This is a genomic window from Klebsiella sp. HMSC16C06 (assembly GCF_001808325.1).
Classification (GTDB): Bacteria; Pseudomonadota; Gammaproteobacteria; order Enterobacterales; family Enterobacteriaceae; genus Klebsiella; species Klebsiella variicola.
Map to the genome: position 1 here is coordinate 6806 of NZ_KV793021.1, position 228669 is coordinate 235474.

215 protein-coding genes, 3 tRNA genes and 1 riboswitch (1 of these 219 running past the window's edge) are annotated in these 228669 nt (G+C 58.6%); of the genes, 106 read left to right on the forward strand and 112 right to left on the reverse strand.

Features of this window, described 5'->3' with window-relative positions:
• Window positions 1–86 precede the first annotated feature (86 nt).
• The 8 genes from HMPREF3142_RS22740 to syd all read right to left on the reverse strand — a co-directional run bounded on the left by HMPREF3142_RS22740 (window position 87) and on the right by syd (window position 8572).
• Window positions 87–1226, reverse strand: coding sequence for a glycerate kinase (locus HMPREF3142_RS22740; RefSeq protein WP_008806249.1), 1140 nt, complete (start codon window positions 1224–1226; stop codon window positions 87–89).
• A gap of 72 nt (window positions 1227–1298) precedes the next feature.
• Window positions 1299–2639 carry a glucarate dehydratase gene (gene gudD, locus HMPREF3142_RS22745; RefSeq protein ID WP_008806250.1) on the reverse strand — a complete coding sequence of 447 codons (1341 nt, stop codon included), beginning with the start codon at window positions 2637–2639 and terminating at the stop codon, window positions 1299–1301.
• 17 nt (window positions 2640–2656) lie between these two features.
• Window positions 2657–3997, reverse strand: coding sequence for an enolase C-terminal domain-like protein (locus tag HMPREF3142_RS22750; protein WP_070612692.1), 1341 nt, complete (start codon window positions 3995–3997; stop codon window positions 2657–2659).
• Window positions 3994–5352: an MFS transporter gene (locus HMPREF3142_RS22755; protein ID WP_008806252.1), complete on the reverse strand. Its 1359-nt coding sequence runs from the start codon at window positions 5350–5352 to the stop codon at window positions 3994–3996. The genes HMPREF3142_RS22750 and HMPREF3142_RS22755 overlap by 4 nt, the downstream gene beginning before the upstream one ends.
• 471 nt (window positions 5353–5823) lie before the next feature.
• Window positions 5824–6267 carry a flavodoxin gene (locus HMPREF3142_RS22760; protein WP_008806253.1) on the reverse strand — a complete coding sequence of 148 codons (444 nt, stop codon included), beginning with the start codon at window positions 6265–6267 and terminating at the stop codon, window positions 5824–5826.
• Between the two features lie 4 nt (window positions 6268–6271).
• Window positions 6272–7066, reverse strand: coding sequence for a tRNA pseudouridine(65) synthase TruC (truC, locus tag HMPREF3142_RS22765; protein WP_070612694.1), 795 nt, complete (start codon window positions 7064–7066; stop codon window positions 6272–6274).
• Window positions 7066–7395, reverse strand: coding sequence for a YqcC family protein (locus HMPREF3142_RS22770; protein WP_002915249.1), 330 nt, complete (start codon window positions 7393–7395; stop codon window positions 7066–7068). Before HMPREF3142_RS22770 ends, truC begins: the two co-directional genes overlap by 1 nt.
• Before the next feature lie 631 nt (window positions 7396–8026).
• Entirely contained in the window at window positions 8027–8572 is a 546-nt protein-coding gene (gene syd, locus HMPREF3142_RS22775) for a SecY-interacting protein (protein ID WP_008806256.1), read from the reverse strand.
• A 68-nt stretch (window positions 8573–8640) separates the two neighbouring features.
• Between syd and queF the strand changes: the two genes are divergently transcribed.
• The 5 genes from queF (at window position 8641) to HMPREF3142_RS22800 (ending at window position 15277) form a co-directional block, all read left to right on the forward strand.
• The gene (gene queF, locus HMPREF3142_RS22780; RefSeq protein ID WP_044649723.1) at window positions 8641–9486 is read left to right on the forward strand and encodes an NADPH-dependent 7-cyano-7-deazaguanine reductase QueF; all 846 of its coding nucleotides are present in this window, start codon (window positions 8641–8643) and stop codon (window positions 9484–9486) included.
• A gap of 111 nt (window positions 9487–9597) precedes the next feature.
• A complete protein-coding gene (gene ppnN / locus HMPREF3142_RS22785; protein WP_070612696.1) occupies window positions 9598–10965 on the forward strand; it encodes a nucleotide 5'-monophosphate nucleosidase PpnN in 1368 nt (455 codons plus the stop codon).
• A gap of 509 nt (window positions 10966–11474) precedes the next feature.
• Window positions 11475–12764, forward strand: a complete 1290-nt coding sequence (locus HMPREF3142_RS22790) for an HAAAP family serine/threonine permease (RefSeq protein ID WP_032731171.1) — start codon at window positions 11475–11477, stop codon at window positions 12762–12764.
• A gap of 65 nt (window positions 12765–12829) precedes the next feature.
• The gene (locus tag HMPREF3142_RS22795; RefSeq protein WP_012540721.1) at window positions 12830–14197 is read left to right on the forward strand and encodes an L-serine ammonia-lyase; all 1368 of its coding nucleotides are present in this window, start codon (window positions 12830–12832) and stop codon (window positions 14195–14197) included.
• 138 nt (window positions 14198–14335) lie between these two features.
• Complete coding sequence (locus tag HMPREF3142_RS22800) at window positions 14336–15277, forward strand: aliphatic sulfonate ABC transporter substrate-binding protein (RefSeq protein ID WP_002915261.1); 942 nt, start codon at window positions 14336–14338, stop codon at window positions 15275–15277.
• Between the two features lie 45 nt (window positions 15278–15322).
• Here HMPREF3142_RS22800 and HMPREF3142_RS22805 read toward each other — a convergent pair whose 3' ends face one another.
• The 9 genes from HMPREF3142_RS22805 to HMPREF3142_RS29595 form a co-directional block, all read right to left on the reverse strand.
• Window positions 15323–16546 carry an acyl-CoA dehydrogenase family protein gene (locus HMPREF3142_RS22805; protein ID WP_070612698.1) on the reverse strand — a complete coding sequence of 408 codons (1224 nt, stop codon included), beginning with the start codon at window positions 16544–16546 and terminating at the stop codon, window positions 15323–15325.
• A gap of 10 nt (window positions 16547–16556) precedes the next feature.
• Window positions 16557–17978, reverse strand: a complete 1422-nt coding sequence (locus HMPREF3142_RS22810) for an MFS transporter (RefSeq protein ID WP_070612700.1) — start codon at window positions 17976–17978, stop codon at window positions 16557–16559.
• Between the two features lie 193 nt (window positions 17979–18171).
• Window positions 18172–19050 (reverse strand): MetQ/NlpA family ABC transporter substrate-binding protein, encoded by an 879-nt coding sequence (locus HMPREF3142_RS22815; protein ID WP_008806262.1) that lies wholly within the window; start codon window positions 19048–19050, stop codon window positions 18172–18174.
• The gene (locus HMPREF3142_RS22820; RefSeq protein ID WP_070612702.1) at window positions 19047–19736 is read right to left on the reverse strand and encodes a methionine ABC transporter permease; all 690 of its coding nucleotides are present in this window, start codon (window positions 19734–19736) and stop codon (window positions 19047–19049) included. Before HMPREF3142_RS22820 ends, HMPREF3142_RS22815 begins: the two co-directional genes overlap by 4 nt.
• The gene (locus HMPREF3142_RS22825) at window positions 19733–20755 is read right to left on the reverse strand and encodes a methionine ABC transporter ATP-binding protein (protein ID WP_008806264.1); all 1023 of its coding nucleotides are present in this window, start codon (window positions 20753–20755) and stop codon (window positions 19733–19735) included. Before HMPREF3142_RS22825 ends, HMPREF3142_RS22820 begins: the two co-directional genes overlap by 4 nt.
• Entirely contained in the window at window positions 20752–22158 is a 1407-nt protein-coding gene (locus tag HMPREF3142_RS22830; RefSeq protein ID WP_070612707.1) for an LLM class flavin-dependent oxidoreductase, read from the reverse strand. Before HMPREF3142_RS22830 ends, HMPREF3142_RS22825 begins: the two co-directional genes overlap by 4 nt.
• A 73-nt stretch (window positions 22159–22231) precedes the next feature.
• Entirely contained in the window at window positions 22232–23629 is a 1398-nt protein-coding gene (locus tag HMPREF3142_RS22835) for an FAD/NAD(P)-binding protein (protein ID WP_070612709.1), read from the reverse strand.
• A 46-nt stretch (window positions 23630–23675) separates the two neighbouring features.
• On the reverse strand, window positions 23676–24848 hold the full coding sequence (ssuD, locus tag HMPREF3142_RS22840) for an FMNH2-dependent alkanesulfonate monooxygenase (protein ID WP_008806267.1): 1173 nt from the start codon (window positions 24846–24848) through the stop codon (window positions 23676–23678).
• Between the two features lie 77 nt (window positions 24849–24925).
• The gene (locus HMPREF3142_RS29595; protein WP_040153195.1) at window positions 24926–25042 is read right to left on the reverse strand and encodes a hypothetical protein; all 117 of its coding nucleotides are present in this window, start codon (window positions 25040–25042) and stop codon (window positions 24926–24928) included.
• 77 nt (window positions 25043–25119) lie between these two features.
• Between HMPREF3142_RS29595 and HMPREF3142_RS22845 the strand changes: the two genes are divergently transcribed.
• Complete coding sequence (locus HMPREF3142_RS22845; protein ID WP_008806268.1) at window positions 25120–27063, forward strand: sigma-54-dependent Fis family transcriptional regulator; 1944 nt, start codon at window positions 25120–25122, stop codon at window positions 27061–27063.
• 96 nt (window positions 27064–27159) lie between these two features.
• The gene (xni, locus tag HMPREF3142_RS22850) at window positions 27160–27915 is read left to right on the forward strand and encodes a flap endonuclease Xni (RefSeq protein WP_070612711.1); all 756 of its coding nucleotides are present in this window, start codon (window positions 27160–27162) and stop codon (window positions 27913–27915) included.
• A 70-nt stretch (window positions 27916–27985) separates the two neighbouring features.
• On the opposite strand, the gene fucO is transcribed toward xni, so the two are convergent.
• Together fucO and fucA are read right to left on the reverse strand one after the other, a co-directional pair.
• A complete protein-coding gene (gene fucO, locus HMPREF3142_RS22855; RefSeq protein ID WP_023298150.1) occupies window positions 27986–29134 on the reverse strand; it encodes a lactaldehyde reductase in 1149 nt (382 codons plus the stop codon).
• Between the two features lie 27 nt (window positions 29135–29161).
• Window positions 29162–29809, reverse strand: coding sequence for an L-fuculose-phosphate aldolase (fucA, locus tag HMPREF3142_RS22860; protein ID WP_008806270.1), 648 nt, complete (start codon window positions 29807–29809; stop codon window positions 29162–29164).
• 566 nt (window positions 29810–30375) lie between these two features.
• On the opposite strand from fucA, the gene fucP reads away from it, so the two are divergent.
• From fucP to fucR, 5 genes are all read left to right on the forward strand, one after another.
• Window positions 30376–31686 (forward strand): L-fucose:H+ symporter permease, encoded by a 1311-nt coding sequence (fucP, locus tag HMPREF3142_RS22865; protein ID WP_008806271.1) that lies wholly within the window; start codon window positions 30376–30378, stop codon window positions 31684–31686.
• Between the two features lie 32 nt (window positions 31687–31718).
• Entirely contained in the window at window positions 31719–33494 is a 1776-nt protein-coding gene (gene fucI, locus HMPREF3142_RS22870) for an L-fucose isomerase (RefSeq protein ID WP_012540713.1), read from the forward strand.
• A 107-nt stretch (window positions 33495–33601) separates the two neighbouring features.
• The gene (gene fucK / locus HMPREF3142_RS22875) at window positions 33602–35020 is read left to right on the forward strand and encodes an L-fuculokinase (protein ID WP_016161733.1); all 1419 of its coding nucleotides are present in this window, start codon (window positions 33602–33604) and stop codon (window positions 35018–35020) included.
• Window position 35021: 1 nt separating this feature from the next.
• The gene (fucU, locus tag HMPREF3142_RS22880) at window positions 35022–35444 is read left to right on the forward strand and encodes an L-fucose mutarotase (RefSeq protein ID WP_070612713.1); all 423 of its coding nucleotides are present in this window, start codon (window positions 35022–35024) and stop codon (window positions 35442–35444) included.
• Between the two features lie 58 nt (window positions 35445–35502).
• Window positions 35503–36213: an L-fucose operon activator gene (fucR, locus tag HMPREF3142_RS22885; RefSeq protein ID WP_070612715.1), complete on the forward strand. Its 711-nt coding sequence runs from the start codon at window positions 35503–35505 to the stop codon at window positions 36211–36213.
• A gap of 48 nt (window positions 36214–36261) precedes the next feature.
• Here the strand turns inward: fucR and rlmM are convergent, their stop codons facing one another.
• The 4 genes from rlmM to HMPREF3142_RS22905 all read right to left on the reverse strand — a co-directional run bounded on the left by rlmM (window position 36262) and on the right by HMPREF3142_RS22905 (window position 39263).
• The gene (gene rlmM, locus HMPREF3142_RS22890; RefSeq protein ID WP_008806275.1) at window positions 36262–37362 is read right to left on the reverse strand and encodes a 23S rRNA (cytidine(2498)-2'-O)-methyltransferase RlmM; all 1101 of its coding nucleotides are present in this window, start codon (window positions 37360–37362) and stop codon (window positions 36262–36264) included.
• Window positions 37355–37750, reverse strand: a complete 396-nt coding sequence (locus HMPREF3142_RS22895) for a DUF423 domain-containing protein (RefSeq protein WP_002915543.1) — start codon at window positions 37748–37750, stop codon at window positions 37355–37357. Before HMPREF3142_RS22895 ends, rlmM begins: the two co-directional genes overlap by 8 nt.
• Window positions 37751–37769: 19 nt before the next feature.
• Window positions 37770–38687: a glycine cleavage system transcriptional regulator GcvA gene (gene gcvA, locus HMPREF3142_RS22900; RefSeq protein ID WP_002915545.1), complete on the reverse strand. Its 918-nt coding sequence runs from the start codon at window positions 38685–38687 to the stop codon at window positions 37770–37772.
• 351 nt (window positions 38688–39038) lie between these two features.
• Complete coding sequence (locus tag HMPREF3142_RS22905; protein ID WP_002915549.1) at window positions 39039–39263, reverse strand: YgdI/YgdR family lipoprotein; 225 nt, start codon at window positions 39261–39263, stop codon at window positions 39039–39041.
• A gap of 197 nt (window positions 39264–39460) precedes the next feature.
• On the opposite strand from HMPREF3142_RS22905, the gene csdA reads away from it, so the two are divergent.
• Window positions 39461–40666, forward strand: coding sequence for a cysteine desulfurase CsdA (gene csdA, locus HMPREF3142_RS22910; RefSeq protein WP_008806276.1), 1206 nt, complete (start codon window positions 39461–39463; stop codon window positions 40664–40666).
• The gene (csdE, locus tag HMPREF3142_RS22915; RefSeq protein WP_012967316.1) at window positions 40666–41103 is read left to right on the forward strand and encodes a cysteine desulfurase sulfur acceptor subunit CsdE; all 438 of its coding nucleotides are present in this window, start codon (window positions 40666–40668) and stop codon (window positions 41101–41103) included. The genes csdA and csdE overlap by 1 nt, the downstream gene beginning before the upstream one ends.
• Window positions 41104–41243: 140 nt before the next feature.
• Here csdE and tcdA read toward each other — a convergent pair whose 3' ends face one another.
• Window positions 41244–42053 (reverse strand): tRNA cyclic N6-threonylcarbamoyladenosine(37) synthase TcdA, encoded by an 810-nt coding sequence (tcdA, locus tag HMPREF3142_RS22920; RefSeq protein ID WP_008806278.1) that lies wholly within the window; start codon window positions 42051–42053, stop codon window positions 41244–41246.
• Between the two features lie 87 nt (window positions 42054–42140).
• Window positions 42141–43238, reverse strand: coding sequence for a murein transglycosylase A (gene mltA / locus HMPREF3142_RS22925; RefSeq protein ID WP_008806279.1), 1098 nt, complete (start codon window positions 43236–43238; stop codon window positions 42141–42143).
• A 210-nt stretch (window positions 43239–43448) separates the two neighbouring features.
• On the opposite strand from mltA, the gene HMPREF3142_RS22930 reads away from it, so the two are divergent.
• From HMPREF3142_RS22930 to tssE, 15 genes are all read left to right on the forward strand, one after another.
• A tRNA-Met gene (locus HMPREF3142_RS22930) sits at window positions 43449–43525 on the forward strand.
• Between the two features lie 35 nt (window positions 43526–43560).
• Window positions 43561–43637: transfer RNA gene (locus HMPREF3142_RS22935), tRNA-Met, on the forward strand.
• A 1498-nt stretch (window positions 43638–45135) separates the two neighbouring features.
• Window positions 45136–46476: a type VI secretion system baseplate subunit TssK gene (gene tssK / locus HMPREF3142_RS22945; protein ID WP_048268125.1), complete on the forward strand. Its 1341-nt coding sequence runs from the start codon at window positions 45136–45138 to the stop codon at window positions 46474–46476.
• The gene (gene tssL, locus HMPREF3142_RS22950) at window positions 46473–47138 is read left to right on the forward strand and encodes a type VI secretion system protein TssL, short form (RefSeq protein ID WP_048268126.1); all 666 of its coding nucleotides are present in this window, start codon (window positions 46473–46475) and stop codon (window positions 47136–47138) included. Before tssK ends, tssL begins: the two co-directional genes overlap by 4 nt.
• Window positions 47139–47140: 2 nt before the next feature.
• A complete protein-coding gene (locus HMPREF3142_RS22955) occupies window positions 47141–48844 on the forward strand; it encodes an OmpA family protein (protein ID WP_070612717.1) in 1704 nt (567 codons plus the stop codon).
• Window positions 48845–49059: 215 nt separating this feature from the next.
• Window positions 49060–51540, forward strand: coding sequence for a DUF2345 domain-containing protein (locus tag HMPREF3142_RS22960; protein WP_070612719.1), 2481 nt, complete (start codon window positions 49060–49062; stop codon window positions 51538–51540).
• Between the two features lie 19 nt (window positions 51541–51559).
• Window positions 51560–53356, forward strand: coding sequence for an esterase/lipase family protein (locus tag HMPREF3142_RS22965; RefSeq protein ID WP_064171202.1), 1797 nt, complete (start codon window positions 51560–51562; stop codon window positions 53354–53356).
• Window positions 53334–54443 (forward strand): T6SS immunity protein Tli4 family protein, encoded by a 1110-nt coding sequence (locus HMPREF3142_RS22970; RefSeq protein WP_070612721.1) that lies wholly within the window; start codon window positions 53334–53336, stop codon window positions 54441–54443. Before HMPREF3142_RS22965 ends, HMPREF3142_RS22970 begins: the two co-directional genes overlap by 23 nt.
• A gap of 176 nt (window positions 54444–54619) precedes the next feature.
• The gene (locus tag HMPREF3142_RS28605; RefSeq protein ID WP_048268134.1) at window positions 54620–54880 is read left to right on the forward strand and encodes a PAAR domain-containing protein; all 261 of its coding nucleotides are present in this window, start codon (window positions 54620–54622) and stop codon (window positions 54878–54880) included.
• Between the two features lies 1 nt (window position 54881).
• Complete coding sequence (locus HMPREF3142_RS22975; RefSeq protein ID WP_064171467.1) at window positions 54882–56030, forward strand: hypothetical protein; 1149 nt, start codon at window positions 54882–54884, stop codon at window positions 56028–56030.
• A complete protein-coding gene (locus tag HMPREF3142_RS22980; RefSeq protein WP_070612723.1) occupies window positions 56030–59365 on the forward strand; it encodes an ImcF-related family protein in 3336 nt (1111 codons plus the stop codon). The genes HMPREF3142_RS22975 and HMPREF3142_RS22980 overlap by 1 nt, the downstream gene beginning before the upstream one ends.
• A gap of 124 nt (window positions 59366–59489) precedes the next feature.
• Window positions 59490–61250, forward strand: coding sequence for a type VI secretion system baseplate subunit TssF (gene tssF, locus HMPREF3142_RS22985; RefSeq protein ID WP_048268387.1), 1761 nt, complete (start codon window positions 59490–59492; stop codon window positions 61248–61250).
• Window positions 61214–62296: a type VI secretion system baseplate subunit TssG gene (tssG, locus tag HMPREF3142_RS22990; protein ID WP_070612725.1), complete on the forward strand. Its 1083-nt coding sequence runs from the start codon at window positions 61214–61216 to the stop codon at window positions 62294–62296. The genes tssF and tssG overlap by 37 nt, the downstream gene beginning before the upstream one ends.
• Window positions 62277–62810, forward strand: a complete 534-nt coding sequence (tssJ, locus tag HMPREF3142_RS22995) for a type VI secretion system lipoprotein TssJ (RefSeq protein WP_012540696.1) — start codon at window positions 62277–62279, stop codon at window positions 62808–62810. The genes tssG and tssJ overlap by 20 nt, the downstream gene beginning before the upstream one ends.
• A 3-nt stretch (window positions 62811–62813) precedes the next feature.
• On the forward strand, window positions 62814–63239 hold the full coding sequence (gene tssE, locus HMPREF3142_RS23000) for a type VI secretion system baseplate subunit TssE (protein ID WP_070612727.1): 426 nt from the start codon (window positions 62814–62816) through the stop codon (window positions 63237–63239).
• Window positions 63240–63463: 224 nt separating this feature from the next.
• Here the strand turns inward: tssE and cobT are convergent, their stop codons facing one another.
• The 21 genes from cobT to pduF form a co-directional block, all read right to left on the reverse strand.
• On the reverse strand, window positions 63464–64519 hold the full coding sequence (gene cobT / locus HMPREF3142_RS23005) for a nicotinate-nucleotide--dimethylbenzimidazole phosphoribosyltransferase (RefSeq protein WP_070612729.1): 1056 nt from the start codon (window positions 64517–64519) through the stop codon (window positions 63464–63466).
• A 43-nt stretch (window positions 64520–64562) separates the two neighbouring features.
• Window positions 64563–65108 (reverse strand): bifunctional adenosylcobinamide kinase/adenosylcobinamide-phosphate guanylyltransferase, encoded by a 546-nt coding sequence (gene cobU / locus HMPREF3142_RS23010; RefSeq protein WP_008806281.1) that lies wholly within the window; start codon window positions 65106–65108, stop codon window positions 64563–64565.
• Entirely contained in the window at window positions 65102–66625 is a 1524-nt protein-coding gene (locus tag HMPREF3142_RS23015) for a cobyric acid synthase (RefSeq protein WP_070612731.1), read from the reverse strand. Before HMPREF3142_RS23015 ends, cobU begins: the two co-directional genes overlap by 7 nt.
• Window positions 66622–67446 (reverse strand): energy-coupling factor ABC transporter ATP-binding protein, encoded by an 825-nt coding sequence (locus tag HMPREF3142_RS23020; protein ID WP_070612733.1) that lies wholly within the window; start codon window positions 67444–67446, stop codon window positions 66622–66624. The genes HMPREF3142_RS23015 and HMPREF3142_RS23020 overlap by 4 nt, the downstream gene beginning before the upstream one ends.
• 8 nt (window positions 67447–67454) lie before the next feature.
• Window positions 67455–68132: an energy-coupling factor ABC transporter transmembrane protein gene (locus tag HMPREF3142_RS23025; protein ID WP_023287951.1), complete on the reverse strand. Its 678-nt coding sequence runs from the start codon at window positions 68130–68132 to the stop codon at window positions 67455–67457.
• Window positions 68119–68400, reverse strand: a complete 282-nt coding sequence (locus HMPREF3142_RS23030; protein WP_008806285.1) for an energy-coupling factor ABC transporter substrate-binding protein — start codon at window positions 68398–68400, stop codon at window positions 68119–68121. The genes HMPREF3142_RS23025 and HMPREF3142_RS23030 overlap by 14 nt, the downstream gene beginning before the upstream one ends.
• A 1-nt stretch (window position 68401) precedes the next feature.
• Complete coding sequence (gene cbiM / locus HMPREF3142_RS23035) at window positions 68402–69139, reverse strand: cobalt ECF transporter S component CbiM (protein ID WP_008806286.1); 738 nt, start codon at window positions 69137–69139, stop codon at window positions 68402–68404.
• Entirely contained in the window at window positions 69139–69849 is a 711-nt protein-coding gene (locus HMPREF3142_RS23040) for a cobalt-factor II C(20)-methyltransferase (RefSeq protein WP_070612735.1), read from the reverse strand. The genes cbiM and HMPREF3142_RS23040 overlap by 1 nt, the downstream gene beginning before the upstream one ends.
• Window positions 69846–70640, reverse strand: a complete 795-nt coding sequence (gene cbiK / locus HMPREF3142_RS23045) for a sirohydrochlorin cobaltochelatase (protein WP_008806288.1) — start codon at window positions 70638–70640, stop codon at window positions 69846–69848. Before cbiK ends, HMPREF3142_RS23040 begins: the two co-directional genes overlap by 4 nt.
• Window positions 70641–70650: 10 nt before the next feature.
• Entirely contained in the window at window positions 70651–71436 is a 786-nt protein-coding gene (locus HMPREF3142_RS23050) for a cobalt-precorrin-6A reductase (RefSeq protein ID WP_070612736.1), read from the reverse strand.
• On the reverse strand, window positions 71433–72158 hold the full coding sequence (locus tag HMPREF3142_RS23055) for a precorrin-3B C(17)-methyltransferase (RefSeq protein WP_008806290.1): 726 nt from the start codon (window positions 72156–72158) through the stop codon (window positions 71433–71435). The genes HMPREF3142_RS23050 and HMPREF3142_RS23055 overlap by 4 nt, the downstream gene beginning before the upstream one ends.
• Entirely contained in the window at window positions 72158–73213 is a 1056-nt protein-coding gene (cbiG, locus tag HMPREF3142_RS23060; protein WP_048964004.1) for a cobalt-precorrin 5A hydrolase, read from the reverse strand. The genes HMPREF3142_RS23055 and cbiG overlap by 1 nt, the downstream gene beginning before the upstream one ends.
• Window positions 73194–73967: a cobalt-precorrin-4 methyltransferase gene (locus HMPREF3142_RS23065; RefSeq protein ID WP_004149602.1), complete on the reverse strand. Its 774-nt coding sequence runs from the start codon at window positions 73965–73967 to the stop codon at window positions 73194–73196. Before HMPREF3142_RS23065 ends, cbiG begins: the two co-directional genes overlap by 20 nt.
• Window positions 73960–74529, reverse strand: coding sequence for a decarboxylating cobalt-precorrin-6B (C(15))-methyltransferase (locus tag HMPREF3142_RS23070; RefSeq protein ID WP_016161750.1), 570 nt, complete (start codon window positions 74527–74529; stop codon window positions 73960–73962). The genes HMPREF3142_RS23065 and HMPREF3142_RS23070 overlap by 8 nt, the downstream gene beginning before the upstream one ends.
• A complete protein-coding gene (locus HMPREF3142_RS23075; RefSeq protein WP_070612738.1) occupies window positions 74519–75124 on the reverse strand; it encodes a cobalt-precorrin-7 (C(5))-methyltransferase in 606 nt (201 codons plus the stop codon). Before HMPREF3142_RS23075 ends, HMPREF3142_RS23070 begins: the two co-directional genes overlap by 11 nt.
• Window positions 75118–76257: a cobalt-precorrin-5B (C(1))-methyltransferase CbiD gene (cbiD, locus tag HMPREF3142_RS23080; protein WP_016161752.1), complete on the reverse strand. Its 1140-nt coding sequence runs from the start codon at window positions 76255–76257 to the stop codon at window positions 75118–75120. The genes HMPREF3142_RS23075 and cbiD overlap by 7 nt, the downstream gene beginning before the upstream one ends.
• Window positions 76254–76889, reverse strand: coding sequence for a cobalt-precorrin-8 methylmutase (locus HMPREF3142_RS23085; protein ID WP_002915711.1), 636 nt, complete (start codon window positions 76887–76889; stop codon window positions 76254–76256). Before HMPREF3142_RS23085 ends, cbiD begins: the two co-directional genes overlap by 4 nt.
• Window positions 76890–76899: 10 nt before the next feature.
• Window positions 76900–77859 (reverse strand): adenosylcobinamide-phosphate synthase CbiB, encoded by a 960-nt coding sequence (gene cbiB / locus HMPREF3142_RS23090; protein WP_070612740.1) that lies wholly within the window; start codon window positions 77857–77859, stop codon window positions 76900–76902.
• Window positions 77856–79232, reverse strand: a complete 1377-nt coding sequence (locus HMPREF3142_RS23095) for a cobyrinate a,c-diamide synthase (RefSeq protein ID WP_070612741.1) — start codon at window positions 79230–79232, stop codon at window positions 77856–77858. The genes cbiB and HMPREF3142_RS23095 overlap by 4 nt, the downstream gene beginning before the upstream one ends.
• A 92-nt stretch (window positions 79233–79324) precedes the next feature.
• Window positions 79325–79503: riboswitch (cobalamin riboswitch) on the reverse strand.
• Window positions 79504–79783: 280 nt separating this feature from the next.
• Window positions 79784–80695 (reverse strand): transcriptional regulator PocR, encoded by a 912-nt coding sequence (pocR, locus tag HMPREF3142_RS23100; protein ID WP_012967304.1) that lies wholly within the window; start codon window positions 80693–80695, stop codon window positions 79784–79786.
• 202 nt (window positions 80696–80897) lie between these two features.
• Window positions 80898–81707, reverse strand: a complete 810-nt coding sequence (pduF, locus tag HMPREF3142_RS23105) for a propanediol diffusion facilitator PduF (RefSeq protein ID WP_012967303.1) — start codon at window positions 81705–81707, stop codon at window positions 80898–80900.
• Window positions 81708–82231: 524 nt separating this feature from the next.
• Here pduF and pduA point away from each other — a divergent pair.
• The 21 genes from pduA to HMPREF3142_RS23210 all read left to right on the forward strand — a co-directional run bounded on the left by pduA (window position 82232) and on the right by HMPREF3142_RS23210 (window position 99008).
• Window positions 82232–82516: a propanediol utilization microcompartment protein PduA gene (gene pduA / locus HMPREF3142_RS23110; RefSeq protein ID WP_002915737.1), complete on the forward strand. Its 285-nt coding sequence runs from the start codon at window positions 82232–82234 to the stop codon at window positions 82514–82516.
• Window positions 82513–83325, forward strand: coding sequence for a propanediol utilization microcompartment protein PduB (pduB, locus tag HMPREF3142_RS23115; protein WP_012540676.1), 813 nt, complete (start codon window positions 82513–82515; stop codon window positions 83323–83325). Before pduA ends, pduB begins: the two co-directional genes overlap by 4 nt.
• Window positions 83326–83343: 18 nt before the next feature.
• Entirely contained in the window at window positions 83344–85008 is a 1665-nt protein-coding gene (gene pduC, locus HMPREF3142_RS23120; protein WP_032731191.1) for a propanediol dehydratase large subunit PduC, read from the forward strand.
• Between the two features lie 10 nt (window positions 85009–85018).
• On the forward strand, window positions 85019–85699 hold the full coding sequence (gene pduD / locus HMPREF3142_RS23125; RefSeq protein WP_016161755.1) for a propanediol dehydratase medium subunit PduD: 681 nt from the start codon (window positions 85019–85021) through the stop codon (window positions 85697–85699).
• 14 nt (window positions 85700–85713) lie between these two features.
• Window positions 85714–86238, forward strand: a complete 525-nt coding sequence (pduE, locus tag HMPREF3142_RS23130; protein ID WP_012540674.1) for a propanediol dehydratase small subunit PduE — start codon at window positions 85714–85716, stop codon at window positions 86236–86238.
• Window positions 86239–86250: 12 nt separating this feature from the next.
• Entirely contained in the window at window positions 86251–88083 is a 1833-nt protein-coding gene (locus tag HMPREF3142_RS23135; RefSeq protein WP_032740958.1) for a diol dehydratase reactivase subunit alpha, read from the forward strand.
• Window positions 88073–88423 (forward strand): glycerol dehydratase reactivase beta/small subunit family protein, encoded by a 351-nt coding sequence (locus HMPREF3142_RS23140; protein WP_070612743.1) that lies wholly within the window; start codon window positions 88073–88075, stop codon window positions 88421–88423. The genes HMPREF3142_RS23135 and HMPREF3142_RS23140 overlap by 11 nt, the downstream gene beginning before the upstream one ends.
• Window positions 88424–88441: 18 nt before the next feature.
• Entirely contained in the window at window positions 88442–88717 is a 276-nt protein-coding gene (pduJ, locus tag HMPREF3142_RS23145) for a propanediol utilization microcompartment protein PduJ (RefSeq protein ID WP_002915806.1), read from the forward strand.
• 21 nt (window positions 88718–88738) lie between these two features.
• Window positions 88739–89206, forward strand: a complete 468-nt coding sequence (locus HMPREF3142_RS23150; protein WP_070612745.1) for a BMC domain-containing protein — start codon at window positions 88739–88741, stop codon at window positions 89204–89206.
• Window positions 89206–89838 carry a phosphate propanoyltransferase gene (locus tag HMPREF3142_RS23155; protein WP_008806307.1) on the forward strand — a complete coding sequence of 211 codons (633 nt, stop codon included), beginning with the start codon at window positions 89206–89208 and terminating at the stop codon, window positions 89836–89838. Before HMPREF3142_RS23150 ends, HMPREF3142_RS23155 begins: the two co-directional genes overlap by 1 nt.
• Window positions 89835–90326: a microcompartment protein PduM gene (gene pduM, locus HMPREF3142_RS23160; RefSeq protein ID WP_012540669.1), complete on the forward strand. Its 492-nt coding sequence runs from the start codon at window positions 89835–89837 to the stop codon at window positions 90324–90326. Before HMPREF3142_RS23155 ends, pduM begins: the two co-directional genes overlap by 4 nt.
• Before the next feature lie 3 nt (window positions 90327–90329).
• Window positions 90330–90605 carry a EutN/CcmL family microcompartment protein gene (locus HMPREF3142_RS23165; RefSeq protein ID WP_012540668.1) on the forward strand — a complete coding sequence of 92 codons (276 nt, stop codon included), beginning with the start codon at window positions 90330–90332 and terminating at the stop codon, window positions 90603–90605.
• A 10-nt stretch (window positions 90606–90615) separates the two neighbouring features.
• Entirely contained in the window at window positions 90616–91632 is a 1017-nt protein-coding gene (gene pduO / locus HMPREF3142_RS23170; RefSeq protein ID WP_032740962.1) for a two-domain cob(I)yrinic acid a,c-diamide adenosyltransferase PduO, read from the forward strand.
• Window positions 91629–93014, forward strand: coding sequence for a CoA-acylating propionaldehyde dehydrogenase PduP (gene pduP, locus HMPREF3142_RS23175; RefSeq protein ID WP_070612747.1), 1386 nt, complete (start codon window positions 91629–91631; stop codon window positions 93012–93014). Before pduO ends, pduP begins: the two co-directional genes overlap by 4 nt.
• Before the next feature lie 11 nt (window positions 93015–93025).
• Window positions 93026–94138, forward strand: coding sequence for a 1-propanol dehydrogenase PduQ (gene pduQ, locus HMPREF3142_RS23180; RefSeq protein ID WP_023323224.1), 1113 nt, complete (start codon window positions 93026–93028; stop codon window positions 94136–94138).
• Entirely contained in the window at window positions 94135–95487 is a 1353-nt protein-coding gene (locus HMPREF3142_RS23185) for a 4Fe-4S dicluster domain-containing protein (RefSeq protein ID WP_048268151.1), read from the forward strand. Before pduQ ends, HMPREF3142_RS23185 begins: the two co-directional genes overlap by 4 nt.
• 2 nt (window positions 95488–95489) lie before the next feature.
• Complete coding sequence (gene pduT, locus HMPREF3142_RS23190) at window positions 95490–96044, forward strand: propanediol utilization microcompartment protein PduT (protein ID WP_012967293.1); 555 nt, start codon at window positions 95490–95492, stop codon at window positions 96042–96044.
• Window positions 96044–96394 carry a propanediol utilization microcompartment protein PduU gene (gene pduU / locus HMPREF3142_RS23195; RefSeq protein WP_002915850.1) on the forward strand — a complete coding sequence of 117 codons (351 nt, stop codon included), beginning with the start codon at window positions 96044–96046 and terminating at the stop codon, window positions 96392–96394. The genes pduT and pduU overlap by 1 nt, the downstream gene beginning before the upstream one ends.
• A 4-nt stretch (window positions 96395–96398) precedes the next feature.
• Window positions 96399–96839 (forward strand): propanediol utilization protein PduV, encoded by a 441-nt coding sequence (gene pduV, locus HMPREF3142_RS23200; protein ID WP_070612749.1) that lies wholly within the window; start codon window positions 96399–96401, stop codon window positions 96837–96839.
• Window positions 96836–98050: an acetate/propionate family kinase gene (locus HMPREF3142_RS23205; protein ID WP_070612750.1), complete on the forward strand. Its 1215-nt coding sequence runs from the start codon at window positions 96836–96838 to the stop codon at window positions 98048–98050. Before pduV ends, HMPREF3142_RS23205 begins: the two co-directional genes overlap by 4 nt.
• Before the next feature lie 91 nt (window positions 98051–98141).
• The gene (locus HMPREF3142_RS23210) at window positions 98142–99008 is read left to right on the forward strand and encodes an L-threonine kinase (RefSeq protein ID WP_141751820.1); all 867 of its coding nucleotides are present in this window, start codon (window positions 98142–98144) and stop codon (window positions 99006–99008) included.
• A 3-nt stretch (window positions 99009–99011) separates the two neighbouring features.
• Here the strand turns inward: HMPREF3142_RS23210 and cobD are convergent, their stop codons facing one another.
• Both cobD and amiC read right to left on the reverse strand, forming a co-directional pair.
• Window positions 99012–100088, reverse strand: coding sequence for a threonine-phosphate decarboxylase CobD (cobD, locus tag HMPREF3142_RS23215; RefSeq protein WP_044613329.1), 1077 nt, complete (start codon window positions 100086–100088; stop codon window positions 99012–99014).
• A gap of 17 nt (window positions 100089–100105) precedes the next feature.
• Window positions 100106–101359 carry an N-acetylmuramoyl-L-alanine amidase AmiC gene (gene amiC / locus HMPREF3142_RS23220; RefSeq protein WP_008806319.1) on the reverse strand — a complete coding sequence of 418 codons (1254 nt, stop codon included), beginning with the start codon at window positions 101357–101359 and terminating at the stop codon, window positions 100106–100108.
• Between the two features lie 227 nt (window positions 101360–101586).
• Between amiC and argA the strand changes: the two genes are divergently transcribed.
• Both argA and HMPREF3142_RS23230 read left to right on the forward strand, forming a co-directional pair.
• A complete protein-coding gene (argA, locus tag HMPREF3142_RS23225) occupies window positions 101587–102918 on the forward strand; it encodes an amino-acid N-acetyltransferase (protein ID WP_004149616.1) in 1332 nt (443 codons plus the stop codon).
• A 231-nt stretch (window positions 102919–103149) separates the two neighbouring features.
• The gene (locus HMPREF3142_RS23230; RefSeq protein WP_070612752.1) at window positions 103150–103470 is read left to right on the forward strand and encodes a hypothetical protein; all 321 of its coding nucleotides are present in this window, start codon (window positions 103150–103152) and stop codon (window positions 103468–103470) included.
• Window positions 103471–103529: 59 nt separating this feature from the next.
• Here HMPREF3142_RS23230 and recD read toward each other — a convergent pair whose 3' ends face one another.
• The 12 genes from recD to rppH form a co-directional block, all read right to left on the reverse strand.
• A complete protein-coding gene (gene recD, locus HMPREF3142_RS23235; RefSeq protein WP_070612754.1) occupies window positions 103530–105374 on the reverse strand; it encodes an exodeoxyribonuclease V subunit alpha in 1845 nt (614 codons plus the stop codon).
• Complete coding sequence (gene recB, locus HMPREF3142_RS23240) at window positions 105371–108907, reverse strand: exodeoxyribonuclease V subunit beta (protein ID WP_070612756.1); 3537 nt, start codon at window positions 108905–108907, stop codon at window positions 105371–105373. The genes recD and recB overlap by 4 nt, the downstream gene beginning before the upstream one ends.
• Window positions 108904–111789: a pitrilysin gene (gene ptrA / locus HMPREF3142_RS23245; protein ID WP_070612758.1), complete on the reverse strand. Its 2886-nt coding sequence runs from the start codon at window positions 111787–111789 to the stop codon at window positions 108904–108906. Before ptrA ends, recB begins: the two co-directional genes overlap by 4 nt.
• Window positions 111790–111909: 120 nt before the next feature.
• Window positions 111910–115287: an exodeoxyribonuclease V subunit gamma gene (gene recC / locus HMPREF3142_RS23250; protein ID WP_070612760.1), complete on the reverse strand. Its 3378-nt coding sequence runs from the start codon at window positions 115285–115287 to the stop codon at window positions 111910–111912.
• A 12-nt stretch (window positions 115288–115299) separates the two neighbouring features.
• On the reverse strand, window positions 115300–115623 hold the full coding sequence (locus HMPREF3142_RS23255; protein WP_070612762.1) for a prepilin-type N-terminal cleavage/methylation domain-containing protein: 324 nt from the start codon (window positions 115621–115623) through the stop codon (window positions 115300–115302).
• The gene (locus tag HMPREF3142_RS23260; protein WP_061153420.1) at window positions 115608–116015 is read right to left on the reverse strand and encodes a DUF2509 family protein; all 408 of its coding nucleotides are present in this window, start codon (window positions 116013–116015) and stop codon (window positions 115608–115610) included. The genes HMPREF3142_RS23255 and HMPREF3142_RS23260 overlap by 16 nt, the downstream gene beginning before the upstream one ends.
• The gene (locus HMPREF3142_RS23265) at window positions 116012–116569 is read right to left on the reverse strand and encodes a prepilin peptidase-dependent protein (protein ID WP_077270073.1); all 558 of its coding nucleotides are present in this window, start codon (window positions 116567–116569) and stop codon (window positions 116012–116014) included. The genes HMPREF3142_RS23260 and HMPREF3142_RS23265 overlap by 4 nt, the downstream gene beginning before the upstream one ends.
• Entirely contained in the window at window positions 116566–117117 is a 552-nt protein-coding gene (locus HMPREF3142_RS23270; protein ID WP_064839537.1) for a prepilin peptidase-dependent protein, read from the reverse strand. The genes HMPREF3142_RS23265 and HMPREF3142_RS23270 overlap by 4 nt, the downstream gene beginning before the upstream one ends.
• Window positions 117118–117303: 186 nt before the next feature.
• Window positions 117304–118098 carry a thymidylate synthase gene (thyA, locus tag HMPREF3142_RS29160; protein ID WP_002915933.1) on the reverse strand — a complete coding sequence of 265 codons (795 nt, stop codon included), beginning with the start codon at window positions 118096–118098 and terminating at the stop codon, window positions 117304–117306.
• 6 nt (window positions 118099–118104) lie between these two features.
• Complete coding sequence (gene lgt / locus HMPREF3142_RS29165; RefSeq protein WP_002915934.1) at window positions 118105–118980, reverse strand: prolipoprotein diacylglyceryl transferase; 876 nt, start codon at window positions 118978–118980, stop codon at window positions 118105–118107.
• 245 nt (window positions 118981–119225) lie between these two features.
• On the reverse strand, window positions 119226–121472 hold the full coding sequence (gene ptsP, locus HMPREF3142_RS23285) for a phosphoenolpyruvate--protein phosphotransferase (protein WP_008806330.1): 2247 nt from the start codon (window positions 121470–121472) through the stop codon (window positions 119226–119228).
• A 12-nt stretch (window positions 121473–121484) separates the two neighbouring features.
• Window positions 121485–122015, reverse strand: a complete 531-nt coding sequence (rppH, locus tag HMPREF3142_RS23290; protein ID WP_004205443.1) for an RNA pyrophosphohydrolase — start codon at window positions 122013–122015, stop codon at window positions 121485–121487.
• Between the two features lie 453 nt (window positions 122016–122468).
• Here rppH and HMPREF3142_RS30140 point away from each other — a divergent pair, with 453 nt between their 5' ends.
• The 5 genes from HMPREF3142_RS30140 to HMPREF3142_RS23310 all read left to right on the forward strand — a co-directional run bounded on the left by HMPREF3142_RS30140 (window position 122469) and on the right by HMPREF3142_RS23310 (window position 125773).
• Window positions 122469–122612 carry a hypothetical protein gene (locus HMPREF3142_RS30140; protein ID WP_012540652.1) on the forward strand — a complete coding sequence of 48 codons (144 nt, stop codon included), beginning with the start codon at window positions 122469–122471 and terminating at the stop codon, window positions 122610–122612.
• A gap of 85 nt (window positions 122613–122697) precedes the next feature.
• Window positions 122698–123393 (forward strand): DNA mismatch repair endonuclease MutH, encoded by a 696-nt coding sequence (mutH, locus tag HMPREF3142_RS23295; protein WP_008806331.1) that lies wholly within the window; start codon window positions 122698–122700, stop codon window positions 123391–123393.
• Between the two features lie 63 nt (window positions 123394–123456).
• Window positions 123457–124170: a TerC family protein gene (locus HMPREF3142_RS23300; protein ID WP_004205441.1), complete on the forward strand. Its 714-nt coding sequence runs from the start codon at window positions 123457–123459 to the stop codon at window positions 124168–124170.
• 123 nt (window positions 124171–124293) lie between these two features.
• Window positions 124294–124512: a YgdI/YgdR family lipoprotein gene (locus tag HMPREF3142_RS23305; RefSeq protein ID WP_002915974.1), complete on the forward strand. Its 219-nt coding sequence runs from the start codon at window positions 124294–124296 to the stop codon at window positions 124510–124512.
• A gap of 220 nt (window positions 124513–124732) precedes the next feature.
• Window positions 124733–125773 (forward strand): NADP(H)-dependent aldo-keto reductase, encoded by a 1041-nt coding sequence (locus HMPREF3142_RS23310; RefSeq protein WP_070612766.1) that lies wholly within the window; start codon window positions 124733–124735, stop codon window positions 125771–125773.
• Between the two features lie 104 nt (window positions 125774–125877).
• Here the strand turns inward: HMPREF3142_RS23310 and lplT are convergent, their stop codons facing one another.
• Both lplT and aas read right to left on the reverse strand, forming a co-directional pair.
• Complete coding sequence (gene lplT / locus HMPREF3142_RS23315) at window positions 125878–127071, reverse strand: lysophospholipid transporter LplT (protein WP_023323235.1); 1194 nt, start codon at window positions 127069–127071, stop codon at window positions 125878–125880.
• Window positions 127064–129223: a bifunctional acyl-ACP--phospholipid O-acyltransferase/long-chain-fatty-acid--ACP ligase gene (aas, locus tag HMPREF3142_RS23320; RefSeq protein WP_032733767.1), complete on the reverse strand. Its 2160-nt coding sequence runs from the start codon at window positions 129221–129223 to the stop codon at window positions 127064–127066. Before aas ends, lplT begins: the two co-directional genes overlap by 8 nt.
• 620 nt (window positions 129224–129843) lie before the next feature.
• Between aas and galR the strand changes: the two genes are divergently transcribed.
• The gene (gene galR / locus HMPREF3142_RS23330) at window positions 129844–130860 is read left to right on the forward strand and encodes an HTH-type transcriptional regulator GalR (RefSeq protein WP_008806335.1); all 1017 of its coding nucleotides are present in this window, start codon (window positions 129844–129846) and stop codon (window positions 130858–130860) included.
• Here galR and HMPREF3142_RS23335 read toward each other — a convergent pair.
• The 4 genes from HMPREF3142_RS23335 to HMPREF3142_RS23350 form a co-directional block, all read right to left on the reverse strand.
• The gene (locus tag HMPREF3142_RS23335) at window positions 130821–131300 is read right to left on the reverse strand and encodes a GNAT family N-acetyltransferase (protein ID WP_012540650.1); all 480 of its coding nucleotides are present in this window, start codon (window positions 131298–131300) and stop codon (window positions 130821–130823) included. The two genes, galR and HMPREF3142_RS23335, sit on opposite strands and share 40 nt — an antisense overlap.
• Complete coding sequence (locus HMPREF3142_RS23340) at window positions 131297–132070, reverse strand: GntR family transcriptional regulator (RefSeq protein ID WP_008806337.1); 774 nt, start codon at window positions 132068–132070, stop codon at window positions 131297–131299. Before HMPREF3142_RS23340 ends, HMPREF3142_RS23335 begins: the two co-directional genes overlap by 4 nt.
• Before the next feature lie 67 nt (window positions 132071–132137).
• Window positions 132138–133565, reverse strand: coding sequence for a glycoside hydrolase family 1 protein (locus HMPREF3142_RS23345; protein WP_038421762.1), 1428 nt, complete (start codon window positions 133563–133565; stop codon window positions 132138–132140).
• 7 nt (window positions 133566–133572) lie between these two features.
• On the reverse strand, window positions 133573–134910 hold the full coding sequence (locus HMPREF3142_RS23350) for a PTS sugar transporter subunit IIC (protein ID WP_008806339.1): 1338 nt from the start codon (window positions 134908–134910) through the stop codon (window positions 133573–133575).
• A 299-nt stretch (window positions 134911–135209) separates the two neighbouring features.
• Between HMPREF3142_RS23350 and HMPREF3142_RS23355 the strand changes: the two genes are divergently transcribed.
• Window positions 135210–136211, forward strand: a complete 1002-nt coding sequence (locus tag HMPREF3142_RS23355; protein WP_162493303.1) for a LacI family DNA-binding transcriptional regulator — start codon at window positions 135210–135212, stop codon at window positions 136209–136211.
• Here the strand turns inward: HMPREF3142_RS23355 and lysA are convergent.
• Complete coding sequence (gene lysA, locus HMPREF3142_RS23360; protein ID WP_008806341.1) at window positions 136204–137466, reverse strand: diaminopimelate decarboxylase; 1263 nt, start codon at window positions 137464–137466, stop codon at window positions 136204–136206. The genes HMPREF3142_RS23355 and lysA overlap by 8 nt on opposite strands.
• A gap of 137 nt (window positions 137467–137603) precedes the next feature.
• On the opposite strand from lysA, the gene HMPREF3142_RS23365 reads away from it, so the two are divergent.
• On the forward strand, window positions 137604–138530 hold the full coding sequence (locus HMPREF3142_RS23365) for a LysR family transcriptional regulator (protein ID WP_012967277.1): 927 nt from the start codon (window positions 137604–137606) through the stop codon (window positions 138528–138530).
• On the opposite strand, the gene HMPREF3142_RS23370 is transcribed toward HMPREF3142_RS23365, so the two are convergent.
• The gene (locus HMPREF3142_RS23370; protein ID WP_008806343.1) at window positions 138496–139209 is read right to left on the reverse strand and encodes an aspartate/glutamate racemase; all 714 of its coding nucleotides are present in this window, start codon (window positions 139207–139209) and stop codon (window positions 138496–138498) included. The genes HMPREF3142_RS23365 and HMPREF3142_RS23370 overlap by 35 nt on opposite strands.
• Window positions 139210–139348: 139 nt before the next feature.
• On the opposite strand from HMPREF3142_RS23370, the gene HMPREF3142_RS23375 reads away from it, so the two are divergent.
• The 5 genes from HMPREF3142_RS23375 to HMPREF3142_RS23395 all read left to right on the forward strand — a co-directional run bounded on the left by HMPREF3142_RS23375 (window position 139349) and on the right by HMPREF3142_RS23395 (window position 144357).
• Complete coding sequence (locus HMPREF3142_RS23375) at window positions 139349–139675, forward strand: cupin domain-containing protein (RefSeq protein WP_012540645.1); 327 nt, start codon at window positions 139349–139351, stop codon at window positions 139673–139675.
• Between the two features lie 453 nt (window positions 139676–140128).
• Entirely contained in the window at window positions 140129–141019 is an 891-nt protein-coding gene (locus HMPREF3142_RS23380; protein WP_004205419.1) for a carbohydrate ABC transporter permease, read from the forward strand.
• Window positions 141012–141914: a carbohydrate ABC transporter permease gene (locus HMPREF3142_RS23385; protein ID WP_070612770.1), complete on the forward strand. Its 903-nt coding sequence runs from the start codon at window positions 141012–141014 to the stop codon at window positions 141912–141914. The genes HMPREF3142_RS23380 and HMPREF3142_RS23385 overlap by 8 nt, the downstream gene beginning before the upstream one ends.
• Window positions 141915–141926: 12 nt before the next feature.
• The gene (locus HMPREF3142_RS23390; protein ID WP_012967276.1) at window positions 141927–143054 is read left to right on the forward strand and encodes an ABC transporter ATP-binding protein; all 1128 of its coding nucleotides are present in this window, start codon (window positions 141927–141929) and stop codon (window positions 143052–143054) included.
• A 16-nt stretch (window positions 143055–143070) separates the two neighbouring features.
• Window positions 143071–144357, forward strand: coding sequence for an ABC transporter substrate-binding protein (locus HMPREF3142_RS23395; protein ID WP_008806348.1), 1287 nt, complete (start codon window positions 143071–143073; stop codon window positions 144355–144357).
• A 59-nt stretch (window positions 144358–144416) separates the two neighbouring features.
• Here HMPREF3142_RS23395 and HMPREF3142_RS23400 read toward each other — a convergent pair whose 3' ends face one another.
• The 4 genes from HMPREF3142_RS23400 to HMPREF3142_RS29600 form a co-directional block, all read right to left on the reverse strand.
• Window positions 144417–145760, reverse strand: coding sequence for a carbohydrate porin (locus tag HMPREF3142_RS23400; RefSeq protein WP_012967275.1), 1344 nt, complete (start codon window positions 145758–145760; stop codon window positions 144417–144419).
• A 121-nt stretch (window positions 145761–145881) separates the two neighbouring features.
• Window positions 145882–147315 (reverse strand): glycoside hydrolase family 32 protein, encoded by a 1434-nt coding sequence (locus tag HMPREF3142_RS23405; RefSeq protein WP_032747069.1) that lies wholly within the window; start codon window positions 147313–147315, stop codon window positions 145882–145884.
• Between the two features lie 19 nt (window positions 147316–147334).
• A complete protein-coding gene (locus HMPREF3142_RS23410) occupies window positions 147335–148576 on the reverse strand; it encodes an MFS transporter (RefSeq protein ID WP_012967273.1) in 1242 nt (413 codons plus the stop codon).
• 12 nt (window positions 148577–148588) lie between these two features.
• A complete protein-coding gene (locus tag HMPREF3142_RS29600; protein WP_168443375.1) occupies window positions 148589–148723 on the reverse strand; it encodes a hypothetical protein in 135 nt (44 codons plus the stop codon).
• A gap of 94 nt (window positions 148724–148817) precedes the next feature.
• Between HMPREF3142_RS29600 and HMPREF3142_RS23415 the strand changes: the two genes are divergently transcribed.
• On the forward strand, window positions 148818–149813 hold the full coding sequence (locus tag HMPREF3142_RS23415) for a LacI family DNA-binding transcriptional regulator (protein ID WP_008806352.1): 996 nt from the start codon (window positions 148818–148820) through the stop codon (window positions 149811–149813).
• Here HMPREF3142_RS23415 and HMPREF3142_RS23420 read toward each other — a convergent pair.
• The gene (locus HMPREF3142_RS23420) at window positions 149810–151231 is read right to left on the reverse strand and encodes an arabinose-proton symporter AraE (protein WP_008806353.1); all 1422 of its coding nucleotides are present in this window, start codon (window positions 151229–151231) and stop codon (window positions 149810–149812) included. The genes HMPREF3142_RS23415 and HMPREF3142_RS23420 overlap by 4 nt on opposite strands.
• Window positions 151232–151529: 298 nt before the next feature.
• Window positions 151530–152291 carry a 2-dehydro-3-deoxy-D-gluconate 5-dehydrogenase KduD gene (gene kduD, locus HMPREF3142_RS23425; RefSeq protein ID WP_012540639.1) on the reverse strand — a complete coding sequence of 254 codons (762 nt, stop codon included), beginning with the start codon at window positions 152289–152291 and terminating at the stop codon, window positions 151530–151532.
• A gap of 487 nt (window positions 152292–152778) precedes the next feature.
• Here kduD and HMPREF3142_RS23430 point away from each other — a divergent pair, with 487 nt between their 5' ends.
• Entirely contained in the window at window positions 152779–153954 is a 1176-nt protein-coding gene (locus HMPREF3142_RS23430) for an oligogalacturonate lyase family protein (protein WP_008806355.1), read from the forward strand.
• Window positions 153955–154088: 134 nt separating this feature from the next.
• Here the strand turns inward: HMPREF3142_RS23430 and ompK26 are convergent, their stop codons facing one another.
• The 3 genes from ompK26 to HMPREF3142_RS23445 form a co-directional block, all read right to left on the reverse strand.
• The gene (gene ompK26, locus HMPREF3142_RS23435) at window positions 154089–154784 is read right to left on the reverse strand and encodes a KdgM family porin OmpK26 (RefSeq protein WP_012967271.1); all 696 of its coding nucleotides are present in this window, start codon (window positions 154782–154784) and stop codon (window positions 154089–154091) included.
• Window positions 154785–155033: 249 nt separating this feature from the next.
• Window positions 155034–156212, reverse strand: coding sequence for an acetyl-CoA C-acetyltransferase (locus HMPREF3142_RS23440; protein WP_008806357.1), 1179 nt, complete (start codon window positions 156210–156212; stop codon window positions 155034–155036).
• Between the two features lie 118 nt (window positions 156213–156330).
• Complete coding sequence (locus tag HMPREF3142_RS23445; protein ID WP_008806358.1) at window positions 156331–157200, reverse strand: LysR family transcriptional regulator; 870 nt, start codon at window positions 157198–157200, stop codon at window positions 156331–156333.
• 102 nt (window positions 157201–157302) lie between these two features.
• Between HMPREF3142_RS23445 and HMPREF3142_RS23450 the strand changes: the two genes are divergently transcribed.
• From HMPREF3142_RS23450 to HMPREF3142_RS23475, 6 genes are all read left to right on the forward strand, one after another.
• The gene (locus HMPREF3142_RS23450) at window positions 157303–157764 is read left to right on the forward strand and encodes a multidrug/biocide efflux PACE transporter (protein WP_008806359.1); all 462 of its coding nucleotides are present in this window, start codon (window positions 157303–157305) and stop codon (window positions 157762–157764) included.
• 124 nt (window positions 157765–157888) lie between these two features.
• Window positions 157889–159118 carry an amino acid permease gene (locus tag HMPREF3142_RS23455; RefSeq protein ID WP_008806360.1) on the forward strand — a complete coding sequence of 410 codons (1230 nt, stop codon included), beginning with the start codon at window positions 157889–157891 and terminating at the stop codon, window positions 159116–159118.
• 119 nt (window positions 159119–159237) lie between these two features.
• Window positions 159238–160116, forward strand: coding sequence for an aldo/keto reductase family oxidoreductase (locus HMPREF3142_RS23460; protein ID WP_012540635.1), 879 nt, complete (start codon window positions 159238–159240; stop codon window positions 160114–160116).
• 382 nt (window positions 160117–160498) lie between these two features.
• Entirely contained in the window at window positions 160499–161203 is a 705-nt protein-coding gene (gene mrkH / locus HMPREF3142_RS23465; RefSeq protein WP_008806362.1) for a transcriptional activator MrkH, read from the forward strand.
• A 17-nt stretch (window positions 161204–161220) separates the two neighbouring features.
• Entirely contained in the window at window positions 161221–161793 is a 573-nt protein-coding gene (locus HMPREF3142_RS23470; RefSeq protein WP_022064922.1) for a transcriptional regulator MrkI, read from the forward strand.
• A gap of 143 nt (window positions 161794–161936) precedes the next feature.
• Window positions 161937–162653: a cyclic-di-GMP phosphodiesterase MrkJ gene (locus HMPREF3142_RS23475; RefSeq protein ID WP_022064923.1), complete on the forward strand. Its 717-nt coding sequence runs from the start codon at window positions 161937–161939 to the stop codon at window positions 162651–162653.
• A gap of 35 nt (window positions 162654–162688) precedes the next feature.
• Here HMPREF3142_RS23475 and mrkF read toward each other — a convergent pair whose 3' ends face one another.
• The 5 genes from mrkF to mrkA all read right to left on the reverse strand — a co-directional run bounded on the left by mrkF (window position 162689) and on the right by mrkA (window position 168227).
• Window positions 162689–163324, reverse strand: a complete 636-nt coding sequence (mrkF, locus tag HMPREF3142_RS23480) for a type 3 fimbria minor subunit MrkF (RefSeq protein WP_012540633.1) — start codon at window positions 163322–163324, stop codon at window positions 162689–162691.
• Between the two features lie 13 nt (window positions 163325–163337).
• The gene (gene mrkD, locus HMPREF3142_RS23485) at window positions 163338–164333 is read right to left on the reverse strand and encodes a type 3 fimbria adhesin subunit MrkD (protein WP_070612772.1); all 996 of its coding nucleotides are present in this window, start codon (window positions 164331–164333) and stop codon (window positions 163338–163340) included.
• Window positions 164324–166810 carry a type 3 fimbria usher protein MrkC gene (gene mrkC / locus HMPREF3142_RS23490; protein WP_070612773.1) on the reverse strand — a complete coding sequence of 829 codons (2487 nt, stop codon included), beginning with the start codon at window positions 166808–166810 and terminating at the stop codon, window positions 164324–164326. Before mrkC ends, mrkD begins: the two co-directional genes overlap by 10 nt.
• Before the next feature lie 11 nt (window positions 166811–166821).
• Window positions 166822–167523: a type 3 fimbria chaperone MrkB gene (gene mrkB, locus HMPREF3142_RS23495; protein WP_012967265.1), complete on the reverse strand. Its 702-nt coding sequence runs from the start codon at window positions 167521–167523 to the stop codon at window positions 166822–166824.
• A gap of 95 nt (window positions 167524–167618) precedes the next feature.
• A complete protein-coding gene (gene mrkA, locus HMPREF3142_RS23500; protein WP_008806369.1) occupies window positions 167619–168227 on the reverse strand; it encodes a type 3 fimbria major subunit MrkA in 609 nt (202 codons plus the stop codon).
• A gap of 705 nt (window positions 168228–168932) precedes the next feature.
• Between mrkA and HMPREF3142_RS23505 the strand changes: the two genes are divergently transcribed.
• Window positions 168933–169142 carry a YdgH/BhsA/McbA family protein gene (locus tag HMPREF3142_RS23505; RefSeq protein WP_002916131.1) on the forward strand — a complete coding sequence of 70 codons (210 nt, stop codon included), beginning with the start codon at window positions 168933–168935 and terminating at the stop codon, window positions 169140–169142.
• Between the two features lie 96 nt (window positions 169143–169238).
• Here the strand turns inward: HMPREF3142_RS23505 and HMPREF3142_RS23510 are convergent, their stop codons facing one another.
• On the reverse strand, window positions 169239–170135 hold the full coding sequence (locus tag HMPREF3142_RS23510; protein WP_012540631.1) for an EamA family transporter: 897 nt from the start codon (window positions 170133–170135) through the stop codon (window positions 169239–169241).
• Window positions 170136–170216: 81 nt separating this feature from the next.
• On the opposite strand from HMPREF3142_RS23510, the gene HMPREF3142_RS23515 reads away from it, so the two are divergent.
• Window positions 170217–170723: a MarR family winged helix-turn-helix transcriptional regulator gene (locus tag HMPREF3142_RS23515; protein WP_012540630.1), complete on the forward strand. Its 507-nt coding sequence runs from the start codon at window positions 170217–170219 to the stop codon at window positions 170721–170723.
• Here HMPREF3142_RS23515 and HMPREF3142_RS23520 read toward each other — a convergent pair.
• From HMPREF3142_RS23520 to yehD, 5 genes are all read right to left on the reverse strand, one after another.
• Window positions 170720–171676: a nickel/cobalt transporter gene (locus tag HMPREF3142_RS23520; RefSeq protein ID WP_070612775.1), complete on the reverse strand. Its 957-nt coding sequence runs from the start codon at window positions 171674–171676 to the stop codon at window positions 170720–170722. The genes HMPREF3142_RS23515 and HMPREF3142_RS23520 overlap by 4 nt on opposite strands.
• Before the next feature lie 137 nt (window positions 171677–171813).
• A complete protein-coding gene (locus HMPREF3142_RS23525; protein WP_012967263.1) occupies window positions 171814–172803 on the reverse strand; it encodes a fimbrial protein in 990 nt (329 codons plus the stop codon).
• Window positions 172804–172815: 12 nt separating this feature from the next.
• The gene (locus HMPREF3142_RS23530) at window positions 172816–175296 is read right to left on the reverse strand and encodes a fimbrial biogenesis outer membrane usher protein (protein WP_070612777.1); all 2481 of its coding nucleotides are present in this window, start codon (window positions 175294–175296) and stop codon (window positions 172816–172818) included.
• A 12-nt stretch (window positions 175297–175308) separates the two neighbouring features.
• Complete coding sequence (locus HMPREF3142_RS23535; RefSeq protein ID WP_012540626.1) at window positions 175309–175992, reverse strand: fimbria/pilus periplasmic chaperone; 684 nt, start codon at window positions 175990–175992, stop codon at window positions 175309–175311.
• Window positions 175993–176053: 61 nt separating this feature from the next.
• On the reverse strand, window positions 176054–176596 hold the full coding sequence (gene yehD, locus HMPREF3142_RS23540; RefSeq protein ID WP_008806376.1) for a fimbrial protein YehD: 543 nt from the start codon (window positions 176594–176596) through the stop codon (window positions 176054–176056).
• 349 nt (window positions 176597–176945) lie between these two features.
• On the opposite strand from yehD, the gene HMPREF3142_RS23545 reads away from it, so the two are divergent.
• Window positions 176946–177191, forward strand: a complete 246-nt coding sequence (locus HMPREF3142_RS23545; protein WP_008806377.1) for a hypothetical protein — start codon at window positions 176946–176948, stop codon at window positions 177189–177191.
• 410 nt (window positions 177192–177601) lie between these two features.
• Here the strand turns inward: HMPREF3142_RS23545 and HMPREF3142_RS29605 are convergent, their stop codons facing one another.
• Window positions 177602–177799 (reverse strand): hypothetical protein, encoded by a 198-nt coding sequence (locus HMPREF3142_RS29605; protein ID WP_153242724.1) that lies wholly within the window; start codon window positions 177797–177799, stop codon window positions 177602–177604.
• Between the two features lie 244 nt (window positions 177800–178043).
• Between HMPREF3142_RS29605 and fimB the strand changes: the two genes are divergently transcribed.
• The 10 genes from fimB (at window position 178044) to HMPREF3142_RS23605 (ending at window position 188189) form a co-directional block, all read left to right on the forward strand.
• Window positions 178044–178649, forward strand: coding sequence for a type 1 fimbria switch DNA invertase FimB (gene fimB, locus HMPREF3142_RS23560; protein ID WP_012967261.1), 606 nt, complete (start codon window positions 178044–178046; stop codon window positions 178647–178649).
• A gap of 462 nt (window positions 178650–179111) precedes the next feature.
• A complete protein-coding gene (fimE, locus tag HMPREF3142_RS23565) occupies window positions 179112–179720 on the forward strand; it encodes a type 1 fimbria switch DNA invertase FimE (protein WP_012540621.1) in 609 nt (202 codons plus the stop codon).
• A gap of 480 nt (window positions 179721–180200) precedes the next feature.
• Entirely contained in the window at window positions 180201–180749 is a 549-nt protein-coding gene (fimA, locus tag HMPREF3142_RS23570; protein WP_008806380.1) for a type 1 fimbrial major subunit FimA, read from the forward strand.
• A gap of 70 nt (window positions 180750–180819) precedes the next feature.
• Window positions 180820–181356 (forward strand): type 1 fimbrial minor subunit FimI, encoded by a 537-nt coding sequence (locus tag HMPREF3142_RS23575; RefSeq protein ID WP_012967260.1) that lies wholly within the window; start codon window positions 180820–180822, stop codon window positions 181354–181356.
• Window positions 181357–181405: 49 nt separating this feature from the next.
• Window positions 181406–182110: a fimbria/pilus periplasmic chaperone gene (locus HMPREF3142_RS23580; RefSeq protein WP_012540619.1), complete on the forward strand. Its 705-nt coding sequence runs from the start codon at window positions 181406–181408 to the stop codon at window positions 182108–182110.
• Window positions 182111–182190: 80 nt separating this feature from the next.
• Window positions 182191–184806, forward strand: a complete 2616-nt coding sequence (locus HMPREF3142_RS23585; protein WP_008806383.1) for a fimbrial biogenesis usher protein — start codon at window positions 182191–182193, stop codon at window positions 184804–184806.
• A 10-nt stretch (window positions 184807–184816) separates the two neighbouring features.
• Window positions 184817–185344: a type 1 fimbrial adaptor subunit FimF gene (locus HMPREF3142_RS23590; RefSeq protein ID WP_064160595.1), complete on the forward strand. Its 528-nt coding sequence runs from the start codon at window positions 184817–184819 to the stop codon at window positions 185342–185344.
• 27 nt (window positions 185345–185371) lie between these two features.
• Window positions 185372–185857: a type 1 fimbrial minor subunit FimG gene (locus HMPREF3142_RS23595; protein WP_074194464.1), complete on the forward strand. Its 486-nt coding sequence runs from the start codon at window positions 185372–185374 to the stop codon at window positions 185855–185857.
• Window positions 185858–185874: 17 nt separating this feature from the next.
• Window positions 185875–186780, forward strand: a complete 906-nt coding sequence (locus HMPREF3142_RS23600; protein WP_012540615.1) for a fimbrial protein — start codon at window positions 185875–185877, stop codon at window positions 186778–186780.
• Window positions 186777–188189, forward strand: a complete 1413-nt coding sequence (locus HMPREF3142_RS23605) for a cyclic diguanylate phosphodiesterase (protein WP_023323248.1) — start codon at window positions 186777–186779, stop codon at window positions 188187–188189. The genes HMPREF3142_RS23600 and HMPREF3142_RS23605 overlap by 4 nt, the downstream gene beginning before the upstream one ends.
• 42 nt (window positions 188190–188231) lie before the next feature.
• Here the strand turns inward: HMPREF3142_RS23605 and HMPREF3142_RS23610 are convergent, their stop codons facing one another.
• Entirely contained in the window at window positions 188232–188504 is a 273-nt protein-coding gene (locus HMPREF3142_RS23610) for a GNAT family N-acetyltransferase (protein WP_002916201.1), read from the reverse strand.
• 11 nt (window positions 188505–188515) lie between these two features.
• Complete coding sequence (gene yjdI, locus HMPREF3142_RS23615) at window positions 188516–188746, reverse strand: 4Fe-4S mono-cluster protein YjdI (protein WP_012540613.1); 231 nt, start codon at window positions 188744–188746, stop codon at window positions 188516–188518.
• A gap of 206 nt (window positions 188747–188952) precedes the next feature.
• Here yjdI and HMPREF3142_RS23620 point away from each other — a divergent pair, with 206 nt between their 5' ends.
• The 4 genes from HMPREF3142_RS23620 to HMPREF3142_RS23635 are packed head-to-tail and all read left to right on the forward strand — an operon-like array spanning window position 188953 to window position 193652.
• Entirely contained in the window at window positions 188953–189225 is a 273-nt protein-coding gene (locus HMPREF3142_RS23620) for a YtcA family lipoprotein (RefSeq protein ID WP_008806389.1), read from the forward strand.
• 6 nt (window positions 189226–189231) lie between these two features.
• Window positions 189232–190257 (forward strand): multidrug transporter subunit MdtN, encoded by a 1026-nt coding sequence (mdtN, locus tag HMPREF3142_RS23625; RefSeq protein WP_008806390.1) that lies wholly within the window; start codon window positions 189232–189234, stop codon window positions 190255–190257.
• A gap of 12 nt (window positions 190258–190269) precedes the next feature.
• On the forward strand, window positions 190270–192207 hold the full coding sequence (gene mdtO / locus HMPREF3142_RS23630) for a multidrug efflux transporter permease subunit MdtO (protein WP_022064930.1): 1938 nt from the start codon (window positions 190270–190272) through the stop codon (window positions 192205–192207).
• Window positions 192204–193652 (forward strand): MdtP family multidrug efflux transporter outer membrane subunit, encoded by a 1449-nt coding sequence (locus HMPREF3142_RS23635; RefSeq protein ID WP_070612779.1) that lies wholly within the window; start codon window positions 192204–192206, stop codon window positions 193650–193652. Before mdtO ends, HMPREF3142_RS23635 begins: the two co-directional genes overlap by 4 nt.
• A gap of 263 nt (window positions 193653–193915) precedes the next feature.
• On the opposite strand, the gene HMPREF3142_RS23640 is transcribed toward HMPREF3142_RS23635, so the two are convergent.
• The 5 genes from HMPREF3142_RS23640 to HMPREF3142_RS23660 form a co-directional block, all read right to left on the reverse strand.
• Window positions 193916–194215: a DUF1889 family protein gene (locus HMPREF3142_RS23640; RefSeq protein WP_008806393.1), complete on the reverse strand. Its 300-nt coding sequence runs from the start codon at window positions 194213–194215 to the stop codon at window positions 193916–193918.
• 183 nt (window positions 194216–194398) lie between these two features.
• Entirely contained in the window at window positions 194399–195952 is a 1554-nt protein-coding gene (locus tag HMPREF3142_RS23645; RefSeq protein ID WP_008806394.1) for a peptide MFS transporter, read from the reverse strand.
• A 476-nt stretch (window positions 195953–196428) separates the two neighbouring features.
• Window positions 196429–196851, reverse strand: a complete 423-nt coding sequence (gene arsC, locus HMPREF3142_RS23650) for a glutaredoxin-dependent arsenate reductase (protein ID WP_008806395.1) — start codon at window positions 196849–196851, stop codon at window positions 196429–196431.
• Window positions 196852–196860: 9 nt separating this feature from the next.
• Window positions 196861–198153 (reverse strand): arsenic transporter, encoded by a 1293-nt coding sequence (locus HMPREF3142_RS23655; RefSeq protein ID WP_070612781.1) that lies wholly within the window; start codon window positions 198151–198153, stop codon window positions 196861–196863.
• Between the two features lie 52 nt (window positions 198154–198205).
• Complete coding sequence (locus tag HMPREF3142_RS23660; protein WP_008806397.1) at window positions 198206–198535, reverse strand: metalloregulator ArsR/SmtB family transcription factor; 330 nt, start codon at window positions 198533–198535, stop codon at window positions 198206–198208.
• A 219-nt stretch (window positions 198536–198754) separates the two neighbouring features.
• Here HMPREF3142_RS23660 and HMPREF3142_RS23665 point away from each other — a divergent pair, with 219 nt between their 5' ends.
• Both HMPREF3142_RS23665 and HMPREF3142_RS23670 read left to right on the forward strand, forming a co-directional pair.
• Window positions 198755–199048 (forward strand): YciI family protein, encoded by a 294-nt coding sequence (locus HMPREF3142_RS23665; RefSeq protein ID WP_042947389.1) that lies wholly within the window; start codon window positions 198755–198757, stop codon window positions 199046–199048.
• An 18-nt stretch (window positions 199049–199066) separates the two neighbouring features.
• A complete protein-coding gene (locus HMPREF3142_RS23670; protein ID WP_012540607.1) occupies window positions 199067–199639 on the forward strand; it encodes a DUF1349 domain-containing protein in 573 nt (190 codons plus the stop codon).
• 3 nt (window positions 199640–199642) lie between these two features.
• Here HMPREF3142_RS23670 and HMPREF3142_RS23675 read toward each other — a convergent pair whose 3' ends face one another.
• Both HMPREF3142_RS23675 and HMPREF3142_RS23680 read right to left on the reverse strand, forming a co-directional pair.
• Window positions 199643–199918, reverse strand: coding sequence for a hypothetical protein (locus HMPREF3142_RS23675; RefSeq protein WP_008806400.1), 276 nt, complete (start codon window positions 199916–199918; stop codon window positions 199643–199645).
• Between the two features lie 170 nt (window positions 199919–200088).
• Complete coding sequence (locus tag HMPREF3142_RS23680) at window positions 200089–200988, reverse strand: LysR family transcriptional regulator (RefSeq protein WP_012540606.1); 900 nt, start codon at window positions 200986–200988, stop codon at window positions 200089–200091.
• Between the two features lie 138 nt (window positions 200989–201126).
• On the opposite strand from HMPREF3142_RS23680, the gene HMPREF3142_RS23685 reads away from it, so the two are divergent.
• The 4 genes from HMPREF3142_RS23685 to HMPREF3142_RS23700 are packed head-to-tail and all read left to right on the forward strand — an operon-like array spanning window position 201127 to window position 203877.
• Window positions 201127–201435, forward strand: coding sequence for a superoxide dismutase (locus tag HMPREF3142_RS23685; RefSeq protein ID WP_070612783.1), 309 nt, complete (start codon window positions 201127–201129; stop codon window positions 201433–201435).
• A gap of 2 nt (window positions 201436–201437) precedes the next feature.
• The gene (locus HMPREF3142_RS23690; protein ID WP_032731227.1) at window positions 201438–202001 is read left to right on the forward strand and encodes an NAD(P)H-dependent oxidoreductase; all 564 of its coding nucleotides are present in this window, start codon (window positions 201438–201440) and stop codon (window positions 201999–202001) included.
• Window positions 202002–202021: 20 nt separating this feature from the next.
• Window positions 202022–203041, forward strand: coding sequence for an aldo/keto reductase (locus HMPREF3142_RS23695; protein WP_023340708.1), 1020 nt, complete (start codon window positions 202022–202024; stop codon window positions 203039–203041).
• A 32-nt stretch (window positions 203042–203073) separates the two neighbouring features.
• On the forward strand, window positions 203074–203877 hold the full coding sequence (locus HMPREF3142_RS23700) for a carboxymuconolactone decarboxylase family protein (protein ID WP_070612784.1): 804 nt from the start codon (window positions 203074–203076) through the stop codon (window positions 203875–203877).
• Window positions 203878–204237: 360 nt separating this feature from the next.
• Here HMPREF3142_RS23700 and HMPREF3142_RS23705 read toward each other — a convergent pair whose 3' ends face one another.
• Window positions 204238–205167: a LysR family transcriptional regulator gene (locus HMPREF3142_RS23705; protein ID WP_008806405.1), complete on the reverse strand. Its 930-nt coding sequence runs from the start codon at window positions 205165–205167 to the stop codon at window positions 204238–204240.
• Between the two features lie 129 nt (window positions 205168–205296).
• Here HMPREF3142_RS23705 and HMPREF3142_RS23710 point away from each other — a divergent pair, with 129 nt between their 5' ends.
• Window positions 205297–206685, forward strand: a complete 1389-nt coding sequence (locus HMPREF3142_RS23710) for an MFS transporter (protein WP_060619870.1) — start codon at window positions 205297–205299, stop codon at window positions 206683–206685.
• A gap of 167 nt (window positions 206686–206852) precedes the next feature.
• On the opposite strand, the gene HMPREF3142_RS23715 is transcribed toward HMPREF3142_RS23710, so the two are convergent.
• Together HMPREF3142_RS23715 and actS are read right to left on the reverse strand one after the other, a co-directional pair.
• Window positions 206853–206926: transfer RNA gene (locus HMPREF3142_RS23715), tRNA-Gly, on the reverse strand.
• 80 nt (window positions 206927–207006) lie between these two features.
• Window positions 207007–207720: an amidase activator ActS gene (actS, locus tag HMPREF3142_RS23720; protein WP_016161813.1), complete on the reverse strand. Its 714-nt coding sequence runs from the start codon at window positions 207718–207720 to the stop codon at window positions 207007–207009.
• A 313-nt stretch (window positions 207721–208033) separates the two neighbouring features.
• Between actS and idi the strand changes: the two genes are divergently transcribed.
• Entirely contained in the window at window positions 208034–208588 is a 555-nt protein-coding gene (idi, locus tag HMPREF3142_RS23725; RefSeq protein ID WP_012540596.1) for an isopentenyl-diphosphate Delta-isomerase, read from the forward strand.
• 230 nt (window positions 208589–208818) lie between these two features.
• Here idi and lysS read toward each other — a convergent pair whose 3' ends face one another.
• From lysS to xerD, 5 genes are all read right to left on the reverse strand, one after another.
• The gene (gene lysS / locus HMPREF3142_RS23730; protein ID WP_008806422.1) at window positions 208819–210336 is read right to left on the reverse strand and encodes a lysine--tRNA ligase; all 1518 of its coding nucleotides are present in this window, start codon (window positions 210334–210336) and stop codon (window positions 208819–208821) included.
• Between the two features lie 9 nt (window positions 210337–210345).
• Window positions 210346–211444 (reverse strand): peptide chain release factor 2 gene (gene prfB, locus HMPREF3142_RS23735; protein ID WP_095858446.1). Its coding sequence is split into 2 segments (ribosomal slippage): window positions 210346–211368 and window positions 211370–211444, totalling 1098 coding nucleotides; the frame shifts between segments, so codons are not numbered across the junction.
• An 85-nt stretch (window positions 211445–211529) separates the two neighbouring features.
• Window positions 211530–213263 carry a single-stranded-DNA-specific exonuclease RecJ gene (gene recJ / locus HMPREF3142_RS23740; protein WP_008806424.1) on the reverse strand — a complete coding sequence of 578 codons (1734 nt, stop codon included), beginning with the start codon at window positions 213261–213263 and terminating at the stop codon, window positions 211530–211532.
• 5 nt (window positions 213264–213268) lie between these two features.
• Window positions 213269–213982: a bifunctional protein-disulfide isomerase/oxidoreductase DsbC gene (dsbC, locus tag HMPREF3142_RS23745; protein WP_008806425.1), complete on the reverse strand. Its 714-nt coding sequence runs from the start codon at window positions 213980–213982 to the stop codon at window positions 213269–213271.
• Between the two features lie 22 nt (window positions 213983–214004).
• Window positions 214005–214901 (reverse strand): site-specific tyrosine recombinase XerD, encoded by an 897-nt coding sequence (gene xerD / locus HMPREF3142_RS23750; RefSeq protein ID WP_008806426.1) that lies wholly within the window; start codon window positions 214899–214901, stop codon window positions 214005–214007.
• A 100-nt stretch (window positions 214902–215001) separates the two neighbouring features.
• Between xerD and fldB the strand changes: the two genes are divergently transcribed.
• On the forward strand, window positions 215002–215523 hold the full coding sequence (gene fldB, locus HMPREF3142_RS23755; RefSeq protein ID WP_008806427.1) for a flavodoxin FldB: 522 nt from the start codon (window positions 215002–215004) through the stop codon (window positions 215521–215523).
• Window positions 215524–215529: 6 nt separating this feature from the next.
• Here the strand turns inward: fldB and HMPREF3142_RS23760 are convergent, their stop codons facing one another.
• Complete coding sequence (locus tag HMPREF3142_RS23760; protein WP_002916310.1) at window positions 215530–215940, reverse strand: protein YgfX; 411 nt, start codon at window positions 215938–215940, stop codon at window positions 215530–215532.
• Window positions 215921–216187: an FAD assembly factor SdhE gene (gene sdhE, locus HMPREF3142_RS23765; protein WP_002916312.1), complete on the reverse strand. Its 267-nt coding sequence runs from the start codon at window positions 216185–216187 to the stop codon at window positions 215921–215923. The genes HMPREF3142_RS23760 and sdhE overlap by 20 nt, the downstream gene beginning before the upstream one ends.
• A 245-nt stretch (window positions 216188–216432) precedes the next feature.
• Between sdhE and ygfZ the strand changes: the two genes are divergently transcribed.
• The gene (ygfZ, locus tag HMPREF3142_RS23770) at window positions 216433–217416 is read left to right on the forward strand and encodes a tRNA-modifying protein YgfZ (RefSeq protein ID WP_012967246.1); all 984 of its coding nucleotides are present in this window, start codon (window positions 216433–216435) and stop codon (window positions 217414–217416) included.
• Between the two features lie 311 nt (window positions 217417–217727).
• Here the strand turns inward: ygfZ and trhA are convergent, their stop codons facing one another.
• Window positions 217728–218387, reverse strand: a complete 660-nt coding sequence (trhA, locus tag HMPREF3142_RS23775; RefSeq protein WP_008806429.1) for a PAQR family membrane homeostasis protein TrhA — start codon at window positions 218385–218387, stop codon at window positions 217728–217730.
• Between the two features lie 162 nt (window positions 218388–218549).
• The gene (gene yqfB / locus HMPREF3142_RS23780) at window positions 218550–218861 is read right to left on the reverse strand and encodes a N(4)-acetylcytidine aminohydrolase (protein ID WP_008806430.1); all 312 of its coding nucleotides are present in this window, start codon (window positions 218859–218861) and stop codon (window positions 218550–218552) included.
• A gap of 50 nt (window positions 218862–218911) precedes the next feature.
• Between yqfB and HMPREF3142_RS23785 the strand changes: the two genes are divergently transcribed.
• The 6 genes from HMPREF3142_RS23785 (at window position 218912) to HMPREF3142_RS23810 (ending at window position 224842) form a co-directional block, all read left to right on the forward strand.
• Complete coding sequence (locus HMPREF3142_RS23785) at window positions 218912–219640, forward strand: MurR/RpiR family transcriptional regulator (protein WP_012967245.1); 729 nt, start codon at window positions 218912–218914, stop codon at window positions 219638–219640.
• 119 nt (window positions 219641–219759) lie between these two features.
• On the forward strand, window positions 219760–221193 hold the full coding sequence (bglA, locus tag HMPREF3142_RS23790; protein ID WP_038421785.1) for a 6-phospho-beta-glucosidase BglA: 1434 nt from the start codon (window positions 219760–219762) through the stop codon (window positions 221191–221193).
• Window positions 221194–221317: 124 nt separating this feature from the next.
• Entirely contained in the window at window positions 221318–221677 is a 360-nt protein-coding gene (locus HMPREF3142_RS23795; RefSeq protein ID WP_012967243.1) for a hypothetical protein, read from the forward strand.
• Between the two features lie 49 nt (window positions 221678–221726).
• On the forward strand, window positions 221727–223736 hold the full coding sequence (locus HMPREF3142_RS23800; protein ID WP_070612786.1) for a protein-disulfide reductase DsbD family protein: 2010 nt from the start codon (window positions 221727–221729) through the stop codon (window positions 223734–223736).
• Window position 223737: 1 nt separating this feature from the next.
• Complete coding sequence (locus tag HMPREF3142_RS23805) at window positions 223738–224349, forward strand: DsbA family protein (protein WP_060619867.1); 612 nt, start codon at window positions 223738–223740, stop codon at window positions 224347–224349.
• A complete protein-coding gene (locus HMPREF3142_RS23810; protein ID WP_070612788.1) occupies window positions 224339–224842 on the forward strand; it encodes a protein disulfide oxidoreductase in 504 nt (167 codons plus the stop codon). The genes HMPREF3142_RS23805 and HMPREF3142_RS23810 overlap by 11 nt, the downstream gene beginning before the upstream one ends.
• A 231-nt stretch (window positions 224843–225073) precedes the next feature.
• Here HMPREF3142_RS23810 and HMPREF3142_RS23815 read toward each other — a convergent pair whose 3' ends face one another.
• Window positions 225074–225817: an SDR family oxidoreductase gene (locus HMPREF3142_RS23815; protein WP_008806437.1), complete on the reverse strand. Its 744-nt coding sequence runs from the start codon at window positions 225815–225817 to the stop codon at window positions 225074–225076.
• Window positions 225818–225877: 60 nt separating this feature from the next.
• Window positions 225878–228669 carry the 3' portion of an aminomethyl-transferring glycine dehydrogenase gene (gene gcvP, locus HMPREF3142_RS23820; protein WP_012540583.1) on the reverse strand. It continues 82 nt past the right edge of the window, so only the last 2792 of its 2874 coding nucleotides appear in the window; its start codon lies beyond the right edge, outside the window — the gene reads right to left on this strand; it ends in the stop codon at window positions 225878–225880.

A 228669-nucleotide genomic window follows, 5' to 3' on the forward strand; every position in this document is an offset into this window, starting at 1 on the left:
GTAAGCGTAAGCGCCACCGGGGATGGTTCCCGGATCGCGGTGCTACGCACCTTATCCGGGTTACAAATACCACTGCGCCAGCCGGGTTACCGCTTATCGCCCATCTGCAAAACCGCGGCGACGTTACGCGCCGTCATCCGCAGGTTGGCGGCGGCATTGGCCAGCGCTTCATCCAGGGTACAGATGGTATATAACACGCTGAATACCGCATCCAGTCCGTGCTGATGCACCACCCCGACATCGGCGGTAAGGCTGCCGGCAATCCCAATCACCGGAACGTTAAAACGCTTCGCCACCTTCGCTACCCCCACCGGCACCTTGCCGTGGATCGTCTGGCTATCGATACGCCCTTCGCCGGTGATCACTAAATCGGCATCCGCCACCCGCGTCGCCAGCTGCAGCGCATCGGTGACGATCTCAATGCCCGGGCGCAGCGTTGCGCCACAAAACGCATACAGCGCCGCCCCCATGCCGCCCGCCGCGCCACCGCCTTCCAGGCTCAGCACATCGATATCTAAATCACGGGCGATTATCCGGGCATAGTGCAGCAGGCCGCTGTCGAGGCGGTCGATCATCTGCGTCGTCGCCCCTTTTTGCGGGCCAAACACCGCGCTGGCCCCCTGCGGGCCGGTTAGCGGGTTGGTGACGTCGCAGGCAACCTCAATCCGGCAATCTGCCAGCCGCGGATCGAGTTCGCTAAGGTCGATACGCGCCAGCGTCTCCAGCGCGCCGCCCCCGGAGGCGATTTGCTGGCCGTCGGCGGTCAACAGTTTCGCCCCCAGCGCCTGCGCCATCCCGGCGCCGCCGTCATTGGTCGCACTGCCGCCAATGCCAATAATGATCTGTCGCACGCCGGCGTCCAGCGCGTGTCGGATCAGCTCCCCGGTTCCCCAGGAAGTGGTCAGCAGCGGATTACGCTGCGCCGGCGGGACGCTCTCCAGCCCGCTGGCTGCCGCCATTTCGATAAAGGCGCACTGGCGATCGCCGGACAGCCCATAAAATGCCTCAACCGGTTCACCCAGCGGCCCGGTGACCGTCAGCGGAACCTGATGCCCGCCGGTCGCCGCCACCATGGCTTCCACCGTCCCTTCACCACCGTCGGCAACCGGCAGCTTGACGTACTCCGCGTCAGGATAAATCTCGCGAAAGCCTTGCTCTATCGCCGTGGCCACTTCCAGCGCGCTCAGACTCTCCTTCCAGGAATCCGGTGCGATCACTATTTTCATGTGCTGTCCTTACTCTGAGCCAACCCCTGGCGCTGTCGCGCAATGCCGGCCCCCGCAGAGGCCGGCGGCCTTTTAGCGCACCATGCATGGACGCTTGTTGTCAAAGGTCCAGCCCGGGATCAGATACTGCATCGCCATCGCATCGTCGCGGGCGCCAAGACCATGTTTCTTATATAGCTCATTTGCCTGCATCACGCGGTCCATATCCAGCTCAACCCCCAGGCCCGGGGTACTCGGTACCTGCACCATACCGCCTTTGATTTCAAAAGGTTGTTTGGTCAGACGCTGGTTGCCCTCCTGCCAAATCCAGTGGGTATCAATCGCGGTGATTTTACCCGGCGCCGCTGCCGCGACATGGGTGAACATCGCCAGCGACACGTCGAAGTGGTTATTGGAGTGCGATCCCCAGGTCAGGCCGAACTCATGGCACATCTGCGCCACACGCACCGACCCCTGCATGGTCCAGAAGTGCGGGTCCGCCAGCGGGATATCCACCGACTGCAGGGACAAGGTATGGCCCATCTGTCGCCAGTCGGTGGCGATCATATTGGTCGCGGTCGGCAGGCCCGTCGCGCGGCGGAACTCGGCCATCACTTCGCGGCCAGAGAAACCTTGTTCGGCGCCGCATGGGTCTTCCGCATAGGCCAGCACGCCCTTCAGCTGTTTACCAATCTGGATGGCTTCCTCCAGCAGCCAGGCGCCGTTCGGGTCGAGAGTGACGCGGGCATTCGGGAAGCGTTTCGCCAGGGCGCTGATCGCCTCAGCTTCTTCAAAACCGGCCAGCACGCCGCCCTTCAGCTTAAAGTCGTTGAAGCCATATTTTTCATACGCCGCTTCCGCCAGGCGGACCACCGCATCCGGCGTCATCGCCTCTTCATGGCGCAGGCGATACCATTCGCACTGCTCATCCGGCTGGCTCTGATAGGCCAGCGGCGTGGCGTGGCGGTTGCCGACAAAAAACAGATAGCCCAGCATTTCGACTTCGCTGCGCTGCTGGCCATCGCCAAGCAGAGAAGCGACATTGACGCCAAGGTGCTGGCCCAGCAGGTCCAGCAGCGCCGCTTCAATCCCGGTTACCACGTGAATGGTAGTACGCAGGTCGAAGGTCTGCAGGCCGCGGCCCCCGGCGTCGCGGTCGGCAAACTGATTGCGCACCGCGCCCAGCACATTCTTGTACTCGCCCAGCGTTTTGCCCACCACCAGCGGCGCGGCATCTTCCAGGGTCTGGCGGATTTTTTCGCCGCCGGGGATTTCGCCGACGCCGGTATGCCCGGCGTTATCTTTGATAATCACAATATTGCGGGTGAAGTACGGGGCGTGCGCGCCGCTCAGGTTCATCAGCATGCTGTCATGGCCGGCAACCGGGATCACCTGCATGGTCGTAACAACGGGCGTTGAAGTGAAAGTCGTCATAGCATCATCCTTTTTAATTAGTGGCGGCCGAAAACGGGACGTTTGCGGTCGAATGTCCAGCCGGGGATCAGGTACTGCATCGGGCCTGCGTCGTTGCGCGCGCCGCCCGGCAGCGCTTTATAGGCCTCATGGGCTTTGCGCACCTGCTCCCAGTCAAGTTCCACGCCGAGTCCCGGCGCGTCTGGCACGGCAATCTTGCCGTGAATAATCTGCAGCGGATTTTTGGTCAGGCGCGCGTCGCCCTCCTGCCAGATCCAGTGGGTGTCAATGGCGGTGGGGTTGCCCGGCGCGGCGGCGCCGACGTGGGTAAACATCGCCAGGGAAATATCAAAGTGGTTGTTGGAATGGCAGCCCCAGGTGAGCCCCCAGTCGTCACACAGTTGCGCCACCCGTACCGCGCCGGAGAGCGTCCAGAAATGCGGGTCCGCCAGCGGGATGTCGACGGCATTGAGCATCACCGCATGGCCCATTTCACGCCAGTTGGTGGCGATCATATTGGTGGCGACCGGCAGCCCGGTGGCACGACGGAACTCGGCCATCACCTCCCGGCCGGAGAAACCTTGCTCGGCACCGCACGGATCTTCGGCATAAGTCAGGACATCCTGCAGCCCTTTGCACAGCGCGATGGCCTCATCCAGCAGCCAGGCGCCGTTCGGGTCGACGGTGATGCGCGCCTCCGGAAAACGCTTTTTCAGCGCCCGCGCGGTGTCGATCTCCTGCTCGCCGGACAGCACGCCGCCCTTCAGCTTAAAGTCTTTGAAACCGTAGCGATCCTGGGCGGCTTCCGCCAGACGCACTACCGCCTCGCTGCTCAACGCCTGCTGATGGCGCAGGCGGTACCATTCATGATCGCCCGGCGTATGGTCCAGATAGCCAAGGTCGGTTTTCTGCCGATCGCCAATATAGAACAGGTAGCCCAGCACGGTGACGGCATCACGCTGCTTACCCGGCCCCAGCAGCTCGCAGACCGGCACCTTCAGCACCTGGCCGAGCAGGTCGAGCAGCGCCGCTTCCAGCGCCGCCACCGCGTTAACCTTCAGTTCGAAGGTCCACGCCCCTTTGCCGAAGGTATCGAAATCCGCCGCCTGATTGCCTTTGTGCACCTGCTGCACTACGCGATTGAGTCGGGCGACCTCCTGGCCCACCACCTGCGGGATCGCCGCCAGCAGCGTCTGGTAGATGACCTCCCCGCCGGGCGCTTCGCCAACGCCGGTGTGGCCGGCGTTATCGGTCAATACCACGATATTGCGGGTAAACCAGGCGTTGTGCGCCCCGCCGATGTTCAGCAGCATGCTGTCGTGCCCGGCCACCGGAATGACCTTCATCTCAGTGATAATCGGGCTGGATTGGGTAGTCATGATGAGCGCCCCACCACAGGTTTCAGTTCGATGCGTTTGATATCGCCCACCAACACCAGGTAACTCAGCACCGCCACCAGGGCATGGATGCCGACGTAGATCAGCGCGCCGTTGAACGAGCCGGTGGTGCCAACGATATAGCCGATGGCGATGGGAGTGACGATACCGGAGATATTGCCGAACATGTTGAACAGGCCGCCGGAGAGACCGCTAATTTCTTTCGGCGCGGTATCCGCCATCACCGCCCAGCCGAGCGCCCCGATCCCTTTGCCGAAGAAGGCCATTGCCATAAAACCGATCACCATCCACTCCACGTTGACATAGTTACACATCAGCATGGTCATGGAGAGCAGCATCCCCAGCACGATCGGCGTTTTGCGCGCGATGTTCAGCGAGCCGGTGCGGCGCATTAACCAGTCGGAAATCACCCCGCCCAGCACCCCGCCGACAAAGCCGCACACCGCCGGAACGGAGGCGACAAAGCCGGCTTTGAGGATCGACATGCCGCGCGCCTGCACCAGATAAACCGGGAACCAGGTGATAAAGAAGTAGGTTAAGGCGTTGATGCAATACTGACCGATATAGATGCCGATCATCATCCGCGATCCGATCAGCTGTCTGATCTGTCCCATTTTGACGCTAAACGGCACTTTCTGCGCGCTACTCTTCTGATCCATGTTGATCAGCGCCCCGCCTTCGGCGATATAGTCCAGCTCTTTCTGGTTCACGCCCGGATGGTTGTTCGGATCGTGGATCACTTTCAACCACACAAAGCTGATCACAATCCCCAGGCCGCCCATAAAGAAGAACACGTGCGACCAACCCACCTCATGCGTCAGCCAGCCCATGATCGGCGCGAAGATAACGGTGGCAAAGTACTGGGCGGAGTTAAAAATCGATACCGCCGTCCCCCTCTCCTGCGCCGGGAACCAGGCGGCGACGATACGGCTGTTGCCGGGGAATGACGGCGACTCGGCAAGGCCGACGAGGAAACGCAGAGTGAACAGCGCGATGATAATGCCAAAGCCGCTGAAGATATCGACGAAGCCCTGCAGCAGGGTAAACATCGACCAGATGAAGATCGACCAGAAATAGACGCGCTTCGAACCGAAGCGGTCAAGCAGCCAGCCGCCCGGGATCTGGCCGATGACATACGCCCATGAGAACGCGGAGAACACATACCCCATGCCAACAGGATCGAGGCCGATATCTTTGGCCATTTCTGAACCGGCGATCGACAGCGTCGCCCGGTCACCATAGTTAAAAGAAGTGACGATAAACAGCATCACCACTATCCAGTAGCGGGCGTTGGTGCGCTTTTCAGCCGCCGTCGCCGCCTGACTTAATGAACTCATTGTTGTACTCCTGAATCATAGCGTTTAGCTACGTTCATTCTGAACAGCACAACCTGTAGGGTAATCAGAATGACGTGGTCGTGTTTTGATAGTTGTCGTTATATCTGGCACTGCATTTATCACTGGCTGGAGCAGTATATGAAGAGGCACACCGCGGCTCACCGTGCATCTACACAGCTTTTACGCCGCTATTGCAGGTGGTTTGTGGCGAATGCCTGAAAGAATGGGGGGAAGTTCACGGAAATGAAAAACCAGCGCCGCTGGAGCCGCAAAGCACAGCAAAAAGGGCCGGAGTGTGAAATACCTCACTTGACCCGGTGAAACTGGCTGGCTTAAGCCATGATATTGCTAAGGATATTGTGGCGTTTGCCTAAAGGCGTGGCGCCAGGAACGCGCTACCATTTTGACGTCCGCGTATCTGGCTGCGACGTATTGAAAGAGCGCCCTCTGCGTAGGGAGAGGGCAGCGCTTTTATTCGAGCAGGGTGGCCCACTGCTCAACCCACGGATTGGAGACGCTCTCCGGCTCCGGGTCTTCGCTGGCGTCAATCTTCAGCATCTCGCCGATGCGCTTCGCGCCCTGCTCCTGCAGTAGCTGGTCGAACTTCAGCCCGCCGCCGCAAAAGTTAGCATAGGTGCTGTCGCCGAGCGCGATAATGCCGTAGCGCAGATGGGGCTGATACATATCTTTCATCCCCTCATACAGCGGAACAATGCTGTCCGGCAGATCGCCCTGCCCGGTGGTGGAGGTGACCACCAGCACATATTTACCCGTATAGGATTCCCAGTCGTTGACCTGCGGATCCTCGTACACGGTTGCCTTGTGTCCCAGTCCGCTGAGGATCGCTTCCGCTTCTTCCGCGACCAGCAGCGAGTTGCCGTACATGGTGCCGACAAAAATTCCGACTTCCGCCATGCTATTATCTCCCTGGATTGACCTTATTCCCTTCATCCTGACCGCAGTCATCGGCAAACTCAACCCTTTCATTTAGCGGGAGAAGCCCTCGCCAGCCAAACTGCGACAGGGCGCGCATCCAGACCTCGTCAAAACCAGCGCGCAGGGTCAGCGGCTCGCCGGTAAAAGGATGGGTCAACGACAGCTCGCTGGCGTGCAGCATCAGGCGGTGACAGCCGAAATGTTCTGCGGCGCTGCGGTTTTGCCGCAGATCGCCGTGCTTGCTGTCGCCAAGGATCGGATGACGCAGATGAGCAAGATGGCGGCGCAGCTGGTGCTTGCGGCCGGTTTTCGGCTCCAGTTCCACCAGCCCGTAGCGCGTGGTGGGATAACGCCCGGTTGCCACCGGCATCTCCACTGTCGCCAGACCGCGGTAGTGGGTTACCGCTGGCTGCGGCCCTTTATCTTCGCGGGCGAACTTATCGGCGATTCTATCCAGCTCCTCCACCAGCGGGTAATCCAGCAGCGCCTCTTCCATCAGCCAGCCGCGGACGATCGCATGGTAGCGCTTCCGGATCTGGTGCTGCTCGAACTGTTGCGCCAGCAGCCGGCCCGCCTCGCTCGACAATCCCATCAGCAGCACGCCGGAGGTGGGCCGGTCGAGACGATGAGCGGTAAAAACGTGCTGACCGATCTGGTCGCGCACGGTCTGCATCACCACCACTTTCTCGTCGCGATCGAGCCAGCTGCGATGCACCAGCCAGCCCGAGGGTTTGTTGACCGCCACCAGCCAGTCGTCCTGGTAGATAATCTCCAGCATCAGGCCTGCTCACCGGCAAACAGCGCGTCTAACAGCAGAAGTTCCGCCAGCATGGATTCGCGGACCGGGTGGGCCTGATCCAGAGCCATTTCGTAATAAGGCGCAACGGCAAAATTTTGCGGCAGCGGCTGGCCGCTCTCCAGCAGCTGGTGCATACGCGGGATCAGGACCCACTGCAGCCACTCCAGCGGCTCCAGGGTATCCAGGCAAAACGGCTTATCGCTGGCGAAGGCGCTGCTGTCAGGCGCCGTCTCCTGCCAGTGCTCCGTTTCGCGCAGCAGGGCTTCAATGGCGCGCAGGCGATCGCGCACGCTATCGTGAAGAGTCATGGGGAAACCTCGATGAGTTAAAAACCGGGCGCAGGATAGCAAATCCGCAGGAGAAATAAAAAAAGGGAGCACTGTATAAACAGTGCTCCCGGTTCGTTTTGCAGCAGTCCCGCTACATTGGTGCTCCCTGCTCGTCCTTGAAAACTTTTCCTGAGGTCTCCTGACCATGTTCATCCATAAACACGTGCATCCTGCTTTCACACCACCCCGATGCGAAATGACTTATCCATAAGTTTGTCCCGATCTTCCTGATCCACCGTTCATCCTGAGCGGCTCTCGTTCTCCATCCTGGAGGTGTCCATTACGCGTTCCTGCGTTATCCTTGCTTCATCCTGAAGCCTGTCCTTGCAACGCCATCCTGGCGGGTCCTGCAGAAGCGCCATCATCCTGATGTTCGCTTCATTTCGCGACTTCCTGTCGACAGACATAGGATCACTGATTCTGCCTCGTCTTACAACCCTTCTTGAGACAATCTCTTAAGATTAGTCCCCACTCAAAAGGACGAAAAAATTAAGATCTGATTTTATACCAATGACTTATAAAAAAAAGAAGGGATTAAATTTGCCTTAAATGATGACGATCTCTTACAGGTTTTGTAAGAGATCTCTCACAAACGACCAGGTAGACTGGATTACAGAACCGGCTCAAGGTGGCTGAGGAAACTCGCAAGCGAGGGGGAAAGCGTGATGCGTTTGGCGGTGCCGAGGGTCTCTTTGATCACCTCGCCGCTGAGATTACAGACGGAAATCACATCCCGTTCACTCTCGAGGGTGGCGATAAACAGCGTCGGCGCCAGCTTCAAGCGCTTCTGTACCACCAGGTGCCCGATTAAGTTTTCCTGCACCCGCTGGAAATCCTCTTCACTCCAGGTCTGCAGCAGCGTCAGCGTTTCGTCGGCAAACCGGCCGGTCATGTCGCCGGCAAACTGAGTGGTATAATAAGAATGAAGCGGCTGTTGTACCACAATATCCAGGGCGCGTTCAACCGCGCTGATATTTTGCGCCAGCGAAAACGGCTGCGGCTGCCAGAATACGGCCTCGCCCTGGGTATCAACGACGCAAGGCGACGGAACGCCGTAAAGCTCTTCACTGCGCGGCAGGCTGTTGCGCTGTTGCTGCCAGGCGGCGCAGTATCGTTGGGTAAAAGCGCGCAGCGCTTCTGCGGTCTGATGGTCCACCGGTTTCTCTCTTCACGTTAGACAGGATACACTGGAGAGATAGTGTACCCGCTTTACTATGGTGAAACATGTCTTCTTACGATAATCATCAGGCGCTGGCCGGCCTGACGCTCGGTAAATCAACCGATTACCGCGATACTTATGACGCCTCGCTGCTGCAGGGCGTCCCGCGCAGCCTTAACCGCGATCCGCTGGGCCTGCATGCCGATAACCTGCCGTTCCACGGCGCCGATATCTGGACGCTGTACGAACTCTCCTGGCTGAACGGCAAAGGCCTGCCGCAGGTCGCTGTCGGCCACGTCGAGCTCCCCGACACCAGCGTCAATCTGGTGGAGTCAAAAAGCTTTAAGCTCTATCTCAACAGCTTTAACCAGACGCGTTTCGCCAGCTGGCAGGACGTTGCAGAGACGCTGACCCGCGATCTGAGCGCCTGCGCGCAGGGCGAGGTCAAGGTGGCGCTGTATCGGCTGGATGAACTGGAAGGCCAGCCGATTGCCCACCTGCACGGCGCCTGCATCGACGATCAGGATATCGAGATCGATAACTATCAGTTCAGCGCCGACTATCTGCAGGGCGCCGCCAGCGGCAAAATAGTGGAAGAGACGCTGGTCAGCCATCTGCTGAAATCCAACTGCCTGATCACCCACCAGCCGGACTGGGGCTCGGTACAGATCCAGTATCGGGGGGCGAAAATCGACCGCGAGCAGCTCCTGCGCTATCTGGTCTCATTCCGCCATCATAACGAATTCCATGAGCAGTGCGTCGAGCGCATCTTTAACGATATTCTCCGTTTCTGCCAGCCGGAATCGCTTTCCGTTTACGCCCGCTATACGCGACGCGGCGGTCTGGATATCAACCCCTGGCGCAGCAACGGCGACTTTTCCCCCGCCACTGGCCGCCTCGCCCGACAATAATAAATAATTTCACAATATGCGTGCGTTTAGGCGCGCGCAAGGTTGTGGAAACGCCGCTCGCAGGGCTATTGTAATCACAGGAAGACCATAAGCGTCCTGTAAGGAGTTCACTTGATTACACATGTTAGCCCGCTTGGTTCAATGGATATGCTGTCGCAGCTGGAAGTGGATATGCTTAAGCGCACCGCCAGCAGTGACCTGTATCAACTCTTTCGCAACTGCTCGCTTGCTGTGCTTAACTCGGGGAGCCTGACCGATAACAGCAAGGAGCTGCTCTCCCGTTTTGAAAACTTCGAGATTAACGTGCTGCGTCGCGAACGTGGCGTGAAGCTGGAACTGATCAACCCGCCGGAAGAAGCTTTCGTTGACGGGCGTATTATCCGTTCCCTGCAGGCCAACCTGTTCGCCGTGCTGCGCGATATCCTGTTCGTTTACGGCCAGATCCACAATACCGTTCGCTTCCCGAATCTCGATCTGGAAAGTTCGGTCCATATCACCAACCTGGTGTTTTCGATCCTGCGCAACGCCCGCGCGCTGCACGTCGGCGAAGCACCGAACATGATCGTCTGCTGGGGCGGTCACTCCATTAATGAAAACGAATATCTCTACGCCCGCCGCGTCGGTACGCAGTTGGGACTGCGCGAACTGAACATCTGCACCGGCTGCGGGCCTGGCGCGATGGAGGCCCCGATGAAAGGCGCCGCCGTCGGCCACGCGCAGCAGCGCTACAAAGACAGCCGCTTTATCGGCATGACCGAACCGTCCATCATTGCCGCAGAACCGCCGAACCCGCTGGTCAACGAACTGATCATCATGCCGGATATCGAAAAGCGTCTGGAAGCCTTCGTGCGCATCGCCCACGGGATTATTATCTTCCCGGGCGGCGTCGGCACTGCCGAAGAGCTGCTCTATCTGCTGGGTATTCTGATGCATCCGGAGAACAAAGCGCAGGTGCTGCCGCTGATCCTCACCGGACCGAAAGAGAGCGCCGACTACTTCCGCGTGCTGGACGAGTTTATCACCCATACTCTGGGCGAGTCCGCCCGTCGTCACTATCGGATCATCATCGACGATCCGGCGGAAGTGGCGCGGCAGATGAAAAAAGCGATGCCGCTGGTGAAAGAGAGCCGTCGCGAGACCGATGACGCCTACAGCTTCAACTGGTCGATTCGCATCTCGCCGGACCTGCAGATGCCGTTTGATCCGACCCATGAAAATATGGCCAATCTCAAGCTCTCCCCGGACCAACCGGTGGAAGTGCTGGCCGCCGACCTGCGTCGCGCCTTCTCCGGGATTGTCGCGGGTAACGTCAAAGAGGTGGGCATCCAGGCCATTGAGCAGTACGGTCCTTACAAGCTGCATGGCGATCCGGAGATGATGCGCCGCATGGACGATCTGCTGCAGGGCTTCGTCGCCCAGCATCGTATGAAACTGCCGGGCGGCACCGCCTATATTCCTTGCTACGAAATCATCGCCTGATTTCTCACTCTCCCGCCGGGGTATCTTCTACAGCCTGCCCCCGGCGGGCTCTCTTCCTCTGACTTCCAGAACACGCTAAAAACCTTTCTGTTATTATTCAGTCACCTGAATCATTTCTACATAGCCAATCGTTTGCGTTGGTAAAAACTGCGACAATTATCACTGCAAAAAATGGTTTTAAGCGCAAAAACGTCGACTACATCTCTTTTTTACAGTAAATCCCTCGTTATTACGCCGCTCCGCTTTTATCTCATATGCTGCAAATGGTAGCCTGCGCGCCACAAATCGCTGGCTGATCACCAGAAACAGGCTGTTGGACTAAAAATACGCACATTGAAAGTGGATTATTGCATTTGAGATCGCGATCACTGATGCATAAACCATATAAATGTATCTTTCCGGCCCAATTATTACGGAGAAAATTTCTAAAAAAACCGTAATTAAACGAATTTCATGTTACGCAATTGTATTTGTTCATTAGATTTTGTTGATTCCTCCAGGAGATACAGATGGAAACCACTCAAACCAGCACCATCGTTTCGGGCGAAACCCGCAGCGGATGGCGTAAAACCGACACCATGTGGATGCTGGGCCTGTACGGTACAGCGATCGGCGCGGGCGTCTTGTTCCTGCCGATCAACGCCGGCGTCGGCGGCATGATCCCCCTGATTATCATGGCGATTCTGGCCTTCCCGATGACCTTCTTCGCTCACCGCGGTATGACTCGCTTCGTCCTCTCCGGGAAAAACCCGGGCGAAGACATCACCGAAGTGGTGGAAGAACACTTCGGCGTAGGCGCAGGGAAGCTGATTACCCTGCTCTACTTCTTCGCTATCTACCCGATCCTGCTGGTGTACAGCGTGGCGATCACTAACACCGTCGAAACCTTCATGTCGCACCAGCTGCACATGACGCCGCCGCCGCGCGCCATTCTGTCGCTGATCCTGATCGTCGGCATGATGACCATCGTGCGTTTCGGTGAGCAGATGATTGTGAAAGCGATGAGCATCCTGGTGTTCCCGTTCGTTATCGCCCTGATGATTCTGGCGCTGTACCTGATCCCGCAGTGGAACGGCGCGGCGCTGGAGACGCTCTCCCTGAGCAGCGCCTCCGCAACCGGCAATGGCCTGCTGATGACCCTGTGGCTGGCGATCCCGGTGATGGTCTTCTCCTTCAACCACTCGCCGATCATCTCCTCCTTCGCGGTGGCCAAGCGTGAAGAGTACGGCGCAGGCGCCGAGAAGAAATGCTCCAGCATCCTGGCCCGCGCTCACATTATGATGGTGCTGACCGTGATGTTCTTCGTATTCAGCTGCGTCCTGAGCCTCTCTCCGGCGGACCTGGCGGCGGCGAAAGAGCAGAACATCTCGATTCTGTCTTACCTGGCAAACCACTTTAACGCGCCGGTTATCGCCTGGATGGCACCGATCATCGCGATGATCGCCATCACCAAATCCTTCCTCGGCCACTATCTGGGCGCCCGCGAAGGCTTTAACGGCATGGTGATTAAATCCCTGCGCAGTAAAGGCAAATCTATCGAAGTCAACAAACTGAACAAGCTGACAGCGCTGTTCATGCTGGTGACTACCTGGATTGTGGCGACGCTGAACCCGAGCATCCTCGGGATGATCGAGACCCTTGGCGGCCCGATTATCGCGATGATCCTGTTCCTGATGCCGATGTACGCGATTCAGAAAGTGCCGGCGATGCGTAAATACAGCGGCCATATCAGCAACGTCTTCGTGGTGATTATGGGTCTGATTGCCATCTCCGCGATCTTCTACTCGCTGTTCAGCTAATTCAGTCAATACCTCCCCCCGCGCCGCTTAACGGCGGCGCGCTTTCCGACAGCACGGGAATACATATGATCAGCGTATTCGATATCTTTAAAATCGGCATTGGCCCTTCCAGCTCCCATACCGTTGGACCGATGAAAGCGGGCAAACAATTCACTGACGATCTGATCGCACGCGGCCTGCTGGCCGACGTCAGCAAAGTCGTCGTCGACGTCTATGGCTCCCTCTCCCTGACCGGTAAAGGCCACCATACCGACATCGCGATTATCATGGGACTCGCCGGCAACCTGCCGGACACCGTCGACATCGACGCCATTCCGGGCTTTATTCAGGACGTTAACACCCATGGCCGCCTGATGCTGGCCAACGGTCAGCACGAAGTGGACTTCCCGGTCGATCAGTGCATGAATTTCCATGCCGACAACCTGTCGCTGCATGAGAACGGCATGCGCATTACCGCCCTGGCCGGTGACAAGGTGATCTACAGCCAGACGTATTACTCTATCGGCGGCGGCTTTATCGTCGACGAAGCGCACTTCGGCCAGATCGCCGATGCGCCGGTTGCGGTTCCTTACCCTTATAAAAACGCCGCCGACCTGCAGCGTCACTGCCGTGAAACCGGGCTGTCGCTCTCTGGGCTGATGATGCAGAACGAACTGGCGCTGCACAGCAAAGAAGCGCTGGAGCAACACTTTGCCGCGGTATGGGAAGTGATGAGCGCCGGTATCGAACGCGGCATCACCACCGAAGGCGTTCTGCCGGGCAAACTGCGCGTGCCGCGCCGGGCCGCCGCGCTGCGCCGCATGCTGGTGAGTCAGGACACCACCAACAGCGATCCGATGGCGGTGGTCGACTGGATCAATATGTTCGCCCTGGCGGTGAACGAAGAGAACGCCGCCGGTGGCCGGGTCGTTACCGCGCCAACCAACGGCGCCTGCGGTATCGTGCCGGCGGTGCTGGCCTACTACGACAAGTTTATCCGCAAGGTGAACAGCAACTCTCTGGCCCGCTATATGCTGGTCGCCAGCGCGATTGGTTCGCTGTATAAGATGAACGCGTCAATCTCCGGCGCCGAAGTCGGCTGTCAGGGTGAAGTGGGCGTCGCCTGCTCGATGGCGGCGGCCGGTCTGGCGGAACTGCTGGGCGGTAGCCCGGGTCAGGTGTGCATCGCGGCAGAGATCGCCATGGAGCATAACCTCGGCCTGACCTGCGACCCGGTTGCCGGCCAGGTGCAGGTACCGTGCATCGAACGCAACGCTATCGCCGCCGTGAAAGCGGTCAACGCCGCGCGAATGGCGCTGCGCCGGACCAGCGAGCCGCGCGTCTGCCTCGATAAAGTGATCGAGACCATGTACGAAACCGGTAAAGACATGAACGCCAAGTACCGGGAAACCTCTCGCGGTGGCCTGGCGATGAAGATCGTCGCCTGCGATTAATCCTCAGACCCGGCACGCGTCGGCGTGTCGGGTCATCGTCCTGAATAACTCTTTTTGTTATATCAATAAAATTTTAGTTATTTAATGGTTATAAGCGCTGTTTGTTACCTTACGCAAAACCGCTAAGGAGAACAGACAATGTCCAACCGATTCCGCCCCGCCTGGCTGCTGGTCCTCGCCGCCCTCTCTACCTCCGCGCTGGCCAAAGCGCCGGAAACCGTCAACATCGGCTATCAAAAGGCGAATATCTTCGCGCTGCTGAAGTACCGCGGCACGCTGGATGAGAGCCTGAAAAAACAGGGTATTGCCGTACGCTGGGTCGAATTCCCCGCCGGACCGCAAATGCTGGAGGGGCTGAATGTCGGTAGTATCGATCTGGCCGCGACCGGCGATGCGCCTCCGGCCTTTGCCCAGGCGGCGCAAGCCGATCTGGTCTACCTTGCCCATTCCCCCGCTAACCCGAAAACGGAAGCGATTGTGGTGCCTGAACAGTCGGCAATCCACAGCGTGGCCGACCTGAAGGGCAAGCGCGTGGGGTTGAACAAGGGGTCTGACGTCAACTACCTGCTGGTTGCCGCACTGGAAAAAGCGGGCCTCAGCTATAAAGACATCACCCCGGTCTATCTGCCGCCGGCGGATGCCCGCGCCGCTTTCCAGCGCGGGGCGATTGATGCGTGGGTGATCTGGGATCCGTTCCTCGCAGAAGTGGAAACCAACGCGAAAGCCCGACAGATCCGCAATGCCGAGGGGCTGGTGCCGCACTACACCTTCTATCTCGCCAGCCGCAAGTTTGCAGATACCTACCCGGAGACAGCAAAGCAGGTGGTGGATGAGCTGGGTAAACTCAGCGCGTGGGCGAACAGCCATCAGGACGAGGCCGCCGGGCTGCTGTCGACCTCAACCGGACTGGATAAAGCCATCTGGCTGAAGACCCTGGCCCGCCTGCCCTACGGTGCCGAACGCATGACCCCGGCGGTGTATAACGAACAGCAGGCGCTGGCGGATACCTTTACGCGCATCGGCCTGCTGCCGGTGAAAGTCGACGTGCGCAGCGCCACCTGGTCGCTGGATAAACCTTGATTTTCCTGACGACGGGAAGCACTGCGCCTCCCGTCGCCGACAGGCTTACCCCGCCGTTTTCTCACCATTGCCAATCTGCCAGATAAAGGTGGGCGCTTCACCGTTCACCAGCCAGTTACCGATATTGCGTGCCTTATAAATCACCGGATTATGCGAGGCGACCGTCCGCGCATTGCGCCAGTGGCGATCCAGCGCCAGACGGGTCCGCGTGTCCGACGCCCCGAGGGCATTAAACAGCTCCGTCGCCGCCCGCGGGATCCAGTCGCTGGCGATCACCTGCGCCTGCGCCGCTTCCACTTCCGCCAGCTGGTTACGCCGGGCAATCAATGCTTCGTCGTCGCTGACGTGCGCCACATAGGCCTGCTGCAGCGATTCCGCGGCCTGCAGGACCGCGGCCCGGGTCGCCCATGCCCAGCTGCTGATCTGCCCAACGACCTGCAGAACCTGGGCGTCATCGCGCGGCACGGCGGCGTTGCCGTGGCTGTACATCCGGGAGCGATGTTTGACGCCCTGCGCGGCATCCCGCTCAACCGCCAGGCCAATGCCCGCGAGGGTCGCCAGCAGCACATGCTGGTAGAAGGCGGTCTGATAGCGAAAGCGCTGGGCAAAATCATAGACATGTTCGGTTTCCACCCGAGCGCCGGTAAAGCGGGTGGTTCCGCTGCCGGTCAACCGCTGGCCAAAGCCATCCCAGTCATCTTCCCGCTCCACGCCGGTCTGCTGGGTACTGACCAGGGCTATCACATCGCCGGCGGTATCACTGCGCCGGGCAAACACATCGATCCAGTCGGCGTACAGCGCGCCGGTGCTGTAAAACTTCTCGCCGTCGAGTCGCCAGCCGCCCTCTGTCGGCGTCACTCTGGTGTTCACCTCTCCCAGCTTAACCGCGCCGATCTCCGTCCAGCCGCTGCCCACCAGCTCACCGTCGAGGAAGCGACGAAACCAGCGGTCGCGCCCGGCGGAATCCGGCTGATTCAGCTGATCTTCCACAAAGGCAAAGTGCGCGCGCAGGGCCTGCGGCAGGTTAGAGTCCGCTTGCGCCAGCTCGATCAGCAGCGCGCTGAGCTGCGGCAGCGAAGCGCCCCAGCCGCCCTTCTCGCGCGGGATACGCAGCGTGCCGAAGCCCGCTTCTTTCAGCCAGCGGATCGGCTCATCGGGCAGAATGCGCTGCTGTTCGCGCTCCGCAGCGCCCTGGGCGATACGGGTGAATATCGGGCGGAAGGCGGCCGCCAGCGCGTCATAATCGGTGCCAGTGGAGAGCAGGGTCATTGTCAGTTCCTTATTCATGGAGTGCGTCGATATCTTCTCGCGTCGGTTCATGACGGACCGCCAGCAGGAAGAAAATGGGAATAATGGCGGCAAGCGAGACCACCCAGAACATCTGCGTGCCGAGGGAGGCCTGCAGCAGCGGCAGAATAAACAACGCCAGCGCGCTGCCGATCCCGGAGAGTGCCCGGCTGAAACCGACCCCGGTGGCGCGAATGGCAGTAGGATAGGAGAGCGCCGGGTAGATCATCAGCTGCGCCCCCGGGCCAAACCCTTCGGCGAACAGCCACAGCCCCAGCATCGCGATAGCCAGCACGATACCTGCCGTCGCGTGCGGTTGCCCCACCAGCGCCAGCACAATCAGCGCCACAAACTGCAGGGCGAAGCCGGCTATCGCCACATGACGCGAAGGATATTTCCACGCCAGATGCATACCGAGCAGCCCGCCGGTAAAAGCAAACAGGGCGTTCAGCCCCAGCGATGCCGAAATAGTTTCGAAGACGCCAGCCCCGAGGAACTGGGCAAGAATTGACGGCAGGAAAAAGGCAATCGCCGTGTACTCGAAGGAGATACAGATATTCATCACCCCGGCGACGATAGTCCGCTCACGGTAGGGTTTTTCGAACAGCACGCGGAAGCTCACTTTCGGCGCGGGCGCGGGCTTCGCCGCCGGGACCTCATGGGCATGGATCCCCCAGGAGTCGCGTAAAATACGCACTGCAGAGGTCAGATCGCCCTGGTTCGCCGCCCACAGAGGGGATTCATTCATAAATCGACTGCGGACGGCAATAATCAGCAGTGCCGGCGCGGCGCCGAACAGCAGGGAGGCGCGCCACAGCCAGTCAAGATGCTCCTGCGGCAGCAGGAAATAGAGGCCGAAGATAATGAGAAAGCAGACGGTTGAGGCGGCGTACCACATCGGGCACCACGCCGCGAGGCGAGCCGCTTTGTTGCCTTTGCCGGCAAAGCGGGAAAACTCGGCCAGATAGGACATCGCTACCGGCAGGTCGATGCCAACGCCGATGCCCATCAGGAAGCGGGCGCCAATCAACACCCAGACGTTCGGCGCCAGCCCGGCGGCGATAGCCGAAATCACGAAAAAGAACATATCGGCCATAAAAACCGAATAGCGACCATATTTATCGGTCAGCCAGCCGCCGATAATATTGCCGACGATAGTCCCGACCATAATGGACGAAGTCACCAGGCCGGTCAGCAGCGGTGAGAGCTGAAATTCACGTACAACGTCATCAATACCGTAGGAGAGCGTGGTTAAGTCATATGCGTCGAGAAAAACGCCCCCCAGCGCGAGGAAGACAATCATCCGCGCATATTTCGCTTGTTCCTTGCCGGAATTAATTAGCCGCGCCACATCCCCGACGCTACTGACCGGTACCGAAGCGATACCGGGATTATCCACTGGTAATGTACTCATTTTTTCACCTTATTATTTTGTGCAGGTCATCAGCGGTTATAGACCGCGCGCGACGAGAATCAAAACAACAAATCATTCTATAAAAATCAATATAATCAATAAGTTAATAAATATTACCAGCACAAAAAGGACGCGCTTTCGCGCATCCTCAAGGGAAATAAATAACAACGAAAATAGACGTCGTGCAGGACGCTTATTCCGCGGACACTGGAACTAATACGTCTTTTACCAGCGGGTCATCGGTGGTTTGTAACCACGTCTGGATCCGCGGGTCAGAAAAAGCCTGTTTTAATTTGACGATATTTTCCTGCGATAAATACGGTGTACCAATCACTAATTGCGAAGCAAAGGTGCGCGGCGCCGGCGGGAATAATATGCCTTTCTCACGCGGCACTTTCCCGGCGTCAAATTGCGAGACATAGCCGATGGCGGCATCCACCGAATTTAACGCCCGCGGCATGGTCAGCAGATCCAGCTCTTTAAAGACAAACTGATGCGGGTTACCGACAATATTTTTCAGCTTCGCCGTACGCGGCTCCACCGCCGGGTCGAGCGAGATCAACCCAATGCGCTGGAGCAGCCACAAGGCCTGCCCCTGATTGGCGCCATCGTCAGGCACGACAATGGTCGCGCCGTTGGGCAACGCCTGTACCGACGAGTAGCGGTCGGAATAGATGCCAAACGCCCACTGGAACACCGGCACCGTGGTCGACAGCGCAAAGCCGTTAGCGTCCACCACCTGTTTAAGCCACCACTGATGCTGATAGATCGTCCCGGCATACTGTCCTTCCGCTACCGCGCGGTCAGCCTGGACCGGATCCTGCACCCCCACCGCCTCCAGTTTCAGACCGTAATCGGGCGCAATATGCTGATTAATATACTCAATGATCCGCTGCTCGCCGGCCATCGCCGGCTCGTAGTGAATTTTTAACGTGCTGCCGAAGACCACCTGCTGGCTTTGGGTATGTCCCCGCCACCACCAGAAGGCGATGGCGAGCAGGATAATCACCGCCAGCGCCGCCAGCCAGGGCCAGCGCCGCGCTTTACGTAACTCAAATTGCTCTGTTGTCATACAAGGTTCCCCTGCGTGTGGCGTAAACGGTTGACCAGACGGTCACCCAAAAATTGAATCAACTGGATCAGGGCGACGATCGTCGCGATCATGATGTGGTTGTCGAAGCGCTGATAGCCGTACACCACGGCCAGGTAGCCGATGCCGCCGGCGCCGATGGTCCCGGCGATAGCCGAATACTCAATCATCGAGACCAGGTTCAGCGTCACCGCCGCCACCAGCGCGGGCAAGGCTTCACTGAGCTGCGCGCTGGCAATGATTTGCCAGCGCGACCCGCCGCAGACGACCCCCACTGCGGTGACCTCCGCCGGCAACTCGCGCAGCGCGTTCTCCACCAGACGGCCAAAGAACGGGACGCCGGCGGCGATCATCGGCACTACCGCGGCGGGGATGCCAATCGTGGTGCCGGTCAGCCAGTAAGTGAACGGGATAATAGCGGCCATCAGCACCAGAAACGGCAGCGAACGTCCCATATTGACCACCCAGTTCAGCAGCCGGTACAGCAGCGCGTGCGGAAATAAGCCCCGCGGCGAGGCGTTAAACAACACCACCCCCACCAGCCCCCCCAGCGTGACGACAAACAGCATCACAATGGCCACCATAAGCCAGGTTTCGCCATAGGCGGGGAGCAGCAGCGAAGGGATTTCGCCCCAGGGGGTATCCTGGCTGATGACTGTCGGTTTCATACCACCTCCCTGAGCAACGGCGCGCTGTCGAGGATCTCCGCCGTTATGCCGAGCTGCGCCAGCAGGCCCTGCAGTCGCGCGGGCGACAGGCGTTCGCCCTGAAAGCGCACTCCGGCCTGCAGGCGACCGGCCAGCCGACCATTAATCACCTCGACGTGACCGCCAAGGAGATCGATCTGCAGCGCCCACTGCTGGCTCAGGCGGCTGATCCAGTCGGTGGCCACCGGCACATCCCAGCGGTAGCTCAGACGCAGCAGCAGATCGCTGTGGGCCGCTGCCGCCGGCGTCAGCGGCAACAGCTGCTGGCCGAGCAGAGAATCGGGACGCGCCAGCAGATCTTCGATCCGCCCGTACTGGACGATCGTCCCGTCGCGGATCTCCGCCACCGCATCCGCCGCCGTGCGCACCGCGTCCATTTCATGGGTGATCAGGACGATCGCCAACTGGTACTCGTCACGCAGCCGCTTGAGCAGAGCCAGCACCGAGGCCGTGGCCTGAGGATCGAGGCCGGAGGTGGCTTCATCCGCCAGCAGAACGGACGGGCGCAGCGCCAGCGCGCGGGCAATGCCGATCCGCTGGCGCTGGCCGCCTGAGAGCTGGGCCGGCCAGGCATCGGCTTTGTGGCTCAGGCCGACGCTCTCCAGCAGCTCGCCAACCCGCGCCTTGATATCGCGCTCCACCACACCCAGCCACGCCAGCGGCAGGGCGACATTCTCCCAGGCGGTCCTGCGGCTCAACAGCGCCGAAGACTGGAAAACGGTGCCAATCGCCCGCCGTTCCCGGCGCAGCGCCTCGCCGGACAGCGCCGACAGATCCTGGCCATTGATACGAATGCTGCCGCTGTCCGGTTGCTCCAGCAGGCTGATGCAGCGCGCCAGGGTTGATTTACCGGCGCCGCTCGGCCCCACCACCGCGGTGATGGAGCGCTCAGGCACCTGCAGCGACAGCCCTTTCAGCACCGCGCTGAGCCGGCCATCCGCCGTGCGGTAACTTTTATGCAGGTCATCGATAGCGATCATGTCACCTTCTCCTCTACCGATGCCGCCGTGCGCGCATCGCGGCGGTAGCTGGCGCCCGGGTGAGGCGCAGCCAGACGCGGGCCGGCGCCGAACAGTTTTTCGCGCAGGGTCCCCTCGCGGTACTCCTGCTTAAAGACGCCGCGCTTTTGCAGCTCAGGCACCAGCAGCTCGACGACGTCGCGGAAGGTTTCGTGAGTGACGGCATAGGCGAGGTTAAAGCCATCGACGTCCGTCTCTTCGACCCAGGACTGCAGTTCGTCCGCCACGGTTTGCGCGCTGCCAACCACTAGCGGACCGAAGCCGCCGATCCCCGCCCAATCGGCCAGGGCCTGCACCGTCCACTGGCGGTTCGGATCAGCGGTCGAAAAGGCCTCCACCGCCGACTGAATGGCGTTGGTGTGCAGATACTTCAGCACCTGATCCGGCTGATACTGGCCGAAATCGATCCCCGTCCAGCCGGAGAGCAGCGCCAGCGCGCCTTCATAGCTGACGTACTGCTTATATTCCTGCCACTTCGCCTGCGCCTCACGGTCGGTGTCGCCGACAATCACCGTCTGCAGGTTGAAGATCAGGATGCTGTGCGGATCTCGCCCCGCTTCAGCTGCCCGGCGGCGAATATCCGCCACCGTCTTCTTCAGCAGCACCTTCGACGGCGCTGCGACGAAGACGCATTCGGCATGGCCGGCGGCGAACTGTTTGCCGCGGCTGGACGCCCCCGCCTGATACAGCACCGGCGTGCGCTGCGGGGATGGCTCGCAGAGGTGGATCCCCGGCACGGAAAAGAACTGTCCCTGATGGTTAATGGGATGGATTTTCCGCGGATCGCTGAAGATCTTCCGCTCTCTGTCGCGCAGCACCGCCCCGTCCTCCCAGCTTCCCTCCAGCAGTTTGTAGATCACCTGCAAATACTCATCGGCATAGTCATAGCGGGTGTCATGGTCGGTCTGGGTCTGCTGGCCGATATTGCGCGCCCCGCTCTCCAGATAGGAGGTGACGATATTCCAGCCCACCCGCCCTTTGGTCAGATGATCGAGCGTCGACAGACGACGAGCGAAGGGGTAAGGATGCTCAAACGACAGCGAGGCGGTCAGGCCGAAGCCCAGATGCTCCGTCACCAGCGCCATCGGGGTGATCAGAGCCAGCGGATCGTTGACCGGAACCTGCGTCGCCTGGCGGATCGCCGCGTCGCCGCTGCCGTCCAGTACGTCATAGATCCCCAGCACGTCGGCGATAAACAGCCCGTCGAACTTGCCGCGCTCCAGCAGCCGCGCCAGATCCACCCAGTACTCCAGATCTTTATACTGCCAGGAGCGATCCCGGGGATGCGCCCACAGGCCCGGCGACTGATGGCCGACGCAGTTCATATCGAAAGCGTTAAGACGAATTTCACGTTGTGATGACATAGCAATCTCCATAGCGCGGCCCGTCGCCGGGGCGCACGCGGCAAAATGAATCAGGGAAAATAAAGGGAGGTATTCAGTACGCAGGACATCGGGAGTCCTGCGGGATCCCGAGCGTGAGTAACGCTTGCGCCGCCACGTCAGCGGCATGGTCGGCTACCTGCGGCAGGCCCATCAGTTCGCCAAAACGCCCGCGGGCGGCCGGACCGGCCACCAGCACCGGCAGCGCCTCAACGTGCGGCTCAGCCACTGCCCGGGAACGGCTGTCCACCTCCAGGCCCATGCCGAGGGCATCGGCGCGAATCAGGCCGCGGCGGGCGAGGTCCTGTAAAAATGGCTGGCTGTCGGTCAGGGCGCGGTGTGCGGGTCCGGTCGTCAGGATCAGATGATTGACGCTCAGGGTTTGCACACCGCCGCCGCGCCGCGCCAGCGTCAGACGCAGCGTTTCGCCTTCACCGCTTATCGACAGTAGCCTGGCCGCCTGCACCTGTAGACTGCCCGTGCGCTGGCGCGCCTCCAGCACCTCGGCGACCTGCGGCGCCACGCGGTAGCGGTGGACATCCCAGTAATGGCGCAGATGGCGCAGAAAACGCTGGCGATCGGCGACGCTGAGCGCCTGCCAGATCCGCTGCCCCTGCTGACGAACCGCATCCAGCACCACCTGCCAGCTCAGGCCCTGCTGCGCCGCATAGGCGACGTCGAGGCGGATCTGGCGCAGGCGCTGACGCAGGTTGCCCTGCTGATAGTCGCCGGGCCAGGTTGTCCCCGCGCCGCTAAGGTTGCCGCGCGACAGCAGGCCATGGCGCGAAAAGGCGACGATACTGCCGCGGTGGCCCAGCCGGTCCAGCGTCGCGACCGTATCGGCCATGGTTAATCCGGTGCCCATCACCGCCACCCGGGCGTGCGGGGCGATGGCATCGAGCGCGCCGGGCTGCCACGGGTTGGCAATCAGCGCCGGATGATGACGCCAGGCTTCGGCCTGCGGCGGCAGCGAAGGCGGTGGATGACTGATCGCCAGCACCAGCAGATCGGCCTTAAGCTGCAGGCCGCCGTCGGTGGTCACCGTCCCCTGATGAAAAGCGAGCGCCCGATCGCGCAGGTGGCGAAGCCGTCCGCCGCTGGACGCCACGGCGTCGGCAAAACGCTGCGCCACATAGCGACCAAACTGGCCGCGCTGAGGGTAGACGGAACCGTCCGGGCGCAGCGCCTGCACATCGACGGCAAAGGCAGGCTGATGGCGGTACCAATGATCGAAGGCGCCCTCTTCGTCGCCGGCCAGCTGCATGCGAGCGGCCGGAACGTTAATCCGGTGCGTCGGCTCCGCAGTGGGGTAGGCCACCCCGGCCCCGGGGGACTGGCGCGGCTCCAGCAGCGTCACGCGCACCCCGTTCGGCGCCAGGCGCAGCAGCTCAATCGCCACCGCCGCGCCGCTAAAGCCGCCGCCGATAATCACGATATGCGGTTCTGCACTCATCGCAGCCCTCCTCCGGTATGCTGTCTCATGGTCGCGCTCCGGGCCATCAGCTGGCGCTAACCTGGCGCACCGGGCGCTTATCGCCGCCGATGGTTTCGCCAAACGGACCGGTGTTCACGCTGCGCGCCTTCGACGAGGCCGCGTTTTCCAGCGGCAACAGAGGCATCACCAGCTCAGCAAAGCGGTGCGCTTCTTCCAGATGTGGGTAGCCGGAGAAGATAAAGTTGCTGATGCCGAGCGCCTGATATTCGCGGATGCGTTCCGCTACCTGCTGCGGATTACCTACCAGCGCGGTACCCGCGCCGCCGCGCACCAGTCCGACGCCGGCCCACAGATTGGGCGCAATGCGCAGATTATCGCGCGACCCCTGATGCAGGGCGCTCATCCGCGCCTGGCCGGCCGAGTCCATGCGGGCGAAGATCTTTTGCGCCTGGGCAATGGTATCGTCGTCAAGATGGGCGATCAGCCGGTCGGCGGCGGCCCATGCCTCTTCTTCCGTTTCGCGCACAATCACATGCAGACGAATGCCGTACTGCAGGGTGCGTCCGCGGGCCGCGGCGCGCTCGCGCACCACCGCCAGCTTCTCCGCCACCAGTTCCGGGGGTTCGCCCCAGGTCAGATAGCTGTCGATCTGCTCGGCCGCCACATCAATGGCCGCCTCAGAAGAGCCGCCGAAATAGAGCGGCGGGCCATTCTCCTGTACCGGCGGGAACAGCACTTCAGCACCTTCCACATGAATATGCTCACCGTGATAGTCCACTTTTTCCCCGCGCAGCAGGCGGGTGTAAACATCGAGAAATTCGCGGGTCACCTGATAGCGCTCGCTGTGGCTGAGGAAGATACCGTCGCCTTTGTTTTCCACCGGGTCGCCGCCGGTAACGACGTTGATCAGCAGCCGACCTTCCGATAAACGGTCGAGGGTGGCCGCCATCCGCGCCGCCAGGGTTGGCGGCTGCAGGCCCGGCCTGACCGCCACCAGATAGCGCAGACGGCGGGTCAACGGCGCCAGCGCCGAGGCCACCAGCCACGAATCTTCACAGCTTTTACCGGTGGGGATCAGCACGCCGTAGTAGCCCAGACTGTCGGCCGCCAACGCCACCTGCTGCAGATAAGGTAAATCGACCGGGCGTCCACCCTCGGTGGTACCCAGATAACGGCCATCGCCATGGGTAGGTAAGAACCAGAAGACATTGATCTTGTCGGGAGCTTGCTGCGTCATTATCTATTTCCTATATAACCATATCCGATATTTATCGAAGAGATGTTTTAATTTGGTTATATGGGTGTTAGCGATAATCATGCCAATGGTGAATAAAAAATTAATCTTTTAAAATCAAGGCACTGAAAACAGCTTCGCCGCGCCGCGCTGTTGCAAATCGCGCAGCCGCCGCGCATCCGCTGGCGCATTTGCAACAGCCGCGGGCCTTCCCCCTCTGGTTTCTGCGGCCGCCGCAGGATAAGTTCAGAGCGTCAACGATCGGAGGCCCGCTATGCTGAACCCAGAATCCCCTTCCACCGCTCCCGCGCTGATCGACCCGGCGTCGAAGGCCTTCCAGAGCCTGCTGGACAAGCTCGCGCCAACGGAGGCGACCGTGCTGATCGTGGGCGAAACCGGCACCGGCAAGGAGGTGGTGGCCCGCTATCTCCATCATCACAGCGCCCGTCGCCAGCAGCCGTTTCTGGCCGTTAACTGCGGCGCGCTGACCGAGAGCCTCGCCGAAGCCGAACTGTTCGGCCATGAGAAAGGCGCCTTCACCGGCGCGCAGCAGGGACAGCCCGGCTGGTTTGAAGCCGCGGAAGGGGGGACGCTGCTGCTGGACGAGATCGGCGAATTAAGCCTGCCGCTGCAGGTCAAGCTGCTGCGAGTGCTACAGGAGCGTGAAATTACCCGCGTCGGCTCACGCAAAGCGATTAAAGTGAATGTCCGGGTGATTGCCGCCACCCACGTCGACCTGGCCCAGGCGATCCGCGAGCGCCGCTTTCGCGAGGATCTCTACTATCGACTGAATATCGCGGTGGTGCCGCTGCCGCCGCTGCGCCAGCGTCGGCAGGATATCCCGCTGCTGGCGCACCACTTTTTATCACTCTATGCCCGGCGCCTAGGGCGGCCAACCCTGCGTCTGGCGCCGGAATCACTGGCCCGGCTGATGGACTATTCGTGGCCGGGCAATATTCGCGAGCTGGAAAACACCCTGCACAACGCGGTGCTCCTCAGTAAAGAAGAGGAGATCAGTCCTGCCCAGCTGCGCCTGGCAACGCTCAACGACGCCCCGGCGCCGGCGAGCGATCATGAACTGGACGACTTTATTCGCCACCAGCTGGCGCTTCCCGGCGAGCCGCTGTGGCAGCGAGTCACCAGCGCCCTGATTCGCCACGCCATGGCGCATTGCGACGATAACCAGAGCCAGGCGGCCGCGCTGTTGGGGATCAGCCGGCATACCTTGCGCACCCAGCTCGCTAACCTCGGGCTGATCAAAAGCCGCCGCCGCCCGCCTGCGCCGCCGCGGGCATTCGCCAACGCAGCCGGGGCCGATCGCGAACTGCGCATTGGCTACCAGCGCTTCGGCAGCCTCGGGATCCTGAAAGCCCGCCAGAGTCTGGAAACCGCCTTCGCCAGCCTCGGCGTCAACGTGCTGTGGAGTGAGTTTCCTGCCGGACCGCAGCTCCTCCACGCCCTCGCCTGCAACGAGATCGACTTCGGCACCACCGGGGAAGCGCCGCCGGTGTTTGCCCAGGCCAGCAATAGCGAACTGATGTACGTCGCATGGGAGCCGCCGGCACCGCGCAGCGTGGCGATGGTCGTCCCGCAGGAGAGCGACATTCGCCAGCTCAGCGATCTGCGCGGTAAACGCATCGCCCTCAATAAAGGGTCGAATGTCCACTGGCTGCTGCTGCAGATCCTCGAAGACGCAGGGCTGGGGCTGAACGACGTGCGGGTGGTCTATACCCCGCCGAAATATCCGCTGACCGCCAGCGACTACCTGGCGGTTGACGCCTGGATGATGTGGGACCCGCTGCTCAGCGACGCCGAACACACCGGCGAGCTGCGGGTGGTCGCCAGCGGCGAAGGACGAGTCAACAACCATCAGTTTTATCTTTCGCGACGGGACTACCTCGCTCAGCATGGCGATATCATGCGCCGTCTGTTGACGGAGCTGACCCACACCGGGCAGTTTATCGACTCGCATCGTGGCGAAGCGGCCCGCTTACTCTCGGCAGAGCTGGGGATTGACGCCCGGTCGCTGAGCATGGCCCTCGCCCGCCGCAGCCATCGCCCGCGGCCGATGGATCTGTCGGTGATCCGCGCCCAGCAGACCATCGCCGATCGCTTTTACGCCCTCGGGCTTATCGCCAAACCGGTCCCGGTGCGCGAAGCGGTGTGGTACGGCGAACCCGCGCCGGGCGTCATCAGCCCGCTGATGGCGGTCAGTTAGCGAAATTTGCGCGTTATCTTCCTGATTGTTCAGGCGCAGATAGCCTCGATCTGATGGCGATGTTACCCTAAAGACGCTGAGAATAAGGGGGTATCTGTGGCTGTTCATCTGTTAATCGTCGACGCGTTAAATCTGATCCGCCGCATCCATGCGGTGCAGGGTTCGCCCTGCGTCGATACCTGCCTGCATGCGCTGGAGCAGCTGATCGTCCACAGTCAGCCCACCCACGCGGTGGCGGTGTTCGATGATGAGGATCGCGCCCACGGCTGGCGCCACCAGCGCCTGCCAGAGTACAAAGCCTGCCGCGCGCCGATGCCGGAGACGCTGGTGGCCGAGATGCCAGCGCTGCGGGCGGCCTTCGAACAGCGGGGGATCCGCTGCTGGGCCTCGCCGGGCAGCGAAGCGGACGACCTCGCCGCCACCCTGGCGGTAAAGGTGGCCCAGGCGGGCCATCAGGCCACCATTGTCTCCACCGACAAAGGCTACTGTCAGCTGCTGTCGCCCACCATCCGCATCCGCGACTACTTTCAGAAGCGCTGGCTGGATGCGCCCTTCATCGCCAGCGAGTTCGGCGTCACCCCGGAGCAGCTAGCGGATTACTGGGGGCTGGCGGGGATCAGCAGCTCGAAGGTGCCGGGCGTGGCGGGCATTGGACCCAAAAGCGCCGCCCAGCTGTTGAACGAGTTTCAGGACCTGGAGGGGCTGTACGCCCGTCTGGCCGAGGTCCCGGAGAAGTGGCGCAAAAAACTGGCCGCGCATCAGGAGATGGCCTTCACCTGCCGGGAAGTGGCCCGCCTGCAGACCGACCTCCAGCTGGATGGCAATCTGCAGCAGCTGCGGCTGACGCGCTAACCATCCTTAAGAGGTGCGCCGGTGCAGGGTAACTGCCTCCGGCACTGCCTGCTTTACCCGGGCCAGGCAATCACCAGGCCGCCTGATATAACCCGACGATATCGGCCAGGCTCGCCTCACGCGGGTTACCGCCGGTACACACATCCTCCAGCGCCGCCTGCGCCAGCGCCGGAATATCCTCTTTCCTGACGCCCACCTCGCGCAGATGGCCGGGAATACCGACATCGCGGTTTAGCTGGCAGACCGCCTCCACTGCCGCCTGGCGCGCGGCAGTCAGGCTTAACGCTTCCACCCTGACGCCCATCGCCCGGGCGATATCGCGATATTTTTCCCCCGTCGCCTCAGCATTAAAGCGCATCACGTGCGGCAAAAGAATGGCATTCGCCACGCCGTGGGGCGTGTTGTAAAAAGCGCCGAGCGGATGCGCCATGCCGTGCACCAGCCCGAGTCCGACGTTGGAAAATCCCATCCCCGCGACGTACTGGCCCAGCGCCATGGCTTCGCCCGCGCCGGCATCCCCGGCAACAGAGCCGCGCAGCGCCCCGGCAATGATCTCGATAGCCTTGAGGTGCAGCGCATCAGTCAAAGCCCAGGCGCCGCGAGTGAGATACCCTTCGATAGCGTGCGTCAGGGCGTCCACGCCGGTGGCCGCCTTCAGCGCCGGCGGCATGGCGTCCATCATATCGGCATCGATAAAGGCCACCTGCGGGATATCATGCGGATCGACGCAGACGAACTTGCGCCGCTGTTCTTCATCGGTGATGACATAGTTAATCGTCACCTCCGCCGCGGTACCCGCGGTGGTCGGCACCGCGAAGATCGGCACGCTGGGCTGACGGGTGGGCGAGAGCCCCTCAAGGCTACGGACATCGGCGAATTCCGGGTTACGCTGAATAATACCGATCGCCTTACAGGTATCCTGCGGCGAACCGCCGCCGATGGCGATCAGGTAATCCGCCCCGCTGCGCTGAAAGGCCTGCAGCCCCTGCTGGACCACGGCAATGGTCGGGTTAGGGATCACGTCGCTGAACATATCCCATGCCAGCCCGGCGGCATCCAGTTTATCAGTGACTTTCGCCGCCACGCCGCACCGGGCGAGGGTGCTGTCGGTGACGATCAATGCTTTGCGATAGCCGCGCCGCGCCACTTCATCGGTTAATGCGTTTATCGCCCCCCGGCCAAACCACGCCGTTTCGTTGAGGATCATTCGGTTTGCCATCGCGTCTCTCCTGTTAGCGTTGCGGCATCACTCTTCAATACGTAATCCGTAGGTTTTGAACTTCTCCAGCACGATGGCGATCGCCTCGTCATCCAGCACCGGTACCGGGTCGATAATCGCCAGCGTGCTGAGATAGAGCTGGGCCAGGACTTCCACTTCATGCGCCAGCCAGAGCGCTTTCTCCAGGCTGGCCTCGCAGGCGATCAGGCCATGATGCTGCAGCAGCGTGGCTTTGCGGTGCTTCAGCGCTACCGCGACATGCTCAGACAGCTCGCGGGTGCCGAAGGTGGCATAGGGCGCGCAGGGGATCGAATTCCCGCCGGCCGCGGCGATCATATAGTGGATGGCCGGGATGGGCCGGTTGAGGATCGACACCGCCGTACAATGGACAGCGTGATTGTGGACCACCGCCTGGGCATCGGGCCGCGTCTGGTAGGCCGCCTGATGAAAACGCCATTCGCTGGAGGGCAGTTTTCCCTGCTCATGCTGGCCATCGGCATCAATAAAGACGATCTTGTCTTCCGTCAGCTTTTCATACGGGATACCGGTGGGGGTGATCAGCATTCCTCCCTGATAGCGCACGCTGACATTGCCGGCGGTCCCCTGATTTAACCCCAGGCGGGTCATTTCCAGGCAGGTATCGATAATCTGCCGGGCCAGTCTGTTTCTTTCCATTGCGTTCCTCTTTTGGTGACTCATCATCCGTCAACGGCAGGGCAACAGAAATATCGTCGGCTACCGTGGGATAAGGTGAATAATGGTCTTCATCATCAACCTGAATAATCGAAGGGGAATTTTCATGACTATATTTTGTGAGCCGCGTCAATTATTCCAGCATAAATAAAGGAATTATGCCGGTTAAGAGAGTGTTTAAAATGCCCGTTCTTAATAATATTTCATCAAGCGGGCATTTTATTTCTTTGTAACATTTGCCCGTTTTCCACGATATACATTCATTCGGTCATTAGCGTTGTGGTTTTGTGAATTTATTTTCTCAAACGGTCAGCGTTTTTGAAAAATTAAAGTGACAATTATCACATAAAATGGCCCGCAGATCGTTAAGTGTGACCATCATCATATTAACAGGCGGTTTTTATTTGAAAATGAAGTCATGAGTTCCGCCGTGACTTTCATTTCACTCACCGGCGCGTCACCTGAGCTCACTTAATTTTGCGGTCTGCTGCAGCACCAGACTGCGCCATGAATGCTGTTGTAAATGCTTCTGAACTGATGAGGACGCTATGGGAAACACAACGATACCAACGCAAAGTTACCGCGCCATGGAGAGCGGGCAGAGTAAGAGCTACATTATTCCTTTTGCTCTGCTGTGCTCCCTCTTTTTTCTGTGGGCGGTGGCTAATAATCTGAATGATATTTTATTACCGCAATTTCAACAGGCCTTTACCCTGACTAATTTCCAGGCCGGATTAATTCAGTCAGCCTTTTACTTTGGCTATTTTATTATTCCCATCCCCGCCGGGATGCTGATGAAAAAATTCAGCTATAAAGCAGGTATTCTTACGGGTCTGTTTTTATATGCCTGCGGCGCCGCGCTGTTCTGGCCTGCCGCCGAAGTGATGAACTACACTTTATTCCTGATTGGATTATTTATTATCGCCGCCGGGCTTGGCTGCCTGGAAACGGCGGCCAACCCGTTTGTGACCGTTCTCGGTCCGGAAAGCGGCGGTCACTTCCGCCTTAATCTGGCCCAGACCTTTAACTCATTTGGCGCCATTATTGCCGTGGTATTTGGCCAGAGTCTTATTTTGTCTAACGTCCCGCATCAGCCGCAGGATGTGCTGGATAAAATGACGCCAGAACAGCTCAGCGCCTGGAAGCACAGCCTGGTCCTGTCGGTACAAACCCCCTATATGATTATCGTGGCCATCGTCCTGCTGGTTGCCCTGCTGATCGTCTGTACCCGCTTCCCCTCCCTGCAGAGCGATGACCACAGCGACAGCGCGCAGAGCACCTTCCTCGCCTCGCTGACGCGCCTGATGCGCATCCGTCACTGGCGCTGGGCGGTGCTGGCCCAGTTCTGCTACGTCGGCGCGCAAACCGCCTGCTGGAGCTACCTGATTCGCTACGCTATCGAAGAGATCCCGGGCATGACGGCCGGTTTCGCCGCCAACTACCTGACCGCCACCATGGTCTGCTTCTTTATTGGCCGTTTCACCGGCACCTGGCTTATCCGCCGCTTTGCGCCGCATAACGTGCTCGCTATCTATGCGTTTATCGCCATGCTGCTCTGTTTGCTCTCCGCCTTCAGCGGCGGCCACGTCGGTCTGCTGGCCCTGACCCTGTGCAGCGCCTTTATGTCCATTCAGTACCCGACCATCTTCTCGCTGGGGATTAAGCATCTGGGCCAGGACACCAAATATGGCTCGTCCTTTATCGTCATGACCATTATCGGCGGCGGGATCGTCACCCCGGTGATGGGCTTTGTCAGCGACGCCGCCGGCAATATCCCGACCGCCGAACTGGTCCCGGCGCTGTGCTTCGCCATCATCTTTATTTTTGCCCGTTTCCGTTCACAAGCGGCGACGAACTAAACCTTTTATCCGCATAACCTGAGGGATCTGTAATGAAAAAAATCAGCTTACCGAAGATCGGTATCCGCCCGGTAATCGATGGTCGTCGCATGGGGGTCCGCGAGTCGCTGGAAGCGCAAACCATGAACATGGCGAAAGCCACCGCCGCGCTTATCAGCGAGAAACTGCGCCACGCCTGCGGCGCCCGGGTGGAGTGCGTGATTGCCGATACCTGCATCGCCGGCATGGCCGAGTCGGCCGCCTGTGAAGAGAAATTCAGCAGCCAGAACGTCGGCGTCACCATCACCGTCACCCCCTGCTGGTGCTACGGCAGCGAAACCATCGACATGGATCCGCTGCGCCCGAAGGCCATCTGGGGCTTTAACGGCACCGAACGTCCGGGGGCGGTCTATCTGGCCGCCGCGCTGGCGGCCCATAGCCAGAAAGGGATCCCGGCGTTCTCCATCTACGGACATGACGTGCAGGATGCCGATGACACCTCGATCCCGGCGGACGTCGAAGAAAAGCTGTTGCGCTTCGCGCGCGCCGGCCTGGCCGTCGCCAGTATGAAAGGGAAAAGCTATCTGTCGCTGGGCGGCGTCTCAATGGGCATCGCCGGCTCCATCGTCGACCACAATTTCTTTGAATCCTGGCTCGGCATGAAGGTCCAGGCTGTCGACATGACGGAGCTGCGCCGGCGAATCGATCAGAAAATCTATGATGAAACCGAGCTGGAGATGGCGCTGGCGTGGGCGGATAAACACTTCCGCTACGGCGAAGATCAGAACGCTGAGCAGTATAAGCGCAATGAAACACAGAGCCGCGCGGTGCTGAAAGAGAGCCTGCTGATGGCGATGTGCATCCGCGACATGATGCAGGGCAACCCGAAACTGGCGGAAAAAGGGCTGGTGGAGGAGTCGCTGGGCTACAACGCCATCGCCGCCGGTTTCCAGGGTCAGCGCCACTGGACTGATCAATACCCCAATGGCGATACCGCTGAAGCGCTGCTCAACAGCTCTTTTGACTGGAACGGGGTGCGCGAGCCATTTGTCGTCGCTACCGAAAACGACAGCCTCAACGGCGTGGCCATGCTGATGGGTCATCAGCTCACCGGCACCGCCCAGGTGTTTGCCGACGTGCGCACCTACTGGTCGCCGGACGCCGTTGAGCGGGTCACCGGGCAGCCGCTCACCGGCCGGGCGGAGCACGGCATCATTCACCTGATTAACTCCGGCTCTGCGGCGCTGGACGGCTCCTGCCAGCAGCGCGACGCGCAGGGCAACCCGACGATGAAACCTCACTGGGAGATTGAGCAGAACGAGGCGGATGCCTGCCTCGCGGCGACCGAATGGTGCCCGGCGATCCACGAATACTTCCGCGGCGGCGGCTTCTCTTCCCGCTTCCTGACCGAAGGCGGCGTACCGTTCACCATGACCCGGGTAAACATCATCAAAGGCCTGGGGCCGGTGCTGCAAATTGCCGAAGGCTGGAGCGTGGCGCTGCCCAAAGCGATGCACGACCAGCTCGACGCCCGTACCAACTCCACCTGGCCCACCACCTGGTTTGCCCCACGCCTGACCGGCAAGGGTCCGTTCAGCGATGTGTACTCGGTGATGGCTAACTGGGGCGCCAACCACGGCGTGCTGACCATCGGCCACGTTGGCGCGGATTTCATTACCCTCGCCGCCATGCTGCGCATTCCGGTCTGCATGCACAACGTGGAAGCGGCGAAAATCTACCGCCCCTCCGCCTGGGCTGCGCATGGCATGGATATCGAGGGCCAGGACTACCGCGCCTGCCAGAACTACGGGCCGCTGTATAAGCGTTAACAGGTTGGTTTCGCCCGGTGGCGCAGGCTTACCGGGCCTACAGATGCGCGCGGTCTGTAGGCCGGATAAGCGCCGCGCCATCCGGCGATGTTGTTTCGGGAGTCACTATGAAGCAAGACGTTATCCTGGTCCTCGACTGCGGCGCCACCAACGTGCGGGCGATGGCCGTTGACCGACAGGGAAACATTATCGCCCGCGCCGCAACGGCGAACGCCAGCGACATCGCGGCGGAGAACAGCGACTGGCACCAGTGGTCGCTGGAGGCCATTATGCAGCGCTTTGCCGACTGCTGTCGGCAGATCCATGACCAGCTGGCCTCCTGCACGGTGCGCGGCATCACCGTCACGACCTTTGGCGTCGATGGCGCGCTGGTGGATGAGCAGGGTGCCCTGCTGTATCCGATCATCAGCTGGAAATGCCCGCGCACCGCGGCGGTGATGGAGAATATCAGCCAGTATATGCCAGCACACCAGCTGCAGCAGATTGCCGGCGTCGGCGCGTTTGCGTTCAACACCCTGTATAAGCTGATCTGGCTGAAAGAGTGCCACCCGCAGCTGCTGGCGCAGGCCCATGCCTGGCTGTTTATTTCGTCGCTGATCAACCATCGGCTGACCGGGGAGTTCACCACCGACCTCACCATGGCGGGCACCAGCCAGATGCTCGATCTCCGGCAGCGCGATTTCAGCGCGCCAATCCTGCAGGCGACCGGCCTGCCGCGCCGCCTGTTCCCGCGGCTGGTTGAAGCAGGCCAGCCGATCGGCGCCCTGCTGCCGGAGGCCGCTGCGCTGCTGGGCCTTCCCGTCGGGATCCCGGTTATCTCGGCCGGGCATGACACCCAGTTCGCTCTGTTTGGCGCCGGCGCCGGGCAGGATGAGCCGGTGCTCTCCTCCGGGACCTGGGAGATCCTGATGGTGCGCAGCGCCCAGGTCGACACTTCGCTGCTCTGCGACTACAGCGGCTCCACCTGCGAGCTGGACAGCCAGCCGGGCCGCTATAACCCGGGAATGCAGTGGCTGGCCTCCGGCGTGCTCGAATGGGTGCGCAAGCTGTTGTGGAGCGCTGACACGCCGTGGCAGACGCTGATTGCCGAAGCGCAGGCGATCCCGCCCGGCGCCCAGGGCGTCAGGATGCAGTGCGACCTGCTCGCCAGCCAGCACGCCGGCTGGCAGGGCGTCACGCTCAACACCACCCGCGGCCATTTTTACCGCGCCGCGCTGGAGGGGTTAAGCGACCAGCTGGCGCAGCATCTGCAAACCCTGGAAAACATCGGCCGCTTCAGGGCGAAAGAGCTGCTGCTGGTGGGCGGCGGCAGCCGCAACGCGCTGTGGAACCAGATCAAGGCCGACCGGCTTGGAATACCGATCAAAGTTCTCGATGATGCCGAAACCACGGTGGCCGGCGCGGCGATGTTTGGCTGGTATGGCGTGGGCGAGTTCTCTTCGCCGGAACAGGCCAGAGCGCAGGTCGCGTACCGCTACCGCTATTTTTGGCCGCAAACTGAACCTGAATTAACAGAGGAAGCCTGAGATGCTCAAAACCATTTCCCCGCTGATATCGCCGGAGCTGCTGAAAGTGCTGGCCGAAATGGGCCATGGGGATGAAATCATTTTTTCCGATGCCCATTTCCCGGCGCACAGCATGGGGCCGCAGGTGATCCGCGCTGATGGCCTGCGGGTCAGCGATCTGCTGCAGGCGATTATCCCGCTGTTCGAGTTAGACAGCTACGCGCCGCCGCTGGTGATGATGGCCGCCGTCGAAGGCGATGCGCTGGACCCGACGGTGGAACAGCGCTATCGGCAGGCGCTCTCGGCGCAGGCCCCCTGCCCGGATATCGTGCGGATTGACCGCTTTGCCTTCTACGACCTGGCGCAAAAAGCCTTTGCGATCGTTATCACAGGAGAGCGAGCTAAGTACGGAAATATCCTTTTAAAAAAAGGAGTCACGCCGTAATCTCATGCCGGAGCGTCTGCCTGATGCAGACGCTCAATCAATGATGGGATGAGAATAAATGAAAGCAGCCCGCCAGCAGGCGATCGTCGATCTCCTGATCACCCACAGCAGCCTGACCACCGAAACCTTGTCAAAACAGCTCAACGTCAGCAGGGAAACCATTCGCCGCGATCTGAGCGAGCTGCAGGCGCAGGGCAAAGTGCTGCGCAACCACGGCCGGGCCAAAGTGATCCATCAGCGCAGCCAGGACAGCGGCGACCCTTTTCACATGCGGCTGAAAAGCCATTACGCGCATAAAGCCGATATCGCCCGCGAAGCGCTGGCCTGGATTGACGAAGGGATGGTGATCGCCCTCGATGCCAGCTCCACTTGCTGGTATCTCGCCCGCCAGCTGCCGGACCGCCCGCTGCAGGTCTTTACCAACAGCCAGCCCATCTGCCAGGAGCTGGCCAAACGCGACCAAATCACGCTCACCTGCTCCGGCGGCACTCTGCAGCGGAAATATGGCTGCTACGTGAACCCGGCGCTGATTTCCCAGCTGAAATCGCTGGAGATCGATCTGTTTATTTTTTCCTGCGAAGGCATCGACCCGCAGGGCGCGCTATGGGACTCCAATGCGTTCAATGCCGACTTTAAATCGATCCTGCTTAAGCGCGCGGCGCAGTCGCTACTGCTGATCGACAAAAGCAAGTTCAACCGCTCCGGCGAGGCGAGGATTGGTCATCTGGATGACGTGACGCATATTGTGTCGGATGCGCCGCAGCCTTAAGGGGAAGGCCGGAGGACGCGCACGCGTCTCCGGCCTGAGGGGGAAGGATTAACGCTCGTCGCGACGTCCGCCGACGGCGGCCCACAGGCGACGCACGTGAACGGTCACCTCTTCACGATCGTGATACAGCTGACGCGCCTGGATCTGGGCGTTGATGCCGTGCTCGTCCAGTTGGGCCTGAATATAGGCCAGATTCTGCGACACCTCTTCATAGCGCTTTTTCATCGGCAGCTTGAGGTTGAAGATGGTCTCCCGGCACCAGCCGTTGACCAGCCACTGCGCCATCAGCGCCGCCACCTTCGCCGGTTTCTCCACCATATCGCAGACCATCCACGAGATGTTGTTGCGGTTCGGACGATAGCGGAAGCCATCTTCGCGCAGCCAGGTCACCTGGCCGGTATCCATCAGGCTCTGGGCCATCGGGCCGTTATCGACCGAAGAGACCCACATGTTGCGCTTCACCAGCTGATAGGTCCAGCCGCCCGGGCAGGCGCCGAGATCGACGGCATACATGCCGTTCGCCAGGCGCTCGTCCCACTCGTCCGCCGGAATAAAGACGTGGAACGCCTCTTCCAGCTTGAGGGTGGAACGGCTCGGGGCATCGGACGGAAACTTCAGCCGCGGAATGCCCATATAGAACGGTGAGTTGTTGTTGCTGTACGAGTAGCCGGTATAGCAGCAGCCGGGGGCGATAAAGAACACATGCACCACCGGTCGCTTTGGCGTTTCATAGTTGGTCAGCACGCCCGCCTCGCGCAGCGCCGCGCGTAACGGCACCGTGAACTTGCGGCAGAACTTCATCAGCTCTTTGCTTTCGTTGGTATCCGCCACTTCCACACGCAGCTCGCCACCCTTCTCCACCACGCCCTGCAGCATGCCGACGATCGGAGTAATGCGATCCTCCGGCGGCAGGTCGCGCAGCAGTTCGCCGACCACGAACATCTGACGGGCGAAAATCAGCGAGCTGAACGGCAGATCGCGTACCAGCTTCTCACCGTCGTCTTGCTGATAACCTTCAAAAATCACATAACCAGAGTCTTCTTTGACCCGGGCAAAACCAAACACCTCAAGGCGGGCGGCCTTATCGGTAATTTCTGCTGCGCACTCTTTCTCAAACCCAGGGCGACAATAGAGGACAACCTTATTCATGAACAACGCCCTTACGTTTCAGACGAATTGCACCAATTAACATTAAAACCCAACCGGCGAGGAAGCTTACGCCGCCCACCGGGGTCACGAACGCCCACAGACGTAAATGAGACAGCGCCAGACAATAGAGGCTGCCGCTGAACAGCACGGTCCCTAACGCCAGAAACACGCTGCTCCAGTAGAACCAGATACTGATCCGACGCTGCATCGCCACCGCCAGACCAAAAATCGCCAGGGTATGGAAGGCCTGATACTCCAGGCCGGTATGGATCCAGGCCATCTCCGCCGCGCCGAGCGATTGACTTAATACATGCGCGCCAAAGGCACCCAGAGCCACAAAGATAAAGCCGCTAATCGCGGCGAATATCAGCATAAAACGGCTGGTCATGTTTTTACCCTACAAGTATTTATTGTTCATAACGAAAGCGGAATTTTTCTTGCTCACTTGCCGCTTTCGCCAGGATCCATTGCCGGAAAGCGGCTATTTTACCCAGTTCTGCCTGACTGTCATGGCAAACAAGGTAAAACGCATTCTTACTGACCAGAACATCATTAAACGGACACACCAGACGACCGGCTTCAATTTCGGACTGCGCCATCACGTTGTTGGCCAGCGCCACGCCCTGCCCGTGAATGGCCGCCTGCAGCACCATCGCGCTATGGCTGAAAATCGGCCCCTGTTGCACATTAATATGGCTTAGACCAAGCTGGCGGGTATAAGTTTGCCAGTCGCGGCGGGACGCATCGTGAAGCAGCGTATGTTGCGCCAGATCGGCAGGCGTTTTCAATGCTTTGTCGCCGGTGAGCAAGAGCGGGGAACAGACCGGCAGCAGATACTCGGCGTACAATTTTTCCACACGCAGGCCCGGCCAGTTGCCGCGGCCGTAAAAAATCGCCACATCGACATCGTCCGCCAGCTTATCCTCCTGGCGGTCTACCGCCTGGATCCTGACGTCGATTCCCGGATAAGCTGAGTTAAAGCTTGTCAGTCTCGGCACCAGCCACTGGATGGCAAAACTTGGCAATAAACTGACCGTTAATGCCCCTTTGGCGCTGCGCGCCTGCAGTTTACGCGTCGCTTCCGTCAGTTGCGAAAAAATCTCTTTAATATCCTGAAAATAGCTCTGCCCTTCTTCCGTTAACAGCAGCGAACGATTGCGCCGCCGGAACAGCTTAAGGCCCAGAAAATCCTCGAGAGACTTGATTTGATGGCTGACTGCGGCCTGCGTCACAAAAAGCTCATCGGCTGCCCGAGTGAAGCTGAGATGACGTGCGGCTGCATCAAAAACACGTAATGCATTCAGAGGTGGTAATCGCTTCGACATGGTTATTCTGGCTTAGATGTTAACTCAATTTAACAAATAGGAAACAATGATTAACCTATTAGTTTTTTTTATCTGAGCCATTATAAATTGTCCGTTGAGGTTCTACCAGCAAATACCTATAGTGGCGGCACTTCCTGAGCCGGAACGAGAAGCTTTTTTTGGAATGCGTGTTCCATCAAGCTTTTGGCTTACGGTTGTGATGTTGTGTTGTTGTGTTTGCAATTGGTCTGTCTTTGCAGACCCTGGTAGCAAAGCTACCCCTTTTCACTTCCTGTACATTTACCCTGTCTGTCCATAGTGATTTAATGTAGCACCGCAACGCGCGGTGCTTTTTTTTGCCTTTTTACTGCCTTACTCGTCCAGCTCACCCAGCTGTTTCACGTCAGAGCGATTGATCTGCTGTTTGTTGCCCCACGCGTCCTTATACGAGATCATGCCAGTATCATTATCGGTTTGCGGTTTCCCGTCGGTAACGATGGTTCGCCCATCATTGGTATGCATCACATAGTTAGAGGAACAGGCGCTCAGGCCTAAAGTCAGCATACAGGCAGAGATAATCGCAGCGGCCTTAGTCATTTTCATTTTTCTCTCCTTACGGCTATTTATACTATTCGTGACTCGTTAAGTAATAGGTTAAAACACAAACCCAACACTTTTCAGCATAACCCTCTTTGACCCACCTGAAGTCACATTCGGACAATTCCACAGGGCGCAGAGGCCTTGTCACGCCCGGCAAATTGCGCGACGATCGCGGGATTGATACGAGGAATTCCATGAACGCATTCAACCCGGCGCACTTTCGCGCGCAGTTTCCGGCTCTGGCCGATGCCGGCGTCTATCTCGACAGCGCGGCGACCGCGCTCAAACCGCAGGCGGTGATCGACGCCAGCGACCAGTTTTATCGCCTGAGCGCTGGCAACGTCCATCGCAGCCAGTTCGCCGCCGCCCAGCGGCTGACCGAGCGCTATGAGGCGGCCCGCGAACGCGTCGCGGCGTGGCTTAACGCCCCGTCCGGCAAAGATATCGTCTGGACGCGGGGAACCACCGAGGCCATCAATATGGTGGCGCAGAGCTACGTCCGGCCGCGACTGCAGCCTGGCGATGAAATTATCGTTAGCGAAGCCGAGCATCATGCCAACCTCGTGCCCTGGCTGATGGTAGCCGGGCAGACCGGCGCCAGAGTGGTCAAGCTGCCGCTTGGCGCCGACCGCCTGCCGGATATCGCCAGCCTCAGCGCGCTCATCACCCCGCGCAGCCGGGTGCTGGCCATCGGCCAGATGTCCAACGTCACCGGCGGCTGCCCGGACCTGGCGCAGGCTATCCGCCTTGCTCACGCCGCCGGGATGGTAGTGATGGTCGATGGCGCCCAGGGCGCGGTGCATTTCCCCGCTGACGTGCAGGCGCTGGATATCGATTTTTACGCCTTTTCCGGCCATAAGCTGTATGGCCCGACCGGGATCGGCGCCCTGTACGGCAAAAGCGAGCTGCTGGCGGCGATGTCGCCCTGGCTCGGCGGCGGGAAAATGATCGCCGAGGTCAGCTTTGACGGCTTTACGCCGCAGCCGGCCCCTTATGGTCTCGAGGCCGGCACGCCGAATGTCGCCGGGGTAATCGGCCTTAGCGCCGCCCTGGAGTGGCTGGCGCAGAGCGATATCGGCCAGGCGGAAAACTGGAGCCGCAGTCTGGCGAGTCTGGCGGAAGAGGCGCTGGCGAAACGGCCGGGCTTCCGCTCTTTCCGCTGCCAGCAGTCAAGCCTGCTGGCCTTTGAGTTCGACGGTGTTCATCACAGCGATCTGGTGACGCTGCTGGCGGAGTCCGGCATTGCTCTGCGCGCCGGGCAACACTGCGCCCAACCGCTGCTGGCGGCCTTAGGGGTCAGCGGCACGCTGCGGGCCTCTTTCGCCCCCTACAATACCCAAGACGATGTTGCGGCGCTGGTCCACGCGGTGGATCGCGCTCTGGAAATTCTGGTGGATTAATGACAACTCTGCACCCCTTCGGCACAACCATTACCGACGCCACGCTGCGCCAGACCTTCGCCCCGCTGAACCAGTGGGAGGATAAATATCGTCAGCTGATTTTATTGGGCAAAAAGCTGCCGACGCTGACCGATGAGCGCAAAGCGCAGGCCCGGGAGATTGCCGGGTGTGAAAACCGCGTCTGGCTGGGCTATGAGGAGGATGCCGAGGGCAGGCTGCACTTCTTTGGCGACAGCGAAGGCCGGATTGTGCGCGGTCTGCTGGCGGTGCTGTTGACCGCCGTGGAAGGAAAAACCCGCGCCGGGATCCTGGCGCAGGATCCGCTGGCGCTGTTCGACGAGTTGGGGCTACGCGGCCAGCTCAGCGCCTCGCGCAGCCAGGGCCTCAGTGCCCTGAGCGAGGCAGTGCTCGCCGCCGCCCGCGAGGTTGAGGTTTAAGCTCATCCCGGGGGCGGCGCTTGACGCGCCTTGCCCGGGCTACGGGCTCATGCAGTTTTGTCGCCCGGACAGGTGCGCAGCGCCGCCTCCGGGGAGTTGTCCTGTAGACCGGGTAAGGCGCCTGCGCCGCGACCCGGGATTTACGTCGTCTGCCGCTCCGCCTTCGCCAGCATTTTCTTCAGCGCATGCGATACCGCGACAAAGCCAAAGGTCGCGGTCACCATCGTCGCGGCGCCAAACCCGGATGCGCAATCCATCCGCTTCGGCCCTTCCGCCGTGCTCTTCATCGCGCAGACGCTGCCGTCAGCCTGCGGGTAGACCAGCGCTTCCGTAGAGAAGACGCAGTCCACGCCGAGCTTACCTTTGCTGTTTTTCACCACCCCAAACTGACTTTTCAGCCGCTCGCGCAGTTTAGCCGCCAGCGGATCCTGGATGGTCTTCGCCAGGTCAGCGACCTGGATCTGCGTTGGGTCAATCTGACCGCCCGCCCCGCCGGTGGTGACCAGCGGCACTTTGTAGCGGCGACACCAGGCGATAAGCGCCGCTTTCGGCCGGACGCTATCGATCGCGTCGATAACATAGCTAAAGCCGACGCCAAGATATTCCGCCACGTTTTCCGGGGTCACGAAATCATCCACCACCGTCACCCGACACTCCGGGTTGATGAGACGAATACGCTCTGCCATCACTTCCGCTTTCGCCAGCCCGACGTTGCCGCTCAGGGCATGGATCTGACGATTAGTGTTGGTGACACAGACATCGTCCATATCGATAAGGGTGATCGCCCCGATGCCGGTTCTCGCCAGCGCTTCCGCCGCCCAGGAGCCGACCCCGCCGATCCCGACCACGCAGACGTGGGCATCGGCAAAACATTGCAGCGCTTTTTCACCATATAAACGTGCCGTACCGCCAAAACGCTGGCGCCAGGCATCGCTGATTACAACAGACATAGAACCTCAGAACAAAATGACAGCGCCCGGAGGCCGCCGTAAACGGCGTCATCCGGGCGCCCTGGTCAACAGGCAGGGCCAGGGGAGTTAGCCGCTAAAAACATTCCCCGCGCCCGGGGCGTTTTTCAACACCCATACGCGGCCATAGTGGTTATACCAGCCGGCACGGTGGCCTGCGTCAGGCCCAATACCCTGATAGATGTCGAAATGCTGGCCTTTGATGGCCCCGCCGACGTCGAGAGCGACCATCAGGCGCAGTTCGTACTGGCCGTTAAACTTGCCGTTATTATCCAGCAGAGGCACCTCGGCCAGCAAGGTGGTTCCCGGCGGAATAATCGACCGGTCGGAGGCCACCGAGGCGCGGCCGATCAGCGGCACAGCGCTGGCCCCTTTCACCGGCGCGAAAGACTGCGGTTTAAAGAACACGAACGACGGGTTCTGCTCCAGCAGCTCGCGCACTTCCGCTTCGCTGTGCTTTTCACCCCACTCGCGGATCGCCTGCATCGACATATCTTCTTTCTTCACTTCCCCGCGGTCGATCAGCACTTTGCCGATGCTGCGATAGGGCCAGCCGTTTTTCCCGGCATAGCTAAAGAAGTTGAGCGGCGAACCATCGCCAAAGTCGATATAGCCGCTGCCCTGCACGTCCATGATGAAGTTATCCATCAGCGAATTGCTGTACGCCAGCACATAGTTATCGCTCAGCGCGCCGGCATAGATGCTGGCGCGGGACGGCAGCTTACCGCGTTTCGGCGGCATCCGGTAAATGGGGTACTGGAATTCGCCCTGACGGGTGTGGCGCGCCTGCACTACCGGCGTGTAATAGCCGGTAAACTGGACGTTGCCATAGTTGTCGGTGCCCTGCATCTGCCATGCGTCGATGCCAAACTGGCGCAGCGTGCGGGTGTCGCCGCCCGCGCGCAGCCACTCCTGCAGCGCGTTATAGACGTTGCTCTGGCTATTATAGAGGCGCGGCGAGGCGTTACGGATTTGATTAACCTGCTCGGAGAAGTCGCCGGCGTTGATCGGCGCTCCGACGGCATCCGGCTGGTTTACCAGTGAAAACGGCTGGGTGAACTTGCCATCGCTATATTGCTGACCGCGGTCGGTCGGTTTTGAGGAACAGGCGGCGAGCATAGCCAGCATTGCCCCCGTCGCTACATATTTTGCCCAACGTCCTTTCATGGTGTCTCATCTTTTGCTGCGAAGCCTTAGTGCGTGTTGAAGATAACAAAGCGCCGGGGCTATTGAAATGCGCGATCTCATCGATGGCACAGATTTGTGTAAAAAAACACCACAACGTGGCGTTTTATAAGCCAATTCTTACAAAAATGTCGATTTGGTCGAAAAAAGGTTGCATCATCTCGCTAGCGGAGTATAGTGCGCTTCCACGGACGCGGGGTGGAGCAGCCTGGTAGCTCGTCGGGCTCATAACCCGAAGGTCGTCGGTTCAAATCCGGCCCCCGCAACCAATTAAAATTTGATGAAGTACAAAGCAGTACGGTGACGCGGGGTGGAGCAGCCTGGTAGCTCGTCGGGCTCATAACCCGAAGGTCGTCGGTTCAAATCCGGCCCCCGCAACCAACATCATAAACACCCTCAAGGGTGTTTTTTTTGTTTCTGCCACCGGCAAAACCTCTGCCGAAAACGGGAACGGCCATTGCCGCCCCCTCGCCGGTTTGCTTTATGTCATCCGTAACAGCCCCTGAAATACAAGAAACCGCAATTTATCAACGTCTTTTTATACTTCCCTGTATCTCTCAGGAGATCCACAGATAATGCGTGGACAAATGAGTGTACGGCTAAAAGCCACTAACTTAATCCACTCATTTAGAGTTTTGCGCAATAAAAGGACTAAATTCCCGGAACTACCGTTATCTTTACGTTTGTAATCGGCCCCTGGCCAACAAGAATGAAGATAGCAGACTTGATATAATGATTATATTTCGGTGCTTATCTTGCCAGACAGGGCACTGCAACAAACAGGATTTAATTGAGATAGTGTATCTATGATAGTTTTCATTATAAGTCAGCACCATACTTTCATTACTGAATAAATCATGATAATTGATGCAAATGTTATATTTTTGATACCAGAGCTTCTTCTGATTGTTTTAAATTATGGTATTAATTCCATCTTTTCCCCTTCTGTACTTCACTAATCTCGCAGTAGATGGTCGAACTTTTTGCCACCAAATCATTCACAGCAAAAATATCATTTATTAAAGAAGCTTTTATTTATTCCGAAAAAGTGGCGTTGCGATATTATTACGCGATCGTTTATCGGCATTTTATGCTTATACTTATCCATAACCAAGCAGATTGCCCTTGATGGTCAATAAATTGAGAAACTTCATATAAATAAAACCATCTTAGGATACGAGCCAAATTATTTATAGTAGTAATAATAACGATCTTTCAGACACTGACCACATTGCACCACGCTTTATTTAACTGTTAAATTGGATCAAGGTCAGATACTTAAACAGGGGTTAGTTAGACAGGGAGAAGCAACATGGCTAAAAAATTTCTAAACAATGTTCCCGAAACTCGCTTTAACATAAAGCCGGGCCTGAAAACAGGAAGTGCCATGAATGTGAAGTTACCTCTACATCTTCTCTCCGCCAGGGATTGTAGTGTCCACCAGACATTTATTAACTATAGCCCCAATAATTGGCCTTAATTTAAACCAAAACAACTTCACTAACGCCATGACTGAACCTGGAGCGATGGAAGAATTAACAAGAATGTCGTTACAGGAGAGGGGTTAACCTGCACGCCTGGGAAAGTCATTGGGCAAAACCGGATAAAAGTTTCAAAAGGGAAATTTTGATGTCTGCAAAGGAACATATTTCTTCATCTGCGGCTATGTCAACAATGATGGGATCAGGCGGCATTTATCAGTCGTTGTTTAAAAAAATACATCTGACGGTAGCTATCCATACTCCACTTTCCTGTCTGGCGAAATCTGCGGAGGATGTGGTTATGCATCAGCCAGACGTCCAGCACGTTAAGTCACGCTGGCACGGTCTCAGGTTTCTCAAATGCCAAAAGCAAAAACCTGACCGGGCGGTGGTGTAGTATGAAAATTCATCGACCACTATGGGCTGAGGGAACGTTCCTGTCCTCACAACAGTTTCAGCAGCAGGCCCGCTGGGAAACGTACAGTAACAACAGCATTGCACAGTTGGGTATCCGTCATCCATGGGGTGTGGCGAGGGTCGAGTTTGACAGAGAAGCACTGGCGTTAGGGAAGTTAAAATTACGTACCCTGCGCCTGCGTTTTTCCGATGGCTCGTTGATCGACTCCGAAGTTTCCGATGCGCTGCCTCTGGCTTGTGATTTACATACTCTGGCGGTGGAAAATACGGCAATAGTTGTCCTGGCGTTACCGCTGGAACATGCGAATGGCGGTAATCTGGGACAGGAAAAGCATACTGAAAGACCCCTGCGTTATCGTCAGGAATGGCATAAAGTACAAGATATTTATGGCAGCGACAGTGAAGAAATGGCCGTTGAATGCCATGCGCTGTCATTGCGTTTCGCCCATGATAACAATCAGGATTACATCACCTGCCCGCTTGCACGTCTGACGCGGAATGGTCAGGGTAACTGGTCTCAGGATGAAAGCTACATCCCGCCGCTGCTGGCCCTCAGCGCACATATTGGTCTGGTGGAGCGACTGGATACGTTGCTGTTGCAGCTACAAGCGAAGTGCCGGCGTCTGATGGCCCTGCGCCGGGAAAGCAATCAGTGTATGGCGGACTTCGCGGTAGCGGATGTGTCCCTGTTCTGGTTACTCAATGCGTTGAACAGCGCTGAACCGGTTCTAAGTGATTTTTTACGGTATCCGAGCATCCATCCTGAACTCGTCTGGCGCGAACTGGCTCGTCTGGCCGGCGCGTTGCTGACCTTTTCCCTTGAACACAACGTGAGCGCCATTCCCGCATATGTCCATGATGCTCCAGCCTCCGTTTTTCCGCCGCTTTTTACCCTGCTCAGCGAACTGCTCGAAGCCAGCCTGCCGTCGCGGGTGATTGCGCTCGAGCTGGAATCCCTTCCCGGCAACCGCTGGAAAGCCGAACTTCACGATCCACGCCTGCGGGAAGAGGCGGATTTTTACCTTTCTGTTCGCTCCTCGCTGCCGACGCACGTCGTTCTGCAACAGTTACCACGGCTCTGCAAAATCGGGGCGCCGGATGACGTTACGTTGTTGGTTAATGTTGCGCTGAACGGTGTCCCTGTTGTTCCGCTGACGCAGGTTCCGGCTGCATTGCCATTACGGCTGGAGAATCAGTATTTTGCGCTGGATATGCAGAGCGCTCCGGCTAAAGCCATGCTGGATGCTGGGTGCTGCATGATTTACGCGCCGGGTACGCTGGGCGATCTGAAACCCGAGCTTTTTGCGGTACTGCGGTCATGACACAGGAACGGAAAATCGACATTGACGTACTACTTCGCGACACCTTTCTGACGGTGGTGGAACTGCGTCAGGGCACTTCTGCAAGACACGGACAGGAACTATATCGCCATTGTCTGCAGCAGGTGGAAGGGGTACGCGAGCGTCTGACAGCGGCCGGATTCAGCCAGCAGGACATAGAACATATCACGTACGCTCAGTGCGCGCTGCTGGACGAAACCGTTCTCAGCCGGGACGGGATGGATGATGGCCAGATGGTCTGGCTAAAAAACCCTCTCCAGTCGCATTTTTTCAATACCCTTCAGGCGGGCGAACTACTGTATGAGCGTATGAAGCGGGTTTTACAGGAGCCAGCCCCCACGCCGGCGGTCCTGACCTGTTTTCATCGCGTGCTGTTGCTGGGGTTTCGCGGGCGCTATCAGGACCCCGAATCTGATGAACGGCAGCATCTCATTGCGATGTTCAGCAAGCGGGTTGAGCCATTCAGGGTGCAAGAAGATTCGGCAGTGCTGAACGTGCCTTTGACCAGGCGTCAGCATTACCTGTGGCAGTCTCCTTTTTGCTGGCTGCTACTGCTAATGCTTGTGCTGGTTGGCGTCTGGTGGGGGTTGCATAGCTGGCTGAATGTACTGGTGGATGAACTGCTGCCAACAGGCAAGTCTTGAAGATGAGCCGGGTGAGTAACACGCTGAAACAGGCGCTTTTGCTGTGGGGCATGCTGCTGGTGCTGGCGCTATGGCTGGGATTCAATCAGGCCTCTACGGCGATGAAATTTGGCGTGACAGTGGCGCTTATCGTCATCGCAGTAGGCCTGCTGGCGTGCTGGCGCGGAAAAAAAAGACAGACTGAGGCCGACAGCGTATGGCTGTCCCGATTGCCGCCCAAAACATATCGGCAGCCCGTAGTGCTGGTGTGCGGCGACGCGGCAGCATCGTTATTCACAGAAAACCCGCTGCGGCAGGTCGCGGGAGGGCTGTACCTGCACATTGCGGATGAAGAGCAACTTATCAGACAGGCTGAAGTGCTGCTGGCTGACCGCCCCGCATGGGCTTCTCAGTTGTGTGTGGCCTGCACGGTCGTGCCGGTTGTTCATCTGGATATGGCTGTTCTGGCGGAACGATTGCGACGCTTTGTCGGCGGTCTGGCGACAGTGCGCCGCAGGGCGGGCATAAAAGTGCCGCTGCTGCTGTGGAGCTGGCTGCCCGGCACAGGGCGAGAGGATGATCTACCGTGGTTTATCTGCGCCGGCGGCAAGGTTCAGGTGGTGACGCTCGCCGGAGAAAGCTCTCCGACGGCATGGGCGGCACAGCCCGGAACCGATGGGAGCAGCCTGCGGCTTTGCCATCTTCTGCGGATGGAAAGCCTGATGCAATGGCTCAATCAGATGGTATTACCAGAGCTGAACGGGTATCCGCCGCTGGCGGCATGCATGGGGCAGGCACCATTGCTGCCTGCGGTAGAAGGCAATCTGTGGCAGAAATGGACAACGGCGAAAACGGGACTGACGCCGGAGGCGATACCGAAGTTCGGCGCATCTCCCCTGCCGTTCCCGGACATGATGCTGCCGCTGTTACCACGTCAATCAGGATTTACGCCAGTGCGCCGCGCCTGCGTGGCGGCGCTGCTGATGACCACCGTGGCAGGAGTGGCTGCGCTCTGTCTGTCAGCAACCGCAAACCGCACCCTGCTGCTGCAGGTGAGCGACGATCTACATAAATATGATGCCGTTCCGGCAGACAAAGACGCCGCTAAAGCCCACCACCTGTCGGTCCTGAAGGACGATGCAAATATTCTGGATAGCTATTTTCGCGAAGGAGAGCCATTACGTCTCAGTCTGGGCTTATATCCCGGCGAACGGCTACGCCAGCCGGTATGGCGGGTTATTCGCGATTACCGTCCACCTGAGAAAAAAAGGGATGTAGCAGACGCATTACCGGTACAGAGCGTGCGTCTCGACAGCATGGCGTTGTTTGACGTCGGACAGGCCCATCTGAAAGACGGCTCGACAAAAGTGCTGATTAACGCGCTGGTAAATATCAGGGCAAGGCCGGGCTGGCTGATTGTGGTCACCGGATATACCGATACCACCGGCAATAAAAAAGCCAATCAGCAATTGTCGCTGCGACGCGCGGAAGCCGTGCGCGACTGGATGCTACAGACCAGCGACATTCCGGCCACCTGTTTTGCCGTACAGGGGCTGGGCGAAAGCCATCCTGCGGCAACTAACGACACGCCGGAAGGCAGGGCCGCTAACCGGCGCGTCGAAATCAGTCTGGCACCCCGCACTGACGCCTGTCAGGACGTGAAACAGAACATGCTGCCAGAACCGGCGTTATCTCAGTTAAATCCACAAGGAGTTTCTGCCCGCTAACCGTGGCTGGCAGGAAGCCTTCTGCTTTTTTGGCACGGGTTCGATATGCGGCTCGCTGAATATCGGTGGTACCGGTACCGAGCAACCGCTATTCACAATTTAGCCTGATGTAAACCTGATGGGCACGAGGTCATGGCTATGGGCGGTAGCGTGCCTGAACAGGGCTCCGCAAGAGGAACTTCTGTGGAATTTGTTACGAAATAAGGAAGCCCACGATGGATGCACAGAACTTCGACCACTCACACCACGCGTTAAAAATCCGCGGCCTGAGCAGCGGCGTGGACGTACTGTCCTTTGAAGGCAAGGAGCAATTAAGCGCCCCGTTCCGCTATGACATTCAGTTTACCAGCAGCGATAAGTCTATTGCGCCGGAGTCGGTATTGATGCAGGACGGGGCATTCAGCCTGACCGCCCCGCCGGTGCAGGGGATACCGACGCAGACTCCCCTGCGTACCTTGTACGGGGTGATCACCGGATTTAAGCAATTGTCTTCCTCACGGGACGAGGCGCGGTATGAGGTGCGGCTGGAGCCCCGTCTGGCGCTACTGTCCCGCAGTCATCAGAACGCGATTTATCAGAACCAGACGGTGCCGCAAATCGTGGAGAAAATACTCCGCGAGCGGCATGAGATGCGCGGTCAGGACTTTGTGTTTAACCTGAAAAGCGACTACCCGTCACGCGAGCAGGTCATGCAGTACGACGAAGACGATCTGACATTCATCTCACGGTTGCTGTCGGAGGTGGGTATCTGGTTCCGGTTCAGTACCGACGCCCGACTGAAAATCGGGGTTATCGAGTTTTACGACGACCAGAGTGGCTATGAGCGCGGCCTGACGCTGCCGCTGCGTCACCCTTCGGGGATGAGCGACAGCGGAACCGAAGCAGTGTGGGGTCTGAACACGGCCTACAGCGTGGTATCGAGGTCCGTCACGACGCGGGATTACAACTACCGTGAAGCGATGGCGGAGATGACAACAGGCCAGTTTGACGTAACAGGCGGGGATAACACCACCTACGGTGAAGCCTATCATTACGCTGACAATTTTCTGAAAACGGGTGACAAAGCGACGCCGGAGAGTGGTGCATTCTATGCGCGTATCCGCCACGAACGCTACCTGAACGGACGTGCCATCCTGAAAGGACAGAGCACCAGTTCTCTGCTGATGCCGGGACTGGAGATAAAGGTCGAGGGTAATGATGCGCCAGAGGTATTCCGCAAGGGCATTCTGATAACCGGGATTACCGCCAGCGCAGCACGAGACCGCAGTTACGAACTGACATTCACCGCCATCCCCTATTCCGAACGCTACGGCTACCGCCCTCCTCTCATCCGCAGGCCTGTGATGGCAGGGACACTCCCGGCGCGGGTGACCAGCACCACGGCAAATGATATCTACGCTCATATCGACAAAGACGGGCGCTATCGAGTGAACCTGGACTTTGACCGGGATACGTGGAAGCCGGGTTTCGAGAGCCTGTGGGTACGGCAGTCACGCCCCTATGCGGGAGATACTTACGGTCTGCACCTGCCGCTGCTGGCGGGAACCGAGGTTAGCATCGCGTTTGAGGATGGCAACCCGGACAGGCCATATATCGCCGGGGTGAAACACGACTCGGCGCACACCGACCATGTGACCATCCAGAACTATAAGCGCAACGTGCTGCGCACCCCGGCGAATAACAAAATCCGGCTGGACGATGAGCGGGGTAAGGAGCACATCAAGGTCAGCACAGAGTACGGCGGAAAGAGCCAGCTGAACCTGGGACATCTGGTGGATGCTGGGAAGCAGCAGCGCGGTGAGGGTTTCGAACTGCGCACCGATATGTGGGGTGCGATAAGAGCGAAAAAAGGTGTCTTTATCAGCGCCGATGCGCAGGAAAAGGCGCAGGGGCAGGCGCTGATGATGGATGAAGCGTTAAGCCAGCTCCAGGAAGCGCTGTCTTTAGTGGAAGCACTGCATAGCGCCGCTGAAGTGGCAAAATCAGAACTGGCGGATTTACAGACACAAAAAACGCTATTGTCAGAAACGCTGACCGAGCTGAAAAAATCAGCGCTACTGTTTTCTGCTCCCGCGGGGATTGCACAGGTTACGCCCAAAAGCCTGCAATTATCCTCAGGGGAAAACCTGATTAGCACCAGTGGGAAAAATACGGATTTCAGCGTATTTAAAAAATTCACTGTAGCGGCGGGAGAAGCAGTCAGTCTGTTTGCTCAAAAGCTTGGTATTAAAATTTTCGCCAGCAAAGGCAAAGTGGAGATTCAGGCACAAAGCGATGAAATGCTCCTGGATGCATGTAAAGATCTGCGCATAAGCAGTAGCGACGGAAAAATTCTTATTAGCGCAAAAAATGAAATCATCCTAACCAGTGGTGGTGGATATATTCGAATTGGAGGTGGCACGGTGGAATGTGCCGCACCAGATAAAATTATAGAGCGTGGAGCGGTTTGGCAAAAATTCAGTGGTCAGAGTATCAGTCAGGCCATGCAGGAATGGGATTCCACTGATTTTGCCATCACCCCTGAGATCCTCTGGAAGCAAACCCGCAAACCGGCAAAGAATCAAAAGGTACGCGTTACCCGCGGCGATGGCACTACCGTTGAAATGACGACTGACGATCAAGGGAAACTACCTGTGCAGAGCGGGCTTTTTGTTGAATCAATAAAAATTGATCTCTTAGATAATCAGGAAGATTAAGGATATTCGGAGGGAATATATGTCTACGACGATGCATATGGATCGTGCCGATAAAAACAAAGTTGGCACCGCGGAGATTGAGGACCTGCGGGTAATTCCGGTTATTTTTCTGCCAGGAATAATGGGAACGAATCTTAAAGTAAAGCCCAAAGATGATGGTGAAGATTCGATAGCCGTGTGGCGGTATGATAGCAAAACCTCACTGCTGGGCTGGACGCTTCCTTCATCAGGACCAAAAGAGAGAAAACGGCTACTACATCCTGACCGGGTGAAGATTGACAACAGAGGGCTTATTCCCATGTCGCCAGATGTACAGAAATATATTGATCTGGTAATAGCCACGCAATACCCCAGTAATATCGCTGATAAAGAAGAAATGGAGCGATTTACAAAAGCTTTACTAAAGGCTGAGGAAGAAGATCATCCAGAAAAAAAACTCTTTGGCTCACGACGCGATCGGGGTTGGGGCGAGGTAGCCGCCCCAAGCTACGGCGCTTTTCTTGATGCGCTACAGACTGCACTGTACCGGGATAAGCCAACGAAAAAAGACAATACGCTGAGTGCGATTTATCAAAAATTAGTTGATGAACCACTGGGGCTGGAATTTGGCGTGGATTCCCTGGATGAAACATACCTTGAAGTCATGAAACTGTATCAGTTTCCAGTACATGTCGTGGGCTACAACTGGCTGGGCTCCAATATACTGTCGGCAAAAAGACTTGGCGAAGAAGTCGATAGGATTATTGACAAGTATCAAACTCAGGGCATGAAGTGCAGCAAAGTCATTCTGGTGACCCATTCTATGGGAGGACTAGTGGCACGATATTATTCCGAATGTCTGGAGGGCAGAGATAAGATTTACGGTATTGTTCACGGTGTGATGCCGTCTGTTGGCGCGGCGGCGACCTATACCCGCATGAAGCGCGGTACTGAAAATACAGAGTCCGGTTTGGCTGGCGCTGTAGGATATCTCACCAGCCATATCCTTGGCCGCAACGCAGCAGAGATGGTGGCGATTGGCTCTCAGTCTTCCGGCGCGCTGGAGTTACTCCCTGCCAACGATTATGGTGACGACTGGCTTAAGATCGTTGACCGTGACGGTAGTACATTAACGCTGCCCCGAGATCTCCCGGTTGGAGAAGACGATAAGAAAGAAAACTGTCTTTATAATGGGCTTTATCTGAACCGAGACAAATGGTGGAAGCTAATGGATGAAAATCTGTTGAATCCGTTTAATACCACATTGAATAAAGAACAGATAGAGTCAGATTGGCAGAAGTATAAAAAACTAATTGATCGAGATGTCAAAGCACTCCATAAACAATTATTAGATAAATATCATCTCCAGACCTACTTATTTTATGGAAAATCAAAAGGGGGGGAATTACCCGCAGCGTATCGGACTCAGGAGACGGCGGTCTGGAGCGGGGCGCTGGCAAGCGGTCAAATAGGTCAGACGCCGCCGGTGCCAAAAATGAATGACGAACGCCTTTATTTAAGTGAAGTCAGTACCGATCGAACGGTGAAAGATGAACTTTCCCCGGAAGAGCAGGCGTGGGCATTCAAGGGCGATAACAACGTAGTATATGGCTGGGTAGGACAACGTTTTACACTACGGGATGCCTGTGAAAATGGCGACGGTACGGTGCCTTTGCGCGCCGGGCAAATCGTTCATGAGAATATTCGGGAGCGTCTGGCAGTACAGGTTCTCCATGAAGCCGCTTACCGGGATACTCTCAGTCAAGCTTTTGCCTTACGCTCTATTATAAAAATTGCCCAGCAGGTCAATTACGATGAAAAAATGGTTTTTGCTTAATGGCCCACATCGCCTGAGAAACGGCCTGCTGCTGGCGATGGGGATATTTATCACGGGATGGCTGGCATTCAAACCCGGCGCGTATCAGTATTCATTAAATGACAGGGAGAAAGTGATGGTCACCTCATTATTGCAGCACCCCGAAACGCGGTATTTTGGTTTTTATTCTGTGGCGCTTCCGGCTGAATTTACGCCAGCCGGGATGGTGATGTTTATCCAGGGTTCAGAGATGACCACGTTAGAAACAAAACGGCAATATTACCCTCCGTTCCGGCAGTTTCTGACGCGCTATGAAGAAAAGCTCAGGAATACGTACGTCGTCGATCCGCAGGATGCCCCTTATCTGAAGGAGGTATATCAACTGGAATCACCACAAAAAGGCACAATTTTTGAACGCAATGAAGAATATTTTACTCCGGACTTTGCAAGAGTGTTGGATGCACTGAAATGGGAGGATGGTGTTACATTCTCAATCAAAATGAAGGTCACAGACAGGCGAGCGAGTCGTTATGATGAGGATCGCAAGGGCTCGCCGGGAATCTATGGATATGATGTCCCGCAAAAAAAAGCACAATTACTGGCTATTCTGTCAGGGTTGCAACCCCGTCAGGATAATCAGCGCCCCTCAGGCAATCAGTTAGCTATTCAGTATGGGCAGGTTGATGCCTCACTGCTCGGAGAGTATGAAACCTCCGTAAGCTATAAAAACGGTAAAAAAGTGTTCGTTGCACTAAAAACAGACAACGACAGTTATATCGGTACACCGCTGCTGGATAAAGACGCCCGGGTGGTGGAAACAGAACACGGAAAAACCCTGTACAAAGGCAAACGTAAGGTCAACGGCCTTGAGATTTCAGAGTGGTGGATTAAAAAACTTGTAGTTAATGACGCAGACCCATCGCTAAGTTATATTTTTTATCTAACTATCCATGAAAATAAAATTAATGGCAGCAAACCACTTGATCTGAAAATGTCTTACCGAATTGATTTCCTAAACCCTGGAGATGTATTAACCGAGAACGAACTGGTAGCGCTGTGGGAAAATATAACCGAAACAATTAAATATCACCCCAGCCAGTGGCAATGACAATAACATGCTTAGCAAGCGTCTGTTTTTTTGAAAATTAAAATACATCAGCGCAATATTACAATACTGTCTACCACAGTAATGAACACGTTGAATATTATAGCCATATCTTCACACCCAGCCCTTTTATAACGCATTATAATTTCTTTTACCAACCGCTCAACAGGATAGAAAATATGTCAGGACTTGTTTGTTTAGGTGATGCTACTACTCATGGAGGTAAGGTCATAACCGCATCTTCAACCATGTTTATTAACGGCGTACAGGTTGCATTGGTAGGAGATTTAGTTTCCTGTCCTAAACACGGGGTTAATCCTATACAGGAAGGTGATTCGACAGCGATGGAACAAGGTAAAAACATCGTCGTGAATAATTGCCAGTGCGCATGTGGATGCCGTGTCATAAGCTCCCAATCGGAAAACAGTATAGAGTCATAATATGGGATGGATGATACCAGTAGTACCGGAAAGAAGCCCTCTTCCTAAACCAAATTACAGACGTTGGATTATATTGTTAATTCCCATGTTAACCATAGGTGGACTGTGCGGGCTATTTGCCTTTAATCTTGTCACATATGGTGACGTATTGATATATGGCATATTACCAGCATTATTCCTCTGGTTATGCATCATGGGCGTTGTGATTAATAAATATGAACAATCCGTTGCCTCCTGCCTGGCGTGGAACACTGAAAAAGAGCAAATAAAAGAACACTGGCGGAAATGGAGTCAAAAACAATTAGCAGTAGTTGGCAATATTATTTACACTCCAGATGGCGAAGGAATAGATTCATTACTGGGACCACTTAAGGATATTCCTGCATATCCACAAAAAGCGAGACCTCTCTCTTTTCCATTGCGCAACACTCTCACTGCAATAACGAGTAACATCCATCAAAACCTGGAGCATCAGTATCCAGGTTATCGCAACCATTTGCAGACAATTTATATATTACAGTCTAAAAACAAAGAGTGTAAAACAATAGAGCAAGCGGTTCTCTCGCAGTGGGATCTGGTTCCAGAGACAGTCAACTCCATTGAATGCATTGAGTCATTCTATGATAATGAAAATTTCGACGGTTTGGTTTTAGTCATTTGCCTACAACGCTGGTCAGGAGATGCCTCTGGCAAACACAGTGAATTAGTTTCTGGTCAGTTAATTTCTTCTTGTTCATTTGCAAAACGACATGCCATCCCCGTTATCGCTGGTATAGGTCGAACCATGACATTAGAACCCGAGGGGCTGAAATCGAATTTAAATACACTAGTTGAATACAATCAATTAAATAAAAACAAGTTACAACACATCTGGGTTTCTAATATTAACAATGAACTAATAGAAAACATTATGCAGTATGCTAACCAATACGAATGGAAACTGCCAAGGAGACAGCCGTTGCACATGATTGACCATTCTTTTGGCCCAGGAAGTGAGTTAGCATTTCCATTATCCCTGGCGATATTAACTGAAGCCACCAGGAAAACGAGCAAAGAACAGTTGGTTATTTGTCAAAAATCACAAAAAATTGAAACAAAGTGGCTTTGCTTAATTACACCAGGCCACTATTTTGAGCGTGAGGAAAAATAATGCATACTGCGCGCTATGGTTTCTGGGGCTATCTTCTTCTTATTATAGGGCTGGCAGGAATTTGTGCCTTATTGATTTTCATTAATCAGGATTTGTTGGCAAGGAGAGGAGTATCCGCCCAACAGGCGTGGTCACTATGGGGAGGGATATTTGCAATCCTGTTATTCGGACTGGTGTGTTCACCATTCTGGTGGCTCAGGAAACAAAAGAAAGAGCAGACGATTTATCGGCCTGAAGTGCCGGCCAAAAATGAAAAGCGACTATCTGATGATTTTTACATCCTTCTTAAATCAAAACTTCGGTCCCGCTATGGCCTGCTCTGGCGACATAAAGTCCGCCTGCTATTGGTGATGGGTGAATCGACGCAGGTGGAAGCGATTGCACCAGGATTAACGGCGCAGCGCTGGCAGGAAGGCGAGTACACAGTGTTAATATACGGAGGCTCCGCGTCGGCAGCCCCGGATACGACACTTTTGACATCCCTGAAAAGACTGCGCCATTTCCGTCCGCTGGACGGCATTATCTGGCCGCTGACGGAAAAACAATGTTGCCAGACGGCGCAACTGGATAAAGGTTGGCGTGAGCTGGCTACCTGCGGAAAATTGCTCGGTTTTCAGGCCCCGTTATATCTGTGGCAAGTTTGTGATGACGGTGGTTATCAGGCTGGGCGTACGCTACAAAGCGTCGGTTGCCTGTTGCCTGAACGCTGCGTGCCGGAACAACTGGCGTCGCTGCTGGAAGCGCGGACACTGCAGTTGACCGCACAGGGAGTACAGCAGTTACTGAATAACGACCACCACGATTTCCTGTTACGGCTTGCCCATCAGCTCGCTGAAGGCGGTATTGTTAAATGGAAGACGGCGCTAAAACCGCCCCTTGCCGGTGGCGCGTTTTCTTGCCTGCAACTGCGTGGTCTGATGTTCAGCCCTCCGCTTACCCCCGCGCCAGAGGCCGCGATCCACGCATGGTTGCCATCGCCGGTATGGTTGGGCGTGACTGGCGATAATGCGCGGGGGCGCAGAGTGGGTTTTCCGTGGTGGCGCACTATGTTAGCGATCTGCGCCTGTGTGCTGGCGGTATGGGTGGCCGGAATGATGACCTCCTTTTTCGCCAACCGTGCCCTGATTCAGGAAACCGGGATACAGGCGACGCGGGCGCGTGATATCCGCCTGCCGCTTTCAGAACAACTGGCCGCACTGCATACCTTACAGAGCCAACTCGAGCGTCTGCAGTACCGTATTCGCCACGGTGCGCCGTGGTATCAGCGTTTCGGTCTTGAACGTAACGCGCATCTGCTCAGCGCCGCCTTTCCTGGTTATGCCCAGGCAGCAAACCGGCTGGTGCGCGATGTCGCAGCCGCGTATCTGCAGCAACAATTGAACGCCTTTGTCGCCCTGCCGCCGAACAGTCCGCAACGCACCGCAACGGGAGAACAGCGTTATAAACAGCTTAAGGCGCTGCTGATGATGTCCCGCCCGGAAAAATCTGACGCCGCCTTTTTCAGCACCACGCTGATGGCAGAGCATCTGCGCTATGCAGCTGTACCGGAAGGTACCCGGCAAAGCGTGCTGCCATCGCTGCTGACCTTCTGGATGGCTAATCTGCCGGAGCATCCACAGTGGAAAATCGCCCCGCAGCCGGAACTGACCGGCGCGGTACGCAAAATACTGCTGCGCCAGATTGGGGCTCGCAATGCGGAAAACACTCTCTATCAGAACGTCCTGAAACAGGTCTCCCGTAACTACGCCGATATCACGCTGGCAGACATGACCGGCGACACGCTGGCAGACCCGCTTTTCAGTACCGAACAGACCGTACCGGGAATGTTTACCCGTCAGGCATGGGAAGGACACGTAAAAGAGGCAATAGAACAGGTGGTCACCGCCCGGCGCGAGGAAATCGACTGGGTGCTCAGTGACCGTCGGCAGGACGCATCCGCCGATATCTCGCCTGAGGTGCTGCGCGCTCGCCTGACCACACGCTACTTCACCGATTTCGCCGGTAGCTGGCAGACCTTCCTCAACAGTATTCGCTGGAAAAAAGAGGACTCGCTTTTCGGCGTGCTTGACCAGTTAACGCTGATGGCTGATGCCCGCCAGTCGCCGCTGATTGCGCTCACGGATACCGTGGCATGGCAGGCGGCAACCGGAAGGGAAAGCGCAGGCCTGTCGGATTCATTGGTAAAGTCGGCAAAAGCACTGTTTAACGGCAAGGAAAATACGTCGCATGCCGTTCGAAAAGATGAAACACCGGTGGGACCAATGGACAAAACGTTTGCCCCGCTGCTGCGACTGACCGGGGATACAACCGGAGGGCGGGGTGATACTCAGCTCAGCCTGCAAACCTGGCTGACCCGCGTCACCCGTGTGCGCCTCAAACTGCAACAGGTGATTAACGCCCCCGACCCGCAGGAGATGACCCAGCAGCTGGCGCAGACCGTATTTCAGGGGAAAACGGTCGATCTTACCGATACCCGCGATTATGGCCGTCTGATAGCCGCCAGTCTGGGTGAAGAATGGAGTGGTTTTGGCCAGTCGTTGTTTGTTAGCCCGGTGGAGCAGGCATGGCGACAGGTGCTGACGCCCGCAGCGGATAGCCTTAACCGGCAGTGGCAGCGCGCTATTGTCAACCTCTGGGAGCAGGATTTTGCCGGGCGCTACCCGTTCAAAGACACAGCGAATGACGCCTCACTTCCCCTGCTGGCGCAGTACCTGCGTGACGACGGGCGGATAAATCAGTTTATTGCCACCAACCTCACCGGAATGTTGAAACGCGAAGGCCGGTACTGGGTGGCTGACACCATGAACACGCAGGGACTGGCGATCAACCCGGCGTTTTTACGCGCCCTGAATCGCCTGCGCGATGTGGCCGACACAGCCTTTGCCAGCGGCGATGCCGGGGTACATTTTGAACTGATGGCAAAACCGGCACGTGACGTGATGAAAACGCATCTGGTGATTGACGGCCAGCAACTGGAATATTTCAACCAGAAAGAACGCTGGCAGCGTTTCAGCTGGCCGCATGAGCAGTGGCAGCCCGGCGCATCGCTGAGCTGGACCAGTACGCAGAATATGGAACGTATTCTGGCCGACTTCCGGGGAAGCTGGAGTTTTATTCGTCTGCTGGAACAGGCGCAGGTCACACAGCTGGACAGCAGCAGCTTTAAGCTGCAGTGGCAAGCGCCGGACGGTCTGCCGCTGCATTACCTGATGCGCGTCGAGCAGGGCAAAGGCCCGTTGGCGCTTCTGACGCTGAAAAACTTCCGCCTGCCAGGGCAGGTATTCCTGACAGAGAAAGGGGCGGCGGACAGGAGGGAATATGGAGAGGATGAGTGACTGACTGCAACTGTAAACCCGCTGGCGGGTAAAGGCCCCTGCAACCAGAAGCCGCCATATGCCTGACAGGAAAAGCCTCCACGACAGGCCATTATCATCACCGGCTATTAAGGAAATGCTCATTATGGATGATTTAACCCAACGCTATTACGAAGCCGAAATGCGCTACCTGCGTGAAGCGGGTAAAGAGTTTGCACAAGCGTATCCTGATCGCGCCGCTATGCTCAATCTCGATAAGCCCGGCGCGCGCGACCCTTACGTCGAACGTCTCTTCGAAGGTTTCGCCTTCCTGATGGGCCGCCTGCGGGAAAAACTGGATGACGATCTACCTGAACTGACTGAGGGGCTGGTGAGCCTCCTGTGGCCTCATTATCTGCGTACAATCCCGTCGCTGTCGGTGGTGGAACTGTTAACCGATCATCGGCAAATGAAGCAGAGCGAAACACTGAGGGATTTTCAGGTGCTCTCGAGGCCCGTCGGCGAACACCGGACACGTTGCTGCTACAGCGCCACGCGGGATATCACCCTGCTTCCGCTGGCTTTACCAGAGGTGTCGTTACAGTACGAACAGGATGGACGCTCGGTTATCCGTCTGCGCTTTGAGTGCAGCCCGCTGGCTGGCGACGGGTCACAGATTGATTTATCGAGACTGCCGCTCTATCTCAATGCGGACAGTCCGCTGGCTTGTGCATTACACCGGGCGCTGACGCTGGGGGTGCAGCAAATCTGGTTTCGCCTGCCGGGGGAGGAACGTCGGACACTGGACGGTTATTTTTCCCCGATGGGGTTCGGTAAGGACGATCCGCTCTGGCCAAAAGGCGAATCGGCCTTCAGCGGCTACCAACTACTACTGGAGTATTTCACCTTCCGCGAGAAGTTTATGTTTGTCGCCCTCAACGGGCTGGAGAATGTGGTCTGGCCGGCAGGAATGAGTGGATTCGAAATTGACGTGGTGCTCGCGGAAAGCTGGTCTCACGATCTGCCGTTCAGCACCGAAAATATCCGCCTGCACTGCGTACCGGTGATCAACCTGTTCCCCCTGGAAGCCGATCCACTGCATCTTTCTCCGCTGGAAAATGAATACTTGCTGCGCCCCATGCGTATTCAGGACGGGCATACGGAAATTTACTCCGTCGATAATATTATTTCTTCGCGACACACCGGCAGTCAGGCATATGTGCCCTTTTCCAGTTTTCGCCACCGGGGCGGGATGTTGCGTCACGATTCGCCGGAACGTTATTACCATACGCGGGTAAAACGCGGCCCTTCCGGTTTGCATGATACCTGGCTGATCCTTGGGGGCGACGCATTCGATATCGACCGCCTGCTGGAAGACGAAACCCTGTCCCTGAGTCTGACCGGCACCAACGGTCAGCTTCCGCGTAAAGCGCTGCAGAGCACGGTGCTGGACACCCCCGTCTACGCCACGCAGCATACACTGCGGGTGCGCAACCTGTGCGCGCCGACGCAGCCCTGTTATCCCCCGGCGCGTGACCGTTTCCACTGGCGGGTTCTCAGCCACTTAGGCTCCAACTTCCTGTCAATGATGGACAACGCCGAAATCTTGCGCGGCACGCTGGCGCTGTACGACTGGACGGAAAGCGAAATGAATCGACGCCGTCTGGAGGCAATCGTTGACGTTCAGCATCACCTGATTCAGCGTTTTGAAAAAGGTTTTCTACTGCGCGGCGTGGATATTCAGGTCACGCTGGACAGCAACGGTTTCGCCGGCGAAGGCGATATCACCCTGTTTGGCGAACTGCTGCACCGCTTTTTCGCCCTGTATGCCGACATCCACTTATTTACTCAGTTGACGCTGATTCTGCAACCTACAGGAAAATGTTTGCAATGGACAGAACACCACAGCCAGCGCGTACCGGGCTGACGGAAAGACTTGCTCCGGACATTAACCGAATTAACTTTTACCGTTTCTGCCAGCTTCTTGAACAAAGCCAACCACAGACGCCACCGCTGGGGAGCACAACCAATCCGGCAGACGATCCCGTCCGTTTTCGTCCACATCCGGGGATGGGGTTCCCGGTCAGCGAACTAAAAAGCGTCGAACAAGATTTGGATCATCCTGACGCGCCACCCACGGTGCGCACCACGTTTCTGGGGCTGTACGGTGTGGATTCACCGCTGCCGACAGCTTATCTCGACTACATCGCGCAGCGCCGGGACGGCCATGAAGCGATGATGGCGTTTCTGGACATTTTTAACCATCGCTTTATCACTCAGTACTATCGTATCTGGCGCAAATATAATTACCCTACGTCGTTTGAACCGGGAGCCGTGGATAATATTTCCCGCTGCCTGCTGGGGTTGATTGGTCTGGGCATTCCCGGCAGCGAAAATCATATCGCCACGCCGGTCTCGCGTTTTCTTGCATTACTCAGCGTGATGCGTCTGCCGACGCGTACAGCAGAAGGCATAACGGCGCTGGTCAGATTACTGGCCCCCCAGACGAAAGCGACAGTTATCCCGCACGATCCACAACAGATTGTCCTGCCTGAACCTGCGGGTTTATCAAAAAGATCGCGTATTTGCCTGAAAACTCGGGCACTGCTGGGCAACACCGGCACTGATGTTAACAGCCAGTTACTGCTGAAGCTATATACCGAAGACGACGGAGAGGCACGCGGCTGGCTGCCGGGCGGGCAACTACATACCGACCTGCTGGTGCTGTTGCGTGTCTATCTAGGCTGGCGCTACCAGGCCCGCCTGCAACTGACTTTGCCCGTCAGTCTGCTGCCTCCGGTACAGTTGGGAAAACAGCGCGTTCAGGTAAGCCGAACGGGCGTGCTGCGGGCGTCTTTTGCTGCCCCAGTCGCTGGTACGGTCACGGTCAGTCTCGGGCGTTATCAAGGACTCATACCCACATCATCCACCCGCAACAGGGAGAGTGTTACTCATGTTTCTTACACCCTATAAACGACATGCTGTCAGCGTACTTGCCGCCGCGACGCTGCTGAGCGGCTGCGGTCTGACCCAGAGAGTGACTGACGGCACTAAAGAAGTAGCATCGGCGATTTTCTACAAGCAGATCAAAACGCTGCATCTCGATTTTGTATCGCGCAGCGCGCTGAATACAGATGCGCAAGACACACCGCTTTCCACAATGATCCATGTCTGGCAACTGAAAACACGTGAGCGTTTTGACGAGGCCAACTATGACACGTTGCTTATGCAGGAAGAAAAAACGCTGAAATCAGATGTACTGGCCAAACATACCGTCTGGATGAAGCCAGCGGGTGCGGTTTCCCTGAATGTCCCTCTGGATAAAGAGACCCAGTTTGTCGCCATCGTTGGTCAGTTTTATCACCCCGATGAACAAAGCAACAGTTGGCGACTGGTACTCAAAAGGGATGAACTGGAAGCTGACAGGCCCCGCACCATAGAGCTGATGAGAAGCGATCTCCGCCTGCTCCCCCTTCAGGATAAGTAACCGATGGCAGCATCTTCTTTATTTGAAATGCTGACTTTCAGCTTCAGTGGTGAGCTGCCGCTGGAGCAGGTCAGCGAGCGGGATCAGCTTATTCTCTCCGTTATGGACAACATGCAGCGCATCATCAACTGCCGGGCAGGAACGCTGGCGCATTTACCGGATTATGGTTTGCCGGACCTCAGCATGATTCATCAGGGAATGACCGCGGGTATTCATGGTTTGATACACCAGATAGAAGAGACGTTACTGCGCTACGAACCCCGCCTGAGCCAGTTGCGCGTGGAGTTGCAGCCGCAGCCCCGTCCGGGGCACCTTAATTATCTTATTTATGCCCAACTTCCCGATACCGGCTGGATACGCTTTGATGGCGTATTTTCTGCGGAAGGCCGGATTGTGCTGCGTCATCTCAAACAGCAGGAGCGCGCGTGACTTATGTCAGGTAGCGCACCTTCATTGAAGCTTGCAGATTGCGCCAGAAAAGTAACAAGGAAAATCAATTTATTGATTTTCGGCTGATAACCACAAAGGAGGAAAAACTACGCTTTTTCCTTTTTTGCCAGCAACCTGAAACACCCTCAAGGGTGTTTTTTTGTTTCTGCCGTCGGCAAACCTCTGCCGAAAACGGGAACGGCTATTGCCGCCCCCTCGCCGGCTTACCCCTTCGGTAACACAATATTGCTTGCCGCCAGCATGCCCATGCGATGGTACATCGCGCAGGCTGCCTCGACGATCGGCATCGCCAGCGCCGCGCCGCTGCCTTCGCCCAGACGCATGCCCATATTGAGATACGGTTCGAGGCCCAGGTGCGCCAGCGCGATACGCGCCCCCTTCTCCGCCGAATAGTGGGACGGGATCAGATACGGTTTTACCTCCGGCGCTATCTGGCACGCCGCCAGCGCCGCCGCGTAGGAGAGAAAGCCATCCAGCACCACCGGCAGCCCGCAGGACGCCGCTCCCAGCATCACGCCCGCCATCCCCAGCAGATCGAAACCACCGACTTTGCTCAGCACATCGAGACCATCATTCGGGTCGGGCTGATTGACGGCGATAGCCCGCCGCACCACCTCCACCTTGTTGCCAACCTTCGCCAACGGCAGATTGGCGCCAATCCCGACCACCTCCTGCGCATCACTGCCGGTCAGAACGCTGACCATCGCCGCCGCCGGCGTGGTATTGGCCATCCCCAGCTCGCCGACACCAAACAGAGTAACGCCCTCCCGGGCCAGCGCGCGGGTGTAGCGCATCACCTCCAGCAGCAATTCCTGCCCCTGCTCACGGGTCATGGCCGGGCCGCGGGCAATATTGCCGCAGCCCCGCGCCACCCGCATATTCACCACCCCGGGGAGCGGTTCGCTATCGATACCGACATCAATCACATGCACTTGCGCCCCGGCCTGGGCGGCGAGCACGCAGACGCCGGTGGTGCCGCGGGTCATATTCGCCGCCTGGATGGCGGTGACCGCTTTCGGCGAAATCGCTACCCCTTCGTCCCACACCCCATGATCGGCGCACATCACCAGCAGGGCCTTTTTCGCCACCTGCGGCTGGCCGCCCAGGCCGGGCATTCCCGCCAGCTGCACCGCCAGCGCCTCCAGACGGCCGAGGCTGCCGGGGGGCTTGAGCAAGCCGTCGATATGGTGTTGTGCCCGCGCCATGGCGTCGGCGTCCGGCGCGGGGATCGCCCGCAGAACCGTGTTTAAATTTTCCATACAGAATCCCTGCCAGGGCTGGCCCGGTCAGCCAGCGATTGAGTTATTTGATTTTGACGCCGATGCCGGAGACCACCAGCCAGACCGCATCCGCCGCGGCCGCCAGGCGCTGATTGACCCGCCCGGCGATATCGCGAAAATGCCGCGCCAGGCGGTTCTCCGGCACAATGCCCATCCCCACCTCGTTGGTCACCAGCACGACGTGCGCCGGGCAGCGCTGACAGGCGGCAATCAGCACGCCCATTTCGTCATCAATAGCCCGCTCCATGGCGGCGTAATCCCAGCCGTCGGGGTCGCTGTCGCCGCCGAGCGCGAACAGCAGGTTGGTGACCATGGTGGTGATACACTCCAGCAGAATCGCCTCCGCTGGGGCGATATCCGGGGTGATCAGTTCATCAAGCTGCTGCCAGCGCTCGGCGGTGCGCCAGTGGGCGGGCCTGCCGTCGCGATGGTGCTGGATCCTTGCGGCCATCTCGTCGTCAAAGATTTGCGAGGTGGCGATATATAACACCTGCGGCGCATCGGCAATCAGCGCCTCGGCATGGCGGCTTTTGCCGCTGCGCGCGCCGCCGGTAACCAGAGTCAGCATAGGGGCTCCTGATGTTGGCGCATGATGGCGTAAATTTTATCGATGGCGATATGTTCGCGCATGGCGTCCGCCAGCCGATCAAACTGCCGGGTTTTATAGCGGGCATACTCCAGGGCGCTATCCAGCGGCGCCAGCCCTTTGCGCTGGCGCAGGCCGTTGAGCAGCGCCCGGGTAAAGGCATCGCTGTCGAACAGGCCATGGAGATAGGTGCCGAATGCCAGGCCGTCGTCGCTTATCGCCCCGTCCTCTACTGACTGTCCCGCTTTATGCAGCTGCAGCAGCGGCGGGCTGCCGGCCTCACGGCGCGTCTCGCCCATATGAATTTCGTAGCCACTGACATGCAGACCTGCCGCGTCGGCTAACCATCCCGGGAGGTTAGTTCCCAGGGTCGCCTGCACCTGGGTGGTGGTTTTGTGCTGGGCGAAGTGGGTCACGGTCTTCAACACCCCCAGTCCGGGCTGGGTGCCAAGGCCAGACTCCACCTCATCGATAATGGTTTCGCCGAGCATCTGATAGCCGCCGCAGATCCCCAGCAGCGGCACCTTGCGCTGCCGGGCCTGCTCGACTGCATGCGCCATGCCGCTCTCGCGCAGCCAGCACAGATCGCCGAGGGTATTTTTACTGCCCGGGAGAATGACCAGGTCGGCGTCGGCCAGCGCCTGCGGGTCGCGGACATAGCGCACCCGGACGTCTGGCTGCGCCGCCAGGGCGTTAAAGTCGGTAAAATTGGCGATATGCGGCAGGTGAACCACGGCGATGTCGATGTCGCGCCGGTCGGTGCGATGGTATTTCCCGGCCTGCAGCGCGACGCCGTCCTCATCCTCGAGATCCACGTCAAGCCACGGCATAACGCCCAACACCGGCACCCCGGTCAACGCCTCGATCTGCTCTATCCCCGAGCGCAGGAGCGCCACATCGCCGCGGAATTTATTGATAATCACCCCTTTCACCCGCGCCCGCTCCTGAGGCTGCAGTAGCGCCAGCGTACCGTAAATCGCGGCAAACACCCCGCCGCGGTCGATATCGGCCACCAGGATCACCGGACATTGCGCCATCTCGGCCATGCCCATATTGACGATATCGCGGTCGCGCAGGTTAATCTCCGCCGGACTGCCGGCCCCTTCCAGCACCAGCGCCTCATACTCTCCGGCCAGGCTCTGGTAGACCGCGAGGATCTGCTCGCGCAGGCGCGGCTTGTACTGGTGATAGCTCACCGCGTCCATGCTGGTCGCCACCTGCCCCATCAGGACCACCTGCGCCTGACGGTCGCTGGTGGGCTTGAGCAAAATCGGATTCATGCGGACATCCGGCGCGATCCCTGCCGCTTCGGCCTGGAAAATCTGCGCCCGGCCCATCTCTTTGCCATCCGGCGTAATGCCGGAGTTCAGCGCCATATTCTGTGATTTAAACGGCGCGGTACGCAGCCCATCCTGATGAAAAATACGGCACAGTCCCGCCACCAGTACGCTTTTCCCCACGTCGGAAGCCGTGCCCTGTAACATCACTGCCAGCGTCATGACGCCTCCTTTATCGCGCCTATCGCGTTGTTGTGCATCCGCTGAAAAAACTCCGCTTCGGTTTTACACAGCGGCAATCCCAGTTCGCTATGAAGTTTCACCAGCCACGGCTGGGTCAATCCTGCCCGGTCCATGATCTCCGAGCAGGCAAAGACCTCGCCGGGATCCCCCGCAGCCAGCACTTCGCCGTGACGCAGAACGTAAACGGCGTCGCTCACCTCATAGATCAGATCGATATCGTGGCTGGAGATCACCACGCGTCGCCCCTGCCCGACAATGCGCCGGATGATGGCGATCATCTGCGCCCGCCCCCGGGGATCGAGGCCCGCGGTGGGCTCGTCAAGCAGCAGGTAACGCGCCTGCAGCACCAGCGCCCCGGCGATCGCCACCCGTTTTTTCTGCCCATGGCTGAGACACTGGATCGGCTGCTGGCGAAACCCCTGAGCATCAACGAGGGTCAACGCTTCATCCACCCGGCGGGCGATCTCCTCTTCCGCCACCCCGAGATTACGCAGGCTAAAAGCGATATCGCTGTCGATATCGGTATAGAAGATCTGCTGGTCCGGATCCTGAAACACCGTCGCCACCTGCTGGCGCAACGCCAGCAGACCGCGCTTGCTGTAATTCAGCGCCTCTCCCTGCCACAGCACCGCCCCCTGCTGCGGGCGCAGCAGGCCGCTCAGGTTCATAAACAGCGTCGACTTTCCGCAGCCGTTGGCCCCCACCAGGCCGGTCACCGCATGGCGGGAAAAATCCAGCGTCAGCCCTTTAAGTACCGGCTCATCCTGATAGCGAAACCAGAGATCGGTTGTGGCAAGCATACTTATCCTTAGAGGTGAAAATCACCCTGGTACAATTTGATATCCAGCGCGGTGCTCATCTGCTGATAGCGCAGGAGGACGCGAGTGAACAGCAGTCCCACCAGCATCGCCAGCGAGCGATAGCCCTGCGGCACGCTACCATAGCCAAAACGTAGGGTTTGCGCGCGGTGAATCGCCATCGCCTCGTCCAACAGAATAAAAATGAAGCGCCAGGTCAGCAGGATCTGCTCCGTCAACAGTCGCGGTACGCGACCGCGCTTGAGCAAGATAATCAGCTGTGGGAAAGGCAGATTAAGCACCAGCCAGAGCGTGGCCGCCATCGCTGCCAGGCTGCGCCAGAAGGTCTCCCCGGCCACGACCAGCCCCGGAGTGGACACTCCTATAGAGAAAGCGCCCAGCCGGATGCTGGCTAACAGCATCTGCGGGTCGCGGCTGACGCTGAACACAATGGTCAGCACGCCGACCAGCAAAAAGCCAAAGGGTAGCGCCATCCAGCGGCACCAGCGCCAGAATGAGACCCGCAGCAGCCAGCAGGTCAGCGCGGCGGTCAGCGCCAGCGTCAGCGCCTGGCCCCACGCCGGCAGCGTAAAGGCCAGCACCATCAGCAGCAGCCAGAGCAGAAACTTACGCTCTGGCGCCACGTGCAACCAGCGGCTCTGGTAGCTGAGTCGGTCAAACCCGGTCATCACGGCGCTGCCTGCCCCTCGCATAGCCGAGAATGTAAAAAATCACCGCCGCGCCCAGCGAGCCCTGCAGGGTAAACAGCAGGCTCTCAATCTCGCCGCTCGCCGGTTCGTACAGCGGCTGGAACCAGGGTTGATAATCCGGCGCCACCACCTGGATCTGGCTCTCCGCTTCGCCGTCCGAACCGCCAAACTCACCGCCATGATTAATAAAAAAGGGCAGGATCATCAGGGCAACCACCATCGCCAACAGGATCAGGGGCTTTTTCATATTAATGTCCCTCCGCGGCGATCAGCCGCCGTTTGGTCAGTTGATCGTAGATCATCACGGTAAGCAATCCTTCCGCGATGGCGATTGGGATCTGCGTCAGGCAGAAGATCCCCATAAACTTCAGGATCGATCCACCTGCCCCGGTGGCCGGATCGGGAAAGGCCACCCCGAGCTGGACGGAGGTGACAAAGTAGGTCATCAGATCCGCCAGCATGGCGCAGAGAAAGACCCCGACATCGCGACGGATCCCCGCCCGGCAGGCCAGCTTCCACACCAGATAGCCGACCATCGGGCCGATCACCGCCATCGACATCCCGTTAGCGCCAAGGGTGGTCAGGCCGCCATGCGCCAGCAGCAGCGCCTGGAACAGCAGAACGATCGCCCCCAGCACCGCCACCACGCCCGGCCCGAAGAGGATCACCGCCAGACCGACGCCGGTCGGGTGCGAGCAACTGCCGGTCACCGACGGGATCTTCAGCGCCGAAAGAACAAAAATAAACGCCCCGCAGAGGGCCAGCAGCACCTTCTGATTGCTCTCCTCCTGGACGATACGCCGCAGGCGCACCAGGCCGTACCACAGGCAGGGTAAAAACAGCAGCCACCACGCCAGCGCCCACATCGGCGGTAAAAAACCCTCCATGATATGCATGGCGAACGCCTCCTGCGGGACGATGATCAGCAGAACAGCCGCCGCCAGCCCCCCGTACGAAAGCTGCTTCAGCGATTTCACCTGATTCATTACGCCTCCTCCCACTGTTTGTTAACCAGGATGGTCGAGAAATAGGGCAGCGGCTGGTCATCGCTGACCTCGCGCAGACGGCGCCAGCACTGCTCGCCCGGCAGGGTGGCCTCTGACATCATCAGCGCCGCATCCAGCAGCCCCGCCTGCGCCAGCAGCGCCTTAATGCGGGCGAAGCGGCCGTAGACTTTCATCAGCACCAGACTGTCATGCTGGCGCAGCGCCGCGGCAATGTCCGCTTCCGGCGCGGTACAGGAGATCACCGCCAGCGACTGCTGCTCCATAGCCAGCGGGGTTTTCGCCCGCGCGGCAATGGCGGCGAAGGAGGTAACGCCAGGGACAATCTCCAGCCAGTCCGGGCAGCCAATCCGCTGCAGCAGAAAGACCCAGGTGCTGAACAACATGGCGTCGCCGAGGGTGATAAATCCGACCTGCCTGCCCGCCGCCACCTCCTGGGCCAGCGCCGCGGCAACGTCGTTCCACACCGCCTCTTTTTCCGCGCTGTCGGCGCTCATCGGAAAATGGCAGCAGCGGACCTCCGTGTGTGCGCCAAGGTACTCGCGCACGATGGAGAACGCGAGGCTGTCGCCGCCTTTGCGGCCGGCTGGCGCATACAGCACATCCAACTGGCCGAGGATCCGCGCCGCACGCACGGTGATCAGATCGGCCGCCCCCGGCCCGGTGCTCAGGGCGTAGAGTTTGCCGCTCATGCTGCTTTCTCCATCGCGTTATTCAGCGCCTGCTGCAGATGGGCGACAAACATCGCCCGCACCGCCGGATTTTCCCCTAACCCGTTCAGCCACGGCGTGGCGGGGATGCCGGCGGCATTGAAGCGGGTTTTCCACGAATCGTCTTCGTCGGAGGCCATATCATTAATGGCATGATCGCCGGCCACCAGCATCAGGGGCATCAGATGCACGCCGGTCACGCCCTGGCGGGAGAGTTCGTTAATGACGATGTCCACTTCGGGATAGCTTTCCACCGCCCCCACCCGCGCCGGAAAACCCTGCACCGCCATCATATGATCCAGACAAGCGTAGGCCGCGAAGGCGTGGTGGCTGGCGCCGTGCCCCATAAACACCACTCGCTCCGTCGCCGCCAGCGGCGGCATCTGCTGGCGCAGGGCCTGCATCAGCTGAACATAATCGCCATGACCGCTCAGCAGCGGCACGCCCAGCGTCAGGCGCTGAAAGCGCGGGCGCAGGCTCTGCACTTCGCGAACGATCTTCTCGTACTCGTCGCCGTTGATAATGTGCAGGGACTGGATCGCCACATCCTGGTACCCCTGCTCAGCCAGCTTTTGCAGGGCCTGCAGCGGGGTATCGATATGGATACCGTCGCGCTGCCGCAGTTTGCGAATAATCATCCCCGAGGTGAAGGCGCGGAACAGCGTGCGATCCGGACAGCTGGCGGCAAGATCGCGCTCGCAGGCGGTAATGTTCTTCTCGCGGGTGTCGTGATAGCTGGTGCCGAAGCTCACCACCAGAAGTGCTTTTTTCATATCCTGTTCCTCAAGTCGCCGACAGCCAGCGCGTCAGCCGCGTAGCGAAATCGGCCTGGCTTTCCAGTAATTCATCGCCCTTCACCAGCGGCGCCGGGCGGGTAATGACGATGCAGGGGATCCCCGCATCAAGACAGGGTTGTACTTTTTCCTGATAGCCCCCTTCCGCGCCCGAGGCTTTCGTTACCACAACATCAGCCCGGCACTGGCGATAAAAGGCGGCGTTAAATTCGGCGCTGAACGGCCCGCAGAGGGCAAAGATTTCCCCGACGCCAAACCCCAGATCGCTACAGTGCTGAACCACCTCCGGCACCGGCAGCACCCGGGCGAGCAGCGTTTTGTCCGCCAGTCCCGCCCGCCAGGCCGCCAGATCTTTGCTGCCGGTGGTCAGCAGGATCCGCTCCCCGAGGCGACGGGCCAGCACGCAGGCCTCGTTCAGATCGCCGACCACGTGAAGTAGCGGATGGCGCAGATCGCTCAGCTGCTCCGGCCTTTGATAGCGGCTGAGCAGGACCCCGACGCTGGCGCAGGCGCGCACAATATTCTGGCTGACCGCCTCGGCGTAGGGGTGAGAGGCGTCAATCACCCAGCGGGTGCGCTGCGCCCTGAGCCACTCCGCCATCTGCTGCCACTCCATGCGCCCGCAGCGTATCCGCCCGCGGATATCGCCGGCCAGCCGCTCGCCGGTGGGGGTCGCCACCGACAGGGTGTAGCGCACGCCGGCGGCGTCCAGCTGCTGGCAGATCGCCCGCGCATCGCTGGTGCCCCCGATAACCAGCACGTCGCCGTGGTTCACAGCGCGTAGCCTCGCGGGGTGATCATCAGACCGTTGTCGATGTAAGTCGCTTTGTTGCCGACGATGACCAGACTGGTCATATCCACCGGGGCAAAATCCATCTCTCCGAGGGTGGTCAGCCATTTCTCCTGCTTTTTGCGCCCGGCGGATTTGACTACGCCGACCGGCGTGTCCGGGCTTTTGCTGGCCGCCAGCAGCGCAAAGGCGCGCGCCAGATGCCCTTCGCGGCCGCGGCTGCGGGGGTTGTAAAAACAGATAACGAAGTCTGCTTCCCCTGCGGCGACAATGCGTTTTTCAATCACTGGCCACGGCGTCAGCAGATCGCTGAGGCTGATATGGCAGAAATCATGCATCAGCGGCGCGCCGAGCAGCGAAGCGGCGGCGATACTCGCCGTCATCCCTGGGATCAGACGGACCTCAATGTCCAGCTGCTGCTTATTGACCAGCTCCAGCACCAGCCCCGCCATGCCGTAGATGCCGGCGTCGCCGCTGCTGATCAGCGCAACGTTGTTCCCGGCCTGCGCCAGCTCAATGGCGGCCTGGCAGCGTTCAATCTCTTTGCACATGCCGGTTTTGATCACCTGCTTGTCACCGGTAAAGGCTTTTACCAGGTGGGTGTAGGTTTTGTAGCCCACCACAATCTCTGCCGCCTGCAGGGCCTCCACGGCTTCCATGGTCATCATCGCCTGCGAGCCAGGGCCAATTCCGATTACGCTTAACATCAGTGTGTTACTCCCAAAGTAATGGTCACGCCCTGCTCGCGCAGGGTTTCGCCGGACAGGTTTCCCTGACTCAGCAGCCAGGCCACCGGACCGGAGACGCTGCCGACGCCGACCGTCTCCCGGACAAAAGACGAGGCCGGAAAGCGGTGCTCGTGCTCGCGCAGCGCCTCGGCGCTGAAGGTTTCGAACGGCACCCGGCAGCGGTGAGCCAACTGGCGCAACCCCGGCTCGTTTGCCTTCAGGCTCACGCTGCCGATCGCTTTCAGCGCCAGCGGGTCAAGACGCTGAGCGGCAAGCTGGCGATCCAGCAACGTACAGAGCAAGGAACAGGGGGTGTCGCGCCGACAGCCGATGCCCGCCACCACCCGCTGGGGCACCAGCTTCCAGTGAGGTACCGGCAGCGACGGCAGCGACCGGCGCAGGGTGACGCAGATCAGCGCGTCGAGCGCCGGCAAGCGCGCCAGGTCGCTTACCGGGATAAAGCCGCGTTGGTCGCACCGGCTTAGCGCCTCGGTGAATTCGCCGTCGCACCACAGCCCCACCCGCTTGCCGCTCACCAGCATCTGGTTGACGGTTTTCACCGCCGCGCGAAAATCGGTCATCCGGGCGTTCAGCTGGAAGGCCAACGTGTCGAGGGCGGCCAGCTCGTTGACATCGGTGGCGGTGGTGATCACCGGGTCGGCGTCGAGCATCCCGGCCAGATAGCGGGTCAGCGCATTCGCCCCCCCGGCATGGCCGGAGAGCAGGCTGATGACGTGCCGGGCGCGCTCATCAATCACCACCACCGCCGGGTCGCTGAACTTGTCATTCACCAGCGGGGCCAGCACCCGCACGGCAATCCCGGTGGCGCCGATAAAAATCAGCGCCGAGAAGCTGCTGAATGCCTCGCGGGCTGCGCTGGCAAAGCCGCCGTTGAAGGGGATAAACCCCGCTTCCTGCAGCGCTTCGCTGGTGTAGCAGGTGAGCGGCAGCATGGCCGCCAGCCGTTTTGCCAACCGCACGCCGCCGGGCGTCAGGCAAAACAGGGCAATGGATTCAGGCTTTACGGTATTCATGGCTAAAATCCGCTGCGTACAGTTTTGAGTAGTGATACTCATCGCCGAGGAAGGGGCCGACCAGGATCAGCGCCGTTTTGCGGATCCCGGCGTCGCGTACTTTGTCGCCGATGTCCGCGAGGGTACCGCGGACGGTCTGGCTTTCCGGCCAGGTGGCCTTGTAAATCACCGCGACCGGGGTGGTCGCGGGGTAGCCGCCCTCCACCAGCCGCTCCGCCACCCGGTGAATACGTTGCACCGACAGGTAAATCGCCATCGAGGTTTGATGGCTGGCAAAGGCCTCCAGCTGTTCGCGCGCGGGAACCGGCGTGCGCCCTTCCAGACGGGTAATAATCAGACTCTGCGAGACTTCGGGCACCGTATACTCCACCCCCAGCTCCGCCGCCGCGCCGAGGAAAGCGCTGACGCCCGGCACCACCTGCCAGCGGATCCCGCGGCGGGTCAACTCTTCGCCCTGCTCGCGCACCGAGCCATACAGCGAGACGTCGCCCGTCTGCAGACGCACCACCGTTTTTCCCGCCTTCACCCCCGCCTCCATCAGGTCGAGGATCTGCTCCAGATGCAGCGCGGCGCTGTCGTGGCACTCCGCCTGTGGCGGACAGTAGGCCAGCAGCTCGGTGTTGATCAGCGACCCGGCGTAGATCACCACCTGCGCCTGCTGCAGCAGACGGTAGCCTTTGAGAGTAATCAGTTCGCGATCGCCCGGACCGGCGCCGACGAACCACACGCAATGGGGATCAAAAGTCTCAGCCATGGTTTTCTTCCTTCTGACAGGCGATGACAAAAACGGGATTATGGGGTTTGAAATAGTGGCCGCTGCCCAGCGTAGCCAGGGTGGAGACCGCCAGCTGCTGGCAGTCCACCTCGTGGATGCCGCACTGCTGCAGGTGCCCCAGGGCGCTATGAAGGTTTTCCTGCAAAATAAAAGTCATCACCAGCCGGCCGCCGGGATGCAGCTGCGCCAGCGACCAGTCGATCAGCGCCGTCAGGTGGCCGCCGCTGCCCCCCATAAAGATCGCGTCGGCTTTGTCGGCGACCGCCAGCGGCGCAACGCCCGCCACGATAGCGATGTTGTCGCAGCCAAAGCGCTGCCGGTTCTCCGCCAGCAGGCGCAGCGCGTCGGCCTGACGCTCAATCGCCGTCACCCGCAGCGCCGGGTTCTGCAGGGCGGCCTCAATGCTGACGCTGCCGGTGCCCGCGCCGATATCAATCAGGTGGCGCGCCCGGTGCAGCTCCAGCTTCGCCAGCGCCAGCGCGCGCACGGCCTCTTTGGTCATCGGCACCTGGGCGCCGCGCAAAAACAGCTCATCTTTCATCGAGGATCACCACCGCATTCATCTCATATTCGTCCTCCACGGCGCTGACCGGCAGCCAGTGGATCCGCTCGTTTTCCATCGCCAGATTTTCGCCGATCACCATCCAGCGGTGGCCTTTGCCGCGGGCCGTCAGCTGGGCGGCAATCTCCCGCGGACCACAGCGGCCGTCGGTCACCATGGCGACTTTCCGGTGGGCGGCCAGCGCATCGACGCTCACCGCCCGGCCATGGCTGCTGGTCAGCCACATGTCGTTCATGTCGATGCCCGCCCGGGCGCAGAGGTACTGCACCGCGCTGATGCCGGGGATCACCTGCACTTGTTCCCGGCCAAAATGGGCAATCAGCCGGGTGCCAATGCCATAGAACAGCGGGTCGCCAGAGGCCAGCACCACGACGTGGCGCCCGGCGCGGGCCTCGATCCACGCCAGCAGCGCCGGAATATCAGCCCCCAGCGCGTAGCGCTCGCCGGCGAAAGCGGGAAACTGCTGGAGATGGCGGCTGCCGCCCACCAGCGCCTCGGCGGCGGCGATCGCCTCGCGCGCGGCCGGGGCCAGCCACTGCAGCCCCGCCGGGCCCATTCCCACGACCGTCAACATGTCAGCTCCCGGGCAATCGCCGCCAGCGGACGGCTGCTGCCCAGCACCTGGTTATCAAAAGAAAACAGAACCGCGTCGCAGGTGGGCGGGTGCTGAGTGAAGCGCAGCATCTCAAGAACGCGCTGGCAGATTCGCTCAGCCAGATGGTTATAGAGGCGCTGGTATCCCCAGGCGTCGATATGCTCCATTGCCGCTTCGGTGGTGTCGCACTCGCTGACCAGCGTCAGCAGCGGCAGCGGCGCGCCAAGCAGCGCCAGATGAGCGACGAGGGTTTCCATCCGCGCATCGGCGATATGGCTGTGGGTATGAAAGATCCCGGCGGCGATTTTGATCAGTTTGCCGGGGTGGCCGATGAGCACAATCTGGCGGAAACCGAGCCGGACCGCCTCTTCAATCATGTAGCCGACGAAGTTGCTCATGGTGACGACTATCTGCGGGTCGATGCCCATCTGTTCGCGGACAAAGCGCTCACCGTGGTTGCCCGGCACCAGCACTACGCGATCCAGCCCGGCGGCGCGTTTTATCTCCAGCTCGAGGGAGAGCGAGCGCTTCCAGCTCTCTTCCGACATCGGGGTGACGATCCCGGTGGTGCCGATAATCGAGATCCCGCCGAGGATCCCCAGCCGCGCGTTATAGGTTTTTTGCGCGCGAAGTACGCCTTCCGGAGCAAAGATTTCCACCTGCGCGCCGCGGGAAGGGCCAATCGCTTCGCGCACGGCGGTCTCGATGGTGTGCCGCGGAGTACGGTTTATCGCCGGGCTGCCTGTCGGCAGGCCGATCCCTTTGCGGGTCACCGTGCCGATGCCCTCGCCGCCCAACAGGCTAATCTCTCCGCTGTCATTGAGGGTCACCCGGGCAAAAATCAGCATGCCGTGGGTGGCGTCGACATCATCGCCGCCGTCTTTACGGATCGCGGCGACCGCCTGCTGCCCTTCGACGTGCGGAGACTCGACGTTCAGGCACAGGGTGACGCCGGAGGGGGTGACGATCGAGACCTGGTGGATCAGATGCTGGCGCATCACCATCAGCGCCGCCACTTTTGCCGCCGCCGTGGCGCAGGAGCCGGTGGTGTAGCCCTTGCGCAGCGCTTTGCCGTGATGCCATACCGGGGCGTCAAAGGTCTGATCGCTCATTGCGCCTCCCGCAGGTGGTAAAGCAGAGCGTTCACAATCGCTGCCGCCACGTTGCTACCCCCTTTGCGGCCGAGCGCGGCGATGGCCGGCAGGCCGCTCTCGCTGAGCGCCGCTTTCGACTCCGCCGCGCCGACGAACCCGACCGGCACCCCCACCACGCCGCCGATGGCCGTCTCGCGATGTTCCAGCAGGCGAAACAGCGCGGTTGGCGCATTACCGAAGACGAACACTTTCTCCCCGGGCTCCTGCACCGCAATATCCACCGCCGCCATCGAGCGGGTCATCCCCCGGCTTTGCGCCTCGCGCACCACCCGTGGGTCGCTGATATAGCAGCGGCATTCGCCGCCAAAGCGGGCCAGCAGGGTTTTGTTGATCCCGGACAACGCCATGGTGGTATCGGTATACAGCGTGCAGGGCCGGCTCAACGCCTCGCTCAGCGCGATCAGGGCATCCGGAGAAAACCACAGAATATCCAGCCAGTCGAAGTCAGCGGTGGTGTGGATCACCCGCTTGATAATCGCCTCGTGCAGCGGGCTGGCGAAACGGTAGTCCGGTCGCGTTTCGGCGATGATCTCGCTGATGATGTCGAAGCTTTTCGCCTCGATCGCCTGCGGTTGTTGGATGTACTGCATCAGGTTCTCCTCAGGCCGCGCCGACCAGCCAGTAGCGCACGCCGATAAATAGCGCCAGCGCCAGGCTTGACGCCACCCACATTAATCGAATGGTTCGGGAAATATCGTCCACCGCGATGTCGCGGACGGCGTCGCCTATCCAGGGCTTTTCAATGCGCTGGCCGAAGTAATCGTTCGGGCCGCCAAGGCGGATCCCCAGCGCGCCGGCGACGGTCGCTTCCGGCCAGGCGCAGTTAGGACTGCTGTGCTGATAACGATCGCGCCAGCCCGTACGCAGCGCCCGGGCGCCATCTTCCCGGCATAGCACTGCGGCAAGGCTGAGCAGCAGCCAGCTCAGCCGGGCGGGAAGGAAGTTGGCTACATCATCAAGACGGGCGCTGACCATGCCGATCGCCCGGTATTTTTCGTGTTTATAGCCGACCATGGAATCGAGGGTGTTGACCGCTTTATAGGCCATGGCCAGCGGCGCGCCGCCCAGCAGCAGGAAAAAGAGCGGCGCGATAATGCCATCCACCGTGTTTTCCGCCACGGTCTCCACCACCGCACGGTTGATCTGCGCTGGCTGGAGCTGAGAGGTATCGCGCCCGACAATCCAGGAGAGCTTATGCCGGCTTTCGGCGAGATCCCCGGCCTGCAGCGGCCGGGCCACCGCCATCGCCGACTGTGCCAGACAGCGTCCCGCCAGCACGGTGAAGATCATCCACACCTCCACCAGCCATCCCAGCCAGGGATGGAGCCCGTGCGCCAGCGCCAGTGCGCCCCAGGCCACGCCCCATGTCAGGCCGGTCACCACCAGCCACATTACCCCGCCGCCGATGCGCAGCGCCCGGTCGCTATGGCAGACGCGCCGCACCACACGCTGGCTGACGGTGATCAGGCGACCTATCCAGCGCACCGGATGCGGCCAGTGCGGCGGATCGCCAATGAGCACATCAAGTATCCAGGCCACACACCAGGCGAGAAGAGTCATTGCGCCCTCCTTGCCGCTCGCAGCCAGTGGTTGAGCATGGTGGGGCGCTGGGCAAAGTGGACATGGAGATAGCTGGCAAAGGCGCTGCCGGACTGCCATCCTCCCGGCCACTGCTGGAGCGTCTTACCGTCTCGCTGTTTACGGCAGGCCAGTACGGCAGGGGTGGCGGGCGAAAAATCGGAGTAATGAAATTCATGGCCGCGCAGCCACTCGCCAGGAGCGGCCAGCAGCGTCTGTTGCTGCGCCTGCGCTTCGCAGTAGCCGAACCGGGTCAGACGCGTCCCCATTCGGCTGTGTCCAGGAATAATATCCGCCATGGCGTAGCGCTCGCCGCCGGTGACTTCCAGGGTCGTGCCCAGATACATCAGGCCGCCGCACTCGGCGTAGATCGCCACCCCGCGCCGGTGCGCCGCGCGAAGCTGCGCCAGCATCTCATGGTTGGCGGACAACCCGGCCGCATGCAGCTCCGGGTAGCCGCCGCCGAGCCAGATCATCTGGCAGGCCGGCAGCTGGCGATCGCGCAGCGGGCTAAAGCGCACCATCTTCACGCCGCAGCGCGCCAGCAGCGCCAGGTTATCGGGGTAATAAAAATTGAAGGCCTCATCGTCGGCGAGGGCCAGCGTCAGTCCTTCGCCGGCGTCGGCGGCAAGCTGTTCCCCCCACTCGCCCACCGGCATGGCGGCCAGTTCGCTGAGGGCCAGTAGCCGGTCTATGTCGAGGGTGCGCCCCAGCAGGCTGGCAAAATCCCGCCATGCCTGCTGATTGACCACCGACTCGCGGGCGGTCACCAGCCCCAGATGCCGTTCGGGCAGCGCCACGCCTTCCACGCGCGGCACATAGCCGAGCACTGGCACCTGACAGTAGCGCTCAATGGCGCTTTTCAGCAGCTGGAAGTGCGCGTCGCTGTTAACCCGATTGACGATAACGCCAGCGATGTTGAGGGCCGGATCAAAGTGTTGAAAGCCCATCACCGTGGCGGCGACGGAAGTCGACACCGCTTTGCCATCCACCAGCAAAATCACCGGGCAGCCAAGCTGTTTGGCCATGGCCGCGCTGCTGCAGTAGTTGGGGTCGATGCCGTAGCCGTCATACAGGCCCATCACCCCTTCGATAACCGCGATGTCGGCCTGCTGCAGTTGTTCGGCAAACAGCGCGTTGAGTATCGGGGCGGGAAGCATAAAGCTGTCGAGATTGCGGGAGGCGACGCCGCTGATGGCGGTGTGCCAGGCAGTGTCCAGGTAGTCTGGCCCTACCTTACAGGGTTGCACCCGCAAACCGCGCTGTTGGAGCAAGCTGAGCAGGCCAAGCGTAACGGTGGTTTTGCCACAACCGCTGCCGGTACCCGCAAGAATAAACGCACGCCTGGTTGCCATACCCTGTCCTGTTCAGGTGGTCGGGGTATAGCTGCGCACATGCCTGGTCCTGCGACCACGCACCGCTAAGCCACCCACTTCCCACCGAAGTTGTTGGTCAGTTACCGGCAGGCAGGTCTTCTGGCTTAGCCTCGTTCTCGCCCGCCCTTCCCAATCTTTCGATCAGTGGTTTTTGCGGGGTCGTCAGCATCACAGCAGCGGGGGCTGCGGGGGATTTACACCCCCTTCCCTGACACCAAACTGGTGTCGAACCTGTCGGTTGTATTCGCCGATGCGCCATGCATCCGCGGTTAATGTTTCAAGCTTACTTTTACCGCCTCATCGCCTGCAAAATGACGTCCGCGAGGTGAAGCGGTGTTGTGATATTCATCAGTCTCGTATTAACGGACACTCTATCCCATCACAAAAATAAAAACTGGTGTAGTTTATCCCTCGAATATCACTATTTTGTTGCGCTATGACAATTTATTGCTCTACTGTCGTTTTTTTCATTTTATAATGATGAAGATACTCCGGGATATCAAAAATCGGCAATAGCAAAATATTGTCATTTAAAAAGACTCAGTTTGTGATCCGGCATTAATTTGCTGACGAAATGCCTGCGGCGTTACCTGATAGGTCTGGCGAAACACTTTGCAAAAATAGCTGGTTTGCGAAAAACCTAAATTCCGCGCGATGCTGGCAATGCTCCAGTCGCTGTGGCATAGCAGCTCTTTTGCGCTCGCCATCCGCTGCTGATTGACCCAGGCGTTAAAGCCGATCCCCTGATACTTTTTAAACAGTTTGCTGAAGTAGTACGGGCTGAGATAGACGTGCGCCGCCACGTCCTCCAGACGCAGCTCATCGGAGAGATGCGCGTCGATATAGCGCAGCGCCTTCTTCATTTTGCCATCGTGCGGCGAGGCCGCCCGGCAGGCCTGCGCCGGGTCGTTCTGCGGCGGGTTATCTTTGATAACCACAAAGTTGAGCTGTTTTTTCAGGCAATTCTCGACGATCAGCTTCAGCAGATCCGCCGAAGCGATAACCCGCGAATAGTCCATCTCAGGCACATCGCGAAACGCCTGGACCAGCGCCGGATCGTCCTGCCAGCGGTCATCCACGTTCAGAATATCAACCAGTTCAATATCATTGCTCAGACGCACCTGGCCGCACAGCACGAAGCCAACGAGGTGGCCGGCGATCACCAGCGGGATGGAAAAATCAGTTAACCCCGCGTGACAGCGGTAGATACACAGCTGGTCATTTTTCGAGGCTTCCAGCCCGCCGCAGCGGTCGCTCATGCGACAGCGTCCGCTGTGCTCCGGGTGCTGACGCATGAGTTGGCAAAACGGCGTGAAATTAAACAGTTCAGAAATCTCATCACCGTGAATATTGACGACCACAACCGCCAGACTGGTGGCTTGCGCAAAATCCTGTGCGATTTTATTGATGAGTTCTGAGTTCAGGGTACTCGCAGAAATCATGATAAAACCCCTCAGTTAATTTTTTGTTATAAATAAAACATATTATTCATATTTCCCTTTTTTAGCATCAGATCCCGTCGACGATAAAAAAGTGCATTGACAATAACAAAAGTCTCCCACCCCGGGGAGACTTTTTGAGCGGTTCGTGATATCGGTTCATGAAATAGTTTTGCTATTTCAGTAATACATTTTTCACTGGATGCTAACGCGTATTTTTCTCCTCAACGCAGGTATGACAGGGAAGATTATTAGCGATGAGAAAACGATAAATTGCGGCGCCGAGGCAGGCGCCCAGCAATGGCGCGATGATGGGCACGATAAAATAGGGAATATCCCTTCCGCCAGTCATCGCGATGTCGCCCCACCCGGCGAGCCAGGCAAATAGTTTCGGGCCAAAATCGCGCGCCGGGTTCATCGCAAAACCGGTAAGCGGCCCGGTCGAGGCGCCGATCACCGCTACCAGAATGCCAATCAACAGCGGCGCCAGCGGGCCCTTGGGTACGCCATTGCCATCATCGGTGAGCGCCATGATCATCCCCATCAACATCGAGGTGATCACCACCTCCACCAGCGCCGCATGCCAGATGCTGAGCTCAGGCGCCGGGTAGGTACTGAAGATACTGGCCAGCTGCAGGCTTTCCAGGCTGCCACGCACCATATGATGTACCGTTTCAAATTGCGTAAACAGGGTGCTGTAAAGTATCCAGGCCAACACGGCGCCGCCAAACGCGCCGGCGACCTGGGCCACGATATAGGGCAACACTTTTCTGCCCGGGAAGCAGGCAAACAGCCACAGGGCGACGGTGACGGCGGGGTTCAGATGCCCCCCCGAAATGCCGGCCGTCAGGTACACCGCCAGAGAAATACCCAGTCCCCAGATAATACAGATCTCCCACAGCCCCAGGCTGGCGCCAGCCAGCTTCAGAGCACTCAGACAGCAGATACCAAAAAACAGAAATAGCCCGGTGCCTAAAAACTCGGCGATACATTGCGCACGTAAAGAACCATTCATTGTGACACCTCTTGACGTAGTTCGTGTCCAGGCCAGCCAACCATCCGCTGGCTCGTTGGGTACGGCGAGGCCCACTATAGAAACCGGCGGCAGCAAAGTGTTGGCATCCTGCGGAAAACGGGCGGCGTAAAGTCGCTGAAGAAGAGCAATTTATTGCTATTTGCTCGCGAATCCATGCAGCAATGGCGGGCGTTCAGGGGATATTTTTATTTCCAACTCAATAATAAAAAATTGCAAAAGCGCAGTGCTTATTTTCCAACAAATATCACACCACGCAAAATATCGCATAGCAAAAACAATTTAAAAAATCACGCCCAAAAATGTAAATACGGAACAGCACCCGCAAGATAATCACATTAATAAGTAAAATAAAAACCAATAAAAACAATAATATAAAATAAATCATGACTATTTATTATTATATAAAAACCACTATTTTTTCGTTCTACACCATCAACTCAGCCATTCTTTTTCGCCGCCCCGCCATATAGTTCCCTCACTGGAACATACCCTGCGAGGTCTTTATGCAACAAGAAGCATTAGGAATGGTAGAAACCAAAGGCTTAACCGCAGCCATAGAGGCCGCTGACGCAATGGTTAAGTCGGCCAATGTTTTATTAGTTGGCTATGAAAGGATCGGTTCAGGCCTGGTGACCGTCATCGTGCGTGGCGACGTGGGAGCCGTAAAAGCCGCCACCGACGCCGGTGCCGCCGCAGCCCGCCACGTGGGCGAGGTGAAAGCCGTACACGTCATTCCCCGCCCCCATACCGATGTTGAAAAAATCTTACCGAAGGGGAATAGCCAATGAGCAGCAATGAGCTGGTTGAACAGATCATGGCGCAAGTCATAGCCCGTGTGGCGACGCCAGAGCAGCAGGCGCTTCCCGATACCCCCCATCCCACAGGAGAAACGGCTATGGCAGAGAAAAGCTGCAGCTTAACGGAATTTGTCGGGACCGCCATTGGCGACACCCTCGGGCTGGTCATCGCCAACGTGGATGCCGCATTGCTGGAAGCCATGAAGCTTGAAAAACGCTATCGCTCTATCGGCATCCTCGGTGCGCGCACCGGCGCCGGGCCGCACATTATGGCCGCCGATGAAGCGGTCAAAGCCACCAACACCGAAGTGGTCAGCATTGAGCTTCCTCGCGACACCAAAGGCGGCGCCGGCCATGGCTCGCTGATTGTGCTGGGCGGGAACGATGTTTCCGACGTCAAACGCGGGATTGAGGTCGCGCTGAAAGAGCTGGACCGTACTTTCGGCGATGTCTACGGCAACGAGGCGGGTCATATCGAGCTGCAGTATACCGCGCGCGCCAGCTACGCCCTGGAAAAAGCCTTCGGCGCTCCGCTGGGCCGCGCCTGCGGGATTATCGTCGGCGCGCCGGCGTCCGTTGGCGTGCTGATGGCCGATACCGCGCTGAAATCAGCCAACGTCGACGTGGTGGCTTACAGCTCACCGGCCCACGGCACCAGCTTCAGCAACGAAGCCATCCTGGTGATTTCCGGCGACTCCGGCGCGGTGCGCCAGGCGGTGATCTCCGCCCGGGAGATCGGCAAAACCGTACTGGGGACGCTGGGCGCCGAACCGAAAAACGATCGCCCCTCCTACATTTAATACCCGCGAGGCTGATTCATGAGATCGAAAAGATTTGAAGCACTGGCGAAACGCCCTGTGAATCAGGATGGTTTCGTTAAGGAGTGGATCGAAGAGGGCTTTATCGCGATGGAAAGCCCTAACGATCCCAAACCCTCTATCCGCATCGTCAACGGCGCGGTGACCGAACTCGACGGCAAACCGGTTGACCAGTTCGACCTGATTGACCACTTTATCGCGCGCTACGGTATCAATCTGGCGCGTGCCGAAGAAGTGATGGCCATGGATTCGGTCAAGCTCGCCAACATGCTCTGCGACCCGAACGTTAAACGCAGCGACATCGTGCCGCTCACTACCGCGATGACCCCGGCGAAAATCGTCGAAGTGGTGTCGCATATGAACGTGGTCGAGATGATGATGGCGATGCAAAAAATGCGCGCCCGCCGCACGCCATCCCAGCAGGCGCATGTCACCAATATCAAAGATAACCCGGTACAGATTGCCGCCGACGCCGCTGAAGGCGCATGGCGAGGCTTTGACGAGCAGGAGACCACCGTCGCCGTGGCGCGCTACGCGCCGTTCAACGCCATCGCCCTGCTGGTCGGTTCACAGGTGGGCCGCCCCGGCGTCCTCACCCAGTGTTCCCTGGAAGAAGCCACCGAGCTGAAACTGGGCATGCTGGGCCACACCTGCTATGCCGAAACCATTTCGGTCTACGGTACGGAACCGGTGTTTACCGATGGTGATGACACCCCGTGGTCGAAAGGCTTCCTCGCCTCCTCCTACGCCTCGCGCGGCCTGAAAATGCGCTTTACCTCCGGCTCCGGCTCTGAAGTGCAGATGGGTTATGCCGAAGGCAAATCGATGCTGTATCTCGAAGCGCGCTGCATCTACATCACCAAAGCCGCCGGGGTGCAAGGCCTGCAGAATGGCTCCGTCAGCTGTATCGGCGTGCCGTCCGCCGTACCGTCGGGTATCCGCGCCGTACTGGCGGAAAACCTGATTTGCTCAGCGCTGGATCTGGAGTGCGCCTCAAGTAACGATCAAACCTTTACCCACTCGGATATGCGGCGTACCGCGCGCCTGCTGATGCAGTTCCTGCCAGGCACCGACTTTATCTCCTCCGGTTACTCGGCGGTGCCGAACTACGACAACATGTTCGCCGGTTCCAACGAAGATGCCGAAGACTTCGACGACTACAACGTGATCCAGCGCGATCTGAAGGTCGATGGCGGCCTGCGGCCGGTGCGTGAAGAGGACGTGATCGCCATTCGTAATAAAGCCGCCCGCGCGCTGCAAGCGGTATTTGCCGGCATGGGTTTGCCGCCAATTACGGATGAAGAGGTGGAGGCCGCCACTTACGCCCACGGTTCAAAAGATATGCCTGAGCGCAACATCGTTGAGGACATCAAGTTTGCCCAGGAGATCATCAACAAGAACCGCAACGGCCTGGAGGTGGTGAAAGCCCTGGCGAAAGGCGGCTTCCCCGATGTCGCCCAGGACATGCTCAATATTCAGAAAGCCAAGCTCACCGGCGACTACCTGCACACCTCCGCCATCATCGTCGGCGAAGGCCAGGTGCTCTCGGCCGTGAATGACGTGAACGATTATGCCGGTCCGGCAACAGGCTACCGCCTGCAAGGCGAGCGCTGGGAAGAGATTAAAAATATCCCGGGCGCGCTCGATCCCAATGAACTTGGCTAAGGGGTGAAAAATGGAAATTAACGAAACGCTGCTGCGCCAGATTATCGAAGAGGTGCTGTCGGAGATGAAATCAGGCGCAGATAAGCCGGTCTCCTTTAGCGCGCCTGCCGCTTCCGTCGCGTCGGCCGCTGTTGCGCCTGTGTCCAGCGACAGCTTCCTGACGGAAATCGGCGAAGCCAAACCCGGCACGCAGCAGGATGAAGTCATCATTGCCGTCGGGCCCGCCTTTGGCCTGGCGCAAACCGCCAATATCGTCGGCATTCCGCATAAAAATATCCTGCGCGAAGTGATCGCCGGCATTGAGGAAGAAGGCATCAAAGCCCGGGTGATCCGCTGCTTTAAATCTTCTGACGTCGCCTTCGTGGCGGTGGAAGGCAACCGCCTGAGCGGCTCCGGCATCTCGATCGGTATTCAGTCGAAAGGCACCACCGTCATCCACCAGCGGGGCCTGCCGCCGCTTTCCAATCTGGAACTCTTCCCGCAGGCGCCGCTGCTGACCCTGGAAACCTACCGCCAGATTGGCAAAAACGCCGCGCGCTACGCCAAACGCGAGTCGCCACAGCCGGTGCCGACGCTCAACGATCAGATGGCTCGTCCCAAATACCAGGCGAAGTCGGCCATTTTGCACATTAAAGAGACCAAATACGTAGTGACCGGCAAAAACCCGCAGGAACTGCGCATGGCGCTTTAACAAAGGATATCCCGATGAATACCGACGCAATTGAATCCATGGTACGCGACGTGCTGAGCCGGATGAACAGCCTACAGGACGGGGCAACGCCCGCGCCAGCCGCGCCGACAAACGACACCGCTCGCCAGCCTAAAGTCAGCGACTACCCGTTAGCCACCCGCCATCCGGAGTGGGTCAAAACCGCTACCAATAAAACGCTCGATGACCTGACGCTGGAGAACGTATTAAGCGATCGCGTTACGGCACAGGACATGCGCATCACCCCGGAAACGCTGCGCATGCAGGCGGCGATCGCCCAGGATGCCGGACGCGATCGGCTGGCGATGAACTTTGAGCGGGCCGCCGAGCTCACCGCGGTTCCCGACGACCGGATCCTTGAGATCTACAACGCCCTGCGCCCATACCGTTCCACCCAGGCGGAGCTACTGGCGATCGCTGATGACCTCGAGCATCGCTACCAGGCCCGGCTCTGTGCCGCCTTTGTTCGGGAAGCGGCCGGGCTGTACGTCGAGCGTAAGAAACTGAAAGGCGACGATTAACAGGGGGCAAGCATGCGCTATATCGCTGGCATTGATATTGGCAACTCATCGACAGAGGTCGCCCTGGCGACGGTCGATGACGCAGGTGTGCTGAACATCCGCCACAGCGCGCTGGCTGAAACCACCGGTATTAAAGGCACATTACGTAATGTGTTCGGTATTCAGGAGGCGCTAACACAGGCGGCAAAAGCGGCAGGCATTCAGGTCAGCGATATCTCGCTTATTCGCATTAACGAAGCCACGCCGGTCATTGGCGATGTGGCGATGGAGACCATCACGGAAACCATCATCACCGAGTCCACCATGATCGGCCACAACCCGAAGACACCCGGCGGCGTCGGACTGGGGGTCGGCATCACCATCACACCGGAGGCGCTGCTGTCCTGCGCTGCGGACGCCCCCTATATTCTGGTGGTCTCCTCAGCCTTTGACTTTGCCGATGTCGCGGCGATGGTCAATGCGGCGACGGCAGCGGGCTATCAGATTTCCGGCATTATTTTGCAGCAGGATGACGGCGTGCTGGTCAATAACCGGCTACAGCAACCGCTGCCGGTGATCGATGAAGTTCAGCATATCGACCGTATTCCACTTGGCATGCTGGCGGCGGTCGAGGTCGCTTTACCCGGCAAGATTATCGAAACGCTCTCCAACCCCTACGGTATTGCCACCGTTTTCAATCTCAACGCCGAAGAGACCAAAAATATCGTGCCAATGGCGCGGGCGCTGATTGGCAATCGTTCGGCCGTAGTGGTGAAAACCCCCTCCGGCGACGTCAAGGCACGGACTATTCCGGCGGGGAATCTGCTGCTCATCGCTCAGGGGCGCAGCGTACAGGTTGATGTGGCCGCCGGGGCGGAAGCCATCATGAAGGCGGTTGACGGCTGCGGCAAACTGGACAACGTCGCGGGAGAAGCGGGCACCAATATCGGCGGCATGCTTGAGCATGTGCGCCAGACCATGGCTGAGCTTACCAATAAGCCAGCTCAGGAGATCCGCATTCAGGATCTGCTGGCCGTTGATACGGCGGTGCCGGTCAGCGTGACCGGTGGCCTGGCGGGGGAGTTCTCGCTGGAGCAGGCGGTGGGTATCGCCTCGATGGTCAAGTCGGATCGCCTGCAGATGGCCCTGATCGCCCGTGAAATTGAGCACAAACTGCAGATTGCGGTTCAGGTGGGTGGCGCTGAGGCGGAAGCGGCCATTCTCGGGGCGCTCACCACTCCCGGCACCACGCGCCCGCTGGCGATCCTCGATCTGGGCGCCGGGTCGACCGACGCCTCCATTATCAATGCGCAAGGAGAGATCAGCGCCACTCACCTGGCCGGCGCCGGCGATATGGTCACGATGATCATCGCCCGCGAGCTGGGGCTTGAGGACCGCTACCTGGCGGAAGAGATCAAAAAATACCCGCTGGCGAAAGTCGAAAGCCTGTTTCATCTGCGTCATGAAGACGGCAGCGTCCAGTTTTTTCCGTCGGCCTTACCACCGGCGGTATTTGCCCGCGTCTGCGTGGTGAAACCGGATGAACTGGTTCCCCTGCCCGGCGATCTGCCGCTGGAGAAAGTGCGCGCCATTCGCCGTAGCGCCAAATCACGCGTCTTTGTCACCAACGCCCTGCGGGCGTTACGTCAGGTGAGCCCTACCGGCAACATTCGCGACATTCCCTTCGTGGTGCTGGTGGGCGGCTCGTCCCTCGATTTCGAGATCCCCCAGCTGGTCACCGACGCGCTGGCGCACTACCGGCTGGTTGCCGGGCGCGGCAACATCCGCGGCAGTGAAGGCCCGCGCAATGCGGTCGCCAGCGGATTACTCCTCTCCTGGCAAAAAGGAGGCACGCATGGAGAGTAGCGTAGTCGCCCCCGCCATCGTCATTGCCGTCACTGACGAATGCAGCGAACAGTGGCGCGATGTCCTGCTGGGCATTGAAGAGGAAGGCATTCCTTTCGTTCTGCAAGCGCAGACCGGCGGCGATCTTGTCCATTACGCCTGGCAGGCGGCGCAGCGTTCGCCGCTGCTGGTGGGCATCGCCTGCGACCGGGAACAGCTCATCGTGCACTACAAAAATTTACCCGCATCAACTCCGCTGTTTTCGCTGAGGTATCACCAGGACAGGCTGGCCCGGCGAAACACTGGCAACAATGCGGCTCGTCTCGTCAAAGGGATCCCATTTCGGGATCGCAATGCTTAATCCACAGGAGAACACAATATGAATAACGCACTAGGACTGGTTGAAACGAAAGGCCTGGTTGGCGCCATTGAAGCCGCTGATGCAATGGTGAAATCCGCCAACGTGCAGTTGATTGGTTACGAAAAAATTGGCTCCGGGCTGATTACCGTGATGGTCCGCGGAGACGTCGGTGCAGTGAAAGCCGCCGTTGACGCCGGGAGCGCGGCGGCCAGCGTGGTCGGCGAGGTCAAGTCCAGCCATGTGATCCCACGCCCGCACAGCGATGTCGAGGCCATTCTGCCGAAATCCGTCTGACCTTGAAACAAGGAGCACTGCGTGAAGCAATCACTGGGATTACTTGAGGTCAGCGGCCTGGCCCTGGCCATCACCTGCGCCGACGCCATGGCGAAAGCGGCCGCCATCACGCTGCTCGCCCTGGAAAAGACCAACGGCTCCGGCTGGATGGTGGTGAAGATCGCCGGTGATGTGGCCTCTGTCCAGGCGGCGGTGATGATCGGGGCCGAACTCGCCGACCGGCAGCAGGGGCTGGTGGCGCAGAAGGTTATCGCCAGGCCCGGCGCAGGCCTGCTGCCAGCCCGCGTCGAAGCGCCTTCACCAGCACCTGACGCTGCTCTGGAAGAGGAGAACGCCACCGTAATGGATGAGCGCAGAGATCCCGCAGACACCCTCCCCCACCCTTCGGAGCAGGTGACCTGCAACCTGTGCCTGGACCCGCACTGTCCCCGGCAAAAAGGCGAACCTCGCTCGCAGTGCCTGCATGCCGGTAAACGAGGTGACGCGTAATGGATAAACAACAGCTGGCTTCGACAGTCAACAAAGTGCTGGATGAGATGCGCCAGCGTCCCATCCCAATCGGTATCTCCAGTCGCCATATCCATTTAGCGGCGGCTGACTACGCCAGGCTCTTTCCCGCTCAGCCCATCCAGCCGAAAAAAGCGCTGCTGCAGCCCGGGCAGTATGCCGCAGAGCAGACGGTGACTCTGGTTGGCCCCAAAGGACGATTAAATAACGTGCGCCTGCTCGGCCCTTTGCGCCAGACCAGCCAGGTGGAAATCTCACGCACCGACGCCCGGACCCTCGGTATCGCCGCGCCGCTGCGCATGTCAGGCAATCTGCAGGACACGCCAGGGATCCGCCTGATAAGCCCCTTTGCCGAACTGGAGCTGAGCAGCGGGACGATCGTCGCCCAACGACATATTCATATGTCCCCGCTCGATGCCCTGATCCTGCGCGTCGCCCATGGCGATAGCGTCGCGGTGGCGATCGAAGGCAGCGACAGGCGGCTTATCTTCGACAATGTAGCGGTCCGCGTAGCCCCGGATATGCGTCTTGAGATGCACATCGATACTGACGAAGCCAATGCGGCAGGCGCTGACGCTGCGCAGGCCTGGGCTACGCTGGTGACGAAGCCATGAACCACGCGATGCTGCAGCGTATCGTCGAAGAGGTCGCCGCCCGTCTGCGCCGTCGCGCCCGGAGTACGGCCACGCTCAGCGTGGCCCAGCTCGGCGAAGCGGATATCCACAGCCTGCTGTGCCAGCACGCTTCGCTGCGCATCGTGCAGGTGGATTTACCGCTGCTGGAGCAGCTTACCGGCCAGCGCGCGCTGACGGCCGCCGGTTGCGCGTTGCATGAGGCGATGGCCTGGGGCGTTCGGGTACAGCTAACGCTGCTTCCCGCCCTGCTCCCCGCGCTGGCGGTAAAAAAACTCGCCCGTTTGCCGCTGACGTTCAGCGACCCGCCTGGCCAGCCCGTCAGACTTCACGCCGCGTCGGTGCTCACCTATGCCGATGTAGCCCGTCTCAGGGGAGGTTATCTGGTGCTGCGCCGCCGCCCCATTATCACCGCCCTCGCCCGCGAAGCGGCCGTCGCGCGGCATGTTCAATTGATTAAGCAGGAGTGAACTATGCATCTGGCACGCGTGACCGGCGCCGTCGTCTCGACGCAAAAATCGCCCTCTCTGAACGGCAAAAAACTGCTGCTGGTGCGCCGGGTAAGCACAGACGACGAACATCCATTTCAGCCCGCGAGCGGCGATGAAGTGGCGGTAGATTCGGTTGGCGCTGGCGTCGGCGAACTGGTGCTGCTCTGCAGCGGCTCGAGCGCACGCCACGTCTTTAGCGGCCCGAATGAGGCCATCGATCTTGCCGTTGTGGGCATTGTTGACTCACTTTCACGCTAAGGGGGCGCCTGTGGCTATTTATACCCGAACCGGCGATGCCGGCAGTACATCACTCTTTACCGGCCAGCGGGTCAGCAAGACGCATCCGCGCGTCGAAGCCTACGGCACCCTGGATGAACTGAACGCGGTGCTGAGCCTGTGCGTCTGCGCCGCCGCTGAAGAGGAACATCGCGTCCTGCTCGAAGCCCTGCAGCAGCATATTTTCTGGTTCAGCGCGGAGCTCGCCAGCGACAGCGAACAGCCATCACCGGGTAAGCGCTATATCAGCAGCGAAGAGATTGCCCTGCTGGAGCAGACCATCGATCGCGAGATGGCCCGCGTGCCGGCGCTGCACCAGTTTGTGTTGCCCGGACGGTGCGAAGCCGCCAGTCGCCTGCACCTGGCCCGCACCGTTGCCCGTCGGGCGGAGCGTCGGCTGGTCGAGCTGGCGGCAGAGGTCACTCTCCGTCAGATACTGCTGCGTTATCTGAACCGCTTATCTGACTGTCTGTATGCCCTGGCGCGCAGCGAGGATCATGCCGATCACCAGCGCCGGCTCGTGGCGGAGATCGCGGCCCGCTACCTGGCCGCCAGCGGGTCGCCTGCGTCCGACGCGCCCAAAGCCCAGGCCGGGGCACTCTCCTTTCACGAGCTGCATCAGCTTACCCGTCAGGCTATCGAACACGCCCGCCAGCTGCAGGTGCCGGTGGTGGTCAGCATCGTTGACGCACACGGTACCGAAACCGTGACCTGGCGAATGCCCGATGCGCTGCTGGTCAGCAGCGAGCTGGCGCCAAAAAAAGCCTGGACCGCCGTCGCCATGAAAACCGCCACCCACGAGCTCGCGACGACCGTACAGCCAGGCGCTGCGCTGTACGGTCTGGAGAGCCATCTGCAGGGCAAAGTCGTCACCTTTGGCGGCGGATATCCGCTGTGGCGCGATGGTCAGCTAATAGCCGGTCTCGGGATTAGCGGCGGCAGCGTCGAGCAGGATATGGCTATTGCACAGGCTGCCATGGCGGCCATTAACGTGAGAACACATCAATGAATACAGCAGAACTGGAAACCCTTATCCGCACCATTCTCAGCGAAAAGCTCGCGCCCGCCCCCGTTTCTCAGGAACAGCAGGGCATTTTCCGCGACGTCGGCTGCGCCATCGACGCCGCCCATCAGGCTTTTCTCCGCTATCAGCAGTGTCCGCTAAAAACCCGCAGCGCCATTATCAGCGCGCTGCGGGAGACGCTGGCCCCCGAGCTGGCGACGCTGGCGGAGGAGAGCGCCACGGAGACCGGCATGGGCAACAAAGAAGATAAATATCTGAAAAATAAAGCTGCCCTTGAGAACACACCGGGCATTGAGGATCTCACCACCAGCGCCCTCACCGGCGATGGCGGGATGGTGCTGTTTGAGTACTCGCCGTTCGGGGTTATTGGCGCCGTGGCGCCCAGCACCAACCCAACGGAAACCATTATCAACAACAGTATCAGCATGCTGGCGGCGGGTAACAGCGTCTATTTCAGCCCTCATCCCGGCGCGAAAAAGGTCTCGTTAACGCTTATTGCCAGGATCGAAGAGATCGCCTACCGCTGCAGCGGGATCCGTAACCTGGTGGTCACCGTTGCCGAGCCGACCTTTGAGGCCACCCAACAGATGATGGCCCACCCGCTGATTGCCGTTCTGGCTATCACCGGCGGCCCTGGCATTGTGGCGATGGGCATGAAAAGCGGTAAAAAAGTGATCGGCGCTGGCGCCGGCAATCCGCCGTGCATCGTTGATGAAACGGCCGATCTCGTCAAAGCCGCCGAAGATATCATCAGCGGCGCCGCCTTCGATTACAACCTGCCCTGTATCGCCGAAAAAAACCTGATCGTCGTCGCCTCCGTCGCTGACCGCCTGATCCAGCAGATGCAGGATTTTGACGCGCTGCTGTTGAGCCCGCAGGAGACCGATACCCTGCGCGCCGTCTGCCTGCCCGACGGCGCGGCGAATAAAAAACTGGTCGGTAAAAGTCCGGCTGCGCTGCTGGCGGCCGCCGGTCTCGCCGTCCCTTCCCGCCCCCCTCGCCTGCTGATAGCCGAGGTTGAGGCAAACGACCCCTGGGTGACCTGCGAGCAGCTGATGCCGGTGCTGCCGATCGTCCGGGTCGCCGATTTTGATAGCGCCCTGGCGCTGGCCCTGCGCGTTGAGGAGGGTCTGCACCACACCGCCATTATGCACTCGCAGAATGTCTCGCGGCTCAATCTGGCGGCACGCACGCTGCAGACCTCCATTTTTGTCAAAAATGGTCCGTCTTACGCGGGTATCGGCGTCGGCGGCGAAGGGTTTACCACCTTCACCATCGCCACGCCAACCGGGGAAGGCACCACCTCCGCGCGGACGTTCGCCCGCCTGCGGCGCTGCGTGTTGACCAACGGTTTTTCCATTCGCTAACCGGGGGCGCCATGCACACCTTTTCTTTGCAAACGCGCCTCTACAGCGGCCCGGGGAGCCTGGCCGCGCTGCAGCGCTTTAGCCATCAGCACATCTGGATCGTCTGCGACGGCTTCCTGGCGCGTTCGCCGCTGTTCGAGCGGCTGCGCGCCGCGCTGCCCGCCAGCAACCGCGTCAGCGTGTTCAGCGATATTACACCGGATCCGACCATTCACACCGTGGCGAAAGGGATAGCGCAGATGCAGGCCCTGCGTCCGCAAGTGGTGATCGGCTTCGGCGGCGGCTCGGCGATGGACGCCGCCAAGGCGATCGTCTGGTTCAGCCAGCAGGGCGGGCTGCCTGTCGACACCTGCGTGGCGATCCCCACCACCAGCGGTACCGGGTCGGAAGTGACCAGCGCCTGCGTCATCAGCGATCCGGAAAAAGGGATCAAATACCCGCTGTTCCATGAGGCACTCTGTCCCGATATGGCGATCCTTGACCCGTCGCTGGTGGTCAGCGTACCGCCCACCATCACGGCCCATACCGGACTGGACGTCCTGACCCACGCCCTTGAGGCATGGGTATCGCCGCAGGCCACCGATTTTACCGATGCACTGGCGGAAAAAGCCGCCAGGCTGGTATTTCGCGCCCTGCCCGTTGCGGTTCGCCAGGGCGACTGCGTCGCGACCCGCAGTAAAATGCACAATGCCTCAACCCTTGCCGGCATGGCCTTTAGCCAGGCTGGCCTCGGACTCAATCATGCTATCGCCCATCAGCTTGGCGGCCAGTTTCACCTCCCCCATGGCCTGGCCAACGCGCTGCTGCTGACCGCGGTGATCCGCTTCAACGCCGGCGAGCCGCGAGCGGCGAAGCGCTATGCGCGCCTGGCCAGGGCCTGCCAGTTCTGCCCGCCGGAAGCTGGCGAACAGGAGGCTCTCCAGGCGCTGCTTGCCGCGGTGGAAACACTGAAACAGCAGTGCGCCATTCCCACCCTCAAGGGCGTCTTGCAGGAAAAATATCCCCTTTTCTTATCGCGAATTCCCGCCATGGTGCCGGCCGCGCTGGCCGACGCCACCCTGCGCACCAACCCGCGTCCGGCCGATGGCGCGGCCATCGCGCAACTGCTGGAGAGCCTGCAATGAGTGAAGCGATAGTGCCACTACCAGACATTGACGCGGCGGAGATCCGCGAGCGCGTCCGGGCCGCCGGCGTGGTGGGCGCCGGTGGGGCGGGCTTTCCGACCCACATCAAACTGCAGGCCAGGGTGGATACCGTGCTGGTGAACGCCGCCGAATGCGAACCGATGCTGAAGGTTGATCAACAGCTGATGGCGCAGCAGGCTGACCGGCTGATTCGCGGCCTGGGTTACGCAATGACCGCCACCGGCGCCCGGGAAGGGATCATTGCCCTGAAGGCGAAATATACTCCGGCGATTGCGGCGTTAACCCCGCGACTCCCGGAATGGGCCCGGCTGCATATTCTGCCTGACGTCTATCCGGCCGGGGATGAGGTGCTTACTATCTGGCTGGCGACGGGGCGCCGCGTGCCGCCTGCCGCGCTGCCGGTCAGCGTCGGCGTAGTGGTCAATAACGTGCAGACGGTACTCAATATCGCCAGAGCCGTGGAGCAGGGCTATCCGGTGACTCGCCGGACGTTGACCGTCAATGGCGCCGTCGCCCGCCCGCTGACGCTGACTGTCCCGCTGGGCATGTCGTTGCGCGAGGTGCTGGATCTGGCCGGCGGCGCGACGGTTGCCGATCCGGGCTTTATCAACGGCGGTCCGATGATGGGCTCGCTTATGACCTCCCTGGAGACACCGGTCACCAAAACCACCGGCGGCCTGCTGGTGCTTCCGGGCAACCATCCGTTGATCCAGCGGCGGCGGCAGGATGAGCGCACCCTGCTCGCCATCGCCCGCACCGTCTGTGAGCAGTGCCGCTTATGCACGGATTTATGCCCCCGGCACCTGATCGGCCATGAGCTTTCTCCCCACCTGCTGGTGCGGGCGGTGAACTATCGCCAGGCGGCCACCCCGTCGCTGCTGCTCAGCGCCCTGACCTGCTCGGAGTGCAACGTTTGCGAGGGCGTCGCCTGCCCGGTGGGGATTTCCCCCATGCGCATCAACCGTCTGCTAAAACGTGAGCTGAGGGCGAAAAACCTGCGCTACGAAGGACCGCTGCGTCCGGCGGACGAGATGGCGAAGCACCGCCTGGTGCCGGTCAAACGGCTCATCAGCAAACTGGGGCTTGTTCCCTGGTATCAGGAGGCGCCGCTGACGGCGGTGGAGCCGGAGGTGGCCTGTGTCACCCTGCCGCTGCGCCAGCATATCGGCATCAGCGCCGTTCCCTGCGTCGCGCCGGGAGAGCGAGTAACGCGCGGCCAGCTGCTGGCAGACATCCCTGCCGACGCCCTCGGCGCACCGGTACACGCCAGTATTGACGGCCAGGTCTCCGCCATCACGGAGCAGGCCATTACGCTTGTAAGAGGTTAATCATGACCCAGGCTATCGGAATTTTAGAACTGACCAGTATCGCCAGGGGAATGGAGCTGGGCGACGTCATGCTGAAAAGCGCGAACGTACAGCTCCTGCTCTGCAGAACCCTTTGTCCCGGGAAATTCCTGCTGATGCTCGGCGGCGACGTCGGCGCCGTGCAGCAGGCAATCGCCGCCGGCACGGCGCGCGCCGGGGAGATGCTGGTGGACAGCCTGGTGCTGGCCAACATTCACCCCAGCGTACTGCCGGCGATCAGCGGCCTCAACGTGGTCGAGCAGCGGCAGGCGGCGGGGATCGTCGAAACCTGGAGCGTGGCGGCATGCATCAGCGCCGCCGACCGCGCGGTGAAAGCGGCCAACGTCACCCTGGTTCGCGTTCATATGGCGTTTGGTATCGGCGGCAAATGCTACATGGTGGTGGCGGGTGATATCGCCGATGTCGACAACGCCGTCACGGTGGCCAGCGACAGCGCAGGCGAGAAAGGATTACTGGTTTACCGGGCAGTGATCCCGCGACCGCACGATGCGCTGTGGCAACAGCTGATGGAGGGATAATGGAACCGCAAACCCCTACCGAACGCATGATCCAGGAGTATGTCCCGGGTAAACAGGTCACTCTGGCGCATCTCATCGCCAATCCGGGCAAAGATCTGTTCAAAAAGCTGGGCCTGCCGGACGCGGTCTCCGCTATCGGCATTCTCACCATTACCCCCAGTGAGGCGTCGATCATCGCCTGCGACATCGCCACCAAGTCCGGCGCGGTGGAGATCGGCTTTCTCGATCGCTTCACCGGCGCGGTGGTATTGACTGGCGATGTCTCCGCGGTGGAGTACGCGCTCAGGCAGGTTACGCGCACGCTCGGTGAGCTGATGCGCTTCACCGCCTGCCCGATCACACGGACCTGAGCCCATGAAGCGCCTGATGCTTATCGGACCCAGCCAGTGCGGCAAAACCTCGCTGACCCAGGTATTGCGTGGCGAAACCCTGCGTTATCAAAAAACGCAGGCCATCGTCTGGACGCCGACCGCCATCGACACCCCGGGGGAATATCTGGAAAACCGCTGCCTGTACAGCGCGCTGCTCACCAGCGCCTGCGAGGCCGATGTCATCGCGCTGGTACTGAATGCCGATGCGCCCTGGTCACCCTTTTCTCCGGGGTTTACCGCTCCGATGAACCGCCCGGTCATCGGGGTGATCACCAAAGCCGATTTGGCCGCCCCGCCCCGTCTGGAACAGGTCCGGGCATGGCTCGAGGCGGCAGGCGCCGAACATATCTTTATCACCAGCGCGTTAACCGGCGGCGGGCTTGATGACCTGCTCGCCTGCCTGAACGCAGAGGAATATCAATGACCTATAAAATCATGGCGATCAACGCCGGCAGCTCCTCCCTGAAATTTCAGCTGCTTAACATGCCGCAGGGAGCGTTGCTCTGCCAGGGGCTGATCGAACGTATTGGCCTGCCCGAGGCCCGCTTCACGCTGAAAACGCCGACGCAGAAATGGCAGGAGACGCTGCCCATCGCCGATCACCATGAGGCAGTGACCCTGCTGCTGGAGGCGCTGACCGGCCGCGGGATCCTGAGCAGCCTGCAGGAAATGGACGGCGTTGGCCACCGCGTCGCCCACGGCGGCGAACGCTTCAAAGACGCCGCGCTGGTCTGCGACGACACCCTGCGGGAGATCGAACGCCTGGCGGAGCTGGCGCCGTTGCATAACCCGGTCAATGCGCTGGGCATTCGTCTTTTTCGCCAGATGTTACCCGCGGTACCGGCGGTGGCAGTTTTTGATACCGCCTTTCACCAGACCCTGGCGCCGGAGGCCTGGCTCTATCCCCTGCCCTGGCGCTATTACGCCGAGCTGGGCATTCGCCGCTACGGTTTTCACGGCACCAGCCATCACTATGTCAGCAGCGCGCTGGCGGAAAAGCTGGGCGTACCGCTGAGCGCCCTGCGGGTAGTGAGCTGCCACCTGGGCAATGGCTGTAGCGTCTGCGCCATCAAAGGCGGGCAGTCGGTGAATACCTCAATGGGTTTTACTCCCCAGTCCGGGGTGATGATGGGCACCCGCAGCGGCGATATCGACCCGTCGATCCTTCCCTGGCTGGTGGAGAAAGAAGGTAAATCCGCCCTGCAGCTCAGCCAGCTGCTGAATAATGAATCCGGGCTGCTGGGCGTCTCCGGCGTGTCCTCTGATTACCGCGACGTCGAACAGGCAGCCGACGCCGGCAACGAAAGGGCGGCTCTGGCGCTGTCGTTGTTTGCCGAACGCATTCGCGCAACTATCGGCAGCTATATCATGCAGATGGGAGGCCTGGACGCGCTGATCTTTACCGGCGGCATTGGCGAGAATTCCGCCCGGGCGCGGGCGACAATCTGCCGCAATTTGCACTTTCTCGGCCTCGCGCTGGACGACGAGAAAAACCAGCGGAGCGCGACCTTTATTCAGGCGGATAATGCGCTGGTCAAAGTGGCGGTGATCAACACCAATGAAGAGCTAATGATTGCCCGCGACGTCATGCGTCTTGCATTGCCGCAGGCGCGCGAGCTGACGGTGTCGGCATAAACGATGCGCCTCCTCTTGCGGAGAATCATGGTAACCGGCGGGTCGCCATGCCACTATGCGCCCTGGCGAAGGTAAGCGGAAAGGTGAAAACGTGGCTGTTGCACAATGTCCCGCCTCGTGCGGAGAACTTATCCAGGGCTGGATCCTCGGCAGCGAAAAGCTGGTCTCCTGTCCGGTGGACTGGTACAGCACCGTCGAGGTCGAGACCGGGGTACCGCGAAAAGACGAGCGGCCGCTGTCGCGGGCGATGGTCGACCAGCTGCTGGCCCACTGGGGCTACCCCCCAGCGCTGAGCCAGCAGATCCGCATCACCCTGCACTCAACGATCCCGGTGGCCAAAGGGATGGCCAGCAGCACCGCCGATATCGCTGCCACCGCCGTCGCCACCGCCCATCATCTGGGCCATCTACTGGATGAGCCGACGCTGGCGCGCCTGTGCGTCGCGCTGGAGCCTACCGACAGCACCCTGTTTCGCCAGCTGACGCTGTTCGACCATAATACCGCCGCCACGCAAATCGCCTGTCCCCCTCCGCCAGCGCTCGACCTGTTAGTACTGGAGAGCCCGCTGACGCTGCGCACCACCGACTACCACCAGCTGCCGCGCGAGCCGGGTCTGTTGGCTAACGCCTCCCGGCTGCAGCTGGCGTGGGAGAAAGTACAGCAGGCCTGCCATTGCGGCAGCCCACAGCTACTGGGCGAAGCGGCGACCATCAGCGCCATCGCCAGCCAGCAGCTGTTGCCCAAACCGGGGTTTGACGCGCTACTGCAACTGGTGGAAAGCGCAGGATTGTATGGCCTTAACGTGGCGCACAGCGGCAGCGTCGTCGGCCTGTTGCTGGACCGCCGTCGTCATGACGTCGAATTTCTGCAATGGCGACTGGCAGACAGCGACATCGCCGCCCACTGGCCGCAGCAGCATCTGCTGGCGATGGTGCGTGGGGGCGTCACCCTGCAGTAGGCCTCAGGCCAGCACCCGCTGCAGCGCCGCCAGCAGTTGGTCGTTTTCGCTGGCGCTACGGATCGCCACCCGGAAATAACGGCTATCCAACCCCGGGTAGTTGGCGCAGCTGCGGATCAGCACATGCTGGCGCAACAGGGCGTATTGCAGGTCAAGCCCTGGCCTGTCGCAGCGCAAGAACAGATAGTTGGCGCGCCCGGGCCACACGGTCAGCCCGGTAATCTCTTTCAGTCGTGAATAGAAACGCGCCCCCTCCTCCTGCAGCCACTGCCAGGTGGCCCGCTGATACGCCCGGTCCTGGAGGATGATCTCTCCGGCCAGGGCGGCATAGGCATTGATGGACCACGGCATTTGTCGCTCGCGCAGCCGGGCCACTGCCTGGGCGTCAGCGTTGAGCAGGTAGCCAAGACGCAGCCCAGGAATGGCATAAAATTTGGTGAGCGAGCGCAGAACCCAGACGTGCGGGTGCTGCGCCAGCAGGGGAATAAATCCCGGCTGGTCGGGCATAAAATCGAGGAAGGCCTCGTCAAGGATCAGGCTGATGTTCAGCGCCCGACAGCGCTGCGCAATGGCTTCCAGCAGGCCCCGCTCCGGCAGCAGGCCGGTGGGGTTATTCGGGGTGCAAAGAAACAGGCAGTCCAGCGCCGGAGTCAGGGCATCGAGGATGGCGTCAGTCAGCTGCCAGCCATCGCACTCCCGGAGGGCATACTCCACCACCTCGCAGTCCACCGTCTGCAGCGCCCGCCGGTACTCCGCGAAACCAGGAATGACGATCATCGCCCGCCGCGGCTTAAGGCCGTGGACGAGGGTGAAGATCGATTCAGTTTCGCCGTTGCCGGCAAGGATATGCGCCGCCGGCAGCTGATGGTGGGCAGCCAGCGCCTGATGCAGCTGTTGATATTCAACGTCAGGGTAGCGCTCGGCGCAGCCTGGGTTGTCGACGATCGCCTGCCTGAGCGAAGCTGGCATCCCCAGCGGATTGATGTTGGCGCTAAAATCCAGCAGCTCGCCGGGCGCAATACCCAGCAGGGCGGCGGCCTCGCGGATGTTACCGCCATGGGCGCTTTTCAGTAAGGCCATATCCCTTTCCTGTGTGGTTATCCGCGACGGGCCAGCGTCGCGCCGTCGGCGAAGTAGGCTTTAATCCCGGCGAGGATCGACTCGGCTACCTCCTGCTGGAATTTGGCCGTTTTCAGCTTCCGCTCTTCTTCCACGTTGCTGATAAACGCCGTCTCCACCAGAATGGAGGGGATATCCGGCGCCTTCAGCACCGCAAAGCCCGCCTGCTCTACCCGATTCTTGTGCAGGTTATTGATATTGCCCATTTTCTCCAGCACCGCCTTGCCAAATTTGAGGCTGTCGGCGATGGTCAGGGACTGCACCATATCGAACATGGTGTGGTCGACATAGCGGTCGCCGCTCTTGCTGACCCCACCGATCAGATCCGAGGCATTCTGCGTCTGGGCGAGATATTTTGCCGCGGTACTGGTGGCCCCCCTGGTGGAGAGGGCAAACACTGAGGAACCGCTGGGCTGGCGGCTGGTAAAGGCGTCGGCGTGAATCGACACGAACAGGTCGGCGCGCTGCTTCTGCGCCTTGGCGACACGCACCTTCAACGGGATAAACACGTCTTCGTTGCGGGTCATATAGGCCTTCATATTGCCTTCTTTGTCGATCAGCGCCCGGAGGCGGCGGGCAATCTGCAGCACCACATCTTTCTCGCGGGTGCGATACTTCCCCACGGCGCCGGAGTCTTCGCCGCCGTGTCCGGGATCGAGCATAATGACAATCGGCCGGTCACGCCCGGCTTTGCCCGGCTGCGGTCCGCTTTGCGCCGGCGGCACCTGACGCTCCAGGTCGCCTTTGTTGTAATCCTCGAGCAGCGCCAGCAGCGGATCCTGAACATCGGTGGCGTTGGCGGGGTAGAGATCCATCACCAGACGCTCTTTAAAGCCGGCCACCGGCGCGAGGGCAAACAGCTGCGGCTTAACGTTCTGCTTGAGCTCAAAAACCATGCGCACGGTTTGCGGATCAAACTGGCCCACGCGGGCGGACTGAATAAAGGGGTCGTCATCGCGGATCTGCCCCCCCATGCCCTTCAGCACAGAGTTAAGGTTAACCCCTTCCAGATCCACCACCACCCGCTCCGGGTTACTGAGGGCAAACTGCCGGTATTTCAGCACATGATTCGATTCTACCGTGACGCGCGTGTAGGTCGATGCTGGCCAGACGCGAACAGCGACCACCCGCGCATCGGCAGCCAGCCCCACAGGGCTCACGCTCATTAACCACATGGCGCCCGCGCCCTGCAGCAGACGGCGACGGCTTAATCCAGAGTTGTTTCCCGACATGCCACTCCCAAGCAATAAAAACGCATTTGTACCCAAAACAAACAGATTGACCAGAAACTTTAACGAAAGGCATATAACCTGTCATCTATAAAAGGGTAAACATTCATTGACACCCTGCGCCGGGTCACATGTTTTTCGTGGCTTAGCCTAAAATTGGCACTTGCGTTTAACAGCAAAACAGAATAAAAATACAATAATTACGAATAATCATGCATTGAGGGTTTGTCATGGTGAAGGAACGTCGCACTGAACTGGTAGAAGGATTCCGCCATTCTGTTCCCTATATTAATGCCCATCGGGGAAAAACGTTTGTCATCATGCTGGGCGGCGAAGCCATTGAGCATGAAAATTTCTCAAATATTGTCAATGACATAGGATTATTGCATAGCCTGGGCATTCGCCTGGTCGTGGTCTATGGCGCCCGCCCGCAGATTGACGCTAACCTCGCCGAGCACCACCACGAGCCGGTCTATCACAAGCAGACACGAGTGACTGACGCTAAAACGCTTGAGCTGGTTAAGCAGGCGGCGGGGATGCTGCAGCTGGAGATCACCGCCCGCCTGTCGATGAGCCTCAACAACACCCCGCTGCAGGGGGCCCATATCAACGTTGTCAGCGGCAACTTTATCATCGCCCAGCCGCTGGGCGTCGATGACGGCGTCGATTATTGCCACAGCGGACGCATTCGCCGCATTGACGAAGAGGCGATTCATCGTCAGCTCGACAGCGGCGCCATTGTCCTGATGGGGCCGGTCGCGGTGTCGGTCACCGGCGAGAGCTTTAACCTGACTTCGGAAGAGATCGCCACCCAGCTGGCCATCAAGCTGAAGGCGGAGAAAATGATCGGCTTCTGTTCGTCGCAAGGGGTTTACAACCAGGCCGGGGAAATCGTCTCCGAACTGTTCCCTAATGAGGCGCAGGCCCGCGTCGAAGAGCTGGAAGCGGACGAAGATTATAACTCCGGCACCGTGCGCTTCCTGCGCGGGGCCGTGAAGGCCTGCCGCAGCGGCGTGCGGCGCTGCCACCTGATCAGCTATCAGGAAAATGGCGCGCTGCTGCAGGAGCTGTTCTCACGCGACGGCATCGGCACCCAGATCGTCATGGAGAGCGCGGAGCAGATCCGCCGGGCGACCATCAACGATATCGGCGGTATTCTTGAGCTGATAAGCCCGCTTGAGCAGCAGGGCATCCTGGTGCGCCGCTCCCGCGAGCAGCTGGAGATGGAGATCGACAAATTCACCATTATTCAGCGCGATAACACCACTATCGCCTGCGCTGCCCTCTATCCTTTCCCGGAAGAGAAGATCGGCGAAATGGCCTGCGTGGCGGTGCATCCGGATTACCGGAGCTCGTCGCGGGGAGAGGTGCTTCTGGAGCGTATTGCCGCTCAGGCCAGACAGATGGGACTAAGCAAGCTGTTCGTGCTAACCACCCGCAGCATCCACTGGTTCCAGGAGCGCGGCTTCACGCCGGTGGATATCGACCTGCTGCCGGAGAGTAAAAAGCAGATGTATAACTATCAGCGCCGGTCGAAGGTGCTGATGGCCGACCTCGCTTAGGCCCTTCTTCACCCTTTCTAACGGCCCGGGATAGCGCGACGCTTATCGCTTTATCCTGGGCCGGTCTCCCGCCACTCTTCGCGCCAGCGCTCGTCTGCGGTACGCGGGCGAAATTCCTGGTTTCCGCGCAGGCCATTTCTTTCTCGCTGGCTCACCGATATGCTATTGGCTGTCGACAGGACGTCGACTGGCGCCACGGCCGCCACCCGCCCTGCAAGGATCGCTGAAATAATGGAAACCAAACCGAACTGGCTGGTCAGACATATCAACCTCATTACCGCCGCGGTCGCCCTCTATCCGTGGTTGCTGATGATACTGCTGCTCTGGGATAACCAGCGCCATCATCAGCATGGTTATGCCGCGCTCGGCGCCGCCATCGCGATATTATTCCTGCTGGCCCTGACGTCCGGCATGAATGTTCTCATCTCCTCGCTGGTGATTTTTGTTGCCCGCTGTTCCACCCCACCGCTGGCCAGCGGCACGGCAGTCCGCTTTTGCGCCATGAACTCGATATCGGTGCTCTGGCTCATCCCCCTGGTCTTCAGCTACTGATTTTTCTGCCAGTCCGGGCAACGGGCTGCATTATTTTCCCATCGCCCGGATGCGGCCTCTCAGGGGGCTTCGCGCCCGGCGAAAATCTCCGCCAGGCCGCTGCGCCGCTCGGTGCGCGTCACAATGGCCTGGGAGAGCACCTGCTCGTCGGCATAGAGCGACAATCGCTGTTTCGCACGGGTGATCGCCGTGTAGACCAGTTCGCGGGTCACCAGCGGGACGCTGCGCGCCGGCAGGATCAGCGCCGCATGTTCGAACTCGGAGCCCTGCGATTTATGCACGGTCATCGCCCAGGCGGTATCATGCTCCGGCAGGCGACTCGGTTGCACCGACTTGATGGTGCCGTCGGGCATCAGGAACCACACCCGCAGCTCGCCGTTGCGCTCCAGCGCTATGCCGATATCGCCGTTAAACAGCCCCAGCGCGCTGTCGTTGCGCGATATCATGATCGGTCGGCCGTCATACCAGCGGGAGTGGCGCGGCAGGGCGATCGCCCGCTGGCGGTTGAGCCGCTGCTCCAGCCGCTCATTGACGCCGCTCACGCCGTACGGCCCTTCACGCAGCGCGCACAGCAGCTGGAATTCGCTGAAAGCGGCCAGCATGGCCTGCGGTTCGGCCCGCTCGCGGCGCAGCTGCAGGTAGCGTTCATAGCCCTGCTGGGCCGCGCCGAGCATGGCCTCGTACTCTTCAGTCGTGCTGAGGGGATGAAGCGCGATATCGTCAAACGGCTGGCGCAGCGTGGCCTTCACCTCCGCGCGCGCGCCAGCATTCACCGCCCGCGCCAGGCTCCCGATGCCGGAGTGACTGCCGAAGCGATAGCTCTTTTGCAGCAGGCACAAGCTGTCTCTCAGCGCGCCAGCGATAGCCCCCTCGCCCGCCGGCACCGGCGAACCGGTCAGCCGGGTCAGCTCCTGCGCCCGCGCGGCAGTGTAGCCCGAGCTCGCCCAGGCGCAGATATCCCCCAGCACCGCCCCCGCTTCCACGGAGGCCAGCTGGTCGCGATCGCCGAGGAAAATCACCCGCCCGTGGGCCGGCAGCGCGTCGATAAGCCGCGACATCATCGGCAGGTCAATCGTCGAGGCTTCATCCACGACCAGCACATCCAGATGCAGCGGGTTGCCGGCGTGATAGCGCATGCGCTGGCTGCCGGGCTGGGCGCCCAGCAGACGATGCAGCGTGCTGGCCTCGGTGGGAATTAACGCTTTCTGCGCATCGGTCAGCGGCAGCTTTCTCAGCGCCGCGCCCAGCGATTCGGTCAGGCGCGCCGCCGCTTTCCCCGTCGGTGCCGCCAGGCGAATACGACAGCGTGGACTGTCGTCAATCTGGATCAGCGCCGCCAGAAGCTTCGCCACGGTGGTGGTTTTCCCGGTCCCGGGACCACCGGAGATCACCGAGATACGGCGGGTCAGCGCCACCGCCGCGGCCACTTTTTGCCAGTCGGTTTCGCCAGTGGCGGGAAACAGCGCATTTAGCGTTGACGCCAGCCGCGCCTCATCCATCTCCAGCACCCGGTTGGCTTCGTTAAAGAAGCGGGCGACGGTCAGCTCGTTGCGCCACATCCGGTTCAGATAGAGCCGGTCGCCGCACAAAATCATCGGCGCCGGAGCATCGCCGCAGCTCACCGCCGACGAAGCGAGCAGCAGCGCGGGCCAGTCCTCCGGCGCGCCGGCTTCGGCCAGCAGCCGATCGCGGATCTCCCCCGCTTTCCCGCTCAGCGCCTCATTGTCGTTCAGCCGCGAGAGCGGCAGGCAGACGTGCCCTTCTCCGGCATCCCGGCTCAGTAACGCCGCCGCCAGCTTAACCGCCGGCGGGTCGTTTTGCGCCACCATCAGGGCAAACTGGACGTCCAATGGCCGCAGCAGACGCTGCTCCACCGCGGCCAGCAGTAGTTGTTCGAAAGTCATGAGGCCTCCTCCTGAGTTTCTCCGGCAAAAAGCTGATCCAGACCGTCAATCAGCGGTCGCACCGGCCGGGTGGTGAAGATCCCCTGCTCCCCCTCCTGCCCGTCCATGCCGCGCAGGAAAAGATAAATCACCCCGCCAAAGTGGCGGTCGTAGTCGTAATCGGCCAGCCGATGGCGCAGATAGCGGTGCAGCGCCAGGCTGTACAGCTGATACTGCAGATCGTAGCGGTGGGCACGCATCGCCTGCTCCATCGCCAGCCGGGTGTAGGCCTCGCGATCTTCCCCCAGCCAGTTGGATTTGTAATCCAGCAGGTAATAACGGCCTTGGTGGCGGAAGACCAGATCGATAAAGCCCTTCAGCATGCCACGCACCTGGCGGAAATCCAGCGGTGGCGTGTCGGCGGAGAGGGGATCGTACTGGCGGATAAGCGCGTCAAGGCGCTCCGCCGTCAGCAGCTGAGCGATAGGCAGGTAAAACGCCATCTCCACCTGTTTGTCCCGCGCCGCAAGCTGATTGAGCGCGATATCCGCCCCCGGCAGGCGGGTCTTCAGCACGCCCCCCAGCCAGTCGGTCAGCACCGGCGCCCACTGCGCATCAAACCCGCTCAGTTGCAGCTTCTCTGTCATCCATCCGTCCGGCACCGGCTGGGTGAAGTCCAGTTCCTCAAACAGGCTGTGCAGGAAGGTCCCCGGCGCGGCGCCGCGCGGGAACTGGTGAGGAGTCAGCAGTGGCTCTTCCACGACGTCGCCGACGCCGGCGGCATCGACATCCAGGCGCGGCAGCAGATCCTGCCCGCCGCTGAAACCATGCTGCTGCAGTCCGGAGTAGCTGGTCCCCCGCCAGTCGTCGGCGATGCGGCGCTGCAGCTCGCGCGCCGACAGCGGGGGGATGGTCGCCGCGGGCGCCTGCCACGGGGTCAGATCCAGCTCGCCCGGTCTCTGTAATGCAATATCGCCATGACAGAAGTCCGCCAGCCGCGCGGCCAGCCCGGCGGCGTCCATAGCTTCGCCCGCCTGCAACAGCCGCCCCAGCGCGCTGAGGTGGAAATCGCTGTTGCCGGATTTCCGGCTGCTGAGCGGCGCCACCCCGAGGCTGCAGTGCCAGACCGCGCGGGTCAGGGCGACGTACAGCAGGCGCAGATCTTCCGCCAGCCGTTCCGCCTCCGCCAGCTCGAGGCTGGATTCATCCTGGCCCAGATCCAGCACCGCCGCGAAGGTGTCGCGATCGTGGTAGAACGCCTGGTCCTGTTTACGAAACCGGGCGATAAACGGCAGCCAGACCAGGGGGTATTCCAGCCCTTTTGACTTGTGAATGGTGACAATTTGCACCAGGTGCTTATCGCTTTCGAGACGCATCTGCTGGCTGGCGGCGTTGCTGTCCGGCTCGGCGATATGCTGCGTCAGCCAGCGCACCAGGGCATGCTCGCTTTCCAGCTGGCTGGCCGCCTCCTGCAGCAGTTCGCTGATATGCAGAATGTCGGTTAAGCGCCGCTCGCCGCCGCGGGTCGCCAGCAGGTTCTCGGCGATATGCCGGGCCGTCATCAGCGCCCGCAACATCGGCATCACCCCGCGCTGACGCCAGATCTGGCGGTAGTCGCTGAACTCCTCCACCAGCGCGTCCCACGCCTGCTCATCCTGATTCAGGTTTTCAATATCCAGCGCGGTCAGGCCAAACATCGAGGTCGCCAGCGCGCTGCGCAGGGTATTTTCCCGCTCCGGGGCCAGCACCGCCTGCAATAGCCAGAGCAGTTCCTGGGCCTCCAGCGTCTCGAAAACGCTGTCGCGGTTGGAGAGGTAGACCGAGGGAATGCCCAACGCCTGCAGCGCTTCACGCACCTGCGCCGCCTCCAGCCGGTTGCGCACCAGCACGGTGATATCCGAAGCCTGTACCGGGCGCGAGGTTTCCCCACGCCACAGCAGCGCGCGCCCCTGCTGGCCGGCGCTCAGCCAGTCGCGGATCTGCGTGGCGCAGAGCTGCGCCATAAACGTCTGATAATCGCCAGAGCCGACGGCATCGCCGGGCATCAGCCAGACGTTCATCGCCGGTACGTCCGCCGCGTCAACGGTAAAGCGCAGCCCCTGGTTCTTTGCCGCCGCCGTCACCGGCAGGAACGGGATCTCACGAAACATGAAGGGGTTATCGCTGAGGCTGAACAGCCGGTTGACGCTGCCCACCATGCCCGGCGATGAGCGCCAGTTGGTATCGAGGGTGTAGTGCGCGGCAACGTCGCCGCGCGCTTTCATATAGGTAAAGATATCGGCGCCGCGAAAGGCGTAGATGGCCTGCTTCGGATCGCCAATCAGCAGCAGCGCCGTCTCCGGCTGCTGGCGCCAGATGCGGCGGAAAATACGGTACTGCTGGGGGTCGGTGTCCTGAAATTCGTCGATCATCGCCACCGGAAAACGCTGGCGAATGGCGCTGGCCAGCGCCTCGCCGCTGTCGCCGCGCAGCGCCTCATCAAGCCGACTAAGCATATCGTCAAACCCCAGCTCGCCGCGGCGGCGCTTTTCGCGCGCGACCGCATCGCGGATCTCGACCATCGCTCTCGCCAGCACCAGATCGGTGAGCGTTAGCGACGAGGCCAGCAGCGACTCCACGGCGCTAAACAGAGGGTGCACCGGCGGTTCGCCACCGGCTTTGGTGCGCTCATGCAGAAACGACTGGGCAAATTTCTCCAGCGCGTCGGGCAGTTGGTAGCTCAACGTCTCTTCCTGCGCCCAGGCGTTCACTTTCTCAATCCACTTGCCCTGGTTGCCACGATTGAACTTCCGCCGGTCGAGCCCGGAATTTTCCAGCACGCCTTCGATCTCGCCCACCTGCTCGCGCCACTGCTGCTTGAGCGCGTCAATGCGGCCGATGATCTGCTGATGGCGTTCGGCCAGCGTCTCGTCGGGGGCTGGCGGCGACTTAAGCTGCGGCGCTTCGCCCTGCAGCCAGCGGTCAAGGGACTTCAGCAGATCGCGCGGCCCTTTCCACACGTCGTGGATCACCGCCGCGATATCACGGGTCAGCGGATAGCAGTGGCGGCGCCAGAAGTCAGCGCAGGCCTGATAGCGCAGGCGGGATTCATCCTCGATCAGCTGCTGCTCGAACAGCATGCCCGACTCGAAGGCGTTAAGGCTCAGCATCCGTTGGCAAAAGCCGTGGATGGTGAATACCGCTGCCTCGTCCATCTGCCGTTCGGCCAGCAGCAGCATCTTCGCGGCGTCGTCTTTATCGGCGATCTCCGCCAGCAGCGCGCTGTAGAGCGGGTTGTCGGATTCGCCGCGCAGGCAGGCGATGCGCAGTTCGTGGATGTTGCTGCGGATACGCCCGCGCAGCTCTTCGGTCGCCGCCTCGGTAAAGGTCACCACCAGCAGCTCTTCAACGCTGATGGCGCGGGGATAGGCAGACTCGCCGCCCAGCCCCAGCAGCAGCCGCAGATACAGCGCGGCGATGGTAAAGGTTTTTCCGGTGCCCGCAGAGGCTTCTATCAGGCGCTCGCCCCTCAGGGGCAAGCGCAGGGGATCCAAAGACTCAGCGGTGTCGGTCATTCATTCTCTCGCATCAGGGGTAAGGATTGCTGCAATGCGCTGACGTTTTCCCACACTTTGCCGCCTTTCGGCTGGGCATAGTCCGCTTTGCCATTCTGGCTACCGGAAATCTGGGACAAGATCGTCATGCCCTGCGGATCCACCACCGTCTGATGGAAGAAGTCGGCAAGTTTTTGCGGCGTCAGCAGTTTAATCTGAGCCACTACTTTATCACGTGAATCAAAACGCATATTACCGCGATCGAAATCTTTGCTCAGTTTCGAGGCTTCATCGCCCAGCGTCTGCGGCGCCTGCAGCATCTGGCTTATCACCGCCTGCTGGAGCTGGGCAAACTCTTCCGGCTTCATCGCCCGCAGCTTCGCCTCCGCGGTGGGGAAGAAGGCCTGGAACCGCTGCCAGAGGAAGGCTGGCTGCTTGTCGCTACTCTGCAGCAGGAAGCCCATGCCCCACTGGCGCCCCACGTTCATCGGGAAGGCAAAGACCGCGTAGCCGAGCTGCTCTTCGGTACGCAGCTGGTTGTAGAACCACGGCTGAATAATCTGTCCCAGCAGGGTGCTGGCGGCGGTGCTGCTGAACTCATCCACGTTGGGCGGCGCGAACACCGCGGCCAGCGCGGAGTCGGTACTGTTGCCCGCTTTGTTGAAGATCGCCAACTGCTGCCGGTTCACCACCACGTCTTTGTTGCGGCACCATTCGTTGCCGTCAGCGCCCAGCTGCTGCTGGATCTGGCGGGCCAGCGTCGTGGCGGCATCGGCGGTCATATTGCCGATCACCATCAGTTCAGGACGCCCCTTGGTTTTCAGGTTGGCGCGGTAGTCGAGCACCTCTTTAAGGGTGATGGAGGGCAGCAGCGCCCGGCGCACTTCGCGCTGGAAGTACGGCACCTGGGAGACCATCTGGATCGGCATTATCGCCTGATCGTAGGCTTTGCCTTTCTCGGCGGAGTCCATCATCTGCGCATACCAGGATTTGGCCTGCTCCAGCTGCTCCTCGGTCGGCGTATAGCTGAAGTATCCCTGCAACAGATCGCTGAACAGCGCCGGAAGGTGCTGGGTATAGCCGTTGGCATTAACCATTAATCCGTTATTAGCGCCGGTGGAGAACGAAATGCCGCCGACCGCCGCCTGGTTACTGAGCTGATCGAGGGCGATGCCGGCGAGATAATCGTTGAGGGCAAACATCACCTGCCGGCGAGCGCTGTCCATCGCCTGGGGATTACGCAGCACCAGGGAGATATCCGCCTTCGGCTCGCTGGAAAAATACTGGCTCGGGGCATACACCACCCGCAGCGTCGGTTCATCCAGGATCAGCTGCGGATGCGGCCAGGCTTTATCGCTTTTGATGAGGGTGAAATCATCCGGAATATAGGGGTTGAGCACCGGCAGCTGCAGCTGGATGGCCTGCGATTTTTGCTGCCAGTCAGCGAACGTCTGCTCGCTAATCTTATCCACCTGATACGGCGCATCGACAAAATAGGCCGTCTTGTTATGCGGCTCCTGGGGGCTGATATACCAGATACGGGCGTTCTGCGGGGTCATCATCGCCAGCCGGTCTTTGATCGCCTGCGGGTCGTACTGGTCGGCAATATTCACCACGTCCAGCGCATGCTCGACCGGCACCCGGATCATGGTATCCGCCAACCATTCCACGTAGTCCATGTCGCGGTTGATCGACGGATAGCGGAAATCCAGCGCCAGCACATGCGCCAGTTCATCGAAGTACCGTTTGTCGATGCCCTGAGTACGCAGGAGGTCAAGGTAGCTAAAAATGGCAGCCGTCACTTCGTCGCGGTGCGCCAGGCCTTTATCGGTGAGGGTAGCAGAGATCGCCAGTACGCCGCTGTTGCCGTTTACCACAGGATCGGAATCGGCGCGGATACCTTCCGCCAGCCCCTGCTTTTGCAGCCAGTCGGAGAGCGTGCCCGGGCTGCGGTTGCCGATAAGATAGGTGACCAGCTCATCAGTTTTGCTGCGGAAGCGATCGCTGTTGTTGTCGATGCGAAACTCGACGCGCAGCACTTTGCGCGGCATCGCCGGCACATAGTGAATAATGATGCCTTTTTGCGCATCCGTTACCACCGGGACGGTAATTTCCGGCCTGCTGATCTGACGATTCGGCACGCGGCCAAAGGTGTCAGCAGCCATCCGCGCCAGCTCCGGCAACGGCTTGTTGCTGTAGATCACCGCTTTCATCAGGTTGGCGGAGTACCAGCTATCGCGGAAGGTGTGCAGCGCATCAAGCACCGGACTGCCGGGCTTATCGCTGAGCGTCTCGAGGTTGCCACCGGAGAAGTGGGCAGCCGGGTGAGCCGGGTTGATGGTCTCCGCGCTGACCTGGGCCATGCGCATCCCGTCTCGCGTCCGGGCCATCGTCAGCTCGGCATTGACCGCGTTACGTTCGCGGTCGGCATATTTCTTATCCAACAGCGGCGCGGCGATGGCGTCGGCCAGGCGGTCTACGGCCCCGTCCAGCGCATTATTCTCCACTTCGAGATAAAACGCGGTGCGGTAAGGCGCGGTGCTGGCGTTATGGCTGCCGCCGTGCAGCTTAAGAAACTCTGCAAGGCTGTCAGGCTGGGGATATTTTTGCGACCCCATCAGCGTCATATGTTCCAGAAAATGCGCCAGCCCCTGATGATCGGCAGGATCCTGCAGGGATCCCACCGGCACCACCAGCGCCGACAGCGATTTCACCGCCTGCGGATCGGAAACCAGCAGCACGACCATGTCGTTATCAAGGCGGATCGCCTGATACTGACGCGTATCTTTTTCGCTTTTGCGGATCGTCTCCTGAATCGGCTGCCATCCGGTGTCGGCCTGACTAAACGGCGCCCAGAGGGCGGCCAGCACAACAAAAACCTTGAACCATAAACTGCGGGGCATTCACGAACCTCATCATTAACAAACTTGCGCTGCACAGCGTGCAGCCTTTTATGTCCATCAGTCCGTGATACGTTGCGCATAATAAATGAACCGCCATTCACTGCGCAATTTTTATACTATTTAAATTTGTGTGGACTGATGGTAACGATATAGCGGTAACAGATAACGCTGCGTCTGGGCAATGATTTCTTCGTAATGCGCCGGCTCCAGCGAACGCCACAGGCGTTGATACCAGATATCGGCGCCCTCCCCGCTGACCACCATGTTACCTTCGTAGGTCTGCAGGAATTTGCTCCGCGCTTTCTGCTGCGTCTCTTCGTCCATTAAGATGACATCCTTTTCGGCGTCGTAACAGGCTTTCAGCCAGGCGCCACCGCTTTCCGGCAGCAGCAGCAGCGGCTGTGACATCCCCTGCAAATAGCCATCCACCAGCGCATTAAGGTACGCCTGCGCCTCGGCGGGCGCCAGCGCCGGGAAGCGCCACTCTCCCTCTTTACGCACAAACAGCCGGCTCTCGCCGGTGCCGCCGCTGGCACAGTAGACAAGATGTTCCAGCCAAAGTTGCATCCCCTGGGAGACGCTCAGCAGCGAAGGCCGCCAGCGCAGCAGGCCGTCCGGCTGCACCTGCTGCAGCCAGCCGGTGAGATTTACGCTGCCGCACTGCAGATCGATCTCCATACTCTGCGCCTGCTGGCGCTCGGCCATCACTCGCTCGGCCAGGGCCTGCATCTCCAGGCGCTGCGTCTCCCAGACCAGCTCGCCAAAGGCGCCATACGGCAGCTCGCCGGCGGCGCGGAAGCGGCGGAACATAGCCGAGACGTCCTGCTCCTCGATAAGCGTATTGAGCAACTGCTGATTCAGTTGATAACGGCTCAGCCCTTCAAGAGTGAAGGGTTCGTCGTCAGGAATATCGTCCTCTTCCGCGCGGAAATTGACCCGCAGACGCTGCTGAAAGAATGCGCGAACCGGGTGCTGCCAGAAACGCAGGAGCTGCTCGAACGGCAGGCTGTCAATCGGCAGCGCAGTGAGCGGCTGAATGAAGTCGTTATGCGCTTCCCCCTGCTGACCGGCGGCGGCCAGCCATTCGCGGGCGTAACTTTTGTTCTCGTCCTCCTGAAAATTGGCGACGTCGAACGGCATGCGCGTATGCAGATGGGTGATATGAGCTTTGACACGGGCTTCGCTGGCGTCACAATCAAGCTCCTCGTCGCCAGCGAGACAGTGGCTCTGGCCGATATAATCCGCCAGCTCCTGCACCAGCACCGAGGGAAAGCGCTCGCTGTTGTCCTGGATCGAACGGCCGATGTAGCTGATATACAGCGTCTGTTCGGCGGACATCAGCGCTTCGAGGAACAGATAGCGGTCATCATCACGCCGGCTGCGGTCGCCGCGCTGCGGCTTCTGGCTCATCAAATCAAAGCCCAGCGGCGGCAGCGTTCGCGGATAAACTCCGTCGTTCATCCCCAGCAGGCAAACCACTTTGAAAGGAATAGAGCGCATCGGCATCAGGGTGCAGATGTTGACCGGGCCAGCAAGAAAGCGCTGACTGATCCGCTGCTGATCCAGACGCTGAGCCAGTTCGTCGCGCAGCAGCGTCAGTGGCACCTGGTCGCCATACTGTGCTTCCAGACCGCTATCAATAACCGCCAGCCATTGTTGCTCAATCAGCGCCAGCGCCGCTTCGGTCTCGCTGTCCGGCAGGAAAAAGTCATTCAGCAGATCGCGACAGACCGGCAGCCACTCCGCCAGCGGCCGCTGCTGGGCGAGGCCGCGTCGCCACAGATTAAGCTGCATCAGCAGCGACGCGAGGTTGCCCACCAGTTCGGCGATCAAACCGCTGGATTCGTCATATGGCAGCACCGACTGCCATTCTCCCTCGCGGCTGTCCATGGCGTAGCCCAACAGCATGCGGGTGAGGCCGAACCGCCAGGTATGCTGCCCGGTCGCCGGCAGGTCCAGCTCGCGGACGTTGTCGTCATCCATTCCCCAGCGGACGCCGGACTCGTTCACCCACTGGCGCAGGTAGCGCAGCCCTTCTTCCGTGATATTAAAGCGCGCCGCCAGCACCGGGACGTCCAGCAGCGCCAGCACATCTTCGCTGGCGAAGCGGCTGTCCGGCAGCGAGAGCAGCGTAATAAACGCCTGTAGCACCGGGTGCGACTCGCGGGCGCGACGGTCGGAGATTGCCCACGGCAGCCAGCGATCGCCGCTGGCCGCGCCAAACACCGCCTGAATATAGGGACTGTAGCTGTCGATATCCGCCACCATGACGATGATATCCCGCGGGGTGAGCGTCGGATCCGCCTCCAGCATCGCCAGTAGCCGATCGTGCAGAACTTCCACTTCGCGCTGCGGACTGTGGCAGACGTGAATGCTCAGACTGCGGTCATCCAGCGCCAGCGGACGTTTGTCGCGACTGTGGGCGAACGCCTCTGCACTCTGCCCGGCCACCGCCGCGTTGCGCAGTTCGAGGATATCCGACTGCAGGTTATGCAACAGGTTATCAGGAGCAATATCGACAAAGGCATCCAGCTCCTCATAGCGCTCCAGCCCTGCCAACAGGTAGATATAGTCGCGCCCCAGTTTGCCCCAGGAGGCGAGCAACGGGTTGCCGACATCCTGCTCCCCGGCGTCATTAAACAACCCTGGTGCCTGCTCGGTATCGCGAAACAGGGGTAGCGCGCGCCCCTCGCGGTGATGGCGCCGCTGACGCGACAGCAGCTTCGCCAGAAACGCCGGATCCTTAATGTCTCCCCAGTAGTAGCGGCAGGGGTTGGTAAACAATACGTAGACATCAACATGCTTACCCAGCGCCTGCAGCGCCTGAAGATAGACCGGCGGCAGCGCAGAAATTCCGCAGATGAAAACGCGCGACGGCAGCCCGGCGGGCAGTTCGTCCGCTTTTTCCAGGGTACTGATAAAGCGCTGGTAGAGATTGGCGCGGTGCCACTGCGGTTGCCCCAGCTCGGCGGTGTAGCTCACCAGCGCCTGCCACAGCGGCGCCTGCCACTGCTGTGCGTCGCCGAGGCCATCAACCCGCTGGCCGGCCTCCCAGCGCATCAGCCACTCCGGGCGATAGACGAGGTACTGGTCATAGAGGTCCGCCACCCGGGCAGCCAACTGAAACAGCTTGCGCTTGTCACCGTCATCGCTCAGATACTGGCGCAGCAAGATAAAATCGTCTTCCTCCAGGTGCTGCGGCAGGAGGGTCATCAGCTTCCAGCTCATGCTCTGCTTGCTGAAGGCGCTTTCACCCGGAATATCTTTCAGGACGCGCACGAACATGTCCCAGATAAAGCTCGCCGGCAGCGGGAACTCGATATTGGCGGCAATCCCGAAGCGCGAGGCCAGGGTCATCTGCAGCCACTGCGCCATGCCGGTACTCTGCACCAGCACCATTTCGGCCTGAAAAGGGTCATCCAGCCGCTGGCGCTCGACGATAAATTCCATCAACGCCTCGAGAACATCCAGCCGGTTTGAGTGGTATACCCTTAACATAATTGCTCCTGACTACTGACTGACCGGGCAATGCAGCCGGCTCATCTGCACCCGCTTTGCAACGGGCCTACTGATCGTTACCGTGATGCTGACACATCTTTGCGTCGATGTCTGCATACGGCTTACCTGCCCGTGTGCCGGCGACGGCGGCGCGGAGAGCTGGCTATAGCGCCACGCGTCGCGCCACAGCTGACGCGTCTGGTTCAACTGGTGAACCCCTTGCGCCATTCCGCGCTGATAGCCGCCCAGCGCGGTAACCGTCAGCACCATCAGCGCCATCGCCAGCACGGTCTCCGGCAGGCTAAACCCCCGCTGACGCTTCAGGGCATTTGACATAAGCTCACCTCCCTGAGCGGGCAAAAATCGCTCCAGCCGTGGGCGGAAAAACGCACCTGCCCGCCGCGCACCTCGCCGGACTGCCAGACCTGCACCTCGCCGCTGGCGCTACTGAGCAGCAGCGAACCGTCGCTGAAGATACGCAGACAGGCACGCCAGCCCTGCTGTGCCTGCTCCCGGCAGGCCAGCGGCACCTGCGCCGACCAGGCCTGCTGTTTTCCCCACTGCAGCGCCGAATGGGCAATGGCCGTATCGCGGATCGCCTGCGTTTCGCTAGCAGTTTGCGCCAGCAGCGCCCGCTGCTGCAGGTTAAGCCCCTCGAGTAACAGGCTGCCGAGAGTCAGCAACAGGAGCACCATCAGCAGCGACGACATCCCACGCTGGCGGATCACAGGTTATACCCCGTCACCCGCTGCTCCCCCTCACTCACCAGCCCCGCCTGCCGGGCAGAGCGCGCCGCCAGCGTCACGCTCAGCTCCGGCGCAAAGCCCGTGGTGACCAGACGCTGTACCGAGAAGCGCGTCACTACGATAGCGGCCGGGTTGGTGATTTTTTCCCATCCGCTGCCGCGGCAGTCGCTGGCCCCGCGCAAGGTCTCCAGCGCACCGTCGCGCAGGCGAAAGCCAGTACTCTCCGCCATTGCCGCAGGGGAAGTTTCCCATCTCCCGTTGCTGTTCGCATCCCAGCGCACAATCAGGCACTCGCCGCCGGCGGTTAGCTCCAGCCCGGCTCCGCCGCACGCTCCCCGGCAGTACCCGGCGCGCTGCAGGTGTTTCCCCACGGCATGCACGCGCTGCCACAGCTCATTCTCCAGGGTCAGCTGTTCGCCCTGACGCAGAATATGGCGCTGCAGGGCAGGCAGAAAGCGGCAGGCTCCGATCAGCAGCAGCGAGCCAATTGCCATGGCGATAAGCGCCTCCGCCAGGGAAAATCCGCGGCGGCTCACTGGCATCCTCCTGCGCTATCGCTGGGGCATAAACGAATCCGCCCCCAGTGTGAGATCACGATGCTCCAGCTGCCGGCCGCGCTCTGCAGCCGCAGATTCCCCGCCCAGGCGGTGCTGCGCAGACCATAAAACCCCAGACCAGGCGTAACGCCAGCCAGCGTGATCCCCGGCCAGCGCGGGCGCAGCGTGAAGGATGTCCCCGAGGCGCAGTCAGGCCCCTCCCCCTCCGCGCTCAGGCACCAGCCCACTTCGTCCTGGCCGACGCGAAGCACGCGGTCCCGGTTGTAGGCGTTGGCGTCATCGCGCAGAAAGAGCAGAAAATCCCGCACCTGGACGGCGGTTTGCCACAGTCGTTGCTGCTGCTGCCAGCGCTGCCAGCCGTACAGGCCGCCGACGCTGAGGATCATCATCAGTGTCAGCGTTACCAGGGTTTCCATCAGGGTGTAGCCATGTTCTCTGTTCATGGCGTCGAGTATGCCGCGGCGATTGGCCCTGGCGCGACGACGGAAAATAGCTTTCCCGGCCAGATACGCAAAAAAGCTTTGCATACTCGACAGAAGAACATTTTTTTGCGAACGTCTACCCAACTTCGCCCACCGCAACCACCTGTGGCCTGGGGGGCAGGTGAAAACAACCTTCTCCCGGTGGTAACGGAAAGCGCTCCCATCGGGTGGTGCGAAGGGCATAAAAAAACCGGCGCCATCGGGCGCCGGTTAGTCATCTCTGCTGGGGGGTTAAATCGCCACCGGCGCTTTAATGCCCGGGTGCGGATCGTAACCTTCAATCTCGAAGTCTTCAAAGCGGTAGTCGAAGATCGACGCCGGCTTGCGTTTGATGACCAGCTTCGGCAGCGGACGCGGTTCGCGGCTTAGCTGCAGGTTGGTCTGCTCAAGATGGTTGCTGTACAGATGGGTGTCTCCGCCGGTCCAGACGAAATCACCGACCTGCAGATCGCACTGCTGCGCCACCATATGCACCAGCAGCGCGTAGCTGGCGATATTGAACGGCAGGCCGAGGAACACATCGCAGGAACGCTGATACAGCTGGCAGGAGAGCTTGCCGTCGGCGACGTAGAACTGGAAGAAGGCGTGGCACGGCGCCAGCGCCATTTTATCCAGCTCGCCGACGTTCCATGCCGAGACGATGATCCGGCGGGAGTCCGGGTCGTTTTTCAGCTGGTTCATCACCGTGCTGATCTGGTCGATATGGCGGCCGTCCGGCGCAGGCCAGGAACGCCACTGTTTGCCGTAGACCGGCCCCAGGTCGCCATTCTCATCCGCCCACTCGTCCCAGATGGTGACGTTGTTCTCGTGCAGATAGGCGATGTTGGTGTCGCCCTGCAGGAACCACAGCAGTTCATGGATGATGGAGCGTAAATGACAGCGCTTGGTGGTCACCAGCGGGAAGCCTTCCTGCAGGTTAAAACGCATCTGATGGCCGAAAATGGAGATCGTGCCAGTGCCGGTGCGGTCATTTTTTGGCGTGCCCTCGGTGAGCACTTTCTGCATCAAATCAAGATACTGTTTCATGGTTCCTCAAGAATTCTGTTGCTGCGGACGGTGGCGGTAAGCCCAAACCATCATAATGATACCCGCAAGCACCATCGGGATCGAAAGAATCTGCCCCATACTGATGTACTGCACCCAGCCGCCGGTGAACTGGGCGTCGGGCTGGCGGAAGAATTCCACGATGATGCGGAACAGGCCGTAGCCAATCAGGAACAGACCGGAAACGGAGCCGGTCGGGCGCGGTTTACGGATAAACAGGTTGAGGATCAGGAACAGTACCACGCCTTCCAGCGCCAGCTCGTACAGCTGCGACGCGTGACGCGGCAGCGCGCCGTAGGTATCGAACAGCGATTGCCATTCCGGATGCGTCGGCAGAAGCGCCAGGTCTTCGGCACGGGAGCCCGGGAAAATCATCGTGTAGTGGAAGCTCGGGTCTACGCGGCCCCACAGCTCGCCGTTGATAAAGTTGCCCAGACGCCCGGCGCCAAGACCAAACGGGATCAGCGGCGCGATAAAATCGGAGACCTGGAAGAAGGTGCGTTTGGTGCGTCTGGCGAAGATAATCATCACCAGGATCACGCCGATCAGGCCGCCGTGGAACGACATGCCGCCGTCCCAGACGCGGAACAGATACAGCGGATCGGCAAGAAATACCGGCAGGTTGTAAAACAGCACGTAGCCGATACGGCCGCCCAGGAAGACGCCGAGGAAGCCCGCGTAGAGCAGGTTTTCCACTTCATTTTTCGTCCAGCCGCTGCCCGGACGATTCGCCCGACGGGTGGCCAGCCACATCGCAAAGACAAAGCCCACCAGGTACATCAAACCGTACCAGTGGAGGGAGACCGGGCCTAGAGAAAAAATGACCGGATCGAACTCCGGAAAATGCAGGTAGCCACTATTCATCTGTCACCATAAAGACTTGTTATTCCGCCGAAAGTGGACAGCGGTGATGATCTATGCCCGATAAAAACGGGCACGCCGAAGGAGGCGAATCATAGCATAAGCCTGGAGTGCGATCCGCGCCGAACGTGTAAAAGATATGTATACGGATGCTAACAGAATGCCGTTTTCCCGGCGGTACCCTATTTTGCCGGATGGTGCGAGCAGAGGATCTCCGGGTTACGGCTTACGCCTCACCCGGGCTACCGCTACCGCCCGCCGCGGATCAGGCCGCCGAGACCGCGACGCTCCATAAAGGCCGCCACCTGATGGCGCACCTCAGCGGTCATCTGGGCATCAAGGCTGCGACGCGACAGCTCCTGCGCCTCTTCGATATCAATGCGGCGCAGCAGATATTTCACCCTCGCCACCGAGCGGCCGTTCATCGACAGATGGCGATAACCGAGGCCGATAAGGATCGTCACGCACATCGGGTCGCCCGCCATCTCGCCGCACAGTCGCAGATCGATGCCAAAGCGCTCCGCGTCATGGGCGATCATCGCCAGCGCCCGCAATACCGCCGGATGCAGGCTGTCATACATGCTGGCGACCCGGGTATTGTTGCGGTCGACGGCCAGCAGGTACTGGGTCAGGTCGTTCGTCCCTACCGAGATAAAATCGATCCGACTGGCCAGCTGCGGCAGCATAAAGACCATCGACGGGACCTCCAGCATCACCCCCAGGCGCGGACGTGGGATGGCGTAGCCGATCATCTCTTCCACTTCCCGGCTGGCGCGGTCGATCAGCCGACGGGCCTCATCCACCTCCTCCAGACTGGTCACCATCGGCAGCAAAATGCTGAGGTTGCCGGTGGCGGCGTTGGCGCGCAGCATCGCCCGCACCTGGATCAAAAAGATCTCCGGCTGATCGAGGGTGATGCGGATCCCGCGCCAGCCGAGGCACGGGTTCTCTTCGCTGATCGGCATATACGGCAGCTGTTTATCCGCGCCGATGTCCAGGGTACGCAGGGTCACCGGTTTGCTGTTAAACATCTGCAGCATGCCCTGATACTGGGCGACCTGCTCCTCTTCAGAGGGGAAGCCGCTCTGCAGCATAAAGGGAATTTCGGTACGGTAGAGGCCAATGCCGTCAACAAAGCTGCCGAGCTTCTCTTCGTGCTCCGGGCTTAAGCCGGCGTTGAGCATGACTTTCACCCGCTCGCCGCTTTTCAGCTCCGACGCGCGCTGGAGATCGTCCTCCGCCAGGCGGCTGAGCTCGTTCTCTTCGCTAATAAGGCGCTGATATTCCTGCAACAGGACAGGTTCGGGATCCACCAGCAGCTCACCGCGATAGCCATCGACAATCAGCGTATGGCCATGCAGCAGAGAGGGCTGGATATCGGCGCCCATCACCGTCGGGATCCCGAGGGCGCGTACCATAATGGCGGCATGGGAGTTGGCGGCGCCATCGCGCACCACCACACCGACCAGACGATCCTGCGGCACTTCGGCGAGGGTGGTGGCCGACAGCTCGTCCGCCACGAGGATAATGCGCGCCGGCCAGGTGTTGGGCCCCTGAATGCTGTCGTCGAGATGGAACAGCAGACGCTGACCCAGGGTACGCAGATCGCCGGCCCGCTCTTTCAGATAACCGTCGCTGAGCGCGGCAAACTGTTCGGCGAACTTCTCAATGATCTTTTTGACCGCCCACTCGGCCACCGCGCCTTTGTCGACTTCGGCAAACAGCTCGCGACGCAGGCGGGCGTCGGAGAGGAGGTGCGAGTAGAGATCGAAGATCGCCGCCGTCTCTTTTTGCGCGCCGGCAGCGTAGCGTTTGCTGTAGCGACGAAATTCGTTAGCCGCCTCTTCCAGCGCGCCGGTCAGGCGTTCGCGTTCCGAGGCGGTGTCCAGCGTCGAGGCTTCATACACCTGCTCCATCAGCGGCAGGCTGACGTCCATCCAGCCCTCGGCGATCGCCACCCCGGAAGAGGCCGGGAGGGCGCGAATGCGCGTCTGACGATACTGGCCGAACAGGGCGTTCAGCTGGGACTGGGAGAGGATCGCCGCCATCTGGGTGGCGAGGGTGACGAGGAAAGACTCTTCGCTTTCATCAAACTGACGCAGCTCGCGCTGCTGGACCACCAGCACGCCCAACAGCTGGCGGCGCTGAATGATCGGCACGCCAAGGAAGGCGCGGAAGCGGTCCTCTTTGACGGCAGGGATATATTTGAAGCTGGGGTGTTTTTGCGCATCGGCGAGGTTGATGGGCTCCGCCAGGCGGCCAACCAGACCCACCAGGCCTTCATCGAACGCCAGCGCAACGGTGCGCCCGCGAGGTTTTTTTAACCCGCGGGTGGCCATCAGGTAATAGCAGCGTCGGTCATTGTCAGCCAGGTAAACCGAGCAGACTTCCGTCTCCATCGCCTGGCAGACATCCGTCACCAGAATATCCAGCGCCTCGTTTAAACGCGGCGCACTCGCGACCTTCTCGACTATTTCTCGCAACCGAGTGAGCATAATGTGCGTGGCTTAACCTCTTTTACGTCGATAAGCAGGCGCGCTTTGCGGCTTAGGTGCACTCTCCGCCAGCGACATGGTCACGCTGGCGAACTCTTTCATCACCCGGCGGTAGACGTCGCGCTTGAACGACACCACCTGGCGGACCGGGTACCAGTAACTCACCCAGCGCCAACCATCAAATTCTGGTGTACTGCTGGTTTGCATATTGATGTCCGCATCGTTGCCGATCAACTGCAAAAGAAACCACTTTTGTTTCTGGCCGATACAAACCGGCTTTGTGTCCCAACGCACCAAACGTTTAGGCAACTTGTAACGCAGCCAGTTACGGGTTGAGGCAAGGATCCGCACATCTTTACGGCTTAACCCGACCTCTTCAAACAATTCCCGATACATCGCCTGCTCTGCGGATTCTCCTGGATTTATGCCCCCTTGCGGGAACTGCCACGAGTGCTGACCATAGCGCCGGGCCCACATGACCTGGCCCTGACGATTACAGATTACAATACCGACATTTGGGCGGTAGCCATCGTCATCAATCACCGGACTACCTCAAGATAAGCTTCAATGTGAATGATTGTTTCACACTCGCCGGAAACGGTAAACCACTCTGTTCGCACACTGAGAACGGATAACATTTGAATAACTCACAGTAATGGCCAGAGTTATAAACAACGAATACGGCTTAGGCCCTATTTTATTCACTTTTTCTGTGGATAGAGTTGTGAAGAAGTACGGAATTACCCCGGGAAAACCCGGAGTAATCTGAACATCGCACCGCTAACACCTTAAAATAATGATAGCATATTCATCAAGTTAGAATATATTCCTTTCATTTATTACAACGTAACGTGACGATCATCACATATGCGATCCGCTGACTGATGAAAGATCGAGCAATGTCGATTTTATCCACAGATTACGCGCAGACCGCGGGCAGGTTTTCTCTAAAATTTCGATTTTCGTCGCACGTCAAGGCTGTAAATCGAACCAGTAGTGAGGCTTTTCCCCAGTTATCCCAATTTTCTGTGGATAACATGGTGTAAGATCCTGTTTATTGTCAGTGACCAGTTCTGGAAAACCTGTTTTCACGGTTTTCACCCGCGGCGCAATAAGTTTAAAAACTCATATAAATCATGACATTGGTATAGTTACTCAGAAAACGGTAAACTCTATCCACAACGCGCAAAAATAGCGCTCATTTTTTAGCCAAAGGTAGCGCCCTATGCCCACTATCGCCCCTCTCTCCTCGCCGCCGCAAAGTCAGGAACAGTTGCTGGCCCAGGCCCGTCAGCTGGCTGGCTATTCGCTGGGCGAGCTGGCGGCGCTGGCCGGGATCCCCATTCCGCGCGATCTGAAACGCGATAAAGGCTGGACGGGCATTCTGCTGGAGCTATGGCTGGGCGCCAGCGCAGGCAGTAAACCCGAGCAGGATTTCGCCGCGCTGGGGGTCGAGCTCAAAACGATCCCCATTGACAGCCGGGGGCGTCCGCTGGAGACCACCTTCGTCTGTGTCGCCCCGTTAACCGGCAATAGCGGCGTCACCTGGGAGAGCAGCCATGTGCGGCATAAGCTGCAGCGCGTCCTGTGGATCCCGGTGGAGGGTGAGCGCACCATTCCGCTGGCGGCACGGCGCGTCGGCGCACCACTGCTGTGGAGTCCGGACGAAGACGAGGAGCGCCAGCTGCGCATGGACTGGGAGGAGCTGATGGATCTCATTGTTTTGGGCGAAGTTGAGCGCATTACCGCCCGCCATGGCGAGGTGCTGCAGTTAAGACCGAAAGCCGCCAACAGCAAGGCGCTGACCGAGGCCATCGGCGCGCACGGGGAGACGATCCTGACGCTGCCGCGCGGCTTTTACCTGAAAAAGAATTTTACCGCCGCCCTGCTCGCCCGCCATTTCTTGTTACAACACGATTAATTTTTTGTTCTGCGTTAGGGCTTGCATATAATTGCTGCTTTCTATTTTGCAGGACTTTGAACAATGTTATTTGCATGGATAACCGATCCTAACGCCTGGCTGGCGCTGGGCACGTTGACGCTGCTGGAGATCGTGCTCGGGATCGATAATATTATTTTTCTCTCTCTGGTCGTGGCCAAGCTCCCCACCGCCCAGCGCGCCCACGCGCGACGGATCGGTTTGATGGGCGCGATGGTCATGCGCCTGGCGCTGCTGGCCTCTATCGCCTGGGTAGTGAAACTGACCAACCCGCTCTTCACCGTCCTCGGTCAGGAGATTTCGTTTCGCGACCTGATCTTGCTGCTCGGTGGGCTATTCCTTATCTGGAAAGCCAGTAAAGAGATCCATGAATCTATCGAAGGTGAAGAAGAGGGGCTGAAGACCAACGTCCACTCCTTTCTCGGCGCTATCGTGCAGATCATGCTGCTGGATATCATCTTTAGCCTCGATTCAGTGATCACCGCCGTCGGCCTGTCGGATCATCTGTTCATCATGATGGCGGCGGTGGTGATTGCGGTGGGGGTGATGATGTTCGCCGCGCGACCTATCGGCGATTTTGTTGACCGCCATCCTTCGGTGAAAATGCTGGCGCTGTCGTTTCTGATCCTCGTCGGCTTTACCCTGATGCTGGAAAGTTTCGACGTTCATGTGCCGAAGGGATACATCTATTTCGCCATGTTCTTCTCTATTGCGGTGGAGAGCCTTAACCTGCTGCGTAATAAGAAAAACCCGCTGTAAACCACAAAATTGCAGCCTGGTCACAGGCTGCAACCCTTTTTCAGACTTTACTGCTTTTTATGTCTCACAAATCAGGCTATTAATAGACGGGTATGGGGTGCAGCTACTCAAGAGGTGATGACGATGAAAAAATGGGCAGTATTGATTTCCGCCGTAGGACTGGCGTTCTCGGTTTCCGGTTGCAGCAGCGATTACGTCATGGCGACCAAAGATGGGCGAATGATCCTGACCGACGGTAAACCTACCGTGGATGACGATACCGGTTTAATCAGTTACGAAGATCAGCAGGGTAATAAAATGCAGATCAATCGTGACGACGTTTCGCAAATCATTAAGCGTTAATCTTTCCCCGTCGGCCCCAGCCTCTGTTGACGCTGCGCTTACCGACAACCAGTCTTTTGAGAAGAGTCGGGACACACCAGGACGCCGCGGGTTCCACCCACCGCCCCTCCTCGTCACCCGGCTTTTTTGATTTTTTACTTCCTCTTTTTCTCACCCTCTGCCATGTTGATACTCCTTTGTCGGGGAATGCCTGACCTTATAAATAAAAAGGAAGCTGGCTATGCAGTATCACCGTATCCCACACAGTTCACTTGAAATCAGCACCCTCGGGCTGGGGACCATGACCTTTGGCGAGCAGAACAGCGAAGCTGATGCCCATCAGCAGCTCGATTACGCGGTTGCCAACGGCATCAATCTGATCGATGTCGCCGAAATGTACCCCGTCCCGCCGCGCCCGGAAACTCAGGGGCTGACTGAAACCTACGTCGGCAACTGGCTGGCGAAACGCGGCAATCGCGAAAAGCTGGTGCTGGCCTCCAAAGTTAGCGGGCCCGCGCGCAATAACGACAGCAGCATTCGGCCCAATCACGTCCTGGACCGCAAAAATATCCGCGAGGCGCTGCACGCCAGCCTGAAGCGGCTGCAGACCGATTACCTCGACCTGTACCAGGTACACTGGCCGCAGCGCCCAACCAACTGCTTTGGCAAGCTGGGTTATACCTGGGCTGATGCCGCGCCCGCCGTGACCCTGCTGGATACCCTCGAAGCGCTGACCGAGTTCCAGCGCGCCGGGAAGATCCGCTACATCGGCGTGTCGAACGAAACCGCCTTCGGCGTGATGCGTTATCTGCACCTGGCGGATAAGCACGACCTGCCGCGGATCGTGACGATTCAGAATCCTTACAGCCTGCTGAACCGCAGCTTTGAAGTCGGCCTCGCGGAAGTGAGTCAGTTCGAAGGCGTGGAGCTGCTGGCCTACTCCTGCCCGGCTTTCGTCACACTGACCGGGAAGTATCTCAACGGCGCGAAGCCGGCAGGGGCGCGTAACACGCTGTTCAGCCGCTTTACGCGCTACAGCAGCGAGCAGTCGCAGAAAGCGGTAGCGGCCTATGTGGATATCGCCAAACGCCACGGCCTCGATCCGGCGCAAATGGCGCTGGCCTTTGTGCGTCGGCAGCCATTTGTCGCCAGCACCCTGCTGGGGGCGACGACCATGGCGCAGCTGCAGGCCAACGTGGAAAGTTTGCAGCTTGAACTGAGTGAAGAGGTATTAGCGGAGATTGAGGCGGTGCATCAGGTTTATACCTACCCGGCACCGTAAGAAAGCAAAGCCCCGGGTAGCGGCGTATACGCCACCACCCGGGCTACCGAAGAGCAGACATTGATGAACCCGTCGCCCGGTTAAGCGCAGCGCAAGCCGGGAGGTTATTTACGCCGCCCCCAGACCCACAGCGCGGCGATGGACACGGCAAAGGCCGCGCCAAACCCTATCCCCACGGCGACCGGCGGAACGCCCACGCTCACCGCCAGGGAATAGAGCCCCAGCATCAGCAGCATCGCCACGTTTTCGCCCAGGTTCTGTACCGCAATGGCGTTACCTGCCCCGACCGAATGTTTCCCACGCTCCTGCAGCAGCGCGTTCAACGGTACGATAAAGAACCCGCCGAACACCCCGAGCAGTAACAGCAGACCGAACGCCGGCAGCAGCGACTGCTGCACCGCAAAGGCCATCACCGCGATACCGATCAATATTCCCGCCGGCATACAGCGCGATACCGTCTCCAGGGTCACCAGCTTCGCCGCCGCCCCGGCCCCCAACACAATCCCGACCGCCACCATCGCATTAAGATAGGTAGGCATGGCGTTGCTGGTAATGCCCAGCGCCACCGGCACCCAGATCACCAGCAGGAAGCGCAGGGTCACGCCAGCGCCCCAGAACAGGCTGGTCCCCATCAGCGAAAAGCGGGTTTCGCCGTTGCGCCACAGCGTGCGGCAGGCGCTGAAGAAGCTGTGCGTCATTGGCTTAAAACGCCACGACTGCCCCGGGCGCGCCGCCGGCAGCCTGGGTATCCACAGGTTTGCCACTACCGCCCCGCCGTAGACCAGCGCGCAGACGATCAGCGCCGCCAGCACGTGCCAGTCGGCGAGGATCCCGCCGGCCATGGAGCCCAGCAGGATCGCCGCGATGGTCGAGGACTCCATCAGTCCGTTAGCCTTCACCAACTTATCGCCGGTAGTCAGTTCACCGAGAATGCCATACTTGGCCGGCGAATAGGCGGCGGCGCCAATCCCCACCAGCGTATAGCCGATAAACGGATTGACACCGAAGCAGATGCAGCCGGCGCCGAGCAGCTTCAGACCGTTGGCCACCATCATCACCCGGCCTTTGGCAAAGCTATCGGCAAACTGGCCGACAAAAGGAGCAAAAAGAATGTAAGCGCCCACAAACAACATCTGCAGGACCGGCTGGCTCCACTCCGGATAATAGAGCTGCTTCATCAGCGCCAGGGTGGCGAAGAGAAGCGCATTGTCGCCGAAGGCCGACAGGAACTGGGCGCAGATCACCGCCAGCATCCCTTTCGAGTACAGCGAAGGGTTAGTATGTACTGACTCACTCATGGGTTGTTTCCGCCTCGTCGACCATGTTTTTCAGGGTGACATAGTCTGGCTTGCCGCTGCCCAGCACCGGCAGTTGCTTCAGCCAGCGTATATCTCGCGGTACCGCCAGCTCCGGTACTCCGTGCTGGCGAGCGTAGCGCAGCAGGGCTTCGCGAGTCAGTTCATTATCGGTGGTAAACAGCACCAGCGCCTCGCCTTTGCTGGCGTCCTGTTTAATCGCCGTGGCGTGCATTTTGTCCGGCGACGCGCCGAGGGCCACCTGCTCCACCATCTCGAGGGAGATCATCTCGCCGGCGATTTTGGCAAAGCGCTTCGCGCGGCCCTGGATGCGAACATAGCCCTGCTCGTCGAAGGTGACGATATCGCCGGTGTCATACCAGCCCGCTTCCTTCTCGCCGTGCTGGTTTTCCGCCGCTGGCGCTTCCAGCACCCCGGGGTTTTCCACCCGCAGGTAGCCTTTCATGATGTTCGGCCCTTTTAGCTGCAGTCGCCCCCCTTGCTCAATGCCTGGCATCGCCAGCAGGCGGGCGTCCATCCCCGGCAGGATACGGCCCACGGTGCCGACCTTCGCCGCCATCGGTACGTTAATCGATACCACCGGCGCGCACTCGGTCACGCCATAGCCTTCGAGAATGCGCAGGCCGAATTTATCCTGCCACAGCTGTTTGGTGCTCTCCTGCAGTTTCTCCGCCCCGGCGACCACATAGCGCAGGCGGTAGAAATCATACGGATTAGCGAAGCGGGCATAGTTGGCGAGGAAGGTCGAGGTACCGAACAGCACCGTGCAGTTGCGATCGTAGACCAGCTCCGGCACCACGCGATAGTGCAGCGGGCTGGGATAGAGAAACACTTCTGCCCCGGTAAACAGCGGCGTCAACAGGCCGACGGTGAGGCCAAAGGAGTGGAACAGCGGCAGCGCCGACATAAAGCGGTCGTTGGCGGTAAAGTCGGCGATGGTTTTGATCTGCTCGACGTTGGCCAGCAGGCTCTTATGGCTGTGCACCACCCCTTTCGGATTACCCTCCGAGCCGGAGGTGAAGAGGATCATCGCCGCGTCTTCCGGCTGCTGTTTAACCTGCGCCAGACGCGGCGCCAGCAGATGTCCGAAAATCCATAGTTTGTCAGCGAGGGTGATATCACCTTTAAGATCTTCGAGGAATACCCAGCGCACCTGGGTCAGCTGCTCCGGCAGATGCCAGAGTTTGCCTTTATCGAGGAAGGTGCGTGAGGTAAAAATAGTGTTGATTTCCGCGGCGGCTATCGCGCTGCTGAGCCCTTTCACCCCGGCGGTATAGTTCATCATCGCCGGAATACGCCCGCGGGCGATAGCGCCGAAAATCACCGCCGCGCTGATGCCGGCGTTAGGCAGCATCAGGCCAATCTTTTCGCCCCGCTGGCTGTATTTTTCCAGAATGCGGGCGACAAACAGGGTCTTGGTCAGCAGCTTGCGATAGGTATCCGGCTGGAAGTTGATATCCTCCACGCAGGGTTTGCGCGCGCCGAAGCGGTCCTGCGCCGCCAGCAGCGATTCATACAGGGTTTCCCGCGGACGCACTGCCATCCGGGCTTCCATCATGATTTGATGCAGCATTTCCCCGGCGATTTTCCGCCGGTCGCGGGCGCGCGGCGCCTCGGGCATCGGCAGATGGGTGGGCGGCAGCAGATGCAGCTGAATACGCGGGAACAGGCGACGCTTCACCAGCCCCTTCAGCCGGCTGAAAGGCGTCAGTTCGGCGCCTTCAATGCGTAGCGGCACGATGGTCGCCTGCGATTTGGCGGCGACAAAGGCGGCGCCGTCATAAATTTTCATCAGCGATCCGCTAACCGAAATTCGCCCTTCCGGGAAGATAACCACCGGTCGCCCCTGCTCAATCAGCCGCACCAGATGTTTGATCGACATCGGTTTGGTCGGGTCCAGCGGTACAAAATCGATAATCGGCGTCAGCGCGCGCATAAACCAGCGCTGGCTGATTGAGGTATAGACCGCAAAAACCGGTCGGACCGGCAAAAACAGCGCCAGCAGAATGCCGTCGAGGAAAGAGACGTGGTTCGGGGTAATTAAGACCTTTTGCTGGTATAAAGCCTGCGTGTCGCCGGTCAGTCTGACCCGGTATAACCCCTTGAACAGCAGTCTGAAAAATCCCAAAAGCATAACAACTCCATGTGACCGGTGATGAGTCAAAGCAGGTTACACGAGAAGGCATGGGAAAGCAGTGCAGCGGGGAGATTTTCGGAATAAAAAAAACCTGCGCATCCGCGCAGGTCGGTGTAAGACGTTCAGTACGAAGAGCGTACCTAAGAAACTCACCTATCAATACCTCTGGGATCTCGATTGTCACGTTTTTTGGCCGTAACGGGCCAGCGGGAAAACGCAAGGGAGTGAGCCTAAGTGCAACCAGGTATTACGATTTTCGCTATCTGTAACAACGCCGATAACGGGCAAAAAAAAACCTGCGCATCTGCGCAGGCTGGTGTAAGTAAAGTGGTCAACGTGACGTTGACTCCACCTATCAATACCTCTGGGAGAGCCAGAATATCAACCGGGTCCGCGAACAAACCAGCGAACATTCGCAACAGCGCATCGCAAAGTGTAAGCAAAGGTTTGTATTTCCCTGCGTCGGTTTCAATTAGCGATGACGTCAATGTAACCAGGTTACCCATAAGCCCGGCCTGAATCACATTTGCGCCATTCCTTCGCCGCCGCGCCTTGAATCTGCCGCTCTTTCCCGTAACATAGCAGTATGTAAACGCTTACCCTATAAAAGGCATGGTATGGCGACAATTAAGGATGTAGCCCGACTCGCAGGAGTCTCCGTCGCTACCGTCTCCCGCGTCATCAATAACTCTCCCAAAGCCAGCGAAGCCTCGCGTCAGTCCGTGGGCGCGGCGATGGAAACCCTGAACTATCATCCCAACGCGAACGCCCGGGCCCTGGCCCAACAGTCAACGGAAACCGTCGGCCTGGTGGTGGGTGATGTCTCCGACCCCTTCTTCGGCGCGATGGTCAAAGCCGTCGAACAGGTGGCTTACCGCACCGGCAACTTTTTGCTGATTGGCAATGGCTACCACAACGTGCAGAAGGAACGCCAGGCGATAGAGCAGTTGATCCGCCACCGCTGCGCGGCGCTGGTGGTGCACGCCAAAATGATCCCCGATGAGGAACTGGCGGGGTTAATGAAGCAGATCCCCGGCATGGTGCTGATCAACCGCATCCTGCCCGGGTATGAAACCCGCTGCGTGGCGCTGGACGACCGCTATGGCGCCTGGCTGGCGACCCGTCATTTGATCCAGCAGGGGCACACGCGTATCGGCTATCTGTGCTCAAACCACCATATCTCCGATGCGGAAGATCGACTGCAGGGGTACTACGCGGCGCTGGAAGAGAGCGGCCTGCCGTGCAATGACCGGCTGGTCGCCTTTGCTGAACCGGATGAAAGCGGCGGCGAACTGGCAATGACCGAACTGCTTGGCCGCGGCCGCCACTTTAGCGCCGTCGCCTGCTATAACGACTCGATGGCCGCCGGCGCGATGGGCGTACTCAACGACAACGGCATCGACGTCCCGCGGGAAATTTCGCTGATTGGCTTCGACGATGTCCTGATTTCGCGCTATGTCCGTCCGCGGCTGACCACTGTCCGCTACCCGATCGTCACCATGGCGACCCAGGCGGCCGAGCTGGCCTTAGCCCTGGCGGAGTACCGCCCGGCTCCGGAGATCACCCACCTGTTCAGCCCGACGCTGGTGCGCCGTCACTCGGTGGTCGCCCCGCTGGAAGGCGATAAATCGTAGCGATAGAGATGCACGGCGGTGGCCGGGTAATCCAGCCCCTCGCCGATGTAGCGCCAGCCGAAGCGTTCATAGAAATCCCGGCAGGCGGAGTAGAGATAGAGCTCCCGAAAGCCCGCGCGGCGGGCATAATCGATCACATGCCGCTGCAGTTTTCCGGCCAGCCCCTGACCGCGGGCGGCGGGCGCGACGTACAGCGCCGCCAGCCAGGGAAACAGATCCTGGCGGCTGATCAAGTCGCAGCGCCAGAGGCCAATCGTGCCGAGCAACTGCTCGCCTTCCACGGCAATAAAGGTCAATGGCAGCGCCTCCGCCGTCTGGCTATGCTGCACAATGCTGGCGAAAAACTCCCGCGGCAGCGTCTCGCCGCCAAAGGCGTGCCACAGCCAGTCGGTTACCTGCGGGGCGTACTGCGGCGCAGCGTACAGCGGCAGGATCGTCATACCAGCTTCCCCTGAAAAATCGGCACCGAGTCGAACAGATAGCCGTCAAAGTCGGGGGCGTCTTCATCGGACAGCTCCAGCAGACTGTTTTTGACGTTTTCCAGATGCTGCCACATCGCCTGCCAGGCGCCCATCACATCGCGACGCCGCAGCGCGGCGAGCAGCGTCTGTCGGTCACCGAGCCACTTCAGCCGCCAGGCGCGGCTGGCAATATGCACATTGAACTGCTGCCACAGTGGGCTGCTGTCCATCTGCAGCCAGATCCGCTCCACCGTCGCCAGCAGCATCTGGTTCTGCGTCGCCCCGGCCAGCACCAGATGGAACAGACGAGCGTTATCCTGCGCGGTGTCGTTGAGGGCGATAGCCCGCTGCTCCTGCTCGACAATCCGCTTCAGATTGTCGATATCGGCGCGGGTGGCCATTTTCGCGGCAAAGGCGGCGATATTGCTCTCCAGCAGCTGGCGCGCCTGCAGAATTTCAAACGGACCGACGTCGCTGCTGAGCAGTTGCTCCTCTTCGCTGTCGTTTTCATGGGGAATACGCATGACGTACACCCCGGATCCCTGACGAATATCCACCGTCCCCTGCAGCTCCAGCATCAGCAGCGCTTCGCGCACGATGGTCCGGCTGACGCCGTAGGTTTCGGCAATATGGCGTTCCGGCGGCAAACGCGACCCGACCGGGTAGCGCCCCTGCGCGATCTGGGCGCGTAAGTCATCACCAATCTCCTGATAGGGCTTCTTTTCCGGCGGAATTATCGCTTTTTCCACAAAATCACCTGTGCGTTACATGCCTGCGAGTCAAATACGCCGCTATCTTAGCAAATATTGCCCCCGGCTAGCGGTATTCATCATCGATATCCAGCACCAGTTCACGCCGTTCGCCCAGTTGACGAAACCAGTGCGCCGAGGCTTTGGGTCGCCGGGCGCGATGGTTTTGCAGGTCGATTTCGATAAGCCCGTAGCGGTTTTTAAAAGCGTTCATCGGCGATACGTTGTCGGTAAACGCCCACAGCATATAGCCCTGGCAGTTGGCCCCTGCCTCGCGGGCGCGCAGGGTGTGCCACAGATGTTCGCTGATAAAACGGATGCGGTAACTGTCATCGATGGTGCCTTCGCGATTACGGAACTGGCCTTCGTTTTCCACCCCCATCCCACTCTCCGCCACGAACCAGGGGATGTTGCGATAGTCATTTTTGATCCGCATCGCCATATCAAAGATGATTTGCGGGTAGATTTCCCAGCCGCGGGAGGCGTTCATTCGCCGGCCGGGCAGCTCAAACGGCTCATAATACCAGGCCGGATGAAAAGGGGTATGCGGATGCCAGGCCCGCGACGGGGCTTTGACCCGGTGCGGGTAGTAAAGATTAATCCCCAGCTCATCGACGGTGTGCTCGCGGATAATCGCCAGATCCTCCTCGCTGGCGTCCCACGTCACCTGATGCTGCTCGAGCAGTGCAAGAAGCTCCGGCGGCCAGACCCCGTGCACCAGCGGGTCGAGGAACATGCGGTTGTAGAACAGATCGTAGATCTCCGCCGCGCGCAGGTCATGGGGGGCGCGTGAGCGTGGGTAGGTCACCTCCGGATTGAGGATGCAGCCGACGGTCCCGGGATAGCCGAGCTCGCGAAACCGCTTCACGACGCTGGCGGTCGCCAGCACCTTATGATAGTTCCACTGCATCCAGGTGCTGGTGTTCTGCTCATAGGGCCAGCGCAGGGCATCCAGATAGACCCGGGTCTGTACCACAATTGGCTCATTAAAGGTAAACCAGCGGGTCACCTTCGGGTGGTAGCGGGCAAAGACCTGCTCCGCGTAGCGCACAAACAGCTCGACCACCGTTTTCGACCCCCAGCCGCCATACTTTTCCAGCAGATAGCCGGGCAATTCATAATGCTCAAGGCAGATCATCGGCGTGATGCCGTTGGCCAGCAGCGCATCGAACAGCTGGTCGTAATAGGCCGCATACTCCTCATCCACCGTGACGTTTTCATAGTCGGTCAGAAAGCGCGACCAGTTGATTGAGGTGCGGTAGTGGGTCAGCCCGGCCAGCTTCATCAACTGCACATCTTCCTGAAAGCGGTTGATAAAATCGGTGGCCACCGCCGGGCCATAGCCGTTATGCCAGACGTGGCGGTCGTTTTTGTACCAGAGATCGGGCCAGGAGTCCTGCCCCGGTTTTTTCCCGCTCCAGCCCTCGGTCTGCCAGGCGGAAGCCGCCGCGCCAAGGATAAAATCATCGGGAATGGTCATCCGTACGGTAGTCATAGGCTCCTCAGACAGGGTTGGCGGTCTGTTGATTGTCGGCCTGACGCTGTGCGGCATCGGCACGGCGGGAGGCGATTTTGACGAAAGGCAGATAGATAAGCACCGCGGTCACGATGCAGATAAGCTGGGTCACCACCGCCCCCATCGAGCCGGCGGTGGAGAGCCAGGCGTTGATCAGCGGCGGCGTGGTCCAGGGCACCATCACTACCGCCTTGCCGGCGAAGCCGGTCAGGGTGGCGAAATAGCCGATGCTGCCGGTCACCAGCGGGGTGATGATAAACGGGATAGCGAGGATCGGGTTGAGCATGATCGGCATCCCGAAGATCACCGGCTCGTTAATATTGAACAGCCCCGGGCCTATCGACAGCTTGGCGATCTCTTTCATCTCTTTACGCTTCGTGGCGATCATCACCGCAATCAGCAGGCCGATGGTCAGCCCCGAGCCGCCGATGCTCATGTAGACGTCCCAGAAGGGCATCGTGATAATGTTCGGTACCTCTTTTCCCTGCTCAAAAGCGCTCATATTGACGGTGATCGCCCCCAGAAGCAGCGGCTCGCGGATCGGCTTGATCATCTGGTTGCCGTGAATGCCGATCACCCAGAACAGCTGGGCGACGAACATCAGCAGCAGGATCCCCGGCAGGCTCTGCACCACCCGCTCCAGCGGCTGCTGCACCACCTGGTAGACCGCATCGTACAGATACATTCCCGTCAGTTGGTGAAAGAGAAAACCCAGGGTGGCGATCGCGGTGGTGGTGATGATCGCCGGGATCAGTGCCGAAAAAGAGGCGGAAACGTTCGGCGGCACGGTATCCGGCATTTTGATCTTCAGTCCCTTGCGCCCCTCCAGCCAGCAGTAAATCTCCACTGACAGAATGGCGATGAACATCCCGAGGAACAGGCTGCGGGTATCGGAGAACTGGCGCAGCAGGACATCTTTCACCACGTGCATCTGGCCATCGACCATCATCTCCACCGTCGTCGGCGTGACGCAGATAAAGCAGATCACCGCCAGCAGGCCGGGAAACAGGCTTTTGATGCCGTTGATCCGCCCCAGCTCAATACCGATCAGAAACACGGCGCCGATATTGAGGAAGTTGAGCGTGGCGTAGTTAAGCGCGCTGGTGATCGGCTTCAGCGCCGCAAGAAAGGAGAGCGAGGAAAAGCTGGCGAGCCCATTCTTCGGATCCAGCACCATATTGGAGATCAGTACCGAAAAGGCCCCGACGATGATCACCGGCATCAGAGTAATAAACGCCGATTTGATCGCCATAATGTAGCGATAGCTGTTGAATGTCGTCGCGAAACGCCCCAGCGCGTCGATCAGTTTGTCCTGTAATGCCATAAAAGAGTACCTCAGAGTAAAGGGCTTATTGCGGCCAGGTGAACAGCCAGAGACTTTTGGCATACCAAAACATAGTCGCCAGGCAAAAATAGTTCTGTGACAGCGCTCGCAACGCGCACTGTGGTATCCCAAATATCCGATAGAATCGACATTGGCATACCAGACTATGCCGGCTCGTCAGTTCCTGCCAAAAGCGTGATCGCGATGGTTTTTCCGCCCCGCCCCGTCGATATGTCCCTTTTCGGTCTGTGATAAACTGCGCTTTACCACGTGAAATCAGGAATCGATGAATGGCTACAATGCTGGATGTCTCAATTCGCGCAGGCGTCTCGAAAGCGACGGTTTCCCGCGTGTTGAACGGCACAGGTCAGGTGAAAGAGAGCACCCGCCAACAGGTCTTTAAAGCGATGGAAGAGCTGGGCTACCGGCCGAATTTTCTCGCACGCTCGCTGGCCAATCAGACCAGCAATAGTATCGGGCTGGTCGTCTCCACCTTCGACGGCTTCTACTTTGGCCGTCTGCTGCAGCAGGCTTCACGCCAGACGGAAGCCTGGGGAAAGCAGCTTATCGTCACTGACGGTCATGATACGCCGGAGCGCGAAGAGGAAGCGGTGCAGATGCTCGCCGACCGGCAATGCGATGCGATCATCCTCTATACCCGGCACATGAGCGAAAAGGCGATCATGTCGCTGATTAATTCGATCGCCATGCCGCTGGTGGTGATTAACCGCGATGTGGCGCAGGCCCGCGAACGCTGCGTGTTCTTCGAGCAGCAGGAAGCCGCCTTTCAGGCCGTTGAGTATCTGATTACCCAGGGCCACCGCGATATCGCCTGCATGACCGTCCCGATGCACACCCCTACCGGCCAGGCTCGCCTGCAGGGCTACCGCAACGCGCTGATAAAACATGGTATTGAGTGGGATCCGAGCCGGGTGAAGTACGGGGACTCGACGATGACCCGCGGCTACGAACTGTGCCGGGAACTGCTGGACGAGAAAGCCCGCTTCAGCGCGCTGTTTTCCTGTAACGATGATATGGCGCTGGGGGCGTCAAAGGCGCTGCATCAGGCGGGGCTGCGTATTCCGCAGGATGTGTCGCTGTTTGGCTTCGACGATGCGCCAAGCGCGAAATGGCTGGAGCCGGGGCTATCGACGGTCTATCTGCCGATCGACAACATGATCACCACGGCTATCGATCAGGCGATCAAGCTTGCTAACCAGCAGCCGATAGAAACGATCCCGCCGTTTACCGGCACGCTGGTGTTGCGCGAGTCGGTAACGACGGGACCTTTTTTTAAATAAGCTCTAAGGCCAGCAGCTCCTGAATGGTCTGGCGACGGCGGATCAGCCGCGCCTTGCCGCCATCAAACAGCACCTCCGGCAGCAGCGGACGGCTGTTATAGTTGGATGACATCGAAGCCCCGTAGGCGCCGGTGTCATGGAGCACCAGATAGTCCCCAGGCACCACCGCCGGCAGCAGGCGGGTCTCGACTTTGCCCCCTTCCTGCTGGGTAAAGACGTCCCCGGATTCGCACAGCGGCCCGGCCACCACGGTTTCCACCTGCGGCGCGGCGCTGAGATCGCGACCATCCGCCGCCAGAGCGGTGATATGGTGATAGCTACCGTACATTGCCGGGCGCATCAGGTCGTTAAAGCCGGCGTCAATCAGCACAAAGTGACGGCTGCCCATCTCTTTCACGCTGCGCACCTGCGACACCAGCACGCCGGACTCGGCCACCAGGAAGCGTCCGGGTTCAATCTCCAGTTTCACCGGGTGCCCCAGATGGGCCGCGATCTGCTCCCTGGCGCGGTTCCACAGGCCATAATAGTGGGCGGTGTCGATGGCCTCTTCGCCTTCGCGGTAAGGAATCGACAGACCGCCGCCGGCGGAGATGGCCTGCAGATCCTGGCCAAAGTCGACGACCTGACGCACCATCGCGCCGCACACCTGCTCCAGATGACCGTAGTCAACGCCAGAGCCAATATGCATATGGATCCCGACCAGCTGCAGCTGATAGCGACGCATCACTTCCAGCGCCGCCGGCAGGTGGCTGTACCAGATACCATGCTTGCTGTTCTCCCCGCCGGTATTGGTTTTCTGGCTGTGGCCGTGACCAAAGCCCGGGTTGACGCGCAGCCAGACGCGATGGCCCGGCGACACCTCGCCCAGCTGGCTCAGCATGTCGATCGAGCCGGCGTTCACCGGGATCTGTAACGCTTTCACCCGATCGAGGGTGGCGTCGTCGATCAGATCGGCGGTAAAGACGATATCCTCTGGATTCTGCTGCGGATCGTAGCCCGCCGCCAGCGCCCGCTCGATCTCCCCCAGCGACACCGAGTCCACCTTCACCCCCTGCTCACGCATCAGACGCAGAATATGAATGTTAGAGCAGGCTTTTTGCGCAAAACGTACCACGTCAAACTGGCTGAGCTGGGCAATCTGGCGGCGAATAATCTGCGCATCATAGACCCAGACTGGACAGCCAAATTCCGCGGGCAGGCGCAGCAGGTTGTCTGCGGTCAGGTCAGTATCGGTGGCGTAAAGCGAGTGTGGCATAAGAACTCCGGTGCAGTGCGTGTGTTGGTCGCTGTTTTTTTTCGATTACGCCACAGTGGCGGACGAATAAAAAATATCGTTTTATCGCGACTCTATGCAAAAATGATATGGTTACAGCCGAGCCTCATGGAGACCGCATGCCAGCCGTTAATTTGCGTCATATCGAAATCTTTCACGCGGTGATGACCACCGGCAATCTGACCGAAGCGGCGCGGATGCTGCACACCTCGCAACCCACGGTCAGCCGCGAGCTGGCGCGCTTTGAGAAAGTGCTCGGCCTGCAGCTGTTTGAACGGACCCGCGGTCGCCTGCAACCGACGGTGCAGGGCCTGCGTTTGTTTGAGGAGGTTCAGCGTTCCTGGTACGGCCTGGACCGCATCGTCAGCGCCGCCGAGAGCCTGCGCGAGTTCCGCCAGGGCGAGCTGTCGATCGCCTGCCTGCCGGTCTTTTCCCAGTCCTTTCTGCCGCTGCTGTTGCCGCCGTTTCTCGCTCGCTACCCGGAGGTCAGCCTGCAGATCGTCCCCCAGGAGTCGCCGCTGCTGGAGGAGTGGCTCTCCGCCCAGCGCCATGACCTCGGCCTGACGGAGACCCTGCATACCCCGGCGGGCACCGAACGCACCCCACTGCTGACGCTGAATGAAGTCTGCGTGCTGCCTGCCGGCCATCCGCTGGCGGTGCAGACGACGCTGACCCCCGCCGATTTTCAGGGCGAAAACTACATCAGCCTGTCGCGCACCGACAGCTATCGCCAGCTGCTTGACGCCCTGTTCCTTGAGCATCAGGTTAAACGGCGGATGGTGGTCGAAACCCACAGCGCGGCCTCGATCTGCGCCATGGTGCGCGCCGGCGCCGGGATCTCGGTGGTGAATCCCTTGACCGCTCTGGACTATGCCGATAGCGGCGTGGTGGTGCGCCGCTTTAGCGTCGAGGTGCCGTTTACCGTCAGCCTGATCCGCCCCCTCCACCGCCCGCGATCGGCGCTGGTCGACGCCTTTGTTGCACACCTGCAGGAGAGTCTGCCGCAGATCCTCACGCCGCTGGCGTCGGTCCTGCAGAGAGCATAAAGTTGACCGCGTCTTCTGCGTGGATCGCCGCAGTGTCAAAGACCGGCAGCGGGCTGAGCTCGGCAGGCACCAGCAGGCCAATTTCCGTACAGCCGAAAATAACCCCTTCCGCCCCCTGCTCCGCCAGGGCGGCGATCACCTGCAGATAATAATCCCGCGACGCCTCGCTGAAAGTGCCGAGACAGAGTTCGTCGAAGATGATCTGATTGATCCGCGCCCGATCGTCAGCCTCGGGGATCAACGTCTCGATGGCAAACTGCTCCAGCAGACGACCGCGGTAAAAGGTCTGCTCCATGGTATAGCGGGTGCCCAGCAGCGCGACCCGGCGCTGGCCTTTGGCGGCAATCGCCCGCCCGGTGGCATCGGCAATATGCAGGAAGGGAACCTGGCAGCGGGCGGCGATGGCATCCGCGACTTTATGCATAGTGTTGGTGCACAGGACAATGCCTTCGGCCCCCGCCTGCTGCAGCCCAACCGCGGCTTCAGCAAGGATCTCCCCGGCGCGATCCCAGTCGCCGGCGGACTGGCAGGCTTCGATGTCGTGAAAATCGACGCTGTGCAGCACCAGGCTGGCAGAGTGCAGGCCGCCCAGTCGCGCCTTAACGCCCTCATTGATCAACCGATAATAGGGGATCGTGGACTCCCAGCTCATGCCGCCTAACAGGCCAATGGTTTTCATCTTCTGCTCCTTATGTCGTTTCTGCCAGTGAAGCAAACTTGTGATCAACTTTCCACTTCTCTGGCCGCGTATTTCTTTTTCATGAAGAGTGGGATAAGTTAAATGAAACAATGTTTCACTTTAACAACAGGACCGCCCGATGTTTATTTTCCATAAAGACACCACCCTTGAAGACCTCGGCAATGGCGTAACCCGCCGCATTCTGGCCCACGACGGAAAAATGATGGCCGTGGAGGTGAATTTTGCCGCCGGCGCCGTCGGCCCGATGCATAACCATCCCCACGAACAGCTCACCTATGTGCTCTCCGGTGAGTTTGAATTCACCATCGGCGAGGAGACGCGCGTCGTCAGTGCCGGCGATACGTTGTATAAGCAGCCAGGGATCATGCACGGCTGCGTCTGCCTGCAGCCCGGCACGCTGCTCGATACCTTCACGCCGGTCCGCGAAGATTTTCTCTCACGCTGATCCATGATGGGGGCGTTTACCGCCCCCGGTTTACGTGTTACTGCAGGCATTAAAAAAGATGCCGTCACAATCATTATCCTGGTAATAATATTTTTCACTCAGTTAACGCTGAACCTTCATTCTTTTCAGGCTCCCGCAGCCCCCTAAAATGCTTACCACCTCACCTTTTTGAAACATCGTTTCGACTTTGATCACATTTCCATCCTGATCTGCATGACGCAGAAATAAATCGCAATAAAATGAAATTAAAACGGTGTTTTATAAAAAATAGAGCAGCATAAAAGCGAGCCTGACAGCACGCCACTTGCTGGCTCACTTAAATAATAACCCATTCATTAACAAGGACATGTTAATCAGAGGAAGCGTTCAGACATTTTTGCGTTGTCAGGCGAAAAGGCCGACAGCGCCGCGTCACCGAATCCGTATTACAACTCGTAAGCCAGGTAGGTATGTATGAATGAAAACAAGCTGCTGGGATTGGCATGGATATCACCCTATATCATCGGGCTGATCGTCTTTACCGCTTTTCCCTTTGTTTCATCTTTCTTTCTCAGTTTTACTGAGTACGACTTGATGAGCCCGCCGGTATTTAACGGCATCGAAAACTATCGCTATATGTTGACCGAGGACAGCCTGTTCTGGAAATCGATGGGCGTGACCTTTGCCTACGTTTTTTTAACTATTCCCTTAAAACTGGCTTTCGCCCTCGGCATTGCTTTTGTGCTCAATTTCAAACTGCGCGGCATCGGCTTTTTCCGTACCGCCTACTACATTCCGTCGATTCTCGGCAGCTCAGTGGCTATTGCGGTACTGTGGCGCGCCCTGTTCGCCATTGACGGCCTGCTGAATAGCTTCCTCGCCGTCTTTGGCATCGATGCCGTCAACTGGCTGGGGGAGCCTTCGCTGGCGCTGATGTCGGTCACCCTGCTGCGCGTCTGGCAGTTTGGTTCCGCGATGGTCATCTTCCTCGCCGCGCTGCAGAACGTTCCGCAGTCGCAGTATGAGGCGGCGATGATCGACGGCGCCTCAAAGTGGCAGATGTTCATGAAGGTCACCGTGCCGCTGATCACTCCGGTCATTTTCTTCAACTTTATTATGCAGACCACTCAGGCGTTCCAGGAGTTTACCGGCCCGTACGTGATAACCGGCGGCGGCCCAACCTATTACACCTACCTGTTCTCACTCTATATCTACGATACCGCCTTTAAGTACTTCGACATGGGCTATGGCGCCGCGCTGGCGTGGGTGCTGTTCCTCGTCGTCGCGGTCTTTGCATCGATAGCCTTTAAATCATCGAAATACTGGGTCTTCTACTCCGCCGATAAGGGAGGCAAAAATGGCTGATATTCAACAGATGGCGCCGGTAATGAGCAACGCCGATCGTGAGGTCGCTCGTACGCTGCGTCGGGAAAAGGTGAGTCGGGTGGTACGCTACGTCGTGTTGATATTCGTCGGCCTGCTGATGCTCTACCCGCTGGCGTGGATGTTCTCCGCCTCGTTCAAGCCGAACCATGAGATCTTCACCACCCTCGGACTGTGGCCTGCCCACGCGACCTGGGACGGGTTTATTAATGGCTGGAAAACCGGCTCCGAATACCATTTCGGCCACTATATGCTTAACACCTTTAAGTATGTGATCCCGAAGGTGGTGTTAACGATCATCTCCTCCACCATCGTGGCGTACGGCTTTGCACGCTTTGAAATCCCGTGGAAGAAGTTCTGGTTCGCAACGCTCATCACCACCATGCTGCTGCCGAGCACCGTCCTGCTGATCCCGCAGTACCTGATGTTCCGTGAAATGGGGATGCTGAACAGCTATCTGCCGCTGTACCTGCCGCTGGCCTTCGCCACCCAGGGATTCTTTGTCTTCATGCTGATCCAGTTTCTGCGCGGCGTCCCACGCGATATGGAAGAGGCGGCGCAGATCGACGGCTGCAACTCCATCCAGGTGCTGTGGTACGTGGTCGTGCCGATCCTCAAGCCGGCCATTATCTCGGTGGCGCTGTTCCAGTTCATGTGGTCGATGAACGACTTTATCGGCCCGCTGATCTACGTCTACAGCGTCGATAAGTATCCCATCGCGCTGGCGCTAAAAATGTCCATCGACGTCACGGAAGGCGCGCCGTGGAACGAAATTCTGGCAATGGCGAGTATCTCCATTCTGCCGTCCATCATTGTCTTCTTCCTGGCTCAACGCTACTTCGTGCAGGGCGTGACCAGCAGCGGAATCAAAGGTTAAGAGGGAAATATCATGGCTGAAGTCATTTTCAACAAACTGGAAAAAGTTTACTCCAACGGGTTTAAAGCGGTGCATGGTATCGACCTGAAGATTGCCGATGGCGAATTTATGGTGATCGTCGGCCCCTCCGGCTGCGCCAAATCGACCACCCTGCGCATGCTGGCGGGTCTGGAAACCATCAGCGGCGGCGAGGTGCGGATTGGGGACAAAATCGTCAACAACCTGGCGCCAAAATCACGTGGCATCGCGATGGTGTTCCAGAACTACGCCCTCTATCCGCATATGACGGTGCGCGAAAACCTCGCCTTCGGCCTGAAGCTGAGCAAGCTGCCGAAGGCGCAAATCGACAGACAGGTGGAAGAAGCGGCGAAAATTCTCGAACTGGAAGAACTGCTCGATCGCCTGCCGCGCCAGCTCTCCGGCGGCCAGGCGCAGCGCGTGGCGGTGGGTCGGGCGATCGTCAAAAAACCGGACGTTTTCCTGTTCGACGAACCGCTCTCCAACCTTGACGCCAAACTGCGCGCCTCGATGCGGATCCGCATTTCCGATCTGCATAAGCAGTTGAAAAAATCCGGCAAACCGGCGACCACCGTCTACGTCACCCACGATCAGACGGAAGCGATGACCATGGGCGACCGCATCTGCGTGATGAAGCTCGGCCACATTATGCAGGTTGATACGCCAGACAATCTCTACCACCAGCCGAAAAATATGTTTGTCGCCGGGTTCATCGGCGCGCCGGAGATGAATATTCGCCCCAGCCAGCTGGTTGAGCACGACGGTCGCCTGCATCTGACGCTGGGCGATCAGCGACTGCCGCTCAACGACCTGCTGCAAAGCAAAGTTGAGACCCATAAGAATCAGCAGGTTTTCTTTGGCGTGCGCCCGGAGTTTGTCTCTCTCTCCGATGACCCCTTTGCCGAGGGTTCCTGCACGGGTGAAATGGTACGTGTGGAAAACATGGGACATGAATTCTTTGTTTATCTGAAGGTTGCTGATTATGAGCTGACCGCCCGCGTGCCGTCCGATGAAGCGAAACCCATGCTCGAGAAGGGCCTTCATCGCAAGGTGTATTTCAAATTTGATCTCAATAAGTGTCACATCTTTGACGCGAAAACCGAACAGAACCTCTCTCTGTGAACACTGGAGTATTAAAATGAAAAACGTGCTTTTAAGCGCCGTCATCTCCGCCACTCTGGGCCTTACCGCATTACCTTCAATGGCGAAGGATGTCGACCTTCGTATGTCCTGGTGGGGGGGCAACGGCCGCCATCAGGTCACCCTCAAGGCGCTGGAGGAATTCCACAAACAACATCCCGACATTAACGTCAAAGCAGAATACACCGGCTGGGACGGCCATCTTTCGCGCCTGACCACCCAGATTGCCGGCGGCACTGAGCCTGACGTGATGCAGACCAACTGGAACTGGTTGCCGATCTTTTCGAAAAATGGCGAGGGCTTTTACGATCTCAATACCCTGAAAGACGAGATCGACCTCAGCCAGTTCGATGCCAAAGAGCTGCAGTCCACCACGGTCAACGGCAAGCTTAACGGTATTCCCATTTCCGTCACCGCCCGCGTCTTCTACTTTAACGACGAAGCGTGGAAAAAGGCGGGCATCGCCTTCCCGAAAACCTGGGATGAGCTTATGGCGGCGGGCAAAACCTTCGAAAGCAAGCTCGGGAAACAGTACTACCCGGTCGTGCTCGAACACCAGGACGTGCTGGCGCTGCTCAACTCTTATATGGTGCAAAAATACAATCAGCCGGCCATCGATGAGAAGGGGCGCAAATTTTCCTACAGCAAAGCGCAGTGGGCAGATTTCTTCGGTATGTATAAGAAGCTTATCGACAACCATGTGATGCCGGACACCCGCTACTATGCCTCGTTCGGCAAGAGCAACATGTACGAGATGAAGCCGTGGATCCAGGGTGAATGGGGCGGCACCTACATGTGGAACTCCACCATCAACAAATATTCCGATAACCTGAAGCCGCCGGCGAAGCTGGTGCTGGGGGAATACCCGATGCTGCCGGGCGCCACCGACGCCGGACTGTTCTTCAAGCCCGCGCAAATGTTGTCGATTGGCAAATCGACGAAAAACCCGCAGGCGGCGGCGAAAGTGATTAACTTCCTGCTGAACAGTAAAGAAGGGGTGGATATTCTCGGACTGGAGCGTGGAGTACCACTGAGTAAAGCGGCGGTCAACTACCTGACCGAGGACGGGATCATCAAAGCCGACGATCCGGCGGTGTCTGGCCTGAAACTGGCACAATCCCTGCCCACGACCCTGCCGGTCTCCCCGTACTTCGACGACCCGCAGATTGTCGCCCAGTTCGGCACCACCCTGCAGTACATCGACTACGGTAAAAAGTCGGTGGAAGAAGCGGCCGAGGACTTCCAGCGCCAGACCGACCGCATTCTGCGCCGCGCGATGCGCTAACCTGCCCGTCTGAACTCTCCCGCGGCGTCCGCCGCGGGAGAGTCTGCCTGAGTATCCTGTCAGAAAAAATATTTAAAACGCACCCGAGCGCCGTAGCGTTCATCGGGATTCCCGCTCTTCGCTGCCGTGGAATCGAGCCACGAAGCATAGGCGCCAAGGTAAATATTGAAGTTCGGCATCGCCATAATATTCGGCAACTGCCAGGAGGTGTGCAGAGTATGGATGTCATAGCGCCCCGGCGCGAGAATTGCGCAGTCGCCATCGCATTCGCTGGTCACCCCGGCCATATTGAACTGGTCGATTTTGTTATGCGCGTAGATATAGCCCAGCTCCACGCGATGCCACAGGGCGTTAATTCCGGCGCTGAAGTCGGTTTCGTCCGCCGCGTCCAGCAGAGCGGTACTCAGATTGACCACCGCCCCATCCTGCGGGTCGCTTTTCAGGGTGTTCCAGCTCATGGTCAGCCCGTAGCCGGTGCGATTTGACTGGTCGACCCAGCGTCCGCTCTGGTTCTGATAGCCGTAAGCATTGTTGACGAGATTGCTCTCTATCGCCGCGGCCGCCGACCAGGCGCCGGACTGCCACACCGCCACCGGCCGCACGTACACCACATTTTTGCGGTTTTCCAGCGCGTTACCATGATAGTTCTGATCGACAAACAGCGAACTGCCGTCCTCCACCAGGGTGTTAACCTCGAAATACCAGTTATCCAACGTTTTGCTGAACAGAAGGTTGCCGCCGCTGCTGCTGCGCCCGCGCCCCTCTTTCATCATGTAAATATAGCCATAGCCGTCGGAATAGAGATCGTTAGCGGTATTGCCTGAATATTCAATAAAGGTGTCCTGATTCAGGGGGAACATATCCCAGGCTTCAAAGCGACCTATTTTTATTTTCCAGTCATCCTGCTGACCAAAGAAAAATACCGCATCGTCGAGATTCATTTTGCCATCCATATCCGCCAGCGGCTGCACGCTGAATCCGGCATATTTCCCGTCAGCGCCATTACGCCTGCCGTCAATCCCCAGCAGAATACGACCATTAATATCCCAGCGTTCTTTATCGCCCGGCGCCCAGCTTTTATTCGCGCTGGTTTTGACCGACGTCAGACTGCCGGTGCGGCTGGCGCCATCGAGGTTAAATTCGACGTCGCCATAAAATTTTAATTCGCCATTGTCGTTTAGCTGCAGGCGCGGCGTAGCCGGCGCCGCGCGGGCGACCGTCGTGGCCTGCTGCTGGCCTTTCAGTGTCTTAATTTCCGCCTCTGCGCTGGCGGCGCGCGCCTCCGTTGCCTTTAACCGCTGCTCCATTTGCGCCAGTCGCTCCTCCAGCGATAACGGCGCCTGCGCCATAACGGATGGCAGATACAGAGACGTGAGAAAACACCCGACCCAGATTTTATTCATCGGTAAACCCTTTTATTATGGAATGAACTGAATTTGTTATTAATGGGTAACGCACGACGATGCAGGCAATAATAACCCGCCCATCGTCAAAGACGGGTTATTAACGACAACAGCCTTATTATTATTCGAGCTGCCAGGCGCCGGCTTCAGTTAATGCAGCTGAGCCGCTCCAGGCAAATAACGCTAATTCACGGCAAGGGACCTGCGGATAGATACGGCTGCTCAGGCAGGCTTCGCCATCATTGACGAAAACCTCAACCGAAGAGCTATCGAAAAATATCCGCAGGTTGAGATCCGCCCCGGCGGTCAACGGCACGCTGCGCGTCCCGCACAGGCCAAACTGCGGATAATGCCGCTCCACCACCAGACGCTGCTGTTGGGCATCCACGTAGATGCGCAGGCCATCGCCAAAGCGCAGACCATACTGCTCAGCGCTGCTGCGGGCGCAGTCCCAGCGCAGGTGCACTTCCATCGCCTCGCAGTTGTCGACCATCGTCGTCTGCTGGTTGTTCAGCGTGCTGACCGGCCACGGGAACCAGGCGCCGCGCAGGCTCTCCACTTCTTTCGCCGGGCGCATCTGCAGGCGGCCATCGGCGCTCAGGCTCAACTCGCGCGGCAGGGAGAGCATGCCCGCCCAGCCGTCCTGCTGTTCCGGTAGCGGCGATTCCCACATATCCAGCCAGCCAATTACGATCCGCCGGCCATCGGGGGTGGCGAAACTTTGCGGGGCATAGAAATCGTGGCCGTGGTCCATCTCCCTGAATTCGCCGTGGCGAATAAAACGCTGCCCCGGCTGCCACTCGCCGATCAGATAGCCGCTCTGGAACAGGTTGCGGTTGCGGAACCCTTCGGCCTGCATCCCCTGCGGGGAAAACATCAGGACGCGCTTACCGTTGAGGGTGAAGAAGTCCGGGCACTCCCACATGTAGCCCATGGTGCTTTCCGCTTCATCCAGCACGCCCGCATCCTGCCACTGGCGCAGATCGGTTGAACGGTACAGCCGCACCTGGCCGGTATCGCCTTCGCGCGCGCCGACGATCATGTACCAGCTATCCCCTTCCCGCCAGACCTTCGGGTCGCGGAAGTGGTGCATGCCTGGAGGGGTGTCGACCACCATCCCCTGGCGCTCAAAGTGGATCCCGTCGCGGCTGGTGGCCAGACACTGCACCTGATACAGATTGGCTTCGTCGCCAGGATCGCCGTGGAACTTATGCCCGGTGTAAATCAGCGCCAGGGTATCGCCATCGACCACCGCCGAACCGGAGAAGCAGCCGTCTTTATCTTCCGGCCCCTCCGGCGCCAGCGCCACCGGCAGGTGCTCCCAGTGCACCAGATCCTTACTGCGCGCGTGCCCCCAGTGCATCGGCCCCCATTGGGTGGAATACGGGTGATGCTGATAAAAGGCATGGTACCAGCCGTCGAACCACACCAGACCGTTAGGGTCGTTGATCCACCCGGCGCGGGCCGCCAGGTGATAGTGTGGATACCAGCGCAGATTGAGCGCCTGGCGTTGTGTCTGGAGTACCTGTTCAGCCCGGGAGATTGTGTAAGTCATCATTTTCACTCTTTTTGATTCAGATAGCGGTAGGTTGCGACACCAGCGGATCGGCCGAGGATTTACCGGAGCGCAACAAGAAGATGGAGATAAAGGTGGTGCAAAACACCAGCAGGCCCATGATCAGATAGGACTGGGCGAAGCCATATTTTTCATAGCTGTAGCCCGCCAGCGGCGACAAGACGCTGGCAATGATCGAGCTGGTGCAGGCGAAACCCACCAGATAGAGGGTGGAGGAGAGGCGTTTATCAAAGTTGATGCTGTTGTACTTAAAGATAGCCACCAGCAGTATCGGCAGCTCCACCGCGTGCAGCAGTTTGGTAATGGAGATCAGCAGCGGCCCCTCCACCAGGCCAGAGGCCACCATGCGCATCGCCATCACCATGCCGGCGAAAATCAGACCGTTCTTGGCGCCGATACGGTTCACCAGCCACGGCGCGCAGAACATGCCGGCCGCCTCGAGGAACACCTGGAAGGAGTTGAGATAACCATACATCTCGTTGCCTTCCTGCAGGGTCGCGAACTGCGATGAGAAATAGACCGGGAACTGCTGGTCATAGACACCGTAGATGCAGGTGCCGATGACGAAAAAGACCAGCGCCCAGAACCGCGGCAGCGTCAGCAGGCGCAGTGCATCTTCCAGCGTCACCTTACCGCCCGATACCGCCTCCTGCATCGCATGCGGCGCCGAGGAGACCCGCAGCCGCGCCAGCAGGATAAAGAACACCAGCCCTGAGCAACTGGCGACGAGGAAGTTAAGCTGCGGATTGATATTAAACAGCAGGCCGGCGAAGAAGGTGGCCACCGCCCAGCCGAGCGAGCCCCACATCCGTGCCCTGCCGAATTCAAACTGGCTCTGACGCGCCACGCGCTCGGTGTAGGATTCCAGCACGCCAATGCCGCCGTTAAAGGTCAGGCCGATGTAGATCCCGCCGAAGATGCTGCCCAACAGGACGTTAATCTTCAGCAGGTGGCCGAACAGCAGATACGCCGGACCGGAGAGGATCAGCAGCGCGGTGATATACCAGAGCAGATGTTTGCGCAGCCCCAGTTTGTCCTGAATGAAGCCATAGAAAACTTGCGCAAACAGCGCGGAAACCGACAGTACGGCATAGATAATACCGGTATCGCCAGCCTTTAACCCAACCTCCTGGTGAAGCCAGATAGAGAGCAAGGAGCCGGATGACGACCAGGTCACGAAAAAGAAAAACAGTAAGGCACTGAGCAACGGGTAGCTGTGTGAGTGATGCGCTTTCATCATGACATTCTCGTGTTAGAGGAATGCAACTATGGTAACGTTAACAAAAAACAAAACGCAGGGGGATTCGCTGCGATACATGATGTTAATCACAAAAGTTAACGTTAACATAATGAAGATGCGATCGCGATCAAATATTAACCGCGGCAGCGTTCAGGACGGAGATAGCAGAAAATCGTTTCACTCTTTTACATCAGCGACTTAGTTGTATAGCCTGTACTCTGCAGCCACGGCGGAGGAAAAAATGGCGTCCCTGAAAGATGTAGCAAAACTGGCGAATGTATCTCTGATGACCGTCTCGCGGGCGCTGAACACCCCGGAGCGGCTCAAGCCGGAGACCCTGGCCCGCGTGCAGGCCGCCATCGCCGAGACCAACTACGTCCCCGACCTGTCGGCGAAGAAGATCCGCGGGGCGCGCGCCACCCCCAGCACCATCGGCGTGCTGGCGCTGGATACCGTCACCACGCCCTTTTCGGTGGAGATCACCCTCTCGATCGAAGAGACCGCCCGCGCCCACGGCTGGAACAGCTTTGTGGTCAACATGTTTTCGGACGATAGTCCGGAAGCGGTGGTCGACCTGCTCCTCTCCCACCGTCCGGACGGCATTATCTTTACCACCATGGGGCTGCGCCAGGTGCCGCTGCCGGACAAACTGCTGACTCTGCCCTGCGTGCTGGCCAACTGCGAAAGCCTCAGCCAGCCGGTGGCCAGCTATATCCCGGACGATGAACAGGGCCAGTACGACGCGGTGAAAGCCCTGCTTGCCGCTGGCTATCGTCATCCGCTGTGCCTGCACTTACCCGCCAGCCAGCTGGCGACGATCCGCCGCCGCCAGGGGCTGGAGCGCGCCTGCCGGGAGGCGGGTATCGAACCGGACCATCTGATCCATTCGTATATGGGCCAGGGCGATGAGCATTACCACGATATCCCGGCGGTGGTGCTGGCGCATATCCGCGAGGGTAAACCTGGCTTTGACTCGGTGATCTGCGGCAACGATCGCATCGCGTTTATGGTCTATCAGACGCTGCTGGGTCAGGGGTTACGCATTCCCCAGGACGTGGCGGTGGTGGGATACGACAATATGGTGGGCATTGGCGATCTGTTTCTGCCGCCGCTCTCCACGGTGCAGCTGCCGCACTACGACATCGGGCGCCTGAGCGCCCTGCATATCATTCACGGCGACAACCATCGGGAGACGCGCAAAGTCGCCAGCCCGTGGTTGCCGCGCGCCTCACATTAACGGTTACCGATGTTGCGCAGCTTCTCGCCCGCCATCAGGTTGCGCTCAATGTGCTCGAGGGTGACATTCTTGGTTTCCGGGATCAGCCAGAAGGTGACGCCGATAAAGGCCACGTTGAGCACCGTGTAGAGCCAGAAGGTACCGGCGGCGCCAATCGCGTCAAGCAGCGTCAGGAAGGTGGCGCCGATGATCATGTTCGACACCCAGTTGGTGGTGGTCGAGCAGGTGATACCGAAATCGCGGCATTTCAGCGGCTGGATCTCGGAGCAGAGGATCCACACCACCGGCGCCGCGCTCATCGCATACCCGGCAATACACATCATGGTCATGCCGACGGAAAGCCAGGAGAGACCGCTGGAGGCGGTGCCATTGTCGAACTGCATCAGGCAGTAACCCAGCACCAGGGTGCCCAGCGCCATCACGCTAAAGCCGATTTTTAGCGCCGGCTTACGACCCGCTTTATCCACCGTGAACACCGCAATAAAGGTGGCAAACATAAAGGTCAGGCCCACCACCAGAGTGGCGATCATCTGCTGTTCGGTAGTGGTAAAGCCCGCCATTTTAAAGATACGCGGCGCGTAGTACATGATGATGTTCATACCGGTGAACTGCTGCATCGCCTGCAGCAGCATGCCAAGGAACACCGCCCGGCGCACGTTACGATTGACCTTAAACAACGCCCAGCCGCCCTGCTTCAGCTTCAGGCTCTCACGGATCTCGTTAAGCTCGTCGCGCGCCTTTTCCGAGGTATCGCGCAGCATCCGCAGCACCTCTTCCGCTTCGATATGGCGTCCTTTCTCCGCCAGCCAGCGCGGGCTGTTCGGCAAAAAGACGACCAGAATAATCAGGATCACCGCCGGCAGTGCCAGCACGCCTAACATGGCGCGCCAGTTACCGCTGTAGCTAAAGGCAGTATCGGAAAGAAACGCCAGCACAATGCCGAGGGTCACCATCAGCTGGTACATACTGATCATTTTCCCGCGCACGTTCTCACTGGCCATCTCGGAGAGGTACAACGGCGCGGTATAGGAAGCGATCCCGACGGCCACCCCCAACACCACGCGGGCTATCAGCAGCACCTCCACGCTGGCGGCAAAAGCGGAGCCGATAGAGCCGGCAACAAAGAGCACAGCCCCCGCCATCAGGCTGTATTTACGGCCGAGGCGGAACGACAGCCAGCCGTTAAACAGCGCACCGATCGCCGCCCCCAACATCATACTGCTGACCACCCACTCCTGAAGCTGGCTGGATAAGGTGAAGTGGTCGGTAATAAAGGGCAGCGCCCCGGATATCACGCCGATATCCAGGCCAAAGAGCAACCCCGCTACCGCCGCAGCGATAGAAACAAACCAGTTCATCCGCCGGGTGTCACGTTGTGTCCGCGGCGTTAATGCAGAGTCGTTACTGATTGAAGTCATTTTTATTCCTGCCACACAGAGAAAGACATAGGACGAAAGTACGTGACTGGCGGAGGAGTTTGTCAGGCTGGATAAGCCAAAGATATGGACTATTTTGCTGGCAGGAGAGGTTTTGTGATGGACATTAAACTTTCTAAGGAACAAAAAATGCGTTTGTCATAGTGAATAACCCTGTCCATACAGGGTAGTAACATTAATCAGGCGATATAGAATATGGACGATTATCACTTATTGATATGGACAATAATTGCTCACTCGGCCGGTGCGATACTCACCGCCCCGGCCGTCGCGGAGGGGGTTAGCGCGCCAGCCAGCCGCCGTCCACCGCCACCGTGTAGCCATTGATGTAATCGGAAGCTGGGGAGGCAAGGAATACCACCGGCCCCATCAGATCGGCCGGCAGGCCCCAGCGCCCGGCGGGAATGCGGTCGAGAATTTCGCTGCTACGCTGTTCGTCAGCGCGCAGCTGCTGGGTGTTATTGGTCGCCATATACCCCGGAGCGATGGCGTTGACGTTGATATTGTGTTTGGCCCATTCGTTCGCCAGCAGGCGGGTCACGCCCATCACCGCGCTTTTGGACGCCGTATACGATGGCACGCGGATCCCGCCCTGGAAAGACAGCATGGAGGCGATGTTAATGATCTTCCCGCCGCTGCCCTGGGCGATAAAGTGCTTCGCCGCCGCCTGGGACATGAAAAATACGCTCTTGATGTTCAGGTTCATGACGTCGTCCCAGTCCTTTTCGCTGAACGCCAGCGCGTCCTCGCGGCGGATCAGCCCGGCGTTATTGACCAGAATATCAATATGGCCGAACTCCGCCACCGCACGCTCCAGCAGCTGGGGGATACCGTCGATCTGGCGCAGGTCGGCGGTCAGGCTGAGAAAGCGGCGTCCCAGCGCCGTCACCCGCTCGATGGTTTCCACTGGCTCGACGATATTGATACCAACAATATCGCATCCTGCTTCCGCCAGCCCGAGGGCCATTCCCTGACCTAAACCGGTATCGCATCCGCTCACGACGGCTACTTTTCCCTGCAGGGAGAATGCATCAAGAATCATAATGTGTTCCTTAATCGTTCAGAGCCTGCTGCGTGCAGGCAAGGTTCTCTCGGCCCTGCCCACGCCGATGGCGGAGCTGAGCGTGGGGTGAACTCTCGGGCATAGCCCACCATAATGAAAATAAAACAGAGTTCCGTTTTTGCTGATGGGTGCCATCTTAGCCCTGCCCCCTGTCATTTTCAATAATATTTAAAACGATGTTTCATTTTTTATGATGGCGATTACAAAAAAAGAAAAAGCGAAGGCACCTGGCGGCACGCGCCGGGTCGGAAGCGATTTTAAAAGGTTGATGATTCAATCGGTTGTCTGGAGAGACGGCAGAAGACAGGCCAACAGGCCGCTGAAAATGCGGGAATTACGCTGAACTGCGTGAAGCATCACAAATAATGAAACGATGTTTTGATAAATTAACACTCATCTTTTAAAACACATCACTCAGCGACACGCCTCTGGTCCAGCGGCATCGCAGGAAAGAAAGGAGCACTACATGGCTAAAGGCATGCGGGTCAAACTGAATTATCAGGTCAGCCACGATCCGGATACCGGAGCGGAAGTTACCCGCTTAACCCCTCCGGAGGTCACCTGTCATCGCAACTACTTCTATCAGAAGTGTTTTTTTAACGATGGCAGCCATTTACTGTTCGCCGGCGAGTTTGACGGCCACTGGAACTACTATCTGCTGAATATCGCCAGCGCCGAGGCCATCCAGCTGACGGAAGGCGCCGGGGATAACACCTTCGGCGGCTTCCTCTCCCCGGACGATAAGTCGCTTTATTACGTGAAAAATGACCGCACCCTGCTGGAGGTGAATCTGACCACCCTCGTTGAGCGCGAAGTTTATCGCGTCAGCGATGACTGGGTCGGCTACGGCACCTGGGTGGCAAACAGCGATTGCAGCAAACTGGTGGGCATTGAGATTGCGAAAAGCGACTGGACGCCGCTCAACGACTGGCAGATTTTTCATGACTTCTTTCACAAAGGACCACACTGCCGCCTGCTGCGCGTCGATCTGCACAGCGGTGAGAGCCAGGTGATCCATGAGGAAAAAATCTGGCTGGGACACCCAATCTATCGTCCCTTCGACGACCACACCGTCGCCTTCTGCCATGAAGGGCCGCACGATCTGGTGGACGCCCGCATGTGGCTGGTCAATGAAGATGGCAGCCACGTCCGCAAAGTGAAAACGCATGCCCCGGGCGAAAGCTGCACCCATGAATTCTGGGTACCGGACGGTTCGGCGCTGATCTACGTCTCCTATCTGAAAGGTCAGCAGGGGCGGACGATCTATCGCTTTGATCCCGAAAGCGGCGTCAACGAGGCCCTGATGACGATGCCGGCCTGCTCGCATCTGATGAGCAATTTCGACGGCACGCTGCTGGTGGGCGATGGCTCAGGGACCCCGGTGGATGTCAAAGATACCGGCGGCTACTCCATTGATAACGATCCTTATCTGTATGTCTTTAACGTGGCGCAAAAACGCTACTTCCGCGTCGCACGTCATGATACCTCGTGGGCGACGGTGGCCAACAGCCGTCAGGTGACTCACCCACACCCCTCGTTTACCCCGGACGACAGCGCCATTCTGTTCAGCTCCGATAAAGACGGTAAACCGGCCATCTATATCGCGAAATTACCCGAGCATCCGCCAATGCTAAGCGCCTGATCCACGCCACACGTCTTTCTGTCACTGGCCTTGCCCTCCTTCGTGGAGGGCTTTTTTTGTCCCTTCTCTTTCCCCCATAAAAAACCCCGGCTGACGGCGCCGGGGAAAACAAACGATGAGGGCTGAATGGTCTGTCAGAACGAGTAGGCCACCCCAACGCGGAAGCGGGTCTGACGATCGCTGCGGTCGTTCACCCCGACGTTGCCAATTTCACCATACGGTGACCAGTTGTTATCCAGCTTATAAGCCACCTTCACGTTATATTCCTGCGAGTAGGGTTTGTTGTCGTTGCGGCTGACCCCTTCGGAACTGCGGGCATAGACATAGTTCAGCTCTGTACGCCAGTCACCAAGCGCAAACCCGGCCCACGCGTCGCCGCGGTTAACTTTGTCATCATCTTTACCGGCGTTGTTCGGATAACGGGTGTATTCATAACGATAGCGAGCGGCGACATAGAAGCCGTTGTCGAAGCTGTATTGCACGTGGAGGTGCGGCTTGTAGATGGAGCGGCTGTCGTTGCTCTCAATGGTAAACCCCGGGGTGAGGAAAAAGTTCGACGTTGCTTTCCAGCGCCAGCTAATGGTGTCTTCATGTCCATTACCCACCACGTCTGAATAGGGCTGCGAACCGTTGTCGCCACCCGAACGCCATTTGGCCTCGACGGTAAAGCCTAGCCCGTTGGCAAAACGGTGGGAAACGGAGACGCGGTCGGCATTACTTTTATCGCTCTTACCGCCATCAATGAATTCATGACGTAAATCTATCGTTACCGCAGTCGCCGCAAAAGACATACCACAGAGGGCGGCCAGAACCAGAGATCGTTTTAACATAGGGTACCCCTTATAATAAATAAAATGTCATTTCGTTTTTATGAAACGTTATTTTATTTTTTAAGCACCTTAGTTTTAGTGACCAGGATCGTAGTTATTTGTTTCAAAAAATGTGGCACAACAAGACGTGACGGAGCTCAATAAATTCGCCAGGGGGGAAGTGAAATACGCGAGAAAAAGCAGGGTTCGGCAAAGTGCGGCGCATAAAAAAGGCCTCCCGCAGGAGGCCATGTAGATCGAGACAGAGCGTCAGGCGCGCTCTACCGCCAGCGCCACGCCCTGACCGCCGCCGATGCACAGCGTCGCCAGCCCTTTACGGGCATCACGCTTGATCATTTCATGCACCAGCGATACCAGGATCCGGCAGCCGGAGGCGCCGATGGGGTGACCGAGGGCGATCGCGCCGCCGTTGACGTTGACCCGCCGTTCATCCCACTCCAGTACCCGGCCAACCGAGATCGCCTGAGCGGCAAAGGCCTCATTGGCTTCGATCAGATCGACGTCGTCCAGCCGCCAGCCGGCCCGCTCCAGACAGCGACGGGTGGCGTGCACCGGGGCAATGCCCATCAGCGCCGGATCGACCCCGACGCTGGCGAAGGCGCGGATCCGCGCGAGGATCGGCAGCCCCAGTTCAAGGGCTTTGGCTTCACTCATCATCATCACCGCCGCCGCGCCGTCGTTGATGCTGGAGGCGTTGCCGGCGGTCACCGACCCGAGGCGGTCGAAGGTGGGCTGCAGGCTGGCCAACCCTTCCGCGCTGGCATCCACCCGCGGTTGTTCATCGGTATCCACGGTGCGCGCCGCGCCGTTATGCTCGGTAATAACCGGGACAATCTCGTCGCGAAAGCGGCCGGAATCAATCGCCTTGCGCGCCTTATGCTGTGAGCTGAGCGCCCAGGCGTCCTGCAACTCGCGGCTGATGCCGTATTCCCGGGCGAGGTTTTCCGCCGTAACGCCCATATGATAATCGTTGAAGGCATCCCACAGTCCGTCATGCACCAGGCTGTCAATCAGCTGGCTGTTGCCCAACTGGGCGCCGGTGCGGCTGTCGGTGAGTACATGCGGAGCGCGGCTCATATTCTCCTGGCCGCCGGCGATCACCACATCCGCTTCCCCACACTGAATCGCCTGGGTGGCGAGGTGCAAAGCCTTCAGGCCGGAGCCGCAGACGTCGTTTATGGTAATGGCCGATACAGTGTTAGGCAGCCCGCCGCGAATTGCGGACTGCCGCGCGGGGTTTTGCCCGGTACCGGCGGTCAGCACCTGGCCGAGGATCACCTCATCCACACTCTGCGGATCGATCCCTGTCTGCTCAACCAGCGCTTTCAATACCACACTCCCCAGCTCGACGGCTGAATGGCGCGATAAGGCACCCTGAAAGCAGCCAATCGGCGTTCGCAGCGCCCCGACGATCACGACATCCTTCATCCTCTACCCCTGCCCATGCTTTTGCGCAAAGAAACAGCGATATACTAGATAATTGTTATCAAAAAACTTTGTAATTGTTTAAAAAAAGTGAAGCCAATCACAAAGAAACCGCTTTTTATTAACGTTCACGCCGCTGCAGATGCTCACGCAGCCAGCTGCCGGCCGCCCCCGGCGGCGCTTTCTTATTCCACAGCAGATCGACCGAAATCGCCCGCGGCCAGCCGGGAATATCAAGCGCCACCAGCCCGCCCTGCGGCGCAAACTCCGCCACCAGCGCACAGGGCAGAATGCACCAGCCGAATCCCTGCACTGCCATGCTGAGCAGCAGCAGATAGTTTGGCGCCGACCAGACCTGACCTGCGGCAGGTTCGGTGGCGCTGGCCAGAAAGGTGCTCAACCGCAGCTCACGCCAGCTGCGCAGCTCATCCCAGACGACCTTGCCCTGCGCCGCCAGCGGATGGTCAGGCGCCACGTAAATGCCCATCGCCGTCTGCAGCGGCAGGCGGGTGCTGCCGATGTCGGTCGGGTAGCGATCTCTGGCCTCAATCAGCCCCACCTGGGCGCGGGCTTTTTGCAGGAGATCGATCACATCCTCGTCTTCGCCAATCAAACACTCAAACTCGGTATGGGGAAAGCGGCGGTCAAACTGCACCAGCAGATCTTCCAGCACGTCCGGGTGCAGGGTGTCCGAGAGCACGAAGGTCAGCCGCGGTTCCGTCTCACCGGCGAGCGACACCGCCAGCTCATCCAACCGCTCGCTGGCGGCGAGGATCGCTTTGACATAGCTCAGCACCTGCTCCCCCTGCGGCGTCAGCGTCGGCTGCCGCGTTGCCCTGTCAAAGAGGGTCACGCCGAGATCGGCCTCCAGGTTGGCGATAGCGGTACTGATCGTCGACTGGCTTTTACGCAGGCGACGGGCGGCAGCGGAAAACGATCCGCAGTCAACCGCCTCCACAAAGGCGGTTAACGCTTCCGGGGAATAACGCATAATCTATCTACTTTATCGATGGTTTCTATCTTTTGTTTATCATGTTTTTCCATAAAATGCCGGGTAATTTCCTGTTCAGGCTAAAACTGGAGGTCGCTCGCCATGCAACAGATCCCTCATCAGCGCAAGACGCTTACGGAACGCGTTATCCACGCCATCACCTTCGAAGGACTGGCGACGCTGATCCTCGCCCCTACCGCCGCCTGGCTGATGCAGCGCTCGGTCGTGGAGATGGGCGGGCTGAGTATTCTGCTCGCCACCCTGGCGATGGTATGGAACATCATCTATAACGCGATGTTCGATCGCCTGTGGCCGGTCTCCCGCTTTCCCCGCCAGCTGAAAGTGCGTGCGCTGCACGCGCTGGGCTTTGAGACCGGATTCATCATCATTGGCGTCACCATGGTGGCGATCGTGCTGGGCGTATCGCTCTTGCAGGCGTTTATGCTGGAGATCGGCTTCATGCTCTTCTTCCTGCCCTACACCATGGCGTTTAACTGGGCATGGGACACCCTGCGCGAGCGCGTTATCCGCCGCCGCCGCCCACGCCAGCCGGCGCGCGGGTAGTGCCCCGGGCGGATCCTCCACGATCCGCCGCGACTTTATCACCAAAAACTATCGCAACAGACGAACCATAAATATGGTAAATTGCACTCCTTTTTTTTGGTTTACCGGTTGATAAAGTCGCATAATGTCTAAAATTTGGTCTAAAGAAGAAACTCTATGGAGTTTTGCCTTATATGGCACTGCAGTAGGCGCTGGGACGCTATTTCTACCGATCCAGCTGGGTTCGGCTGGCGCCATTGTCCTGTTCATCACCGCGCTGGTCGCCTGGCCGCTCACCTACTGGCCTCACAAAGCGCTAAGCCAGTTTATTCTCTCGGCCAATATCGCGCCGGGAACCGGGATCACCGGCGCAGTCAATCACTACTATGGTAAGAAAATCGGCAACCTGATCACCGGCCTCTATTTCCTCGCCTTCTTCGTCGTGGTGCTCATCTATGCCGTGGCCATCACCAACTCGCTGGCCGAGCAGGTGGCGCATCGTACGCCGGTGACCCCCACGCTGCGCGCGCTGCTGAGCCTGGGCGTTGTGCTGGTCCTCAACCTGATCTTCCTCATGGGTCGGCAGGTCACCATCAAGGTGATGGGCTTTCTGGTCTTCCCGCTTATCGCCTGCTTCCTGTTTCTCTCCCTCTATTTAATCCGCGACTGGCATCCTGAGCACCTCACCAGCCAGATGCAGTTCAGCACGCACACGCTCCATCAGATCTGGATCTCCATTCCCGTGATGGTTTTCGCTTTTAGCCATACGCCGATCATTTCTACTTTTGCTATCGACCAGCAGGAGAAACATGGCGACCTGGCCATGGGTAAATGCAAAAAAATCATGAAGGTGGCCTACACCATCATCTGCGCCAGCGTGCTGTTTTTCGTCTTCAGCTGTCTGCTGGCGATCCCGGCGACCTATATTGAAAGCGCCCGCGATCAGGGGGTGACCATCCTTTCCGCCCTGTCGATGGTGCCGGGCGCGCCCGGCTGGCTGGCGGTAACCGGCATCATCGTTGCCGTGGTCGCCATGTCGAAATCCTTCCTTGGCACCTACTTCGGGGTGATTGAAGGCGCCAGTGAAATCGTCAAGAGTTCGCTGGGGCTGGTCGGGGTGCGTAAGAGCCGCGCCTTCAACCGGGCGATGTCGATCCTGCTGGTCTCCGCCTTCACCTTTGCGGTGTGCTTTATCAACCCGAATGCCATTTCGATGATCTACGCCATCAGCGGGCCGCTTATCGCCATGATCCTGTTTATCATGCCCACGCTGTCCACCTGGCTTATTCCGGCGCTTAAACCGTACCGCTCGGTGGGTAACGCCATTACGCTGGTGGTCGGCCTGCTCTGCGTTTCAGTGATGTTCTTTGGCTAATCGCCTCTGGCGGCAGCGGCTTACCTGAGCCGCTGCCGCACATTCTGACAACATTCTCGCCCTTCCCTTTCCCCTGAGCGGATTACACTTACGGCTTAGCCACCGTAAGGAGAGTTCGTATGTCCAGTGTCACCTTATCCGGTCGCGGCACGCTCGGCGATCGCCAGGTTTATCGGTTGGGTTATGGCGCGATGCAGCTGGCCGGCCCCGGCGTCTTCGGCCCGCCGAAAGATCCCGAGGAGGCGGTGCGCGTCCTGCAGGCTGCCGTCGAGGCCGGGGTAAACCATATCGATACCTCTGATTTTTACGGTCCGCATGTGACCAATCAATTGATCCGCAAAGCGCTCCATCCCTATCCTGACGACCTGTGTATTGTCACCAAGGTTAGCGCCCGCCGCGACGAGAAGGGCAACTGGCTGCCGGCCATGTCGCCTGCCGAACTGACCCAGGCCGTCGAGGATAATTTGCGTAACCTGGGGCTCGACGTGCTGGAGGTGGTGAACCTGCGCAGTATGCTCAGCCCTCACGGCCCGGTGGAAGGCTCGCTGGAGGCGCCGCTCACTACCCTGCTGGAGCTCAAAGCGCGGGGATTGATCCGCCATATCGGCCTCAGCAACGTGACGGCAAAACAGGTCGCGGATGCGCAGAAAATGACGCCCATCGTCTGCGTGCAAAACCTCTATAACATTGCCCATCGCGCCGACGACGCGCTGGTCGATGCGCTCGCCGCGCAGCACATCGCGTGGGTGCCCTTCTTCCCGTTGGGTGGTTTTACGCCACTCCAGGCGCAGGAGCTGAACGAGGTCGCGGCCTCGCTTGAGGCGACGCCGATGCAGGTCGCCCTGGCCTGGCTGCTTCAGCGTTCGCCGAATATTCTGCTGATCCCCGGCACGTCTTCCCGCACGCATCTGGCGGAAAATATTGCCGCCGCGCAGCTGGCCCTGCCGGGCGACGCCCTGCGCATCCTCGATAATATCGCCACCCGCGCACGCCCCTGACCCGTGGGGAGAAATGGGGGGAACGACAGCTATCCTTAATATTTGCCTGGAAAAACCTCAACACTGCTGGCACTATAGATCTTACAAATGGGGTGTGATCGACGATCGTTTTCTCATTATCCCCGTTAATCAAACTACTGTTTTTATCCTTCGACCGGTCTCCAGCATGGAGGCCGTTGTCGTTTTTGTCATGACCAAAATTTGAAACTCTTGATTACAGGAAACACAATATCAAATTCCAAGTTTATACATATCAATCTGGCTGCAAAGATAGCCAATAACATCAAACGCTCATAAAAACATCTGATTAACCCAATCAGAATGTTGCTATTGCTATAAGAAAAATCAAACGCCTCACGACAACTATTTACAAGGGAAGCACATGACAGAGGGAACGATAAAGACCAGTAAGTATGAAATTATTGCTATTTTCAGAGAGGAGTTGCGCAAACGTACTGAAATTGAAATATTTTTTAACAACACGAGTATCGTAACCCAACTGACACGTGTGGATTTTGCCGAGTTCCATATTCAGACTCACCGCAAAATCCCGCCGGGGCATAAAATTCGCTTTCTCCTGCATAGTGATTCAGGGAAAATAGAGTTTAATGCACCCCTGACAAAACATGACAATAGCGGTGTGGATAAAGGTATCCGCTACGCCTTTTCTTTGCCTGAATGTCTGCAGGTCGTACAGCGCCGCCGCGATCCCCGTTTTCGTTTACGCCACGAACATGATTTTTATTGCCGCGGTCGCCATAAAAATGGCGAAAACTATCTTTTCGACATCAAAGACATTTCAGATGGCGGTTGCGCATTGATGACCAGGACGCCGAACCTGAAATTTCTCAGCCATAACGCCTTACTGAAAAATGCTGTACTGATGCTCGCGGAATATGGTGAGATCACCATTGACCTGGTGGTAAAGAATGTCATTGTTATCACCCTTGATGACGCCAATGAAGAGAGTGAAAGCTACTATCAGATATCCTGCCAGTTTAAGTTCCGCCATCTCGATGACCAGCGCAGAATAGAGAAGATACTGCTGGACCTGATCTTAGAAGCCAAGCGCAAAAAGAGAATCTGATACCCTTGGACAGTATATTGCTGTACACCAATGATAATCTCATTGGTCACTCAATCTATCACTACCTTATTGATAGCCATGAAAATATCACCCGTCTTGGTTATGGCGACGTTATCCATGAGAAACATCTACCTCTGGCTCAGACGGTTATTTTCAATTTAATTAATAAGGATATTTCTGCCATCAGAATCGTCGACCTGCTGAACGCGCTTCGCCTTTCTCTGCAGCGCTGCCAACAGCCGGTACTGGTGGTGAAAAGCGACATTGTCGCCCTGTGCAGAGAGTTGATAACTATTGATAATGCCATGATTATTAGCGAAAAATCTCCATTATCTCTTTTTTCCTCTATCGTCAAGCGCGCAGAGGGCGCCAGCGAACTGCCACCGCGAAGGTTGCGCAAACAGCTGTCGCCACGGGAGTGCCAGATCCTCGAACTGCTGATTGCCAACAATAATAACAAGCGTATTGCCGCCCTGCTCGGCATTGCCCATAAAACGGTTCACAGCCATCGTATCCATATCATGCAAAAGCTGGGCATTGATAATTCCCGCGCCATGAACCAGCGTATTGCCGCACTCCATCAATGTTAAATTATGCTCCAGTAAATCAATAGCGGATAAAGCGTACTTATTCGCTGTTGATTTACATTTCCTGCCATTCCCATTAACCATCAGGTAGCCTATAATTAGTGTATCCTCTGCCTATTGTCTGACTAACCTCGTGATGAGGGATAATGAACACTAAAATAACCGAAGACAACATTTTATCTCGTAATGATATCGCTGTACGCTACGTCTTTCAGAAAATGTTTTCCCCACAAGGTACCTTAGTCGCGGTTGAATGCCTGAGCCGCTTCGATAATCTTACCGTCTCTCCTGAGTATTTTTTTCGTCATGCTACCGCGGCGGTTCGTGAGCGTATTTTTCTCGAGCAACTGGCATTGATTGAAAAACATAAAGATTGGTTTTTACGCAACAACATTTCCGCCACCATTAACGTCGATGACCATATCCTGAATCTGCTGCGTCATAAGGAAATAAAAGATAAAATTGCCGCACTCGCCTGCGTCCATTTCGAAGTGACCGAAAACGCCGAGAACCTTCTCAATAATTCCCTGGCCGCCTGGCAAAACCCGCAAGATACCTCGCTGTGGCTCGATGACTTCGGCTCAGGCTATGCAGGGATTAACGCCATCAGAGGTTATCATTTTGACTATGTCAAAATTGATAAAGATTTTTTCTGGCATCTGATGCGCAAAGAGTCCGGTCGCCAGTTAATGGATGCCCTGGTGACCTTTTTATCCCGCAATCATCACAACGTGATTATTGAGGGGGTGGAAAGCGAAGACCATAAAAAATGGTTGCAGGGAATGGAGTGGTTTGCCATTCAGGGCCATTACTGGCAGGAAGTCAGTATTGAACAACTGGTTGCTGACGATATTACCCGATAAAAAAAGCCGGGGATTCTCCGGCTTTTTTGCATTGCTTAATTATAAACTAATTCCCACGTTGCCCAACTGGTAATCGGCCCACTGGTGGCGCTTTTTGGCGTTGGCGAAACGTAGCCCACGTAATAGGTGAACAGCCCACCGCTGACCGCGTTTTCCTGCAAATGCACCTGATTTTGCTGCGGGTCCGCCGGGACAATTTTATTACTTTTATCCAGCGTATTATTATCATTGGTCGACAGCGCCAGATAAATATTCTGCGCCCCATCTGGCAAGGTATTGGCCAGATAGCCCGCATTCTCATTCCCGACCGCCGTCAGTAAAAAACCGTCAATCCAGCGAACGCTGACCCGTCGCACTTCGTCCTGCGAGGCGGCCCCACCGTCATGGCGCAACTGACAGTTTGACAGCGCCAGGGTAAATGGCTGCGGCTTCATAAACGCCCCGGCCCCGCGATCGTGCACTTCCGCCAGGCTGACCGGCGCCAGCCAGACGTTGCCATTGCCGGCATGCTGACCGCCATTCAGCGCGACGCTGCAGGAAATATCCGTCACCCGCCCGGCAAATTCGACCCGTCCGCGGTCATAATTGGTCTCGAAACCCCACGCCGAGGGGGCGGCGAGGCTGCCGCAGAATAGCAGCCACGCGATAGTGTGTTTCGGCAATCCCTTCATTCCCCCTCCCGTATTAATCGTACGTCAGGTTAAAGATCATATGCGACTCCACCTCGCCGGTGCTGGTCGTCGGGCCATACTGATAAAAGCGCGCGTGCAGCGGGATGGTGATGTAGCGGATCTCCTGATTATTCAAGCGGCCAACGGTGTATTTCTTATTAAACTGCAGCGGCGATCCATCCTTCAGTACCTGAATACCGACGCCTTTTGCCATACCGCTACCGGCCTTTTCATTGAGCAACGCGCCCATAGTCGCCGTCGTGCTGGTAGCCAACGTTCCGGAAAACGAGGTGCTGATGTTGGCATACCCGGTTTCGCTCAGGCCGCCGCTGCACTGCAGATCGATATTAAAATCTTTCCCGCCCGCGGTAGTGCCCACCCCTTTCAGGTCACTGCGCCGGATGGAGCCCACATCGACATTCATATTCTTCCCGCTCATCACCGTACAGGAGGGCGAGACCACGGTGATGGCGTTGGCGCTCAGATAGGTTTCGAGGATCGGGTTGCCGCCGCTCTCCCAGTCATAGGAGGTGTATTTTCCCGTCGCCAGGGTGCCGCTGCCGGTGGTTGCCGCAGTTTTGATTATCTCCAGGGTAAAGCGCGATCCCTCCAGCGAATAGTTGGTGGTACCCGATACCCGAGACGAAAAGACGTCGGGATAGACGATATTGACCGTCGCGCCGCCGCGGCTGAAACGCATGCCGATACCCGGCACGTTGGTGGAATAGATTTTATTCCCGAGGTCCATGGCCCCTGGCGCAACAATCTTCGCCGCGAAGCGGTTGGTGCCGGAGGTACAGCGATAGCTCGCGCCGCCGGGGGCGCTCATCGTCCAGTCGCGGGTGAGGATCACCGACCCCACCGGCAGATCCGGAGGCACCACCACCCTGCCCACCACCATGTCCAGCATCACCGTTGGCGAAGAAAGGCGCGTACAGACGGCCCAGGAGGAGGTGGTTCCCAGCGCCATTAAGACGATAAAAAGCGTTAGTAATTTCCTCAGCGACATACGCTATCCTTTGTTGTTTGCGGTCCCAGATCCACCGAACACTGCCCGCCGCTCCACTTCACAATCGCGCGTTTGGCATTCGCATCGCTGATAAACATCATGCTGCCCTGGCCGACAACGCCGATCTCCTTACCATCAGGAGAGAAAATACTCGCCGCAAACGGCAGCGGCTCATGGTTCGCCTGGCGCACCTGCAGCGTGAGGTTGTTCTGCACCGTGGTGCCGAACGCCACCTTAACCACGCTGCCTTCCCACGGCACAACCTGCGCCACGGTGCGATCGAAGGCGACATCGTCAAGGCTACCTTTCGGGTCGATCTCGACGGCGTTAATCCGGTACGGGCGCAGATACGGCAGGATGGCGTAACCATTGCTGTCCACACGGGTGCCCGGCGACCCCGGGAGCATGGCGCCGGCAGCATCTTTGGCTTCAATCAGCGCCATCGTCGAGCCGCTTTCCGGCGAGAGCACCACGCCGCCGCTATGGGCGATCATCGTCCCGCTGGCGCCCAGGCCGCTCTGACGATAGCCTTCGCCCTGGCTGTAGCTGCCGTTGAGCGTGGTCCATGGCGTACGGTAGCTGCCGTTGAGCGCCACGTCGTGCTGGCCTCCGGTGGCCGTGGTGGTCGACACGCCGTAGTTAAGGTTGTTTTCACTGTCCAGCGAACCGTTGATACCAATCTGCGAGCTGGCAAAGCGCGAGTTGTTGAACGAGGTGTTCGACGTCAGGTTGGCGGTGCGGTTATCGCCAAACCACAGCGGGTAGCTGAAGTTAAGTGAAATACGATCGTCGCGGCGATGACCGGAGCTGTCTGGCGTGTAAACGCGCTGCGCGCTCGCCGACCAGGAGAGACGACCAAATGAGTTGTTGTAGCTGACCTGATACTGCTTCTCGGTCCCGGAACGGTTCCAGTAATCGGAGATACGGCCACTCAGATAAAACCCGCCCCAGCCGTCCGGCAGGTTCTGGTTCACGGTGAAGGTCATGCCGTTTTTCTGCCGCCACAGGGTGTAGTTGCTGCGGCTGTTTTTTTCCTGATCGACGGCATACAGCGCGTCGTTGAGGTTGTAATAACCTTTCGTCGAGTAGCGATACGCCGCCAGCACGATGCTGGTCTGGGTATCGGTAAACATGCGGTTAAAGGTGGCGCGATAGCTCTGCCCCGAATCATCATGGGTATCACTCTTCAGCCGCGAATGGGTCACGTCAAAGGAGAGCGCGCCGATGCCGGTGTTCATCCCGGTCCCCACCAGGAAGGCCTGATAGTCGTCGAAACCCGTGACCCCGGTATAGCCGGTCAGCAGGTTGTTGATACCGTGCTGCCAGGTGGCCTGATAGAGCATCGGCTTGTTACGCAGAGAACTGTCGTCCACTTTACCGGCGGAGAGCGCGTAGCGGGTCATTCCCGGGCGCAACAGCTGGGCGACGGAAGCGTAAGGCACGCTAAACACTTCCACCGAACCATCCGCCTCTTTCACCGAGACCTCAAGGTCGCTGCCATAGCCGGAAGGATAGACATCCTGCAGGGTAAACGGCCCGGGCGGAACGGTGGTCTGATAGATAATGTTGCTGCCCTGGCGCACGGTGACGAGGGCGTTGCTCTGCGCCACGCCGCGAATTTCCGGGGCATACGAGCGCATGCCATCCGGGAACATATTGTCATCGGTGGAAAGGTTGACCCCACGCAGACCGATGGTGTCGAAAAATTCACCATTGGTAAAAATCTGCCCGCCGCTGACGATGGAGTTGAGCTGCGGAATGGGGCGCTGGAGATAGGTCTGGTTGCTGTTCCAGTGCGCTTTACCCTGCTGCTGTTGCCAGTTCAGGTTGCCGATGTGCTTCAGCAGCCAGCCGTCCCACGACAGGCCGGCGTTGACGCCAAGATAGGCGCTGCTGTTATCCGAGCCGCCGACCGAAGAGATGTGGCTGTTCCAGGCGTTGGCCATCCAGCCCAGATTGAGCGCAGTAATGCCTTTGTCCCAGAACTCCGGGCTGACATAGTTTTTCAGACGTTGATCTTCATAGATCTGCGGCACCGAAATGTTCAACCGCAGGGAGGACTGGACCAGGTTGTCTTTGACGTTTTCTTCGTTACGCCAGGATTTGAGGCTACCACAGTACCCCTCCTGTTCGCTGAGCTTTGGGTTAAGCTTTTCCGCCGCGATGCCGTACTGCGTCAGCATCGCTTTGGTGTAGCAAACGCCAAGGTTACCGTCTTTGTCGCGCGCGATGCGCAGGTCGTAGCGCCCTTTCCACTCGTCGTTGGTGTAGACGTCAAGGGAGTAAGTGCCTTCAGTAATCGCGCTGGTCGAAAAGCGAGACAGATCGACCTTCTCGCGGCTACCGACAATAAAGCCGTCGTTAAATTGATATACCGTTCCCGGGTTTTCCTGTCCGCTGGAAAATGGCGGAAAGCAGCACAGCGCGATGGCTATCGCGGTGCTTAATCTTCCCGGGCAGAATGACCTCTGCTTCATTAGCTTTTCCCTTATTTAACGGCCACTTTCACTGCGACATCGGCGCCATAGTCATTAATGTTGTTAACGGTCAGGGTTTCGCCGCGGTTGACGGCGGAGGAGAGTGCTACCGTCTGGCTGGACTGCGGCGCCAGCATCACGGTTTTGCTGTTCAGGGCTTTACCGCCGTCGCGGGAAATACGGCTGACGGTAATGTAGAACGGCGTCGGGTTATTGATGGCGAGACTGCTGCCGTTGGCAGTCAGCGTCAGCTTCTCGGCCGCCGCATCGCGGTTGCCCAGTCCGGCAGGGCGGTAAATAAATTTAAAGCGGGAACGGATCGCCAGCTGCAGCACGTTCTGGCCTTCATTTTTCTGATTGGCCACTACCGGTGGAATTTCCAGCAGATTCAGCCACCACAGTGTCTCTTTATCTTTCGCCAGACCGGCGCTGCTGCCGAGCTTAATACGCAGCGTCTGGCCACTTTTGGCGTCAACGCGCGAGATCGGCGGGGTGATAATAAACGGGGTGGTAATGGTATCCGGTGTGGCATCGGCATCGCCATTATCCAGCCAGGCCTGCGCCAGTGCCGGACGGTCGGCGTTATTTGAAAGCTGTACCGTTATTTCTTTTTCATTTCCTGGATAAATAAAGCGGGTACCGTTAACAATAATGTTGTTGGCATGGGCCGCAAAACTAAAAATGAAACAGAAAAAAAGGGCAATACGCTTCATGCTGACCTCAGAATAAAAATACAAGCGGCGGACATCGCCGCTTTATTATTGTTATTAACTGCCCCGGAGCGGGGCAGTTTTATTTTCTGGCGGAATTACTGATAGGTAATTTCGTAAGTCGCGTAGCTGTTGACCACACCGGTAGTTACTGTGGTCGGTGCGCTGGTCGCATAACCAACGTAGTAGGTGAAGCGCGCGCCATCGGCTACAGCAGCAGCATCGCCTTTTGCTTTCGGCTGAGTGCTGTCACCCGGGATGATTTTGTTGGTCAGCGCGGTGGCGTTGTCAGTAGACAGCACCAGCTGGATGTTCTGGGCACCGGAAGCTTCGGTGTTCGCCAGGTAACCCTGCTGTTTGCTGGTTGCGCCAGCCAGCAGGTTACCGCCGGTCCAGTTCACGCCCAGTTTGGTTACGTCATCCTGTTTGGTGCCGTCAGCAGCCTGGCAGTTAGAGACGTCAATGGTGAAAGATTTCGGTTTCAGATAAGTATCCGCTGCTGCCGCTTTAACTTCAGTCAGGGTTACCGGAGACAGGTAAACGTTCGCATCGCTGCCCTGGCCGTTAACAGAAACAGTACAGGATACATCGGTAACTTTACCGAAGAAATTAACCTGGCCGCCGCCAACATTGGTATCAGCTGCATGGGCAGCAGTCATGCCAAAAAACGCGGTTGCCATTGCTGCAGAGAGAAGAACCTTTTTCATTGCCATTTCCTTGTCAGAGTGAATTACGAATCAATGAGCACACTGTGAATTCGCATAGAACCAGAAACATCAGGCGATGCTGATTTATGCCACTGCTAATAGAATCTTCGACTGACCGGGAGCCGCAATATTTAAGGCGTCAGGTAACGAACTTAAAAATATCAGTTCGCTGGTGCTATCGGCGTCAAAGAATGCTATTTATTCGCCGACAAATATACATTTGTTCACGTTTCATTAAGTTATATAACAGATAACCATCAACTATTAATAAACAGTCATTGATAGATGAAAACGAGAGGGTGGTTGTTTACAGCGCAGCAAGCCTAACGCCAGTGCGAGAGAAAGTGACCGCAACAGCATGCAGAAAAAGCCCTCGGAAGGCCATCGCGATAAGTCTGAATCTGCCTTTGCGGTGGTGAAAACAGCACCAAACCATTCATACAACGAATGATGAAAGCATGAATGAGGCGCATTCCTCTCCCTGAACAAGGGCAGCCCATGTGATATCCCCTTCCAGAAACAAATCATTAATCCATTGTTTTTAAATTAAAAAATCGATAAACAATCATATTTCCGCCATCAAACCGCCATAAAAATGTGATCTAAATCGCACTTTTTGCAACGCACGTTATAGTTAGCAGACTTATTATAAGTCCATCGAAAGCAAACACGCTTTCCACCATAAAAGTTAAAAGGACAAACACCATGAAAAACGTAAAATTACTCGCCGCTGCCGGTATGCTCTCCCTGGTTTCTTTTGCTAGCTTCGCGCATCCGGTGAGCGTGACTGCCGACACCCTGGACAGCGCAGAAGCGAAAATCGCGACCATTGCGAAAGAACAAGGCGCTTCCTACCACATCACCGAAGCGTACACCGGCAACCAGGTCCATATGACCGCCGAGCTGTCTAAATAAGCGAATGGTTGCAGAGGGAGCTGCCGGACAGGCCGCCTGCGGGTGGCTGGTCTGGCTCCCGCCGCCCCCCCCCGCACGCAGCAATGTCGAGCCCCGTTATGGGGCTTTTTTCGTTTTTGCTCCCGCCGCCTGGCGCGCCAGCGCGCGCTGGATAGACAGCACGCTCGCCAGCACCACGATCAACCCCACCAGCGCCATCCCCTGGATCTTTTGTCCAAGGAAAATCCATCCCAGCACCACGGCGGTCACCGGGCTCAGCAGACTCATCGCCGACACCGCCACCGGCGAGAGGCGGCCAATCCCCCGGAACCACAGGCCATAGGCCAGCATGGCGCCCGCGACGCACAGCCACAGATAGCCTGCGACCTGCAGCGCTGTCACCTGATGCAGAGGGGGGTCAACGATCAGCGCCACCGGGGCCAGCACCACTCCCCCAATCGCCAGCTGCCAGCCGGTCAACGCGACAATCGGCAAGGAGAGCGCCCAGCGGCGGGAGAGCCAGGTGCCCAGCGCCATACTGATCGCGCCGAGAAACGCCGCGCCGATCCCCAGCGGGTCGAGGACGGTGTGCGGCGACAGCAGCAGCATGGCCATACCGAGTATACCGGCGATGGCGGAGAACACCGCCAGCCAGGGCGAGCGCTGCCGATCAACGCACCAGGCGAGGAGCATCACCAGCAGCGGCTGGATCGCGCCAATCACCGCCGCCAGTCCACCGGGTAAGCGATAGGCAGCGATAAACAGCAGCGCCTGGAAAGCGCCGATATTTAAAATGCCGGTAACGATAAGCTTTGCCCACTCGCCGCGCTGCGGGAAACGACGGCTCCAGATCAGCAGGGCGATGCCTGCCGGCAACACCCTCAGCAGCGCAGCGATAAATGGCCGATCGGGAGGAAGGAACTGGGAGGTGACGATATAGGTCGTCCCCCAGATAGCGGGCGCCAGCGCGGTGAGCAGTAAGTCGATCATCAGACTACGTGAGAGAAAAGCCATGATTTTATCTTCGCTTCAAGCTAAATTGGTGACTGAAGTATGTACCGACAAGTATCTTGATATCAAGACAAGTGAGCACTGATGGACAAATCACCCGCGATCGACGCCGTGGATCGCATTCTCGCCCAGTGGCAGCGGGAGCGACCGGATCTGGACTGCAGCCCAATGGGACCGATAGGCCGCCTGAAACGATGCGCCATGCTGCTGGAGCCGCAGGTGGAAGTGGCCTTTACGCGCCACGATCTGGTGCGCTGGGAGTTTGATATGCTGGCGACGCTGCGCCGCGCCGGCCCCCCTTTCACTCTTTCGCCGACCCAGCTCTTCTCCACGCTGATGATCACCTCCGGCACCATGACTCATCGCCTGAAGGCGCTGGAGAAACGCGGATTTATTACCCGCCTGCCGAACCCGGAGGATGCCCGCAGTATGCTGGTCGCCCTGACCCCTGTCGGGCGTGAGCGGATCGATGAGGCGGTGGAAACGCATGTCGATAATGAACGGCAGCTGCTGGCAGGACTCAGTGACAGCGAACGCCTGCAACTGGATCAGGCGCTACGGGTATTGATGCACCTGCTGGAAAGTCGTTAACAGCCGGCGGCGATAAAGTCGCCGTTGGCGCTGATCGGCACCACGGTGAAAAACAACCCGGCGGCAAAGAGGATCAGCGCCAGCCCGCCGAGGATCTTCACCAGCGGCACCAGCCAGGGCCGCGGACGACTCCCCACCGTCAGCCTGTTGACCGCCCGGTGGCGGGCATAGTGCACCGTCAGTGACAGACCGAGGATCGAAAGTCCGGTACCCAGCGCCATGGTCATCACCGCGGCGATGCCCCAGCTGACAATCCCCAGCGCGTTGGCGAACAGCAAGATCATGATTGCTCCGCTGCAGGGGCGGGCGCCGATGGCCAGCACCACGCCAAGGCGTGTTTTCCAGTCGGCGCCGTGCAGGTTGTGCCCCACGCCGTGGTGCCCGCAGCCGCACGAGGCATCATGCTGATGCACCGGCGTCATGGCGCGAATCACTCTCTTGCCCGGCCCCAGGTTCTGCAGTGCGCGAAAGATAATGTAAATTCCAAAGGCGCCGATGGTCAGGGCGCTGATCTTCTCAACGTACCAGCGGCTGGCGCTGAGATCGCCGGCGGCCAGATTCAGTCCTACCGCGAGAATAAAGACAAAGAGGATGGCGCTGACGCCCTGCAACAGGCTGCCGAGAAAGGGCACCACCCGCGCCGCCATCAGGCTCTCCGGGTTGGTGCTCAGGTAAGTCGTGACGATAAACTTGCCGTGACCCGGCCCGATGGCGTGCAGCACGCCGTAGAGAAAGGCGCCCACTAACAGCCAGACGCCGCCGCTGTACTGGTGATTATTCAGCAGTAAAAGATACATCACCAGATAGCGATGTAAGGTTATTTGGGTGGCGAGGCACCACTGGAGAAAATCGCCCCAGTGGCTATGCAACATGGTGCCGGCCACCAGCAAAAGGAGCCCGCCGCTCCCGGCCGCCAGCAGGTGCCAGTCGCGCTGCGCAATCGGAGTATTCATCATTATGCCATTGCGTAAAGAGTTTATCTCACCGGGCGGCGAACCGTCTGCCTGCCCTGTCGGCCAGGGGAAGCGGTATGCCCCCTAACAGATAGAGATAACATTAGCCTGGGCTGGCGTCGACAGGCAAAGCGGGGTTAGTTATTGTTGACCACGATGATGACCCGGCTTTTCATCTCCCCGGTACGTATATTCTCGCCATACTTCATTGGCTTGATATTAAGGGTAATTGGGTTTTTGCCGTGCACGGCTTCCTGAGGCGTTTCGTACAGGTAGCCATTGTCATACTGGATATCCGCCCCGCTGGCATCCTGAATATGGAACCCGACCTCACCGGCGCCGGTGGCAGATAATTCCTCATCGTTAGCTAACACCTGGCCGTTTTTCAGTCCCGATGCGCTCCTGAACGAGTACTCAATCTTGCCCGGCGTCAGTTCCAGTACACCGGACTCTCCCTGGCGGCAGTCGATATAGATCACCTCCGGGCGGTACGCGACAGTTCCCTGTTTAATATCGATGAAATTATATTCACCCATGTTGATTTCCGTCGTCGGATTCTCAAAACCACAGGTCATCACGTTGATCTGCAAAATGATATGGTAAATATAGGTAATGGGGATATCGGTGCACTCTTTATCCTTATTCTGACAGTACCTCAGATTGAGTTTATAACTTACCGTAAAGGGCTGACCGGGGGTGATCACCGGCCTGCCTGCGACCTCTCCCTTACTGATGGCATAGCTAATCGAGGCGGTATCATTAAAAATGTCAGACAATTTATAGTGAATTTTTTCGGTCAAATCGGTGCCGGAAATATTATGCGGCGACAGGTCGAATTTAATTTTATATTTTTCGTGGCCCACCAGGAAATTATACTCGGTGCTGTGCTGCGCTTCTCCTGTCAGGGTAATCACGACGTTCTGTAATGACTGACAAACAAACAGCCAGTCATCATTGGTAAAGGTGCCTTCGCGTAACGCCAGAGTACCGGAGAGGGTGACGGGTTTGAAAATATAGGTACCGTACCCCTCAATCCCTTTCTGGATATGACTGGTGTTCAGGTCGCAGTTCCCCGCCCAGGCGCCAAAGGTACTGAAGGTGAATAGCAGAAACAGTAGCCATCTCATCGTAATATTCCTTTACCGGCAGACATAGGTCTGCTCTTCATCAATGGTTTGTTTAAAGGTGATCGTGCAGTACTGATTATTTGCTTTATCAACAGCCACTTTCAGCGTCGACGGAACAGTATCCGTGCGGATGTATAATAAGCTGCCCTGGCCCACGACCCCGACATTCTGCCCCCGGTTATCCTCGATTTCATAACCAAACGGCAGCGGCTCACCCGCGGCTTGTCGGGCATGAATCAACCACGGCTTACGCTGGTCGGTATCAAAGTGGCTGACCACCACAGCCCCCCGATACGGAGCCACCATTTTCCGGTTGCCTTTCAGTTCCGTCGTACTGTGGGAATCCGACACATCCAGCATCAGGGCGTTTTCACGGAACGGCGTGAGGTTGTCGTAGAGCACGATCCCTTTCCCGTTAGTGGTGCGGTATTTCTGACCATTGACATAAGCCCCCTCCAGCCCCGGCGCCTGCAAAATCGCGAAGGTGTCTGATAACCGATTCGCCAGGCTGACGCCCCCGGACCAGAGCACCATGCCCCCGGACAGGCTTCCGCTGGCCTGGGTGTAGTTTGACGACTGGCTGTAACTACCGCTCAGTGTGGCCAGCGGGGCATTCCAGGTGAGATTGGCCCCGGCAGCGGTTTCATTATTTTGCTGCTGATGACTGAGATTAACCCCGTAGCTGAACTGATCGCGGGAGCCGGCAATGCCGTTCAGTCCGGTGTTATTGGAGGCAAAGCCACTGTTATCGAAGGTAGTGGAGTTAGACAGATTCAACCGACGACGCGGCACGGTCAGGTCGTCCCCCCAACTGAACGGAATGGAGAAATAAAGATTAAATCGCTTATCCTGGTGATGATATTCGTCATAGGTTTGGCTGGCCGATAGCGTATAGGTCAGCCGCTGCCAGATATTCGAGTAGCCGAGCTGATAATCTTTATTGCTGCCGCTTTTTCCCCAGTAGTCGCGCCACAGGGCGCTCAGGGAAATCGCGCCATAGCCCGCCGGAAGCGCCTGACTCAAACTGGCCGACAGGGAATTTTTCCTGCCGAAATCATATTGATAATAATCGGCAATATCGTAGACATCATTTTCGTCGCGGTGATAGTGGGTTCTGTTCTTCGCCCACACGTGATCGTTAAAGGTGCGGTAATCGCGGCTGGAATAGCGGTAGGCCGCGAGGCCAAAACGGGTCTGGGTTGGGGTGAGGAATTTACTGTAAGCCACCTGATAGCTTTGTCCATCATAGGTGCCGTTATCCTGCTCGCTGTGCGACTGGGTGGCATCGACGGAAATAGCGCCGAGCCAGGTATTCCAGCCCGTCCCGAGGGTAAAAGCCGAATAGTGATTCGACAGCATCGAACCACCATACAGCGTCAGCAGATTGTTCAGACCATACTGATAGGTCCCCTGGATAAAATCAGCCTGCCGATCGGCCCCCTCAATATGGCTGCGTCCGGCAGCAAGATCGTATTTCGAGACGCCTGCCTGCAGCATATTGGGAACGGAAGAAAAGGGAACCAGATAGCTGGTGACCGTCCCGTCTGCTTCTCTGATGCTCACGTCAAGATCGGCCCCGCCGCCGGCCATCTGTAAATCAGCGATGGCAAAGGGACCGGGCGGCACCTCTTTCTGATAAATGACAAAGCCATTTTGCTCAATGGTGACCAGGGCATTGCTTTGCGCAATCCCCTGGACGATCGGCGTAAAGTTGCGTCTGGAGTTGGGCAACATCTGCATATCGCGATATAAGCGCACCCCGCGAAAGCGCACAGTGTCGAATATATCGCCTGATGTGTACATATCGCCAGCGCGCAGCGTACTCTCTATCTCGCCGAAGCCTCGCTCCAGATAAAGGGTGTTACTTTTCCACTCACCGGCGCCAGAATCATTATTGTTATAGCTGGCGTCAGAGTGCAGTTGCCATCCCAGGAGATTTAAACCGCTGGTAAAACGGGCAAAGGTACTCTTGTTATTCCCGGCGCTTTTATAATCGCTGTAATACTGACTGGCATAATAGGACGTATAGAAGGCGTTGACCCCGCGGTCCCAGCTTTCCGGGGAAGCATAGCCCGCCTCCAGCTCATTAACAAACGCCTGCGGGACAGTGAGCTCGAGGGTCAGGGTGGAGATATCAAAATGATATTTCCCCCCCTGCACAGCCTCGCGTAGCGTGATGCATTGCGCCAGATCCTTTTTGTCCAGCCTCTCGGCTTTAATACCGAGCTGCTGCAGCTGGGAGTGTGACAAGCAGCTTTCCCCTGGCTGCTCCTTCACTGTCAGGTCATATTTCCCACGCCACTTGTTATTGACATACACATCCAGGTTATATTCACCCGCAATCGGTGCGTCATCTGTAAACTGATAGTGACTGTCTTTGACCCCTTTCATCCCGCCGAACATAAAGTTGGTATCAAAGGTCTCTTCTGCCGCCAGGGCTTCAGCAAATAATGATGCAATAATTGCCAGGGCCAGTGATGTCATCCTTAACATAACCACCTCTTTTTATTTTACGCTGATGCTATCACTAATATAATTTCCATAATCATCAATAAGAGTTATTTTGTACTGTCTGGCAACGCTGCCGCTGAGGGTGATCATTTGCTGTGAAAATGGCGCCAGCATAATGGCCTTACTGTTTCCTTTCACATTATTCACTTTAATTTCAGGGATCGTAATCCAGTTTGCGCTGTTATTTTTAAGCAGTACATTTTTACCTTTTTGCTGCAGGTCTAAATGATGAAAACTGGCCTGCGTAACGCCAGCGACACCTTCCGGGCGATAAAACAACTTAATTCGATTTTGGATCGCAAATTTCACCACATTTTTACCATCATTCACGCTGGCATTGGGTGGGATATCGAGGACATTCAAATAAAATAAACTTTCCTGATTTTGCGGTAACGTATTGGATAATGCTTTTATTTTAAGCTGCTGCCCGGTATTGGCTCTGACGCGCACCACCGGCGGTGAAATAAGAAAAGGTACGCGGATATTTTCCGGGGCAATGGAAGTATTACCGTCGTCGATCCACGCCTGTACCAGGGCGCCGCGATCGCCGCGATTCATTAACTGCACCATCACCTCATTTTTACCGGCCGGATAAATAACGCGCGTCCCATAGATCACAATACCCGCCTGCGCGGGGATAATGAAAAAGGTCAGTAGCAGCAGAATGAATCCTTTCATCTCTTTCACTCCATGTAAACAGAGACCCGGCGAACGCCCTGCGTCTCGCCGGGTGACAGCATCACTCGGTTACCACGGTCAGCGTAAGGGTTGACTCAACATCGCCCTGGGTGACTGCGTTACCTGCGGCCACCACCGCATACTGTGCTGAAAAATCAATGGTATATACACCGTTTTCATCAGGATCCCCATTAAGAGGAATCAGCGAGTTGGCGTTTAGTTCGGCGTCATTCGCTGTCACCACAAAGCCGACGCCGGATGCGCCACCCGCTACGGTATTTTTCGTAATGTTCGGGTAAGTGGTATCAAACTGGTTACGTGCCAGGCTGATTTTCGGCGCAGCACCGGTACATTTTAATTTTAATGGCACCGTGGTGCTGTTTTTAATGCCGGTATAGGTGGCGCCGGCACCCAGACTTGCAAGACTTTCCTGCCCGACCTGGTTCATCGTAATAGTGGTTGAGTTGTTGCCATCAAGAAACTGACACGTGGTTCCCACAACGCGTCCGGTGATAATAACTTCACCCTGGTCAGTATCCGCAAAAGCACCGGCACTCATAAATACGGTGGACAGGACTGCTGCAGCAACAGTTAAACGCTTCATAATATAGTTCCTTTTATTTGTTTATCCATTTAGCTTATGAGATGAGAAAAAACTCATGCGGTAAATATTGCACGCGACTTAATCATTCACAACAGACGTATTTAATTCACTTGACTAATATCAAGCCAAATAATTCATTATATCTACGACTCATCCAAAAGTTATGTTGCTTATATCGCATTAAAACACAATAAAAACATAGACATCAGAAACGACGAATTCATTTAATAAAAAACAACGTTATCGCTGGCAGCGACGCATTTTGTGCTATCCTCACTTAAGCTATATGATAATTTTATAATTACCTGCTAATTATTTATTGTGTTTATAAAAACAGAAGGCCATCTCCATGAAAAGAGGCTTACTTGCCCTGGTCTGCGTCGCGCTGCTGGCGCCATCGTTTTCGGCGCAGGCGACCTGGCGTGGCGACAAACGCCAGGACGCCCGCGATATCCGACAGGATAGCCGCGAGCAAGGTCGTGATACCAAGCAGGAATGCGTCCGCAATAACAATCAAAGCAACGCCAGCTGCCGTCACGATAAACGGGAAAACCGCCGCGAAGGTCGCCAGGAAGCACGTGACGAAAAATGGTGAAACTGAGGCTTCGGCGTCTTCAGGACGTCATTCCTCCCACCGCCGGAGCCTTTAACGTCCCCTCATACTTCAGTTGTCTGGCTGACATTTGTGGCATGCGCCTTATTCTTAGCATAGCGCAGAATATTCCCGCGCCCCCCTCAGACCGTATCCCGGTCCTCATCATATCCCCCTTTTTTCCAGCCCACTAATATCGCCGCCACTGGCGCTTACCGTGCCTGATACCACTCCACTTCGACCACATGCTTTAGATTAAACTGAATTACTGAAATACAGCGTAAAGTGCCCTCATACAGACAATGGCTATTATCCCCAGGCTTTTTGCAGTATGGTTTAATCACTGTTGTAGTTTTGCAGTGAATGCTATCCAGACGATGCAGAGTTGTATTCTGTCTGAGAAATTTCTCATGCTATTCCCGAAGGTTGTTGGCGCGGGAGGTTGGTTTGCTGGCGCAATGATGTCCAGCAGGCAGGCAATAAATCATGACGGCATTGATGGCCGCCTTGCCGCGGCCGGAAGCCCGCGCCTTCATCATCATGCGGGCATCATCAAGAGGATCAGGGATGTACAGAACGTGGAAACCACCAGGAAAGCGACGCCACTTCAACCCGCTAACCCTTTCTTTACCCTTCAGCTTGCGGCGCCTTATCGGTGGCGATGGAGATAGCCTATGATACCGCACGCTCACTCAGCGATAGCATTCAGATTTTGCCTTCACCAGGTGAAACGCTTTCGTATGAGATTAAAACGTTATCAGCACGCCGTTTCAAAATAAAAAGGCAGTCGAATTTAACAATGACCTGACGCAGGCCTGAAAAGAGAAAAATATGCCTGCAATAAAAGGGAAAACCATGACGAATAACGCCGATATAAAAAAAAGGAACTTCCTGACTCAGAATGAGATCGAGTCTTTACTTAAAGCCGCCGATACCGGTCTCTATGCCGCACGGAATTATTGCCTGACATTACTGTGCTTCATTCACGGTCTGCGAGCCAGCGAGATCTGCCGTCTACGAATATCGGATATCGACCTTGCTGCCCGCTGCGTTTACATCCATCGACTCAAAAAGGGGTTTTCAACTACCCATCCGTTGCTGGAGAAAGAGATCCACGCCCTAAAGCGATGGCTGGCCATTCGCAGCAGCTGGCCGCAGGCAGCCAGCGAATGGCTGTTTCTCTCCCGCAAAGGTAATCCCCTTTCTCGCCAGCAGTTTTATCAGATTATCGCCTCATCAGGGGATCTGGCGGGATTACCGCTGGAGATCCACCCACACATGCTGCGTCACTCCTGTGGCTTTGCGCTGGCCAATATGGGGATCGATACCCGTTTGATCCAGGATTACCTTGGGCATCGCAATATCCGCCATACCGTCTGGTATACCGCCAGCAACGCGGGACGTTTCTATGGCATCTGGGACAATACGCGCGACAAACAGCGATCGTCTTTGATCCAATAACCTTGACGCCAAGGATGGCGTTGTCTCGCAACCTGCTCGCAAATTATAACATTTATTATAATTAACCCTGCGTTAATTATGATTACTGTTCCCGCAAGTTCTTATTTATTCCTGCCAGCTCCGCGTCAATTTAACCCTGCGTTCATTCTGGATTTGACCGAATTATTTATTGCTCGAGTAAAATTTCCGCACCGTTTTTTTAATGACAACGTGCGCCAGAAAAAATCCTTTTATTTTATGCACCTGGCGATAACATCTGGAGAGGCTATTGAGACAACGATTAAAATCTTTAAAATTAAGAATTATCGCCCGGCGATATTTTTAGTATCAGTCAATGTAATGTGCTATCTATTCGTGGTTAATCAACTTCACCCTACAACGTTTTAGCATTACGCATTCTTTTCGTCATGGCGTAAGGTTTCGCCGTGACGGTCATTCATCCTTTTTTCAGGAGCTAATATTGTGAACCGACGTCGTTTTCTTACCGCCAAAGAAGTTCAGGCAATGATGCAGGCCGCTCGCCAGGGCCCAACCGGTGAACGGGATTACTGCCTCATCCTGCTTGCCTTTCGCCACGGCATGCGCATCAGCGAACTGCTGGATCTGCACTATCACGATCTGGATCTGCATGAAGGACGGGTCAATGTGCGGCGGCTTAAGAACGGTTTTTCGACTATTCATCCGCTGCGCTTTGATGAGCGCGAGGCAATCGAACGCTGGAGTCAGGTCCGCGCCGGCTGGAAAGCGGCGGCAAAAACCGACGCGCTGTTTATCTCTCGTCGCGGTACGCCGCTCTCACGCCAGCAGGCATATCGTATTATTCGATCCGCCGGTGAAAATGCGGGCACCGTTACGCACACGCACCCTCATATGCTGCGTCACGCCTGCGGCTATGAACTGGCAGAAAGAGGTACAGATACCCGTTTGATACAGGATTATCTGGGACATCGTAATATTCGTCACACGGTACGCTACACTGCCAGCAATGCGGCGCGTTTTGCCGGGATTTGGGAAAGAAATAATCTTTTAGAGGAAAAAGGCCTGTCAAAGGAAAATGATTTAAGCGATTGATTTAATACAATAAAATCAATTGCTAACAGGTCAATTGGGGCCAAACTGTTTATATCATAAAAATGTTTTGTAATGTTTTGCAACTCACCGCGCTATATTTCTGCAGAAAAAATCATAGTTTATTGATTATTATATATTTTTAATCACGCAATCACTCACTTTTCTCCCACCATACTCCCGTTGCACCGGCGATCCTTCGCCAGCGCCATCGCTATTCCTTTTGCACTCCCGCCCACTACTCCAGATTATATACCCACAAAAAGCCAAATAAACAGAATTTAAAACCACAAATAAACCAGTCAAAAACCAAAAACAGATCATTTATCCCAACGAGTCAAAATGGCCCCAATTGTCTCATCAGTTGGGTAAAAACTGTGCAGAGCCGGCAGCCTGACTACTCGGCTGAAATCTGACATGCCTGGAAGGCACATCGGCTGCCAATCCGGTTCGTTATTTCGACATCGTTCAAAGGAAAACAGTATGAAAATCAAAACACTGGCAATGGTTGTTGTGTCAGCCCTGTCTCTGAGCTCCGCGGCGGCGCTGGCCGATACCACCACGGTCAACGGCGGGACAGTGCATTTTAAAGGGGAAGTCGTCAATGCGGCCTGTGCGGTAGATGCCGGCTCTATCGATCAAACCGTCCAGTTAGGTCAGGTGCGTTCCGCGAAACTTGCCACCGCAGGTAGCACCAGCTCCTCCGTCGGTTTCAACATTCAGCTGGATGACTGCGACACCACAGTGGCGACCAAAGCTTCTGTCGCTTTCTCCGGTACCGCTATCGACAGCAGCAACACCACCGTTCTGGCACTGCAAAACTCTGCCGCCGGCGGCGCAACCAACGTTGGCGTGCAGATCCTCGACAGCACCGGCACGCCGCTGGCGCTGGACGGGGCCACCTTCAGTGCCGCGACCACGCTGAATGACGGCACCAACATCATCCCGTTCCAGGCGCGTTACTACGCGACCGGCGCAGCGACCGCCGGTACGGCGAACGCGGATGCCACGTTCAAAGTGCAATACGAGTAAGGCCCGATCCACGCAGGGAGGCAATCAGGGCCAGGAGGGCCCGCTCTCTATTTCCAACTGGAGTGAAACGATGCAGGGAATGAAATCAGGTCTGCTGCTGCTACTACCCCCGCTGGCCCTGGCCGGTAATCAGTGGAACGTCACGCTGCCTGGGGGCAGCATGCGTTTTCAGGGCCTGATTATGGCGAGTTCCTGTCGCGTCGAAGCGGGCGATCGGCAGATGACGGTCAATCTGGGGCAGATCAGCAGTAACCGATTTCATGATGTCGGCGAAGACAGTAACCCGATCCCTTTCGCGATTCATTTACAGGATTGCAGTACCGCAGTCAGCCAGCATGTGGGGGTGGCATTTCACGGCGTGGCTGATGGTAAAAATCCCGATGTGCTCTCGGTGGGCGAAGGCCCGGGGATCGCCAGCGGGATTGGCATTGCGCTGTTCGACAGTCAGGGCCAGCAGCTGCCGCTCAATCGTCCGCCCGACCGCTGGGTGCCGCTCTACCGCGGACCGACGACGCTCAATTTTGTCGCCAAATATCGGGCGACCGGACGCCAGGTCACCGGCGGCGCGGCCAACGCCCAGGCCTGGTTCTCATTGACCTATCAGTAATTAATCCGCAGACAAACAGGACAACACGGTGAGCAGACAAGGAGATAACGTGAGAAAAATGGCAACGACGACACGCGGCATACTGGCGGGATGTTTACTTTTCGTCGCCGGTGCGTTGAGCGCCAGCGCGCAGGCGGGCGTCGCGCTGGGCGCGACCCGGGTTATCTACCCGGCGGGACAGAAGCAGGTCCAGCTCGCGGTGACCAATAATGACGACAACAGCACCTGGCTTATTCAGTCATGGGTGGAAAATGCCGATGGTCAGCGAGATGGCCGGTTTGTCATCACTCCCCCGCTGTTTGCCATGCAGGGCAAAAAAGAGAACACCCTGCGCATTATCGACGCCACCAATAACCAGCTGCCGCAGGATCGGGAAAGCCTGTTCTGGATGAACGTGAAGGCGATCCCCTCAATGGATAAATCCAAGCTCAGCGACAATACCCTGCAGCTGGCGATTATCAGCCGCATCAAGCTCTACTACCGTCCGGGAAAACTGGCACTGCCCCCGGATCAGGCGGCGGAAAAGCTGACCTTTAGCCGCAGCGGATCGTCGCTGACGCTGACGAACCCCACCCCTTATTACCTGACGGTGACCGAACTGAACGCCGGGACGCGCATTCTGGAAAACGCCCTCGTGCCGCCGATGGGCAAAACCAGCGTCAAGCTGCCCGCGGATGCCGGGAGCACCATCACCTATCGCACGATTAACGATTACGGCGCGCTGACGCCGAAAATGAATGGCGTACTGCGTTAACCCAGAGTACCCCGCCGCGCGGGCCACGCTGCGCATGACCAGAAGCACTGACAGCCGGGCAACGTCGGACCGGAGGGATTATGTCACATCGAAAATATGGACTGGACCATTGGGGTTGCCGAAGCGCCCGGCGCCTGATTACGCCGGCGCTGACGCTGTGGCTCTGCTCACAGCCGTTTGCCGCGCGGGCGGACCTCTATTTTAACCCCCGCTTCTTAGCTGACGATCCGGCGGCGGTGGCTGACCTGTCGGGATTTGAAAAAGGCCAGGAGGTGCCTCCAGGCACCTATCGCGTCGATATTTATCTCAACAATGGTTTTATGACCACCCGGGACGTCACTTTCCAGGCCGACGCGCAGGGCCATGGCTTGTCGCCCTGTCTGACGCGCGGCCAGCTGGCGAGCATGGGCGTGGATACCGGTCGGGTGCCGGGCATGGCGACGCTGGACAGCGCAGCCTGCGTGCCGCTAACGACGCTTATCAGCGAAGCCACTACACGCTTCGACGTCGGCCAACAGCGTCTGTATCTCACCGTGCCTCAGGCATTTATGGGCACCCGCGCGCGCGGCTATATTCCGCCGGAGCTGTGGGATAACGGTATCACCGCCGGGCTGATTAACTATAACTTCACGGGCAATAACGTCCATAACACCACGGGTGGCAGCAGCCGTTACGCCTATCTGAATCTGCAGAGCGGCCTGAACGTTGGCGCCTGGCGTCTGCGCGATAACAGCACGTGGAGCTACAGTAGCGGCAGCGGCAGCGCTTCCTCCAGTGAAAACCGCTGGCAGCACGTTAACAGCTGGCTTGAGCGGGACATCACGCCTCTGCGTTCGCGGCTGACCCTCGGGGACAGCTATACCAACGGCGATGTCTTCGACGGGATCAACTTCCGCGGCGCCCAGCTGGCCTCGGACGACAATATGCTACCGGACAGCCAGAAAGGCTTCGCGCCGGTGATCCACGGGATCGCCCGCGGCACGGCGCAGGTGTCAATCAAACAAAACGGCTATGAAATCTACCAGAGCACAGTGCCGCCGGGGCCGTTTACCATCGACGATCTCTACGCCGCGGGCAATGGCGGCGATCTGCAGGTCACGATTAAAGAAGCGGATGGCTCCCGCCAGGTCTTCAGCGTACCCTGGTCAACGGTGCCGGTGCTGCAGCGTGAAGGCCATACCCGCTTCGCCCTCACCGCCGGGGAGTACCGCAGCGGCAACAGCCAACAGGAAACGCCCGATTTTTTCCAGAGCACGGCCATGCATGGCCTGCCGGCCGGCTGGACCCTGTACGGCGGCACTCAGCTGGCGGACCGCTATCGCGCCTTTAACCTTGGGGTGGGGAAAAACATGGGCTATTTCGGCGCCCTGTCGCTGGATATCACCCAGGCCAACGCCACGCTGGCGGACGACAGCGAGCATCAGGGACAGTCGGTGCGTTTCCTCTATAACAAATCCCTGGATGAGACCGGGACTAACCTGCAGCTGGTGGGCTACCGCTACTCCACCCGCGGCTACTATAACTTTGCCGATACCACCTACCGCCGGATGAGCGGCTACAGTGTGGAAACTCAGGACGGCGTTATCCAGGTGAAACCCAAATTTACCGACTACTACAATCTGGCTTACAGCAAGCGCGGCAAGGTGCAACTGAGCGTGACCCAGCAGCTGGGGCGCACCGCCACCCTCTATCTCAGCGGCAGCCACCAGACCTACTGGGGCACCGACGATGCCGATGAGCAGCTGCAGGCCGGCCTCAACGCCGCCGTAGACGATATCAACTGGTCGCTAAGTTACAGCCTGACCAAAAACGCCTGGCAGCAAGGGCGCGATCAGATGCTGGCGGTCAACGTCAATATCCCCTTCAGCCACTGGCTGCGTTCCGATAGCCGCTCAGTCTGGCGGCACGCCAGCGCCAGCTACAGCCTGTCGCACGATCTCAATGGCCGCATGACTAACCTGGCGGGCCTGTACGGCACCCTGCTGGAAGACAACAACCTCAGCTATAGCGTGCAGACCGGCTATGCGGGCGGCGGCAACGGCGACAGCGGGAGCACAGGCTATACGGCGCTCAACTACCGCGGCGGCTACGGCAACGCCAACGTCGGCTACAGCCGCAGCGACGGCTTTAAACAGCTCTACTACGGGGTCAGCGGCGGCGTGCTGGCGCACGCCAACGGCATCACCCTGAGCCAGCCGTTGAACGATACCGTGGTGCTGGTGAAAGCCCCCGGCGCCGGCGGCGTGAAGGTGGAAAACCAGACCGGGGTACGCACCGACTGGCGCGGGTATGCCGTCCTGCCCTATGCCACCGAGTATCGCGAAAACCGGATCGCGCTGGACACCAACACCCTGGCAGACAATGTCGACCTTGATGATGCAGTGGTCAGCGTGGTGCCGACCCATGGGGCGATCGTCCGCGCCAACTTTAACGCGCAGGTGGGAATGAAGATCCTGATGACGCTGACCCATCGCGGCAAACCGGTGCCGTTTGGCGCCCTCGCCACCGGCGACAGCAACCAGAGCGGCAGCATCGTCGCGGATAACGGCCAGGTCTACCTGAGCGGGATGCCGCTGGCGGGCAAGGTGCGAGTGAAATGGGGCGATGGCCCGGACGCTCAGTGCGTGGCCGATTATCGTCTGCCGCCGGAGAGTCAGCAGCAGGCGCTCAGCCAGCTGTCGGCCGCGTGCCGCTAAGGAGATCATGATGAAAACACTGCAGTATCTGCTGGGCGCCCTGCTCACCCTGGTGACGCCGTTTGCCTTCGCTGCCGATAGCACGATCACCATCAGCGGCTATGTGCGCGACAACGCCTGCGCAGTGGCCGGCGAGTCGAAGGATTTCACCGTCGATTTTCAGGACAACGCCGCGAAGCAGTTTTATGCCGTCGGGGCGACGACGACGCCGGTGCCGTTCCGCATCGTGCTGTCGCCCTGTGGCACTTCCGTCACCGCGGTGAAGGTCGGTTTCACCGGCGTGGCGGACAGCGTCAACACCAGCCTGTTAAAACTCGATGCCGGCGCCTCGGCGGCGGCGGGAATGGGGGTGGAAATTCTCGATCAGCAGCAGTCCCGGCTGCCGGTCAATGCGCCGTCGTCAGCCATGTCCTGGACCACGCTGACGCCGGGCCAGACCAACATTCTCAACTTTTACGCCCGTCTGATGGCCACTCAGGTGCCCGTCACCGCCGGGCATGTCAATGCGACAGCGACATTCACGCTGGAATTTCAGTAAGCGGAGGCTGAAATGAAATGGACCCACGTGGGCTGGCTGCTGGCCGGCCTGTTAACCGCGAGCGCTTCCCTGCGGGCGGCCGACGTCACCCTCACCGTCAACGGGAAGGTGGTGGCCAGACCCTGCACGGTTTCCACCGTCAATGCCACCGTCGAGCTGGGCGATCTCTATACCTTTAGCCTGATCGGCGCGGGCTCGGCATCGGCCTGGCACAGCGTGGCGCTGGATCTCAGTAACTGCCCCGTGGGTACTTCACGGGTGAAGGCCACCTTCAGCGGGACGGCGGACAGCACCGGCTATTACAAAAACCAGGGAACGGCGGGCAATATTCAGCTCGAACTGCAGAGCGAGGACGGCACCACGCTGAACAATGGCAGCAGCCAGTCGGTACAGGTGGATGAGGCCAGCCAGTCCGCTCGCTTCCCGCTGCAGGTTAGAGCCCTGTCCGTCAACGGCGGCGCCACGCAAGGCACCATTCAGGCGGTGATTAACGTCACCTATACCTACGCCTGAGCCAGGAGAGCATTATGATGAAAAAAATTATCCCCCTGTTCACCACCCTGCTGCTGTTGGGCTGGTCGATGAACGCCTGGTCCTTTGCCTGCAAAACGGCCACCGGGGCGACGATCCCCATCGGCGGCGGGTCAGCCAACGTCTACGTAAATCTGACACCGGCGGTTAACGTCGGGCAAAACCTGGTGGTCGACCTCTCCACGCAGATTTTTTGCCATAACGACTATCCGGAAACGATCACTGACTACGTCACCCTGCAGCGCGGATCCGCCTACGGCGGCGTGCTGTCGAGTTTCTCCGGCACCGTGAAATATAACGGCACCTCTTACCCCTTCCCGACCACCACGGAAACGGCGCGGGTGGTTTACGATTCACGGACCGATAAGCCCTGGCCCACCGTCCTGTATCTGACGCCGGTCAGCACCGCCGGTGGGGTGGCGATCACCGCAGGATCGTTAATCGCGGTGCTGATCCTGCATCAGACCAACAACTACAATAGCGACTCCTTCCAGTTCATCTGGAACATTTACGCCAACAACGACGTGGTGGTCCCCACCGGCGGCTGCGATGTCTCCGCCCGCGATGTCACCGTCACCCTCCCCGACTACCCGGGATCGATGGCCGTGCCGCTCACCGTGCACTGCGCGCAAAGCCAGCAGCTGGGGTATTACCTCTCCGGCACCACCGCGGATAGCGCCAACGCGATCTTCACCAATACCGCCTCCGCCTCACCGGCGCAGGGGATAGGCGTTCAGCTGACCCGCAACGGCAGCGCCGTGCCGGCGAACAGCACGGTCTCGCTGGGCACCGTCAGTACCTCGCCAGTTAATCTCGGTCTGACGGCAACCTATGCCCGGACCACAGGCCAGGTCACTGCCGGCAACGTGCAGTCGATCATCGGCATCACCTTTGTCTATCAATGATGACCGACTATATCCTCTCACCCTGCTCGCTGGCCGCCCGCGGGTTGAGCCAGCTGATGGTGAACGCCGCGAAGCGGCCCGTTGAGCTGCCGGTCGAGGGCGTGTCCTTGCGGGAGCTGACCGCCGTGAAGCGGATCGTGGTGTTTCTCCCTGACGATCCCCTGTGGATGCTCACCACGCTGCGCCAGGCGGCAAGGCTGCTCGACCAGGCCTTGCAGCCGTTACCGATGTTGATTCTGAGCCGCAGCCCGGCCATCTGGCTGTGGCAAACGCTGCTTTATCAGGTGAGCCATCCGGATCGTCTGCGCAACGTCCATACCGCCCCCGCCGATCTGTCCTGCACGGAGCTGGCCGATCGGCTGGAGAACGCACCGCGACTTGAGCGGCTTGCCAGTGAAGCCGCCCTGCTCAACGACAAACGAGCCGCCGGATTGAGCCATGCCGAGTTCAAAGTGATCCTCGCCCTGCTGCAAGGGCAGACGATAGGCGAGCAGGCCCGGCGTCTCCGATTGAGCCAAAAAACGCTCTACACCCAGCGGCTGGCCGGGGTGAAAAAGCTGGTGGAATATCACCCGCATCTGGCCCCCCGCTTTCCGCGTACGCTGCTACCGCGCTCATCCGCCAGCTCACTGTCGGCGTTTGAACAGGAATGGGTACAAGCGATCCACGATCGCCAGGTCTTCCCGGTTTTTCAACCTATCGTCGATAGTCGCTCACAGCTACAGGGGGTGGAGATCCTGATCCGCTGGCGCCACCGCGGCCAGGTTCTCCATCCGCAGGCTTTTTTGCCGCAGTTCCGCGCCGACTACGCCTGGCTGCTGCTCACGGCCTTTGTCCTGCAGGAGGCCGTGCAGAATATTAATGAGCATCCGGGTACTTTCTATTTTTCGGTCAATATTCCTTCCTCGCTCGCCGCCAGCGATAGCCTGCTGCGGATGGTGGAAGCCGCTCGCCAGCAGCTCCGGCAGCCAGAGGGCGTGGAAAGGCTGGTGCTGGAATATGCTGAAACCATCGATTTTCGCCGTCAGAGCCGATCCACCGCCCAGGTGGAGGAACTGCAACGTGCTGGCGTGCGGGTGATGCTGGACGACTGCTTTTCTCAGGGGAGCGTCATCTTTCCGGCGCGTCGCCTGCACTTCAATGCCTATAAACTGGATATGAGTATCGTCAACGACGCTCAGCACGATCAGAAGGCGCTTGCGCTGATAAAAAGCCTGGCCTACTACTGCCAGTTGAGCGGCAGCCGCTGCGTGGCGGAAGGGGTGGATTCGCTGGCGAAGTTTACGCAGTTAAAATCGCTGGGTATTGACCGTTTCCAGGGCTATCTGTTTTCACCGCCGATGCGGCGCGAGCATCTCCCGGATCTGATCCGCCGCTTTTCCCATCAGCGCGATCCGGCGGATCGTTGATGGCGCGAGAAAAGCGCACCGGTTGGCACCGGTGCCGGTACGTCAGGCGCGAATATCGTCGTATTCGCGGGTGTTATCGAATTCATGTTTGGCAAACGGGCAGAGAGGGATGATCTTCCGCTGCTCCTGGCGCATTTTTTCCACCACCTTCGCCACCAGCTGTTTCCCCACGCCCTGGCCTTTCAGGCTGGGATCAACATCGGTATGTTCGATAATACTGAGGTGTTCGCCGGTGGGAACAAAAACAATTTCCGCCACCTGGTTTCCCTGCGCGTCGTTAACATAAAACTTGTTGTGCCCTTCCAGTATTTCCATCTTCTCCTCGCTTATTTATGACGATAGTGCAGGGCGCCGCTCGGGCAGGTATCGATCACTTTTACCACCGTTGCCACATCCACTTCATCCGGGATAATCCACGGTTTACGCTTCAGGTTAAAAAGCTTCGCGCTGCCGCGCACGCAGTTCCCCGAATGCTGACAGATCGCCGTATTAAAGTAGACGTCGATTTTCTCTCCGGTGTAGGCCCGGTAGCCCGCTTCCAGTAATTCCTTATCCATGACATTGCCTCGTTCTTTTTTTATGTTTCAGGCTAAGCATAGTCCTACACGTCGCGGCTGACTACGCGTAAGCGTGGGAATTGGCGCCTCACATCATGCTTTCCCATCGGGTAAGGATCCCGCAGTCGGCGATCCGTTGACTTTCATTCCCGCAACGAGGCGATTACACTCATCACACACTGGTATGATCACTCAGGGATGCTCTATTGAATCATATTGCCACCATCGCCCGCCCGGCGCGGTTACTGCTCGTCTTGCCGCTTTCTGGCTGCTCACTTTCGCCCGCGATCCCGGTATTGGGCGCCGCGTTCCCCGGCTGGTTTTTCTGCTTATTGGGCGGTGCGTTTTTACTGATCCCCTGCCATATCCTGATTACCCGTAAAGGCTGGCAGCCGCGCTTTTCTCCTCTGGTCTTCAGCTATGTCGCGCTGATGTTCCTGTTCGCCACGCTGCTGTGGTTTCTGTTTTTTGTTCACTGATCGCTTATGACAACTTCCCGCACTCCCCTGTTACGCAAAAAGTGGCCTCTGCTGGCGCTGGTCCTTGCCGCTATCCTGGCGCTGATCCTGGTTATCTGGCAGTTGCAAACCTCGCCGGAGACCAATGACGCCTATGTCTATGCCGATACCATCGATGTGGTGCCCGAGGTCAGCGGACGCATCGTGGAGATGCCCATTCGCGATAACCAGCGGGTGAAAAAAGGCGATCTGCTGTTCCGCATCGACCCCCGTCCCTATCAGGCGATGCTCGATGACGCGAAAGCGCGGCTGACGACCCTCGACGCGCAGATCATGCTGACCCAGCGCACCATCAAAGCGCAGGAGTATAACGCCCAGTCGGTGGCGGCCGCCGTCGAGCGCGCCAGAGCGCTGGTCAAGCAGACCACCTCCACGCGCACCCGCCTTGAGCCGCTGGTGCCGCAGGGGTTTGCCTCCCAGGAAGATCTCGATCAGGCGCGCACCGCTGAGAAAGCGGCGCGGGCGGAGCTGGAGGCCACGCTGCTGCAGGCCAGACAGGCCTCGGCGGCCGTGACCGGCGTGGATGCCATGGTGGCGCAACGCGCCGGGATCCTGGCGCAAATCGCCCTCGCCGAACTGCATCTGGAATTTACCGAAGTGCGTGCGCCCTTCAACGGCGTGGTGGTGGCGCTGAAAACCACCGTCGGCCAGTACGCCTCGGCGCTGAAGCCGGTCTTTACCCTGCTGGATGACGACCGCTGGTATGTGATCGCTAACTTCCGCGAGACCGATCTGAACAACGTGCGCCCCGGCGTGGCGGCGCGGATCACCGTGATGACCAACCACAACCGGACCTTTAACGGGGTGGTCGATTCGGTCGGCTCCGGGGTCCTGCCCGAAGGCGGGAGCGTCATCGAAGGGCTGCCGCTGATCCAAAAAAGCATTAACTGGGTTCACGTCTCGCAGCGCTTCCCGGTGAAAATCGCCGTCAGCGATCCCGATCCGGCGCTGTTCCGCATGGGCGCCTCGGCCAGCGCCGTGCTGCAGCCGTAGCCGGGGGACGCGATGTTTCCTCTCGCCCATTTTTTACGCCAGGAGCTGCGCGACGCGCCGGGACGCGCCAGCTACACGCTGCGCCTGACGCTGAGCTGCGCGGTGCTCATCACCCTGTTTATGACCCTGCAGATCCCCTTCCTGGCCGTTGCGCTGATCGTCGTGTTCTACGTCAGTCAGCCTAACGTGTTGATGATCAAGCTGGTCAGCGTGGTCTTTTTTGTTACCGTCACCGTGGCGCTCGGCGGCGTGCTGCTGATCATCAAGTGGACCTATGACTACCCGCTGATCCGCCTGGCGGCCTCCGTGGCGCTCTTTTTCTGCGCCATCTACCTGATGCGGGTGCTGGGTAAGCTGGGACTGGCTTTTTTCGTGGTGGCGCTGGCGGTGATTTACGCTCAGACCTTCCCGTCAATGACCAGTCAGAGCGAGATCCTGGTGCGGCTGCTGCTCTGGCTGTGGGTGGCGATTAACACCGCGATCCTCGTCACTTTGCTGGTCAACGCCTGTTTTCAGCAGGCCTTTCCCGGCAACCAGTTTAAGGCGCGCCTGGCGGGGATGCTGCACGAGGTCGCCCGGCGGCTGACGGCTCCTGGCGATGAAGCGCCACCGACCTTCGGCGAGACCGCCGCGCAGTTCAACCAGCTGCAGTCGCTGTTCGCCCAGGCCAGCCGGGCCACGCCGGAGATAGCCGCCGAACCGCAGGCCTGGCGCTCGCGGCTGGCCGCCACCCTGCGCTGCTATCAGCTGGCGGCGCTGCTGCAAGCAGACGAGGCAGATAGCGAAGATCGCCAGCAGCTGTCGCAGGCGGTACTGAAGCTGAAGAGTGCCCTCAGCGAGGAACAGTTTGACGGCGCCATTCCTCCCCTGGCGCTCAGCGGTCGTGGCATTAATCACGCGGTTCTGCAGGAGATGGCTACCCTCCTGCAGCAGCTGGCGCAGGGTGAGCCCGTCGCCCTGCCGCAGGGTGAGGTGGAGAAGGCGCCCCTGCTGGCGCCGGACGCCTGGCGCAACCCGGCTTATCTCCATTTTGCGCTCAAGACCCTGCTGGCGACGCTAATCTGCTATGTCTTCTATACCGCTGCCGACTGGCAAGGGCTGCACACCATTATGCTGAGCTGCGTCATTGTCGCCCAGCCCGGGCTGGGCGCCACGATGCAAAAGACATGGCTGCGTATCGGCGGGGCGCTGCTCGCCACCCTGCTGGCGCTGCTGTTAATCGTCTTTGTTCAGCCCTGGACCGATTCGCTGTCGGGCCTGCTGGCGATGTCTCTGCCGGTGCTGGCGCTGGCGGCGTGGATTGCCGCCGGCTCGGAGCGTATCGCCTACGCCGGGATCCAGATTGGTTTCACCTTTGCGCTGGCCTTCCTCAGCTGGTTTGGCCCGCTGACGAACCTCACCGAACTGCGGGATCGGGTGCTCGGCATCCTGCTCGGGGTGCTGGTCTCCTCCATTGTCCATTTGTATCTCTGGCCGGACAGCGAAGCGCCACAGCTGAAATCCCGTCTTGCGGCGCTTTATCGCCGGCTGGCGGACTGTCTCGCCGCCCCGAAGGAGGCGGTGCCGCTGGCCCCTCTGTTTGTCGCCTTCACCGACAGCGAAGCGCTGCTCCATCGGGTTCGCGCTGAACCGCTGGGCACCTGGGCCCATCCCTGGCCCCAGGCGAAAGGCTGGCCGATGCGCGCCACCCTCGCCCAGGCCGAGGAGATCGCCCGCCTCAGCGAAGGCTACCGGCTCAATGCCGCGCCGGGAGACCCGACGCTGGCTCGCTGCGCTGAACAGCTGCGGCGCTACGCCGAACGTATCGAACAGGAGGCGGCAGCGCCTGACGGGACGCTGGCCGCCGATCTCCGCAACCCCTTTGGCCCGGCGCTGGCTACCGCGCTGGCCGCCCTGCCCGACTGGGGCCCGACACCGATAGCGACTGAGCAACAGGCTAAAACGTCATGATGATGCTTCCTTTCCCCGCGCGATTGCGGGTCACTCTCTTTACCCTGACGCTGACGCTGCTCAGCGGCTGCGCGCTGATCCAGGATGAGCCTTCCCAAGTCGCCATCGTCAATCCGCAGCAGGCCCAGCTGGCGCAGGTGATCCACCTGGCGAACAGCGACTGGCCGGCAGCCCGCTGGTGGGAGGCCTATGATGATCCTCAGCTCAACATGTTGATCAACCGGGCGCTGCAGAACTCGCCGACCATGCAGGCCGCCCGACTGCGTATCTCCCAGTCGCAGTCCACGGTGGAGCTCGCCCGCTCGGCGATGGGCCTGCAGGCCACCGCCGTCGCGGCGCAAAACCGCCTGCGGATCACCGACAAATCCTTTAGCTGGCCCTACTCGTACTCCCTGCCGATGGATAAGAACGGTCCCTGGTATACTCTGAATACCGTTGGCGTCGGGGCGCAGCTGAATATCGATCTCTGGGGAGCCGATCGCGCCCGGGTCGCCGCCGCCATTGGCGAGAAAAATGCCCGGCTGGCGGAAACCGCCGGCATTGAACTCGACATCGCCAGCAGCGTGGCGCAGCTCTATTTCGCCATGCAGGCGACGTTCCAGAAAATCGCGCTGCTGCAGGAGCTGGAGGGTATTGCCCAATTCTCGGTAGCGGCCCATGAGCACCGGACCCAACGCGGCGTGGAAGACAGTGTGGATGTGGCCAATGCCCGGGCTGAGCAGCTCGCCGCTCGCCAGCAGATTATCAACGCCGAGGGGATGCTGACCCAGTATCGTGAAACCCTGCGGGCGCTGATCGGCGCCGATGCGCAGAGCATGCCGGCGATCCATCCGGTGGCGCTGCCGGCGCTCCAGGAGACGCTGCCGCCATCGCTCTCTTTCGAGCTGCTGGCCCGCCGCCCGGACCTGCAGGCGCTGCGCGGCTACGTGACTGCCTCCCTGAGCCAGGTCGATGCGGCGAAAGCGGCCTTCTATCCTCATTTTGATATCAAAGCGTTCTGGGGATATAACGCCCTGAGCGTCGGGGATCTGTTTAAGTCCTCTTTCCAGCAGATCAACCTGCTGCCCGGGCTGTATCTGCCAATCTTCGACGGCGGTCGTCTGAACGCTAATCTGCAGTCGGTGCGCACCGCCAGCAACATCCTGATCAAACAGTACAACCAGGCGGTGCTGGACGCGGTGCGCGATGTCGCCATCAGCTCCAGCCAGCTTAACGATCTGAACCAACAGCGCGCGCTGCAGCAGCTAAAGGTCACCGCGGCGCAGACCACTACCGACAGCGCTCGCGCCCATTATCAGCGCGGCCTGCTCAGCCGCTACGCCGCCGAAGAAGCTCGCCGGGCGGTCCTCGCCCAGCAGCTGTTGCTGCTGGACATTGAGGCCCAGCGGCTAAGCACCGACATTACCCTGATCAAAGCCCTGGGCGGCGGCTATCGCGGGCAGTAACAAAAATGCCTTCCCCGAGGGGAAGGCATTCAGACTGCAGACAAAGTGCAATCTTCAGAGATTGCCCGGCGGCGCTGCGCTTGCGCGAGCCTGCAACTAACTGCATAAATTTTTGATGTTGCTGTATTTTGTAGGCAGGGTAAGGCGAAGCCGCCACCCGGCAGAAAGGCGGGCACAATAACCAAACAGGTTTGTCATCAGCAAGAATGCCTTCCCGGATGGGGAAGGCATTTAACAGAAGAGGCGGGGTGGATGCGCGGCGATTACACCAGGGCGCGCAGCTCCTCCTGCATATAGGTGGAAAAGAATTCCGGATGCTTGATGACCATCCGCTCGCCGGCGGCGATCCGTTCAGCCCAATCCGCCACTTTGTCGGTAAACCCGGCGCTCCAGCCCTGCTGCTGCCCGCGTTCAGCGACGTCGGCCGGGGTAGCGGGCACGCCCAGCTCTTTCAAATATTTGAGAATTCCCTTCGCGGTACTTTCATCCATAGACTGTGGTACTGGCTCAGACGTATTCATACCACCGATGAAATCCAATGCTTTATCAATGACTGCTGGCATAGGTGTGTCCTTATATTAACCACATAGTAAACCTGACTACACTATGGACCGGAAAGTGACGTGATTTCAAAGAACACGCTCACGTTATGGGACATCGCGCATTGTGAAAAAGGGATTTTGTTCTGCTGAGGCGGGTTTCGTACAAAAATAAGCCGGCCCCGTAGGGCCGGCCTGAGGATCGCGTCAGGCGTTGCTGACGGATGTTTGCCCGGCGCTGGACCGACTGTTCTCCAGCATCCGGCGGACCGGGACAATCAGCACGGCCAGCACGGCGGCACAGATCAGCAATGCGATGGAGCAGCGGGCGAAGAGGTCCGGCAGCAGCGACAGCTGATCGGCCTTCACGTGACCGCCAATCAGGCCCGCCGCCAGGTTACCCAGCGCGCTGGCGCAGAACCACAGGCCCATCATCTGGCCGCGCATTCTCTCCGGCGCCAGCAGAGTCATGGTCGCCAGACCAATCGGACTCAGGCACAGCTCACCAAGCGTCAGCATCAGGATGCTGCCCACCAGCCACAGCGGCGACACACCGGCCCCGCCGTTGCTCAGGACGTTCTGCGCCGCCAGCATCATCAGGCCAAAGCCCGCCGCTGCGCACAGGATGCCAATCACGAATTTGGTCATACTGCCCGGACGCACGTTTTTGCGCGCCAGCGCAGGCCACGCCCAGCTGAATACCGGCGCGAGCAGAATGATAAACAAGGCGTTAATCGACTGGAACCAGACCGCGGGGATCTCAAAGTCGCCGATCATCCGGTTGGTGTAGTCGTTAGCAAACAGGTTAAAGGAGGTCGGTTTCTGTTCAAACGCGGACCAGAAAAAGGCCGCCGAGACCAGCAAAATAAAGCACACCAGCAGGCGCGCCCGCTCTTTACGGTTCAGCCCCGCGAAGACGAACAGCCAGATGAAATAGAGCGCCACGGAGGCGGCAATCACATAGACCAGCACGCTGGCCACCGCCACCGGGTTAATCACGATCGTGCCCAGGCTAATCAGCGTGACCAGCACCGCCACCCCCAGGGCCAGCGCCAGCAGCCACGCTCCGACGCCATTCTTTTTCGCCACCGGGCTGTTCCAGGTGGAATCGAGGCCGACCTCCGCGTCATAGCGCTTCATCGACGGCACGGCAAAGACGCGGAAAATGACCAGCGCCACCAGCATCCCGATCCCCCCGATGCCGAAGCCCCAGTGCCAGCCATGGGATTTAATCAGCCAACCGGAGATCAAGGGCGCGATAAACGAGCCGATGTTGATCCCCATGTAGAACAGCGAAAAACCGCCGTCGCGGCGCGCGTCGCCTTTTTTATACAGGGTGCCGACCATCACTGAGATACAGGTTTTAAACAACCCGGAACCCAGGACGATAAACATCAGACCGATAAAGAACAGGTCGTTGCCCAGCCATGCCGACAGGGCGATCGACAGGTGCCCCAGGGCGATCAGGATAGAGCCGTACCAGACGGCCCGCTGCTGGCCAAGCCAGTTATCCGCCAGCCAGCCGCCCGGCAGCGCGGCCAGATACATACTGCCAGCAAAAATCCCGACGATCGCCGAGGCGTTCTCCCGCGCCAGTCCCATCCCGCCGTCGTACACCGTCGCCGCCATAAACAGGATCAGTAAGGGACGGATGCCGTAAAACGAGAAGCGCTCCCACATTTCGGTGAAGAACAGGGAGCCCAGCGGATAAGGATGGCCGAAAAAGGTACGGCTTTCGTTTTTATTAACAGAGGAATGCATAAATTCTCCAGGTAAGGTGCGCCGCAGCGCAAGTTAACCGTATAAAGCGGGCTGACGATTTATAATTTGTTTGCATTAACATCAAACGCGAGCATTTTTAACCATTTGATAACCACACAATGGTTTTGTCCAGCCCCTTACCTTCCCTTTTTAGATGAAAAGTCGACAAACATCTAGTTTTACAGATTTAACGTTCATAAAAAGATAAACAGCATTGACTTTATATTAGTGCAGAAAATCCGATTATTTTTATTAAAAAACAGAAAGTTAACGCTAAGGCGAGGATCTATAGCGGCTCAGTTCGGCTGCCAGGATAACGACAGAAAAAGTAAGGAAAACAGGTGGAATGATGTAGAAACCACGCTAAGTGGCAATATTTCTCTATCAGGGACTATCCTGGCCCACAGTGTTTGTCGCGGAGGATGACGGGAGGGGAAGTGAGGCAGCCGGGAGTCAAAGCCGGCGCCTTTCGCGAGTTATTTCACACGCTGCCCTGCGGCATCAATGACTGGCTCACCGTCTTCCTTCACGAACGCGCCTTTTTGCGACGCCGTCAGGATCTCCAGCACCACCTCTGACGGGCGGCAGAGTCGGGTGCCCCGCGGCGTTGTCACGATCGGACGGTTAATCAGGATCGGATGCTGAAGCATAAAATCGATTAACTGATCGTCAGTAAACCGGTCTTCCGCCAGCCCCAGCGCGTCGTAGGGTTCAACGTTTTTCCGTAGCAGGGCACGTACCGGGATCGCCATCGCGGCGATCAGCTGGCGCAGCTCATCGCGCGATGGCGGCGTCTCCAGATAATAGATAATGGTGGGCTCAGCGCCGCTGTTGCGGATCAGCGCCAGGGTATTACGCGAAGTGCCGCAGTCAGGGTTATGGTAAATGGTGATGCTCATAGTACGTTCTCATGGCTGGTTGAAGGAGAGACGCAGCGCCAGCGCGGCCAGCGTCACAAGCAGCACCGGCAGGGTCATGGTAATGCCGCAGCGGAAATAATACCCCCAACCGATGGTGATGTGCTTCTGCGCCAGCACATGCAGCCAGAGCAGCGTGGCCAGGCTACCAATTGGCGTGATCTTGGGCCCCAGATCGCAGCCGATGACGTTGGCATAAATCATGGCCTCTTTGATCGTCCCTGTTGCCGCGCTGCCATCAATCGACAGGGCGCCGACCAGTACGCTGGGCATATTATTCATTATTGAAGAGAGGAAGGCCGACAGGATACCGGTGCCCAGCGTCGCGGCCCAGAGCCCGCGCTCCGCCAGCATGTTCAGCACCGTGGTCAGATAATCCGTTAACCCGGCGTTTCGCAGGCCATACACCACCAGATACATTCCCAGCGAGAAGATCACGATCTGCCACGGGGCGCCGCGCAGCACCTTGCCGGTGTTAATCACCCGCCCGCGCTTCGCGACAGCAAACAGGATCCCCGCTCCCGGCGCCGCGATGGCGCTGACCGGGATCCCCAGCGGGTCAAGAACGAAAAAGCCGACCAGCAACAGCAGCAGCACGCCCCAGCCGGTGCGGAACGTCGCCGGATCTTTTATCGCCGTGACCGGCGCTTTCAGTAACGCCATATCCCAGGCCGGCGGGATATCCCGGCGAAAGAACAGGTGCAGCATCGCCAGGGTGGTGAGGATCGCCGCGAGATCGACCGGCACCATCACCGAAGCGTACTCCCTGAAGCCGATGGCAAAGAAATCTGCCGAAACGATATTCACCAGATTCGACACCACCAGCGGCAGGCTGGCGGTATCGGCAATAAATCCGGCGGCCATGACAAAGGCCAGCATCGTTCCCTTGCTGAATCCCAGCGCTCGCAGCATGGCAATCACGATGGGGGTGAGGATCAGCGCCGCGCCGTCGTTGGCAAACAGCGCCGCCACCGCGGCGCCGAGCAGGATAATCCAGGTAAATAGCAGACGACCCCGCCCTCTTCCCCAGCGGGAAACGTGCAGCGCGGCCCATTCAAAAAAGCCAGACTCATCAAGCAGCAGGCTGATAATGATAACGGCGATAAAGGTGGCGGTCGCATTCCAGACGATATGCCACACCACCGGGACATCGGCTAGTTGTACTCCACCGGTGGCCAGCGCCAGCGCCGCGCCAAAGGCCGCGCTCCAGCCGATCCCTAAACCCCGCGGCTGCCAGATCACCAGCACCAGGGTCAGGACAAAAATCGCGCCTGCCAGCAACATGATTACCCCCGTCAATCACATTCGAAAAAACAGATATGTTTAGATAAAATTTTTACTGACAACCCGCCCCGTCAGCCAGTCTGCAAACCATCATCCGCACATCGTCCTGCTGACTGAGCCAGGCCTGCTCAATCACCTGCGCCGCCCAGGCCGGCATCTGCGGAGAGAGGCGGTAATGGACCCATTTACCCTGTTTACGATCCAGCAGCAGCCCGCTTTCCCGCAGCATCGCCAGATGGCGGGAGATCTTGGGCTGGGACTGGGCGAGCGCCGTACAGAGATCGCAAACACACAGCTCTCCACGCGCCTTGAGCAGCAATACGATCCCCAGCCGGGTTTCATCGGCGAGGTTTTTGAACAGTTGCAGGGGCAATAAAGACATGATTTCTCCTCAAGCGTGACGGACAGCATACGGAACCACCAATAAAGATCAATATACATTCGTAAAAACATATGTGTCATTTCACGCCTGCGATAAGCCCCCGTTGAGTGGCTACACGCCCTCCCTTGCGCAATAGCACGGAAAAATGCCGCGCTTTCTTTTATCCCTCATCGAAATGTGTCAGGCTGGCGATCCCATCGGATTGACAGGGTTTTCAGGATGAGTACGATTTATGTGGTTGTTTTAACGTATATAAAACCGCTCGAAGAGGTGGACGACGCCATTCCCGCCCACGTCGAATGGCTCAAAAAAGGCTATGCTGACGGCCTCTTTCTCGCCTCCGGCCGCCGCCTTCCCCGCACCGGCGGGGTGATTCTGGCGAAATGCGCCAGCCGGGAAATGCTGGAATCGCGTCTGAGTCAGGATCCCTTCCAGCAGTTGGGTCTCGCCCGTACCGAGATTATTCCCTTTGAGGCCAGCATGGCGTCACCCGTACTGCAGTCGCTGTTATAAGCGTATCCCGGAGGAAAAATGCAGCCGTCCTTTCACTGGATCAATGAACCTGCCGAGTGGCGCCGCGATACCGACGGCCTGACGGTGGTCACCGATAAGCATACCGACTTCTGGCGCCATACCTGGTATGGCTTCGAGCGTTTCTCTGGGCATCTTTATGCTACTGAGGTGGAAGGTGATTTTACCCTGCAGGCAAAAATATGTGCCGATTTCACCACGCTTTACGACCAGGCTGGACTAATGATGATGGCGGACGAGCAGACCTGGCTGAAGGCGGGGATTGAATTCAATGACGATGCCCCGGCCATCGGCAGCGTACTGACGCTAACCCACTCCGACTGGGCCACCGGGCTTTTTCCCGGCGACCCGCGCACCTTCTGGCTGCGGCTGACCCGCAAGGGCGATGCGTTAAGGCTGCAGTATTCGACCGACGGCGAGCGCTGGCCGCTGCTGCGGCTCGGCTACTTTCCGCCAGGCCCGGTGAAAGCGGGCGTCATGTGCTGCTCACCGGAGCGCGGGGGACTGGCGGTTGAGTTTCAGGATATTCAGCTTTCCCCGCCATCAGACAAAGCGCTGCACGATCTGAGCTGAACGCTAGCGGGAAGACCCGACTTTCTCTGCATCCTGGGGCCCGGGATTACAGGGTTCGCGGGTGCCGGGCAGGTAAAAATGGCCGTGCTTATCGGGATCGGTGCCGCCCGGGCACCCTGCCCGACCCGAGGAATTATCGCTATCGCCGCCGTTCGAACCGTTGCCGCCGTCGGCGCCAGCTATTACCGACTGCCCGTTATGGCCACCGTGAACGCCCTGCGCTGCACTGGCCGAAAACGCCACCAGCGCGAACATACAGACCATGAAGCGTCTGCCCATTGCTGCCTCTCCCTTATTGATATTCCCCGTCCATCGCGTTGACGATGGGATGAGCCGTTGCACGGCAAAATGCACCGCGATAAAAACGCGTTATCCGCAGGGAGTATAGGGTTAAGGCTGAGAGAAAGACAGGGCCGGTGCCTTCAGACATTTCGCACGCAAAATAGCCTCTATTCCGCGGTATGCGCTATCAGAAAATCAATCAGGGCTTTCACCCTTTTCGTTCTGCCCGCGTTTTTCGGGTAATAGAGATAAACCGGCGGATAGGTTTTCCAGTAGTCCTCCATCACCGGTAGAAACTGTTCACGATCGGGCTGTAGCCGCCAGATGGGTTCAAACAAGCGGCCAATCCCCAGTCCATGGCGGATACCGTCGGCCATGACGTCAATATCATTGCTGATTAACTGTCCGGGCATCTCGACGGTCAGTTGCTCGCCGTGGTCATTGAGGATCAGCGGCAGGATGCGGTTGTTGGTAATAAAGCGATAGCCAATCAGCCGGTGATGGTTGAGATCGGCGGGCACTGCAGGCACGCCATATTCGGCCAGATAGGCTGAGGAGGCATATAACCCTTCCCGAAACGGCTTCATTAACGGGCGGGCGACCACTCCGCCTTCGAGAATATCGCCAAAGCGGATCCCCAGGTCGAATCGTTCTTCAATAATATTGACGGTACCGTCATAGACCGATATTTCCAGCTGGATCCCCGGATATTGCTGACAAAATGCCGCCATCGCCGGTTTCAAAATAAGCAGGTAGGCAAAGCGCGAGAGGGTTATTCTCACTGCTCCGGAGGGTTCCTGATTCTGGTCGCGGAGGCTCTCCAGCGATGTTTCCAGAACCTCCACCGCCGCCGCAGTCTGCTCCAGCAGCTGTTGCCCGGTTTCCGTCAGCTCGATTCGCCGGGTAGTGCGCACAAAAAGCGGATGACCGATGTGCTCTTCCAGCAGCTTGAGGGCATTGCTGACCGAGGGCGGCGTGATTTCTAATTTCCTTGCGGCGGCCGAGATAGTGCCTTCGCGCGCAATGCTCTGAAAAATGCGTATCTGATTATAAAGCGCGTTATTCATAGCATCTCCTTAAGCCAACCTCGACTGATTATTAAGTACAGGCTAAATATTCTTAAGTCAATGACCGCCTAATCTTCGCCACCAGGGGCTCGTATACTTTTGTCTCTTCCCGCTAATAACGACTTTCCGGAGACAACGATGCGAACTTTATGTCTGGATATCCCTGCGCCCGGCGCGACGCTGGAACACTATGCGCCGCACCTTACCGCGGAAGCCCTGCATGCCTGGGGACTGTATAAGTCTGGCTTTATCCGCGACATCTATTTCCGTCAGGACCGACCCGGCGTCGCTATTTTCCTCGAATGCGACACCGTGGAAGAGGCGAATAACGTCATGGCCGAATTTCCGCTGGCAAAAGCGGGTTTATTAACCTTCGAGTGTATTCCACTCGGCTCGTTTATTAGCTGGGAAAATCTCTTCTCAGCCGAATTTAAACATCAGGAGTAACGATGGGAACGCCTCATATCCTTATCGTTTCCGGACATCCGGACCTCAACCATTCCATCGCCAACGCCACCATCCTCGACGAAGTAGCGACCGCCCTGCCCGACGCGGAAATCCGCCGTCTGGACAGGCTCTATCCGCACGGCAACATCAACATCAGCGCAGAGCAGGAAAGCCTGCTCAGGGCCGATGTGATTGTCTGGCAGTTTCCTTTTTCCTGGTATGGGCTGCCCGGGTTAATGAAACAGTGGCTGGACGAGGTTTTTGTTCATGGCTTTGCTCACGGCTCAACGGCGAAACTGGGCGGTAAAAAACTGCTTCTCTCTTTCACCACCGGGGCGCCGCAAGCGCTCTACACCACTGACGGTTTCTTTGGCCACGCCATTGAAGAGTACCTCCTTCCTTTCGAGACCACGGCCAGGCTGTGCAATCTTGAGCTGCTGGCGCCGGTTTATACCTGCGGCATCAGCTACGCCGACCGGGATGCCGACAAAATCGCCCAGCAAAAAGCGCGTGCCCGGGAGCACGCGGCCAGACTGATCGCGCAGCTGAAAACTCTGGTGGAATAACCCAAAGGGAGAAAATAACGATGCAGTATACCCGGCTCGGTAAAAGTGACTTACTGGTCTCCCGCATCTGCATGGGATGTATGGGGTTTGGCGATCCGTTGACGGGTCAGCATCGCTGGACGCTGGACGAAACAGCCAGCCGGGACATCATTCGCTACGGCCTCGAAAAGGGCATCAATTTTTACGATACCGCTATCGCCTATCAGAACGGCTCCAGTGAGCGGTACGTTGGCCGGGCGCTGCGGGAGATGGCAAAACGCGAGGAGGTGGTGCTGGCCACCAAGTTTCTGCCACGAACCGCTGCCCAGATAGCCGAGGGGATCAGCGGAAAAGAGGCGATAGCCCGCTCGCTCGACCAGAGCCTGCGAAACCTCGGGATGGACTACATCGACCTCTACATCTACCACATCTGGGATCACAACACCCCGGTTATCGACGTGCTGGAGGCGCTGCACACCGCCGTGACCGCCGGCAAGGTGCGCGCGATTGGCATTTCCAATTGCTATGCCTGGCAGTTGGCGAAGGCGAACGCCCTTGCCGAACGCGAAGGGCTGACGCCCTTTGTCTCCATGCAAAGCCATTACAACCTGATTATGCGTGAAGACGAACGAGAACTCTTCGGGCTGTGCGCAGAAGATAATATCGCCATGACCCCCTATAGCGCGCTGGCCAGCGGCCGTCTCTCGCGTTTAGAAGGCCACACGCGGCGAGCGGTGGAAGATGATTATGCCCGGGGCAAATACGACGGCACGGCAGAACAGGACCGGATCATTATTGCCCGCGTCGCCGAACTTGCCGAACGGCATCAGGTCTCCATGACCGAAATCTCGCTGGCCTGGCTGCTGACTAAAGTCACCGCCCCGGTGGTCGGCGCCACGCAAAAGCACCATGTTGACGGTGCGGTCAGCGCCGTGAACCTGCGGCTCAGTTCTGAGGAGATCCGCTATCTGGAAGAGGCCTACCAGCCGCACGTTCTCACAGGCGTGATGGCGCAAAACACGCCGCAAGCCAAAGACCATCCTCAGGTGTGGACGCGGTAACCCTCTGTCCTGTTCAGCAGGGAGAATAAAACATGAAAAACGTGATTGCCGCGGCAGCCTTGTCGCTTGTGCTGTCTGATTTTGCTTATGCCAACGAAAAAAGAGATGAAGCTATGATGAAAATTACCCCTTCAACCCTTGAGGACGCTGATATTCAAGCGGTCTCCCCGGCGCTGGCGCGCTTCGGCCGCGAGGCCATCAGCAACGACCTCTGGCAACGTGACGCCCTGTCCACCCGCGACCGCAGCATCGTGACCGTAGCCATGCTGATTGCCCGCAACCAGCCAGGCGAGCTGAAGCACTATATTGAAGTCGCTCTCGATAGCGGCGTGACGCCAGCGGAAGTATCAGAGATCATTACCCATCTGGCGTTCTACTCAGGTTGGCCCAATGCAATGTCAGCCGTCAGCGTGACCAAAGCGATCTTTGCAGCCCGCGGCATCACGGCAGAGGCCTTGCCCGCCGCCTCGCCAACGCTGCTGCCACTCAATGAACAGGTAGAGAAACAGCGTGCAGAGACCGTGGAAAAAAATGTCGGCCCCATTTCGCCTGGCCTGGTTAAATTTACCGCCGACCCGCTGTTTCTCGACCTCTGGCAACGGCCCGCGCTTACGCCCCGCGACAGAAGTCTGGTGACGGTCAGCGCGTTAATCGCCGCCGGACAGAGCGCGCAGATTGGCTACCACCTGAACAGAGCCATGGATAATGGGCTTTCGGCTGAAGAGGCCGGAGAAATAGTCGCCCAGGCGGCGTTCTACGCGGGATGGCCAAACGCGTTTACCGCCGCCCCGGTGGTCGGCGAGGTATTGCGATCGCGCGAAAGCAAAACTGAATAAAAAAGAATAAAGGACAGGGAAGCTGTCCTTTATTTATCGTTAACTGTTAATTTAAAGGTACCAGGAGGGCTTTCGATTAGGTCTCGCGGAAAGAACATAAACGGTCTATCGAAGTATGGAGACTTCGATAGTGAGTCTGTTCACATCGCTCATTGAGAAAATTTCCGTTCCGTATGCCGTCATGAGTCTCATCCTTTGAAAGCAGCGATCGCTGTAGCGAGACGGTAGCGCGGACATGTCTATTTGGTCAGAGATGGGTATCTCAATTTAGTTACTACACCGCTACTTCGTTTGATTTTTTATCTTAAATATCAGTAATTTGAACTATTCATTTAATATAAATTGATGTTATAGCAATCGCTATACAGGCTCCTTAGTCATGACTGACCTCCCCACACCGCATATCGCAAGAATTTGCTCTCTCAGCCAGCGGTGACCGGGGTCGCGTTCCATTCTTGGGTGCCACATCTGCGATACCGTAATACGACGGCTTTTGAACGGCAGCTCGAAAACATGTACCTGGTCCGTTACCTGCTGATTGAGTAAATAGAGTGCGGGTATCATGGCGATAAGATCCGATTCCAGCGCCACGGACAGGGCTGTCGGAAATCCCGGTACGACGCTCGCAATTTTACGTTTTGTCCCCAGTTCGGCCAGCGCATCGTCGACGGATCCGTGCAACGCGCCATCGGGTGACGCTACCACATGGCCCCAGGCGACATAATCACCCACGCCTATTTCTGCCTGCTTAGCCAGCGGGTGCCCTTTACGCACGACGCCAACAAACCGATCCTCAAACAGTCGTTGCAGCCGTATTTCTGGCCCCATATTACTCTGAACGCCAATCTCCAGATCAACCAGCCCTTCCCGAAGATAGCGCGACGTTTTTTCCGGCTTGGGCGCGAAGCGTATACAGACATCCGGCGCGGCGTCGGCAACCGCTGCTATGAGCGCAGGCCCAAACGCCACCACAAAACCATCGTTTGCCCTGATGGTAAAAAGACGCGCCAGACTTCTCGCGCAGAACGTTTCCGTTGAGGGCTGCAATACTGCCCTGGCCTCGTGCACTGCACGCCTGGCGCGATCCCGGGTCGCTTCGGCCCACGGGGTCAGTACCATGTTACGCCCGGCGCGCACCAGGATCGGGTCTCCTGTGACATCGCGTAACCTGCTTAATGTCCGGCTCATGGCCGAGGTGCTGAGGTTCAGACGACGTGCCGCACCTGCGACACTCGCTTCACTCAGCAATATGTCGAGTGCTACCAGCAAATTAAAATCGGGATCAGACATTATCCTTCCTCCCAGTACATTAAGATAAGGCGTTTGATGCAATAATAAAGTGAAAGTAGTGCGCCTTCCGCCCAGTAAATGCCATCTTTATAGTTTTGTCATCCATACACTCTTCTCAGAGGACAAATGATGACGCTCTTTTCCAGCCAACCCGGCGACGAAGGACTGCCTGGCCCGGCGCGCGCACGGGTGATGGCCGCAATAATGACCACCACCTTAATGGGCGTGTTTGATGGCACCATGATCAACATTGCCCTGCCCTCAATGGCTCAGGAGATGCAGGTACCTGCCAGTATTGCCGTCTGGTTCGCCAACGGGTATCTGCTGGCGGCTGCGATGACGCTGGCGATATTCGCGGCGCTTGCGGCCCGTCTGGGTTATCGCCCCGTATTTCTGGCGGGCCTGACGACCTTTACCCTGACATCACTGGGTTGCGCGCTGGCGAATAAGCCCGAAGTGCTTATCGGTATGCGCGTGCTTCAGGGGATCGGCGGCGCGGCGACGCTGAGTATTGCCCCCGCAATACTCAGGTCCGTATTTCCCGGACGATTACTTGGCCGCATTCTGGGGTTCCATGCCCTGCTCATTGCCTCCAGCTCCGCTATCGGCCCGGTATTGGGCGGTACGATCCTTCACACCCTTAGCTGGCAATGGCTGTTTGCGATAAACGTTCTTCCCGGCACCCTCGCCTTACTGCTGGCGGTCAGAGCGCTGCCGCGGGATGCGATCCCTATGCAGGCGCCCTTCGACACCGTGGGCGCCATATTGTCGGCGCTGCTGTTGGGTTCGACGATCATGGCGGCGAACAGCCTACAGGACGCTACTAATCAATTCGGCAGCCTTTGCTGGATGGCTCTCGCTGCGCTGAGCGGCATGGCTTTTATCTGGCAAATCCGCCGCACGGATCATCCCTTACTGCCGCCGACCATGTTTAAAAATGAACGTTTTACCCTCGCGGCCTTCACGTCGATGGTTGCTTTTGTCAGCCAGGGGATCACCTTTATTGCGCTGCCCTTCCTGTTTCAGAGCGAATACGGCTACAGTCCGGTAGTGTCTGCCCTGCTGTTTACGCCGTGGCCGTTAGGGATCGTGCTGATTGCGCCGCATGCAGGCCGTTGGGCGGACACGATATCAGCCCCGGCGATATCCACCCTGGGACTGGTGATTTTTGTCGTCGGTTTGATCCTGCTGGCGACGTTACCCGCCGGCCCTTCAATGTGGGATATATGCCTGCGAAGTCTGGTGTGCGGAATAGGGTTTGGCTGCTTTCAGAGTCCCAATAACCGGGAAATGCTCTCAAACGTTATTCGTGAGCACGCGAGTTATGCGTCCGGTGTTTTATCCATTATGCGCACTTTCGGGCAGTGCCTGGGAGCCGCCGCCGTAGCCGTTCTGCTGGCAGCAGATGAAAGGTCAATTCATGTTGCGCTGTGGAGCGCTGCCGCGGCCTCTGCGGTATCGGTCATCGTCAGCGCGAGCCGGTTGCGTAAAATTACTCATCCTGCGGAAACAGGATAAATGCGAAAATATCACTAAACGCGACTACTCCAGCGCCAGCAGCGCAAAACGCTGATCCCGCAACCAAAGTGGAGTCCTCCGTCGGAGTTCAATAGACTGACAGAAAGCTATAACCGCTGATTTATCAAGGGAGAAGTGAGTTTAGAAGACGTCAGGAGACTGGAGTTTGGAGCGGGCGAAGGGAATCGAACCCTCGTATAGAGCTTGGGAAGCTCTCGTTCTACCATTGAACTACGCCCGCGAAGAGGTGCGAGAAGCATTATAGCCCTTACGCACCTTGTGACAAGCCTGCCAGATGCTGACTGGCGATAAAATAACCTTTTAGCACTTAGGTTTACTGCCCTGCGGCGGCAGATAGCGCAGCGGATCGATGGCCGTGGCCCGATAGCGGATCTGGAAATGCAGGCGCACAGAGTCGGCATCCGTACTGCCCATGGTGGCAATTTGCTGGCCGGCCTTCACGCTCTGGCCATTATTCACCATCAGCTTATCGTTGTGGGCGTAGGCGGTGATGTAATCCTCGCTGTGCTTAATCATGATCAGGTTGCCATAGCCGCGCAGCTGGTTGCCGACATACACCACCTTGCCCGCCCCGGCGGCATACACCGGCTGCCCGCGGGTCCCGGCAATATCAATGCCCTTATTGCCGCCATCGGCGGTGGAATAAGGCAGGACCACTTTGCCACTGGTCGGCCAGCGCCAGCAGCGCTGTCCCACCGGCGGCCAGGAGGATTGAGGTACCGCAGATGAAGGGGTGACCGCCGCAGTGCGCGTAGAGGAAGATTTTTTCTTCGTCGTCTTTGACGCGCCGCTGCCGTTGAGCTTCAGCTTCTGCCCCACCTCAATGGTGTAAGGCGGCGAGATGTTATTCAGACGAGCCAGATCGCGAACGCTGGTGCCGGTGGTGCGCGAGATGCCGTACAGGGTATCGCCACGTTTGACGGTATAGGTGGCACCGGAGTCGGAGGTGCTGGAGCAACCGGCCAGCACCAGGCTTGTCGCCAGCATCAGTGTCATATAAAAGCGTTTCATCATCAGGCATCCTGCACTTAACACAACCACTTACCTCGCAATCAGGGCGAATATCATACCAGCCCGCGGCGCAGGGCGTCATCCCTGAAGGCTAACAGATGACCCTCTGGCATCACGTTCGGCCAGCGACGGAAAGATTCACGTTCATACCGCACGTCGTGGAGGGCACGCCCCGCAGTCCCAGGCTGCCGCTCGCAGACCAGCCTCCAGGGCTTGTTTTGGTAATGCCTTTCTCCCATTTATGGGCTACCCTAGTGGCCTGAGTACATGACCCGGCGGGTTTGTGCCGGGTCATTTTTTATTTTCAGGAGTCGTCATGGCCGGGGAACACGTCATTTTACTGGATGAGCAGGATCAACCTGCCGGTATGCTGGAGAAGTATGCCGCCCACACGCTTGATACCCCTTTACATCTCGCGTTTTCCTGCTGGTTGTTTAATCAGCAGGGTCAGTTTCTGGTCACCCGTCGTTCGCTGGGCAAAAAAGCCTGGCCCGGGGTGTGGACTAACTCGGTCTGCGGACACCCCCAGCAGGGCGAGACCTTCGAGCAGGCCGTCACGCGCCGCTGCCGCTTCGAGCTCGGCGTGGAGATCGCCGATATCGCGCCGATTCACCCGGCCTTCCGCTACCGGGCGGTCGCCCCCAACGGCATTGTTGAGAACGAAGTGTGCCCGGTGTATGCCGCACGCGTGGTCAGCCAAGTGCAGCCTAACGACGATGAAGTCATGGATTATCAGTGGGTTGACCTGGAAACGATGTTAAGCGCGCTGGCCGCCACGCCGTGGGCGTTTAGCCCGTGGATGGTACTGGAAGCGGAAAACCAGGACGCCCGCCAGGCGCTGATCGATTTCGTTGCGCGTCTGCGCGGGTAAGCTGACTATTCTCCAGGCCAGGCGCAGCTCTGTGCCTGTCATTAATGCCTGGCGGCGCTACGCTTGCACAGGCCTACGGTTCTGCGCCATTGCGTAGCCCGGATAAGGCATTTACGCCGCTATCCGGGATCCCCCGGCTTGCGCTGCGCCGGGCTACGTCAGGCTTCGGCCCTCATATCAGACATAAAAAAACCCGGCAAGCCGGGTTTTTTGTATTTCGCGAAGGGCGATTATTTCTGCGGACGCATCGCCGGGAACAGGATCACGTCGCGGATGGTGTGGCTGTTAGTGAACAGCATGACCATACGGTCGATACCGATACCCAGACCAGCGGTCGGCGGCAGGCCGTGTTCCAGCGCGGTGACGTAGTCTTCGTCGTAGAACATCGCTTCGTCGTCGCCGGCGGCTTTCGCATCAACCTGATCCTGGAAGCGCTGCGCCTGATCTTCAGCGTCGTTCAGCTCGCTAAAGCCGTTACCGATTTCACGGCCGCCGATAAAGAACTCGAAACGGTCGGTGATTTCCGGATTCACGTCGTTACGGCGCGCCAGCGGAGAAACTTCCGCCGGGTATTCGGTGATGAAGGTCGGCTGAATCAGATGCGCTTCCGCCACTTCTTCGAAGATCTCGGTCACGATACGGCCCAGACCCCAGCTCTTCTCAACTTTAATGCCGATGGACTCAGCGATCGCTTTCGCGGAATCGAAGTTATCCAGATCCGCCATCTCGGTTTCCGGACGGTATTTCTTGATCGCTTCGCGCATGGTCAGTTTTTCAAACGGCTTGCCGAAGTCGAACACCTGGTCGCCGTAAGGCACTTCAGTGTTGCCGAGGATGTCCTGCGCCAGGGTGCGGAACAGGGATTCGGTCAGCTCGATCAGATCTTTGTAATCCGCGTATGCCATATAGAGTTCCATCATGGTGAACTCTGGGTTATGACGAACGGAGATCCCTTCGTTACGGAAGTTACGGTTGATCTCGAAGACGCGTTCGAAGCCGCCAACCACCAGACGCTTGAGGTACAGTTCCGGCGCGATACGCAGGTACATGTCCAGATCCAGCGCATTGTGATGGGTGATGAACGGACGCGCGGAAGCGCCGCCCGGGATCACCTGCATCATCGGGGTTTCCACTTCCATAAAGCCGCGGCCAACCATGAACTGACGAATACCCGCCAGGATCTGCGAACGCACTTTGAAAGTGTTGCGGGATTCATCGTTGGAGATCAGATCGAGGTAACGCTGACGATAGCGCGCTTCCTGATCCTGCAGGCCGTGGAATTTGTCCGGCAGCGGACGCAGGGCTTTGGTCAGCAGACGCAGCTCGGTGCAGTGGATGGACAGCTCGCCGGTTTTAGTCTTGAACAGCTTACCGCGGGCGGCGATGATGTCGCCGAGATCCCATTTTTTGAACTGGTCGTTATAAACGCCTTCCGCCAGGTCATCACGCGCGACGTACAGCTGAATGCGGCCGCCAACGTCCTGCAGGGTAACGAAAGACGCTTTACCCATGATACGACGGGTCATCATGCGGCCAGCAACGGCCACTTCAACGTTCAGCGCTTCCAGCTCTTCGTTTTCTTTCGCATCGAAGTCAGCGTGCAGTTGGTCAGAGGTATGGTCACGACGGAAATCGTTCGGGAAAGCGACGCCCTGCTCACGCAGCGCAGCCAGCTTCTCACGGCGGGTTTTCAGTTCATTATTAAGGTCAATTGCCGCGTCAGCGCCCTGTGCTTGTTGTTCAGACATGTTGGTTCCTCATAACCCTGCTTTCAAACTTGCTTCGATAAATTGGTCCAGGCTGCCGTCGAGCACCGCCTGAGTATTGCGGGTTTCCACCCCGGTACGCAGATCTTTAATACGCGAGTCGTCCAGCACGTAAGAGCGGATCTGGCTGCCCCAGCCGATGTCGGACTTGTTGTCTTCCATCGCCTGCTTCTCGGCATTTTTCTTCTGCATTTCCAGCTCATAAAGCTTCGCTTTCATCTGCTTCATGGCCTGGTCTTTGTTCTTGTGCTGCGAACGGTCGTTCTGGCACTGCGTCACCAACCCGGTCGGGATGTGGGTAATACGCACCGCGGATTCCGTACGGTTAACGTGCTGTCCACCGGCGCCGGATGCGCGATAAACGTCGATGCGCAGATCGGCCGGGTTAATTTCGATATCGATATCGTCTTCGACTTCCGGGTAAACAAACGCGGAGCTGAAGGAGGTATGACGGCGGCCGCCGGAATCGAACGGGCTCTTACGCACCAGGCGGTGAACGCCGGTTTCGGTACGCAGCCAGCCGTAGGCGTAATCGCCAATGATCTTGATGGTCACGGATTTAATCCCCGCGACTTCACCTTCGGATTCTTCGATGATTTCGGTCTTAAAGCCGCGCGCTTCCGCCCAGCGCAGGTACATGCGCATCAGCATGCTGGCCCAGTCCTGGGCTTCGGTGCCGCCGGAACCGGCCTGAATATCGAGGTAGCAATCGGCGCTGTCGTATTCGCCGGAGAACATGCGGCGGAACTCAAGCTGCGCCAGCTTCTCTTCCAGCGTATCCAGCTCGGCGACGGCTTCGTTGAAGGTCTCTTCGTCGTCCGCTTCCACGGCCAGATCCAGCAGGCCGGCAACGTCTTCCAGCCCCTGGGACATCTGATCCAGAGTATCTACGATGGCTTCCAGGGAAGAACGCTCTTTACCCAGCGCCTGAGCGCGTTCAGGTTCGTTCCAGACGTCCGGCTGTTCCAGCTCGGCGTTTACTTCTTCGAGACGCTCTTTCTTGGCATCGTAGTCAAAGATACCCCCTAAGAACGTCGGAGCGCTCCGTGAGGTCCTGAATGCGGTTTTTTACCGGATTTATTTCAAACATGGTCGGTTTCTTTTAATGGATTTGTCAAAATGCGGTGATAAGAGCGGAATTCTACCGGATTCGCGCCCTTATTCATACACTGTTGTCAATTTGGCCAGAGGTGATCGATGATCAGCTGCAGGCTGCGGTTGCCGCGGAACTCGTTGATGTCGAGCTTGTAGGCTAACTGCACTTCGCGCACGCCGTTGTCCGGCCAAATGGAAGTATCAACGTTGAAAGCAATACCGTCCAGCAGCGGGCCGCCGCCAACCGGTTCGACCATCACTTTCAGGTGACGCTCGCCTACCAGCCGCTGCTGCAGCAGGCGAAAACGGCCATCAAACAACGGTTCCGGGAACATCTGCCCCCATGGTCCGGCATCGCGCAGCATCTGCGCCACTTCCATGCTCATCTCCGTCGCCGCCAGCGGGCCGTCGGAGACCACCTCGCCCTGCAATAATGCGGGATCCAGCCACTCAGTCACCAGTTCGCCGAAGCGCTGTTGAAACTCCTCAAAGCGCGCCTCTTCCAGCGATAAACCCGCCGCCATCGCATGGCCGCCGAACTTCAGGATCAGTCCCGGATAGAGCGTATCCAGGCGCTCCAGCGCATCGCGCATGTGCAGCCCCTGAATAGAGCGGCCGGAACCTTTCAGCGTGCCGTCGCCGGTCGGCGCAAAAGCGATAACCGGGCGATGGAAGCGCTCCTTAATGCGTGATGCCAGAATGCCGACCACCCCCTGATGCCACTGCGGATGGTACATCGCCAGCCCGCCAGGCAGGGTGTCGCTGCTGCGTTCCAGTTGCTGACACAGGGTCAACGCTTCGGCCTGCATCCCCTGTTCAATCTCTTTACGCGTCTGGTTGAGCGCATCAAGCTCATTGGCTAACACGCGCGCTTCGCCGATGTTATCGCACAGCAGCAGCGCCACGCCGACGGACATATCATCCAGCCGCCCCGCCGCATTGAGGCGCGGCCCAAGGGCGAAACCGAGGTCGCTGGCCGCCAGTTTTTGCGGGTCGCGGTTGGCAATTTCCAGCAGCGCTTTAATGCCTGGCCGACATTTGCCGGCGCGAATGCGGCTTAACCCCTGCCAGGTCAGGATGCGGTTGTTGGCATCCAGCGGCACGACGTCCGCGACGGTGCCCAGCGCCACCAGATCCAGCAGCTCAGCCAGGTTCGGCGCGGCTATGCCGCGGGCGTCGAACCAGCCTTTATCGCGCAGGAAAGTACGCAGCGCCAGCATCAGATAAAACGCCACCCCCACCCCGGCCAGTGATTTCGACGGGAAGTCACAATCGCGCAGGTTAGGGTTAACGATGGCCTCGGCCGCCGGTAGCGTCTCGCCCGGCAGGTGGTGATCGGTCACCAGCACCGGAATGCCCAACGCATGGGCGTGATCGACACCGGCATGTGACGAAATGCCGTTATCAACGGTCATGATCATCTGCGCGCCGCGGGCGTGCGCCTGATCGACCACTTCCGGGCTTAAACCGTAGCCGTCTTCAAAACGGTTGGGCACAAGATAGGAGACGTTACCGTAGCCCAGCGCGCGTAGCGCCAGCACGCTAAGGGCGGTACTGGTGGCGCCGTCGGCATCAAAATCGCCGACCACCACAATATGTAACCCTTTCTCGAAAGCCTCATGCAGCATTTCAACCGCTTTTTCAACGCCGGTGAGCTGCGTCCACGGCAGCATGCCTTTGACGCTGCGCTCCAGCTCCTGCGCGCTGCGCACGCCGCGGCTGGCATACAGCCGCTGCAGCAGCGGCGGCAGGTCGGCAGGGAGATCGACGCCGTCAACCGCCTCACGGCGGCGTAGTTGTATCTGTTGTTTCACGCGAATCAGTTACCGCTTGTCTGTTTTTTATGCTCGTCGAGGAACGCTTTCAGCTCTTTCGGCCCCTGATAGCCCGGCAACACCATACCGTTGCTGAGAACCATCGCCGGGGTGCCGTTGACGCCCATCTGCACGCCGAGGGTGTAATGTTTGGCGATATCCACATTGCAGCTTGCCGGCTGCACGCCCTTGCCGTTCATGGCGTCATCCAGCGCTTTGTTGCGATCTTTCGCACACCAGATGGCCTTCATGTCCTGCTCGGCCTGGCTCTGCAGCCCCTGGCGCGGGAAGGCCAGATAGCGCACGGTGATGCCCAGCGCGTTGTAGTCGCTCATCTGCTCGTGCAGTTTATGGCAGTAGCCGCAGGTGATATCGGTGAAGACGGTGATGACGTGCTGCTCCTTCGGCGCTTTATAGACAATCATCTCGTTGCTCAGCGCGTTCAGCTTACCGACCAGCAACTGGTTGGTGACGTTGACCGGCTGCGCGCCGCTCACATCGTACATCGGCCCCTGGATGATGTGTTTGCCATCGTCAGTGACGTACAGAACGCCGCTGTCGGTCAGCACCGTGCTCATCCCGGAAACCGGCGACGGTTGAATATCAGTACTCTGCACACCCAGCTTCGCCAGCGACTGTTTGATCGCCGCGCTATCGGCATGCGCCGCGCCGGAAAGCGAGGCTGCCAGCAGAGTGAACATCAATAAACCTTTTTTCATACTCAGTCCTTTTGTTCAGCACTCACGCCCGCGGGTGGTGCTGTTGATGAAGTTGTCGCAGACGCTCGGTCGCCACGTGGGTGTAGATCTGCGTGGTGGAGAGATCGCTGTGTCCTAACAGCATCTGCACCACGCGCAGGTCGGCGCCGTGATTGAGCAAATGCGTGGCGAAGGCATGGCGTAATACGTGCGGGGAGAGTTTCGCGCTGTCGATCCCCGCCAGGACGGCATAGTGTTTAATGCGGTGCCAGAAGGTCTGACGCGTCATCTGCTGTGCGCGCTGGCTGGGAAATAAGACATCCGACGCCACGCCATTCAGTAGCCACGGGCGTCCATATTCGAGGTAATTTTCTACCCACATTACCGCCTCTTCGCCCAGCGGCACCAGCCGTTCTTTGTTGCCTTTACCAATGACCCGCAACACGCCCTGACGCAGGCTGATATCGCTCATCGTCAGGCCAACCAGTTCCGAGACGCGCAGGCCGGTGGCATACAGCACTTCCAGCATCGCCTTATCGCGTAACTCCAGCGGCTGCTCCACCAGCGGCGCCTGCAGCAGACGTTCAACCTGCGCCTCGCTGAGATCCTTCGGCAACCGCTGCGGCAGCTTCGGCGAAGCCAGCAGCGCGCTGGGATCGTCCGGGCGAATTTTTTCCCGGTACAGATGCTGGAAGAACCGGCGCACGGCGCTGAGCAGACGTGCGGTGCTCGTTGCTTTGTAGCCGCCGGTTTGCCGCTCAGCCAGCAGCGCCTGCAGATCGTCGCTGCCGACGCTGGCCAGCGACAGGCCGCGATGGTGCAGCCACTCGACTAACATCGTCAGATCGCGACGGTAAGCGCTGAGCGTATTCTCCGCCAGATTCCGCTCCAGCCAAAGGGCATCGAGAAACTGTTCGATTTGTGCCAGATCCTGTTTCACATCGGCCTCTTTGTTCGTTATACGGTCTCATTATGCCTTAAGAGGCCGCCTTTCTGGTACACTGGGCGCAATTCACGGCAAGAATTGAGACGTTTACGCGATGAATATAGGTCTTTTTTACGGCTCCAGTACCTGCTATACCGAAATGGCTGCGGAGAAAATCCGCGATATCATCGGCCCTGAGCTGGTGACGCTGCACAATCTGAAAGACGATTCCCCCGCGCTGATGAGCCAGTACGACGTACTGATCCTCGGCATCCCGACCTGGGATTTCGGCGAAATTCAGGAAGACTGGGAGGCGGTCTGGGAGCAACTGGATACCCTGGACCTGGAAGGCAAAATCGTCGCACTGTACGGCATGGGCGATCAGCTGGGCTATGGCGAATGGTTCCTTGACGCACTGGGCATGCTGCACGACAAGCTGGCGACCAAAGGCGTGAAGTTTGTCGGCTACTGGCCAACCGAAGGCTATGAGTTCACCAGCCCAAAACCGGTTATCGCCGATGGCCAACTGTTCGTTGGCCTGGCGCTGGATGAAACCAATCAGTACGACCTGAGCGACGAGCGCATCCAGAGCTGGTGCGAGCAGATCCTCGGCGAAATGGCCGAACACTTCTCCTGACGCCGCTTACTCCTGCGCCGGTTTTTGCAGCACCAGCCGGCGCAGATCGCGCCATTCTCCGGCATCCATGCTATCCGCCGCCAGCCACAGATGCTGCCCGCGCCGGGTATCGACATGGCGTAAACGCAGCAGCATACCGCTATTGATGACCCACGGCGTCCCGAGGATCTCCCATTCGGCGTTTTGCCAGCGAAGACGGGAATCGGTGAGCAGTTTTATCTCTCCGCGACGGGCATGGATCCGCCGCTGGCTGCGCACGCAGTCAAACACTACCAGCGACAACAGCAGCAGCCAGATCGGGGTGTAGCTTAGCGGCCAGGGAACCAACAGCACCAGCGCCGCCACAACGCCGTGGAGCAGCAGGGAAAACCACTGCGCGCGCCAGGAGATACGGAGATCAGATTGCCACAGGACCACGTTCCCGATTCCGTGTCTGAATTAAGGTTACCATCCGCTGCAGCTCCGCATCGGCCGGTTTGCCGTGGTTCATCAGCCAGTTGAACAGATCCGGATCGTCATTTTCCAGCAGGCGAATGAACAGCTGTTTGTCAGCGTCGCTGAGGGTATCGTACTCATACTCAAAGAACGGCATGATGGAGATGTCGAGTTCGCGCATCCCGCGGCGGCATGCCCAGTGGATACGTGCTTTATTGTTAATGTCCATGTTGACCTTCCAGCAGCAAAATATAGGTTAGTTTAACCCGTTTTCTGCCGTAACTTTACAGGAATATCGCTGAATGCGAGCATCCTTCCATAAAAACCATAAAATAATGATGGGCTTATTGATTCCCTGCGTCAGGCGACTGTCTCACGCCAGCGCACAAATGGCCTGTTGAAAGCACTTGCAATGCACTATAGCTCTTTTACCATTGGTCACACACACTGCGTTAAGCGATTCAGGATATGACTATGGCTTTTACACCTTTTCCTCCGCGTCAGCCTTCCTCTTCCGCTCGTCTGCCGTTAACGCTGATGACCCTGGATGACTGGGCGCTGGCGACGATTAGCGGGCCGGATAGCGAAAAATATCTGCAGGGGCAGATTACCGCCGATGTGAGCAATCTCACCGATGCTCAGCATCTGCTTGCCGCCCACTGTGACGCCAAAGGCAAGATGTGGAGCAATCTGCGCGTATTCCGCCGCGACGGCGGCTTCGCATGGATCGAGCGCCGCAGCCTGCGCGACGTACAGCTGACCGAACTGAAAAAATATGCCGTCTTCTCTAAAGTCACCATCGCCGCCAACGACGATCTGGTTCTGTTGGGGGTGGCCGGCTTCCAGGCGCGCGCCGCGCTGGCGCCGCTGTTCGCTGCCCTGCCCGACGCGGCCGCCCCGGTGGTCAGCGAAGGCGCCACCAGCCTGCTGTGGTTTGAACATCCAGGTGAACGCTTCCTGCTGGTGACTGATGTCGACACCGCCAATCGCGTTACCGATGCGCTGCGCGGCGAAGCGCAGCTCAATAACAGCCAGCAGTGGCTGGCGCTGAATATTGAAGCCGGTCTGCCGGTTATCGACAGCGCCAACAGCGGGCAGTTCATTCCGCAGGCGACCAACCTGCAGGCGCTGGGCGGTATCAGCTTCAGGAAAGGCTGCTACACCGGTCAGGAGATGGTGGCGCGGGCGAAATTCCGCGGCGCCAATAAGCGTGCGCTGTGGACGCTGTCAGGGACCGCCAGCCGGGTGCCGGAAGCGGGGGAAGATCTGGAGCTGAAAATGGGCGACAACTGGCGCCGCACCGGGACGGTGCTTGCGGCGGTTCAGCTGGATGATGGCCAGTTGCTGGTGCAGGTGGTGATGAATAACGATATGGAGCCGGACAGCATCTTCCGCGTGCGCGACGATGCCGGCAGCCTGCGCATCGAACCGCTGCCCTATTCACTGGAAGACGCGTAATAAAGCGTTATGACTCCCGGCTTGCGGCGCTCGCGCCTCAGCCGGGCTACTTGACTGCAAATACCGTAGCCACGGTAAGCGCAGCGCCACCGTGGGATTTCCAGGCCGCAGAGTATCGTAGCCACGGTAAGCGTAGCGCCACCGTGGGATTTCCAGGCCGCAGATAACCGTAGCCACAGTAAGCGCAGCGCCACCGTGGGATTTCCAGGCCGCAGAGTATCGTAGCCACGGTAAGCGCAGCGCCACCGTGGGATTTCCAGGCGGCAGATAACCGTAGCCACGGTAAGCGCAGCGCCACCGTGGAATGTTTATCAGGACTGGCCGACGTACAGATAGATCGCCAGGAAGTGACACACGCTGCCGCCGAGCACGAAGCCGTGCCAGATAGCGTGGTTATAGGGAATACGTTTGCAGACGTAGAAGATAACCCCCAGCGAGTACACCACCCCGCCGACCGCCAGCAGCGTTACGCCGCCCACCGCCAGCTTCACTGCCAGCTGATAGACCACGATAAGCGACAGCCAGCCCATGGTCAGATAAGTCACCAGCGACAGAATTTTAAAGCGGTGCGCGATGGTCAGCTTAAACAGGATCCCCAGCAGGGCCAGGCTCCAGATGACGATCATCAGCCCCTTTGCCAGCGGTGAATTCAACCCCACCAGCAAAAACGGCGTGTAGGTCCCGGCAATCAGCAGGTAGATAGCGCAGTGGTCGAACTTTTTCAGCCACTGTTTCGCCCGCTGATGCGGGATCGCGTGATAGAGCGTAGAGGCGAGGAACAGCATAATCATGCTGCCGCCGTACAGGCTGTAGCTGGTGATCGCCGTCGCGCTGGCGTTGGTGTCTACCGCCTGCACCAGCAGCAACACGAGGCCGACAATACCGAACACCAGCCCGATCCCGTGGCTGATGCTGTTGGCAACTTCCTCTGCCAGAGAATATCCCTGAGTGATTAATGGTTTGCGCACCATATTTGACTCCGTGAAAACAAGAACGCTTTCATTGCCCACTTAGGGTAACTGAGAATGATTCCAGTGAACACCTGTTAGCTAAAATAAAACGATGTATATTTGTAAATACATTAAAATCAAAATGTTACAAGATTATTTCAACTAACAGCTGTGCCGGTTTATTTAAAGGCGTTTGAATTCAATAACATAAAACCGATCTTCCGCAGGATAGATTTCCCTAATCACCTGCCGCAGTTGTTCGAGGGTCATATTCTCCTGTTGAGCATGCTGTTCAGTTAGCGTATCGAGCGTCACCGTCGAGGTGGCGGTCACGGCGATGGTGCAAAAATAGCCGTCATCTTCATAGCGCCCAACGCGCAGGACGTCACCCGGTTTAAAATGCGATTCCGCCGCATCGCGGATAGTAATCGTTTTGCGCCCGGCAAGGATGTCCTCCTGAAAACGCTGAAAAAAGGTAATGTCATTGGCCTGCATGATATAATTCCGTCCTGGTCATTATGAATTGTGAGTTCGCCACTGTGAGTATGTTCTCCCACGCCGCTGTCGCCAGTCTCAATAATCTTGAGATGATGGTCTATCACTATGTCATTAAGAATCGTGACAAAGTGATGTACATGACCATCCGCGAACTGGCCGAGGCCGCCGGGGTCTCCACCACCACCGTGTTGCGCTTCTGCCGCAAACTGCAGTGCGAGGGCTACTCTGAATTTCGCGTACGCTTTAAATTATATCTTGAGCAGAATGAGCCTCAACAGGCAAATATCGGCGCCAGCGAAATTATGAGCTTTTTTAAAAGCGTCAATAATGACGAATTCGATGAATTACTCGAGCAGGCCGTGGATATTATTCTCGCTTCGGAACGTATTATTTTCGTCGGCGCCGGCACCTCCGGCGCGCTGGCGAAATATGGCGCACGCTTCTTTTCCAACGTCGGTAAATTCAGCAACCATATTGACGACCCCTATTTTCCGGTAACCAATGATATGGCCCGTAACGCGCTGGCGATCGTGCTTTCCGTCTCCGGCGAAACCGAAGAGATCCTGCGCTTCGCCAGCCAGTTCAGCCTGCACCGCTGCAAGGTGATGTCGATTACCAGCCACGAGCATTCGCGACTGGCGAAACTGGCTGATTTCAATCTCTCCTGGCACGTGCCGCAGACGCGCATCGGCGGCGTCTACGATATTACAACGCAAATTCCGGTGATCTATATCCTTGAATCGCTGGGACGTAAATTAGCGCGCAAAATCAGCTAAAAATAACAGCCTGTTTTTTCGATGTAACATATTACGTTTAGCGGAATTTGTTATATCGTGACATTCAATTTCGCTTTGCTAGACTCAATCGCAATAGTTATTCAGAGAGATTAGCAAAGATGAAAAAATTGACTCTTCCCAAAGACTTTTTGTGGGGCGGCGCGGTCGCCGCGCATCAGGTTGAAGGCGGCTGGAATAAAGGCGGCAAAGGCCCGAGCATCTGCGACGTGCTGACCGGCGGGGCGCACGGCGTACCGCGCGAAATCACCCACCAGGTCGAAGCGGGTAAATATTACCCTAATCATGAAGCGGTCGATTTCTACGGCCACTACAAAGAAGACATCAAGCTGTTCGCCGAGATGGGCTTCAAGTGCTTCCGCACCTCTATTGCCTGGACCCGCATCTTCCCGCAGGGCGACGAAACTCAGCCGAATGAAGAAGGGCTGAAATTCTACGATGACATGTTCGATGAACTGCTGAAGTACAACATCGAGCCGGTGATCACCCTTTCCCACTTTGAAATGCCGCTGCATCTGGTACAGCAGTACGGCGGCTGGACCAACCGCAAAGTGGTCGATTTCTTTGTACGCTTCGCCGAAGTGGTCTTCGAGCGCTATAAGCACAAAGTGAAATACTGGATGACCTTCAACGAGATCAATAACCAGCGCAACTGGCGCGCGCCGCTGTTCGGCTACTGCTGTTCCGGCGTGGTCTATACCGAGCATGAAAATCCGGAAGAGACCATGTACCAGGTGCTGCATCACCAGTTCGTCGCCAGCGCACTGGCGGTGAAAGCGGCCCGTCGTATCAACCCGGAAATGCAGGTCGGCTGCATGCTGGCGATGGTCGCCCTCTACCCTTATTCCTGCAAACCGGAAGATGTCATGTTCGCCCAGGAGTCGATGCGCGAACGCTACGTCTTTACCGATGTCCAGTTGCGCGGTTACTACCCGAGCTATGTGTTGAATGAATGGGAACGCCGTGGCTTCAACATCAAAATGGAAGACGGCGACACGCAGATCCTGCGCGAAGGCACCTGCGCCTATCTCGGCTTCAGCTACTACATGACCAACGCGGTGAAAGCTGAGGGCGGCACCGGCGATGCCATTTCCGGTTTCGAAGGCAGCGTGCCGAACCCGCACGTCAAAGCCTCCGACTGGGGCTGGCAGATTGACCCGGTTGGCCTGCGCTACGCCCTGTGCGAACTGTATGAGCGCTACCAGAAGCCGCTGTTTATCGTGGAAAACGGCTTCGGCGCCTACGACAAAGTCGAAGCCGACGGCAGCATCAACGATGACTACCGCATCGATTATCTGCGCGCCCACGTCGAAGAGATGATCAAAGCGGTGACTTATGACGGCGTCGATCTGATGGGCTATACCCCATGGGGCTGCATCGACTGCGTCTCCTTCACTACCGGGCAGTACAGCAAACGCTACGGCTTCATCTACGTCAATAAACACGATGACGGCACCGGCGACATGTCCCGCTCGCGCAAGAAGAGCTTTAACTGGTACAAAGCGGTTATCGCCAGCAACGGTGAGAATCTGTAACTGACCGCCCTCTCCCGGCCGGGAGGGGGCAAATCACTTATCCGCCAGACACTTCTTTACAGCTTTACCATTGCCAAAACGCGTTCGCCCGATAAGATAGGCCGCGTGAATATTTGAGGCGATCATGATTAAGCGACAACGCAAAGCCATTCTTTTTGTCCTCCTGGCCTGTCTGGTGGTGCTGACCTGCACCGCCCAGCGGATGGCCGGGATGCACGCGCTGGTCATGAACCTCACCGCCGACAGCCCGTCGCTACAGCAAAACCCGGATAAGGCCGAGGCGCCGGTCACGCCGTGCGAGCTCAGCGCCAAGTCGCTGATGGCCGTTCCGCCGATGCTGTTTGAAGGGGCGCTGTTGGCTATCACTCTGCTGCTGGCGGTGCTGGCGGCGATCCCGCCGCGTATCGAACGCCAGTGGCCTCCCCGCGTTATCTCCCCACCCCGATTGCGGGTGCATCTGCGATTATGCGTCTTCCGTGAGTGATTAATTCTCCTGACAGCTCAGGTTAATTTATTACTTACGGAGAAAATTTATGTTTATGGTATTCAGGCGACTGCTGGTCTGCCTGCTTTGGCTATGGCTGCCCGTCAGCCAGGCCGCCGATAGCGGCTGGCTGCGCGTCGCCGACAATCAACACGCCAGCGTGCGCCTGCGGGCGCAAAGCGGAAGCAATGGCGACACCCGCCTGCTTTTAGACGTAGCGCTGGGAAAGGGCTGGAAAACCTACTGGCGTTCGCCGGGCGAAGGCGGCATCGCGCCAGCTATCGCCTGGCACACGCCGCTGGAGGTTAACTGGCGCTGGCCGACGCCGCAGCGCTTCGACGTCGCGGGTATTTCCACTCAGGGGTATCACGGCGACGTCAGCTTCCCGATGACCCTGCGCGGGAAAATACCGCCGACGCTTAGCGGCGTCCTGACGCTCTCTACCTGCAGCAATGTCTGCATTCTCACTGACTACCCCTTTTCGCTGGATATGACGGCTCCGGCGGGGGAGCAATTTAATTACGATTTCACCCGCGCGATGGGCACGCTGCCCCTGCGCGACGGTCTCACCTCGGCGCTTAGCGCCAGCTACGTCAGCGGAAAGCTGACGGTAACCGCCCGCCGCGATGCCGGCTGGCAGCAGCCAGCGCTGTTTATCGACAGCATGGAGGATGTCGATTTCGGCACGCCGAGTTTTACCAGCCGCGGCGATACGTTAACCGCCACCGTACCGGTCACCGATAGCTGGGGCGAAGCGGCGCCGGATCTGAGCGGCAAAACGCTGTCGCTGGTGCTGGCCGATAGCGGCCCGGCGCAGGAAAGCCAAATCGCCATCGCCGCCGGCAGTACCGCGCCGGGGCTGGCGTTAGGCTGGGTGCTGCTGATGGCGCTGGCCGGCGGGCTTATTCTCAACGTCATGCCTTGCGTGCTGCCGGTGCTGGCGATGAAACTCGGCTCATTGGTGCAAACCGAACGTCGTGAACGCGGCGCGGTGCGGCGGCAGTTCCTCGCCTCGGTATGCGGGATCGTCGTCTCCTTCCTGGCGCTGGCGCTGATGATGACCGCGCTACGCTTAGGTAATCAGGCGCTCGGCTGGGGGATCCAGTTCCAGAACCCGTGGTTTATCGGCGCGATGGCACTGGTGATGGTGCTGTTCAGCGCCAGTTTATTGGGACTATTCGAAATCCGTCTCTCCTCCAGCGCCAGTACCTTCCTCGCCACCCGCGGCGGCAACGGCTTGATGGGCCATTTTTGGCAGGGCGCCTTCGCCACCCTGCTGGCGACGCCCTGTACCGCGCCGTTCCTCGGTACCGCCGTGTCGGTAGCGCTGGTGGCGCCGTTGCCGCTGCTGTGGGGGATTTTCTTCGCCATGGGGATCGGCATGAGCCTGCCGTGGCTGCTTATTGTCGCCTGGCCGGGGCTGGCGCAACGACTTCCACGTCCAGGCCTCTGGATGAATCATCTGCGCGTGGTGTTGGGGCTAATGATGCTTGGTTCAGCGCTATGGCTGGTTAGCCTGCTGACGATCCACATCGGCCGTACGCCGGTGCTTACCCTGCTGGTGATTCTGGCCATCGTCCTGCTCCTGGCCACCGCCTGGCGCTACCGCTGGCGTACGGCGCTGCGCGCGGGCGCTCTGGCCATCGTGGTGGCGGGCGCCGTCGCCTTTGTCACACAACAGGACGGCCAGGGCCCGCGCCGAGACCGGGTTAACTGGCAGCCGCTCAGCGAGCAGGCTATCGCTAACGCCCTTGCGGAGCATAAACGGGTATTTATTGATGTCACCGCCGACTGGTGCGTGACCTGTAAAGCCAATAAATACAACGTGCTGCTGCGCGACGACATCCAGCAGGCGCTATCAGCGCCAGACGTGGTCGCCTTACGCGGCGACTGGAGCCGCCCCTCCGCTGACATTAGTCAGTTTTTAACCGCACGCGGCAGCGCCGCGGTGCCGTTTAACCAGATTTACGGACCGGGATTGCCGCAGGGACAAATTCTGCCTGCGCTGTTAGACCGCGAACAACTTCTCGCCACCCTGTCCGCCGCTAAAGGAAAATAACATGAGAGCTATCACCGCCTTATTACTGCTGTGCGTATCGGCCTTCAGCTTCGCCGCACCGGCGGAAGAACCACAATCGAACGGTAATGACCAGTTAGCCCAGCTGCTGTTTAACGATCCGAACAGCCCGCGTACCGGCGCGAAAGAGCCAAAACTCATAATCGTCTCGTTTACCGATTACAACTGTCCTTACTGCAAACAGTTTGATCCGATGCTGGAAAAAATCGTCCACGATAATCCGGATATTCAGCTCATCGTTAAGCTGCTGCCGTTTAAAGGGCAGAGTTCGGTGAATGCCGCTAAAGCCGCGCTCTCCACCTGGCGTCAACAGCCCGATAAGTTCTGGGCGCTGCATCAGCGGCTGATGGCAAAAAAAGGCTATCACGATGACACCAGTATCGCCGCCGCGCAGAAGAAAACCGCCACCGATAGCGTGAATATTGATGACAAGACCATGGATTCGCTGAAGATGAGCCTGATTTTGTCGCAGGTGCTGAATATTCAGGGCACCCCGGCGACCATCATCGGCGATCAGATGGTGGCCGGCGCGATCCCTGCTGAAGACCTGGAGGGCCTGGTGAAAGAGCAGCTGGCGAAAGCCCGTGGCCAGTAAAATCAGGCGCTGGCTGCGCGAGCTGGCGGTGTGGCTGCTGATTGGCGCGGCGGTGAGCCTGGCGGTGGATTATTTTCGCCAGCCCGCGCTGCCGCAAAACGTCAGCGCCACATCGCTGCAGAGACTCGACGGCAGGACGCTGGATCTGAACGCCATGAGCCAGCAAAAGCCGCTGCTGCTGTACGTCTGGGCGACCTGGTGCGGAGTCTGTCGCTATACCACGCCGTCGGTGGCATCACTTGCCGCCGACGGCGGCAATGTGCTGACGGTAGCCCTGCGTTCCGGCGATAACGCCGCGCTGGAGAAGTGGCTGACCAGGAAGAAAATGACGCTGCCGACGGTGAATGACCCGAGCGGCCAACTGGCGCGGCAGTGGGACATTCGGGTAACGCCAACGCTGGTGGTCATTTCTCAAGGCGAGGTGAAGTCGGTTACCACCGGCTGGACCAGCGGTTGGGGAATGCGCCTGAGGCTGTGGCTGGCCTCCTGGTAGACCGTCGGTTTCCCCGGCTCGCGCTGCGCTTAGCCGGGCTACGGGTAGGCATCGTTGGGTAGCCCGGATAAGGCGTAGCCGCATGCGGGAAGGTTACCCGGCTCGCGCTGCGCTCAGCCGGGCTACGGGTACGCATCGTTGGGTAGCCCGGATAAGGCGTAGCCGCCATCCGGGAAGGTTACCCTGTAGGCCCGGCAAGCGCAGCGCCGCCGGGCAATAGACATCTATGGGTTATTTACCGCCCGCCAGTTCAAGAAAACTGCCCGTCACATACGACGCTTTGTCGCTCAGCAGCCAGGCAATGGCCTGAGCGACCTCTTCCGGCTGGCCGCCGCGCTGCATCGGCAGCGAATTTTTTACCCGGTCCACGCGTCCCGGTTCGCCGCCGGAAGCATGCATCTCGGTATAAATCAGCCCCGGACGCACGCCGTTCACCCGGATCCCTTGCGCCGCCACTTCCAGCGCCAGCCCGGTGGTCAGGGTATCTACCGCCCCTTTCGACGCGGCATAGTCAACGTACTCGCCCGGCGCGCCAAGGCGCGAGGCCGCCGACGACACGTTAACTATCGCCCCGCCCTTGCCGCCATGCCGATGCGCCATGCGCTTTACCGCCTCACGACAACAGAGGAAGTAGCCGGTGACGTTGGTGGCCAGCACGCGGTTAATACGCTCGGCGCTCAGGCTCTCCACCGTACATTGGGTAAACAGGATCCCGGCATTGTTGACCAATGCCGTCAACGGTTCGCCCATGCGGTCAACCGCCTCAAACATCGCCATCACCTGCGCTTCATCGCTGATATCCGCCCGCAGCGCCGTGGCTTTGCCGCCAGATTCAACAATGGTATTGACCACTTCGGTGGCGGCGTTAATGTTGTGATGATAATTAACCGCGACGGTATACCCTTCCTGCGCCAGCAGCAGCGCCGTCGCCCGGCCTATGCCGCGGCTCGCGCCGCTAATCAGAGCTATCGCCATACCTTCCCTCCAAAAAATAAAGGCGCCGCAGCGCCTTTAAAAGTTTAGCTAATTCACCACTTACTGGTATTCGCTCATCGGCACGCAGGAGCAGAACAGGTTGCGGTCGCCGTAGACATCATCCAGACGTTTCACCGTCGGCCAGTACTTGTTGTGCAACCCAGCCGGGAATACCGCCAGCTCGCGGCTGTACGGATGGTTCCACTCGCTCACCAGCTCACCCTGGGTGTGCGGCGCGTTCACCAGCGGGTTGTCTTCCAGCGGCCATTCACCGGCTTTGACGCGGTCGATTTCCGCGCGGATCGCCAGCATGGCGTCAATAAAGCGGTCCAGCTCTACCTTGCTTTCCGATTCTGTCGGCTCAACCATCAGCGTCCCGGCAACCGGGAAGGACATGGTCGGCGCATGGAAACCAAAGTCGATCAGGCGTTTAGCAATATCCAGCTCGCTAATGCCGGTCTCTTCTTTCAGCGGACGAATATCGAGAATACATTCGTGCGCCACGCGACCATCGCGGCCGGTATAGAGCACCGGGTAAGCCTCTTTCAGCCGGGTAGCGATATAGTTGGCGTTAAGGATCGCGTTCTGGCTCGCCTGCTTCAGGCCTTCCGCGCCCATCATGCGGATATACATCCAGCTGATCGGCAGAATGGAAGCGCTGCCGAACGGCGCGGCGGAAACCGCGCCCTGACGGGTCAGCATACCTTCAATCTGTACCACGCTGTGGCCCGGTACAAACGGCGCCAGGTGCGCTTTCACACCGATAGGGCCCATACCTGGACCGCCGCCGCCGTGCGGAATGCAGAAGGTTTTATGCAGGTTGAGGTGCGAAACGTCGGCGCCGATAAAGCCCGGAGAAGTGATCCCGACCTGGGCGTTCATGTTGGCGCCATCGAGATAAACCTGACCGCCGAACTGGTGCACGATCTCGCACACTTCACGGATGGTCTCTTCATACACGCCGTGGGTTGACGGATAGGTGACCATGATGCAGGAGAGATTCGCCCCTGCCTGCTCTGCTTTTTCACGCAGGTCGGCAAGATCGATGTTGCCGTTTTTGTCGCAGGCAACGACCACGACCTGCATACCCGCCATCTGCGCGGAAGCCGGGTTGGTGCCGTGCGCGGAGCTTGGGATCAGGCAGATATCGCGATGGCCTTCGTTGCGGCTTTCGTGATAGTGGCGAATCGCCAGCAGGCCAGCATACTCGCCCTGCGCGCCGGAGTTCGGCTGCATACAGACGGCGTCATAGCCGGTCAGTTTCACCAGCCAGTCAGAAAGCTGGGCGATCATCTGATGATAACCTTCCGCCTGCTCGACCGGACAGAACGGGTGCAGCTCGGCAAATTCCGGCCAGGTGATCGGGATCATCTCCGCCGCGGCGTTCAGTTTCATGGTGCAGGAGCCCAGCGGGATCATCGCCTGGTTCAGCGCCAGATCTTTACGCTCCAGCGCATGCATGTAGCGCATCATCTCGGTTTCGCTATGGTAGCGGTTAAACACCGGATGGGTGAGGATCGCATCGTCGCGCAGCATCGCCGCCGGGATCGAACGGCTATCCAGCGCCACGTCTTTATCCAGGGTATCGATATCCAGACCGTGATCGTCGCCGACGATGGCGCGGAACAGGTTCAGCACATCTTCGCGGGTGGTCGCTTCATCGAGCGTAATGCCAACCGCGCCGTGAATATCGCTACGCAGGTTAATCTGCAGCGCTTCGGCACGCGCCAGCACCGCAGCTTTATCCGCCACTTCGACGCACAGGGTATCGAAGTAGTGCGCATGACGCAGCTTCAGCCCTTTCTTCTGCAGGCCGTCGGCCAGAATATCGGTCAGGCGATGAATGCGGCCAGCGATACGTTTCAGGCCCGCCGGGCCGTGGAATACCGCGTAGAGGCTGGCGATGTTGGCCAGCAGAACCTGCGAGGTACAAATGTTGGAGTTCGCTTTCTCGCGGCGGATATGCTGCTCGCGAGTCTGCATCGCCATGCGCAGCGCGGTATTACCCGCCGCATCTTTCGATACGCCGATAATCCGGCCCGGCATGGAGCGTTTGAATTCATCTTTCGCCGCGAAGAAGGCCGCGTGCGGGCCGCCATAGCCCATCGGCACGCCGAAGCGTTGGGCGGAACCGAAGACAATATCCGCGCCCTGCTTGCCCGGCGCCGTCAGCAGCACCAGCGCCATAAAGTCGGCGGCGACGCTGACAATCACTTTGCGCGCTTTCAGCTCGGCGATCAGTTTGCTGTAATCGTGGATTTCACCGGTGGTGCCCACCTGCTGCAGCAGCACGCCAAAGACATCCTGGTGATCGAGCACTTTGTCGGCGTCATCGACGATCACGTCGAAGCCGAAAGTTTCCGCACGGGTGCGCACCACGTCCAGGGTTTGCGGATGGACATCGGCGGCAACGAAGAAACGGTTGGCGTTCTTCAGTTTACTGACGCGTTTGGCCATCGCCATCGCTTCGGCGGCGGCGGTGGCTTCATCGAGCAGCGAAGCGGAAGCGATATCCAGCCCGGTCAGATCCAGCGTGACCTGCTGGAAGTTGAGCAGCGATTCCAGACGGCCCTGGGAGACTTCCGGCTGGTAAGGGGTATAGGCGGTATACCAGCCCGGGTTTTCCAGCATGTTGCGCTGAATGACCGGCGGCAGCTGCACGGCGGTGTAGCCCATGCCGATGTAAGACTTGAAGCGCTTGTTGCGACCGGCAATCGCCTTCAGCTCCGCCAGCGCGGCGAATTCGGTAGTCGCGTCGCCCACCTGCGGTGGGGTCGCCAGCTGGATATCCTGCGGCACAATCTGGCCAATCAGGGCGTTAAGCGAATCCGCGCCGACGGTCTTCAGCATCT

What these genes read in the sequence shown, in the direction of transcription:
- HMPREF3142_RS23520 (WP_070612775.1), bottom strand. Translation starts at nt 171,676, where the DNA reads ATGAATACTCCGATTGCGCAGCGCGACTGGCACCTGCTGGCGGCCGGG.
- HMPREF3142_RS23690 (WP_032731227.1), top strand. Translation starts at nt 201,438, where the DNA reads ATGGGAACGCCTCATATCCTTATCGTTTCCGGACATCCGGACCTCAAC.
- HMPREF3142_RS23440 (WP_008806357.1), bottom strand. Translation starts at nt 156,212, where the DNA reads ATGAAGGATGTCGTGATCGTCGGGGCGCTGCGAACGCCGATTGGCTGC.
- pduC (WP_032731191.1), top strand. Translation starts at nt 83,344, where the DNA reads ATGAGATCGAAAAGATTTGAAGCACTGGCGAAACGCCCTGTGAATCAG.
- mdtO (WP_022064930.1), top strand. Translation starts at nt 190,270, where the DNA reads ATGTTTCCTCTCGCCCATTTTTTACGCCAGGAGCTGCGCGACGCGCCG.
- tssF (WP_048268387.1), top strand. Translation starts at nt 59,490, where the DNA reads ATGGATGATTTAACCCAACGCTATTACGAAGCCGAAATGCGCTACCTG.
- HMPREF3142_RS23475 (WP_022064923.1), top strand. Translation starts at nt 161,937, where the DNA reads ATGAACACTAAAATAACCGAAGACAACATTTTATCTCGTAATGATATC.
- yjdI (WP_012540613.1), bottom strand. Translation starts at nt 188,746, where the DNA reads ATGGATAAGGAATTACTGGAAGCGGGCTACCGGGCCTACACCGGAGAG.
- pduT (WP_012967293.1), top strand. Translation starts at nt 95,490, where the DNA reads ATGACCCAGGCTATCGGAATTTTAGAACTGACCAGTATCGCCAGGGGA.
- HMPREF3142_RS23040 (WP_070612735.1), bottom strand. Translation starts at nt 69,849, where the DNA reads ATGAGCGGCAAACTCTACGCCCTGAGCACCGGGCCGGGGGCGGCCGAT.
- HMPREF3142_RS22845 (WP_008806268.1), top strand. Translation starts at nt 25,120, where the DNA reads ATGCTGAACCCAGAATCCCCTTCCACCGCTCCCGCGCTGATCGACCCG.
- cbiD (WP_016161752.1), bottom strand. Translation starts at nt 76,257, where the DNA reads ATGAGCGATCAGACCTTTGACGCCCCGGTATGGCATCACGGCAAAGCG.
- HMPREF3142_RS22740 (WP_008806249.1), bottom strand. Translation starts at nt 1,226, where the DNA reads ATGAAAATAGTGATCGCACCGGATTCCTGGAAGGAGAGTCTGAGCGCG.
- pduU (WP_002915850.1), top strand. Translation starts at nt 96,044, where the DNA reads ATGGAACCGCAAACCCCTACCGAACGCATGATCCAGGAGTATGTCCCG.
- HMPREF3142_RS23710 (WP_060619870.1), top strand. Translation starts at nt 205,297, where the DNA reads ATGACGCTCTTTTCCAGCCAACCCGGCGACGAAGGACTGCCTGGCCCG.
- HMPREF3142_RS23535 (WP_012540626.1), bottom strand. Translation starts at nt 175,992, where the DNA reads ATGAAAGGATTCATTCTGCTGCTACTGACCTTTTTCATTATCCCCGCG.
- HMPREF3142_RS23795 (WP_012967243.1), top strand. Translation starts at nt 221,318, where the DNA reads ATGATTAAGCGACAACGCAAAGCCATTCTTTTTGTCCTCCTGGCCTGT.
- HMPREF3142_RS23590 (WP_064160595.1), top strand. Translation starts at nt 184,817, where the DNA reads ATGAAAACACTGCAGTATCTGCTGGGCGCCCTGCTCACCCTGGTGACG.
- HMPREF3142_RS23415 (WP_008806352.1), top strand. Translation starts at nt 148,818, where the DNA reads ATGGCGTCCCTGAAAGATGTAGCAAAACTGGCGAATGTATCTCTGATG.
- lplT (WP_023323235.1), bottom strand. Translation starts at nt 127,071, where the DNA reads ATGAGTGAGTCAGTACATACTAACCCTTCGCTGTACTCGAAAGGGATG.
- HMPREF3142_RS22955 (WP_070612717.1), top strand. Translation starts at nt 47,141, where the DNA reads ATGAGCCGGGTGAGTAACACGCTGAAACAGGCGCTTTTGCTGTGGGGC.
- HMPREF3142_RS23410 (WP_012967273.1), bottom strand. Translation starts at nt 148,576, where the DNA reads ATGATGAAAGCGCATCACTCACACAGCTACCCGTTGCTCAGTGCCTTA.
- HMPREF3142_RS23020 (WP_070612733.1), bottom strand. Translation starts at nt 67,446, where the DNA reads ATGCTTGCCACAACCGATCTCTGGTTTCGCTATCAGGATGAGCCGGTA.
- cbiB (WP_070612740.1), bottom strand. Translation starts at nt 77,859, where the DNA reads ATGACTCTTCTCGCCTGGTGTGTGGCCTGGATACTTGATGTGCTCATT.
- HMPREF3142_RS23380 (WP_004205419.1), top strand. Translation starts at nt 140,129, where the DNA reads ATGAATGAAAACAAGCTGCTGGGATTGGCATGGATATCACCCTATATC.
- HMPREF3142_RS23800 (WP_070612786.1), top strand. Translation starts at nt 221,727, where the DNA reads ATGTTTATGGTATTCAGGCGACTGCTGGTCTGCCTGCTTTGGCTATGG.
- queF (WP_044649723.1), top strand. Translation starts at nt 8,641, where the DNA reads ATGTCTTCTTACGATAATCATCAGGCGCTGGCCGGCCTGACGCTCGGT.
- HMPREF3142_RS22960 (WP_070612719.1), top strand. Translation starts at nt 49,060, where the DNA reads ATGGATGCACAGAACTTCGACCACTCACACCACGCGTTAAAAATCCGC.
- HMPREF3142_RS23705 (WP_008806405.1), bottom strand. Translation starts at nt 205,167, where the DNA reads ATGTCTGATCCCGATTTTAATTTGCTGGTAGCACTCGACATATTGCTG.
- ssuD (WP_008806267.1), bottom strand. Translation starts at nt 24,848, where the DNA reads ATGACGCAGCAAGCTCCCGACAAGATCAATGTCTTCTGGTTCTTACCT.
- mltA (WP_008806279.1), bottom strand. Translation starts at nt 43,238, where the DNA reads ATGAAAGGACGTTGGGCAAAATATGTAGCGACGGGGGCAATGCTGGCT.
- HMPREF3142_RS23355 (WP_162493303.1), top strand. Translation starts at nt 135,210, where the DNA reads ATGCTGGATGTCTCAATTCGCGCAGGCGTCTCGAAAGCGACGGTTTCC.
- fimA (WP_008806380.1), top strand. Translation starts at nt 180,201, where the DNA reads ATGAAAATCAAAACACTGGCAATGGTTGTTGTGTCAGCCCTGTCTCTG.
- HMPREF3142_RS23255 (WP_070612762.1), bottom strand. Translation starts at nt 115,623, where the DNA reads ATGTCAAATGCCCTGAAGCGTCAGCGGGGGTTTAGCCTGCCGGAGACC.
- cbiG (WP_048964004.1), bottom strand. Translation starts at nt 73,213, where the DNA reads ATGAATACCGTAAAGCCTGAATCCATTGCCCTGTTTTGCCTGACGCCC.
- HMPREF3142_RS23065 (WP_004149602.1), bottom strand. Translation starts at nt 73,967, where the DNA reads ATGGCTGAGACTTTTGATCCCCATTGCGTGTGGTTCGTCGGCGCCGGT.
- dsbC (WP_008806425.1), bottom strand. Translation starts at nt 213,982, where the DNA reads ATGAAAAAAGGTTTATTGATGTTCACTCTGCTGGCAGCCTCGCTTTCC.
- HMPREF3142_RS23575 (WP_012967260.1), top strand. Translation starts at nt 180,820, where the DNA reads ATGCAGGGAATGAAATCAGGTCTGCTGCTGCTACTACCCCCGCTGGCC.
- kduD (WP_012540639.1), bottom strand. Translation starts at nt 152,291, where the DNA reads ATGATTCTTGATGCATTCTCCCTGCAGGGAAAAGTAGCCGTCGTGAGC.
- recB (WP_070612756.1), bottom strand. Translation starts at nt 108,907, where the DNA reads ATGACCGACACCGCTGAGTCTTTGGATCCCCTGCGCTTGCCCCTGAGG.
- cobU (WP_008806281.1), bottom strand. Translation starts at nt 65,108, where the DNA reads ATGCTGACTCTGGTTACCGGCGGCGCGCGCAGCGGCAAAAGCCGCCAT.
- HMPREF3142_RS23510 (WP_012540631.1), bottom strand. Translation starts at nt 170,135, where the DNA reads ATGGCTTTTCTCTCACGTAGTCTGATGATCGACTTACTGCTCACCGCG.
- fucI (WP_012540713.1), top strand. Translation starts at nt 31,719, where the DNA reads ATGAAAAAAATCAGCTTACCGAAGATCGGTATCCGCCCGGTAATCGAT.
- HMPREF3142_RS23545 (WP_008806377.1), top strand. Translation starts at nt 176,946, where the DNA reads ATGAAAAGAGGCTTACTTGCCCTGGTCTGCGTCGCGCTGCTGGCGCCA.
- HMPREF3142_RS23385 (WP_070612770.1), top strand. Translation starts at nt 141,012, where the DNA reads ATGGCTGATATTCAACAGATGGCGCCGGTAATGAGCAACGCCGATCGT.
- HMPREF3142_RS23655 (WP_070612781.1), bottom strand. Translation starts at nt 198,153, where the DNA reads ATGTTGCTGGCAGGCGCGATTTTTGTCCTGACCCTGGTGCTGGTGATC.
- lysS (WP_008806422.1), bottom strand. Translation starts at nt 210,336, where the DNA reads ATGTCTGAACAACAAGCACAGGGCGCTGACGCGGCAATTGACCTTAAT.
- HMPREF3142_RS23390 (WP_012967276.1), top strand. Translation starts at nt 141,927, where the DNA reads ATGGCTGAAGTCATTTTCAACAAACTGGAAAAAGTTTACTCCAACGGG.
- HMPREF3142_RS23030 (WP_008806285.1), bottom strand. Translation starts at nt 68,400, where the DNA reads ATGAAAAAGCCCCTGATCCTGTTGGCGATGGTGGTTGCCCTGATGATC.
- HMPREF3142_RS22755 (WP_008806252.1), bottom strand. Translation starts at nt 5,352, where the DNA reads ATGAGTTCATTAAGTCAGGCGGCGACGGCGGCTGAAAAGCGCACCAAC.
- bglA (WP_038421785.1), top strand. Translation starts at nt 219,760, where the DNA reads ATGAAAAAATTGACTCTTCCCAAAGACTTTTTGTGGGGCGGCGCGGTC.
- cbiK (WP_008806288.1), bottom strand. Translation starts at nt 70,640, where the DNA reads ATGAAAAAAGCACTTCTGGTGGTGAGCTTCGGCACCAGCTATCACGAC.
- HMPREF3142_RS23505 (WP_002916131.1), top strand. Translation starts at nt 168,933, where the DNA reads ATGAAAAACGTAAAATTACTCGCCGCTGCCGGTATGCTCTCCCTGGTT.
- HMPREF3142_RS23660 (WP_008806397.1), bottom strand. Translation starts at nt 198,535, where the DNA reads ATGTCTTTATTGCCCCTGCAACTGTTCAAAAACCTCGCCGATGAAACC.
- lysA (WP_008806341.1), bottom strand. Translation starts at nt 137,466, where the DNA reads ATGCCACACTCGCTTTACGCCACCGATACTGACCTGACCGCAGACAAC.
- HMPREF3142_RS23310 (WP_070612766.1), top strand. Translation starts at nt 124,733, where the DNA reads ATGCAGTATCACCGTATCCCACACAGTTCACTTGAAATCAGCACCCTC.
- HMPREF3142_RS23345 (WP_038421762.1), bottom strand. Translation starts at nt 133,565, where the DNA reads ATGACTACCGTACGGATGACCATTCCCGATGATTTTATCCTTGGCGCG.
- HMPREF3142_RS23685 (WP_070612783.1), top strand. Translation starts at nt 201,127, where the DNA reads ATGCGAACTTTATGTCTGGATATCCCTGCGCCCGGCGCGACGCTGGAA.
- mdtN (WP_008806390.1), top strand. Translation starts at nt 189,232, where the DNA reads ATGACAACTTCCCGCACTCCCCTGTTACGCAAAAAGTGGCCTCTGCTG.
- HMPREF3142_RS22965 (WP_064171202.1), top strand. Translation starts at nt 51,560, where the DNA reads ATGTCTACGACGATGCATATGGATCGTGCCGATAAAAACAAAGTTGGC.
- thyA (WP_002915933.1), bottom strand. Translation starts at nt 118,098, where the DNA reads ATGAAACAGTATCTTGATTTGATGCAGAAAGTGCTCACCGAGGGCACG.
- HMPREF3142_RS22980 (WP_070612723.1), top strand. Translation starts at nt 56,030, where the DNA reads ATGCATACTGCGCGCTATGGTTTCTGGGGCTATCTTCTTCTTATTATA.
- HMPREF3142_RS23420 (WP_008806353.1), bottom strand. Translation starts at nt 151,231, where the DNA reads ATGACTTCAATCAGTAACGACTCTGCATTAACGCCGCGGACACAACGT.
- HMPREF3142_RS23700 (WP_070612784.1), top strand. Translation starts at nt 203,074, where the DNA reads ATGAAAAACGTGATTGCCGCGGCAGCCTTGTCGCTTGTGCTGTCTGAT.
- gudD (WP_008806250.1), bottom strand. Translation starts at nt 2,639, where the DNA reads ATGACGACTTTCACTTCAACGCCCGTTGTTACGACCATGCAGGTGATC.
- fimB (WP_012967261.1), top strand. Translation starts at nt 178,044, where the DNA reads ATGACGAATAACGCCGATATAAAAAAAAGGAACTTCCTGACTCAGAAT.
- HMPREF3142_RS23305 (WP_002915974.1), top strand. Translation starts at nt 124,294, where the DNA reads ATGAAAAAATGGGCAGTATTGATTTCCGCCGTAGGACTGGCGTTCTCG.
- HMPREF3142_RS23695 (WP_023340708.1), top strand. Translation starts at nt 202,022, where the DNA reads ATGCAGTATACCCGGCTCGGTAAAAGTGACTTACTGGTCTCCCGCATC.
- truC (WP_070612694.1), bottom strand. Translation starts at nt 7,066, where the DNA reads ATGCTGGAGATTATCTACCAGGACGACTGGCTGGTGGCGGTCAACAAA.
- fucK (WP_016161733.1), top strand. Translation starts at nt 33,602, where the DNA reads ATGAAGCAAGACGTTATCCTGGTCCTCGACTGCGGCGCCACCAACGTG.
- arsC (WP_008806395.1), bottom strand. Translation starts at nt 196,851, where the DNA reads ATGAGCATCACCATTTACCATAACCCTGACTGCGGCACTTCGCGTAAT.
- amiC (WP_008806319.1), bottom strand. Translation starts at nt 101,359, where the DNA reads ATGTCGGGAAACAACTCTGGATTAAGCCGTCGCCGTCTGCTGCAGGGC.
- yehD (WP_008806376.1), bottom strand. Translation starts at nt 176,596, where the DNA reads ATGAAGCGTTTAACTGTTGCTGCAGCAGTCCTGTCCACCGTATTTATG.
- yqfB (WP_008806430.1), bottom strand. Translation starts at nt 218,861, where the DNA reads ATGCAGGCCAATGACATTACCTTTTTTCAGCGTTTTCAGGAGGACATC.
- HMPREF3142_RS23185 (WP_048268151.1), top strand. Translation starts at nt 94,135, where the DNA reads ATGAGTGAAGCGATAGTGCCACTACCAGACATTGACGCGGCGGAGATC.
- tssK (WP_048268125.1), top strand. Translation starts at nt 45,136, where the DNA reads ATGAAAATTCATCGACCACTATGGGCTGAGGGAACGTTCCTGTCCTCA.
- mrkC (WP_070612773.1), bottom strand. Translation starts at nt 166,810, where the DNA reads ATGAAGCAGAGGTCATTCTGCCCGGGAAGATTAAGCACCGCGATAGCC.
- cobT (WP_070612729.1), bottom strand. Translation starts at nt 64,519, where the DNA reads ATGGAAAATTTAAACACGGTTCTGCGGGCGATCCCCGCGCCGGACGCC.
- HMPREF3142_RS28605 (WP_048268134.1), top strand. Translation starts at nt 54,620, where the DNA reads ATGTCAGGACTTGTTTGTTTAGGTGATGCTACTACTCATGGAGGTAAG.
- pduE (WP_012540674.1), top strand. Translation starts at nt 85,714, where the DNA reads ATGAATACCGACGCAATTGAATCCATGGTACGCGACGTGCTGAGCCGG.
- ptsP (WP_008806330.1), bottom strand. Translation starts at nt 121,472, where the DNA reads ATGCTCACTCGGTTGCGAGAAATAGTCGAGAAGGTCGCGAGTGCGCCG.
- lgt (WP_002915934.1), bottom strand. Translation starts at nt 118,980, where the DNA reads ATGAATAGTGGCTACCTGCATTTTCCGGAGTTCGATCCGGTCATTTTT.
- pduJ (WP_002915806.1), top strand. Translation starts at nt 88,442, where the DNA reads ATGAATAACGCACTAGGACTGGTTGAAACGAAAGGCCTGGTTGGCGCC.
- HMPREF3142_RS23645 (WP_008806394.1), bottom strand. Translation starts at nt 195,952, where the DNA reads ATGCATTCCTCTGTTAATAAAAACGAAAGCCGTACCTTTTTCGGCCAT.
- recC (WP_070612760.1), bottom strand. Translation starts at nt 115,287, where the DNA reads ATGTTAAGGGTATACCACTCAAACCGGCTGGATGTTCTCGAGGCGTTG.
- HMPREF3142_RS23230 (WP_070612752.1), top strand. Translation starts at nt 103,150, where the DNA reads ATGGAAACCAAACCGAACTGGCTGGTCAGACATATCAACCTCATTACC.
- csdE (WP_012967316.1), top strand. Translation starts at nt 40,666, where the DNA reads ATGACAACTCTGCACCCCTTCGGCACAACCATTACCGACGCCACGCTG.
- HMPREF3142_RS23165 (WP_012540668.1), top strand. Translation starts at nt 90,330, where the DNA reads ATGCATCTGGCACGCGTGACCGGCGCCGTCGTCTCGACGCAAAAATCG.
- HMPREF3142_RS23135 (WP_032740958.1), top strand. Translation starts at nt 86,251, where the DNA reads ATGCGCTATATCGCTGGCATTGATATTGGCAACTCATCGACAGAGGTC.
- trhA (WP_008806429.1), bottom strand. Translation starts at nt 218,387, where the DNA reads ATGGTGCGCAAACCATTAATCACTCAGGGATATTCTCTGGCAGAGGAA.
- pduD (WP_016161755.1), top strand. Translation starts at nt 85,019, where the DNA reads ATGGAAATTAACGAAACGCTGCTGCGCCAGATTATCGAAGAGGTGCTG.
- HMPREF3142_RS23675 (WP_008806400.1), bottom strand. Translation starts at nt 199,918, where the DNA reads ATGGGCAGACGCTTCATGGTCTGTATGTTCGCGCTGGTGGCGTTTTCG.
- HMPREF3142_RS22825 (WP_008806264.1), bottom strand. Translation starts at nt 20,755, where the DNA reads ATGATCGCTATCGATGACCTGCATAAAAGTTACCGCACGGCGGATGGC.
- HMPREF3142_RS22810 (WP_070612700.1), bottom strand. Translation starts at nt 17,978, where the DNA reads ATGAGTACATTACCAGTGGATAATCCCGGTATCGCTTCGGTACCGGTC.
- mutH (WP_008806331.1), top strand. Translation starts at nt 122,698, where the DNA reads ATGCCCACTATCGCCCCTCTCTCCTCGCCGCCGCAAAGTCAGGAACAG.
- HMPREF3142_RS22830 (WP_070612707.1), bottom strand. Translation starts at nt 22,158, where the DNA reads ATGTCATCACAACGTGAAATTCGTCTTAACGCTTTCGATATGAACTGC.
- HMPREF3142_RS23680 (WP_012540606.1), bottom strand. Translation starts at nt 200,988, where the DNA reads ATGAATAACGCGCTTTATAATCAGATACGCATTTTTCAGAGCATTGCG.
- fucA (WP_008806270.1), bottom strand. Translation starts at nt 29,809, where the DNA reads ATGGAAAGAAACAGACTGGCCCGGCAGATTATCGATACCTGCCTGGAA.
- tcdA (WP_008806278.1), bottom strand. Translation starts at nt 42,053, where the DNA reads ATGTCTGTTGTAATCAGCGATGCCTGGCGCCAGCGTTTTGGCGGTACG.
- HMPREF3142_RS23515 (WP_012540630.1), top strand. Translation starts at nt 170,217, where the DNA reads ATGGACAAATCACCCGCGATCGACGCCGTGGATCGCATTCTCGCCCAG.
- HMPREF3142_RS23205 (WP_070612750.1), top strand. Translation starts at nt 96,836, where the DNA reads ATGACCTATAAAATCATGGCGATCAACGCCGGCAGCTCCTCCCTGAAA.
- cobD (WP_044613329.1), bottom strand. Translation starts at nt 100,088, where the DNA reads ATGGCCTTACTGAAAAGCGCCCATGGCGGTAACATCCGCGAGGCCGCC.
- HMPREF3142_RS23785 (WP_012967245.1), top strand. Translation starts at nt 218,912, where the DNA reads ATGTTCTCCCACGCCGCTGTCGCCAGTCTCAATAATCTTGAGATGATG.
- HMPREF3142_RS22895 (WP_002915543.1), bottom strand. Translation starts at nt 37,750, where the DNA reads ATGACCAGCCGTTTTATGCTGATATTCGCCGCGATTAGCGGCTTTATC.
- HMPREF3142_RS23085 (WP_002915711.1), bottom strand. Translation starts at nt 76,889, where the DNA reads ATGCAGTACATCCAACAACCGCAGGCGATCGAGGCGAAAAGCTTCGAC.
- HMPREF3142_RS23365 (WP_012967277.1), top strand. Translation starts at nt 137,604, where the DNA reads ATGCCAGCCGTTAATTTGCGTCATATCGAAATCTTTCACGCGGTGATG.
- pduM (WP_012540669.1), top strand. Translation starts at nt 89,835, where the DNA reads ATGAACCACGCGATGCTGCAGCGTATCGTCGAAGAGGTCGCCGCCCGT.
- HMPREF3142_RS22975 (WP_064171467.1), top strand. Translation starts at nt 54,882, where the DNA reads ATGGGATGGATGATACCAGTAGTACCGGAAAGAAGCCCTCTTCCTAAA.
- pduP (WP_070612747.1), top strand. Translation starts at nt 91,629, where the DNA reads ATGAATACAGCAGAACTGGAAACCCTTATCCGCACCATTCTCAGCGAA.
- HMPREF3142_RS23635 (WP_070612779.1), top strand. Translation starts at nt 192,204, where the DNA reads ATGATGATGCTTCCTTTCCCCGCGCGATTGCGGGTCACTCTCTTTACC.
- idi (WP_012540596.1), top strand. Translation starts at nt 208,034, where the DNA reads ATGGCCGGGGAACACGTCATTTTACTGGATGAGCAGGATCAACCTGCC.
- HMPREF3142_RS22800 (WP_002915261.1), top strand. Translation starts at nt 14,336, where the DNA reads ATGTCCAACCGATTCCGCCCCGCCTGGCTGCTGGTCCTCGCCGCCCTC.
- csdA (WP_008806276.1), top strand. Translation starts at nt 39,461, where the DNA reads ATGAACGCATTCAACCCGGCGCACTTTCGCGCGCAGTTTCCGGCTCTG.
- HMPREF3142_RS23375 (WP_012540645.1), top strand. Translation starts at nt 139,349, where the DNA reads ATGTTTATTTTCCATAAAGACACCACCCTTGAAGACCTCGGCAATGGC.
- HMPREF3142_RS23400 (WP_012967275.1), bottom strand. Translation starts at nt 145,760, where the DNA reads ATGAATAAAATCTGGGTCGGGTGTTTTCTCACGTCTCTGTATCTGCCA.
- HMPREF3142_RS22815 (WP_008806262.1), bottom strand. Translation starts at nt 19,050, where the DNA reads ATGACAACAGAGCAATTTGAGTTACGTAAAGCGCGGCGCTGGCCCTGG.
- ygfZ (WP_012967246.1), top strand. Translation starts at nt 216,433, where the DNA reads ATGGCTTTTACACCTTTTCCTCCGCGTCAGCCTTCCTCTTCCGCTCGT.
- ompK26 (WP_012967271.1), bottom strand. Translation starts at nt 154,784, where the DNA reads ATGTTAAAACGATCTCTGGTTCTGGCCGCCCTCTGTGGTATGTCTTTT.
- HMPREF3142_RS23075 (WP_070612738.1), bottom strand. Translation starts at nt 75,124, where the DNA reads ATGTTGACGGTCGTGGGAATGGGCCCGGCGGGGCTGCAGTGGCTGGCC.
- mrkF (WP_012540633.1), bottom strand. Translation starts at nt 163,324, where the DNA reads ATGAAGGGATTGCCGAAACACACTATCGCGTGGCTGCTATTCTGCGGC.
- HMPREF3142_RS23140 (WP_070612743.1), top strand. Translation starts at nt 88,073, where the DNA reads ATGGAGAGTAGCGTAGTCGCCCCCGCCATCGTCATTGCCGTCACTGAC.
- HMPREF3142_RS23350 (WP_008806339.1), bottom strand. Translation starts at nt 134,910, where the DNA reads ATGGCATTACAGGACAAACTGATCGACGCGCTGGGGCGTTTCGCGACG.
- HMPREF3142_RS23460 (WP_012540635.1), top strand. Translation starts at nt 159,238, where the DNA reads ATGTCCAGTGTCACCTTATCCGGTCGCGGCACGCTCGGCGATCGCCAG.
- HMPREF3142_RS22770 (WP_002915249.1), bottom strand. Translation starts at nt 7,395, where the DNA reads ATGACTCTTCACGATAGCGTGCGCGATCGCCTGCGCGCCATTGAAGCC.
- HMPREF3142_RS22760 (WP_008806253.1), bottom strand. Translation starts at nt 6,267, where the DNA reads ATGGCGGAAGTCGGAATTTTTGTCGGCACCATGTACGGCAACTCGCTG.
- pduB (WP_012540676.1), top strand. Translation starts at nt 82,513, where the DNA reads ATGAGCAGCAATGAGCTGGTTGAACAGATCATGGCGCAAGTCATAGCC.
- sdhE (WP_002916312.1), bottom strand. Translation starts at nt 216,187, where the DNA reads ATGGACATTAACAATAAAGCACGTATCCACTGGGCATGCCGCCGCGGG.
- HMPREF3142_RS23665 (WP_042947389.1), top strand. Translation starts at nt 198,755, where the DNA reads ATGAGTACGATTTATGTGGTTGTTTTAACGTATATAAAACCGCTCGAA.
- HMPREF3142_RS23450 (WP_008806359.1), top strand. Translation starts at nt 157,303, where the DNA reads ATGCAACAGATCCCTCATCAGCGCAAGACGCTTACGGAACGCGTTATC.
- HMPREF3142_RS22835 (WP_070612709.1), bottom strand. Translation starts at nt 23,629, where the DNA reads ATGAGTGCAGAACCGCATATCGTGATTATCGGCGGCGGCTTTAGCGGC.
- tssE (WP_070612727.1), top strand. Translation starts at nt 62,814, where the DNA reads ATGGCAGCATCTTCTTTATTTGAAATGCTGACTTTCAGCTTCAGTGGT.
- HMPREF3142_RS23455 (WP_008806360.1), top strand. Translation starts at nt 157,889, where the DNA reads ATGTCTAAAATTTGGTCTAAAGAAGAAACTCTATGGAGTTTTGCCTTA.
- gcvA (WP_002915545.1), bottom strand. Translation starts at nt 38,687, where the DNA reads ATGTCGAAGCGATTACCACCTCTGAATGCATTACGTGTTTTTGATGCA.
- HMPREF3142_RS22820 (WP_070612702.1), bottom strand. Translation starts at nt 19,736, where the DNA reads ATGAAACCGACAGTCATCAGCCAGGATACCCCCTGGGGCGAAATCCCT.
- HMPREF3142_RS23585 (WP_008806383.1), top strand. Translation starts at nt 182,191, where the DNA reads ATGTCACATCGAAAATATGGACTGGACCATTGGGGTTGCCGAAGCGCC.
- fucO (WP_023298150.1), bottom strand. Translation starts at nt 29,134, where the DNA reads ATGGCAAACCGAATGATCCTCAACGAAACGGCGTGGTTTGGCCGGGGG.
- fucR (WP_070612715.1), top strand. Translation starts at nt 35,503, where the DNA reads ATGAAAGCAGCCCGCCAGCAGGCGATCGTCGATCTCCTGATCACCCAC.
- ptrA (WP_070612758.1), bottom strand. Translation starts at nt 111,789, where the DNA reads ATGCCCCGCAGTTTATGGTTCAAGGTTTTTGTTGTGCTGGCCGCCCTC.
- HMPREF3142_RS23640 (WP_008806393.1), bottom strand. Translation starts at nt 194,215, where the DNA reads ATGCCAGCAGTCATTGATAAAGCATTGGATTTCATCGGTGGTATGAAT.
- HMPREF3142_RS23445 (WP_008806358.1), bottom strand. Translation starts at nt 157,200, where the DNA reads ATGCGTTATTCCCCGGAAGCGTTAACCGCCTTTGTGGAGGCGGTTGAC.
- pduV (WP_070612749.1), top strand. Translation starts at nt 96,399, where the DNA reads ATGAAGCGCCTGATGCTTATCGGACCCAGCCAGTGCGGCAAAACCTCG.
- HMPREF3142_RS23600 (WP_012540615.1), top strand. Translation starts at nt 185,875, where the DNA reads ATGAAAAAAATTATCCCCCTGTTCACCACCCTGCTGCTGTTGGGCTGG.
- mrkA (WP_008806369.1), bottom strand. Translation starts at nt 168,227, where the DNA reads ATGAAAAAGGTTCTTCTCTCTGCAGCAATGGCAACCGCGTTTTTTGGC.
- recD (WP_070612754.1), bottom strand. Translation starts at nt 105,374, where the DNA reads ATGACTTTCGAACAACTACTGCTGGCCGCGGTGGAGCAGCGTCTGCTG.
- HMPREF3142_RS23605 (WP_023323248.1), top strand. Translation starts at nt 186,777, where the DNA reads ATGATGACCGACTATATCCTCTCACCCTGCTCGCTGGCCGCCCGCGGG.
- HMPREF3142_RS22750 (WP_070612692.1), bottom strand. Translation starts at nt 3,997, where the DNA reads ATGACTACCCAATCCAGCCCGATTATCACTGAGATGAAGGTCATTCCG.
- HMPREF3142_RS23155 (WP_008806307.1), top strand. Translation starts at nt 89,206, where the DNA reads ATGGATAAACAACAGCTGGCTTCGACAGTCAACAAAGTGCTGGATGAG.
- HMPREF3142_RS22790 (WP_032731171.1), top strand. Translation starts at nt 11,475, where the DNA reads ATGGAAACCACTCAAACCAGCACCATCGTTTCGGGCGAAACCCGCAGC.
- HMPREF3142_RS23815 (WP_008806437.1), bottom strand. Translation starts at nt 225,817, where the DNA reads ATGGCGATAGCTCTGATTAGCGGCGCGAGCCGCGGCATAGGCCGGGCG.
- HMPREF3142_RS23405 (WP_032747069.1), bottom strand. Translation starts at nt 147,315, where the DNA reads ATGACTTACACAATCTCCCGGGCTGAACAGGTACTCCAGACACAACGC.
- argA (WP_004149616.1), top strand. Translation starts at nt 101,587, where the DNA reads ATGGTGAAGGAACGTCGCACTGAACTGGTAGAAGGATTCCGCCATTCT.
- mrkH (WP_008806362.1), top strand. Translation starts at nt 160,499, where the DNA reads ATGACAGAGGGAACGATAAAGACCAGTAAGTATGAAATTATTGCTATT.
- HMPREF3142_RS23395 (WP_008806348.1), top strand. Translation starts at nt 143,071, where the DNA reads ATGAAAAACGTGCTTTTAAGCGCCGTCATCTCCGCCACTCTGGGCCTT.
- pocR (WP_012967304.1), bottom strand. Translation starts at nt 80,695, where the DNA reads ATGATTTCTGCGAGTACCCTGAACTCAGAACTCATCAATAAAATCGCA.
- HMPREF3142_RS23270 (WP_064839537.1), bottom strand. Translation starts at nt 117,117, where the DNA reads ATGCAAAGCTTTTTTGCGTATCTGGCCGGGAAAGCTATTTTCCGTCGT.
- HMPREF3142_RS23095 (WP_070612741.1), bottom strand. Translation starts at nt 79,232, where the DNA reads ATGGCAACCAGGCGTGCGTTTATTCTTGCGGGTACCGGCAGCGGTTGT.
- HMPREF3142_RS22805 (WP_070612698.1), bottom strand. Translation starts at nt 16,546, where the DNA reads ATGACCCTGCTCTCCACTGGCACCGATTATGACGCGCTGGCGGCCGCC.
- fucU (WP_070612713.1), top strand. Translation starts at nt 35,022, where the DNA reads ATGCTCAAAACCATTTCCCCGCTGATATCGCCGGAGCTGCTGAAAGTG.
- HMPREF3142_RS22795 (WP_012540721.1), top strand. Translation starts at nt 12,830, where the DNA reads ATGATCAGCGTATTCGATATCTTTAAAATCGGCATTGGCCCTTCCAGC.
- HMPREF3142_RS23530 (WP_070612777.1), bottom strand. Translation starts at nt 175,296, where the DNA reads ATGTTAAGGATGACATCACTGGCCCTGGCAATTATTGCATCATTATTT.
- HMPREF3142_RS23525 (WP_012967263.1), bottom strand. Translation starts at nt 172,803, where the DNA reads ATGAGATGGCTACTGTTTCTGCTATTCACCTTCAGTACCTTTGGCGCC.
- tssG (WP_070612725.1), top strand. Translation starts at nt 61,214, where the DNA reads ATGGACAGAACACCACAGCCAGCGCGTACCGGGCTGACGGAAAGACTT.
- fldB (WP_008806427.1), top strand. Translation starts at nt 215,002, where the DNA reads ATGAATATAGGTCTTTTTTACGGCTCCAGTACCTGCTATACCGAAATG.
- rlmM (WP_008806275.1), bottom strand. Translation starts at nt 37,362, where the DNA reads ATGAATAAGGTTGTCCTCTATTGTCGCCCTGGGTTTGAGAAAGAGTGC.
- HMPREF3142_RS23670 (WP_012540607.1), top strand. Translation starts at nt 199,067, where the DNA reads ATGCAGCCGTCCTTTCACTGGATCAATGAACCTGCCGAGTGGCGCCGC.
- aas (WP_032733767.1), bottom strand. Translation starts at nt 129,223, where the DNA reads ATGCTTTTGGGATTTTTCAGACTGCTGTTCAAGGGGTTATACCGGGTC.
- HMPREF3142_RS23070 (WP_016161750.1), bottom strand. Translation starts at nt 74,529, where the DNA reads ATGAAAGATGAGCTGTTTTTGCGCGGCGCCCAGGTGCCGATGACCAAA.
- HMPREF3142_RS23430 (WP_008806355.1), top strand. Translation starts at nt 152,779, where the DNA reads ATGGCTAAAGGCATGCGGGTCAAACTGAATTATCAGGTCAGCCACGAT.
- HMPREF3142_RS23015 (WP_070612731.1), bottom strand. Translation starts at nt 66,625, where the DNA reads ATGACGCTGGCAGTGATGTTACAGGGCACGGCTTCCGACGTGGGGAAA.
- tssL (WP_048268126.1), top strand. Translation starts at nt 46,473, where the DNA reads ATGACACAGGAACGGAAAATCGACATTGACGTACTACTTCGCGACACC.
- HMPREF3142_RS23055 (WP_008806290.1), bottom strand. Translation starts at nt 72,158, where the DNA reads ATGTTAAGCGTAATCGGAATTGGCCCTGGCTCGCAGGCGATGATGACC.
- fucP (WP_008806271.1), top strand. Translation starts at nt 30,376, where the DNA reads ATGGGAAACACAACGATACCAACGCAAAGTTACCGCGCCATGGAGAGC.
- HMPREF3142_RS23610 (WP_002916201.1), bottom strand. Translation starts at nt 188,504, where the DNA reads ATGGAAATACTGGAAGGGCACAACAAGTTTTATGTTAACGACGCGCAG.
- pduF (WP_012967303.1), bottom strand. Translation starts at nt 81,707, where the DNA reads ATGAATGGTTCTTTACGTGCGCAATGTATCGCCGAGTTTTTAGGCACC.
- HMPREF3142_RS23335 (WP_012540650.1), bottom strand. Translation starts at nt 131,300, where the DNA reads ATGACGATCCTGCCGCTGTACGCTGCGCCGCAGTACGCCCCGCAGGTA.
- mrkB (WP_012967265.1), bottom strand. Translation starts at nt 167,523, where the DNA reads ATGAAGCGTATTGCCCTTTTTTTCTGTTTCATTTTTAGTTTTGCGGCC.
- HMPREF3142_RS23300 (WP_004205441.1), top strand. Translation starts at nt 123,457, where the DNA reads ATGTTATTTGCATGGATAACCGATCCTAACGCCTGGCTGGCGCTGGGC.
- mrkD (WP_070612772.1), bottom strand. Translation starts at nt 164,333, where the DNA reads ATGTCGCTGAGGAAATTACTAACGCTTTTTATCGTCTTAATGGCGCTG.
- actS (WP_016161813.1), bottom strand. Translation starts at nt 207,720, where the DNA reads ATGATGAAACGCTTTTATATGACACTGATGCTGGCGACAAGCCTGGTG.
- tssJ (WP_012540696.1), top strand. Translation starts at nt 62,277, where the DNA reads ATGTTTCTTACACCCTATAAACGACATGCTGTCAGCGTACTTGCCGCC.
- HMPREF3142_RS23370 (WP_008806343.1), bottom strand. Translation starts at nt 139,209, where the DNA reads ATGAAAACCATTGGCCTGTTAGGCGGCATGAGCTGGGAGTCCACGATC.
- HMPREF3142_RS22905 (WP_002915549.1), bottom strand. Translation starts at nt 39,263, where the DNA reads ATGACTAAGGCCGCTGCGATTATCTCTGCCTGTATGCTGACTTTAGGC.
- HMPREF3142_RS22970 (WP_070612721.1), top strand. Translation starts at nt 53,334, where the DNA reads ATGAAAAAATGGTTTTTGCTTAATGGCCCACATCGCCTGAGAAACGGC.
- pduQ (WP_023323224.1), top strand. Translation starts at nt 93,026, where the DNA reads ATGCACACCTTTTCTTTGCAAACGCGCCTCTACAGCGGCCCGGGGAGC.
- pduA (WP_002915737.1), top strand. Translation starts at nt 82,232, where the DNA reads ATGCAACAAGAAGCATTAGGAATGGTAGAAACCAAAGGCTTAACCGCA.
- cbiM (WP_008806286.1), bottom strand. Translation starts at nt 69,139, where the DNA reads ATGAATCAGGTGAAATCGCTGAAGCAGCTTTCGTACGGGGGGCTGGCG.
- galR (WP_008806335.1), top strand. Translation starts at nt 129,844, where the DNA reads ATGGCGACAATTAAGGATGTAGCCCGACTCGCAGGAGTCTCCGTCGCT.
- HMPREF3142_RS23025 (WP_023287951.1), bottom strand. Translation starts at nt 68,132, where the DNA reads ATGACCGGGTTTGACCGACTCAGCTACCAGAGCCGCTGGTTGCACGTG.
- HMPREF3142_RS23805 (WP_060619867.1), top strand. Translation starts at nt 223,738, where the DNA reads ATGAGAGCTATCACCGCCTTATTACTGCTGTGCGTATCGGCCTTCAGC.